Raw genomic sequence first — 224,948 nt, 5'->3', positions numbered from 1 at the left:
CAGGTCCTTCCAGGGGCCCATGTCCTTGACGGCCCATTCGCCGCCTGAGGGGCGGCAGGCCGTGCCCTGCAGCTTGACCGGCCGGGCCTGCGTCTGGACGCTGGCGATGAAGGCGCGGCAGATCTCATCGGAGCGCAGGAACGGGCCGCCGACCGGGATGAAAGAGCCCTTGATGCCGCTCTGAGGATTGTCCCAGGAAACGGCGGCGCCATTGCCCTGTGGATCGAGCGCCACGCCCATCGCTCCATCGGCGCGGCGCATGTCTTCCGGCCCAAGTTCCGTTGCCAGGCTGGCGAGCGGGCCGGCGCGATCGCCGCCGCGCGCCGGCAGGACCGACGAGGTCGTCATCGCCGAGGTCGCAGCGACCTCATCCTCGCTCTTGCTCGACAGGCCGAGGATCGGAAAGGACACCGAGCAGCCGGCGCTGAGCAGCCCCAGCAGCATCGCGGCAGCCAGCGGGCGCATGGGGGCTGCGCAACGGTTAAGGCTTGGGAACGCCCCCGCCCCTGCCCTATATAAGCCAACCGCCCGAACTCGGATCACTTCTGCGCTCGCCCGACGCCCACTTCAACTACCCGAGGATTAGAACGTGCAACCGTTAACGAGCGGTGACTTCACCGAGGAAAACGAGCCTTTCGCCTTGTTCCAGAAGTGGTTGGACGAAGCCACGAAGTCCGAGCCGAACGACCCGACCGGCATGGCGCTCTCGACCGTCGATGCCGAGGGCATGCCGAACAGCCGCATGGTGCTGCTCAAGGGCCATGGGCCTGATGGTTTCGTGTTCTACACCAATACCGAAAGCCAGAAGGGGCAGGAGCTGCTCGGCCAGCCAAAGGCCGCCGCGCTGTTCCACTGGAAGAGCCTGCGGCGGCAGATCCGCATCCGCGGCAATGTCGCGCTCGTCACCGACGCCGAATCGGACGCCTATTACCAGTCCCGCCCACGCGACAGCCGCATCGGTGCCTGGGCCTCGCAGCAGTCGCGACCGCTGGAGAGCCGTTTCGCGCTGGAGAAGGCGGTGGCGAGCTACACGCTGAAATTCGGCATCGGCGAGATTCCGCGTCCGCCCTACTGGCGCGGGTTTCGCATCACCCCGACCTATATCGAGTTCTGGCGCGACGGCGCCTTCCGTCTGCATGACCGCATCATCTTCCGCCGCGACGCGACCGACGCGCCCTGGACGAAGACGCGCTTCTACCCCTGAGGATCTCAGCCACATGGCGATGCCCAAGTTCGATTTTCCGAAGACCGAACCGGGCAAGCGCCCGGTCATGCTGCTGACCGGGGCGAGCCGCGGCATCGGCCATGCCACGGTGATGCAGTTCGCCATGGCGGGCTGGCGCATCCTGTCCTGCTCGCGCCAGGCCTTCTCCGACAAATGCCCGTGGCCGTCCGGCGCCGACGATCATATCCAGATCGATCTCGGCGACCCCGAGGACACGATGCGCGGCATCGCCGAGATCAAGAAGCGGCTGGCCGTCGAGGGCGGCAAGCTCAACGCGCTGGTCAACAATGCCGGCATCTCGCCGAAAGGGCCGAAGGGCGAGCGGCTCGGCGCCGCCACCACCTCCTTCAACGACTGGCACAAGGTCTTCCAGGTCAATTTCTTCGCGCCGATCATGCTGGCGCGCGGCCTGCTCGACGAGCTGACGGTCGCCAAGGGCGCGATCGTCAACGTCTCCTCGATCGCGGGCTCGCGCGTCCACCCCTTCGCCGGGGCGGCCTATGCGACGTCGAAGGCTGCGCTCGCCAGCCTGACCCGCGAGATGGCCGCCGATTTCGGCCCGTTCGGTGTCCGCGTCAACGCGATCTCGCCCGGCGAGATCGACACCTCGATCCTGTCGCCCGGCACCGAGAAGATCGTCGCGACCCTGCCGATGCAGCGCCTCGGCAAGCCCGACGAGGTCGCCAAGGCGATCTATTTCCTGTGCACGGACGCCTCGAGCTACGTCACCGGCTCGGAGCTGCACATCAATGGCGGGCAGCACGTTTGATGCGTGAGCATTTTCAAGCGAAGTGGATACTGGTTCGCGTGAAGAACCGAAGGTCCGCGCTAGCGAATATGCGACCCAACAAAAAAACAGCTCCATGAGCGAGGATGGCGGTCAGGTCATCCGCTTCCCCACGCCCGGCCGGGCGGCGGCACGGCCGGTGCTCGCGGCCTCCATCGCCGTCTTCCGCGACGGCAAGGTGCTGCTGGCGACGCGAACGAAGCCGCCGGCCGACCAGCTCTGGTCGCTGCCGGGCGGCAAGGTCGAGGCCGGCGAGACGCTTGAGGAAGCAGCCTTGCGCGAGCTGGAGGAAGAGGTCGGCGTCGCCGCCCGCATCCTCGGCTTCAACCGCCATGTCGAGATCTTCGGCCGCGACGCCAAAGGCGCCGTGACGCATCATTTCGTCGTCGCATCCTTCATCGGCGAATGGCTCTCCGGCGAACCGCGCACGGGGCCCGAGGCCGGCGCGGTGATGTGGGCCGATCCGCTGAAGCTCGGCGGGCTTGCGACGACACGCGAGCTCGGTGACGTCCTGCGCCGGGCCCATCAGCTCTTCACGACCGGCGCCTCAGCATCATGAGAACCGGGCCTCGCCATCAGGCGCTTCTGGCCGCCCTGCTCCTGCTGCCGATCGCGGTGGAAGCACAGCAGCGGCCCCAGCAGCCTGCCGCGAAGCCCCCCGTGACCAAGCCCGCCGAGCAACCGCCGGCTGAACCAGCCGCCCCGCCCTATGAGCCCCAGCTCCTGCAATTGTCCGAGATCATAGGATCGCTCGCCTATCTCAGGACGCTCTGCGGCGGCCGCGAGGCGCAGGACTGGCGCGCGCGGATGGCGGCCTTGATCGAGGCCGAGGGCCGGACGCCGCAGCGCCGCGACCGGTTAACCGCAGCCTTCAATCGCGGCTTCAAGGCCTATTCCCTGACGCATCGCTCCTGTACCGAGGCCAGCCAGGAGGCTTCCTCCCGGCTGGCGGCCGAGGGCGAGGTGCTGTCGCGGGCGCTCGCCGGGCGCTATGGCGGCTAGGCAACAGCTGTTGCCGGAAGGCTTCTTCCACCGGATTTTCCCGGTCGCGTTAACCTTTCTTAAACGCCGTGGTAGCGTGCCGCTCTGGCACGGCTTATGTCTTGAGCATCGCCCAACCGTCGCGATCCGGGGCATATCCGCCGCGATTCGCGTCAGACAGAAGGCTCAGAGTCCCGTTTCGATGCCGATCCAGCCAGACGACACGATGCTCGACCCGAATCTTGCCGAGGACCACGGCGACGTCCGCCGCGTGGCCTATGGCTATGTCGAGGACGCCTTCAACGAGGCGCAGCAGGACGGGCTCGATCCCGACGCCATGGCCCATGCCGCGCTGTTCGCGGCCCTGCGCACGCTGGTCGAGACCTATGGCGAGGACGCCACCGCGACCTTCGCAGAGACGCTGGCCGACAAGGTCCGCTGCGGCGCCTTCACCTGCGGCACGCGCCACTGAACAAGTCGATCAGGGCGCTGCCGCCGGGTGTGCCCGAACCATTTCGATGATCCGCAGCACGGCCGCGCTGTCGCCGAGCGGCATCTCCGTGCAGGCGCTCCTCCCCGCACGAATCGCCGACATCGCCGCCTCCGCCTGGAACTGAAGGCCGTTGCCGGCAAAGGCGAAGTTTTCGCTGACCCGGCCGGACTGAGGCAGGCGGTCGAGCAGGCGCGTCACCCCGCCCGCTCGGCGTTCGTAAGCTGCAAGCGCGCGGCCGGCATCGGCATACCAGCTCAACCGCTGGGCCTTCAGGAACGGCGCCTCGAAGACAAATCCGCCGCTCTCACCTTCGACGAGCAGACGGTTCGTTCCGGTCCGATCGAAGCCGCAGGAGAGCTCGGCCACAGCCGCGGGATAATCCAACCGGAAGGAGCTGCGCCGGTCGACGCCGGTTCCGGCGGCAAGCCAGCTCCCGCTCACGGCCTGCGGCTCACCCAGCAGATGCAGGACGAGCGACAGCGGATAAACGCCGAGATCGAAAGCCGCGCCGCCACCGAGAGCCGGATCGAAGAAGCGGCTGCCGGCCTCTTCGGGATGGAGATAGGAGAGATCGGCGCGGATGCGCCGGACCTTGCCGATGCGGCCAGCCGCAACCTCATCGCGCGCCCGGCGGACAGCCGGCAGGAAGCGGCTCCACAAAGCCTCCATCGCGAAGATGCCGCGCTCGCCGGCCGCTTGCGCGATCGCTTCCACATCGGCGCTGGCGAGCGCGATCGGCTTCTCGATCAAGACCGGTTTGCCGGCCGCTATGGCCTTCAGCGCCTGCGCGGCATGGAGATGGTTGGGCGTCGCGATATAGACCGCCTCGAGCGCGGGATCGGCGAGGAAGGCAGCCTCGTCGTCATAGGCTTTCGCCTCGCCGAAGCGGGCGGCGAACGCCTGCGCTTTCTCAAGGGAGCGAGACTGCACGGCGGCGATGCGCGCCTGCGGCAGCAGGCCGAGATCGGCGGCGAAGAGCCCGGCAATCGTGCCGGTGCCCATGATCCCCCAGCCGAATGGCTTGCCCTGCGCCAAGCGCCCCTCCCTCGCGATCAGCCGGGGATAGCGGAGGGGCGTTAAAGCCGCGTGTGCGCGACGTCGTTTGCCTCGTCCGCGGTCCGCAAAAACACGCCGTCATCCCGGGCTTGTCCCGGGATCCATCGAACGGCGCTGCGCTCTACGATGGATCCCGGAGCTCCGCTGCGCTCCGTCCGGGATGACACCGTGGTTCCGAGCTAATCCAACAGCGTCACACCGCCAGCGCGAAGCCATCCTTGCGGTGGTCGGAGGCGCCGAACATCACGCCGCGCTTGTGGTCGACCCAGATCGCCTGGCAGCCGCCGAGCGGCTCCTCGGCCCAGACCACGTCATGGCCGCGCCCCTTCAGATCGGCGGCGATGCTCGCGGGAATCGTGGTCTCCAGCGAGAGCTTGCCGTCATAGGCGAAGCTGCGCGGCGCGTCCGAGGCCTGCTGAGGATCGAAGCCGCGGTCGAGGATACCGGAGAGGAAATGGGCATGGCCGGTCGACTGGTACTGGCCGCCCATCACACCGAACGGCATGATCGGCTTGCCGTCCTTGGCGAGCATGCCGGGAATGATCGTGTGGAACGGGCGCTTGCGCGGCGCGATGGCGTTGGGATGGCCCTCGATCAGGCGGAAGCCCGAGCCGCGGTTCTGCAGCATGACGCCGGCCTTCGCCGCATAGATGCCACTGCCGAAGGCGGAGAACAGCGAGTTGATGAAGGAGACCATGTTGCCGGCCCCATCGACGACACAGAGATAGATCGTGTCCTTGTGCAGGGGCATGTCAAAGACTTCAGGCGCCGCCGCCTTTTCCAGGCTGATCTCCCCACGGATGCGGCCGACGAACTGGTCGGAGAGGAAAGCGTCCGTGTCGAAGGGGCTGACAGCCGGATCGGCGACCAGCGCGTCGCGCTGGCGATAGGCGGCCTTGCTCGCTTCGGCGAGGAGATGGATGCGGTCGGCCTCGCTCAGCTTCTCGTCCTTCATGTCGAAGCCTTCGAGGATGCGCGCGATCAGGAGCGCGGCGATGCCCTGGCCGTTCGGCGGGCACTCCCAGAGACGATGGCCGCGATAATCGGCGCCGATCGGGTCGACATAGTCCGGCTTCGATGCCGCGAAATCCTCGAGGCTGATCAGGCTGCCGGCCGCGTTCAGCACCGAGACCATGTCCTCAGCGAGATCGCCCTCGTAGAAGGCCGAGCGGCCTTCGCGGGCGATGCGGCGCAGCATGTTGCCGAGCGCGGGATGGACCATCTTGTCGCCGATGGCCGGGGGATTGCCGCCCGGCAGATAGACGGCGTTGCCGAGACCGTGCTTCTCGATGCGGCCACGGGCCTTGGCCCAGTCGAGCGCGACGCGCGGCGTCACCACGAAACCCTCCTCAGCGGCGCGGATCGCAGCTGCGAAGATCTCGTCCAGGCTCTTGCTGCCATGGTCGGCGACGAGGCGGCACCAGGCGTCGATGGCGCCGGGCACCGTGACGGCATGGGGCGAATCCGCCGCGATCGTCGTCATGCCCTGGCCTAGGAACCAGCCGAGCTCGGCCTTGGCGGCCGAACGGCCCGAGCCGTTGATCGCGACCATCTTGCCATTGGCGGGAGCATAGATCGCGAAGCAATCGCCGCCGATGCCGGTCATGTGCGGATCGACCACGGCCTGGACGGCAACCGCCGCGATGGCCGCGTCGATGGCATTGCCGCCGTTGCGCAGGATTTCCACTGCCGCCAGCGTCGAGGCCGGGTGCGAGGTCGCCGCCATGCCGCGATCGCCGACCGCAACCGGCCGGCCCGGCACCATGAAATCGCGAACGCCCCAGCTCATGCTCGTCTCCACCTCTGCGGCACCGTCGCTGCGCGACGCCTTGTTTCTCCCAACGCTTTGGCGCGCCGGCCATAGGCTTGGCAATCCCGCCAAGCGCATGGCCGGCACCGCCCGTCCCTCGCCGCACGCAACGATCTCGATTGACATAACCGCACATCGGACTATCGCCGCGTCCGAAGGACGGGCCTGCCATGCAAGACTACATCCGCAAGATCATCGGGGCGCGCGTCTATGACGTCGCGATCGAAAGCCCGCTCGACCCGCTGCCGCGGCTCTCCGCCCGGCTCGGCGGCAGCGCGCTCCTTAAGCGCGAAGACCTGCAGCCCGTCTTTTCGTTTAAGCTGCGCGGCGCCTACAACAAGATCGCCGGCCTCACCCAGGTCGAGGCGGAGCGCGGCGTGATCTGCGCCTCCGCCGGCAATCATGCGCAGGGCGTGGCGCTGGCGGCGAAGAAGCTCGGCATCAAGGCGACCATCGTGATGCCGCGCACCACGCCAGACATCAAGGTCCAGGCGGTGCGCAGCCTCGGCGGGCGCGTCGTGCTGCATGGCGAGAATTTCGACGAGGCCTATGGCCATGCCCGCAAGCTCGAGGCCGAGAAGGGGCTGACCTTCGTCCACCCCTATGACGACCCCGACGTCATCGCCGGCCAGGGCACGGTCGGCATGGAAATCCTGCGCCAGCATTCCGAGCCGATCGAGGCGATCTTCGTGCCGATCGGCGGCGGCGGGCTCGCGGCCGGCGTCGCGGTCTACGCCAAGTTCCTGCGGCCCGAGATCAAGGTGATCGGCGTCGAGCCGGAGGATGCGGCATCCATGGCCGGCGCCATCGCTGCCGGGGAACGCATCGTGCTCGATCAGGTCGGGCTCTTCGCCGACGGCGTCGCGGTGCGGCAGGCCGGCGAGGAGACGTTCAGGCTCTGCCGCGAGTTGCTCGACGAGGTCGTCACCGTCTCGACCGACGAGATCTGCGCGGCGGTGAAAGACATCTTCGAGGATACCCGCGCGATCGCCGAGCCTTCGGGCGCGGTCAGCCTCGCAGGGCTCAAGGCCTATGCGGCACGAGAGCCCAAGCGCAGCGGCGCGCTGATCGCGATCAATTCCGGCGCGAACATGAATTTCGACCGGTTGCGCCATATCGCCGAGCGGGCCGAGATCGGCGAGCATCGCGAGGCGCTGCTGGCGGTGACGATTCCCGAGAGACCCGGCGCCTACCGCGCCTTCATCGAGCTGCTCGGCCGGCGCGCGATCACCGAGTTCAACTACCGCTATTCCGACCCCAAAGCAGCGCGCATCTTCGTCGGCGTCCAGTTGTCCGAGGGCGATGCCGAGAAGCGCCAGATCATCGCGATGCTGTCCGAGCACGGCTATCCCGTACTCGACATGAGCGACAACGAGCTCGCCAAGCTGCATATCCGTTACATGGTCGGCGGCAAAGCGCCCGGGCTCGGCGACGAACTGATCTTCCGCTTCCAGTTCCCGGAGCGGCCGGGCGCGCTGCTGAAGTTCCTGAACAGCCTCTCGGCCGACTGGAACATCTCGCTCTTCCACTACCGCAACCACGGCGCCGATTACGGACGCATCCTCGCGGGCATCCAGATTCCGCCTTCCCAGCGCGGCCAGCTCGCCAAGCGGCTCGATGCGCTGGGTTACCCCTATTGGAGCGAGAGCAACAATCCCGCCTACCTGTCTTTCCTCGCGGAGATGCCGGGCTGATCGCGAAGCCATGCAGCCGTCATGCTCGGGCTTGACCCGAGCATCTCCTTCCGGACGGGGCTCTGGCGCTTCTCGTCGTGAGATTCTCGGGTCCGCGCTTCGCTTCGCTCGAGAATGACGACGCTAAATCATTCGATATTATCGAACGATACGTTTGATATTACGCATTGGATCGATTGGACGGAGAAGAATATTTCCTGACCAGCATCGGAGAGCTGGTCAATGTCCTCTCACGCCTCGCAGAACCTCGCGCAGCCTGCCCCGGCGGCATCTGGTGCGTCATGGCTCGCCATCGGCCCCGGCCTGCTGCTCGCCGGCACGATCGCGGCGGCCGGCTTCGCCTTGCGGCAGGCGCCGGGGCTCGGCGCCTTCAGCCCGATGATCCTGGCCATCCTGATCGGCATCGGCTTCCACAACCTCGTCGGCACGCCGGCGCGCGCAAAGGCGGGTGTCGCCTTCGCCATGCGCAAGGTGCTGCGCTTCGCCATCATCCTGCTCGGGCTCCAGCTCACCGTGGCGCAGGTGATGGCGGTGGGCTTCAGCGGCATCGCCGTGATCGCGCTGACGCTGGTCTCGACCTTCCTGTTCACCACATGGCTCGGCCGGCGGATCGGCGTCGAGCGCAAGCTCGCCGAGCTGATCGCGGCGGGCACCTCGATCTGCGGCGCGTCGGCGGTGATCGCGACCAATACCGTGACGCAGGCGCCCGACGAGGATGTCGCTTATGCGGTGGCTTGCGTCACCGTCTTCGGCTCGATCGCGATGTTCGCCTATCCGCTGTTGCCGGGGCTGCTGCATCTCGATGCCCATGCCTACGGCCTGTGGACGGGCGCCTCGATCCATGAGATCGCGCAGGTCGTCGCCGCTGCCTTCCAGGGCGGGCAGCAGGCCGGCGAGTTCGGCACGGTCGCCAAGCTGTCGCGGGTGATGATGCTGGCACCGGTCGTGATCACGCTCGGGCTGATGGCGGCGCGGCTCGCCCGCGGCAAGGGCGATGCCGGTACTCAGGCCAAGGCGCCGATGCCCTGGTTCGTGCTCGGCTTCATCGCGATGGTCGGGCTCAACAGCCTCGTCAGCATTCCCGCCGATGCCAAGGCCGGCATCGTCACGGTGACCACCTTCCTGCTCTCGATAGCGCTGGCCGCGATGGGGCTGGAGACCGATCTCCGCAAGCTCAAGGCCAAGGGCCTGCGCCCGCTGCTGCTCGGGCTCGCCGCCTTCCTGTTCATCGCCTGCTTCAGCCTTCTGCTGGTGAAGCTCGCCGCGTAAGCTCGGGCGCATGACGCTCGAACAGCTCCGCATCTTCGTCGCCGTCGCGGAACGGGAACACCTGACGCAAGGGTCCCGCGCCCTCAACCTCACCCAATCGGCGGTGAGTTCCGCGATCGCGACGCTGGAAGCGCGCTATGCGACCAAGCTGTTCGACCGGATCGGCCGGCGTATCGTCCTGACCGAGGCCGGTCGCCTCTTTCTGATCGAGGCGCGCGCCGTGCTGGCGCGGGCGACAGCAGCGGAGGCGGTGCTGTCCGATCTCTCGGGGCTGGCGCGCGGCTCGCTCGCGCTGATGGCAAGCCAGACCGTGGCGAATTACTGGCTGCCGCCGCTGATCCAGCGCTTCCGCCGCGAGCATCCCGGCATCGCCGTCTCGCTCGCGATCGGCAATACCGAGACGGTCAGCGCCGCGATCCATGACGGCGCGGCCGATCTCGGCTTCATCGAGGGCGAGATCGACGACCCGGCACTGGCGATGACTAAAGTCGCCGAGGATGAACTCGTCATCGTCGTGCCGCCCGGCCACGCATGGGCGCAGCAGCCGCCTTCATCCGTCGCGCTGTCGCAAGGCGCCTGGGTCCTGCGCGAACCGGGCTCGGGGACGCGGGCGATGTTCGAGGCGGCGCTACCGGGGCTCGGCCTCGCTGCGGACGATCTCGCCATTGCGCTGGAATTGCCGTCCAATGAAGCCATCTGCGCAGCCGTTGCGGCCGGCGCGGGCGCGACCGCGATCTCGCGGCTCGTCGCCGCCAATGCGATCGCGGCAGGGCGGCTCGCAACCGTGGCGCTGCCGCTGCCAAAGCGCCGCTTCCTCGCGCTTCAGCACAAGGAACGCTACCTCGCCAAGGCGGCGGCAGCGTTCCTCGCGCTTAGTCAGGCTGGCTGACGCTCAGGCCGCCGCGGCGGCGCCCGGCGCGGCGCGCATCAGCATGCCGAAGAGGTCGCGGGAATCGTCGGGATCGGCGATCAGGTCGAGATCGACATAGGTGCCGGCCTCGCGGATACGCTCGTAGACATAGCGCAGCGCCGAGAAATCCTCGATCGCGAAGCCGACCGAGTCGAACATCGTGATCTGCCTGTTATCGGTGCGGCCCTGAGCCGCCCCGGTGATGACCTTCCAGAGCTCCTCGACCGGATGGTCGGCATCGAGCTGCTGGATATCGCCCTCGATGCGGGTCTGCGGCGGATACTCGACGAAGATCGACGAGCGCAGCAGCACGTCGCGATGAATCTCGGTCTTGCCGGGGCAGTCGCCGCCGACCGCGTTGATATGGATTCCAGCGCCGACCATGTTGTCGGTCAGGATCGTCGCGTACTGCTTGTCGGCCGTGACGGTGGTGACGATCTCGGCGCCCTCGACCGCTTCCATCGCGGTGGCGCAGCGGGTGATCTTGAAGCCGTGGCGGGCGAGGTTGCGGGCGCATTTCTCGGTCGCGGCCGGATCGACGTCATAGAGCCGCAGGTTCTCGATGCCGAGGATCGCGCGGAAGGCAAAGGCCTGGAATTCGGACTGGGCGCCGTTGCCGATGATCGCCATGGTCGCGGCGTTCTTGGGTGCAAGGTGCTTCGCTGCCACCGCCGACATCGCCGCGGTGCGCAGCGCGGTCAGGATGGTCATCTCGGAGAGCAGGACGGGATAGCCGGTCGCGACATCCGAGAGCAAGCCGAAGGCGGTGACCGTCTGGAGGCCGGCCTTCATGTTCTTGGGATGGCCGTTGACGTACTTGAAGCCGTAGAGCTTGCCGTCGCTGGTCGGCATCAATTCGATCACGCCTTCGAGGCTGTGCGAGGCGATGCGCGGCGTCTTGTCGAAGATTTCCCAGCGCCGGAAATCGTCCTCGATATAGGCGGCGATCTCGGACAGCATCCGCTCGATACCGATCGCATGGACCAGCTTCATCATGTGGTCGACGCTGACGAAAGGCACGACGTTGAGCTGGTGAATCATGGGTCCCCGCACTGTTCTCGTTGAAGAAGCCATTGTCCCTGTTTTTGGCGGCAGGCGGAAGAAGCCAAAATGACCAGATTGGCGCCAAGATTGATCGATATGGCAAAATAATTTATCCATTTCGGACGATGGACGATCTCGACCGCAAGCTCATCACCCTGTTGCGTCATGACGGGCGCCGCAGCATCTCGGACCTCGCCGCCGATCTCGGCCTGACGCGGGCGACGGTGCGGGCGCGACTGGAGAAGCTCGAACAATCCGGCGAGATCATCGGCTTCACCGTGATCCTGCGCTCGGACGCGATCGACCTGCCCGTGCGCGGCATCACCATGATCGAGATCGCCGGCCAGGCAGCGGATTCGGTGATCGATGCGCTCTCGGGCTTCACCGAGGTCTCCAGCATCCACACCACCAACGGCAATTGGGACCTTGTCGTCGAGCTCGGCACCTCCGACCTGATCGCTTTCGATCAGGTGCTCCGGCGCATCCGCATGATCCCCGGCGTCACCAACAGCGAGACCAGCCTGCTTCTGGCGACGCCGCGCAGCGTCAAGGCGCGGCTCTAGCCCCCGCAAGAAGCGCCGCTGCATGGCGGCCATCCGCCAACGCGGCGCGGCGCCCCGTGACAGGCGCGCATCCGCCCCCTAACGTTGTGCCCGTCAGATACAGCGTTGGTGGCGGCCGGCGATGCATGATCGCGCAAGGCCGCCCGTTCGCGTCGGACACCCACAGTTCCCGCTCGGGGCATCGATATCCGGCCGCTTCCGGCAGGTTGTTCGCGCTCCGAGCCAAGACGAGGCAGGAAACCAGACCATGGCACATGAGCTCGAATTCTATATCGACGGCCAGTGGGTGAAGCCGTCGGGCAGCCGCACGCTCGGCGTGATCGATCCGTCGAACGAAGAGGTCTTCGCCACGATCGCGCTCGGCGAGCAGGCCGATGTCGACAAGGCCGTCGCCGCCGCCCGCGCCGCCTTCCCCGCCTTCGCCAAGACCTCGAAGGCCGAGCGCCTCGCCCTGATGCGCCGCCTCGCCGAGGCCTACAAGAAGCGCTACGACGCCATCGCCGACATCCTGTCGCGCGAGATGGGCGCGCCGAAGGAGCTGGCGCACCGCGCACAGGCCGCGATGGGCACCGCCCATCTCGCCAAGATGATCGAGACCCTCGAAAACTTCGAGTTCGAGGAGCTGCGCGGCACCACGTTGATCGCCAAGGAGCCGATCGGCGTCGTCGGCATGATCACGCCGTGGAACTGGCCGCTCAACCAGATCATGTGCAAGGTCGCGCCCGCGCTCGCCGCCGGCTGCACCATGGTGCTGAAGCCTTCCGAGATCGCCCCGCTCAACGCCATCATCTTCGCGGAAGCGATGGAGGAGGCCGGCGTGCCGAAGGGCGTGTTCAACCTCGTCAACGGCGACGGCCCGACGGTCGGTGAAGCCATCTCGCGCCATCCCGGCGTCGATATGGTCTCCTTCACCGGCTCGACGCGCGCCGGCATCCTCGTCGCCAAGGCGGCGGCGGACACGGTCAAGCGCGTCCATCAGGAGCTCGGCGGCAAGTCGGCCAACATCATCCTGGATGATGCGGACCTGAAGAAGTCGGTGAAGCTCGGCGTCGAGAGCGTGATGCGCAACTCCGGCCAGTCCTGCAACGCGCCGACCCGGATGTTCGTGCCGGAGAAGCTGCATGAGGAAGCCCTCGCCATCGCCAAGCAGGTGGCCGAGCCGCTCAAGGTCGGCGCTCCCTCGGCGGATGGCGTCTTCCTCGGCCCGGTCGTCAGCGAGGTCCAGTACGAGAAGATCCAGCGCCTGATCGAGGCCGGCATCAAGGAAGGTGCGACGCTGGTCACCGGCGGCACGGGCCGTCCGGAAGGCCTCAACCGCGGCTACTATGTCCGCCCGACCGTGTTCGGCGGCGTGACCGACGAGATGACGATCGCCCGCGAGGAGATCTTCGGCCCCGTGCTGTCGATCCTGCCCTACAAGAGCGACGATGAGGTGGTGGAGCGCGCCAACGACACGCCTTACGGCCTGGCTTCCTATGTCCAGTCCGGCTCGCAGGACCGCGCCCGCAAGATCGCCTCGCAGATGCGCTCGGGCAATGTCTACATCAACTATCCGGCCTGGGACGCCGGCGCGCCCTTCGGCGGCTACAAGCAGTCCGGCAACGGCCGCGAATACGCCGATTTCGGCCTCGAGGAGTTCCTCGAAATCAAGGGCACGGTCGGTTACGCCGCGGCCTGATCGGATAGCGATCTGACGACAACGAGGCCCGGTGGACCAAAAGTCACCGGGCCTTCATTTTAAGCTCGTTTCAATCGATTGAGAGGCTCAGGGCCATGGTCAATCCGAACCGCTATGACGCGATGCGCTATAACCGCTGCGGTCGCAGTGGATTGCAGTTGCCGGCGCTCTCGCTCGGGCTCTGGCAGAATTTCGGCGAGACCGGCAGCCACGCCAACATGCGCGAGATCTGCCGCACCGCCTTCGATCTCGGCATCACCCATTTCGACCTCGCCAATAATTACGGCCCCCCGCCCGGCTCGGCCGAGACTGCCTTCGGCGAAATCCTCCAGCAGGACTTCGCTGATTATCGCGACGAGCTCGTGATCTCGACCAAGGCCGGCTACCGGATGTGGCCCGGCCCCTATGGCGAGTGGGGCAGCCGCAAATACCTGATCTCCAGCCTCGACCAGAGCCTGAAGCGGATGAAACTCGACTATGTCGATATCTTCTATTCGCACCGCTTCGATCCGAACACGCCGCTGGAAGAGACGATGGGCGCGCTCGACGCCATCGTGCGCCAGGGCAAGGCGCTTTATGTCGGCCTCTCCTCCTACAATGCGAAGCGCACGCAGGAGGCGGTCGCGATCCTGCGCCGGCTCGGCACACCCTGCCTGATCCACCAGCCGAGCTATTCGATGCTCAACCGCTGGATCGAGCAGGACGGCCTGCTCGACACGCTCGACGCCGAGGACATCGGCTCGATCGTGTTCTCGCCGCTGGCGCAGGGCATGCTGACCGACAAGTACCTGAAGGGCGTCCCAGTCGGCAGCCGCGCCGACAAGAAGGCGCCCTCCTTCCGCGAGGGCTTCCTGAGCGATGACAATCTCAGGAGCATCGCGGCGCTGAACGAGATCGCGGCAGCGCGCGGCCAGAGCCTTGCCCAGATGGCAATCGCCTGGGTGCTGCGCGGCGGGCGCGTCACCTCCGCCCTGATCGGCGCGAGCCGGCCTGAGCAGGTGACGGATTGCGTCGCGGCGCTGAAGAATCCGGAGTTTTCCGCCGAGGAGCTGGCGGCGATCGACAAGCATGCCGTCGATGGCGGGATCAATATCTGGGCGGCTTCGGCGGAGCGCTGAGAGCAGCCGTCATTCCGGGGCAGGCCGAAGGCCTGAGCCCGGAACCCATGAACATGACGGCCTTCCAGAAAGCGTCATGCTCGCCCTTGCGGCGAGCATCCACGTCTTGAACACTACCCTCGACAAAGGAAGACGTGAATGGTCGGGACAAGCCCGACCATGACGGAGAGGTCGTGTTCATGGGTTCCGGGCTCATCGCTGCGCGATGCCCCGGAATGACGACGTGTTTCCGCGCCCTGTCGGCCTGGCCTCAATCCTCTTCCGGCACCGCCGCGATGGGCAGTGCGCTGGAGCGCTTCACCTGCCCCAGCGCAAAGCTCGACTCGATCGAGGCGACGCCGTCGAGGCGGGTGAGCTTGTCCTTGAGGAAGCGCTCATAGGCCGGCAGGTCGCGCACGACGATGCGCAGCAGGTAGTCGCGCTGGCCGGTCATCAGGTAGCAATCGACGACCTCGGGCCAGCGCGCCACGGCCTGCGAGAACCGGTCGAGCTCGTCCTCGCGCTGGCGCTCCAGCTTGATCGAGACAAAGACGCTGATCGGCAGGCCGACCTTGGTCTGGTCGATGATCGCGGCATAGCCGGTGATGACGCCGGCCTCTTCCAGGATGCGGATGCGGCGCGCGCAGGGCGAGGCAGAGAGGCCGACCCGCTCGGCCAGATCCTGCACCGAGAGGCGTGAATTGATCTGCAACTCCGCGATGATCTTGCGGTCGAGCGCATCGAGGCGCAGGCGTGCCATGCCCTGTCTCCGGTCCCGGCTGAAATCGCTCTATGACAGGAGAGGAAGCTCGCCACCACCGGCATCTCCGTGAAAGCGGCCGGCGGCGATGGCATGCCTCTGGCGCGAACGCGCAGGCCGCGCTATGCGATACCTACAATCCAACGAATGTATGGAAACCAGCTTGGCGATGGTCGACAACGGCGCGCTCCACTGGACCGGCCGGCTCGATCCGGCGGCGGGGCCGCGCTATCTGCAGATCGTCGCGCAGCTCGAACGGGCCGTCGCGACCGGGCTGCTGCGGCCGGGTGATCGCCTGCCGCCGCAACGGCGATTGGCCGAGCACCTCGCGGTCGATCTCACCACGGTGACGCGCGCCTTCGGCGAGGCCCGCGAGCGCGGCTTGATCGACGCGGTGACGGGGCGCGGCTCCTTCATCTCGGCGCGGCAGGAGCAGGAAGGGCCGCCGCTCGATCTCAGCATGACCATTCCGCCAGCGCCGAAGGGCCTGCGGCTGGGCGAGTTGATGCAGCGCGGCATCGCCGAAATCCTGGCGCGTAGCGATGCCGACCAGTTGATGAACTATCATGGCGGGGCCGGCTCGCTCGCCGAGCGCGCTGCCGGCGCGGCCTGGCTCGCACCGCTGATGGGTGCGGTTCCGCCGCAACGGATCGCCGTGGTGCCGGGCGCCCAGACCGGGCTCACCGCCCTGCTCTCGCTGCTGGCACGGCCCGGCGACACGATCCTGATGGAGCCGCTGACCTATCCCGGCCTGATCGGTGCGGCGCGGCAGCGTGGACTGACGATCGCGCCCGTCGCGAGCGATGCCGACGGTCCGTTGCCTGACGCGCTCGACGAGGCCGCGAGCCGGCATAGCGCAAAACTATTCGCCCTGACGCCGACACTCCAGAATCCGACCTGCATCACCATTCCGGAACGGCGCCGGCAGGATCTCGTTGCCGTCGCCCGGTACCGCGATCTCATCCTGATCGAGGACGATCCCTATAGCCTGCTCGCAGGCGATGCGCCCGCCCCTCTCGCGGCCCTGGCGCCGGAGCGGACATGGCATGTCGCGACCTTGTCGAAGGTGCTGACCCCCGGCCTGCGCACGGCTTTCGTGGTGACGCCAGAGGGAGCCGACGGCGCTCCGTTCCTCGCTGCGTTGCGGGCAACCGCGCTCATGCCTGCGCCTCTGATGACGGCGCTTGCCGCGCATTGGATCAGGATCGGAGCCGCGAAAGACCTGTTGGACGGCGTGCGGCGCGAGGCGGCCGAACGGCAATTGCTGGCGCGGGAGATTCTGCCGGCGACGATGCAGGCCCATCCGCATGCCCTGCATGTCTGGCAGCCCCTGCCCGCACATTGGGAGCGCGACCGATTGATCGAACGCGCCCGCGAGGCCGGACTCGGCGTGATGGCAGCGGACGCTTTCAGCACGGACGATGCGGCACCTGACGCCATCAGGATCGCGCTCGGCGCGATCCCGGAGCGGGCGCGATTGGCGGAAGCTCTTGGCCTGCTCGCCGGGCTGATCCGGGCGGAGCGCTGAGCGCACCGCCTCAGTTCGAAGCGAGCGGCTTCTCCTGCGGCACCGGGCGGGCGAGCCGGCCTTCCTCCGCCTTGTGGAAATATTGCGAGGCGACCAGCCAGCCCTTGAGCGGCTGCAAGGGCGGAATGCAGGTCAGCAGGATCAGCGGCAGCGTCGTGACCAGATGGACCCAGGTCGGCGGGTTGTAGGCCAGTTCCAGCCAGAGCGGGAAAGCCACCGCCGGGATGCAGAGGAACATCATCACGAAGAAGGCCGGTCCATCCGCCGGATCGGCGAAGGCATAATCCAGGCCGCAATTCTCGCATTTCGGCTTCAGCTTCAGGAAACCCTCGAACATCTTGCCCTGCCCGCAGCGCGGGCAGCGGCCGCGCAGGCCGGTCTTGAGCGGAGAGAGTGGCGGCCAGTGCTCGCCGGACATGGAATGTCTCCTCAGGACGGCGCCGTTCGTTCGGCGTCGCCCTTCAGATCGCGCTCGATGCAGACAATGTCAAGATTGTATGCATCATAGCCGGCTGCCTGCGCGGATCGGTCGCGGCGCCTTGGACGCCATCCCACGGATACTGCACGGAACCGCGCCGTCATCCCGGACAAGCGGCGAAGCCGCGCCGATCCGGGATCCATCGGAGGGTGCGGAGCTTTACGATGGATCCCGGGGCAAGCCCGGGATGACACCGTAGTTCCGCAGAAAACTGGCAGGCCCGAAATTCTGTGCCAGGGCAACGCTCAAATATGCAGCGCGTGGCCCAGCGCCTTCATCGCCGCTTCCGGGAAGGCCTCGCCCAGCGTGGGATGGGCGTGGATCGTGCCGGCGATGTCCTGCAGCGTCGCGCCCATCTCGATCGCGAGCCCGAAGGCCGCCGACAATTCCGAGACGCCCTGTCCGACCGCCTGGATGCCCAGCACGAGTTCGCTGCCCGCCTGCGCGACGACGCGCACGAAGCCGGCCTCGGCATGACGGGTCATGGCCCGGCCATTGGCGGCGAAGGGGAACTGGCCGATCTTGAGTTCATGGCCCGCGCGCTTGGCCTCGTCGGGCGAGAGGCCCACCGAGACGATCTCGGGATCGGTGAAGCAGATCGCCGCGATGCCGCGCTTGTCCCAGGCGCGCGGCAGGCCGGCGACGATCTCCGCCACCATCTCGCCCTGCGCCATGGCGCGATGCGCCAGCATCGGCTCTCCGGTGACGTCGCCGATGGCGTAGATGCCGCGCATCGCCGTCTCGCAACGCTCGCCGATGCGGATGAAGCGGCCATCCATGTCGAGCACGAGGTTTTCGAGCCCGAGACCGTCGGTGACCGGCTTGCGGCCGACCGTGACCAATATCTTGTCGGCCGGCAGGCTGCGCTCCTTGCCATCGGCCGTCTCGATACGCAGGCCGTCGCCCTTGGGTGTCGGGCCGAGCGCCTTGGCGCCGGTGAGCACCTCGACGCCGAGCGCAGTCAGGCGCTTCGAGATCGGACCGGTCAATTCGGCATCGTAGAGCGGCAGGATCTTGTCCTGCGCCTCGACGACGGTGACCTTGGCACCGAGCTTGGCGAAGGCGGTGCCGAGTTCCAGCCCGATATAGCCGCCGCCAACCACGACGAGGCGCTTCGGAACCTCCGTCAGCGCCAGCGCGCCGGTCGAGGAGATCACGTTGCCGCCGAAGGGGAGGAAGGACAGTTCGACCGGGGCCGAGCCGGTCGCGATGACGATGGCCTCGGCCTGGATCGTCTTCGGACCGGTCTCGGTCTCGACCACAACGGTCTTGCCGTCGCGGAAATGGGCGCGGCCATGGACGATCTTGACCTTGGCCTTGCGCAGCAGAGCGGCGACGCCGTTGTTGAGGCGCTGGACGATGCCGTCCTTCCAGGCCACGGCCTGTTTCAAGTCGAGCTTCGGCTCGGCGGCGGTCAGGCCGAAGGGCGTCTTGCCGGCAGCGGCTTCCGCCGCCTTCTCGAACTCCTCGGCGACATGGATCATCGCCTTGGAGGGGATGCAGCCGACATTGAGGCAGGAACCGCCGAGCTTGGTGCTCTCGACGATGACGGTGTCGATGCCGAGCTGGCCGGCGCGGATGGCGCAGACATAACCGCCGGGGCCGGCGCCGATGACGAGGAGCTTGCAGGTGATCTCGGTCATGGCACGCTCCTCAGATGTCCACGAAGAGCGTGGCCGGATTCTCCAGCAGTTCCTTCAGCCGCTGCACGAAGACGGCAGCGTCCCAGCCGTCGATGACGCGGTGATCGAAGCTGGAGGAGAGGTTCATCATCTTGCGCGGCACGAAGGTGGTACCGTCCCAGACCGGGCGCACGACCATCTTGTTGACGCCGACGATGGCGACTTCCGGATAGTTGATCACCGGCGTCGTCGCGATGCCGCCGAGCGCGCCGAGCGACGTGATGGTGATGGTCGAGCCGGTCAGTTCGTCGCGCGTCGCGGTGCCGTCGCGGCCGCGCTCGGCGAGGCGGGCGAGTTCGATGCCGCAGCCCCAGAGATCGCGCGCTTCGGCATGCTTGACCACCGGCACGATCAGGCCGGTCGGCGTCTGCGTGGCGATGCCGATATTGATCGCGGCATGCTGGCGCACGATGCCGGCATCGTCGTCATAGAGCGCGTTCAGCGCCGGCTGCTCGGCGAGCGCCTTGACCATCGCGCGCATCAGGAAGGGCAGCAGCGTCAGCTTCGGCCGCTCCGGCGTCGGCTTCTTGTTCAGCGTCGCGCGCAGGTCCTCCAGCGGCGAGACGTTGATCTCCTCGACGATGGTGATGTGCGGGATGCGCGATTTCGACAGCGCCATCTTCTCGGCGATGCGGCGGCGCAGGCCGACGACCTTGACCTCGGTGACGGCGCTCTGCTCGACGAGCCCGCCGCCACGAACCGGCTCGGGGCCGCGCAGCAGGAAGGCGTCGATATCCTGATGGGTGACGCGACCGGCAGGGCCGGTGCCCTGGACCTGGCGCAAGTCGACCCCGGCCTCGCGGGCCTTCAGGCGGACCGCCGGCGAAGCCAGCGGCTTCTCGCCCGGCGCGCGGCGCTGGGCGGGAGCGCTGGCGCGCACGAGCTTGGGGGCTGGCTGAGGCGGCGCAGCCGGCTTGGCGGGAGCGGAAGGCGCCGCAGGTTTCTCGGCCTTGGCCGGCGCGGCGACAGGAGCCGGCTTTTCCGCAGGCGCTTCCTCGGCTGGCTCTTCGACCGCGGCACTATCGCCCGCGACCTTCAGCTTCACGATGGCCGAACCGATCGCGACAGTGTCGCCGACCTCGGCCCCAACCCAGGTGACCTCGCCCTCGACGGGCGAGGGAATCTCCACCGTCGCCTTGTCGGTCATCACGGCGGCGAGCAGGTCGTCCTCGCGGACGATGTCGCCGACCTTGACGTGCCACTCGACGAGCTCGGCTTCCGCGATGCCCTCGCCGACATCCGGCAGCTTGATGATGCGCTCGGCCATCAGCGTGCCTCCATGATATCTAGCAGCGCCTGTCCGAGGCGGGCGGGGCCGGGGAAATAGTCCCATTCCTGCGCATGCGGATAGGGCGTGTCCCAGCCGGTGACGCGCATGACCGGCGCCTCCAGATGGTAGAAGCAGTGTTCCTGCACCAGCGCCGCAAGCTCACCGCCGAAGCCTGAGGTCAGCGTCGCCTCGTGCAGCACGATGCAGCGCCCGGTCTTCTGGACCGAGGCGAGGATGGCTTCGAGATCGAGCGGAACGAGCGTGCGCAGGTCGATGACCTCCGCGTCGATACCGGTATCCTCGGCGGCCGCCAGCGCGACATGGACCATGGTGCCATAGGCGAGGATGGTGACGGCGGAGCCCTCGCGCCGCGTCACGGCCTTGCCGAGCGGCACGGTGTAATGGCCTTCCGGCACCTCGGCGAGTTCATGCTTCGACCAGGCCGTGACCGGGCGATCGTGATGGCCGTCGAAGGGGCCGTTATAGAGCCGCTTCGGCTCCAGGAAGATCACCGGGTCCGGGTCCTCGATCGCCGCGATCAGCAAGCCCTTGGCGTCATAGGGGTTGGACGGGACGATCGTCTTCAGGCCCGCGACATGGGTGAAGAGCGCTTCCGGGCTCTGGCTATGGGTCTGGCCGCCGAAGATGCCGCCGCCGGTCGGCATGCGGATCACCAGCGGGCAAGTGAAATCGCCAGCCGAGCGGTAGCGCAGGCGTGCCGCCTCCGAGACGATCTGGTCATAGGCCGGATACATGTAGTCGGCGAACTGGATCTCGATGCAGGGCTTGAGGCCGTAGGAGGCCATGCCGATCGCCGTGCCGACGATGCCGGCCTCGCTGATCGGCGCATCGAAGCAGCGGGACATCCCGTATTTCTGCTGCAAACCGTGGGTGCAGCGGAAGACGCCGCCGAAGAAGCCGACATCCTCGCCGAAAACCACGACATCATCGTCGCGGCCCATGGAGACGTCCATGGCGGAGCGGATCGCCTCGATCATCGTCATGCGTGCCATCGGGTCAGACTCCGATCTGCTGGCGCTGGCGGCGCAGATGCGGCGGCAGCTCGGCATAGACGTCCTCGAAGATGTCGCGCGCCGAGGGCTTGCCGCCGGAATGCAGCGTGCCGAAGCTCTCGGCCTCCTTCTGCGCCGCGATGACGGTGGCGAGGATCTCGGCCTCCGCCTGCTTGTGGCGTTCCTCCGACCAGGCACCGACCGCGATCAGATGCTGCTTCAGCCGGATCAGCGGGTCGCCCAGAGGCCAATCGTCGGATTCGTGCTTGGGGCGATAGGCGGAGGGGTCGTCCGAGGTGGAATGGGCGCCGGCGCGATAGGTGACGTATTCGACCAGCGTGGGACCCAGATTGCGGCGGGCGCGCTCGACCGCCCATTGCGCGACCGCATAGACCGCGAGGTAGTCGTTGCCGTCGACGCGCAAGGCCGGAATGCCGAAGCCAAGGCCGCGCGCCGCGAAGGTGCCGGAGCCGCCGCGCGCGATGCCCTGGAAGGTCGAGATCGCCCACTGGTTGTTGACGACGTTGAGCACGACCGGCGCCTTGTAGGTCGAGGCAAAGACGAGCGCGGCGTGGAAATCCGATTCCGCGGTCGAGCCGTCGCCGATCCAGGCGGCGGCGATGCGGGTGTCGTTCTTGATCGCCGAGGCCATCGCCCAGCCGACGGCCTGGACATATTGCGTCGCGAGGTTGCCGGAGATCGAAAAGAAGCCGTGCTCCTTGGAGGAGTACATCACCGGCAATTGCCGGCCCTTCATCGGGTCGCGCTCGTTCGAGTAGATCTGGTTCATCATATCGACGAGCGGATAATCGTTCGCGATCAGCAGGCCCGCCTGGCGATAGGTCGGGAAATTCATGTCGCCGGGCTGGAGCGCGATGCGGAAGGCGCAGGACACCGCCTCCTCGCCGGTGTGCTGCATGTAGAACGAGGTCTTGCCCTGTCGCTGCGCCATCTGCATGCGCCCGTCGAAGGTGCGCAGCGTCATCATGTGGCGCAGGCCGCGGATCAGGTCCTCCTGCGAGAGATCGGGCACCCAGGGGCCGACCGCCTCGCCCTCGCGATCGAGCACGCGGATGATCGAGTAAGCGAGGTCGCGGATGTCCTTGGGATCGACATTGACCGGCGGGCGTGCCACGGAGCCCGCCTTCGGGATCACGACATGGGAAAAGTCCGGCTTCTCGCCGGGTCGGCTCGCCGGTTTGGGGACATGGAACTGCAGTGGCTGGGTTGCTGCCGGCGCCTGGCCTGACTTGTCGCTGCTCATGAGCGCCTCCATCCCTGACGCCACCAGCATTCCGCCTTCGCGCGCATCCCGCAAGCGCCCTCTCGCGCTCCTCGTGATGCGGCGGGACGCACAGCCGGCCGGCGATCGTTCCCCTTGCAACCAACGCTAGCGGGGACGGTTCGGAGGTTCATTCCGAATTTGCGGGCAATGGCGAAATCAGGCAGAAGAAATTCCCGCACCTGTCATCATTTTCAGAATGATCGTCCGATGAACAAAAAGAGCCAGAACGGTCCTGCTCTCGATCTGATCGATCGCAAGATTCTCGCTGCGTTGCGGGATGACGGGCGGCTGACGACACAGGCCCTGGCCGAAAAGGTCGGGCTCTCGCCCTCGCCCTGCTGGACGCGGGTGAAACGGCTGGAGGAATCCGGCGCGATCGAGAAATATGTCGCCCTGCTCGACCACAAGGCGCTGGGCTACAACAACATCGTCTTCGTCGAGATCACCCTCGACAAGCATGACGACAAGGTGCTCGACCAATGCGGCGAGGCACTGAGCCGCGCGCCGGAGGTGGTCGAGGCGCATCTCGTCACCGGCGAATACGACTATCTCGCCAAGGTCGTGGTCAGCGGCACCGACCATTACGAGCGCTTCCTGCGCGGAACGATCTACCGCATTCCGGGGGTCAGGCAGACGCGGACGACCTTCGGGCTAAGGGCGCTGAAGCGGACGCTGTCGGTCGATCCGCTGAAGGTGGTGGGGTAAGCAGGCCGTCATGCTCAGGCTTGACCCGAGCATCTCCTGCCGAAAGAGGCTTCTTCAGCCTCACCGGCCTGAGATTCTCGGGTCTCCGCTTCGCTCCGCCCGAGAATGACGGCCTCTGTCAACGCTCTATCCCAGCATCTCCCGCACCAGCGGCACGACCTTCTCGCCGTAGAGCCGGATGCACTCCATCGCCTTCTCGTGCTCCAGCGGGCCGGCGCTGTACTTGAGCTGGAACCGGGCGATGCCCAGGCCCTTCGCCGTCGCGGCGATCTTGCGGGCCACCGTCTCGGGCGAGCCGAGATAGAGCGAGCCGCGCGCGACCTCCTGCTCGAACTCGTCACGGCCCATCGGCGGCCAGCCGCGCTCAGAGCCAATGCGATCGCGCATCTGCTTGTAGGCCGGGAAGAACTCTTCCTTGGCCTGCTCGTCGGTCGCCGCGACATAGCCCGGCGAATGCACGCCGACGGGCTTGGCCGGCTTGCCGATCTGGCCATAGGCGCGGTGGTACAAGTCCACGAATGGCTTGAAGCGCAGCGGATCGCCGCCGATGATGGCAAGCATCAGGGGCAGGTCGTAGCGCACCGCGCGCACCACCGATTCCGGGCTGCCGCCGACGCCGATCCAGGTCTTGAGCGGACCATGCTCGATCGGAGGATAGACCAGCTGGTCCTTGAGCGGCGGGCGGATCGAGCCCTGCCAGGTCAGGGGCTCCTGCGGCAGCAGGCCGGCGAAGAGGTCGAGCTTCTCCTCGAACAGCTTCTCGTAATCCCGCAGGTCGAGGCCGAAGAGCGGGAAGGACTCGGTGAAGGACCCCCGGCCGAGGATGACCTCGGCGCGGCCGTTCGAGAGCGCATCGACGGTCGCGAAACGCTGGAAGACGCGGATCGGATCGTCCGAGCTCAGCACGGTCACGGCCGAGCCGAGCTTGATCCGGCTGGTGCGCGTGGCCATGCCGGCCAGCACCGTCTCCGGCGAGGACACCGCGAAATCGGCGCGGTGATGCTCGCCGACACCGATGAAATCGATGCCGACCTGATCGGCCAGGACGGCTTCGTCGACAAGATTGCGGATCACCTGCGCATGCGGCAGCGGCTTGCCATCCGCTCCATTGGTGACGTCGCCGAAGGTGTCGAGCCCGAATTCCAGTTCCTGTGCCATGATCATCCCGAGGCCGCAGAGCGACCCTTTGCCTGCCGGCCATCCCGGCTTCCGGGAATTAGGGTCGGGATTGCCGCAGCGCAATTCTCCAGGCGTTGCCCTGCCAGCAACAGCCTGTTTGCAGGAATGCAACCGCCGCGCTTGCATCGCCCGCGCAAGCTGCCGATGCTCGGGCGCGCGGCGACACCGGCCGCGGCCGAAACGATGCCATGATCATTCGCCAGCTGGTCTATCTCGATGCGCTCGCCCGCGAGAAGCATTTCCGCCGCGCGGCCGAGGCCTGCCATGTCTCGCAGCCGACACTCTCGGCCGCGATCGTGCAGCTCGAGGAGGAGCTCGGCGTGATGATCGTGGAGCGCGGGCGGCGCTTCCAGGGCTTCACCAAGGAGGGCGAGGTCGTGCTCGCCCATGCCCGCCGCATCCTGGCCGAGGCCGAGGTGATGAAGGATTCGATCGCCGAACTGCGCGAAGGCGTCTCGGGTCGCGTCCGGCTCGGCGCGATCCCAACGGCGCTGCCGATGATCGCCCATATCACCGCGCCGTTCTCGGAGCGCTATCCGGCGGTGTCGCTGACCGTGCTCTCGCTGACCTCGCAGGAAATCCAGGAGCGGATCGACAATTTCGAGCTCGATGTCGGCCTGACCTATCTCGACAACGAACCGCTCGACCGGGTGATCTCCAAACCGATCTACCAGGAATCCTATGTGCTGCTGACGCGCGAGGACGGGCCGCTCGGCGCGCGCGACACCATCTCCTGGGTCGAGGCGGCCGAGCAGAAGCTCTGCCTGCTCACCGGCGACATGCAGAACCGGCGCATCATCGACGGCATCTTCCGCTCGGTCGGCACCGCGCCGCGCCCGTCCATCGAGACCAACTCGATCTTCAACCTCTGTTCGCATGCCGGCATCCAGGGCATCGCCAGCATCGTCTCGCTGCAATTGCTGGAGTTCTTCGGCGTGCCGCTCGGCACCAAGGCGCTATCGCTGGTCGAGCCGGAGGCACAGCGGACGATCGGGCTGATCGTGGCGGACCGTCAGCCGGTGGCGCCGCTCGCGCGCAACCTCCTGATGATGACGAAGCCGGTGACCGATGCGCGGCTGCCGCGGCGCCCGATCGTACGATAGAGTTCGTCTATCGTCTTAGAAGCAGCACAGCATTGTGCGGCGCAAAACGACCCCATCACGAAATTTTCGAGGCGTGACGCGCTGGCCATGGAGCGATAGCGGCCTCTCATCGCGTATATTGATAGTTAAAATCTATCACGCCTTCGAAAGAAACGATTTGAAATCATTCCAGTTTCAACCACCCTCCCCTTAACGAGCGTCCGGCGAACCGGGCCTATGGAGGAAAGATGGCGGCTTATCCGGCCTGGAATCAGGACAGCGCACGCATGATCGTCGCGGGGCTGGCGCATCTGGAAGGCGCCACGCTGCCGATGCTGCACGCCCTGCAGGACGAGTTCGGCTATGTCGATCCGCAAGCCGTGCCATTGATCGCGGAGGTACTGAACCTGTCGCGCGCCGAGGTCCATGGCGCGATCTCCTTCTATCACGACTTCAAGACCGCCCCGCAGCCGGCCCGCATCGTCAAGCTCTGCCGGGCGGAAGCCTGCCAGGCTTTGGGCTGCGAAACGGTCGTCGATGACCTCGCCCGCACGCATGGCATCGCGGTCGACGATCACCATGCCGGCGACGCCATCGTCGAAACGGTGTATTGTCTCGGCAATTGCGCGCTCGGGCCCTCGGCCCTGGTCGATGGCGAGCTGATCGGACGCGTCGATGCAGCCCGCATCGCCGGGCTCTGCCAGCACGGAAGGGCGCATTCATGAGCGCCAACCCGGTCCGGATTTTCGTTCCCATCGACGCCGCCGCCCTGTCGGTCGGCGCGGAGGCCGTTGCGCAGGCCATTACCAACGAAGCGGCGGCGCGCGGCCTTTCCGTCGAGATCGTCCGCAACGGCTCGCGCGGCATGCTCTGGCTGGAGCCGATGGTCGAGGTCGAGGCGAACGAGGGCCGGATCGCCTATGGGCCGGTCGCGGCCAAGGACGTGCCCTCGCTTTTCGATGCCGGCCTCGTCACGGGCGGCGCGCATGGCTTGCGCCTCGGCAAGACCGAAGAGCTCGACTGGATGAAGCGCCAGCAACGCCTCACCTTCGAGCGCGTCGGCGTCATCGATCCGCTTTCGATCGCAGACTACCGGGCCCATGGCGGGTTCAAGGGGCTGGAAGCGGCGCTTGGCCTTACCGGCGGCGAGATCGTCGAGGCGGTGAAGGCATCGGGCCTGCGCGGACGCGGCGGCGCCGGCTTCCCCACCGGCATCAAGTGGAAGACGGTCCACGACGCCAGGGCGGAGCAGAAATACATCGTCTGCAATGCCGACGAGGGCGATAGCGGCACCTTCGCCGACCGCATGCTGTTCGAAGGCGACCCCTATCTCGTGATCGAGGGCATGGCGATCGCTGCGATCGCAGTCGGGGCGACGCGCGGCTACATCTACCTGCGCTCGGAATATCCGCATGCCCATCGCACGCTTCAGCGCGCGATCCTGAAGGCTGAGGCCGCGGGATTGATCGGCGCCTCGGTGCTGGGCTCGCAGCACGCTTTTCATCTGGAAGTGCGGCTCGGCGCAGGCGCCTATATCTGCGGCGAGGAGACCTCGCTTCTCGAAAGCCTCGAAGGCAAGCGCGCCATCGTCCGGGCCAAGCCGCCGCTGCCGGCCTTGCAAGGGCTCTTCGGCAAGCCGACCGTCGTCAACAACGTGCTCTCCTTCGCCGCCGTGCCGTGGATCATGGATTATGGCGCCCAGGCCTATGCCGATTACGGCATGGGCCGCTCGCGCGGCACGCTGCCGATCCAGCTCGGCGGCAATGTCAGGCGCGGCGGGCTGATCGAGCTCGCCTTCGGCATCTCGTTGCGCGAGATCATCGAGGATATGGGCGGCGGCACGCTCTCGGGCCGGCCGATCCGGGCCGTGCAGGTCGGCGGGCCGCTCGGCGCCTACCTCACGGCCGGGCAGCTCGACGTGCAGATGGATTACGAGGCGCTCGCCGCGATGCGCGCCATGCTCGGCCATGGCGGCATCGTCGTGTTCGACGACAGCGTCGACATGGCCAGGCAGGCCCGCTTCGCCTTCGAATTCTGCGCCAAGGAAAGCTGCGGCAAGTGCACGCCCTGCCGCATCGGCGCGACGCGCGGCGTCGAAACTATGGACCGCATCATCGCCGGCACCGAAGTTCCCAAGAACATCGCCGTGCTGCGCGATCTCTCGAAGCTGATGACCGATGCCTCCCTCTGCGCGATGGGGGGCCTTACCCCCATGCCGGTGCTGAGCGCGCTGAACCATTTCCCCGAGGATTTCGACCGTCCTCCGCTGCCAATGGCAGCCGAGTGAGGAGGCCACGATGAGCCTGATCAAGGAAATCGACTACGGCACGCCGATCCGGCTTTCCGAGAAGACGGTGACGCTGACTATCGACGGCCAGAGCGTCACGGTGCCGGCCGGCACCTCGGTGATGGCGGCGGCGATGAGCCTGGGCACCAAGATCCCCAAGCTTTGCGCCACCGACTCGCTCGAACCCTTCGGCTCCTGCCGGCTCTGCCTCGTCGAGATCGAGGGGCGGCGCGGCACGCCCGCTTCCTGCACCACGCCGGCGGAAGACGGCATGATCGTCCGCACCCAGTCGGAGAACCTCTCCGGCCTGCGCAAGGGCGTGATGGAGCTCTACATCTCCGACCATCCGCTGGACTGCCTGACCTGTTCGGCCAATGGCGATTGCGAATTGCAGGACATGGCCGGCGCGGTGGGCCTGCGCGAGGTGCGCTACGGCTATGAGGGCGAGAACCACGTCTTCGCCAAGGGCAAGGACGGCGCGGTCAACGAGAACTGGCTCGCGAAGGACACCTCCAACCCCTATTTCACCTACGACCCGTCGAAATGCATCGTCTGCAATCGTTGTGTGCGGGCCTGCGAGGAGGTGCAGGGCACCTTCGCGCTGACGATCACCGGCCGCGGCTTCGACTCGCGCGTCGCGGCGGGACCGACCGATTTCCTGGGATCCGAATGCGTCTCCTGCGGCGCCTGCGTGCAGGCCTGCCCGACGGCGACGCTGATGGAGAACAAGGTCATCGAGCATGGCCAGCCCGAGCATTCGGTGGTCACGACCTGCGCCTATTGCGGCGTCGGCTGCTCGTTCAAGGCGGAGATGCAGGGCGACCGCGTCATCCGCATGGTGCCCTACAAGGACGGCAAGGCGAACGAGGGCCATAGCTGCGTCAAGGGCCGCTTCGCCTGGGGCTATGCCACCCATACCGACCGCATGACCAAGCCGATGATCCGGGCGAAGATCACGGACCCGTGGCGCGAAGTGTCATGGGAAGAGGCGATCACCTACGCCGCGAGCGAGTTCAAGCGCATCCAGGCGAAGTACGGCCGAGAGTCCGTCGGCGCCATCACCTCGTCGCGCTGCACCAACGAGGAGGTCTTCCTCGTCCAGAAGCTGGTCCGCGCCGCCTTCCGCAACAACAATGTCGATACCTGCGCCCGCGTCTGTCACTCACCGACCGGCTATGGCCTGCGGACGACGCTCGGCACCTCGGCCGGCACGCAGGATTTCAAATCCGTCGCCAAATCCGACGTCATCCTCGTCATCGGCGCCAACCCGACCGACGGCCACCCGGTCTTCGCCTCGCGCATGAAGAAGCGCATCCGCGAGGGCGCCCGCCTGATCGTCGCCGATCCCCGCAAGATCGACATGGTGCAGTCCCCGCATGTGAAGGCGGATTACCATCTGCCGCTGAGGCCCGGCACCAATGTCGCGCTGCTCAATGCGCTCAGCCATGTCGTCGTCACCGAGGGGCTGATCGACGAGGCCTATGTGCGCGAGCGCTGCGATCTCGGCGATTTCGAGCACTGGGCCCGCTTCGTCGCCCGCGAGGAGAATTCGCCGGAGGCGAGCGAACAATATACCGGCGTGCCGGCGGCGGATGTGCGCGCCGCGGCGCGGCTCTATGCCACCGGCGGCAATGGCGCGATCTATTACGGGCTCGGCGTCACCGAACACAGCCAGGGCTCGACCACGGTGATGGCGATGGCCAACCTCGCCATGGCGACCGGTAATATCGGGCGCGACGGCGTCGGCATCAATCCGCTGCGCGGGCAGAACAATGTCCAGGGCTCCTGCGACATGGGCTCTTTCCCGCACGAATTCTCGGGCTATCGCCACGTCTCCGACGACTCGACCCGGCAGGTCTTCGAGATGCTCTGGGGCGTGCCGCTCGATCCCGAACAGGGCCTGCGCATCACCAACATGCTGGACGAGGCGGTCGGCGGCACCTTCAAGGGCCTCTATGTCCAGGGCGAGGACATCGCCCAGTCCGACCCGAACACCAAGCATGTCACGGCGGGCCTCGCCTCGATGGAATGCGTCGTCATCCAGGACATCTTCCTGAACGAGACGGCGAAATACGCCCATGTCTTCCTGCCGGGCGCCTCCTTCCTGGAGAAGGACGGCACCTTCACCAATGCCGAGCGGCGCATCAACCGCGTGCGGCAAGTGATGGCGCCGCTCGCCGGCAAGGACGAGTGGCAGGTCACGATCGACCTGGCCCGCGCGCTCGGCTACGAGATGAGCTACAGCCATCCCAGCGAGATCATGGACGAGATCGCGCGGCTGACGCCGAGCTTCGCCGGCGTCTCCTACGACAAGCTCGACAAGCTCGGCTCGGTGCAGTGGCCCTGCAACGACAAGGCGCCGACCGGCACGCCCCTGATGCATGTCGACCGCTTCGTGCGCGGCAAGGGCAAGTTCATGATCACCGAATACGTCCCGACCGACGAGCGGACGGGGCCGCGCTTCCCGTTGCTGCTCACCACCGGCCGTATCCTCTCGCAATACAATGTCGGCGCGCAGACCCGGCGCACCGAGAACGGCGCCTGGCATGACGAGGACGTGCTGGAGATCCATGCCTTCGACGCCGAGAGCCGCGGCATCCGCGACGGCGATCTCGTGGCGCTCGCCAGCCGCTCGGGCGACATCGCGCTCCGGGCCGTGATCTCCGAGCGCATGCAGCCGGGCGTGGTCTACACGACCTTCCACCATGCCAAGACCGGCGCCAACGTCATCACCACCGATTATTCGGACTGGGCGACGAACTGCCCGGAATACAAGGTCACCGCCGTCGAGGTTCGCCGCACCAATGCCTGGTCGGCCTGGCAGGAGAAGAATTTCGAGGAGGATGTGACCTTGCGCCGGATCGCGGAGCGCCTGCCCGATGCCGCGGAATAACCGCGAAGCCCAGCCGCCGGCTTCGGCCGCCGTCACGGCGCAGCCGCTGCGCTTCGGCGCGGAACGGGCGGATGCGCGCGAGATCGAGGTCGCGGTCGAGACGCCGATCAACATCGTCTACGGCAACATGCCCTATGCGGTGATGATGGCGAGCCCGTCCGATCTGGAGGATTTCGTTGCCGGATTCAGCCTGACCGAAGGCATCGTGCGCGGCGCGGACGAAATCCGATCTGTCAGCGTCGAGCCGAAGGACGAAGGGGTCATCGTCACGGTCGAGCTCGCGCCCGGCCGCTTCCGCGAGCACCTGGCGCGGCGGCGCAATCTCTCGGGCCGCACCTCCTGCGGACTCTGCGGGGTCGAGACCATCGAGGAGATCCCGATGGCCGATGCGGCGGCGCGGGCTTCGCGTGCCGTCTCCGCATCGGCGATCGAGGCCGCGCTCGCGGCGCTCGACAAGCATCAGCCGCTGAACCAGCTCACCCGCGCAGTCCATGGCGCCGCCTGGTGCGATGCCTCCGGCGCGATCCTGGCCGTGCGCGAGGATGTCGGCCGCCACAATGCGCTCGACAAGCTGATCGGCGCCCGGCTCCGCGCCGGGGCCGATGCCGGCGAAGGTTTCCTGCTCGTCACCAGCCGTGCCTCCTTCGAAATGGTCGAGAAGGCCGCGATCTTCGGCGCCGGCACGCTGGTTGCGATATCCGCGCCCACCTCGCTCGCGATCGAGCGCGCCCGACATCTCGGCCTGACGCTCGCCGCCGTGGCGCGTCGCGACGGCTGCATCGTCTTCACCGGTGCGCTCGCGCCCGAAACCGAGACGATCGCCCGATGACGGAGGCCGGCCTGACCACCGATCACCACGCCGAGAACGTCGAGAAGCTCCGGCGCATGGCCGGGCAGATCGCCGATTTCTTCAAGGCCTATCCGGAGGCGGAAGCGGCTGCTTCCGTCGCCGACCATATCAACCAGTTCTGGACCGGACGCATGCGCGGGGACTTCCTCGCCGCTTTCGCCAACCGGCCGGAGGACCTCACGCCCCTGCTGCGGCAAGCCCTGCCGCGGATCAGGCCGGGGCGCGGAGGTTAGCAGCCAGACGCCGGTTCTGCCGGCGATGAGAACACACAAGCGAGCTGGGACCCTACCCGGCCCGAACGGCGAAGCTTTGGGGAAAGGACACCGGGAATGAGCGTCGCACAGGATATCGGACAGGTCGGGGGCGGCATCGGCCTGCTCGACCGCGAACGGACTATCGCCAAGCCGGGCTTCAACCGCTGGCTCGTGCCACCGGCCGCGCTCTGCATCCATCTCTGCATCGGCATGGCCTATGGCTTCTCGGTGTTCTGGCTGCCGCTGAGCCAGGCGATCGGCATCACCAAGCCCGTCGCCTGCGCGGCGGATGTCGGCCTGATCGGCTCGCTCTTCACCACGGCCTGCGACTGGAAGGTCGCCGATCTCGGCTGGATGTACACGCTGTTCTTCGTCTTCCTGGGCTCCTCGGCCGCGATCTGGGGCGGCTGGCTCGAGCGCGTCGGACCGCGCAAGGCGGCTTTCGTCTCGACCTTGTGCTGGTGCGGCGGTCTCTTGATCTCGGCGCTGGGCATCTACACGCACCAGCTCTGGCTGATGTGGGTGGGCTCCGGCGTGATCGGCGGCATCGGTCTCGGCCTCGGCTATATCTCGCCGGTCTCGACGCTGGTGAAATGGTTCCCGGACCGGCGCGGCATGGCGACCGGCATGGCGATCATGGGCTTCGGCGGCGGCGCGATGATCGGCTCGCCGCTGGCGGACATGCTGATGAACACGTTCAAGACACCCGCCTCGGTCGGCGTCTGGCAGACCTTCGTCGCGATGGCCGCGATCTATTTCGTCTTCATGATGGCCGGCACCTTCGGCTATCGCGTGCCGCCGGCGAACTGGCGCCCGGAGGGCTGGACGCCGCCAGCGACCCAGAACGCGATGATCACCTCCGGCCATGTCCATCTCCAGAACGCGCACAAGACCAAGCAGTTCTGGCTGATCTGGGCCGTGCTCTGCCTCAACGTCTCCGCCGGCATCGGCGTGCTCGGCATGGCCTCGCCGATGTTGCAGGAGATCTTCGCGGGCTCGCTGATCGGCAAGCCGGAGATCGGCTTCGCCGCGCTCGATGCCGGGCAGAAGACGCAGATCGCCACGATCGCGGCGGCCTTCGTCGGCCTGCTCTCGCTGTTCAACATCGTCGGGCGCTTCTTCTGGGCCTCGCTCTCGGACAAGCTCGGGCGCAAGCTGACCTATGCCACCTTCTTCGGGCTCGGCATCCTGCTCTATGCGCTCTCGCCCTGGGCGGCGCATGCCGGATCGCTCGCGCTCTTCGTCGGCTTTTTCTGCATCATCCTGTCGATGTATGGCGGCGGCTTCGCGACGGTCCCGGCCTATCTCGCCGACATGTTCGGCACGCAGTTCGTCGGCGCCATCCATGGCCGCCTGCTGACGGCGTGGTCGACCGCCGGCATCATCGGCCCGGTCGTCGTGAACTACATCCGCGAGGCGCAGATCAATGCCGGGGTGCCGCGTGCGCAGGTCTACGACCGCACCATGTATATCCTCGCCGGCATGCTGGTGCTCGGCTTCCTCTGCAACCTGCTGGTGCGCCCGGTCGCGACCAAATGGTTCATGAAGGATGCCGAGGTCGCAGCGCTCCAGAAGCGGTCGGCGAGCGTCGACGCGACGGCCCATTACGGCTCCTACGGCATCGGCAAGGGCGGTTTCAACGGCCCGGCCCTGCTCGCCTGGGCGGTCGTCGGCCTGCCGATCGCCTGGGGCGTCTGGATCACGCTGTCGAAGTCGCTGGCGCTGTTCCGCTGAGCGGCGAGATCACCGGCCAATCCGAGGGCCCGCATCGAGCGATCGGTGCGGGCCTTCCGCTTTTGCAACGAAGCTGTCGAGCGGCGCCCTATTTCAGCGAGACGGCAACCGACCCGGCGATCGGATCGGTGACGCCGAGCCCGTTGCCGAGATCATCGAGCGTATGGCGGAAGCTGTTGAGCGTGGCGATCATCTGCGGGCGTGCCGCCACCATCGCCTCGAAACTCTCCCATTCCGCGATGATGCAGTAGCGCCCCTCGCCGGCCGCGATGATGTTGGCGTGCCGCAGGCCCGGCCAGTCCTCGGCGATCTTGTTGTGAGCGTCGAGGAAGGCGGTCTCCATCCCCGGCTTCACCTTGAAACGAACGGCGTTGAATGCGGTCATGACAGCCTCCAGCGTTCGGAGCGATGACCTTAGGGCAATTCAGAGCCTTTGTCGTCACGATGAACCGGACTCGCGCTGGACCGTTGTCAAAGGGTAGCGTTCCAGCCGCAAAGTACCGATCCAACCAGAACGGGAGACAGCATCATGGCGATCAACAAGACCGGCGCGGCCCATTGGGAGGGCGGCATCAAGGACGGCAAGGGCACGATCTCGACCGAGACCAAGGCGCTCGACGCCTACCCTTACGGCTTTGCCAGCCGCTTCGAAGGCAAGCCCGGCAGCAACCCCGAGGAGCTGATCGGCGCCGCGCATGCCGCCTGCTTCACCATGGCGCTCTCGCTCATCCTGGGAGAAGCCAATCTCAAGGCCGATGCGCTCGACACCACCGCGCGCGTGACGCTCGACAAGCTCGACGACGGCTACGCGATCACCGCGATCCACCTGACGCTGAAGGGCAAGGTACCTGGCGCCGACCAGGCGACCTTCCAGTCCCTGGCCGACAAGGCCAAGGCCGGCTGCCCGCTTTCCAAGCTGTTCAAGGCGCCGATCACGCTGGAAGCGACGCTGGCCGATTGAGGCTGACGATCTCTGACGGACACAACGCGTCATCCCGGACAAGCCGCGAAGCGGCGCCGATCCGGGATCCATCGTAGAGCTTCGGAGCCCTCCGATGGATCCCGGGGCAAGCCCGGGATGACGAAGCGGTTCCGAGCGTAACCAGAACGCCCCGCCTCAGGCGAAGTGGCAGGAGACGCTGACCTCGCCGAGCTTGCGCAACTCCGGGCGGTCGACGCGGCAGCGGTCGGCGGCCTGGGCGCAGCGCGGGTTGAAGGTGCAACCGGCCGGCGGGCTGATCGGGCTCGGCACCTCGCCCGACATCGGCCGGCGTTCCCGGTTCGGGCGCTCGACATCGGGGATCGTGTCGAGCAGCAGGCGGGTATAGGGGTGCTGCGGCCGGGTGAAGACCTGCTCGGCCGGACCCGCCTCGACGAAGCGGCCGAGATACATGATCGCGAGATCGTCCGACATGTGCCGGACGACCGAGAGATTGTGGCTGATGAAGAGATAGGTCAGCCCGAATTCCTTCTGCAGCCGGACCATCAGGTTGAGGATCTGCGCCTGCACGGAGACGTCGAGCGCCGAAGTCGGCTCGTCGCAAACGAGGAAGTCCGCCTCGGTCGCGAGAGCGCGCGCAATCGAGATGCGCTGGCGCTGGCCGCCGGAGAAGGCGTGCGGATAGCGGCTCGCATCGGTGCGCGACAGGCCGACCACTTCGAGCAGGTCTCCGACGCGCTGCTGGATGGCCGCCTCGTCGGCGCGCAGGTTCAGCTCGCGGATCGGTTCCGCGATGATGTCGCCAACACGCCAGCGCGGATTGAGCGAGGCATAAGGGTCCTGGAAGATCATCTGCACGCGCGGCGGGCCGATGGTGCCGTCGGCGCGGCGGATGTCGCGGAAGCTGAGCTTGCCCTCGGTCGGCCGCTGGAGGCCGACGACCATGCGGGCGAGCGTCGACTTCCCGCAGCCGGATTCGCCGACGATGCTGTAGGTGGTGCCGCGCCTGACCGTGAAGGAGACGCTCTCGACCGCGCGCAGGATGCGTCGCGGCTCCTTCGAGAACAGCCGCGACAGGGCCGGCGCCGAGACGTCGAAGCGGCAGCAGGCCGCCTCGACATCGAGGATGATGTCGTCGCCGGCGGCTTGGGCGGGAGCGAGCGTCGAAACCTGCTCAAGCATGGGCCGCCTCCTTCAGGGGAAAATGGCAGGCGGCAGCATGCCCGGCCAAGGGCAGGCCGGGCTTGTGCTCGCGGCAGAAATCCTCCGCCCGGCCGCAGCGCGGGTTGAAGGCGCAGCCCGGCGGGATGGCATTGAGGCGCGGCATAGCGCCGTCGATCTGGTTGAGATGCTCGTGCCGGACATGGACGCTCGGGATCGAGGCCATCAAGCCGGCGGTATAAGGGTGGCTCGGCCGGCGCGTCACCTCCTGGACCGGGCCGATCTCGACGATGCGGCCGGCATACATCACCGCAACCCGGTCAGCGGTCTCGGCGATCACGCCCATGTCATGGGTGACCAGCATGATCGCCGTGCCGTGCTCGCGACAAAGCCGCTTCAGCAAGGTGGTGATCTGCGCCTGGATCGAGACGTCGAGCGCGGTCGTCGGCTCATCGGCGATGATCAGCGAGGGCTCGGCGCAGAGCGCGAGCGCGATGACGACGCGCTGGCGCATGCCGCCGGAGAACTGATGCGGGAAATGGTCGATCCGCGTCTCGGCGGCGGGGATACCGACCTCCTTGAGCAGGTCGAGCGCGCGCTTGCGCGCCTCCGCCCGGCTGACCGGCAGATGGGTCAGGATGGTCTCGACGAGCTGGTCGCCGACCTTGAGCAAAGGATGCAGCGAGGTCAGCGGGTCCTGGAAGATCGCGCCGATGCGCCGGCCGCGCAGCTTGCGCATCTGCTCCGCCGGCAGGTTGTCGATGCGCTGGCCGGAGAGATGGATCTCGCCGCCGGCGACACGGCCCGGCGGATCGAGCAGGCCGATCACCGCCGTGCCGGTCAGGGACTTTCCGGCCCCGGATTCGCCGACCACGCCGAGGATCTCGCCCGGCGCGATGTCGAAGGAGACGCCGTCCAGCGCGGTCAACGGGCCGTGGCGGCCATCGAAGACGATGCGCAGGTCGCGGACGGACAGGAGAGGCGCGGCGGCGGGCGCGGTCATGCAGAGGCCTCGCTGCGTTCGATCGGGTAGCTCGACGAGAAGATCTCGCTCATCGGCGGGTGGCCGAGCGTGCGCTCGGGATAGCGCGCCATCACGCCCTCGAACTGCTTCTGGGCGCGGGCGTTGTCGGCGGCCTCGTCCTGGCCGGGGATCGCCCGGTTCTCCATGACGAAGCGGCCGTCGATCACCACGGTCGCGAAGTCGCGGCCATGGCCGGTCAGCATCATCGTCTGGATGGGATCGATGACCTGACCGCTATGCGGCCGGTCGAATTCGAAGACGGTGATATCGGCGCGGGCGCCCGGCTGGAGGCGGCCGAGATCGGGCCGTTGCAGAGCATTCGCGCCGCCGAGGGTCGCCGCGTCGTAATAATCCTCGGAGCGCACGGCGCCGACATTGCCGGCCATGGTGCGGGAGAGGATCATGCCGGTCTGCATGTTCATCACCATGTCGGGCGGCGCGGTATCGGTGCCCATGGCGATGTTGAGGCCCATGGCGCGATAGCTGCCGAAATGATTGATGGTGCCGCCGTGCCGGCCCGAGACGAGCGGGCAATGCACGATGCTGGCGCCGGAATCGCGGATGATCTCAAGGTCGCGGCCGGGGCGGTCGATCAGGCGGCTGCCGGAGACGACGGTGCCATGCGGCAACAGGCAGCGCTCGTTGAGGAAGCCAAGGCTCTCCAGCCATTCCGGCGGGCTCATGCCGTGCTGGGCGAGGACGAGGTCGTACTCGATCTTCGACTGGCAGCAATGGAGCCGGACGGGGATGTCGAACTCGCGCGAGGCAGCCGCCGTGCGGCGCAAAAGCTCGGCCGTCGAGGTCTCGATGCGGTCCGGCGCGAACATCGCGCGGATCAGGCCGCCGGCGACGCCCTCATGGCGCCTGGCGAAATCGATCGCCGCATCGAGCTCGGCGAGGCCGCGGTCTTCCTCGTAATAGGTGACGACGCGCCCGTCGCTTTCGACGACCTGATTGCCGGTGCGATAGGCCGGGCCGAGATAGGCGCGCATGCCGAGATCGGCGGCGGCTTCCGCCGCATCCTCGAACTCCTGCACCGTCTCGCCCCAGGCGCGATAGAACAGCGAGGCGATCGGCAGCGCGGTGGTGATGCCGTTGCGGATCAACTGGGAGAAGGCATAGCGCTTCTGGAAGGCCAATTCCTCGCGCGTGTACATCTCGTAGGGACCGGCTTCGAGATAGCTGCGCGGCCAGACGCGGCCCTTCTTCCAGGCCGGCTGGTTGTCGTAGCCGAGGATCGTGGTGTCGAGATCCGAGAGCGCATCGCAATCGACGAAGCCCGGCCCGATCAGGGCATGGCCGTAATCGATGCGTCTGCTGACTTCGCCCGGGAAGCCGTGGCCGACGAAGACGACCTCGCCGTTCTCGAAGACGACCTCGCCATTCTCGTAGAGACGATGGCGGCCGTCCTTGTGGCCGACCACCCAGCGCGCGGTCATCAGGATGCGGCCTTCGGGGCGCTTCTTGGCTTGCAGGCTCACGGAGCAGTCCTCACCGAAACGCCGTCACGGGCGACGATCTTGCCGCGCTTGATCACGCGGCGCTTGGGCGAACGGGTCACGACGATATCCGTCAGGCTCTGGCCGGGCATGATGACGAGATCGGCGATCTTGCCTTCGGCGAGGCCGTAATCAGCGATCTCCATCACCTGGGCGCCACCGGTCGTGCAGACATGGAGGCCGAGCTCGACCTCGTCGTCGCGGCGGAAATTATTGCGCAGGCCGATGAACATGGCGCGCTCGACCATGTCGGCATTGCCATAGGGGCCCCAGGTGTCGCGGATGCCGTCCGAGCCCGAGCAGACGCGGATGCCGGCATCGAGCAGCTTCTTGACGGCCGGCGCGGTGTTGCGGGCCGGCGCCGTGGTCATGATCGCGATGTCGAGCTCGGCGAGCTGCGGGATCACGGGATCGACCAGCTCGGGCGCGGTGCCCAGGCAGAAGGCATGGCTGACCGTCACCTTGCCCTTCATGCCGAGCGCGCGGGTGCGCTCGATGATCAGGTCGAGCGAGAACAGGCCCATTTCGCCGGGCTCGTGCAGGTGGATGTCGAGCGGCCGGCCATAGGTCTGGCAGAGCCCGAAGATCGCGTCGAGATGGCCCTTGGGGTCGCGGTCGATGGCGCAGGGATCGAGACCGCCGACGATCTCGCAGCCGGCCTTCATCGCCTCGTGCATCAGTTCCAGCGTGCCCGGCCGGCGCAGCAGGCCCGATTGCGGGAAGGCGACCAGCTCGATGTCCATGATGTCCGCGTAATCCTCGCGGGTCTTCATGATGCCCTCGACGCCCCAGAGGCCGAGATCGGTGTCGACATCGACATGGCTGCGGGTATGGGTCGAGCCCAGCGTCGAGGACTGGACGGTCTGGCGCGCCGACTGGCGCGCCGGATCGAGATCGAGGCGCTTCTTGCTCAGGCGCTCGTTGTCGATCTTGTCGAGCAGCTTCGGGCCGACCTCGTTGACGTACCAGGTCATGCCCAAGAGGCTCTTGTCGAGATGGGCGTGGGCCTCGACCAGGCCAGGAATGGCGATGTCGCCGCGGCCGTCCTCGACCGTCACGCCGGCGGGCGCCGCGATGTCCTTCGCCATCCGGGTGATGCGGCCGTTCTCGATGAGGATATCGAGAGCCGGCCCGGCATTAGGCCTGACATTGCGGATGAGGAGGGAGGCAGTCATCGCAGGCGTATCCTCGTGGTTTCTTATGATGGTCAGCGCAGCTTCGGGTTCAGCGCGTCGCGCAGCCAGTCGCCGAGCAGGTTGACCGAGAGCACGATCAGGCCGAGCTGCAGCGAGGGGAAGACGACGAGCCACCAGGAGCCGGAGAACAGGTACTGGTTGCCGATGCGGATCAGCGTGCCCAGCGAAGGCTGGGTGATCGGCATGCCGACGCCGAGGAAGGAGAGCGTCGCCTCCGAGAGGATCGCGAGGCCGAGGCTCAGCGTCGCCGAGACCAGCACCGGCGTCATCGTGTTGGGCAGGATGTGGCGGCCCATGATCCGCGTCGCAGGCACCTTGATGATGCGGGCGGCGAGCACGTATTCCTTGCGGCGCTCGACCATGGTCAGCGCGCGCACGGTGCGGGCATATTGGACCCAGCTGGTCAGCGCGATCGACAGCACCAGCACCACGGCGGAGAAGGGCTCGCGCAGGGCCGGCGGCAGCATCTCGCGGAAGATCGCGGAGACCAGGATCGCCATCAGCAGGGTCGGGATCGAGAGAACGGTGTCGCCGAGCCGCATCAGCAGGTTGTCGACGCGCCCGCCATAGAAGCCGGCGGTGAGCCCGATCGAGACGCCGATCAGCATCGAGACGACGACGGCGGAAAAGCCGATGATCAGCGAGATGCGCGAGCCGTAGAGGATGGCCGAGAGCACGTCGCGGCCCTGCGGATCGGTGCCGAGCAGGAAGGGCCATTCGCCGCCATCCTGCCAGATCGGCGGGATTTCGGCCTTGTCGATGAAGATCTGCGCGAGGTCATAAGGGTTCTGCGGCGCGATCAGCGGCGCGAAGAGCGCGGTCAGGACGAGCAGCGCCAGCACCAGCGTCGAGAGCCATGCCACCGGCGTGTGGCAGAAGCTCCAGCCGATATCGCTGTCGAGGAAACGGCGCAGACGGCCTGGTTTCTTCACGGTGTCAGCGGGCATTGGCGCCTCCCGTCAGCGCGTCCTCGCGCAGGCGCGGATCGACCCAGGCATAGGTCAGGTCGACCAGCGTGTTCAGCGTGACGAAGATGAAGGAGACGACGATCAGATAGGCCGCCATCACCGGAATATCGACGAAGGTCACGGCCTGGACGAAGAGCATGCCCATGCCCGGCCACTGGAACACCGTCTCGGTGACCAGCGCGAAGGCGATGAGGTTGCCAATCTGCAGGCCGGTGACGGTGATGACCGGCATCAGGCAGTTGCGCAGCGCGTGGCCGAAATGGACGGCGCGGGACGGCAGGCCGCGCGCCCGGGCAAAGCGGATGAAGTCGGTGCGCATGGTCTCCAGCATCTCGGCGCGGACGAGGCGCATCACCAGCGTGATCTGGAAGAGCGAGAGCGTGATGCCGGGCAGGATCAGCGCCTTGCGGCCCGACGCGGTCAGGAAGCCGGTGCTCCACCAGCCGATCTGCACGACCTCGCCGCGGCCGAAGGCCGGCAGCCATTGCAGCGTCACCGAGAAGATCAGGATGAAGAGGATGCCGAGCGCGAAGCTCGGCAGCGAGACCCCGAGCACCGAGACGAATTGCAGGGTCTTGGCGAGGAAACTGTCTCGTCGGATCGCAGTGTAGACGCCCAGGGGAACGCCGACGGCGAGCGACAGGAAGGTCGCGACCAGCACGAGCTCGAAGGTCGCCGGGAAGCGCTCCGAGATCAGCGTGAAAACGTCCTGCTGGTTGCGGTAGGAGATGCCGAAATCGCCGCGCACGGCGTTGCCGACGAAGGTCGCGTACTGCAGCACGAAGCCCTTGTCGAGGCCGAGGCGGACGCGCAATTCGTCGCGCTGCTGCTGGCTCGCCTGCTCGTTCAGCATCAGCTCGACGGGGTCGCCGACGAAGCGGAAGATCAGGAAGGCGAGAAAGGCCACCGCCAGCATCACGCCGGCGGCGTTGAGCAGTCGCTTGAAGAGAAAGGCCGGCATGGGAACTCCTGCGTTCCGGCGTCATTCCCGGGCTTCGCGATGCGAGAACCCGGGAATTTCAGGAGAAGGCGCTGGTTGCCGCGACGGCCGGGGGTCAAGCCTGGCCATCGCAAATGGACCGCGGCAGCCTCACTTCATCATGGTCAGCCAGAGCCGCGGCTTGTTGTCCGAGGCCTGCACGGTCGAGGCGACGGTGTTGCGCATCGCCCAGGCCATCGGCTGCTGGTGCAGCGGGATGAAGAGCTGCTCCTGCTTGGCGATCTTGAGCGCTTCCTTCATCATCTCGATGCGCTTGGGCGTATCGAGCTCGACGCCGGCCTTGTCGATCAGCGCGTCGATGCGCGGATCACCCCAGTTGCCCCAATTGAAGACGCCACCGGTGCCGCTCTTGGAGCGCAGCACCTGGACCAGCAGGGAGTAGGCGTCGATCATCGGCTCGTTGGCCCAGCCGAAGGAGATGACGTCGAACTCGCCCTTGACGCGCTTCGGCGTCTGCTGGCTGCGCGGGGCCATGCTGAGGTTCGGCTTGAAGCCGGCGCGCGACCACATCGCCGCGACCGCCTGGCAGAACTCCTCCTCGTTGACGAGGGAGTCGCTCTGGCAGTTGATCTGGAACGAGAAGCCGTTGGGATAGCCGGCATCGGCCAGGAGCTTCTTGGCGCCGTTCAGGTCGAAGGGCAGGCGCTCGTCCTGCGGGGGCTCGTAGCCCGGGATCGCCGGGGCGACGAGGGCGCCGGTATTGCGCGACAGGCCGCGCATGGCGCGCTTGTGCACCGCGTCGATGTCGATGGCGCGATAGAGCGCCTCGCGGACCCGGATGTCCTTGAAGGGGTTTTTGTCCTTGACGTCGCTCTCGATCAGCTTGTCGCCGAGATTGAGCGCGAAGAAGACCGAGCGCAATTCGTTGGTCTGCAGCACCTTGACGTCAGGCGAGGCGGAGAGGCGCGGCAGGTCCTGCAGCGGGGCGACGTTGGTGTAGTCGATCTCGCCCGAGAGCAGCGCCGCGACGCGGGTCGAGGACGAGGTGATCGGCGAGAACTCGATCACGTCGATATTGTGCTTCGGCTTGTCCCACCAGGCGGCGTTCTTGACGAAGACCGTCTTGGAATCGGCACGGCGGCTCTCGACCTTGAACGGGCCGGTGCCGTTGGCGTTGTCGGTGGCGTAGCCCTTCACGCCCTTGCCGGAATCGGTCGGGAGCAGCGAGTTGTTCGCCTCCATCCACTCCTTGTCGAAGATGAAGATGTTGGTGAGGTCGTTGAGCAGCAGCGGATAGGGGCCGTTGACCTCGAGCTCGATCGTGTAGTCGTCGATCTTCTTCGAGCTCTTGTAGGCCGGCAGGTTGCCCTTGAGCGGCGAGGTCTCGTGGGTGACGCGGGCCAGCGAGGCGAGAACGTCATCGGCGGTGAAGGGGTTGCCGTTGTGGAACTTGACGCCCTGGCGCAGCTTGAAGCGCCAGACGGTCGGCGACACGGTTTCCCAGGATTCCGCCAGGGCCGGCTCGATCTTGAGATCGCCGGTATAGCGCACCAGCCCCTCATAGACGTGGTTCAGCACGGACAGCGTGAACGTCTCGCCGTAGGAATAGGGATCGAGCGAGGCGATCTCGCGTGACGCGCCCCATTTCAGCGTCTTGGCTTCCGCCGCACCGGTGAGCGCAAAGGCGGCGACGGCCGCCAGCAACCAGGCCTTCTTCATCGACTTCTCCCCTTTTGCATCGGCACGCCCGCGGCGGTGCCGAGTCTCGATCGCGTTCTGCCGTCCCGTTATGCACCTGGCGCTTTGCGCGCCATTTTCGTGTGCGATTATCAGGCATACTTGCATACGATATGAGAAGCGTATTGTATGCGATTATTGAACACAAGCGGAAACTGGCGCGGAGCCCGCTATCGTGACATTGACACCCCCGGACAAGACCGTTCCTGCACGAGGGAAAGCCACAATGGCCGAGAAGCGAGCCCCGGTTCTGCGCGCCGAATCCGTCTATCGGGCGCTGCGCCGGGCGATCATCGAGCAGGCGCTGAAGCCCGGCATGAAGCTGCCGGAGGACTCGATCGGCGAGCAGCTCGGCGTCAGCCGCACCCTGGTCCGCGAAGCCTTCGGGCGGCTCGCCGTCGAGGGGCTCGTCGAGCTCAAGCCCAATCGCGGCGCTTCGGTGGCCTATCCCACGCTGGAAGAGGCCCGTGACGTGTTCGAGGTCCGGCGTGGGCTCGAACGGCTCGTGGCCGAAAGCCTCGCCGGCCGCATCACCCCCGCCCAGGTCGCCGAGCTGGAAGCCCATGTCCGCCAGGAAGAGAAGGCGCATGAGCAGGACGGACCGGAATCGATCCGCCTCTCCGGCGAGTTCCACATCAAGCTCGCCAAGATGACCGGCAACGCGCTGCTGCTGCGCTATGTCCAAGAGGCCTCCTCGCGCTGCTCGCTGATCCTGGCGATCTACGGACGCCCGCATTCCAGCGAATGCGCCGTCTCCGAGCACCGGCAATTGATCGATGCGCTGCGGGCCGGCGATGCCGCCCGGGCGGCCGACCTGATGGACCACCATCTGCGGGCCGTGGTCACCCGCGCGCTGCTGACGCCCCGCGTCGAACGCGACATTCGCGACGTGCTCGCGCCCTACGCTCTCAGCGAAGGCCTGAACCCGTCCTGACCCTGTGACCGAGCCTAGCGACATCCCGGCAGCCCGCCGCATCGCGCACAAAGACATGCGCCAGACGCAGGCCAATTAGTCCTTGGTCTATTTGATCTGCGTCAAGAACATTGCGCCCCCTGCGCTCAAGCCATGGCGGGGGCGGGATCGATGCGCCATCCTGACACGAAGCGATCCCATCGGCCAATCAAGACCGAGCGATCAGGGCGGGCGACCCACTATTCCAGGGAGGATGGGGCCATGGACGGAATCATGCGCGGACTGCGCAGCATTCGGCATCTCCATCCGCGAGGTGACGCATGACGGCCACCACGGACATCACCGACTTCAAGGTCGAGACGCCGGACGGTGCAGTGCTGCACGCCTTCAAGGAAGGGCATGGCCAGCCATTGCTGCTGGTCAGCGGGCTCAGCGGCAGCGCCGCCTTCTGGAGCGATATCGCCGCGACGCTCTCGCGCTCCTTCCAGGTCATCCGCTTCGACCAGCGCGGCATCGGCGCCAGCACGCGCGGTGAGGCGCCCTGCACCATCGAGTTGCTGGCGCAGGACAGCCTCGCCGTTCTCGACGCCGCCGGCGTCTCGCGAGCCGTGGTGCTCGGCCACTCGACCGGCGGCTGCATCGCGCAGGCCATCGCCAAGCTCGCGCCCGGCCGGCTCGACGGCCTGATCCTGAGCGCGAGCTGGCTCAAATCCGGCCGCTATCTCAATGCCGTCTTCGGCGCCCGGCGCGCCATCCTCGCCTGCGACCCCTATGCCTATGCCGCGACCTCGGTGCTCAGCGGCTACCAGCCGCGCTGGATCGAGGCGAACTGGCACATCTACGATGCCGCGATCGAGGCCGCGCCTGTCAGCGAACACGCCCGGACGATCACACGCGAGCGCCTCGACGCCCTGCTCGCCTTCGACGGCACCGCCGATATCGACTCGCTGATGATGCCGGTGCTCGTGCTCGGCACGCGCGACGACATGGTCGTGCCGGTCTATCATCAGGAAGCGCTCGCCGCCGCCCTGCCCGGCTGCCGCCGCGCGATCATGGAAACCGGCGGACACCTCTTCCCGGTCTCGCGGCCGGATGCCTTCACCGCGACCGTGGCGGAGTGGATCGGCGAGCTCTGAATTAAGAGCCTCTAACAAGACCCGGAGGGGTCTCGACGCCGGCAATTCGTCCGGTCCGCCAGGAGCGGGGTGCAGCCGATACCGTTGGTATCGGCAAGCGCCGCGACGCCGCGGGCGGTCGAATTCCCGGCGCCGAAGGTGGGCTTTGGAGGGCCGCCTGCGGCGTCGGAGCGACTTGCCGATAATCGATGGATATCGCCTGCGCGCCCCTCCTGGCATTCGGCCCTCCAAAGCCCATCGAGACCCCTCCGGGTTTTGTTAGAGGCTCTTAAACGCCGCGCGGCGAAATGGCTCATGCCGCCGCTGCGCATCTCGGCGCTAAGTTGAGAATGTCTCCAAGTCGAAAGACATGATCATGCGAGCCATTCTCTCCGGCCTTGTCCTCCTGCTTCCCCTCCTTGCCCAGCCTGCCACGGCGCAGGACATCTCGGCAGGCGAGCGCTCCTTCGCCAAGTGCCGGGCCTGCCATCAGGTCGGCGAGGGCGCGCGCAATCTCGTCGGCCCCGAGCTCAACGGATTGATCGGCCGGCATTCCGGCGCGGTCGAGGGCTACAGCTACTCGAACGCCAACAAGAACTCGGGCCTGACCTGGGACGAGGCGACCTTCATCGACTACATCAAGGACCCCAGGGCCAAGATCCCCGGCACCAAGATGATCTTCGTCGGCATCAAGAGCGAGAAGGAGATCAAGGACCTGATCGCCTTCCTCAAGCAGTTCGACAAGGACGGCAAGAAGCTCTGATTCCGCCTGCGGCATCGACAAACTTGGCCTTGAGCGACCGCCTGTCGTATCTCTTCTGCTCCAATCGACAGAGGAGAACCTGATGACCGGCGCTGCCCACCGGACCCGCCCCGTTTCCGCCTTGCGGGATTTCCTGCATAGCGAAGCCGCCGGCGGCATCATCCTGATGGTGGTCGCGGCGCTTGCCCTCGTCATCGCCAACTCGCCGCTGGCGCCGCTCTATTTCGGCGCGCTGAAGAGCTATGTGCTCGGGCTTTCGGTCCTGCACTGGATCAACGACGCGCTGATGGCGGTGTTCTTCCTGCTCGTCGGGCTGGAGATCAAGCGCGAGATGCTCGACGGCCAGCTCTCGAGCTGGAGCCGCCGCGTACTGCCCGGCTTCGCCGCGCTCGGCGGCATGGTCGCGCCGGCCCTGATCTATGTCACCTTCAATCTCGGCGCGCCCGAGAGCCTGCGCGGCTGGGCGATCCCGACCGCGACCGACATCGCCTTCGCGCTCGGCGTGCTCTCGCTGCTCGGCCCGCGCGTGCCGGCCTCGCTCAAGGTCTTCCTGACGGCGCTCGCCATCCTCGACGATCTCGGCGCGGTGATCATCATCGCAGTGTTCTACACGGCCGGCCTGTCCGGCCTCCATCTCGGCCTCGCGGCAGCGACGCTGGTCGTGCTCGCACTGCTCAACCGCTTCGGCGTGACGCGGCTCGGCCCCTATCTCCTGCTCGGCGTCGCGCTCTGGGTCTTCACGCTGAAATCCGGCGTGCATGCGACGCTGGCCGGCGTGGCGCTGGCCCTCACGATCCCGCTCAAGCCCTCCCCGGCCAGGCCCGACGATGCCAGCTCGCCGCTGCACCGGCTGGAGCATGGCCTGCATCCTTACGTCGCCTTCCTGGTCATCCCCATCTTCGGCTTCGCCAATGCCGGCGTCTCCTTCAGCGGGCTCGGCCTCTCGACGCTTGCCGCGCCGGTGCCGCTCGGCATCATGCTCGGGCTCTTCCTCGGCAAGCAGGTCGGCGTGTTCGGCTTCAGCTGGCTGGCGATCCGCACCGGCTTCGCCGACCTGCCGGCCCGCGCCTCCTGGGCGCAGTTCTACGGCATCGCCCTGCTCTGCGGCATCGGCTTCACCATGAGCCTGTTCATCGGGCTGCTCGCCTTCCCGGATTCGGAGGCACTGCAGAGCCAGACGAAGATCGGCGTGATCGCGGGCTCGCTCATCTCCGGCATCGGCGGCTGGCTCCTGCTGCGCTTGTCACAACCGCAGGATGTCCACACCCAGGGCATGCACGAATCGAAAGGCTGATGCGATTCAGCGGAACGCCTCTTCCATTTTTCCGAATCGATGCAATATTTATTCGCTCCGGCGAACATCTGTGATTCGGAGCCGGACGAATGTGCAGCCAGGAGAGGGCTCTCAGCGTCGATGAAGAAGGCCAAGCGGAAACCGGGGGAGAAGCGGTCGCAGATCGCCGCCATGCCGATCCGCCACGCCGCCGACGGCTCGACTGAAATCCTGCTCGTCACCTCGCGCACCACGCGCCGCTGGATCGTGCCCAAAGGCTGGCCGATGAAGGGCCTCAAGGATCGCGACGCCGCCGCGCGCGAGGCCTATGAGGAGGCTGGCGTCGTCGGCCGCGTCAGCGAGAAGCCGGCCGGGCGCTATACCTACTGGAAGCGGATGAGCGACCATTTCGCGCTCTGCGAGGTGAAGCTCTACCTGCTCGAAGTCGAGCAGCAGCTCGATAGCTGGGCCGAGCAACACCAGCGCGACCTGCACTGGTTCAAGCTGGCCGACGCTGCCGATATCGTCGACGAGCCGGAGCTCAGCACCGCCATCCGCAAGCTCGACACGCAGCTCGCCGTCGCGGCTTAAGGCGCCGAGCTAGACGAAGCCGATCCAGCGCCCCGCCAGCAGCACCGCAAGCCAGAGCGTGAAGGAAGCGAATGCGCTCGCCCGCACACGCCCCGACACCCGCTCCGTCGCGAGCGCCTCCGCCAGCGCCCTGCCCCGATGCTGGAGCGCGATATTGCCGAGCGCCAGCCCGAGCAAAGCGAGCTTGGCGAGGAAGGCGGGATTGCCCGCATATTCCGCGGGCTTCACCGTGAAGAGCCAGGCGCCGGTCAACAGCGCCAGCGTGAGGCCGAAGGCGGCGGCGCGGGTCAGGAAAGGCGCGAGCACGGCGAGCGGGGCGCAGCGCAGCAGGCCGATCAATCGGAGATCGAGCGGCAGGATCGCGCCGACGAGCAGGCCGATGCCGAGGATATGGGCGGCGTTGACGACGAGATAAGCCGTGCCGGAGCGCTGCAGCCACAGCGCGCCCGGCCAGTGCCCCAGCGCTTCGATCAGTTCGGCCACGCCGAACTCGCTGCGCGAGGATATTCAGCCAGCATCGGCAGTCTCCGAAAACCGGTTCCCACTTTTCGGGCCGATGCTAGTTCGTGCGGATGCGCTCCGGGTACATGTCGTAATCCTTGCCGGCGAGGGTGATGCGCACGGCCTTCATATGCAGCTTGTCCTTGTCGAGATGGCGGTTGCCGAGCGCGGTGATGGCATCGCCCGGCTTGGCCGTGTCGCCGCGGAAGCCGGAGCGCTCGGTCTGGTTGGGATTGCCGAGATCGACCTGCCAGAGCTTGCCCTCGGACTCGACCATCAGCATCGGATGCGGCGGGGCCATCGAGATCTTGCTGATCTTGCCCTTGAGCGTCATCTGCTCGCCCTCGGCCCAGGCCCAGCCGTGATGCGCCAGCGCCGGCAGCGCGACGGTGGCGGCAAGGCCGGCGAGAATGACGGGAAGGCGGCGGCGGTTCAGCATCGTCATGCAACGTCTCCCTGCTCGGGCGCGCGAGCCGCGCGCCTCTCGACAACCAGCCTGCCACGGCCGGGTTGCAGCCGGGCCATCACATCTGCGTTGACGCGCTCAGGAACCACGCAAGCGCCTGCGGCCGCCCGCGTCGCCGCGTGCGGGGAGAATGAGGGGCAGCGGAGCGCCGCGAGGCGCAGGGTATCGGCCGCTTCCGTTGAGCCAGGATGCGGCGCGGAAGGAACCCCTTCCGCACGCCCCGTGGCGCTCCGCTTGCCGGCGATTTGAAAGCCACGGGCCGCGCTTATACGGTCGGAGTTCCGTAGGCCCGGCGCTTCACGGATCAGGTCGGCTCATCGCCTCGTCATCCGTTCCGCGCCCGGCCCCGGATATCCCGAACCTTCCAGCGAGCTCCTCGCACAGGGATCGTAATGTCCCCAGGGCGGTTCCCGCAGCCTCCCGAGTCCGGGGCGCAAACCCGGCCGCAGGGCGCCGCCCCCGCCCCGCCATGCAGCATGCCTCCGGATGGCCGCCCCTCGGGGTGAGGTGGGCCGAGGATAGGCATGGGCCGCGCTGGCGGGGATTAGTTTTCATCGGCGATAGCGGCATGGCATAAGCCCCGCATGGATATCCGCCCCGAACAGCCCGAAGATTTCGATGCCATCCGCGCCCTGACCACGGAGGCCTTCGCGACGGCGCCGCATAGCAGTGGCACCGAAGCGGCGATCGTCGACGGCTTGCGCACGGCCGGGGCGCTGACGCTCTCGCTCGTCGCCGTCGAGGAGGGCGAGATCGTCGGCCATGTCGCCTTCTCGCCGGTGACGATCGACGGGGCGGAACGCGATTGGTTCGGGCTCGGGCCGGTCTCGGTGCGATCAAGCAGGCAGCGCGGCGGCATCGGCTCGGGCCTGATCCGCGAGGGCCTGCGGCGCCTGCGCGAGAATGGCGCCGCTGGCTGCGTCCTGCTCGGCGACCCCGCCTATTACGGCCGCTTCGGCTTCGCTACTGATCCGGCGCTGGTGCTGGAGGGCGTGCCGCCGGAATACTTCATGCGCCTCGGTTTCGGCGCGGAGCCGCCGGCCGGCAAGGTGCGCTATCACACGGCTTTCGGCGGGGCCTGAGGCTCAGACCGCCCAGAACTCCCGTGCGCCCGGCGGCAGCTTGGCCAGCGCGCGCTCGAAGGCTTGCGGCTCGACATGCCGGCGCAGCGCCCGACGAGCAGTTGCTGGCTGGCCAAGGTCCCCGCCCTGCAGGAACATCTCCGCGCAGCAGCGGCAGATTACATCTAATTAGTAAGCTTATTGGTAAGATGTGACGGCATTTTTCCAACGACATGGCAACCTTTTTCTTCATCCCAAAAGTAATAAATTCTAACTTGATTTGCGTTATTATAACCTGTTCCGTATTTTAAATGATCGTACATTACCCGCCTACCGTCACCATACGAAACGGAATATTCATCCCGTTTTTTTGCTTCATCTCTATTCGCAAAGCACGCACTATCACTAAAACCAATTTCGGCAAGCTTCTTGTTTGCAGTATCTCGCTGCGATATGTCGTTCAATTTCCGCGCTGGCGTCATATGATCCCTCATAATCAGCAACGCCCTCTCAATCCTTTCGATCATATTATTATGGCCATTTTTCTTACAATCTTTAAGGGCCGCCTGATGGATATAAACCGAATTCCCTAGGACAGCCTCAGCCCAATCTTCGAGCTCATCATATGAACGAAGAGGGATGTAATCGCTTCTCGACGGCGGGACAGAAATCTGCTTCTGCCGCAAACTGAATTCCAGCACACCTATTTTATCATTCAATCTTGAAATATCGGCCTTCAAAGATTCGTTATGTCGCTCAGCTTCAAGCCTGAGGACTTCCTCGCTTTGCGCGAGGCTCATCCATTCATCTCTCTCTTCCTGTGCGGCGACCAAATCGTCGTTATCGGCCCTGCTTATAGCATCAATGTAACCAACTCTACTTGCGTGACGGGCGGCGTCACGAACGGCTGAGTAACGATGAAATCCGGCGTCTGATCTCTCCAAGAATGGCGCTGTGAGCACACGGCGCACGATCTGCCTCAGAGTAGTACTGACGTCGAATGTCCCCGGCACCCACAGAGGGTGCTTGAACGGGTCTTCTGTCGCATCGCTCAATCCCTGTTGATAGAGCCTAATTGCCCCGTTGAAAGTCGACATGCGCTTTCCGAGAAGCTTAGTTAATTCCCAGCTTGCGTCCTCTGACAAAACGACAATGTGCGCTGCGCCACCGACTTTCTTAGATAATATATCGATATTTGAATTAGCGTACTCTGCGCGCTCATCAAAAACGATTACAGGAAGTCTTCGGTCTCTACTATATAGTAACTCAGTTAAATCTGAAACGTCGGATCTACCTATGGGCGTAACAACCTCCGAGAGTGAGCGCCCATCAGCCTCAGCGGAGAGCTTATCAATTATCCACTGGACAACGCTCGGTCGAGTAGTCTCAGTCGGCGCACATTCACCTCGCCGTACGCAAGTCAACTGAGCGCCGAAGCGAGCTAAATGTCCGGCTCGCTTTTCGACAAAGAACTCCGAAACCCAGCTTCGTGGAGCGGAAGGATCAGGCCAATCGAGCCTCGCCGCCCACAGCGTCCCATCAAAAGCGTCTAGACGAACGGCCCGAGTGGGGTTGGCGCCGAACTCGTCACTTATATCGAAGCTTAAACCCGCAAGAATACCCGGCGTTAACGGTATTCCAGAACGAGGCGGCAGACCGCGCTTGGGCGACTGAGACATCCATCGCAAGACTTCAGACACACATGCATCAAATGCATTTGTGTCACTCAACTCAAACCAAACGCGCGACATAGGCTCTACTGGAGACCGCGCTCGCCCAATGTCTAAGAGGCTGCGAGCCTCCAAATGGCGGGCGATCTTCAAATCTTGAGGGCCAGCCATATCTGACGCCGTCCGGTAGTTTGAATGTATCTGGGGCAATAGCGAATCAAAAAATTGTATTTAGGTCGTGGAGATACGCAATCAGGGCCCTGCATATTATCCGCAAACATTTACCTCCGCCGCCGTCTCTCCCCCGCCCCCTTCGGCCGCGATTCCGGCACCGGGCCCATCTCGTCCAGGGTCGGCTTCCGCACGCGTGAGGTGCCCGCCAGCAACGGGTTCGGCTTCTCGCCGGCTTTCGGCTTGCCCTCGCCGCCGCCCCAGTTATGCGGGCCCATGTCCTCGTCCGTGGGCTTGCGGGCACGGGTGGGCGGCAGGTTGGCGCTGGAGCCATAGCTGCGCTCGCCCTTGTACTTGCCGGCGGAGGCCTCGACATCGCTCTGGCGGGCGAGCGGGTCGTCCGAGATCGCCAGTTCCGTCGCCTGCAGGCGCTTGATCTCGTCGCGCAGGCGGGCCGCCGTCTCGAATTCGAGATCGGCCGCGGCCTCGCGCATGCGCTTCTCGAGATCGGCGATCGCGGCCTTGAGATTGTGGCCCGAGGCCGGCGTCACCAGCCCCTTGTCGACCGTGACATGGTCGCGCTCATAGACCGAGCCGAGGATGTCGCCGATGGCGCGCTTGATCGTCTGCGGCGTGATGCCGTTCGCCTCGTTATAGGCGACCTGCTTCTCGCGGCGGCGATTGGTCTCCGCCATCGCCCGCTCCATCGAGCCGGTGATGTGGTCGGCATAGAGGATGACCTTGCCGTCCACGTTACGGGCGGCACGGCCGATGGTCTGGATCAGCGAGGTCTCGGAGCGGAGGAAGCCCTCCTTGTCGGCGTCGAGAATGGCGACGAAGCCGCATTCGGGGATGTCGAGGCCCTCGCGCAGCAGGTTGATGCCGACCAGCACGTCGAAGGCGCCGAGCCTGAGGTCGCGCAGGATCTCGATGCGCTCGATCGTGTCGATGTCGGAGTGCATGTAGCGCACGCGCACGCCGTTCTCGTGCAGGTACTCGGTCAGGTCCTCGGCCATGCGCTTGGTCAGCACCGTGACGAGGGTGCGATAGCCCTTCTCGGTGACCTCCTTGACCTCGTCCAGGAGGTCCGCGACCTGATGCTTGGCGGGGCGGATCTCGACCGGCGGATCGATCAAACCTGTCGGGCGGATGACCTGCTCGGTGAAGACGCCGCCGGTCTGGTCCATCTCCCAGCCGCCGGGCGTGGCCGAGACATGCACCGACTGGGGCCGCATCGCGTCCCATTCCTCGAAGCGCAATGGCCGGTTGTCCATGCAGGACGGCAGGCGGAAGCCGTATTCGGCCAAAGTCGCCTTGCGGCGGAAGTCGCCCCGGTACATGCCCCCGATCTGCGGCACGGAGACGTGGCTCTCGTCGGTGAAAACGAGGGCGTTGTCGGGCAGGTATTCGAACAGGGTCGGCGGCGGCTCGCCCGGCTTGCGGCCGGTGAGATAGCGCGAATAGTTCTCGATGCCGTTGCAGGAGCCAGTGGCCTCGATCATCTCGATGTCGAAGGTGCAGCGCTGGTCGAGCCTTTGCGCCTCCAGGAAGCGGCCCATGCGGTTGAGCTCGTCGAGGCGGGCCTTGAGCTCCTCCTTGATCGACTTCACGGCCTGGGTCAGCGTCGGGCGCGGCGTGGTGTAGTGCGAATTGCCGTAGACCTTGATGAATTCGAGCTCGCCGGTCTTCTGGCCGGTCAGCGGGTCGAATTCGGAGATCGACTCGACCTCGTCGCCGAACAGGCCGATGCGCCAGGCGCGGTCCTCATAGTGGGCCGGGTAGAGCTCGATGACGTCGCCGCGGACGCGGAAGGTGCCGCGGGCGAAGTCGTGCTGGGTGCGCTTGTACTGGAGCGCGACGAGATCGGCGATGAGCTGGCGCTGCTCGATGCGCTCGCCGAGCTTCACCGAGAAGGTCATCGCCGTATAGGTCTCGACCGAGCCGATACCGTAGATGCAGGAGACCGAGGCGACGATGATCACGTCGTCGCGTTCGAGCAGGGAGCGCGTCGCCGAGTGGCGCATGCGGTCGATCTGCTCGTTGATCGAGGATTCCTTCTCGATATAGGTGTCCGAGCGCGGAACATAGGCTTCCGGCTGGTAATAGTCGTAATAGGAGACGAAGTACTCGACCGCGTTGTCGGGGAAGAAGCTCTTGAATTCCCCGTAAAGCTGTGCCGCCAGCGTCTTGTTCGGCGCGAGGATCAGCGCCGGGCGCTGCGTCTCCTCGATCACCTTCGCCATGGTGAAGGTCTTGCCCGAGCCGGTGACGCCGAGCAGGACCTGGTCGCGCTCCTGCCGGCGGATGCCGTCGACGAGATCGGCGATCGCGGTGGGCTGGTCGCCCGACGGGGAGAAATCCGATTTCATCGTGAAGGCGATTCCCCCCTCCGATTTCTCGGGGCGCTCGGGCCGGTGCGGCGTCCAGGGCTTGCCGGGCTGGATGAAGGGACTGCCGGTCTCCAGGAGATGCTGCAGCGAACTCGCCGTCGCGGCCGCTGCACCCTCGGCGCCGATGAAGGCGGAATCCGCCTTCTTGGAGAGCTTGCGCTTTGGCCTCTCCTCGCCGCCGGGCCGTTCCAGCGCGTAGCTCGGCTTCGCCTCGTAGCCGGCCTGCGGCTGGTCGCTGAAGCCGGAGGCGCCACCCGGCACCGCCGTGCCGCGGTTGATCGCGGGATTCAAGAGGTCGGCGAGATAGCCTTCGAGCGGCTTCAGCTCGGGCTTCGTCGCCTTGGAATTCGGCGTGCGCGCCGAGGACGGCTTCTTCGCAGCCTTGGGCTTGGTCGCGGGGGTGTCGGAGCTTTTCGGCATGGCCGCAATATGGGGCGGAACGGGCCGCGATGCGAGAGGGCGCAGCGCCCTGAAGGCATGATTGGTGACAGGAGTTGACAGGATCGGGATATGCAATCTTAGATTGCATATCCTTTTTAAATTCAACCTGTGGAGATGGACCATGTCGGGGGGCGGGTCCGAGGCCGAAGCGGCGGCGGTGGAGGCTTTCATCGCCCGCTGGCGCCTCTCGGAGGGCGCGGAGCGGGCAGCCTATGCCCAGTTCCTCAGCGAGTTCTGCCGCTTGATCGGCGTCGAGCCGCCGCAGCCGCCGACCAGCGATTCCGGCGCGGTGACCTATCGTTTCGAATATCCCGTGCGCTTCCCCGACGGGCTGGGCGGTCACAGCACGGGGCGCATCGACCTCTACCGGAAAGGCGCCTTCGTCCTCGAAGCCAAGCAGAGCCGCCTGAAGGGACAGGCCAAGGAGGTGCTGCCGGCGCAGGGCGCCCTCCCCTTCACGGAGCCGGCCGGGCCGCGCGGCCGGCGCGGGGCCGATCGCGCCTGGGACGTGCTGATGCTCAATGCCAGACGCCAAGCGGAGGACTATGCCAAGGCGCTGCCGGCGAGCCATGGCTGGCCGCCGTTCCTGATCGTCTGCGATGTCGGGCACTGCTTCGAGTTCTACGCCGACTTCACCGGGCAAGGTAAGAATTACGTCCAGTTCCCCGATCGGCAGAGCTATCGCGTCTATCTCGACGACCTGCGCGATCCCGCCCTGCGCCGGCGCCTCGCGACGATCTGGAGCGAGCCGCTCTCGCTCGATCCCGCCCGCCATGCGGCCCGCGTCACCCGCGCCATCGCCGAGCGGCTGGCGGCCGTTTCGAAGGTGCTGGAGCGCGACCACGACCCCGAGGAGGTGGCGCTCTTCCTGATGCGCTGCCTGTTCACGATGTTCGCCGAGGATGTCGGGTTGATCCGCAAGGACGCCTTCAAGGCCTTGCTGCGCGAATGCCGCGACGCGCCGGATTCGTTCCTGCCGCTGGTCTCGGAGCTGTGGCAGGCGATGGACAAGGGCGAGTACTCGACCTCCGTGCGCGAACGCATGAAGCGCTTCAACGGCAAGCTATACGAAGATGCCGAGGTATTTCCGCTCGGGCGCGAGGAAATCGGCGAATTGCTGGCCGCAGCCGAGCATGACTGGAAGGAGGTCGAGCCCGCCATCTTCGGCACCTTGCTGGAGCAGGCGCTCGACCCACAGGAGCGGGCCCGGCTCGGCGCGCATTACACACCCCGTGCCTATGTCGAGAGGTTGGTGGTCGAGACGGTGATCGGCCCGCTGCGCGAAGACTGGCGCGCGGTTCTCGGCGCCGCCCAGCAGGCCCGCGACGGCGGCGAGGCGCGGAAGGCCTTGGCCCTGGTCGAGGATTTTCACGAAACGCTGTGCACCACGCGGATTCTCGACCCGGCCTGCGGGACAGGGAATTTCCTGCATGTTTCACAAGAGCTTATGAAGAAATTGGAAGGCGAGGTTCTCGATGCCGCCGGCGAACTCGGACGCAACGAGGAGCTTTCCGGCTTCGCGATCCATCAGGTCGGCCCGCATCAGTTCCTCGGCCTGGAAACCAACCGACGAGCCGTCGCAATCGCCGATCTCGTGCTCTGGATCGGCCATCTGCAATGGCATTTCCGCACGCGCCCGCATGCGCCGCGCGAGCCGATCCTCGAGAAGCTCGACCATATCTACAAGCAGGATGCGGTGCTGACCTGGGATGGCTGCCCGGTTCCGGGCTGGCGCGACGGCCATGAAACCTTGCCGAACCCGCGTCGGCCGGACTGGCCGGAGGCTGAGTTCATCGTCGGCAATCCGCCCTTCATCGGCGGCAAGGATCTGCGCTCAAGGCTCGGGAGCGTTCATGCGGAAGCGCTCTGGGCGGCGCATCCTCAGATGAACGAGAGCGCCGATCTCGTGATGTATTGGTGGGACCACGCCGCCGAACTCCTGACCCACCCCGGCACCTGCCTGCGCCGCTTCGGATTCGTCACGACGAACTCGATCACGCAGATTTTCCAGCGCCGCACGGTCGAGCGACACCTTTCGGGCAAGCGGCCGCTCTCGATCGTCATGGCGATCCCGGACCATCCCTGGACGAAGGCGGGGCGGGAAAGCGCCGCCGTGCGGATCGCGATGACGGTCGCGCAGGCGGGTTCTCATGACGGCAAACTCTGCACGGTCCTGTCCGAATCCGGGCTCGATACCGACCAGCCGCAGATCGAGCTCGCCGTGAGCGAGGGACGGATCAATTCCGACCTGACGATCGGCGTGGATATGACCCAGGCAACGCCCTTGCGGAGCAATGACGGGCTGTGTTCGCCGGGCGTGAAGCTGCACGGCTCGGGCTTCATCGTGACGCCCGCCGAGGCGCGCGCTCTCGGCCTCGGCCGCCGGGAAGGCTTGGACAATCATGTCCGCAACTATCGCAACGGGCGGGATCTGACGGCACGTGCGCGTGACGTGATGGTGATCGATCTCTTCGGACTCGCTGCGGAAGAGGTTCGGGAACGCTTCCCGGAGGTCTACCAGCACATCAAACGGACGGTGAAAGAGGAAAAAGACGGCAACGGAAGGCTTATCGGCCGCGATGCGAACCGGCGCGAAAGCTACCGCGAACTATGGTGGGTTTTCGGCGAGCCGCGACGCGAGCTACGCCCCGCGCTCAACCTTCTTCAGCGCTACATCGCCACTGTCGAAACCGCCAAGCACCGCACCTTCCAGTTCCTCGACACATCGATCCTGCCGGACAACAAGATCTTGGCGATCGCTCTCTCGGACGCGTACACGCTCGGCGTCCTGTCCTCCCGCATCCACGAGACTTGGTATCTGGCCACCGCCGGCAAACGTGGTGTCTATGAACGCGATGCAGTCTATGTGAAGTCTCGCTGTTTTGACCCGTTTCCCTTCCCCGATGCGACCGAGCATCAGAGGGAGGCCATCCGCCGCCCGGCGGAAGCACTCAACGTGCTGCGCAAGCAGGTTTTGGCGGACCATCCCGACCTGACACTGACCAAGCTCTACAATGTCCGTGAGGCTCTTCGCGCAGGCTACGCATTGACCGCCACGGAGGAGGATATCCGCGACCGCGGGCTCATCGTGATCCTCGACGAATATCATGAAGCACTCGATGCCGCCGTTACCGCCGCCTATGGCTGGTCGGCAGATCTCGGTGAGGAAGAGATGCTGACCCGGCTCGTCGCCCTCAACCGGGAGCGCGCACAGGAGGAGGCACAAGGTTTGGTACGCTGGCTCAGGCCGGACTATCAGCGCCCACGCTTCGGCTCACCCGGTCGTGGAGGCGAGCAGGTCGAAGCCGCCTTGCCGATACCGGCCCCGGCAGCCGCGAGCAAACCGGCCTTTCCGACCGATGCCGTGGGCCGCGTTGCGGCCGTGCTCGCGGCGCTGGCTGGCACCTCGACGCCCATCGATGCGGCTGCGATCGCAGGGAGCTTCCGCCAGGGTCTCAGGGTCGAGCGCGCGATCCGCGACATCCTGATCTCGCTGGCGCGGGTCGGCGAGATATCCACGCTCGATGGCGGACATAGCTTCGCGCGCCGGCTGCTGGCGAGCGGTTGAGGGAAGGCGTGCGCGGCATCGGTCGATGCCGGCTGGCGGCAAGCGGCCTCATGCTTCGCAGACGATAGCCCGGCCGGTGATTAGGGCCGCGCCAGCCATGTTTCGATGCCAGCCGCAGCCGCGACGCCGGTGGCGAAACTCGCCTGCAGCAGATAGCCGCCGGTCGGCGCCTCCCAGTCGAGCATCTCGCCAGCCGCGAAGACGCCCGGCAGGCGCTTGAGCATCAAGCCTGCATCAACCTGATCGCGTGCGATGCCGCCAGCCGTCGAGATGGCGCGCGCGATCGGCATGGGAGCATCCAGCCGCAGCTTTGCCGCCTTGATCAACCCCGCGAGCGCCTCCGGTTCGTCGGGCAGGGCCGCCCCGGCCGCGTCCCGCAGCAGGGCGATCGCGACCGGGCCGAGGCCCGCCGCCTTGCGCAGGTGGTTGCTCAGCGTCTCGCCCTTGCGGCGTCTCGCGAGGCGGGCGGCAAGCTCCGGTGCCATGAGATCGGGCCGCAGGTCGATGCTGATCGCGGCAAAGCCATCGCGCTCGACCGCCTCGCGGATCGGCGCTGAGAGCGCGTAGATCGCCCCGCCTTCGATGCCGTCCTTGTCGATCATCGCCTCGCCGGCCGCCATTTCGTCTCCGCAGCGAATGACGATGCGTTTCAAGGGCTGACCAGCGAAGCGCTCCTTCATCTGCGGCGACCAGGCCACGGTGAAACCGCCATTGGCTGGTCGAAGCGGCGCAACCATGACGCCGCGCCCGGCCAGCAACGGCGCCCAGCCACCATCGGAGCCGAGCCGCGGCCAGCTTGCACCGCCGAGCGCCAGCAGCGTGGCATCCGGGCGGACCGTCTCGGCTTCGCCGCCAGCGAGGCGGAACGTCAGGGCGCCATCAGCGTCCCAGCCGGTCCAGAGCCGGCCTGCGGAAAGCTTCACGCCCAGCCCGTCGAGCCGGCCGAGCCAGGCGCGCAGCAGTGGCGACGCCTTCATCGCGCGGGGGAAGACGCGGCCGCTGGAGCCGACGAAAGTTTCGGCGCCAAGCCCATCGGCCCACTCCCGAAGTGCCTGCGGAGGGAAAGCGCGCAGGGTCGGCTCCAGCCAATCGCCCGCTTCGCGATAGCGGCCGAGGAAGGCGTCGAACGACTCGGAATGCGTGAGGTTGAGGCCGCCGCGGCCAGCGAGCAGGAACTTGCGGGCTGGCGAGGCCATGCGCTCGTAGACCGTCACGCGATACCCTGCGCCGGCCAGCCGCTCGGCGGCGATCAAGCCTGCGGGGCCTGCGCCGATGATGGCGATATTGCGTATCGGCTTTTCCACCGCAGCCCTGTTCTCAATCTCGGCGCGTCATCCCGGACGCAGCGAAGCGCAGACGCGGGATCCATGCCTGAAGCTCTCCCGGAGATGTTCCGGCATGGATCCCGGATCGGCGCCGCTGACGCGGCTTGTCCGAGATGACGGCGTGTTTCCGTTCGAAGACCTACCGCTTTAGACTGGCACCTTCGCCTCGAAAAGCCCTGCAACGGACTCCGACTTCCATGCCGACCATCGCCGCCTATATCGGCGCCGCGCTCTTTGAGATCGCCGGCTGCTTCGCCTTCTGGGGCTGGCTCCGGCTGAGCAAGCCGATCTGGTGGCTGCTGCCGGGGCTGGTCTCGCTCGGGCTCTTCGCCTGGCTGCTGACGCTGGTCGAGAGTGCCGCGGCCGGGCGCGCCTTCGCCGCCTATGGCGGGGTCTATATCGCCGCCTCGCTCGGCTGGCTCTGGGCTGTCGAGGGCATCCGGCCCGATCGCTGGGACCTGACCGGGGGCGCCATCTGCCTCGCCGGCGCCGCGATCATCCTGGCGGCGCCGCGCTGAAGGCCGGGATCACCCGCCCGAATGGGCCGCGGGGATGAGCACGGTCGGCATCTCGCGCTGCTCGGCCGCAGCCTTGGTCTCGCGCAGGCGGCTCTCGCGCAATTCGTTGGCGGTCTCCAGGATCGGGTAGGCGATCGAGACGATATGGCCGTGGATGCGCTTCAAGTCGCGGATGATGTCGAGATGGATCGCGCTGGTCTCAATCGATTCCGGCCGGCCCGAGCGCAGGCGCTGGAAATGGCTGTCGGTGGCGCGCCGCTCGGCATCGCGCATCGCCGCCTTGTCGGCGAAGAGCTGGCGGGCGAGCACCAGATCGCGCGTCGCGAAGACGTTGAGCGCCAGCGCCAGCGCCGAAGCGACGCGGTGATGGAAGTCGCGGATCTCGGCCAGCCCCTCCGGCGAGAAGGAGAAGCGCTTGCGGATCTTCTTCTCGGCGAGCTCGCGCAGGTTCTTGTCGATGATGTCGCCGATATGCTCGAGATTGGTGATCAGGGTGATGATCTCGAACAGGCGCCGGCTCTCCTCCTCGGAGAGCTCGTTGCGGGAGACCTTGACCAGATAGAGCTTGATCGACTCGTGGATCGTGTCGACGCCGTCATCGGCCTGGGCGATGGCGCGCGAGAGCTTGAGCTCGTCCTTCTCCAGCAGCGTCATCGTATCGCGCAGCATGCCTTCGACGCGGTCGCCAAGGCGCAGCGCCTCGCGCATCGCGCCCGCCAGCGCCTCGGTCGGGCTGTCGAGCGCGTTGGGGTCGAGATAGCGCGGCGTCACGGCCTCCGCCTTCTCGTCCTTGCCGGGCATGAAGCGCTCGACCAGCGCCGAGACTGGCCCGACGAAAGGCAGGAAGACCAGCGCGCCGACGACGTTCAGCAGGACGTGGAATTCGATGGCGAGCCGCGCATCCGCCGAGGGCAGGCTGACGAGCCAAGCCGAAAGCGGGCCGACGAAGGGCAGCACGGCCAATGCCAGGATCACGCGCGTCGCCAGATTGCCGACGGCGGCGCGGCGCTGGGCGGCGGGCGCGCCAAGCTGATCGAGCACCGGGATCAGCGCATTGCCGAGATTGGCGCCGATGACCAGCGTCAGCGCCGTCGCCGGCGGGAACAGGCCCGACGCCGCGAAGGTCGCGACGAGCAGGATGATCGCGATCGAGGAATGCACGATCCAGGTCGCGGCGATCGCGGCGAGGATGCCGAGCAGCGGCTCGGAGCCCATGGCGGCAAGGACGACGCGGAAGGTCGGCGATTGCGCCAGCGGGGCGGCGGCGGTGTTGAGCTCGATCAGCGAGAGCAGGATCAGGCCGATGCCGACCAGCACGCGGCCGATATTGCGCGGGCGCTCCATCGCCTCGCTGGAGAGATACATGGCGACGCCGACCGCGACGCAGAGCCCCCAGAGCCAGCCCAGATCCATCGAGATGACGAAGGCCGCGAGCGAGGTGCCGAGATTGGCGCCGAGCAGGACGGCGAGCGCCATGGCCGGCACGATCAGCGCCTGACCGGCGAAGGAGGAGACCAGCAGCGTCGTCGCCGTCGAGCTCTGCAGCACCATGGTCACGGCGACGCCGCTGCCGAAGGCGGCGAAGCGATTGCGCGTGAAACTCTGCAGCGCCTGCCGGAGCTGGGAGCCGAAGGCGCGCATCGCGCCGGTTCGCACCAGCCTGACAGCCCAGATCAGCAGCGCGACGCCGCCGACAAGGTGGATCAGGATGGTGGTTGCGCTCTCGCCCGTGGCCATTTTCGTGCGGTCTTTCCCCGATTCAGGTGACGATTGTCAGCTGAATCTATCAATTTTTGATTAGCCAACTCAACAGAAATATACACCGAAAGTGCTGAGAATACGGCAGCCGCTGCCGCATTCTCAGCCTGCGAGCATCGAAGTTCAGCTTCCGGCGTCGCTCAGGTCGGCGGAATCAGCGTCACGCCGGATTTCGCGAAGGAAACCGAGACCGCAGTGCCCGGCTCCAACATCTCGCGCCCGCCATACTGGACCACGAAGAGCTCGCCCACTTCGGTCTCGACCATGATGTCCAGGTGATTGCCGAGATAGGCGCATTTGCGGATCGTGCCGGGCAGCGAGCCGCCCTGGCCGGGATCGCCGAGCAGCAACGCCTCCGGGCGAATCGCGACCTTGGCAGGGCCGACGCCGAGCCCACGCGCCGGCAGGCTGACCGTCGCCGAGCCGATCGCGACATCGGCACGGCCATCCGCCACCGCCTTCACGGTGACGTCGACCAGATTGGCGTCGCCGATGAAATCGGCGACGAAGGCGTTCGAGGGCTGCTCGTAGAGGTCGCGCGGCGCGCCTTCCTGCGCGATCCGGGCGTTCGACATCACGATGATGCGGTCGGAAACGGCGAGCGCCTCTTCCTGGTCATGCGTGACATAGGCCACGGTCAGGTTGAGGTCCTGCTGCAATTCGCGGATTTCCTCGCGGACGCGGCGGCGCAGCTTGGCGTCGAGATTGGAGAGCGGCTCGTCGAAGAGCAGCACCTGCGGCTCCAGCACGAGCGCGCGGGCGACCGCGACGCGCTGCTGCTGGCCGCCCGAAAGCTCGGACGGGTAGCGGTTCTCGAAGCCCTTGAGGCCGACCAGCGCAAGCTTCTCCAGCGCCATCTGCTTCGCTTCGTCCTTGCCGAGCCCCTTCACGGTCGGGCCATAGGCGGCGTTGTCGAGCACGCTCATATGCGGGAAGAGCGCGTAGGACTGGAACACCATCGAGACGTCGCGGTCGGCGGCCGAGAGCTTGGTGACGTCCTTGCCGCCGATCAGGATCTGGCCGTCGCTGGCGATCTCGAGGCCCGCGATCATGCGCAAGGTCGTGGTCTTGCCGCAGCCGGACGGGCCGAGCAGGGTCACGAGCTTGCCGGCCTCGATGGTGAAGTTGATGTTGTCGACCGCCGTCACCGCGCCATAGCGCATGGAGACGTTGCGGAATTCGACGGAAGCGGGTCCGGCCTTGGCCATCTCTGTCTCTTGTCCTTATCCGATAGCGGGGGCAGGCGCCGGTGCGGCGACGGTGGCGGTGCGGGCACGCCGGCCGAGCTTGCGCTCGCCGACGGTGAACTGGATGAGCGCGATGCCGAGCGCCATGAAGACGATCAGAACCGAGGAATAGGCGATGGCGAGGCCGAACTCGCCCGCCTCGACGCGGCCGACGATATAGGCGGTGGCGAGGTTGTACTCGGCCGAGACCAGGAAGATCACCGCGCTGACCGCCGTCATCGAGCGCACGAAGGAATAGACCAGCGCCGAGACCAGGGCGGGCTTGAGCAGCGGCAGCACCACGCGCCAGAGCGTGGTGAAGCTGCGGGCGCGCAGCGTGGTCGAGGCCTCGTCCAGGCTCTTGTCGATCTGCGACAGGCCGGCGATGCCCGAGCGTACGCCGACCGGCATGTTGCGGAAGACGAAGGCGATGACGAGGATCAGGCCCGTGCCGGTGATCTCGACCGGCGGCACGTTGAAGGCGAGGATATAGGCGACGCCGAGCACCGTGCCGGGAATGGCGAAGGAGAGCATCGTCGCGAATTCCAGCCCGCCCCGGCCGCTGAAGCGCTGGCGCGTCAGCAGATAAGCGGTGAGCAGGCCGATCACCGCCGTCAGCGGCGCCGAGATCGCGGCGACCTTCACCGTCGTGAAGAAGGACGACCAGGCCGAGCCCTGGAAATAGATGCCGTTGCTGAAATCGATGGCGAAGCCGGTGATATAGTGCTGGAGCGTCGGCGTGAAGTCGCGGCCCATGTTGCGGACGAAGCCGCCGACCAGGATGACGATGTAGATCACCAGCGTCAGCGCGACCCAGGGCACGATCACCGCGGCCGAAAGCCAGGTGATGCGGCGCGGCAATGGTGTCGGCAGGCCGGCGTCACCCTTGCCGGTGACCGTCGTGTAGGATTTGCCACCGAGCCAGCGCTGCTGCACCCAGAAGGCGCCGAGCGTGAAGCCGAGCAGCACGATGGCGAGCACCGCCGCCTGCCCCTGATTGTAGGACGCGCCGACGACCGCAAAGAAGATCTTGGTCGATAGCACCTCGAAATTGCCGCCGAGCACCAACGGATTGCCGAAATCGGCCATGCTCTCGACGAAGCCGAGCAGGAAGGCATTGGCGATGCCGGGCTTGAGCAGCGGCCAGGTCACGGTGCGGAAGGTCTGCCAGCGCTTGGCGCCGAGCGTCTGCGAAGCCTCTTCGAGGCTCGGCGAAATGCCCTGCACGACACCGATCAGGACGAGGAAGGCGATCGGCGCGAAGGCGAGAACCTGCGCCAGCAGGACGCCCGGCAGGCCGTAGAGCCAGCGCGAGCGCGGGATGTCGAACCACTCGTAGAGCAGGGTCGAGACGGCGCCGGCGCGGCCGAAGAGCAGGATCAGGGCCAGACCGATGACGAAGGGCGGGGTGATGATCGGCAGCACCGTCAGCGCCCGCATGATGCGCTTGCCGGGCATGCCGGTGCGCAGGATCAGCAGCGCGCAGGCGAGGCCCAGCAGCGTGGTGATGACGCCACAGAGCACGGCGAGGATCAGCGTGTTCCAGGCGACACCGCAATTGGTGTTGTTGGTGACGCAGCCCAGCCCCCAGATCGAGGAGTCGAGGAAGCGCTCGACGAAGGCCGCCGGCGCGAAGGCGCCGTTCTGGTCGACCAGCGCGCTCTTCAGGATGATCGCGACCGGGAAGAAGATGAAGATGCCGATCAGCAGGACGACGAGGCCGATCGTCGAGGTCGTGAAGAGATCGCCGCGGCAGACGCCGCGATAGGCAAGGCCGTGGCAGAGCAGGAAGAGCAGCGACAGCAGCGTCAGGAAGGCGCCACCGCCGATGCCGCGCTGGGAGGCTCCCGCGCCGCCGAGCAGGGCGGCGAGCCAGGAGATGCCCTGGTCCTTCAGCACGATCGAGAAGGCCTGGGCGAAGAACAGGGCCATGCCGAGCAGGCCGGCCCAGACCAGCACGCGCGCCGTGCGCTGGCGATCGCCACTGCCCCAGAAGATCGTCACGGCCGCGAGCGCGATGCCGACCGGCAGCAGCCAGGATGTCTGGCCGGACAGGGAAAGCGCCAGCGCGCTGCCCGCCTTGCCGAACGGGTATTCGGCAAGCCAGGCCCAGTTCGTCAGGCTCATGCCCTCGACGAGATACCAGGGCATCAGCGCATAGCCGAGCCAGCCGATCAGCAGCACGAGTCTCGTCGCTGGCGCCATGGTTGCCCTGTTCCCTTGCCCTGATACGGCCGACCGTTGTCCCGGTTCTGAAGGCCGCCAAACGTGTTTGGTGATGAAACCGCCGGGTCATCCCGGGCTCAGCCCGGGATGACGGTGCTTGTTGAGGAGAAAAGCCGGAAGCTGCTTACTTCGGCAGCGCCTTGACTTCCTTGTCCCACTTGGCGAGCAGGCGGGTGCGCTCGGCCGAGGAGCCGTATTTCACGAAGTCGTAGTTGATCAGCTTCATCTGATCCATCTTCGGCGACTGCGCCGGCACCGGCGAGGCCTTGTTGGACGGAACCTGATAGGACTTCGCGGGAGCGGCGAGCGCCTGCGCGGCCGGAGTCAGGGCCCAGTCGTAGAACTTCTTGGCGTTCTCCAGATTGCGCGCGCCCTTGACGATCGACATCGAGCCGATCTCGTAGCCCGTGCCCTCGCAGGGCGCGACCGGCTTGATCGGGTCGCCCTGCACGGCGAAGACCACCGCGTCATGGATGAAGACGATGCCGACGGCTGTCTCGCCGAGGCTCGCGGCCTTGGCCGGGGCGGCGCCCGACTTGGTGTACTGGCTGACGTTCTTGTGGAGCTGCTTCAGGTACTCGAAGCCCTTGTCCTCGCCCATGAGCTGGATGACCGTCGCCAGCAGGTTATAGGCCGTGCCCGAGGAGTTGGGATCGGCGACCTGCACGTCGTCCTTCAGCTTGGCATTGAGCAGGTCGGCCCAGCATTTCGGCTCGGGGATGCCCTTGGACTTGATCTGCTCGGTGTTGAAGCCGAAGCCGAGCGCGCCGGCATAGATGCCGACCGAACGCTGCTTGGCCGCCTTCCACTGGTCGAGCGCCCAGCCGTGCAATTCCTTGTTCTTCGGCGATTCATATTCGAGGGTGAGCCCCTCTTCCGCCGCCTGCAGGTGCGGATCGCCCGTGCCGCCCCACCAGACGTCGCCGCGCGGATTGGAGGACTCGGCCTTGAGCTGGGCATAGATCTCGCCCGCCGACTTGCGGGTCATCGCGACCTTGACGCCGGTCTCCTTCTCGAAGGCCGTCGACATGGCACGGCACCATTCTTCCTGGACACCGCAATACATGACGAGCGAGCCCTGGGCCCGGGCCGGGGTGGCGGCGAAGGCCGCTGTCGCGAGCGCGGCGAAAAGCCCCGCCTTGAGCCATGATTTCGTCTGCATGTGAACCTCCCTGTTCGGATCTTTCGTTTCTTGTCGCTTAAGACGAAGCTGAGATGAATTTTGTCGAAAGATCAATGAAATATGACGTCGGCTAAGTGATTCCAGTGATCTCCCGCAGCGGCGCCGCGAGCGCGGGCGTGCAGCACAGGATGGGGTTGCCCTTTGCGATCCCCTCGCCGGCAAAGAAGTCGTTGATCTCGGCTCCCGCCTCGCTGGCGATGACGATGCCGGCAGCAACGTCCCAAGCGTTGATATGCAGCTCGGCATAGGCATCGCTTGAGCCATTAGCGACATGGCAGAGGCCGAGCGTGCCCGAGCCGCCGCGCTTCATCGCCGCCCCGGCGGCATAGTTGCGCTCGATCACCTTGACGTAGTTCTGCGCGGGGATGCGGGTCGACCAGCCGAGCTCGACCGAGGCGCGGCCGATATCGGTCGCGCCGGATACCTTGATCGGGTCGCCGTTCAGGGTCGCCCCGGCGCCGCGCCGCGCGGCATAGACCTCGCCCAGGGCCGGCGCAGCCACGACGCCGATCTCGGGCTTGCGGTTCGCGAGGAAGCCGATGGAGATGCACCAGTTGCGGTCGCCATGGGCGAAATTCGCGGTGCCGTCGATGGGATCGAGAATCCAGACCGCATCGGAGGCCTGTCCGCCCCCCTCCTCGCCGATGACCGTATCTTCAGGGAAAAGCTCCGAAAGGCGGCGGCGCAGGAAATCCTCGACCTTGCCGTCGGCGACGGTCAGCCAGTCCTGCGCACCCTTCATGGTGATGCCGAGCGACTCGCGCTTGTTGAAATAGCCGAGCGCCAGATGGCCCGCCTCGGCCGCGAGGCCAAGCGCCGCATAATAGCGCAGGTCGCGCTCGGCCGGCGTCATCACTTGGCTCCCAGATCGACGCGGACGGGCTTGCCGGTCTGCGCGGATTCGGTCGCGGCATCGGCGAGAATCTGCGCCTTCAGGCCATCGAGCCCGGTCGGCGAGGCCACGGCCTTGCCGTTGCAGGCCGCGATGAAGGCGTCGAGCTCGGCGCGATAAGCCGCGGCATAGCGCTCCAGGAAGAAATTCTGCACGGGATCGGCGCGGAAGCCCTGCCCCGTCGCGATCTCCACCGTGGTCTCGTGGATATTGCCGGCGCGCAGCATGCCCTTCGAGCCGTGGACCTCGATGCGCTGGTCATAGCCATAGGTGGCGCGGCGCGAATTCGAGATCTGGGCGATCCGGCCCGAAGCGGTCTTCATGACCACGGCGGCGGTATCGACATCGCCGGCCTCGCCGATCGCCTTGTCGACAAGGGCGGAGCCGAGCGCGAAGACCTCGACCGGCTCCTCGGCCAGGAGGAAGCGCGCCATGTCGAAATCATGGATCATCATGTCGCGGAAGAGGCCGCCCGAGCGCTTGACGTAATCGACCGGCGGCGGCGAGGGATCGCGCGAGATCACCGTGACGATCTCGATGGCGCCAGCCTCGCCCGCGCGCAGACGCTTCTCCAGGCCTGAGAAATTCGGGTCGAAGCGGCGGTTGAAGCCGATCATCAGCGGCTTGCCGGACTTCTCAACCGTCGCGAGGCAGCGGCGGATGCGGGCCGCGTCGAGATCGACCGGCTTCTCGCAGAACACAGCCTTGCCGGCGGAAACCGCCTGCTCGATCAGGTCGGCATGGGTGTCGGTCGGCGTGCAGATCAGCACGGCGTCGATGGCAGCGTCAGCAAGGATCGCCTCGGCGCTCGTGGCCTTGGCGCCAGAGGCAGCTGCGAGCGAGGCGGCGGCTTCCGGCATCGCGTCGGTGACGGCGACCAACTCGGCATCGCCGCGCGCGGCGACGTTCAACCCGTGGATGCGCCCGATGCGGCCGGCGCCCAGCAATCCGATCTTCATGGCCTTCGTCATTCCCGTGGTCGCGTCTCGTCAGGCAGTCTTGCGGCGCCAGCGCCGCGGTGGAAATCCGGCGCTAGTCGTGCGCGCCCAGAATCGTCTGGTCGAAATCGATATTGGAGCCGGTCATCAGCCCCGATTCGGCCGAGGCGAGATAGGCGACGGCCTTGGCGACCTCGCGCGGATCGATCAGGCGGCCGAAGGGCTGGGAGGCATTGGCCTCATCAAGCCAGCCGTCCTTGGCATCATGACGCAGCTTCATGATCGCATCCTCGCCCGGCGTCGCCATCCAGCCGATATTGAGCCCGTTGACGCGGATGCGATGCTTCAGCAGCCCATAGGCCGCATTCTTCGTCAGCGCAGCCAAAGCCGCCTTCGAGACGCTGTAGGCGGAGAGGAAGGGCTGGCCGCCATGGGCCGACATCGACTGGATGTTGACGACGGCGCCCGGAATATCCTGACGACGCATCAGGTCAGCAGCATCCTGGATCAGGAAGAAGGGCGCGCGCAGATTCACCGCCATGATGCGCTCGTAGAGCGCGGGCGACGTGTCGAAGATGGTGCCGCGATCGGTGTCGCCGGCCGCGTTCACGAGGATATCGAGATGCCCGAAGGCCTTCTCGGCCGCCGGTACCACCTGCCTGACGGCATCGAGATCGGCGAGATCGACCTGATGGAAGCGGGCATCGCAGCCGGCTTCCCGCAGGCTTTCCGCCACAGCCTCGCCACGCTGCGCATTGCGCCCGGTGAGCAGGAGACCGCGCGCGCCACGGTCGGCGAACTCGCGGGCGATCGCCTCGCCCAACCCCTGGCTGCCGCCGGTAACGATAGCAACCTTGCCGTGAAGATCACGGCCGAACGAACCGACTTGCGACAACGACCCGCCTCCCGAAGCGAATGGCAGGAATTTTTCGAGCTCCCGCTAGTTGGAATAAACATTCCATTTCTGGCACGCATGAGTCAAGACGAGCCGACCGGCACACCGGCGAACTATGACCGCCGTCCCACAGGCACCGCGTCTGCGCGAGCAGCCGGATGGGGCATGACGATGACAACGCCGCACGCAGACGACACGGAGCGAACCGTTCTCAACGAAAAGAAAACTGTCGTCTTCAGCGGCCAGCCGACATAAAATTGTGATACCGCCGATTAAACCAGCACATTCATGCAAATGACCCTATTCCGAGCAGCCCTGTATCGCGGCAGACGCGCATCTGCCCTGCGCTGCACAGTTGACGCTTTCGTTGGCACATGCCTTGCTGGGTCCATCAACGAGAACACGGCGCGAAGGCGCCGGGGATTAATTTGTTTTGAAGGTGGAGGCTTTTGATGATTGAGCAGGAAATCCGCGGCCTGGTCGCGGATGTGAAGGAAGGCACGCTGTCGCGACGCTCCTTCATGCAGAGAATGGCGGCTGTCGGCATCGCCGCGCCGCTGGCAACCCAGATCCTGATCTGGAACGACGTCGCGATGGCGAATGCCACGCTGCAATACAAGCCGACCAAGGCCGGTGGCGGTGGTCCGCTGAAGATCCTGCTCTGGCAGGCTCCGACGCTGCTCAACCCGCATTTCGCCTCGGGCACCAAGGACCAGATCGCCTCGCGCATCTTCTACGAGCCGCTCGCCGGCTGGGACAAGGAAGGCAACCTGATCCCCTGCCTCGCGGCCGAGGTTCCCAGCAAGGCCAATGGCGGTCTCTCGGCCGATGGCCTGAGCGTCACCTGGAAGCTGAAGCAGAACGTGAAATGGCATGACGGCAAGCCGCTGACTGCCGACGACGTCGTTTTCACCTGGGAATATGCCAAGGACCCGGCGACCGCCGCCTATACCACCGGCTCCTACAAGGACATCAAGGTCGAGAAGGTCGACACCCACACCGTCAAGGTGATCTTCCAGCAGCCGACGCCGTTCTGGGCCGACCCCTTCGTCGGCACCGTTGGCCAGATCCTGCCGAAGCACCGGTTCGGCGAGTATGTCGGCGCCAAGTCCCGCGAAGCCCCGGACAACCTCAAGCCCGTCGGCACCGGCCCCTACAAGTTCGTCGACTTCAAGCCGGGCGACGTCCTCACCGGCGAGCGTTTCGCCGACTACCACATCCAGAACCAGCCGCATTTCGACACGATCGAGGTCAAGGGCGGCGGTGACGCGGTCTCTGCGGCGCGCGCCGTGCTCCAGACCGGCGAATACGACTATGCCTGGAACCTGCAGGTCGAGGACGAAGTCCTCAAGCGCATGGAGACCGGCGGTCGCGGCAAGATCAGCGCCGTGGCTTCGGGCGATATCGAGTTCATCATCCTGAACACGACCGATCCGTGGACCGAAGTCGACGGCGAGCGCTCGAGCGTCAAGACCAAGCACCCGTCCCTGTCGGACCCCAAGGTCCGCGAGGCGATCAACCTGCTGATCGACCGCGACTCGGTCCAGAAGTTCATCTATGGCCGCGGCGGCACCGCGACGGCGAGCTTCGTCAACGAGCCCAAGCAGTTCAAGTCGAGCAAGCTCAAGTACGAGTTCAACATCGACAAGGCCAACAAGATCCTCGACGACGCCGGCTGGAAGAAGGGCTCCGACGGCATCCGCGAAAAGGACGGCAAGAAGCTCAAATACGTCTACCAGACCTCGATCAACGCCCCGCGCCAGAAGACTCAGGCCATCATCAAGCAGGCCGCCCAGCGCGCCGGCATCGATCTTGAGCTGAAGTCGGTCACGGCCTCGGTGTTCTTCTCGTCGGACGTCGCCAACCCCGACACCTACACCAAGCTGTATGTCGACATGGAGATGTACACCACGACGCAGCCGCAGCCCGATCCGGAGCGCTTCCTCAACCAGTTCGTCTCCTGGGAGATCGCCAACAAGGAGAACAAGTGGCTGGGTCGCAACGTCTCGCGCTACTCGGACCCGGCTGCCGACGAGGCCTACAAGGCCGCGCAGAAGGAGCTCGATCCGGCCAAGCGCGCCGCGCTGCTGATCAAGGTCAACGAGATCTTCTGCGAGGCCAACGTCATCCTGCCGATCCTGTCGCGCACCCGCGTCGCGGCGTCGCTGAACAACCTCTCGCACGATCACTCGGGCTGGGACGTCGACAGCTGGAACATCGCGGCCTGGTATCGTAGCTAAGCCCGATCGTCCGTCACCGCGGCTCACGCCACGGTGACGGAAGACAAACGCGCCGGCCCGCCCCCGCGGCTTCCTCAGCCACAGGGGCGGGCCGGCCGTCATCAACATCGGTTCGCGGCTCGGCCGTGCGTACAGAGACTATTTCATGGCGACATATCTCATCAGGCGGTTATTGATCGCCATTCCAAGTCTGCTCGGCATCAGCGTGATCCTGTTCACGATCCTGGCCTTGGCGCCGGGCGATCCGTTCTCGGAAATGGCGACGAATCCGAACGTTCCGCCTGAGGTCCGCGAGGCCCTGCGCGCCAGCTTCGGCCTCAACGATCCGGTCATGGTGCGCTACCTGCGCTGGCTGTCGAACATGGCGCGGGGCGACTGGGGCTTCTCCTTCGCCAGCCGCATCAATGTCGACGACCTGATCCTGCAGCGCCTGCCCACCACGCTGTTCGTGGTCGGCTCGTCGCAGATCCTGGCGCTCAGCGTCGCGCTGCCCGTCGGCATCTACGCCGCGACCCGGCCCTATTCGATCTTCGACCAGATCGCCAACACGCTCGCCTTCGTCGGCTTCTCCCTGCCGACCTTCTTCACCGGCCTGCTCTTCATCCTGGTCTTCTCGGTCACGCTCGACTGGTTCCCCTTCGTCTACCGCTCCGACATCGCAGCCACCGGCTGGCGCTGGTACTGGGAGATGTTCCGGCAGGCGATCATGCCGATCACCGTGCTCGGCCTGTTCCAGGCAGCCTCCTATACGCGCTATGTCCGCTCGGCCGTGCTCGACGTCATCCGGCTCGACTACGTCACGACGGCGCGCGCCAAGGGCTTGAGCGAGAAGCGGGTCACGCTGCGGCACATCACGCGCAACGCGCTGATCCCGGTCGTGACGCTGGTCGCGCTGCAGATGCCGGCCGTGTTCGGCGGCGCTCTCGTCACCGAGCAGATCTTTCGCGTCCCCGGCATCGGATCGCTCCTGATCGACGCGATCCTGGCCAACGACACGCCGGTGATCATGGCCGTGACGTTCGTCTTCTCCTGCCTGGTCGTTCTCTTCAACCTCATCGCGGATGTTCTTTATGGCTGGCTCGACCCTCGCATCTCCTTCAGCTGATCCGGCTGCGGGCGCTGCCGTGAGCCAGGTTTCGGTTTCGCCCGGTCGTGAGACCTGGCGCCGCTTCCGCCGCCACCGCCTGGCCATGGCGAGCACCGTGGTGCTCGGCCTGCTGGTGCTGGGCGTCATCGTCGGCCCCTGGCTGTGGCCGGTGGCGATCAACGAAATCGACTTCTCGGCACAGCTCCAGGGCCCCTCCTGGTCGCATCCGCTGGGAACCGACGACCTCGGCCAGGATATCCTGGCGCGCATGATGTATGGCGGGCGCATCTCGCTCGCCGTCGGCCTCGCGGCGATGGTGGTGGCGACGATCGTCGGCGTCCTCATCGGCGCGCTGGCGGGCATGTCGCGCAAATATGCCGACCCGATCCTGATGTGGGTGACGGACCTGTTCCTGTCGCTGCCGCAGCTGCCGCTGCTGCTGCTGATCATCTACCTGTTCCGCGAGCAGCTGAAGGCCGTGTTCGGCGTCGAGGGCGGCGTCTTCGTGCTGATCGTCATCGTCATCGGCGGCCTGCGCTGGATGCCGGTCGCCCGCCTGGTCCGCGCACAGTTCCTGTCGCTGCGCGAGAAGGAGTTCGTCGAGGCCGCCCGCGCCCAGGGCGCGACCAAGATGCGCCAGATGTTCCGGCATATCCTGCCGAACGCGCTCGGCCCCGTCATCGTCGCCTCGACGATCGAGGTGTCCTCGGCGATCATCGCCGAATCGACGCTCTCCTTCCTCGGCCTCGGCTTCCCGCCGGATATCCCGACCTGGGGGCGCCTGCTGTTCGACGCCAAGGACCAGCTCGACACCGCGCCGCACTGGGCCCTGTTCCCGGGCGCCGCGATCTTCCTGACTGTGCTTTCGATCAACTTCATCGGCGACGGCCTGCGCGATGCGCTCGACCCGCGTCGCGTCATCTGATCCAGGGAAGGACTAGCCATGACCTCACCGATCCTGACCGTCTCGAACCTCACGACCTCCTTCCGGGTCGAAGGCCAGTGGAAGTCGGTCGTCCGCAACCTCTCCTTCGACATCAAGCCGAAGGAGACGCTCGCGGTCGTCGGCGAATCCGGCTCCGGCAAGAGCGTGACCGCGCTGTCGATCATGCGCCTGACCCCGCCCGGCTCGAGCAAGATCGAAGGCTCGATCAAGCTCAACGGCAAGGAACTCCTGACCCTGCCGGATTCGGAGATGCGCCATATCCGCGGCAACGAGATCGCGATGATCTTCCAGGAGCCGATGACCTCGCTGAACCCGGTGCTGACCATCGGCTTCCAGATCGCGGAAGCCCTGATCCTGCATCGCGGCCTGTCGCGCTCCGAGGCCGAGGCCGAGACGATCCGCCTGCTCGAGAAGGTTCGCATTCCCGCGGCGAAGTCGCGCTTCCACGAGTATCCGCACCGCTTCTCGGGCGGCATGCGCCAGCGCGTGATGATCGCGATGGCGCTGGCCTGCAAGCCGAAGCTCCTGATCGCCGACGAGCCGACCACCGCGCTCGACGTGACCATCCAGGCGCAGACGCTGGAGCTGATCAAGACGCTGCAGGAGGAGGAAGGCATGTCCGTCCTCTTCATCACCCACGACATGGGCGTCGTCGCCGAAATCGCCGACCGCACGGTCGTGATGTATAACGGCGACGAGGTCGAGACCGGCGCGACCGAGGACATCTTCGCCAGCCCGAGGAAGCCCTATACCAAGGCGCTGATCTCGGCGGTGCCGCGCCTCGGCTCGATGATCGGCAAGGGGCGGCCGATGCGCTTCCCGGTCGTCGACCGCAATACCGGCGAGTCGGACATCCCGACCGAGACGCCCGACACCGTCCAGGCGGCCGAGCGCCCGGTGCTCGAAGTCGCCGGCCTCACGACCCGCTTCGAGATCCGCGGCGGCCTGCTCTCCTCGGTCCGGGGCCGGGTGCACGCGGTCGAGAACGTCTCGTTCAGCCTGAAGGCCGGCGAGACGCTGGCACTGGTCGGCGAATCCGGTTGCGGCAAGTCGACGACCGGCCGTTCGGTGATGCGCCTGATCGAACCGCTTGCCGGTTCGGTGCTGCTCGACGGTGTCGACGTGCTGAAGCTCAGCCAGCATGACCTGCGCGAACAGCGCAAGCGCATGCAGATGATCTTCCAGGATCCGTTCGCCTCGCTGAACCCGCGCATGAACGTGGGCACGGCCGTCGCCGAGCCCCTGCTGATCAACAACCTCGCCACGCGCAACGAAGCGCGCGACAAGGTCGCCGACCTGCTCAAGCGCGTCGGCCTGCAGCCGGAGATGGCCAACCGCTTCCCGCACGAGTTCTCGGGCGGCCAGCGCCAGCGCATCTGCATCGCGCGTGCGCTCGCGGTCGAGCCGCGCCTGATCGTGGCGGACGAGGCGGTCTCCGCGCTCGACGTTTCGGTGAAGGCGCAGGTGGTCAACCTGATGCTCGACCTGCAGGCCCGCATGGGCCTGGGCTATCTCTTCATCTCGCACGACATGGCGGTGGTGGAGCGCGTCAGCCATCGCGTCGCGGTGATGTATCTCGGCGAGATCGTCGAGATCGGCCCGCGCGAGTCGATCTTCCAGAACCCGCAGCACCCCTACACCAAGCGCCTTCTGGCGGCGGTTCCGATCGCCGATCCGGCCCGTCGCCTGCAGAAGCGCCCCGTCTCGAACGACGAGATCAAGAGCCCGGTCCGCCCGGCCGATTACGTGCCGCCGGTGCGCCAGTATCGCGAGGTCTCGCCGGGCCATGCCGTGATGATCTGGGGCGAGGAATGGGAAAAGAAGGACCCGGCCGCCATCGCGGCCTGAGCCTTCCGAAGCCTGAGACGATCAGCCCGCGGCGCGAGCCGCGGGCTTTTTTTGTTGGGCGTGGTTAGCGATCATTCTCAATCGCTGCTGAACCGAGCGGCGGAGCACTGCAGCGCGAGAAGATGGGCTAAAGTCTGCCTTGTTCGGCTCAATCCAAATCAGCCAGGCTGCCTCATTGTGGTCGGCGAGAAGCTCTCGAATTGAGGCAGTCGACCGAAGCGAATGGCACGGGCAGAATGTTGGGATTGGGTTACGCGAAGCGCGTCGCTCTAAGTTTCGTCTTTGCAGTTGTATTGGCCGGCTGTGTTACCACTCCCCCGCCCATTTCGGCCGATGAAGCAAGAACCTGGAAGGTCGTCTCGGTTGAGGGCGCTCTGGCGCTGGTGGCTTCCTCAGCCTGGATGTCGGTCAAGTATGATTTCATGAAAGCCAACGGGCTTGAAGACAAGGTCACCTACGGCGACCGAGATACGCCTACGCGTGTTATCGAAGCTGAGCTACCTCGCGAACAGTTTCGTGCTTACATCGCCGCTCAGTTTTCCGAACGCGTGAAGCAGTCCTTCACATCAAAGATGCAGCGCGAGTTCGCTGGCAACCGCCCAGTAAAAATTGTTGTGACTATGCACCAGGCTCAAATTCTGGACCCCGGGCGCCGCTTTTTGGCGATGCTTGTTGCCGGGCAATCCGGAAACCAGAACACACTACTAGCCCACATCGACGTCATTGACGCTCGCTCTGGCCAAGTATTGGTCTCATATCCCCGCACGTTGGTAACCGGGGTAGGCGGTGGTCCGAGTTTCGATTTCAGTGGTGGTCCGATTATCGAGGACGACCCGATGCTGCGGATGGTAAATCAGCTCCGCGAGCAGTTTTTGCGATGGATACTCCGGCCAGCGTAGCTGGTCGCGTGCGCCATGTTTCGGCATGCGCCTGCACCGGGTCGCAAGCACGCATACTCAACGGCCGCGAAGAAGGGTCGATAGCTGTCGTTACCAGCCTCACCTTGAAAAGTAACCCTGAAGGCTGAGCTCTCCCTCAATCCGGAATCCGCTCCCAGTCCTTCAGCCACGGCGCGGCCGAGGCATCGCTCGGCGCCCTCCAGTCGCCCCGCGGCGAGAGCGAGCCGCCGGAGGAGACCTTCGGGCCGTTCGGCACGGCCGAGCGCTTGAACTGGCTGGTCTCGAAGAAGCGGCGGATGAAGACGCCGAGCCAGCGCTTGATCACCGGGAGGTCATAGGCGACGCGCTTGCCCGCCTCCATATTCGGCGGCCAGTCCCCTGCTCCGGCATCGCGCCAGGCGTGCTCGGAGAGGAAGGCGATCTTGCTCGGCCGGAAGCCGTAGCGCGTCGTGTAGAACAGGTTGAAATCCTGCAACGCATAGGGCCCGACGAAATCCTCGGTCTTCTGCGCCGGCTTGTCGCCGTCGCCCGGCACCAGCTCCGGCGAAATCTCGGTCGCGAGGATATCAAGCATCACGTCCGAGGCCTCGGCGCCGAAGCGGCCGGATTGCGCCACCCAGCGGATCAGGTGCTGGATCAACGTCTTCGGCACCGAGCCGTTGACGTTGTAATGCGACATGTGATCGCCGACGCCATAGGTGCACCAGCCGAGCGCCAGCTCCGACAGGTCGCCGGTGCCCATCACCAGGGCGTTGTGCCGGTTGGCGAGGCGGAAGAGCACGGAGGTGCGCGCGCCCGCCTGCACGTTTTCAAACGTAATATCGTAGACGGGCTCGCCCCTGGCGAAGGGATGGCCGATATCGACCAGCATCTGCCGGCAGGCTGGCGTCATGTCGATTTCCTCGGCACTGACGCCGAGCGCCCGCATCAGCCGCCAGGCATTGTCCTTGGTACCCTTGCTCGTTGCGAAGGCCGGCAGCGTGTAGGCGAGGATGTTCTCGCGGGGCAGCCCGAGCGCGTCGAAGGTGTGGGCCGCGACAATCAGGGCCTGCGTCGAATCGAGGCCGCCGGAAACGCCGATCACGACCTTGTCGAGCCGCGTGCTCTCCAGCCGCTTGCGCAGCCCGTGCGACTGGATGTTGTAGGCCTCGAAGCAGAGCTCGTTCAGCCTTGCATCGTCGTTGGGCACGAAGGGAAAGCGCTCGACCTCGCGGGCAAGGCCGAGATCACTGTCGCGGTCCGGCTCCAGCGCGAAGGCGATGCGGCGGAAACCGAGCCGATCGCGGTTCACATCGGCGCTGTCGCCGAAGGTGTTCTGGCGGATGCGGTCCATCGCCAGCCGTTCGAGATCGATATCGGCGAGGATGAGCTGCGGCTCGGCAGCGAAGCGCTCGGCCTCGGCCAGCAGCGCGCCGTTCTCGTAGATCATCGCCTGGCCGTCCCAGGCGAGATCGGTGGTCGATTCACCGGTGCCGGCAGCGGAATAGGCGTAGGCCGCGATGCAGCGGCCGGAATGGGCCTTGCAGAGCGCGTGGCGCCAATCTGACTTGCCGATGGTGACGTTGGACGCCGAAAGGTTGAGCAATAGCGTCGCACCGGCGAGCGCGGCGTAGGAGGAAGGCGGGATCGGCGTCCAGACGTCCTCGCAGATCTCCATGTGGACGACGAAATCCGGGATATCGCTCGCCGCCAGCAGAATGTCGGTGCCGAACGGCACTTCCTGCCCGCAGAGGTCGATATAGAGGGCGCCGGCCCGCTCCCCCGAGGCGAACTGGCGGCGCTCGTAAAATTCGCGGTAGTTCGGCAGGTAGGTCTTCGGTACGGCTGCGAGGATACGTCCGCGATGGATCGCGACGGCGCAGTTGAACAGCCGCCCCTCGACCCGCAAGGGCGCACCGACGACCGCGACACAGCGCAAGCTGCGGCTTTCCGCGACGAGCCGCGCCAGCGCGTCGTTCACCGCATCGAGCAAGGCGTTCTGCTGGAGCAGATCGTCGATGGCATAGGCGCTGATGCCGAGCTCCGGGAACAGGCAGAGCGAGGCAGCGCCTTCGTCGGCGCGCCGCAGCATGGCGACGGTCTCGGCCACGTTGAAGGCGGGATCCGCCACCTTCAACCGCGGCGCGGCGCAGGCGATGCGGACGAAACCGTGAGCGTGGATGTTGCGGAACGTCATGGAAACCTCACGAAGCGACCCTGCCCCGCGATCGTCGGCCGAGCAAGGCACGCACCAATCATAGCTGCCTACCTGCCCGCAAACAGACGCCGGGCAACAGATTGCATATATCAGCTACGGCCGATCTTCAGCAGGGAACCGTTCAGAAACACCCGCGTATCTTGGGTGTCGAAGGAGTCATATCGATGCGATCTTTCTTACGGAACATCGCCCTCGCCGCAATCGCGCTATGGGCATCACATGCCAATGCACTGCCATTGGCGCAGATGCCTATCAGCTCCGGCATTACCGAGGTTCAGCTGCAGTGCACGGCCGCAAGTTGTATCGACCCTCGAACCGGCGTCTATACGCAGTCGACTTGTGACCGCTACGGCTGCCGCCCGATCAGTGGGCCTGTCGGCCGGATCGGCGGCGGCGGCGGTTATGGCGGCCGCGATTATGGTGGCCGCGGTTATGGTGATAGTGGAGACTACCGCGGCGGTTATGGTGGCGGCGGTGGCTTCGACTGCAATCCGAGCCGCTGCATCGATGGCAATGGCCGCGTCTGGGAAAGCACCTGCAACCGCCGCGGTTGCCGGCCTCTGCGTCCCGCACGCGGGCCACGCTGGTAGCGGTCCGCTTACTCCCCTCAGACGTGACGAGGGGCAGATATTTGATCGATGGGTTTGACTTGGAATTGACGATCGCAAGTTGAAGCGGTTCAACACTGGGGCGATATTGATCGTCTCGTTGTGATTGTTGTCATCCGTCAGCCCGTGCGCCCCATGTTCGCAGGTTGACATCCTTCTAAGGCAGCGGCAAAGCCACTCGCAAACATTGCGCGCCGGCCTCGGCGCGCTTTCCCACGCAGAAAGCCGATCATGTCTTCAGCATCGACAACGTCAGCCGTTTCCGGCGGAATCGAGAAGCTGAGCGATCAACTCGCGCGCATCGCCGCGAAGAGCTACCGGATCGGCATCATCGGTCTCGGCTATGTCGGCATTCCGCTGGCGCTGACTGCCTGCAAGGCCGGCTTCCAGGTCGTCGGTTTCGATATCGACGCCAAGCGCGTCGCGCAGATCAACCGCGGCGAGAGCTTCATCAAGCATATCCCGACCGAGGCGATTGCCGCCGCGATCAAGGAAGAGCGCTTCCGCGCCACGACCGATTTCGACGAGCTACGCGACGTCGACGCCATCATCATCGCCGTGCCGACCCCTTTGACCAAGCATCGCGAGCCCGATCTCAGCTATGTCGAGGCGACGGCCCGGGCGATCGCGCCACGCCTGCGCAAGGGCCATCTCGTCGTCTTGGAATCGACGACCTGGCCCGGCACGACCGACGAAATCATGCGCCCGATCTTCGAGAAGACCGGCCTGAAGAGCGGCGTCGATTTCTACCTCGCCTTCTCGCCCGAGCGCGAGGACCCCGGCAATCCGGATTTCGGCACCTCGACCATCCCGAAGGTCGTCGGCGGCGACGGCGCGGATGCGCTGGAGCTGGCCAATGCGGTCTATGGCGCGCTCGTGGTCAAGACCGTGCCGGTCTCGTCCTCGGCCACCGCCGAGGCGGTCAAGCTGACCGAGAACATCTTCCGCGCCGTCAACATCGCGCTCGTGAACGAGCTCAAGGTGATCTACGGCAAGATGGGCATCGATGTCTGGGAGGTGATCGACGCCGCCAAGACTAAGCCCTTCGGCTTCATGCCGTTCTATCCGGGCCCCGGCCTTGGCGGGCACTGCATCCCGATCGACCCGTTCTACCTGACCTGGAAAGCCCGCGAGTTCGACGTCACCACCCGCTTCATCGAGCTCGCCGGGCAGATCAACACGGCCATGCCGCATTGGGTGGTCGACCGGATCGCCGAGGCGCTCGACCGCCAGCAGGGCCGTGGCCTGAGCAAGGCCAAGATCCTGGTGATGGGCATCGCCTACAAGAAGAACATCGATGACATGCGCGAGAGCCCCTCGCTGCGTCTGATCGAGCTGCTCGAGGAGCGCGGCGCCAAGGCCGATTACCACGACCCGCATGTGCCGGTGATCCCGCCGACCCGCGAACATGCCAACCTGACCGGCCGTGCCTCGGTCGCGCTTTCGCCGGAGACGATCAAGGGCTATGACGCCGTGCTGATCGCGACGGACCATGACGCGGTCGATTACAAGGCGCTCGTCGCTGCCTCACGCCTCGTCGTCGATACGCGCAATGCCTGCGCCAAAGCCGGCCTGACCGGCGATAATATCGTCAAGGCCTGAGCCGCGACGCCCCGGGAAACGCCAGAGACCAACGCCATGACGTCATTCGCACTGATCGGTGCCGCCGGCTATATCGCGCCGCGCCATATGAAGGCCATCAAGGCCGTGGGCGGCGACCTGAAGGTCGCTTTCGATCCCAACGATTCCGTAGGGATCATCGACAGCCATTTCCCGCAGGCGCATTTCTTCACTGAGTTCGAGCGCTTCGACCGGCATGTCGACAAGCTGCGCCGCCGCGACGAGCGCATCGACTATGTCGCGATCTGCTCGCCGAACTACCTGCACGACGCCCATATCCGCTTCGGCCTGCGCGCCGGCAGCGACGTGATCTGCGAGAAGCCGCTGGTCCTGAACCCCTGGAATATCGACGGGCTGATCGAGATCGAGCGCGACTCCGGCCGCAAGGTCAACACGATCCTGCAATTGCGCCTGCACCCGGCGATCCAGGCGCTGAAAGAGCGTGTTGCCGCCTCCAACGAGCGCCATTCGGTCGACCTGACCTACATCACCTCGCGCGGGCGCTGGTATCACGCGTCCTGGAAGGGCGACGATTCCAAGTCCGGCGGCGTCGCCACCAATATCGGCGTCCATTTCTTCGACATGCTCGCCTATGTCTTCGGCCCCCTGCAGTCGCAGACCGCGAACCTGCGCGAGGGCGAGCGCGCCGGCGGCCTGCTCTCCTATGAGAAGGCCGATGTGCGCTGGTTCCTCTCGGTCGATGCCAACGACCTGCCCGACAGCGTCAAGGGCCAGAAGACGACCTATCGCTCGATCACCATGGACGGCGAGGAGGTCGAGTTCTCCGAGGGGTTCACCGACCTGCATACCCGCAGCTACGAGGAGATCCTCGCCGGCAAGGGTTACGGCCTCGAGGATGTGCGCTTCTCGATCGAGGTCGTCTCGCAGTTTCGTAACGCCCCGGTCGTGACCGCCGGCGAGACGCATCCTTTCGTCGCCAAGTACCTCAAGGGCTGAAGCATGGCCGGCGCGTCGCAGATGCGGGAAGACCCGCGCTTTCCCGGCGCGCTCATCCATGAAAGCGCCTATGTCGACGAAGGCGCGGCACTCGGCGTCGGCACCAAGATCTGGCACTTCGTGCATGTGCTCGGCCAGACCACGATCGGCAAGGATTGCGTGCTCGGCCAGAACGTGATGGCCGGGCCGCGGGTGACGATCGGCGACGGCTGCAAGATCCAGAACAATGTCGCGCTTTATGACGGCGTCGAGCTGGAGGCGGACGTGTTCTGCGGCCCGTCCTGCGTCTTCACCAATGTCAACAACCCGCGCGCCTTCATGAACCGCAAGGCGGAGTTCCGCCGCACGCTGGTGAAGCGCGGCGCGAGCATCGGCGCCAATGCGACCATCGTCTGCGGGCACACGCTGGGCGCGTATTGCTTCATTGCCGCGGGCGCGGTGGTGACTAAGGATGTGCCAGACTATGCTCTGATGGCCGGCGTACCGGCACGTCGGATCGGCTGGATGAGCAAGGCCGGCGAGAGGCTTGGGCCGGACCTGAGCTGCCCGCTGACTGGAATGCGCTATCGGGAAACCGGCCCGGAGCAGCTTGAGGAGATTGCCTGATGAGCGAGCGTCCCACGATCGAGTTCATCGACCTCAAGGCCCAGCGCCAGCATATCGGCAAGGCGATGGACGAGGCCATCCTCAAGGTCGTCCATGACGGCAACTACATCCTCGGTCAGCAGGTCCAGCAGTTCGAGACCGGGCTTGCCGCCTTCTGCGGCGCGAAGCACGCGATCGGCGTCGCCAACGGCACGGACGCGCTGATCCTCGTGCTCGAAGCGCTCGGCATCGGCCCCGGCGACGCGGTGATCTGCCCGAGCTTCACCTTCGCCGCGACCGCCGAGGTCGTCGCCTGGATGGGGGCTACGCCCGTCTTCGCCGAGATCGACGAAGCGACCTACAACATCGACCCGAAGGGCCTGGGGGCCGCGCTGGAGACGGCGAAGCAGCACAAGCTCACGCCCCGCGCCCTGATCACCGTCGATCTCTTCGGCCAAGCCTGCGACTACGAGCCGATCGAAGCCTTCTGCAAGCAGAACGGCCTCGTGCTGATCTCGGATTCCGCGCAGGGCTATGGCGCCCGCTACAAGGGCCGCGTCGCCGGCGCGATCGGCGATTTCGCGACCACGAGCTTCTTTCCGGCCAAACCGCTCGGCTGCTATGGCGATGGCGGCGCGATCCTGACCGACAGCGACGAGCATGCCGCGCTGCTGATGTCGCTGCGCTTCCACGGCAAGGGCTCGTACAAGTACGACAATGTCCGCGTCGGCGTGAACTCGCGGCTCGACACGATCCAGGCCGCCGTGCTGATCGAGAAGCTTAAAGTCTATGCCGAGGAGATCGAGAAGCGGCAGGTCGTGGCGCAGCGTTACACCGCGGCGCTGAAGGATCTCGTGGTGACGCCCCATGTCATGGCCGATTGCGTCTCGACCTGGGCCCAATACACCATCCGCGTCGCCGCCGACCGCCGCGACGCCTTCCAGGCGGCCCTTAAGGCCAAGGGCGTGCCGACCACGGTCTATTACCCGAAACCGTTGCACCAGCAGACCGCCTACAAGCACTATCCCGTCGCCGGAAACGGCCTGCCGATCTCCGAGCGCGTCGCGCAGGAGGTCGTCGCACTGCCGATGCACCCCTATCTCGACGAAGAGACACAGGACTACATCATTACGCAGGTTCTGGAGGCTCTGGCCGCGCCGACGGCCGCGGTAGCATGAGCCGGCCGCTACGGCTGGCGTATCTCTCCCTCGAGACGCCGCGGCCGGGCCAGGCGTCGCAGACCCATATCGACGAGGTCATAGCCGGCCTCAAAGAATGCGGCTGGCAGGTCGAGCTGTTTGCGACGAACAGCGGCGGCGCCAGCGCGCGCTCGTCGTTTCTCCGCCGCCTCGTCGGCTATGGAAGAACGCAGGTCGCACTTGGCGTGCGCCTGCCTGAATTCGACGCCGTTTTCATCCGCTCGCACTTCATGGCGCTGCCACTGACACTGTGGGCGCGCTGGCGCGGCATTCCCGTGATTCATGAAATCAATGGCACGCCTGCCGATATCGGCGTGACCTACCGCTGGTTGAAGCCGCTTTCCCCGCTGTTCTCCTGGCTTTACCGCACGCAGTATCGAAGCGCCGCACATCTGCTCGCGGTAACGCCCGGGCTCGTGAGCTGGGTCAAGACCTTTGCCGGCCATGACCGCGTCACTCTGGTTTCGAACGGTGCCAACACCGATCTGTTCAAGCCGGAAGGTGCTCCCAGCCCCATCGAGGGCCGATATGTGGTCTTTGTCGGCGGTCTCGTCGCCTGGCACGGCATCGACACCATGCTGGCCGCCTTGAAAGAGCCGGACTGGCCGGCCGACCTGCGGCTGGTCATCGTCGGCGACGGCATCGAACGCAGCAAGGTCGAACAGGCGCTCGCCGATCAAAAGCTGCTTTGGCTGGGCCGGCAGCCTTACGATGCCGTTCCGGCCATCGTGCGCGGCGCCCTGGCATCGCTTTGCGTCATCGAAAACCAGGACGGTCGCTCCACTTCGGGCGTGGCGCCGCTGAAACTGTTCGAGGCCATGGCTTGCGGGGTTGCCGTCATCACCAGCGATCTACCATTCCAGGCCGACCTCGTCCGCGATGCCGATGCCGGGCTGATTGTGCCGGCAGGGGTTGCGCCAGCTATCGCGTCTGCCGTGAAGAGCCTCTCCGATACCCCCGAAAGAGCCCGGGTACTAGGCCGCAACGGCGCGACCTATGTGGCCCGCGAGGCGAGCTGGCACCATCGCAGTCAGGAGATCGATCGCCTTCTACGCTCGGTCATCTCGCAGTAAATTGTGAGCGCGACTCGACCTCTGCTCGATGTGGATTTCTTGAGACATTCTCCAATTTCGACGCATATTCTGCAGATCAGGATTGCATTGCGCCCCGGAAGTGATAGCGCCAACCGGCCTTGCTCAAGAACGTCAAAAGAGTGGACCGAGGGAACGGCTGCGCCGACATGACTGCCCTCCCCCGCAAGCCGGCACCTTCCACCGAACATTCCCGGTCCCAACCATGACTCGGATTGCACTCGTCTGCGTTTCACCTCTGCAGCATGATTCACGCGTATTGCGCCATGCGGCGCTCCTTGTCGGCGCCGGTTATGACGTACGCATCTTCGCGCAAGCTCCCCTGCCCGCCGTACCGCCCGCACCCGTCACCGTTATTCCCGGCCCTGGCAGCGACACGCGCGTGCGTCTCGGCATGGTGCTCCGTCAGGCGCCCGCCTCCCTTGTCCCCGCCAGTGCGGACCTCCTCTACTGGCTTTCGCCAAGCCGACTGACGACGCGCGGGGACCTGCTCCGCTTCAAGCCAGATCTTGTCATCGCCAATGACTGGCGGGCCCTCCCCCTCGCCTTTGCGGCCAAGCGTGCCTGCGGGGCTCGCATCATCTATGACAGCCACGAATTCGCTCCCGAGGAATTCGCGGATAGCTGGCGCTGGCGCGTTCTCGCCCGGCAACATGTTGTGCGTATCGAGGATCGCTATATCCGCGAGGCCGATGCGGTCGCGACGGTGAGCGACGGCATCGCCGATGCGCTCGCGCAGCGCTACGGCCTGCCCCGGCCGACCGTCATCTCCAACACACCCGCCTGGCAGGCGACGGTCTTCCGCCCGACGGCACGCACCATCACCGTGCTCTATCACGGCGCCGTCGTACCTCGCCGCGGCCTGGAAACCCTGATCGAGAGCGTTGCGCTCTGGCCGGATGGGTTCCGTCTCGTGATCCGCGGCCCCGCCCAGGGCGGCTTCGACCAGCATCTGCGCAATCTCGTCGGCCCGCTCAGCGAGCGTATCGCTCTCGAGCCACCGGTTCCGCCTGATCAGCTGATTTCCACCGCCGCCCAAGCCGATATCGGCGTCTTCCTTCTGTCGAACAGCACGACGCATGCGCGCTTCGCCATGCCCAACAAGATCTTCGAGTACATGCAGGCGGGGCTGATGGTAATCAGCAGCGACTTGCCGGAGATCCGCAGGATGATCGAGACCGCAGGCTGCGGCACGCTGCTCTCGGATGATTCCCCAGAGGGTATCGCGACCTGCCTGGCAGGCCTAGATACCTCTGGGATCGATACCTGCAAGCGTGCTGCCCTCGCACGAGCACAAGACATCAACTTCGAGGCCGAAGGCGGCAAACTGCTCGCGCTGGTCGCCCGTTTGGCGCCAGCTGAGATGCCCTGACCTCTAGAGCAGCTCCGCAATTCCCTGAAGCGCGGAATTGCCCCAGGCCATTGTTTTAATGCATTTTTTCTTGTGAACCGGTTTCCGCTTCGCTCGAAAATGCTTTAGCCGCCCGCGGTTGCAGGCCAGTTCATTGCGCGGCGGACTGCCGAGCCTCCGCAGTACCCGCCACCGCCTGTTCGATCGCCGCGAAGAGGCGATCCGCCTCGGCCTCCCAGTTTAGCAGCTTCGCAGCCTCGAGCGCGTGTCGCTTGTGAATGTCGATCGCAGCACGATCGAAACCATTGATTGCCGCTGCGATCGCTTGCGGCGTGACGTCGGGGATCGAGCGGCCAAGGTCATGCTGCCGCAGCAGCGCCGTCATCTCCGGCAAATCGGAGACGCAGAGTGCCAAACCAGCCATCGTGTACTCGAAGAACTTGTTCGGCAGGACATGGACGTTCTGCTTCGAATGTCCTGGCAGCGCGAACAAGCCGATATCGAAAAGCGCCGCCTCGCGGACCAGGTCGATCATCGGGACGGGCGGAGCCAGCGTGACGCGATCTCCGAGACCTACCGCCTTGATCCGAGCGGCCAGCGCCTCGAGATATTCGGCTGGACCCGGCCCACGGATCGTCAGCTTAAACTCCGGGCTCCAGAGCGCGACGCTGTCGATGCAGGCCTCCAGCCCGCGCCCGACATTGACGACGCCGTGGTAGAGTACTTGGATCGTCTCACCGCAAGGCCTGTAAGGATATGCCTCGTAACGCGGCATGTTTCGGATGAGCAGCGGCTTCTGCGGCAGTCCGTAGAGCTCATGCAGGCGGTCAGCGATACCTTGGGATACACAGCTCGTCACGGCAGAACCTGCAATCCCCCCTCGTTCGATCGCCGCGATGACAGGACGCTGGGTCAGGCGCCAGAGGAGGCGATGGGCATACTCGTCGACCGCAAGCTCATGCGTGTCGTAGGCGTAGGGAACACCCTGCTCGGCCGCGAGCCGCCGCGCGATCGGCAACGCCGTCCAGTCGTTGGCGAGCCAGATATCCGCCTGGCGGCGGCTAGCGACATCGTAGAGCCTCTCGAAGCGGTCGTTGAGGGTCCAGTAGGTGGCGTCGGCATGCTTGGAATTGACGTAGACCAGTGCCAAATCCTTGGCGCGCACGACCCTCCTCAAGACGGGAAAGAGCGTGCGGCCGAGAACCCGTCCAGCCAGCGCCCGTGCCGCTGGGTGCCAGGCACGTGGAAGCCAACGCAACGCCTGGTCGAATGTATCCGGTGCGCGCACCGACGCGGCAACTTCGCCCCTATCGCCATCAACCTCCGTAGCCATCCCATCTGGAACGGCAGACGCGTCCTCGAGCCCAGCAATAGATGCTCCGCCGACGCCGGAATCAATCGCCAGACACTGCCATGGCGGTTGCTGCGAACGGGCATCCGGCAAGCCGATCGCAACGACATCCCATCCGCGCGAATGGAAAAGATCGCCCTGTCGGCGGACCCTTGGATCGTCCGGGATAGCTGAAAAGCAGATCAGTCCGATGCGCCGCCGCCGCGCTGCCGAAAGGGGCATAATCGAGGCATCCTCCAAAACATCACTCCCGGCAGCAGCCTGCAGGCCGAGGCCCATCGTGGCGCAATACGGACGGTTCGCGCATCACTCCAGCCCGGAGCGACAAGTATCCGTTACGTCAGCCCCGACCGCCTCAGCCGACGCGCAACCCGACGCGCCAGCGGCAAGATGGCAGGTACTGCAGCGAGCAGCCGGCGCACCGCCGGAGAATAGGCAATACCACGCAGCGTCCGGCCTCCAACCGCCGAGAACCGCAGCCTGAACAGCAGCCTGAACAGCAGCAGTCTCGCGGCGAACCTTTGCTTCAATGGCAACCTCGGCAACACTGTCGCGCTCAGTTCGGCGATCCACTTATGAGTGGCGCGCTCCATCTGCAGGCGATCTGCATCATAGACTTCATTCAGGCGCCTGAGCCACTCGATCAGGTGGAAGTAGCCATCTTTCTCATGCTGCAACATATTCTGCAGCGCTTCCGCGCTCGCGTCTTCCGCGCCGAGCGGCAACGCTGCCTCGAATGCAACACGAGCCGTCCGGCGCTGCTGCAACGCCGACATCATCTCGGCATCATAGTCGGCCAATAGGCGTGAGATCCCACATTCCGCCAGCGTGAAGAACGGTCGGGGCGTCACCTGAGCAGCGTGTTCCAGACGGTCGATCATCCCTCCGTAGTTGCCGAGCAAACGGTTGATCTCATTCTCAAAGATCGAACGAAGATGGTTGAACTCTTCCATCAATCTGTCGAATTCGCGCCCGTAGACTGCTGCCTCCGCAGCATCGACCCGCAACCGAAACCCCCTATTGCCCAATGGTGCAGATGTTGCTGGCTCCGCGATCATGCCGGATCGATATACAGGCACGGTCGGTGGCATCGTAGCTCCGGTCCGCTCGTCGCGGTTCCAAGACTTCTGCGCGGACCTTTCCTCGATCGCGGCCACGATCCCCGCATAAAATGCCTGGTAGGTGAAGCGGCCCGATCCGACCAGGTGATCGAAAGCGCGCTGGGTCATCGCCTCAAGCGCCGGCAGATCCTTCAGGCGCTCAAGGACCGTGTCGACGTTGGAGAAATCCTTCTCCAACGAGATGTAGTGCAGATCCGGCGCGATGGCGTCCGAATAGCGCCCCTTGAAGAGGACCATCGGCGTGCGCATCATCGCGCATTCGAAAACACGCGGAGAAATCTGCCCCATTTCGATTTCGCCGTCGCGATCGACGACGATAGGCAGGAAATCGGCATAGCTTGGCGGCACGCCGCCATTGGCGGCCGTCATCTCCTTGAAACGGGCTTCGATACTGCCGTCGAAATCGAACACGTTGGAGCCCGATTCCGAACCGAGCATGGCTCGGCAGTTCCCGATGAAATCAAACCACGCCGTGCCGTAAATGCGACTGGCCTCGTCCATCGCGATATCGTTCCCGATGCCGCGGGCATCGCAGTGCTCTTTCATCCGCCGCCCGATCTCGAACTTGTCGAAGCCGAGGCGCCCATAGCGGCCGCCGATATCCCGCCCGCGATAGCCGATGAAGATCGTGCGCTCCGCCAGCGGCTTGGGAGAAGGCAGCTCGGCCATGAGGGTTTCAGCGACGTAGCCCGTGAAAACCGTAATGAAGGTCACACCGGGGAATTCGGCTCGAGGATATACATGGTCGAGGCTATCTTGCGGCACGCAAGTGAGGACGATGTCGAAACCTAGATCCTTGATTGCCGCCTTGAGCGTATCAGTGCGGTCATATTCGTCCTGGACAGCCAGGACCTTGACACCATGGAATGCCCTGAGCTTTTCACGATAACTGTCTGAAACATAACCTTCGAAGCAAAGGCGAGCGCAATAGCTGTGAAAAACCACATCATAGCTATCGAAATCGAATTCGACCGGCGCGTGATGCGTGACGTGAACGAAGTCGGTATCGAAGCCGCAAAACCTCTTGAACGCGACCAAATAGTCGAGCGTCGTCTGAACATGCGTGCTCGACATCGAGTAAGCTACCAGCGCGCGCTTCACGCTCGACAAATCAACATCCTCTTCTTCGTGTTGCCGTGAGATAGGTGGAAGCGAGATCGCTGGTCAAGCACCGAACACCACTCCCCAGAGCAGTGCTGCATTCTCACATCGCAAGCTCGTTGCCACAGGATTCGTCGCACCGAGCCGCCACGGAATTGCGTTGTGTGCGGCCATCTTCTATTCGCAACAGAGCAGTCGGGCACACTGGTTGCCACCCGTCATCGGAACGATCATGCCTCAGATTTTCACCGTCCTCGGCGCCAGGCCGCAATTCATCAAAGCCGCCCCTGTCAGCCGCGCACTGGCGGAAGCAGGCATGACGGAAGTCATCGCTCATACCGGCCAGCATTTCGACGCTTTGATGTCAGACGTCTTCTTCGAGGAGCTGGCGATCCCGAAGCCCGCCTACAATCTGGAGATCAACAGCCTCGGCCACGGCGCCATGACAGGCAGGATGCTCGAGAAGCTCGAAGAGGCGATGCTGGCCGAGAGGCCGGATATGGTGCTGGTCTATGGCGATACCAATTCGACGATAGCCGGCGCGCTTGCCGCGTCGAAGCTAAATATCCCCGTCGCGCATGTGGAGGCGGGTCTTCGCTCGTTCAACCGGCGCATGCCGGAGGAGATCAACCGGATCATCACTGACCATGTCAGCGCACTGCTGTTCTGTCCGACGCAGACCGCCATGCAGAACCTGAAAAACGAGGGCATCGTCAAAGGCGTCCACGCCACCGGCGACGTCATGTTCGATACGACCATCGCCGCCGTAGCGCGCGCGAAGGGGCGTTCGACGATCCTCGATGATCTGAAGCTGACCCCGAGGCACTATTCCGTCGCCACGATCCACAGGGCCGAGAATACGGACGATCCCGCGCGCTTTGCCCGCGTCGTCGCCTGGCTCGAGGACGCGGCCCGATCCACGCCGATCATCATGCCCGTCCATCCGCGCACCCGCAAGCTGCTCACACAGCGCGGCGTCGTACCGGCCGGCCTGACGCTGATCGACCCCATCGGCTATCTCGACATGGCCTGGCTGGTCAATCAATCAGTCGCCGTATTTACCGATTCCGGGGGCCTGCAGAAGGAGGCCTATTTCCACGGCGTCCCTGCCGTCACGTTGCGGGACGAAACCGAATGGGTCGAGACGGTGGTGGCCGGCTGGAATCGCCTCTGGACCAGTTCCGGCTATGCGCCGCGCCGGGATATCCCGGACTATGGAGACGGCAACGCGTCCAAGCTGATCGCGAAACTGATCCGGGACACACTCGAAGCCTAGGGCACTCCATCGCGAGCGGAGCGCGATTGAAAGCCACCCCGGAAGCAGAGGTCTGCGGCGTCGGCCTAAAGACAGTGGCCCATCTGCCGCTGCGGGGCGGCCATTGCCAGCTCAGCCAAGAGCGTAGTTACGACATGGCTGAAAATGGGCTTTCAAGCCCATACTTTCCACGGCGCCTGTCCAGAACTCCAAAGGCCTTCAAGGAAATTCTTGTCGCGCAGCGTGTCCATGGCCGCCCAAAAACCATAGTGGCGATAAACCGCCAGACGGTCACGTGCGGCCAGTGCTTCCAACGGGCCGCGCTCCCATACCGTCTCGTCCCCGGCGATGAGGTCAAATACGCTGGGCTCGCAAACGAAGAAACCGCCACTGATCCAGCGCCCGTCGCCGCGTGGCTTCTCGATGAAAGCCTTAACCCGATCACCTTCAAGATCAAGTTGACCGAAGCGTCCGGCGGGTTGGATCGCGGTCACGGTGCAATCCACACCCTGCTCCTGATGGAAGGCGACAAGCGCCCCGAGGTCGACATCGCTGACTCCGTCGCCGTATGTCAGACAGAAGGTACCGTCGAGATGCTCACGCACTCGGGCAATGCGCCCTCCGGTCTGCGTCGCCTCGCCAGTGTCGATCAAAGTGGCACGCCATGGCTCAGCATTGCGTTGATGCACCTCCATCGTGTTGGCCTTCATGTCGAAGGTCACGTCGGACATGTGCAGGAAGTAGTTCGCGAAATACTCCTTGATGACGTAGCCCTTGTAGCCGCAGCAGATCACGAATTCCGTGATGCCATGCGCACCATAGAGCTTCATGATGTGCCAGATTATCGGCCTTCCACCGATCTCGATCATCGGCTTGGGGCGAAGATAAGATTCCTCGCTGATGCGCGTGCCAAACCCGCCGGCCAGTATCACAGCTTTCATGGCTGATCTCGCACTCCAAGCTCCTACCGAGGCAGGGCCGCTCTACCCTCTCCCGCTCTAAGCCGCAAGGCGAGGGCTTTCGCATCAAAGGCGACATCTGATATCACGCCCGTACATAAGCGACAGGCGAGACTATGAAGACGCGCCTCGCCTTGCAGGGAAGCACATGATCCGTCCTGAATTCTGGAATGGCAAGCGCGTCTTCCTTACCGGGCATACCGGCTTCAAGGGGGCATGGATGAGCCTGCTTCTCGCCAAGCTGGGCGCGCAGGTGACGGGCTACAGCCTACCTCCAGAAACCTCGCCGAGCCTATTCGAACTGTCAGGCGGGGCGCAGGCCGTTCATGCTCATGTCACTGCCGATATCCGTGACCAAGCCGCGCTGACCGACGTCATGCAGCGGGCGAAGCCGGAAATCGTGATCCATATGGCTGCGCAAGCACTGGTTCGTCGTTCATATCGCGATCCCGCGGAAACCTTCGATGTCAATGTGATGGGGACCGCTTATCTCCTTGAAGCGATCGGCAAGACGCCTGAGGCGCGAGCCGTCATCATCGTCACCACCGACAAGGTCTATGACCTTTCCGCCGAGACCTGCCCGCGGAGGGAAACGGACGCGCTGGGGGGGCACGATCCCTACAGCGCGAGCAAGGCTGCCGCCGAAATCCTCGTCCAATCCTGGCGCCAGAGCTTTTTCGGCGCACGGCCGAATGCTCGCCCCGCCGCTATCGCCACCGCGCGTTCCGGTAACGTCATTGGCGGCGGCGACTGGTCGCAGGATCGAATCGCCCCCGATCTCGTCGCGGCTTTGTCGGCCGGGCGAGACGTGGAGCTGCGCTATCCGGACAGCGTACGGCCCTGGCTCTACGTGCTGGATAGTTTGACCGGCTATCTCATGCTAGCCGAGCGCCTGCATGCCGATGCGGATGGATTTGCCGAAGCCTGGAACTTCGGCCCCCTCGCCGGTGAGGAGATGTGCGTGCGTGAAGTCGTTTCGCTGTTCGCCCAGGAATGGGGCAGCCGCGGCGGGTGGCGCATGGCGGATGGCCCGCAACCGGCGGAGGCTCCTCTGCTGCGGCTTGATCCGAGCAAGGCCGTTGACCAGCTCGGCTGGCGGCCATCCCTCAGCCAAGCTGAGGCTATTCGCGAGGCGGCGGCTTGGTATCGTGCTTTCCTCACGCAAGAGGCCGACGCCGTCAACCTGAGCCACACTGCCATCGAGCGGCACCTATTGCGCATCAGCCAGGCGAAGCCGGCGGCATTTTGAAAGTACATAACCTTGTCGAGATATGAGCAACAGCCGTCATCGGCCGGTCGGCCTAGGTTCTCCGTATTGATTCCGACCCGGGATCGACCTGCCTACGTCAAGAATGCCCTGGAAAGCGTCCTGAACCAAAGCTTCGACAATTTCGAGGTCGTCGTCTGCGATAATTACAAGAACATCTCGTGCAAGGCAGAGGTCGAAGCCTTCGCCGACAAGCGCATTCGCTATATCACCCCCCCCTCCTCCCTTGCTATGCACGACAACTGGGAGTTCGCCATCGATCAAGCTTGGGGCGACTTCGTGCTGGTCCTGATCGACAAGACGCTTCTACGCCTGAACGCGCTGGAGCGCCTGCAGGCAGCTACGCAGAGCCATCCGGCGGAAGTCTATTCTTGGACCTCGGATGCCTATTACCTGACGCATGAGCAGGAAGGCGATGTGGGGCGAGGCTTTCTGGTGCCCGTACGCGGGGCAGGCGAGCCATTCTATGTCGACAGCAAGCAGGAGATGGCCGCGCGCGTCTCCTTCCATCAGCGGCTCGGCACCGAGGGGCCTGCCTATGCCTACGGCAAGATCTGCTTCGGAGCCTACTCGCGGACGTTGATCGAACGCGTCAAGCAACGCTTCGGCAAGGTCTGCCCGCTGATATCGCCCGACTACACGTCCAAGACCGTAGCACTGCTTTCGACGGACAAACTTGTAGATCTCAACAATTCCTACACCGTGAGTCTGAACACGAGCATATCCAACGGCATGCTATTTTCACAGAACACGGCCCATGCCCGACGCTTCCTTACAGAAGGCGGGTTCTCGGCTGCAGATTTTTCCGATCTACCCATTCCGCATGTGTTCTGCTCGGTTCACAACATCTGCGCCTATGATTGGCGGATGATCGATCAAGCCGTTCCGGGCCATGACTACAAGTCACAAAGCTTGGATCTCGCGGCTCTGTACGTCCAGACGCAGTTGGATCTCGCCGCCATCCAGAACTGGGCCTCGGAAGAGGAAAGGCAAGCGATCGCCGGCCACATGCAGGCATTCCTGCACAAGGCCCCGCTAGAGATTCGAGAGCGAATTCTCACCTTCCGCACGCAGCTCGCGGACGAGGCGAACAGCAAGCGCGAGGAGGCTGCAGCAACTCGCGAAAGCGCAGCCAAAGCCCATGAAGATTGGCTCAAGGATCGCGAGGAGCAAGTCACTTTTCGCGAGAAGGCCGCTCTTGACCGCGAAGAAGCGATCAGATCGCACGAAGCTGTCGTTCACCGCATCGCAGCATGGCTCGCGCCGGTGGCAGGGCTCTATCGGCAGCTGAACCGTGTCCGGCGGGCAATGTCCGCTTCGCCGGAAAGCCCCGAGCACAGCAAAGCCACACTTACAGCGTCGACCGCGGCCGACGCCCTTGAACCCACACCAGGTTTGGTGGTGAACGGCTATCCTGCTTTTGGCTCAACCCTCGCTGCCCTGCGCTACGCCGAGAGCGAATTCTATCGTTATCCGCTCCCGAAACCGGCGCCCGCTGGCATGTTCTGACAAGCCTTCAGCTGATCCGCTTGAGGAAGCCGTCCGGGGCGACAGTGATCAGCAGTTTGTTCTCGATCGCCTTGTCGATGACGAACTGTTTGTTGTTCGCGAGGAACTCACGGACAGCGGTCTTGGCGTTGTTCCCCCGGCTCCAGGGCCTGTCTGCGAACATCTCTTCAGGCAAATCTTCGATAACCGTATCGAAAACGACGCAATAGCTGCCGACGCTTGCCATCGGCGCATAGGCTTCTAACTCCGCGAGCACGTGCTCGTGGGTGTGATTGCTGTCGAGACTGACGAGAACCGATTGCGCGTCGCCGACGAGGGCACGCACCTGCTCGACAATGTGGGTATCCACGGACGAGCCCTGCAACATTGTGATGCGCTGCGCCAATGGATGCGCTTCGATCGCCTCGCGGTTGTGCTGGCGGATATCGATGTCCACGCCGATGACCTTGCGCTTCGGTGTCGCCGGATCCAGCTTCTCCCCCACCTGCGCAGCCTCAAAGAGATCGAGCATGGCGAGCAACGAGGCCGAAAGGATCAGCGAGCCTCCATGTGCAATGCCGGTTTCAACGATGACATCGGGCTTCACTGCCCAAACCAGCTCCTGAAAGGCGACGATATCCTGAGGATATTGGATGATCGGGCGACCAAGCCAAGAGAAATGATATGAATATTTCGCGGCGTTCGCGGCCGTGAACCAGTCACGCGTCAAAGCCTTGAGCTGAGCATTATCGCCTTGCGCGGCGATTTCATGCTCGCACTCTTCCAGAAAGCGCTGATGCGGGTCGATCATCTTACTTCCTTTATCGAGACTGTGATCTCGTATGTCCGGCCGCCATCTGCAAAACGGCAACCCGGCTTTCCAGGGAATGTCCGAGCGCGCAAGCGATTCAACAGGTCGCGGGGCGTGGTGGGTTCATCGAGCGCGATCCAGGAAGCCGCCTCGAGCTCACTGGCACGATGGAATGATCCCATTGTCAGGTCCTGCGATGCTGGCGTCAGCCGCCCGGTCAGCAGGTGCGGATATGTATCCTTCAACAGCCGAACCATTGCCGCCCCAGCACGCAGATACAGCGTCTCGCCCGTATCTTCCCAGCCATATGGGAGCTCCGACTGGGCGACAATCGGGCCAGTGTCGATTCCATCCTCGACTTTATGAAGCGTCACCCCGAAAGGCGCCTGCTCGACGATAGCCCAGAAATTATAGTGCTTACCGCGGTTAAATGGCAGCAGGCTAGGATGGGTATTGATGAAGCCATGCTTCGGCAAGCCTATCAAGGGCGCCTTGATGATGTGTGGCCACCACAACAGCAGGCCGAGATCAAAGCTCAGCTCACGCTGCCTCACCAAGGCGAAGAGTTGAGCGCTGCCTTCGAAAAAAGCAGTTGGGACGTTCGCGGCTTGCGCAGCAGTGCTGATCTTATTCTCGTTGGTGGTTACGACCAGCCCAAGATCAGCTCGATGATGCTCGATGAGCCACTCGACACACTCCGCTCCGACGGAGCCATCCGCCAATACCAATACTCGTGTCATGTCACGGTCACTGTGCCGACGGCCGTGCAAGTTGGCGCAGCACGGTGGCAACACGTTCGAGGTCTTCCTCAGTCATGTCGTGGTAGCTTGGCAGATTGATGGCCCGCTCGGGGATATCGTAAGCGATCTTATTCGTCGCGACCGGCGTAAACATGGGGAGCGAGGACAGCGGGTGGAAGAATACCCGCGCGTCGATGTTCGCCTCACTGAATGCCGCCTGCATCACTTCGCGAGAGACACCGCTTTCGCGATCGAACACGACGGTCGGCATCCACGCTCCATTCTGCGTACCTGACGGCTCCGGATTCATGGACAGAGACTGCAGATCGGCAAGTGCGGCCTTGTAGCTGGTCAGGATCGCACGCTTGCGGGCGACGAGTTCGTCGATCCGTTCAATCTGAGCCAATCCGATGGCAGCCTGAATGTTCGACATCTTATACTTGAAACCGACCATGTCAGGCCAAAACTGCTTTGGCTGACCGCGCGCACGGCCATGGTTCGACAAGGTCAGCACATGTTCGTACAGCGCGCTGTCGTTGGTGACGAAGGCGCCGCCTTCGCCGGTGGTCAGCGTCTTCGTGCCATGGAAGGAAAATGCGCCGAACGCACCCATGCTGCCTGCTCGCCTGCCGTGATAGATCGAGCCGAGGGCCTCTGCTGCATCTTCGATTAGGTGGAGATTGTGCTTGTCGGCCAGTTCCTGCAGTGCGCCCATGTCGCACAAGTTGCCATAGATATGAACGGCGAGGATCGCCTTGGTGCGCGGCGTGATTGCCGCAGCGACCTTTTCTGTCGACAGACACCAACTGTCGATGTCGATGTCGACGAACACCGGCGTCGCCCCCAGATGAGCGATCGGGGCTGCACTTGCTACCCAATTTGTGTCGGCGAGGATGACCTCGTCGCCCGGCCCGATGCCGAGCGCCGCCATACCCATGTGCAGCGCGCCGGTGCAACTCGATGTGGCAATGGCATGCTTGACGCCCAAATGCCCGGCGAAGGCCGCCTCGAACTTGTAGATATAGTCGTAGCAGCGCTCGCCCCAGCCGTTCCGGGCCGCGTCAGTCGCATAGTCCACTTCGCGCGAAGTAATGGACGGCTTTGTATAAACAATGCGCGCGCTCATAGGACACTCAATTCCGGTACAGCCGTGACGAACCTCGTGCCTTGCGCGGCCAAAGGAGCCAGCTGTGCGCGAACCTCATCAGCGATGTTCCAAGGCAGGATGAGCACATAATCCGGGCGGTGCTCGGACAGCGCCTGCGGCGGCAGGACGGGGATGTGACTGCCCGGCATGTAGCGCCCCTGCTTCGCTGGCGCGGCATCACAGATGAAGGGCAGAAGATCGCGCTTCACTCCTGCGAAATTCAGCAGGGTGTTGCCCTTGGCTGCCGCTCCATAGCCCACGACGGATTTTCCCTCACGCTTGGCAGAGAGAAGGAAGGAGAGCAGATCATCCTTCACCCGCTCGGCACGTCGCTGGAAACCGTCATATGGTACAGTTTCAAGCAGGCCGCGCTTTTCTTCCTCGGCCAGCAACGCAGCCACGGCGGACCGCACCGAATGGCCCGCCTGCGCGCGGCAACCGTAGATTCGGAGGCTGCCGCCATGGGTCGGCAACTCCTCGACGTCGAACACACGTAACCCTGCATCCTCGAAGATGCGCTTCGCCACCGACAGCGAAAGGTAAGAGAAATGCTCATGATAGGTGGTGTCGAACTGGCAGTGCTCGATCAACCGCATGAGGTGCGGGAATTCCAGCGTAATCACGCCCTCGGGCTTCACCAGAGCCGCAAGTCCTCGGGTAAAATCGTTGATGTCCGGCACGTGAGCGTAAACATTATTGCCGATGACGAGATCGGCGACACGACCTTCGGCGGCAAGGCGCCTGCCCGTGGCTTCGCCGAAGAACTCGCCTAGAACGGGAATGCCGAGTGCCTCGGCTACGCTAGCCGTGCCGGCCGTGGGTTCGATGCCGAGGCAGGGAATGTCGCCCTCGACAAAATTGCGCAGAAGGTAACCGTCGTTGCTGGCAACCTCTACGACGAAACTTGCCGGCGTCAGACCGAGGCGCTCCGTGATCATCGCGCAATATCGCGCAGCATGATCGAGCCAGCTCTTCGAAGTCGATGAGAAATAGGCGTAGTCAGCCTTGAACATCTCGTCTGCGACGGCGTGGTCCTGGGTCTGCACCAGACGGCAGCTGTCACAGGCGAAAAGGCGCAACGGATAGGTGATTTCAGCTCTGTCGAGATCGGCCTCGTTCAAATAGGCATTTGAAAGAGGCGCATGACCCAGGTCGAGGAAAACACGCGACAGCGGAGTTTGGCAGTGACGGCAGTTCATGGGCTTAAAAGCTTCAAATCCGATAATTTGGGAAGCGAGGCATCGCGCGCCGAAAGCCCGGTCACATCAAGCGGCCAAGGAATGCCCAGCGCGAGATCAAGAGCGTTGAGACCAGCCTGTCGGAGGGGATCGAACATCGTATCGTGCAAATACAGAAGCTCGGTATCCGGTTCAAGCGCTTGAAACCCGTGAGCAAAGCCCGCGGGAACGTAGACCATGCTTCTGTTGACAGCCGTCAACTCGAGACCGGTCCAACGCCCGAAATGAGGCGAGCCTGCTCGGATATCCACGAGAACGTCAAAGATCGCTCCGCGAATGCAGCGCACGAGCTTGGCTTCGACGGAGGGCGCGGTCTGATAATGCAGGCCTCGCAGGATACCCGCCTGCCTGTTATAGGAAATATTGGCCTGAACCCAGTGTGTCGGGAGGCCGTGAGCCGCGAACTCCTTCGTGCAAAATGCGCGAGCGAAGAAGCCGCGCTCATCCTCTCGCCTCTCCAAGTCGATCCGATACGCATCGGTCATGTCGTCAGCCGAAAATCCAAGCGGAGTGAAAATCATAGCACGCTCGTGTCTGCGTTGCGGGGATGCCGCTGCGCCGGGCGAACAAGGGCAGGACGTTTGCAATCGCCGCGATAGCACCCGGGCCGATATCCAACAACTCTCCCCGAACGGCTTGGGACGGTTGCCGCACCGAACGCACCGCGATAAGAGCACCGCAACTGAAGCCAATCTGCAATCGCTACCGAGTGTCGCGGTGGACAATCCGGCTTCACCGTCACGTTGCGCAGACCGCCATTCTCACATGAGCGGTTCGTCTCGCAGCCGGCGGCGCTACCTGTGCCATCCGGGGACACGTGCAAAAGATGATGCTCAAGGCTCCTGATATTCATGCATGCGCCCCCCGGGGCAAGGCGTTGGTGAGATGAGACACGTTCTGAGCAAGGTGCGGCACGCACTGACGACCTATAGCGCGGTCGATCTACGGAATTTCCTGAACTTCGTCGCACTGAGCATGAAAGACAGGTATCTCGGCTCCCGACTCGGCCTAGCCTGGGCGATCGTCAGCCCTCTGCTGATGCTCTCGATTTTCACTTTCGTGTTCGGTTTCGTGTTCAAGTCGAAATTGCCGGGTTCGGATACGAGCCTGAGCTATGTCATCTGGTTGATCGCTGGATACGGTCCCTGGCTGTTCACGTCCGAAGGATTGAGCTCATCGACGGGGGCCTTCGTCAAGCACTCCTCGCTGATCCGCAACATCAGCTTTCGCCAGGAACTGCTGGTGTTCGCCGAAGCGCTGACCGGCATCGTACCGTTGCTCGTCGCCGTGGTGTTCCTGGCAGTGCTGCTGGTGGCGGACGGCCGCACACCGAGCCTGTCGTGGAGCATCATCCCACTGATCCTGCTGGCACAATACATTCTGGTCTGCGGTCTCGGACTGATCCTCGGCTCGATCAACGTTTTCGCTCGCGACGTCATGTTCGCGCTGCCGAACATCCTTCTGGTCGTCTTGTTCGCCTCGCCGATCTTCTATCCTATCACCGCCTTTCCGCAGTCGGTGCAACACATCACGGCCTACAACCCGATTTACGTGATTCTAGAATCCTATCGGGCGCCGATCCTCAACGCCGAATTCCCCTCGCTATGGACGATCGGCTACTCCTTCGCGAGCGCGATCGGCGTCTTCCTTATCGGCATCGTGTTCTTTCTGCGACTGCGCCCTTACTTCGATTCACGGCTGTGAAGCCGCGCAGGACCAACGGCATGTCCAACAGCGCACCCGGGCAGCGGCCCGCCATCGAAGCACAGGGCGTCTCCAAGGATTTTTTCCTCCTGGAGAACGCGAGCGTCTGGAATCTCTTGTCAGGCCGCCACGAGCTGCCGGCGCATCATGCCCTCCAGGACGTGACGATCTCGGTGCCTCATGGTGAGATCATTGGCGTCCTCGGCAATAACGGCGCCGGCAAGAGCACGCTGCTGCGCACGCTCGGAGGAATCTATGCGCCCTCCGCCGGCAGAGTGACGCTGCGGGGCGACGCCTCGGCGATCTTCGAACTCGGCGTGGCGAGCAACGAATTCCTGTCTGGGCGAGAATACGCCCGGAGGAGCTTCGAACAGATGTCCGGAGCGGCAGATGACCGAGCGGCCTATCTGGCCGAAGTCGAGGAATTCGCCGAACTTGGGGAACACTTCGACAAGCCGGTGAAGACCTATTCCGCCGGCATGAAGGCTCGATTGTTCTTTGCAGTCGCCACGAGCTTCCGGAAGAGCATCTTCCTCATCGACGAAGTGTTGTCGGTCGGCGACACCTATTTCCGCGCTCGATGCTGGCGACGCATGCGAGATTTCAAGCGCCGAGGGGTCTCAGGCATCCTCGCGACCCATGACTGGACCAGCGTGCTCAAACTGTGCGAGCAGTGTTACGTCCTCGACCATGGCAAGGTCGCATTAAGCGGAGAAAGCTATCCTGTCGTACGACAGTATCTCGGCCTGGAACAGAAGCTCGAGCGCGCCGACGTCTGGCTGACGGAGGCGCTGCCAACCACCTTTCGCGGCCGACCATTCGAAGAGTTGCGGCTCGACTTTCCCGTCCACGCGGATGACAGAACCGTCGTCAGCGTCCTTGTCAGCCTCGAACTGACCCACCGCACAGTCGGCTGGGAGAATGTGATGCTGCTAGATCCGCAGGAGATTCCGCTGGAGAAGGGCGAGAACACGGTAAGCGTGCGTATACCGCATGTACCGTTGGTGCCGGGCAACTACATGCTCCATATCGGCGTGCTCCGTCGTGTTCCAGGCACCGGCGAGATCGTCACGCTGGACGCACGCACCTGGTACCACGGCAACTCCCTCTCTCTGGTCGTTGAAGGCAATGAAAAGCCGGGCGTTGCGAGCCTGCGCCCGGCTGGTCGTGTAAGAAGGCGTTCGCCATGAAGCCTCACATTAGAGTCGAGGGCCTCTGCAAGGCTTATCCAGAGTCGGTTACCGAGGACGAGGAACTGATCCGCCACTATCTCGCCGACGACAGCGCTCGGCAGGCAGCAGGAGTGTCCCTTGCCCTACAGGGCGTCTCGTTCGAAGTCGCGGACGGCGAGCGGATAGGCCTTATCGGCGCAAATGGCGCGGGTAAGACGACGCTAATGCGCATTCTCACCGGGCTCGCGATGCCCTCAGCCGGCCGTATCGAGGTTCAAGGCAAGTTGCAGGCCATCCTCACCATCGGTTCCAGCCTGCGAGACGACATGACCGGCCGCGAGAACCTGCTGCTCGCGGCGCGGCTCTCCGGCCATCCGGAAGAGCGCTTGCTGGCGATCACGGAGGAGATGATCGACTTCGCCGGTCTCGACCATTTCATCGACTGGCCGGTGCGGACCTACTCCTCGGGGATGAAGGCGCGGCTCAGCTTCGCGGGTGCGATTTTCATCGACCCCGAAATCTTGCTTATCGACGAGGCCCTCTCGGTCGGAGACCGGACTTTCGCAGACAAGGCGACGGCCGCTGTGCGCAAACTCTGCGAGGCCGGGCGGATCGTGATGATCGTCTCGCATTCCATCGAGACCATCGCAGCCATGTGCGACCGATGCATCTGGCTGGATAATGGGCGTATTGTCATGGACGGCCCTGCCAAGGAGGTCGGGGAAGCATATGAGCAGGCGATGCGCCTCAAATTCGAACGCGCTATGATCAGCTCTTCGCAAAGCCGCAATGCGGTAATCGACCAACGCATTGTCGCCATGAGCGACCTGAACGTCGAGATGAAGCAGGCACCGGCAACCGAAGCCATGCCGATCCCGAGTCCAATGCTGGCACTCTCCTGCGATCTCACGCTGGCCGCGCCCATCCCATCGCTCGATGTCGAGCTGTTCGTGGAGCGGCTCGACGCCCTGCTAATCGGGCGCGACCGCATCACGCTCTTCGGGCCGCATGAGCCCGGGGAGATCACGATCGAAGTCGACGCGCCGGAGTTTTTCCTCGCGTCCGGCTTCTATATGGTCGGCCTGGACATCTTCACGGACGGCACGCTCCTCGCACAGCTCGGCGGGCAGATCCAGATTCAGTCAGAGATCGCCTACAAACACGGAACACCCACCTTGGTCTGGCCGATGTTCTTGTCTGCGCATCGCAGCTGAAGCGATCCGCATCTCAGGAGAGACGCGGTCTCAAATCGCGTATCTCCGCACATCAGGCACGAAATGCACATGCTGCGTCATGCAGCGCAGTACGGTCGCGCGGTTCGCCTTCGTCCATTCGACCGTGCGGCGGACGCCCTCTTCATGCGGCACCTGCGCGACGAAGCCGAGCTTCTCGCGGGCCTTGTCGGTCGAGGCGAAACGCTGCCCCGAACGGTCCCAGTCGCGTGCCGGTGTCAGGGCGATCGGCGTCGCATTGCCGGTCGCGGCATTGATGCGCTCGGCGAGCTCGCGGATCGAGATCTCGGCGCCCGAACCGAGATTGTAGATCTCGCCCGGCTCGCCCTTCAGGCCGCAGGCCATCAGGCCCCGCGCCATATCCTCGACGAAGATGAAGTCGCGGGTGGCAATGCCGCCGTTTTCGACCGGAAGGGCCTCGCCGTGCAGCGATTTCCAGATGAAGGTCGGGGTGACATTACGCCAGACCGTCGCCGGCGTTCCGCGCCAGCGGCCCGCGCCCAGGATTTCGCCCGGACCGTAGACGTTCTGGAACCGCGCCTTGACGAAGGGCAGGCCGTGCCGGGTGAAGTAGTAGTTCCCGTACATCTCGCCGACCAGCTTCGAGATCGAGTATGGGCTGTCATGGAACAGCGAGACCGGCGCCTCCTCGGTCGTCGCCGTGGCGCCGTCGAAGGTCTTGGCGGCCACGGCGCAGCCGGCGGCGGAGTAGACCACCTTCTTCAGCGACTTGATGTCCTTCAGCCGTTCGAACAGCTTCAGCGTCGTCAGCGTGTTGTTGTCGTGATCCATAAGCGGATCGTGGATCGACGACTGGTTTCCGTGGAAGCAGGCGAGGTGGTAGGCGTAATCGAGATCGTCGTCGAGTTCGGCCAGGATGCGATCGCTGGTGATTGGGCCCGATACGAGCTTCACGGCCGGGTCGTCCGGCACATTGACCGGATCGGCCGAGAGGAAGTTGTCGACGATCGTCAGCTTGCGCGGCTTTTCGCGCAGGATCTGCTTCACCAGATTGGAGCCGACGAAGCCGGCGCCGCCGACGACCAGCACGTTCTTGCCAGCAAAGCTTTCGGTCATGGGAATATCCGTCCGGGAGAAGGGGAGGGCGCGGCAGCCGCTGGCGATCAGGCCTTGGTCGGCGGCGCCTTGAGGTGGCTGTAGATCGCGGTCACGCCATGGGTGTCGTACCAGGCCAGCATGCGCCGGATCGTCTGCTCGAATGAGTAGCGCGGCCGCCAGCCGAAGGTTTCGATCGTCTGGGAGGGATCGAGAACGACGGCGGGGACGTCATCGGCGCCCGGCTCGACTTCCGGAACCGGTTCGCTGAGCGTGATCCCGAGATGGTCGACGACGATGTCGAAGATTTCCTTGATCGTATGGCCGGTGCCCGTCGAGACGTTGAACACCCCGCTGGGCGCGCCCTCGGCCATCACCGCATCCATCACCGAAAAGAAATCGTCCATGTCGATGAAGTCGCGCACGGTTTTCGAGCAGAAACAGCCTTTCCCGGCCTTCAAGCGTGTATAGAAAGTCGGAATCGGGCCGATCGCCAGACGGGGACCGGTCACATTGGCGAGCCTCAGCGAGACGAAGGGCAGGCCGGAGACCGCGAGATAGTTCTCGCCGGCCTGCTTTGAGATGCCGTAGCTGGTGAAGGGGCGGGCCGGCGCATCGGCCGGGATCGGCAGCGCGTCCGGTCGGCCATAGCCCAGCGCAGTGTGGAAGTTCACGAAGCGCTGTACGCCGGCGGCCTTGGCCGCCTCCACGACATGGATCGTGCCCTCGACATTGGTACGCGTATCCTCGAGCCAGTCGTCGGGGTCCTTGTAGGCTGCAGCCGAATGGATGACGTGGCTCGGCTTGAACTCGGCGAACAGCTTGTCGACTAGGGCGCGGTCCTGGACATTGCCCTCGACGACGGCCAACCTTGGATGTGCTTCCGGCAGCGAGCCGCGGTGGCCCGTGGCGAAGTTGTCGAGCACGAGCACGTCGTGCCGGGCTTCGAGATAGCGCTCGGTCAGGTTCGAGCCGAGGCAGCCGGCGCCGCCGGTGATCAGGATATGCATCGTCGCCTCAGCCCTTGGCCGCGGTCTTGATGTCGGCGCGGGCTTCCTTGAGGTGGGTGTAGCCGCCGACGACACCTTCCCTCTCCCACCGCTCGACCGACAGCCGCGCGATCTCGTCGAGCGGGGTGAACTCGATATCGCCAAAATCGGCGAAGGTGCGCGAGGGATCGAGCAGGATCGAGGCCGCATCGTCCGGACCGAGCGGCTTCACCTCGGGCTCCGGATAATCGTTGAGCTTCATCGCCTTGACGACGGCGTCGTAGAGCTCCTTGATCGCCACGTCCTTGCCGGACGAGAAGTGATAGGTGCCGTTGCCCTTGCCGTTGGCGGCCTGGACGACGACCTTGGCGAGGTCGCCGGCATAGCAGAAGTCGCGGCGAGCCGGCGTGACGAAGCACTTCTTCCCCTCGGCAAGGCGGCCATAGAAGATCGGCAGCGGGCCGGAGACGTTGCGCGGGCCGATGACGTTGGCGAGGCGGAAGGTCACCCAATCGACGCCCGAGAACTGCACATAATGCTCGCCGGCGGTCTTCGAGATCGCATAGCTCGAGTTCACCGGATCGATCGGATGGTCGAGTGTGATCGGCTGCTGCAGCGGCTTGGTGCCGTAGCAGAGCGCGGTCTGGAAATAGATCAGGCGTCCGACCTTGTGCAGCTTGCAGCCCTTGGCGATGTTGGCGCCGCCGACCGCATTGACCAGGGCGTCGGTCTCCCAATCCTCCGGGTCCTTGTAGGAGGCGGCGGTGTGCACGACGACGTCGGGCTTGAAGTCGGAGAAGAGCTGGTCGATCAGCTTCCAGTCGGTGATCGAGCCCTCGACCTGAGTCAGATTCTCCTGGTCGAGCAGGTTGTCGCGCCTGCCGGTCGAGAAATTCTCGAGCGACATCACGGTGTCGCCCCGCGCCAGGAACATGTCTGCCGCCGTCGAGCCGACCTGGCCGGAGCCACCCGTAATGAAGACCTTCATCGTCTAGTTCCCGTGAGTGCTGGAGTTACTGGGCCGCGACCTGGGCGGGCTCGACCTCGTCGAGCATGCGCCGGTACGAAGCGGCCCGGTCGTGGAAGATCTGTTGCCAGAGCTCGAGGCTGAGCAGCCCCCAGGTCTTGCGCGAGAAGCGCTCGGCCTTGTCGAAATTGGCGAGGATCGCGTCGGAATTGAAGAACTCGCGGTGACGGTTCTTCTGCGTCGCGAAGATGTCGGCGACCATGTCCTTGAGCTCGCCCGAGAACCATTCCTTCAGCGGCACGGGGAAGCCCATCTTGTCGCGGCGCTGCGCCAGTTCCTGCGGCAGGTCGCCGGAGAAGGTCGACTTGATGAAGTGCTTCATCTGGCCGCCCTTGAACTTGAGGTCCGCGGGAATGGTCGCGGCGAACTCGACGACGGAGTGGTCGAGCAGTGGCACGCGCGATTCCAGCCCGTGCGCCATCGACATCCGATCCTCGACCTGGAGCAGCGCCGGAAGCAGGCACTTGAAGTCGAAATGCGTCATCGAGTCGAAATAGGCTTCCTTCTTCACGTTCCGCTCGGAATTGAAGATCGCCTGGAAGCGCGAGAAGACGCCGGCCCGGTCAAGGGCCGACCAGTCGACCTCGTTCTCCATGTCGGCCGAGCGGTCGATGAGGCGGAAATAGCGCTCGTCCAGCGGCCCGAACAGGCCCTTGGAGAAGAGCTGGCGGATCAGGGGCTTGTATTCCTGCAGTACCGTCAGATGCGGAATGATCGATTCCGGTGTCACGACGAAATTGCCGTTGCGCTGCGTGCCGTCGATCGATGCCTTGATGGCCTGTTCGAGATAGGCGATCAGATAGCGCGCATAGCCGCCGAAGATCTCGTCGCCACCTTGGCCGCCGAGGACCACCTTGACGTGGCGGGCCGCCAGTTCCGAAACCATGTATTGCGGGAAGGAGCCGGGCCCGCCGACCGGCGTGTCGAGATGGTAGAGCACCTTCTCGATATTGTTGCGGAAGTCGTTCGCCGTGATGTCGATCTGGTGCAGCTCGATGCCGCCGTCCCGACAGGCGGCTTCGGCATAGGCGCTTTCGTCGTAGCCTTCGAATTCGGTGAACTTGCCGTGAAAGCCGATTCGCCCGGAGGACTTTTCCCGGCCGGCGAGGATGCCGATCAGGCTGGAATCGATGCCGCCCGAGATATAGGCGCCCACGGGCACATCCGAGCGCAGATGCACCTTGATCGAATCAGCCAGACGGCCGCGCATTTCCTCGCCGAACCAGCGAGGGGTATGGTCCCAGTCGATCTCGTAGTGGACATCCCAGTAGCGGAAGACCTTGACCTCGCCGTTCTCCACGGTCAGTGCATGCCCGGGCAGCAGCGTATGGATATGCTTAAAGAGGGTGTTCTCGCCGATCGTGTACTGGAAGGTCATGTACTCGGCCAGCGCATCCGGATCGGTCGCCACCTCCGGCAGCACCGGCAGCAGCGCCTTCATCTCCGAGGCGAAATAGAGCACGCCATCGACGACGGCATAGTAGAACGGCTTGATGCCGAAGCGATCGCGCGCCGCGAAGAACCGGTCGCCATCCCAGAGGGCGAAGGCGAACATGCCGCGCAGATGCTGCAGGCAATCGACGCCCCATTTGGCGTAGGCAGCGAGTACAGTCTCGGTGTCGGAAGACGAGCGGAAAGACCAGCCGGCCTTCAGCTCGTCCATCAGTTCGACATAGTTGTAGATCTCGCCGTTGAAGCTGATGACGGTGCCGTCATTGCCGATCATCGGCTGGTGACCCGCCGGCGACAGGTCGATGATGGCAAGACGGCGATGGGCGAGTCCGCACACCCCGCCCGGAGCCTGCCACACGCCCTGTCCATCTGGGCCGCGATGCGCGATCAGCTGGTTCATCACCGCGAGCGCATTTGCAAGCTTCGCGATAGGCTGACGCGTCAGCGAGACCGCACCTGCGATTCCACACATGCTAAACTTTCCGACCTTCGGAGTTCCGAGGGGTCACCCATCGCCGCGGGCGACCATTCAATCCTCAAACGCAGTCTTTAACAGGCTGGCCTGTTATTGTCATGCCCGAGCCAGCGCTCTATTTCTCACAGAGATACGCTGACGCGCTCGCCCCAGATACCAAGATTGACGATTCGCCACAGCGTAAAATCGAGCGGCCGGTTGCCGTCGAGCATCTCCTTAGCCAGCGCGCGAACACCATCGGCATTCATCAGCCCCGGATAGCGCGCCAGCGTCTTCTCGATCCCGTCCTCGACCAGACCGCGGAGCGGACCGCGGAACCAGATCTGCTCGGGCGTGGCGAAGCCGAGCTTGTCGCGCCGCTCACGCACGCTTTCCGGCAGGACATGAGCCATGCCGCGCCGGAGGACGCGCTTGGTGTCGCCTCCGACAATCTTGTGGTCGTTGCCGAGCGCGAGATCGAACTCGACCAGCGGATGGTCGAGAAACGGAACGCGCGCCTCGATGGAATGCGCCATCGAGTTGCGATCCTCCCAATGCAGCAGCATGGCGAGGTTGGAACCATATGTCATGGTCATGCAGAGCGTGCGCAGATCCGAGACCGGCGGCAGGCCGAGCTCGTCGCTGGCCAGTTCGAATGCCGTCCGTGGATTGCCGTTTTGGCGCAGCAGATCAGTGCCCAGCCAGTCATGCTGAGTGAGGGCGCGATGCTTCCTCCGCAACAGCCCGCCAAGCCCACGCGGCAGGAGCGGCACGAGATGATGCTTAATCTGGTCGGCGATCGGCGTGCCGTGATAGCGGTTCCGCTCAAGGATCGTCGTCAGCAACTGCTTGAACTGCCGCCGCCGGGTCAGATCGGCCATGTAGTAGGAAAAGCCGCCATGATAGCCGGCGAGCTGTTCGTCGGCCCCCTGACCGTCCAGCATCACCTTGACGCCGACCCGCCTGGCTTCCTCGAACACGCACCATTGCGCGAAAATCGAGGTTGAGCCGAATGGCTCGTCCTGATGCCACGTGATGTCGGAGGCACGCTGGAAGACGTCGTCGGCCTTTGGAAAGATGAAGTGGGGTTCGGTGTGCGCATGCGCGACGACCGCATCCATGAACGGCTTCTCATCGACGCTCTTCTCGGCATAGCAGGCGGAGACGGTGTTGACCCTCGCGCCGCCGGCACCGGAGCCCATCATCTGCGCCATCAGGCCGACGATGGAGGATGAATCGAGACCGCCCGAAAGGCACGAGCCGACAGGAACATCCGAACGGAGATGCAGCCGCACCGATTCAGTCAGAAGCTCGCGGAAACGAGCGGCAGCCGCATCCTCGGACAGAGAGATGTTGCCGGCCGTCGCGGGATACCAGCGGCGCGGCCGCACATCGATCGCCGTATCGCAGCTTGCATCGATCGCCACGCATTCACCACCGCGCAGCTGGAACACCCCCTCGAACATCGTTTCCGAGGTATGGTCCGAGATTCCCGAAGCCAGAAAGTCATGAATGCGAGCGACGTTCATGCGGCCTGAAACACCCGGCAGCCCGAGCAGCTGCTTGATCTCGGAACCGAATGCCGCGCCGCGAGGCGTCGTCACCATGTAGAGCGGCTTGATGCCGTAGCGATCACGGGCGGCGAAGAGCTTCTTGTCGCGATCATCCCAGATCAGGAAGGCAAACATGCCCCGCAGCCGCGGCAGAGCGTCTTCGCCCCAAAGCACATAGGCGCGCAGAAGCACCTCCGAATCGGACTCAGAGACGAAGACTTCGCCCTTCGCACGCATCTCGTCGCGCAGCTCAATGTAGTTGTAGATCTCGCCGTTGAAGACGAGCCAGTAGCGATGCGAAGCATCACACATCGGCTGGAGCCCGGCATCGGACACATCGATGATCGCGAGGCGGCGATGCCCCAGCGCCACCGGGCCTTTCGGGCTCACATAGGTTTCCCAGCCGCGACCGTCGGGACCCCGGTGCGCGACGACATCGATCCGCTGAGAGTCGGGCTCAAAGCCGATCGACCCGAAAATGCCACACATGAGCCAGCCTCGTCGGGGCGGTATCGAGCGATCTCTTCCGCCAACAGGAACAATCTTGCGCTGCCTTATATTGGCGACACCTCTATCGGTCGAGCCCAACAATTTTCCTTACAGCTGCCCTTTCACGGTCAGGCCAGCTCGAAGCCGGGTTTTTCAAGTTCCCTTCAGCACACGTCTCTCAACGCAACACTCGAGTTCTCTAATCCGATCTCAACGCCCCCTTTCTCCAGGGCGAGCTTGATCCCCCGCAGATTGTTATGGGTCGGAACCCGCCTGCTCTTTTCGAAGTCGCGGATGGTCGAGAGGCCGAGATGAGCGGCCTTCGCGAGATCCTGCTGGCTCCAATCGAGGAAGGCACGAGCAGCTCGGCATTGCGCTGGTGTGATCATGCACTCGGCGTAGCCCGATCAACGCTTTTCGTCGATTCTCGACCTTTCCAGTCGACTGGCACGCCCATAGGAAGGGAACCGTCCTCCACCGACGATTTTCGTCGCTGGAGGACAATGATGACCCTAATCCTGGAGTTGGAGCACAAACTCGTCTTCTACAAGCCCGGCATCAGGCGGCTCACCTCGCGCGGGTTCCCGCGATCATCGCCGCAGATGAAGTCGTCCCGACCGCTCGCCAAGCCAGCCGCCTGGCGCCGCGATGATCAATGACTTTGATTGGCCTCTCGGGGTTTGCACTCTTGACCTCTTCTACCCCTCGTCAACACGCCACGCGCGGCCGCCGCTGGCCGACACTGATCATCACCATTGTTCTCGCCAATGCCGTCAGCGCCTGCGTACCGTCATACGCTTCGACCGCTTCGATGGACGCAGCGACGCCGGCGCAGTCGCACAGTTCCAGCAGGACGACGCTATCTGCAAAGGCGAAGCCGCTAAGGCCCAGGCCGTGGCAGCTCCGATCTATATGGGCCGCAGCCCCGCCGATGCGATGGAAGCTGGAGTGCTCGAAGGCCGGCCCAATCAGGCGCTGCGCCAGATCATGGTCGGCCGTATGGCCGGACGTGGCTACAGCATGACCGTCATCACCGTTCAGCCGTAACATCGGCAGCGTCGTGTCAGCCCGCCGGGCGAACACGACGCTGCGGACGCTCGCAGATCGTCGGCGTCTTCTCGGTCAGGTACTTCAGAGCCTGGCTCGTCGCGTCGACCTGATCATCGTTGCGCGCCAGCGAGCGGTCCAGCCGAGATTCCTGTTTGGAAGACTGCGCGCTGCTCAGGTTCGTCGCGCACCAGGTTGCTAGGGGGATAACGATCGATTGCTAGGCTGCGCTGAAAGTTCCGAGCCGATTGGATGTCACCGATCTGAAAGACCCCCGAAGGAACCATAGCCCCCGCAATTAGTGTGGCGACAATCACGCCCGTGAGAAAGTCGAAAACGAACCACCCAATCAAGCCGAGCGCTATCGCAACCCCGAAGTGCAGTGCGGCCAATACTCATCTCCATGCTAGGTCGCTCCCGATAGGCTGCCGCTGCCGGAACGGCAATATCCCCTCTGCACTTTTGGCGTCTATGCCAAATAATAATCAATGAAAGGCCAACAATTAACACAGTTCTAAATGTATTATAAAACGTTAATATTTAACTTATCAGAGGCGCGATGGCTGTAATCGCTATTATGGACTATATCTTTTTGCAAAACCAGCTCTAACCCTCCTGAAAACCCCTATAAATCAGGAAATTCTTCACTTGTGATTGGCTAAATCGAAAACTGTGGGCTGCTTTGTGAGAGGCGTTGTGCTTGTCAACCAAGCCAGAACGCTTCGCACCTTCCCCCGATTCGAGCCACCGAAACTCTTCACACACACAGGTCATCCCTGTTCGAGCTGTGAAAAATCCCTGTTGACCACCACTGTTTCCCTGCTTTCGGGACCGTATCCATCTCAAATATCGTCATCAATACAATGTCTTAGGCCACCGAGAAGCTTGATTCTTTCGACTTGTCAGCGCCAAAGGCCCTGAAAATTCCCTGCTACGAGGGAATTTTCAGCAATGCGGACGCCAACGAATGGCGCATTTCTGCGCGCTGTCGCCCCATTCCGAGCTATGCCAGATTGCTGATCCGCCGCCGACGATAGGTGGCCCCCTGATCGCGTTGCCGGATACGCCATGCCTGATATCGCCTCCACCGACCGCCGCCTGATCGGCGCCTTCGACTACGTCGTCATCGGGGCGGGCTCGGCCGGTTGTGTCGTCGCCAACCGGCTGGCGGCCAATCCGAAGAACAGGGTCCTGGTGCTCGAAGCCGGCGGCATGGATGACTGGGTCTGGTTCCACATCCCGGTCGGCTATCTCTTCGCCATCGGCAATCCCCGCGCCGACTGGTTGTTCCAGACCGAGCCACAGGCCGGGCTCGGCGGGCGGGCTCTCGCCTATCCGCGCGGCAAGGTCGTTGGCGGCTCCTCCGCCATCAACGCCATGGTCTATATGCGCGGCCAGGCCGCCGACTATGACGGCTGGCGCCAGCGCGGCCTTGCCGGCTGGGGCTGGGACGATGTGCTGCCCTATTTCCTCCGGCACGAGGACCATATGGCGCCGCCGCCGGGTGGCCTGCACAAGGCGGGCGGGGAATGGCGCGTCGAGCATCCGCGCGTGCGCTGGGCGATCCTCGACGCGATCCGGGACGCTGCGGAAGCCGCGGGCATCGCCAAGATCCCGGATTTCAACACCGGCGACAACGAGGGCTCCTCCTATTTCCAGGTGAACCAGCGTCGCGGCCGGCGCCTCAGCGCCTATCGCGCCTTCCTCAAGCCGATGCTGGAGCGGCACGACCGCGACAATCTCCGGCTGGAGACGGGCGTCCATGTCGAGCGCATCCTGTTCGAGAACGGCCAGGCGAAAGCCGTCGAGTTCACGCATGGACTGGGCACCGCGAGCGAGGAAAGGCTGAAGGCCGAGATCAACGGCGAAGTCGTGCTTTCGGCCGGCGCCGTCGCCTCGCCGCTCCTGCTCGAACGCTCCGGTATCGGCAGCGGGGCGCGGCTGCAGGGCTTCGGCATCGAGACGCTGGTCGATGCCCCCGGCGTCGGCGAGAACCTGCAGGACCATCTCCAGATCCGGCCGGTCTACAAGGTCCATGGCGTCAAGACGCTGAACAGCGATTATGCCAAGCTTTGGCGCCGCCCCTTGATGGCGCTGGAATGGGCTGCCTTGCGCACGGGACCGTTGACCATGGCGCCGTCGCAGGTCGGCGCCTTCGCCAAGTCCTCGCCGCACTATGCGACGGCGAACCTGCAATACCATTTCCAGCCGCTCTCGCTCGACAGCTGGGGCTCGGGCCTGCACCCGTTCGACGCCTTCACCGCGAGCGTCTGCAATCTCCGGCCGACGAGCCGCGGCAGCATCCATCTGCGCTCGGCCGATCCCCGCGATAATCCCGTCATCTCGCCGAACTATTTCGACACGGAGGAGGACCGGCAGGTCGCGGTCGACGCGATGAAGCTGACGCGCCGGATCGTTGCACAGGCACCGCTCGCCCGCTTCCGCCCGGAGGAGCACATGCCGGGTGAAACTGCCCAGTCGGACGAAGCCCTGCTGGAGGCCGCCGCTCAGCTAGGCACCACGATCTTCCATCCCGTTGGCACGGCGCGGATGGGCAGCGACGACGATCCGGGCGCCGTTCTCGACGAGCGGCTGCGAGTGCGCGGCGTCGCGGGCCTGCGCGTCATCGACGCCTCGGTGATGCCGACGATCACCTCGGGCAACACCGCCAATCCGACGATGATGATCGCCGAGAAGGGCGTGGCGATGCTGAAGGAAGACGCACGCCGCTAGAGGCATCTGGGCCAGCGGCATGGAATTGCCGCAAATCGCAACCTATGAATCGGATCGCGATGCCCGACGATCTCCAGCCCTCACCTGCACGGGAACGCGGCCCGCTGACGCGCGGATTACTTGCGCTTTTACGCGCCGTCATCACCGTCTTCGTCATCCTCGACGAGTTCCTGCGTCCGCTCTACCGGCCGCTGCTGCGCCGGCTCGCGGAGCTGCGCATCATGCGCCGGTTGGAGGAGAGCGTCGCCACGCTGCCGCGCCCTCTCGTGCTGTTGGCGCTGGCGATCCCCTTCGCCATTGCCGAGCCCTTGAAGCTGTTCGGCCTGCTGCTCTTCGCGCGCGGGCAGTTCTGGGCGGGGCTGATTGTCACCGCCTTCGCGCATCTGATGAGCTTCGTCTTCGTCGAGCGCATCTACCATGCCGGCCGCGACAAGCTTCTGAGCTATCGCTGGTTTGCCTGGGTCATGGGCCAGATCGTGCGCGTGCGCGACCACGTGCTCGGCTGGGTCCGGGCCACCGCCGCCTATGGACTGGCGATGCGGACGCGCGACGCCGTGCGCCAGTGGTGGCGGACGATGCGAGCCGGAAATTCAGGCTGAGCGCCCGCGCGCCAGCAGCATGAGCGCGCAGGCGGCGAGGGCCGAGAAGGCGATCAGCAGCAGCGTCGAGAGCATGACGCCGCCGCGCTCCAGCGCGATGGCGAAGGCGAGCGGCGCCGCCGCCTTGATGACGAGGCCGGGCGCAGCGAGCTTGCCCATGGTCGCGCCGAAGCCGACCGGCCCGAAGAGCTGGAGCGGGACGGTGCCGCGCACGATCGAGCTCAGGCCCATGCTGATGCCGAAGGCGATCGCGAAAAGTCCGGCGACGGCCGGGAGCGAGCCGCCGATCAACAGCAGGACGAGGCCGAGCGGCATCAGCCAGGCCGAGACCCAGGCGGTCGTGACCGGCAAGACACCGCGGCCGAACAGCATCTCGGTCAGGCGCCCGGCGACCTGCGACGGCCCGAGCATCGCGCCGATGCCCACCGCGATTGCGGCGCTAAGTCCAAACCCCTGCAGCAGCGCCAGCATATGCACGGCCATGGCCGAGACGACGAAGCCCTGCAGCGACAAGGCCAGCGCCAGCAACAGGAAGGCGCGGCGGCGGGTATCGCCCGTGAGATAGGCCTTCTCCGGCTCCTGTGGGCTGGACGGGATGGCGGCACCGGCCTCGGCGACGACCGGTCGCTTCACCCGGCCGGGCAGGAAGAAAAGATGCAGGGGCAGGCACACCAGGATCTGCGACAGGCCGTAGAGCCGGTAGACGCCGCGCCAATCCAGAAATGCGAGCAGGCTCGAGGTCAGCGGCCAGAACAGGGTCGAGGCGAAGCCACCGATCAGGGTGAGCTGGCTGATGGCCCGGCGCGCCTGGCTGCCGCGCGCCTGCGTCAGCGCGGCGAAGGCGGCGTCGTAGAATACGGCGGTTGTCACCGCCTGGAGAGCGGCCATCGCGAGCGTATAGCTGATGATGCCGCGCGCCTCGGCCAGCGCGAAGAGCGAGAGGCCCGCCAGCCCGGAGCCGGTCGTCATCACCAGCCGCGTGCCGTAGCGATCGATCAGGCTGCCGGTGATCGGAGCGACCGCGCCACCCAGCAGAAGGCCGACCGCGAAACCGCCGAAGGTCCATTCCGGCGCCCAGCCGAAATCGGCGGTGATGCGCGGCGCCAGCACCGTGAAGGCGTAGAACAGCGCGCCGTAGCCGAAGACCTGCGTGATGCCGAGCGCCGGGATCAGCGACGGCCCTCCCGGCCGGGCGAATCTCAGCGAAGCCATGGCCGCTATCCCTGCTCCGAATCAGACGATCTGGTTGCGCAGGCTCGCTTCGCCGCGTGCCAGCCGATCCAGATTGTCGAGGAGGATATCGACGACATTGCCTTCATAGGCGCGGGTCTCGCCGGCGCTATGCGGGGTGACGATGACCTGCGGCATGCGCCAGAAGGATGAGATCGGCGGCAATGGCTCCTCATGGAAGCAATCGAGCCCGGCACCGGCGATGCTGCTATTGCCGAGCGCATCGAGCAAAGCCATCTCGTCGACGACGCGGCCGCGCGCGACATTGATCAGGAAGGCCGAAGGCTTCATCGCGCCGAGAATGCGGGCATCGATCAGCCCTTCCGTCTCCGGCGTCAGCGGGCAGGTCAGGGCGACGAAATCGGCACCGCCCACCGCCTCGGCCAGCTTGCTCGGATGGACGACCGCCTCGACATGCGGCTGCGGCTCGGGGCTGCGGCGCACGCCGATGACGCGCATGTCGAAGGCGCTCGCGAGCTTCGCCAGCCTCAAGCCGATACGACCGAGACCGACGATGACCAGCGTCTTGCCGCCGAGCTCGTCCTCGCGCCGCGCGCGATCGCCGATCATCGGGCGCCAAGACTGCTTCGCCTGATTGTCCCGGGCGAAATGGATCTGGCGGGTCAGCGCCAGGATCAGCGACATCGCGTGCTCGGCCACCGCCCGCTCATTGCCGCCCTGGGCGCTGGCGAGACGGACGCCAGCGGTGCCGATCGCCGGCTTGTCGAACTGGTCGGTGCCGGCGCTGATCGACTGGATGAAGCGCAGCTTCGGCAGGCGTGGCAGCAGATCGTTGCGCCACAGGCCGGAGACGACGAGCACATCCGCTTCCGGCGCGCGCTCGCGCAAGTCGTCGAGAGTGTTGACCTCGAAGCTCTTCGCGCTGCGGCCACGCGTCAGGAACTCGTCCCGGAGCTGATAGGCGGCATGGGCGAAGCCGATCGTCAGGTCGCCTTCCGGCGGCAGGAATGCCATGCGTCGTCTCTCCCCGAATCCTTGTTCGAGGGACGTTAGCCGGCCCGCCGGCTCCTGTCCCCGCATCCGCCGCATGCAAGCTTCACGCTGACGGCGATGCTTCCGGGGCATCGAAGGTGAGCGCAGCGCGCAGGCGCTGCCATTCGGCTTCGGCGCCGGGCAACCCGAAGCGCAGGCGATCCGGCGCATTCTGGAAACGACGGACATAGATGCCGTGCCGGCCGAGGCGGGCGAAGAGCGCGGCCGCCCGCGGCGTTTCGAGGAGGCGGAACAGGGTCGTGCCGCCGATGATCCGACCATGCGACGCCAGCAAGGCGTCGAGGCGGGCGGCATCGCGGGCACGCTCCGCGCCGGCTTCTGCGAGCCAACCGGCATCGGACAGCGCCATCGCACCGACATGGAGCGCGGGACCGGCCACCGACCACGGACCGAGCGCCGCCTTGAGCCGCGCCATCGACTCGGGCGCGCCGATGGCGAAGCCGAGCCTCAGGCCGGCAAGGCCATAGGTCTTGCCGAAGGAACGCAGCACGATCGTGCCAGCAGGCAGGTCCGGCACGACGCTGTCCTCGGGCGTGAAATCGGCGAAGGCCTCGTCGACGACGAGTAGCCCTCCATTGGCGGCGCAATGCGCGGCGAGGCTTGCCAGTTCGGCCGGCGACTGCACGCGCCCGTCGGGGTTGTTGGGATTGACCACGATCATGGTCGCAGCCGCCTCGGCGGGCGCGGCGGTTTCGCTGACGGCGTAGCCCGCCTTGCGCCAGGCATGGCCGTGCTCGGCATAGGTGGGACCCAGGATCGCGACGGGACCGGCCGGCGCGAGGCGCGGCAGCAACTCGATCAGGATCTGCGTGCCGGGCGCGGCGACGATGTCTGCGCGAGCCGGGACGCGATAGGCCTCGCGGGCAGCCGCGATCAGCGCCGCCTCGTCATCCGCGCCGGGCAGGCGCGTCCACAGGCTTAACGGCAGCGCCGGAAGCGGATAGGGGATCGGGTTGATCCCGGTGGAGAGATCGACCCAGGGCTGCGGCGCTTCCGGAAAGAGCGCGCGGGCCGTGGCGAGATCGCCGCCATGCCAGATACCGTCCCCAGCCAAGATCGCGCCCGCCCCTCTCATGAACCTCACCGTCAGCCTTGCCCTGCTGCTTCTCGCCCTCGCGATCGAGGCCGGCATCGGCTATCCTCAGCGCTTCTATGCCGCGATAGGCCATCCCGTCACCTGGATCGGGAAACTCATCACTGCGCTCGATCAGTGGTTCAACCGCGAGAGCGCTTCCTTCATCACCCGCGAGATCATGGGCGTGCTCGTGACCACGCTCATCGTGGTCGCCGCGCTGGTCGTAGGTGCATTCATCCAGCGGCTATGCCTCTCCTTCGGCCCGCTCGGACTGATACCGCTCGCGCTGATCGCCTCGACGCTGATTGCGCAGCGCAGCCTCTACGAGCACGTCGCCCGTGTTGCCGAGGGGCTGGAACGGGATGGACTCGAAGGCGGGCGGCGGGCCGTCTCGATGATCGTGGGGCGCAATCCCCAGACGCTTGACGAGGCTGGCGTGTCGCGCGCGGCGATCGAGAGCCTTGCCGAGAATTTCTCCGACGGCATCGTCGCGCCGGCCTTCTGGCTCGGCGTCGGTGGTTTGCCGGGCATCGCCGCCTACAAGGCGATCAACACCGCCGATTCGATGATCGGCCATCGCACGCCGCGCCATCTCGCCTTCGGCTGGGCTTCGGCGCGGCTCGATGATCTCGTCAATCTGCCGGCCTCGCGACTGACGGCACTGCTGCTGGTCGTCTCGGCAGCGCTCGACGGATCGGCAGATGCCGGCAGCGCCTGGCGGGCCATACGGCGCGATGCCGGCAAGCACCGCTCGCCCAATGCCGGCTGGCCGGAAGCCGCCATGGCCGGAGCGCTGGGTCTCAGGCTCGCCGGGCCGCGCGTCTATGGCGAGACCCGCGTCGAGGATCACTGGATGGGCGATGGCCGTGCGGAGGCGAACGCGGCCGATATCCGGCGGGCTCTCACGCTCTACAAGCGCGCCTGCGGGCTGCTCTGGGCGCTGGCCGCGCTATTGGCCGCCGTGACGCTGCTCTAAAGTCTCAGTTCGGCACCGGCACGGCCCGCCGGGCAATCGCCTGCAGATCGGCACCCTGCGGCAGCGAGCCGAAATGGCCGGACCAGCCGCCGGCCAGTCGCGAGGCGACATAGGCGTCGGCGACCGCGTGCGGCGCGTGGCGGATCAGCAGCGAGGCCGAGAGGGCGAGCGCCATGCGTTCGACAAAGCGGCGCGCCAGATGCTCGTGACGGAGCACATCGACGAGATCGGTCTCCAGCCCGGCGAGGAAGGCGTCGTAGCGCGGATCGCTGCCGCGGGCAGCGCGCAATTCGTCGAGCAGGGCCGGCACGCAATCGGGATAGCGGCGGATCGAACGCAGCACGTCGAGGCAGACGACATTGCCCGTGCCCTCCCAGATGCCGTTGAGCGGCGCCTCGCGATAGAGCCGCGCCATCAGGTGGTCCTCGATGAAGCCGTTGCCGCCATGGCATTCGAGCGCCTCGACCACGACCGGCGTGGCGCGCTTGCAGTTCCAGTATTTCGCGATCGGCGCCCCGATGCGGCCGATCAGCTTCTCGGCTTCGCTCCCGCCCTCGCGGTCGAGCGCATGGACGAAGCGAAAGGCGAGCCAGGCGGAGGCCTCCGCTTCGAGAGCGAGGTCGGCGATGACATTCGTCATGATCGGCTGGTCGATCAGCGCCTTCTGGAAGGCGCGGCGATGGGCGGTGTGATGCGCGGCTTGCGCCACCGCGTGACGCATCAAACCGGCCGAGCCGACGGCGAAGTCGAGCCGCGTGTAGTGGTTCATCTCCAGCCCCGCGCGGATGCCGTGGCCGGGTTCGCCGATGAGATGGGCGATCACGCCGCGGAATTCGACCTCGGAGGAGGCGTTCGACTTGTTGCCGCACTTGTCCTTGAGCCGCTGGATCTGCAGGCGGTTGCGCGAGCCGTCCGGCAGCCAGCCCGGCACGACGAAGCAGGAGACGCCCTCCTCCGTGCGCGCCAGCGTCAGGAAGACGTCGGAATGCGGGACGGAGAAGAACCATTTATGGCCGGTGAGCGCATAGGTGCCGTCGGCATTGCGGGTCGCCACCGTCTGGGTTTGGCGCAGGTCCGAGCCGCCCTGCTTCTCGGTCATCGCCATGCCAACCGTGCCGCCGCGCTTCTGCGCCGCCGGCAGCGGGCGTCCATCATAGTCGGACGAGGTGATCAGCCGGCCGAACTCGGCCCAGCGCGCGGGATCGCGTTGAAGCACGGGAATCGCCGAATAGGTCATGCCGAGCGGGCAGCAGATGCCGTTCTCGCCCTGGTTCCAGAGATAGGAGACCGCCGCGCGCGCCACCTGCGCACCGTCGCGCGGCTTGGTCCAGCACAAGGAGTGGAACTCGTCGCGCATGGCGAGCCCCATCAATTCGTGCCAGGCGGGGTGGAATTCGATCTGGTCGACGCGCCGGCCCCAGCGGTCATGCGTGCGCAGTTCCGGCAGGCTGCGGTTGGCCTGCCGCGCGAGGTCTTGCACGCGTTGAGAGCCGACATGGCCGCCGACCACGCTCGCCTGCTCGCGGAACCAGCCGGCGCCGAAGGCATCGAGGATCGGCCCGAGCGCCGGATCGGCGGCGAAGGCGTCGTAATCCGCCAGCGCCGGCGCCTGATTCAGCACTTCATGGGTGTCGTAGCCGTAAGCGTCGAGCGTGGTCATGCGGCCTGTCCTTCACGGGAAATCAGCGCGGCGAGGGAGAGATCGGCGAGAGCCGCAGCGATCTCGCGGCCGCGCTCGGGCGTGATCGGACGGTCCGGCGAGAGCGGGCCGATCAAAGCTTCCATGAAGCCGCCGACGATCATCGCGGCGGCGGCATCGGGATCGACCGCACGGAAAGCCCCCTGCCGTTCGCCTTCGACGACGAGCGCGCGAAAAATGCCGGCGATCTCGCGGCGATAGTCGAGCCGCGTCGCGTCGACGGCCGGGTCGGCGGGCTCGGCGATCATCGACCAGGCGAGGCGGCGATTGGCGAAGGCGCGACGAGCGAAGGCCTCGACCGAGGCGGTCAGGCGCTCAGTGACGGGCGCATCGCTCGCCGCGATCTCGCGCAGCACGGCGAGTTCGCGCGACGACACGGCTGCGACGATCTCCGCCATCAGCTCGGCCTTGGAGGCGAAATAGGAATAGACACTGCCGGTCGAGACACCGCTGGCGGCGGCAACCGCGGCGATCGAGGTCTCGTGGAAGCCGACCTCCGAGACGATGCCGCGCGCGGCGGCGAGGATCGCCTCGCGCTTGCCAGCCTTGCGGGGTTGCCTCGACTGCGGACCGGCCATAGGTGATCTCAAAATTGAATTTGAATTCGGATTCAATTTGAAGAGATGGCTGGCCGCCGTCAAGAGCTGGAACGAGAATGACCGGGTTCGAGCCCAGCAAGCCCTGAGCGAGATCGCCTACAGACCGTTCAGGCGCGCCCCTGCGCCCCTCCCCCGCGGCGCCGCGAGCACTCAGGAAGGCGGCGCGTTGCCGGAATCCGCGGCCCGATCGCGGCCGGCCCAGCGCTCGACCGAATGATCGATGGCGAGCAGGACGAGCCCAAGCACCGTGGCCGATGCCACGATCGCATGATCGCCGAGGCCGGCGGCACAGCCAAGCGCGGCGGTGACCCATATCGCTGCGGCCGTGGTCAGCCCTGTCGGCGTCGAAGCCCCCCGGCGCAGGACAATGACGCCGGCGCCCAGGAAGCCGATCCCGGTCAGCAAGCCCTGAACGACGCGGCTGGCAGCGTCGGCCTCATGCGGCTCGCTGAAGATCGTCGCGGCGGCGGCCGTGCCCAATCCGACCAGCCCGAAGGTGCGAATCCCGGCGGCGCGCTGCTTGTTGGTCCGCTCCCAGCCCACGACGATGCCGGCCGCCATCCCGGCCAGCAGCCTGAGCAGCAGATCCAGCTCTCCCCACAGAAAACCACTCATGGCCCCACCCTCGCAAACGATGATCGAGGGCATGAACGCGCGAGGGCCGTTCGCGTTCGTTCTGCGGCAAAGGACCGGCAGCCGGCGAAGAAAGCTATTAGAACTCGATCCCCTGCTGAGCCTTCACACCCGCTGCGAAATGGTGCTTCACCAGCGTCATCTCGGTGACGAGGTCGGCCGCCTCGATCAATTCCGGCTTGGCATTGCGGCCGGTGACGACGACGTGCAGGTCCGGACGGCGGGCACGTAGAACCTCGACCACCTCGGCGAGCGGCAGATAGTCGTAGCGCAGGGCGATGTTGAGCTCGTCCAGCACCAGCAGGCGAATCTCCGGATCGGCCATCAGCTCCCTAGCTTTGGCAAAGGCGCGCTCGGCAGCGGCGATGTCGCGGGCCTTGTCCTGCGTCTCCCAGGTGAAGCCCTCGCCCATGCTGTGCCACGAGACCTGATCGCCGAAGGCTTCGAGCGCCTTGCGCTCGCCGGTCGACCAGGCGCCCTTGATGAACTGCACCACGCCGATGCGCCAGCCATGGCCGAGCGCCCGAAGGATCAGACCGAAGGCCGCCGTCGACTTGCCCTTGCCGGGGCCGGTATTGACGATCAGAAGCCCTTTCTCGACCGTCTTGGAGGCGACCTCGGCATCCTGCACCGCCTTGCGCTTCTCCATCTTCGCCTTGTGGCGGGCGGCGTCATCAGTATCCGTCATCATTTCACTCGCATCGGCAATCCGGCGACCATGAAGACCACGCTGGCCGCACGCGCCGCAAGCGCCTGATGGAGGCGCCCGGCCTCGTCGCGGAAGCGGCGGGCCAGCGCATTCTCCGGCACGATGCCGAGGCCGACCTCGTTGCCGACCATTACCAGCGGCGCCGAGACGCCCTCGCAGGCGGCGATCAGGGCTTCGCGAGCGGCGGCCGTGTCGTGCTCAGCGAGGATGAGATTGGTCAGCCAAAGCGTCAGGCAATCGACCAGGATCGGGCGCCCTGCCGGCTGGGCCGCGATCGCTTCGGCCAAGTCGAGCGGGGCATCGATCATCTGCCATCCCGCCGGGCGGCGCGCGCGATGCTCGGCGATGCGCTCCCGCATCTCGTCGTCATAGGCCTGAGCGGTGGCGATATAGGCCCAGGGCGCCGGTAGCGCCTCGATCAGCGCCTCGGCATGGCGGCTCTTGCCGGAGCGGGCGCCGCCGAGGACGAGGGTGAGCTGGGGCAACTCCATTCAAAAATCCTCTGCCGTCATGCGCGGGCTTGACCCTAGCACCTCCACCCCAAGGAGGCACCGGAGCCCCTTCCTGCAAGAGATTCCCGGGTCAAGCCCGAGAATGACGCCCTTGCGACGCGCATTGCATTGCACAGCAACACGGCGATGGCTAATGATGATCGGTGACGGTGCCTCCGCGAGGAGGTGAAAAGGGAACGCGGTGCGAGACCGCGGCTGCCCCCGCAACTGTAAGCGGATGTCCTTCGCCATCGGCCACTGGAGCGCCAGCTCCGGGAAGGCGGCAAGGGGCGCGAAGTCCGCGAGCCAGGAGACCTGCCGTCGACCCGCAGAGATCCAACCGGCTGCCGGCGGGGCGGCCACGGAGAACGCTTATGAACACCGCCTCGGTTTCCACACCCACGCTCAGCGTTTCGGAACGCGTCAAGGCGGTCGCCGCCGCGCTCGTGATCGGCGTCGCGCTGATCTACACGACCGGTTTCGCGGCCTCGTCGAACGTGCACAACGCCGCGCACGACACCCGTCACGGCCTCGCCTTTCCCTGCCACTGAGGGAAAGTCATCATGGTCACGCGTGTTCTCACGGTCAGCATCCTGGCCGGGCTTCTGGCCGGCTTGATCGTCGCCGCCCTCCAGCATGTCACCACCACCCCGCTCATCCTCAAGGCCGAGACCTATGAGTCGGCGCTCGCGCTGAAAGCGCCGACGCTGGCCGCCTTCGACGGGGAAGCAAAAATCATCCTCGCGCATGGCCCGGCCGGCGACGCCCCTGGCCACGACCATGCCGAATGGAAGCCGCAGGACGGCCTCCAGCGCACGCTCTTCACCAGCGCAGTGACGATCGCGACCGCGATCGGCTTCGCGGCGCTGCTGCTGGCGGGCATGATCGCGGCCGGCGACAGGATCGATCAGCGCAGCGCGCTCGTCTGGGGCGCTTGCGGCTTCCTCGCGCTCGGGCTTGCGCCTGCGATGGGGCTCGCGCCGGAACTGCCGGGGGCAGCCTCCGCCGCACTGGAGCAGCGCCAGCTCTGGTGGCTCTGGACGGCGATCGCCACCGCGATCGGGCTCTTCCTGTTCCTGCGCTTCGAGCAGCCCTGGCTCAAGCTCGTGGCGATCGTGCTGATCCTGCTCCCGCATGTCGTCGGCGCCCCGCACCCGGCCGCGCCGGAGAGCAAGGTGCCTGCCGAGGTCGCCGCCCATTTCGCGTCGCTCTCGCTCGGCATCCAGGCCGCGCTCTGGCTCGTCACCGCCTTCATGGTCGGCGTGCTCTGGCCCCGGGCGAGCCGCCGGGCCGTCGAAGCCTGAAAGCAAGCCAATGCCCGAGGGCGACCTCACCATCCATGTCTGCACGGCCTGCCGCCGTGCCCGCGCTGATCTCCCGGAAGGCTATGACCAGCCGGGACTGGCGCTGGCCGAGCGGCTCACCGCGCAGCTCGCAGCCAAGGACAGCACGATCCCCGTGCTGCCCGTCGAATGCCTCGCCGTCTGCAAGCGGCCCTGCACCATCGCGCTCAGCGCCGATGGCAAATGGACCTATCTGATCGGCGATCTCGACACCGATACCCATCTCGACGAGATCGTCGGCGCGGCGGAGGCCTATGCCGCCAGCGCCAACGGCATCGTTCCCTGGAAAGAGCGGCCGCAGTCCTTCCGCAAGGGCGTGGTCGCGCGCGTGCCGCCTTTGCCGGCGCGCCAGCAAGGATGACATCATGAACGCTCCGCAGACCGCCTCTCTCGGCAAGGTGCCTTGCACCATCATCACCGGCTTCCTCGGCGCCGGTAAGACGACGCTGGTGCGCCATCTCCTCGAGAATGCGCAGGGCAAGAAGCTCGCGGTGCTCGTCAACGAATTCGGCGATCTCGGCTTCGACGGCGAATTCCTGAAGGGCTGCGGCATCGCCGGCTGCAGCGACGAAGACGTCGTCGAATTGCCGAACGGCTGCATCTGCTGCACCGTTGCCGACGATTTCGTGCCGGCGCTGGAGAAGCTGCTGAACCGGCCGAACCCGCCCGAGCACATCCTGATCGAGACCTCCGGCCTCGCCCTGCCGAAGCCGCTCGTCACCGCCTTCAACTGGCCGGCGATCCGTTCGCGCGTCACGGTCGATGGTGTCATCGCCGTGGTCGACGGCCCGGCCGTGGCCGAGGGCCAGTTCGCCGATGATCCCGAGGCGCTCGCGGCGCAGAAGGCGGCCGACGCCTCCGTCGATCACGACAACCCGCTCGAAGAGGTGTTCGAGGACCAGATCCTCTGCGCCGACCTGATCCTGCTCAACAAGAGCGACCTCGTCGACGAGGCCGGCCGTGCGCGGGTCAAGGCCGAGATCGCCGAGCACCTGCCCAAGGCGATCAAAATCGTCGAGACGTCCCATGGCAAGGTCGAGCCGGCGCTGATCGTCGGCCTCGGCGCGGCTGCCGAGAGCGACCTCGCCGCCCGCCCCTCGCATCATGGCGAGGGCGAGCATGATCACGATCACGACGATTTCGACTCTGTCGCGGTGCCGCTGCCGGCAGGTCTCTCCCCCGAGGAGCTCACGGTGCGCGTCGCCAAGGCGGCCGAGGCCGAGGGCGTGCTGCGCCTGAAGGGCTTTACCGCCGTGCCGGGCAAGCCGATGCGACTCGTGGTTCAGGGCGTCGGCCGCCGCGTCGGGCATCATTTCGACCGGGCCTGGGGCGCCGACGAGGCCCGCGACGGACGCCTCACCGTGATCGGCCTCAAGGGCTTCGACCTCAAGGCCGTGGAAGCCGCGCTCGCGGGGGCGTAAACTGGCGCGATGCACCTTCTCCCGACCAGCGAGATCAGGCTCGACGACGGCGAGGACGCCGTCGATCTCGCCCTGCCACCGGGAGATGTGCTCGTCCTGTCCTTCACCGACAGCGACCTTTCGGCGCTGGCGGTGGCGGCTGGTGCCAGCAGCCTGTCGCTGCGGCTCGCGCCGCTCCGGCGCCTGAAGCACCCGCTCTCGGTCGATTTCCTGATCGAGAAGACGGCGGCGCAGTGCCGCTTCGTGCTGCTGCGCTGCCTCGGCGGGCTCGACTACTGGCGCTATGGCATCGAGCAGCTCGGCATCGCCTGCCGCGAACGCGGCATCCCCCTCGCGATCCTGCCCGGCGACGAGCGCGACGATCCGAGGTTGGGCGAGCACGCAACGGTTCTGGCGGAATTCGCAGGCGAGCTTCTGGCCTATTTTCAGGCCGGTGGCGGCGCCGAGAACATGCGGCGGCTGCTGGGGCGGATAAGGCTCTATCTGACGGAGGTTCAACCCTCATCCGACCCGGCTTCGCCGGGCCACCTTCTCCCCCGAGGGGAGAAGGACGAAGCGGGTGGCTTTGCTCCCCTCCCACTCCCATCATTCTTCGCGCTCGGCAGAAGCGGCACGCCCCTGCCCTGGCGCGAGGCGCTCGCCGCACTGCCCGCCGACCGGCCGCTCGTCCCGATCCTGCTTTACCGCTCCGGCGTTGCAGCCGCCGACACCGCCATGGGCGAAGCCATCGCGACCACGCTCGCATCGCGCGGCCTCGCCCCCCTCCCGCTCGCGCTGACCAGCCTGAAGGACCCTGCCGTCACGGCCGAGCTCGCTGCCTTGATCGCAACGCGCAAGCCGGCCCTGATCGTCACCACCACCGCCTTCTCCGCCCGCGAAAGCGCCGATTTCGTGCTCGACGGCGCCGGTTGCCCGATCCTGCAGGCCGTGCCGGTCGGAAGCCCGCGCGAGGCCTGGGAGGCATCGCCACGCGGCCTGTCCGCGGCCGACCTCGCCATGCAGGTGGCACTGCCGGAATTCGACGGGCGTATCGGCGCGATTCCGGTGGCCTTCAAGGCGGAGGAGAGCGACGGGGCAACCGGCCTGTCCATCCGTCGGCTCGTGCCCGATGCGGAGGGCATCACCGCGCTGGCCGATCTGGCGGCCGGCTGGATCGCGCTGGCCCGGAAACCTGTCGCCGAACGCCAGCTGGCGCTGGTGATGTCGGATTATCCCGCGCGCGGCGGACGGGCCGGCTTCGCCGTTGGCCTCGACACGCCCGCGAGCGTGGCGGCGATCCGCGACTTGCTGGCAGGGGCGGGATATGAGGTTGGTTCCCTCAGCCCTCATCCTGAGGAGCCGCACAGCGGCGTCTCGAAGGATGCTCCAGCACGCTCTGGAACATCCTTCGAGACGCAAGGCTTACGCCTTGCTCCTCAGGATGAGGGCTTGCGGATGATGCGGGCTCTTACCGCGGGCCCGACCTCTCTGAGCATCCCGCTCGCGACCTACCGAAACTGGCTTGGCACCATTCCCGCCGCCGCCCGCGAAACACTTATAGCCAGCCACGGAGCGCCGGATTCCGACCCGGCCTGCCGCGATGGTGCCTTCCATTTCCGCGCCGTGCGCCATGGCCGCCTCACCGTCGCGCTCCAGCCGCCGCGCGATGCGACGCCCGATCGCAAGGCGCGCTATCACGACCCCGACGCACCGCCCGGCCACGGCTATCTCGCCTTCTATCTCGCGCTGCGCCAGACGGAAGCCATCGACGCGCTGGTCCATCTCGGCACGCATGGCACCATGGAATGGCTGCCGGGCAAGGCTGTGGCGCTCTCGGCGGCCTGCTGGCCGCGCCTCGCCGTCGGCGGAGTGCCGGTGGTCTACCCCTATGTCGTCGACGATCCCGGCGAGGCAGCGCCGGCCAAGCGACGGCTCTCGGCCGTCACGCTCGGCCATCTGCCGCCGCCGCTGGCCGAGACGGAGGCAGCCGGCGAGACCGCCCTGCTGCGCGATCTCGTCGAGGAGTTCTCGCAGGCGCAGGTGCTCGACCCGCGCCGGGCCGATATCGTTGCCGGCGAAATCCGGGCGCGGGCCGAGGCGAGCGGGCTCGCCGCCTCCTGCGGCGTCGGTGCCGATACCGAGATGAACGAGGCGCTGACGCTTCTCGATGCCCATCTCTGCGACATCGCCGAATTGCCCTTCCGCGACGGCCTGCACATCTTCGGGCAATCCGAGATCGATCCGGCTTCAGCCCGCAACGAACGCGAGAATCTGGTCGCCGCCCTCGACGGCCGTTTCGTCCCGCCCGGCCCGGCCGGCGCACCGCATCGCGGCCGGCCCGACGTGCTGCCGACCGGCCGTAATCTCTCGACGCTCGATCCGCGCGCGATCCCGACGCGTGCCGCCGCCCGGCTCGGACAGCTCGCGGCGCAGGCGGTGGTGTCGCGCCATCTGCAGGATCACGGCGACTATCCGCGCCGGATCGTGATGGACCTCTGGGCCTCTCCGACGCTGCGCTCGGGCGGCGAGGATATCGCGCATGCACTCGCGCTGATGGGCATCGAGCCCATCTGGGACAATGCCTCGACCCGCGTTACCGGCTTCAGCATCATCCCGCAACCGAAATTGGCCTATCCCCGCCTCGACGTCACCCTGCGCATCTCCGGCACCTTCCGGGATACCTTCCCTGGGCAGATCGCGCTTCTAGACCAGGCCGCGCGCGCCGTCGCGGTGCTGGACGAGCCCGACGACTGGAACGAGCCCGCTGCCGCCCGCCGTCGCGGCGAGCATGGCGCGCGCATCTTCGGCGCCGCGCCCGGCCGCTATGGCGCGGCAATGGCGGATCGCGCGTTGGACGGCGACTGGACCGAGCGCGCGGAACTGGGCGCCGCCTATCTCGCCGCTTCGGACCATGCCTATGGCGGGCCGGAAGGTGCAGCCTCGGCCGATGCCGGCTTCGCCGACCGCATCAGAACATCCGACGCCTTCATCCATGTCAGCGACACGGCCGGGCGCGACATCCTCGAGGCGAGCAGCGCCGCCGACGTGATCGGTGGGCTCGCGGCAGCGGCAAAGGCGCTCGGCGCCGATCCCCTGCTCTACAGCCTCGACAGCTCGAACCCGGAAGCGCCGAAGGCGCGCACACTGGCCGAGGATATCGCCCGCATCGTCCATGGCCGCTTGACGCATCCGCGCTGGATCGCCGCCCAGCTCGCCCATGGCTGGCGCGGCGCGGCGGAACTGGCCGAGGCGGTCGATACGCTCTTCGTCTTCGCGGCGAGCACCGATTCCGTCGCCGACGGGCTGTTCGACGCGGTGTTCCAGGCCTATTGCGCCGACCCGCAGGTCTGGGCAGCGCTGGAAGCCAACAATGCGCCCGCGGCGGCCTCGATCCGCTCGCGGCTGACGGACGCGGCCCGTCGCGGGCTCTGGACCAGCCGGCGCAACTCCGTCGGCGCCTTCCTCGCGCAGGAGGCGGCGGAATGAGCGCCCTTCCCAAGGAAGCGCTGCGACGCGGTTGGTGCCCGAGCACGCTCAGGCCGATGGAGACCGGTGATGGCTGGCTGGTGCGGCTGCATCCCCCCGATGCGAAGCTGACGCCCGCGCAGCTAAGGCGGATCGCGGCGCTGGCCGCCAAGCATGGCAACGGGCTGGTCGAGATTTCAGCCCGCGCCAACCTGCAGATCCGTGGCGTGACGGCCGAAAGCCATCCGAAGCTGGTTGAGCGGCTGCTGGCGGAGCGGCTCGTCGATGAGCATGAGGGCGACGGACCGCAACGCGTCACGCTGGTCTCGCCGCTATCTGCCTTCGACCAAGGCGTCATGCTCGGGCTCGACCCGAGCGTCTCAGGACGAGAAGGCGCCTCTTTCGGCAACAGATTCTCGGGTCGACGCCACGCGCCGCCCGAGAATGACGGCAGGGGTGGCCTGATCGATGCTATTGCCCTGTCCGACCGTATAGAAGCTAGGGCCCACGCCATCCCCGGCCTGCCGGCCAAGCTCAGCGTTGTCGTGGATGACGGCGGCCCGCAGGTGCTGGATGAATTTGCCTGCGACATCCGGCTCGTCGGCGTCAGCACCGGTTACGCCGCCCTTTGCCTCGCCGATCGCCTCTGGCGCGGGCCGGTTGCCGAAGCGGATGCCATTGCTGCGGTCGAAACCGCACTACGCCGTTTCGCGGCACTGCGAAGCGCCGCGCCTGACCATCTCCGCCGCCTGCGTGATCTGCCCGCCGATGCCCTCGGCAACCTGACCGATCTGCCTGAAACGGCCGCTCCCGCACCACGCCGGCGCCCCCAACGCGTCGGGGTTCTCACTCTGAAAGGAGACCGAGTTGCCGCGCTCATCGGCCTGCCTTTCGGGCGCTGCGACGCCACCGTGCTCGACAGGCTCGGTGCGACGGTCGAGACGAGCGCGGCAGATATCCGGCTTTCGCCCTGGCGCGGGCTCGCCTTCCGCGAGCTGGGCCATGCCGAAGCCGATGAACTGATGGCGCTTGCGAGCGACCTCGGTCTGATCACCTCCGACGACGATCCGCGCCTTTCGATGCAGGCCTGCGCCGGCAGCCCGGCCTGCTCGCGCGCCGAGGCGCCGACCATGGCTGATGCGGCCGTGCTCGCCGACGCTGCCGCCGACCTGCTCGCGCAGGGCGTGACGCTCCACGTCTCCGGCTGCGTCAAGGCCTGCGCCCATCCGGCGGCTGCCGACCTCACGCTGGTGGGGCGTGACGGGCGCTATGACGTCGTTCTGAACGGCACGACGCGGGACAAGCCGGTCGCGACCCTTGACCTTTCGACGCTGCTCACGCGATTGCAGCCCGGAGAAGATATTCACGCCCGGCTGAAAGCCGCGCGTTCGACGGGATCGCAGGGTTGAGCAAGGCATACGACTATATCCAGGACGGCGCGGCGATCTATGAGCGCTCCTTCGCCATCATCCGCACTGAAGCCGACCTTTCCCGCTTCAGCGGCGCGGCCGAGCGTGTCGTGGTGCGCATGATCCATGCCTGCGGCATGACCGACCTGCCTGATGACGTCGAGATGTCCGCCGGTTTCGCCGATGCCGCGCAGGCCGCGCTCCAGGCCGGCGCGCCGATCCTCTGCGATGCCAAGATGGTCGCCAATGGCGTGACCCGCGCGCGCCTGCCGGCCCAGAACGAGGTGATCTGCACGCTGGACGATCCGCAGGTTCCTGGGCTGGCAGCGCAGATGGGCACGACCCGTTCCGCCGCCGCGATGGAACTCTGGAAGCCCCGGCTCGCCGGCGCGATCGTCGTGATCGGCAATGCGCCGACCTCGCTGTTCCGGCTGCTTGAAATGCTCGATGCCGGCGCGCCGCAGCCGGCGGCCGTGATCGGCATTCCCGTCGGCTTCGTCGGCGCGGCAGAATCGAAGGCTGCGCTAGCGAACGACGGGCGCGTGCCCTTCGTCGTGGTGCATGGGCGCCGCGGCGGCTCGGCCATGGCGGCTGCGGCTGTCAATGCGCTGGCGCAGGACAAGGAATAAGCGATGAGCGGGACGAACAGGACCCTGCTCTACGGCGTCGGCCTCGGGCCGGGCGCGCCGGACCTGATGACGGTCAGGGCACGCGAGATCATCACCACGGCCGACCGGCTGGTGCATTTCTGCAAGCGTGGCCGGCGCGGCAATGCCCGCAGCACGGCGGATGCGATCATCGCGCCCGATCCGGCCCGCGAGATCGAGCTCGCCTTCCCCGTGACGATCGAGGCCAGCGTCGGCGAGCCCGATTATGACGGGCCGATCGCAGCCTTCTACGAGGAGGCGGCCGAACGCCTCGCCGCGGAGATGCAGGCCGGGCGGACGCTCGCCGTGCTCTGCGACGGCGACCCGTTCTTCTACGGCTCCTTCATGCATCTGTGGCGGCGGCTCTCGCAGCGCTTCCCGACCGAGGTGGTACCCGGCGTCACCGGCATGACCGGCGCCTGGGGCGAGGCCGGCGCGCCGATTACCTGGGGCGACGATGTCATGACCGTGCTGCCCGGCACGTTGCCGGAAGCTGAGCTGACCCGGCGGCTTGCCGACACCGATGCCGCCGTGATCATGAAGCTCGGCCGCAACCTGCCGAAAGTCCGCCGCGCGCTCGTGGCTGCCGGGCTCGAAGGGCGCGCGATCTATGTCGAGCGCGCGACGATGGCGCGGCAGGTCGTGGCGCGGCTTACCGACAAGGTCGATGACGAGGCACCTTATTTCGCGATGGTGCTGGTGCCCGGCGAAGGGCGGCGCCTGTGACGGGCTCGCTCACGATCGTCGGGCTTGGGCCGGGTACAGCGGGCTGGATTACGCCGGCCGCGCAGGACGCGCTGGACGCGGCGACCGATATCGTCGGCTACGGCCCCTATGTCGATCGGGTGCCCGAGCGGACGGGACTGACCAAGCACGCTTCCGACAACCGCGTCGAGGTGGAGCGCGCCGCGCATGCCCTGCAACTGGCAGCAGAAGGTCGCAAGGTCGCGGTGGTCTCGGGCGGCGATCCCGGCGTCTTCGCCATGGCGGCGGCGGTGTTCGAGGCGCTGGAGGCCGGGCCGACGGCATGGCTGGCCATCCCGATCACGGTCGAGCCCGGCATTACCGCGATGCTGGCGGCTGCGGCACGGGCCGGCGCCCCTCTCGGCGGGGATTTCTGCGCGATCTCGCTTTCGGACAATTTGAAGCCCTGGGACGTGGTGACGGCGCGGCTCGAAGCGGTTCTCGCCGCCGATCTGGTGATCTGCCTGTACAATCCGATCTCAAAGGCCAGGCCGTGGCAGCTCGGCAAGGCGCTGGAGCTGGCGGCAAAGCATCGCCAGGCGGCAACACCGGTGCTCTTCGCTCGTGCCGTCGGGCGACCGGACGAGAACCTGCGCATCCTGACGCTCGCGGAGGCCGTCACAGCCGCGAGCACGGCGGACATGGCGACACTGGTGATGATCGGGGCTTCGAGCACGCGCCTGATCGCGCGCGAGGGCGCGGCGCCTTACGTCTACACACCGCGCTCGGTGGCGAAGATGCCCTGCGCCACCAGCCAGGGCAGGACCTGATCGATATGGTCGACGGTCTCGACAGCGGGCTTGGGCGGGCGTTCCACCATCACCACCGGCAGGGAGAGCCGGCGCGCCGCCACGAGCTTGCCGACCGTCGCCGGGCCCCCGGAGTTCTTGCTGACGAGGATCTCGACGCCTTCACGGCGCATCAGATCCTCCTCGTCATCGGCGTCGAAGGGGCCGCGCTGCTGGATGACGTCGACATGCGGCACCGGCAGGCGGTCGCCGATCGGCTCGATGGCGCGCACGAGATAGCGATGCTGGGGCGCATCCGCGAAAGCGGGCAGTTCCAGGCGTCCGACCGTCAGGAAGACGCGCCGCGGCTCGTCGCCCAGCGCCTGCGCGGCGGCCTCGATATCGGGCACGGATTTCCAGCGATCGCCGGCCCGCGGCTTCCAGGAATCGCGCCGGATCGCCAGCAGCGGCACGCCTTCGGCCTTGCAGGCGTGTTCTGCATGGAAGGGCATGATGGCGGCAAAGGGATGGGTCGCATCGACGACGGCGACGATGCCTTCCTCGACCAGATAGCGCCTGAGACCCTCGACGCCGCCGAAGCCGCCGGTGCGGACCGGCAGATTGCTCGGACGGGGATCGACGGTGTGGCCGGCAAGCGAGATAATGGCGCGAATATCGGGGGCCTGATCAGCCAGGTGCTGGTCAAGCGCAGCAGCTTCAGTCGTTCCGCCGAGGATGAGGACGGTCATGTCGCCAGTTTTGCGTGAATCGGAGGCTCTGTCGAGCCATGAGGCGCCCGCGCCTTGGCTCGTGCTGATCGGGCTCGGCGAAGATGGGGCCACGGGGCTCTGTCGGGAGGCGCTTGCCGCGCTGAACGAGGCGGAGATCGTCTTCGGCGGCGAGCGGCATATCGCGCTGGTCGGCTCCGTTCCGGGCGAGCTCAGGCCCTGGCCGCAACCGTTCCGCAACGCCCTTCCGCAGATCCTCAGGGAGCGCGGCCGCAAGGTCTGCGTGCTCGCGACCAGCGATCCGTTCCACTATGGCATCGGCAACAGCATCAGCCGGGCGATTCCGGCTGCGGAAATGCGGATCATCCCGCAGCTCTCCTCCTTCTCGATGGCCTGCACGCGGATGCGCTGGCCGCAGGAGGAATGCGCGCTGGTCTCACTGCATGGCCGCACACTTTACCGGATCGTGCCGCATCTCCAGCCCGAAGCCCGCATCCTCGCCCTGTCCTGGGACGAGACGACGCCACGCGCCGTGGCCGAGCTGATGACCGCGCGCGGCATGGGCGCGAGCCGGATCGTGGTGATGGAATCGCTCGGCGGGCCGCAGGAGCGCATCCGCGAATGCCGCGCCGACGCTTTCGACCTTAACGACATCGTGCCGCTCAACCTGATCGCGGTCGAGGTCGCCTCTACGCGCGATTCCCGCATCCTGCCGCTGGCGCCGGGACTCGACGAAGAGTGGTTCGCCCATGACGGGCAGATCACCAAGTCGGAAATCCGCGCGATCACGATCTCGGCTCTCGCCCCGCGCGGCGGCGAACTGCTCTGGGATGTCGGCGGAGGCTCGGGCTCGGTGGCCGTCGAATGGTGCCAGCGGCACCTGCGCAACCGGGCCATTGCCTTCGAAGCCAAGCCGGAACGGGCGGAGCGGATCAGACGCAACAAGCTGGAGCTCGGCGGGCTTTCCGTCGAGGTCACCGGCGAGGCGCCGGCCGGATTCGTCGGCCGCGAGGCGCCGGATGCGGTGTTCATCGGCGGGGGCTTGACCGAAGAAGGCCTGTTCGACGCCGCCTGGGCGGCACTGAAGCCGGGCGGACGGCTCGTTGCCAATGTCGTGACGATCGAAGGGGAGGCCAAGCTCGCCGCCCTCCATGCCGAGCATGGCGGTTCCTTACGCCGCATCTCGATCGACCGGCTGGCGCCCGTCGGCGGCAAGCATGGCTGGCGCCCGGCGATGCCGGTGACGCAATGGCGGGTCGAAAAGCCTTGAGCACGGGCCGTCTCGTCGCCGGCATCGGCATCCGGCCCGGTACCGAGGCCGCCGATATCCTCGCCTGTCTCGACCAGGCCCTGGCGAGCGCCGGGCTTGCCGGCGCATCGACGCCGCGCTTCGCCACGCTGGCGAGCCGCGTCGCGGAGGCCGGCATGGTGGCGGCTGCCACCGAGCGCGCGGCCGAGCTCGTCGCCATTCCCGACGAGGCCTTGAAAGGTTTCGAGGCCGCCTGCGCGACGCGCTCGACCCGAATCGCCTCGCTCTACGGTGTCGGTTCGGTGGCGGAGGCTGCCGCTCTGGCAGCGGCCGGACCCGGCGGCGAACTGGTGCAGCCGCGCATCGCAACCGCGCGCGTCACCTGCGCGCTCGCCAGAAGCCTCGCATGACCATCCATTTCATCGGCGCCGGGCCCGGCGCGCCCGATCTCATCACGCTGCGCGGACGCGATCTCATCGCAGCCTCGCCCATCTGCCTCTATGCGGGGTCGCTGATCCCGAAGGCGATGCTCGACTGGTGCCCGCCGGGCGCGCGCATCGTCGACACCGCTCCGCTCGATCTCGATGCGATCATCGCCGAGATGGAGGCCGCTCATCGCAACGGGCAAGACGTGGCGCGATTGCATTCCGGCGATCTCTCGATCTGGAGCGCCTGCGGCGAACAGATGCGACGGCTCGACCGATCCGGCATTCCCTATACGGTGACCCCGGGCGTGCCGGCCTTCGCCGCCGCCGCTGCCGTGCTGAAACGCGAACTGACCTTGCCGGGCGTCGCGCAATCGCTGGTGCTGACGCGCACCTCCGGCCGCGCCTCGGCCATGCCGGAGAAGGAAAAGCTCGCCACATTCGCCGCTTCAGGCGCGACGCTGGCCATCCACCTCTCGATCCATGTCGTCGAGCAGGTCGTTTCCGAACTGACGCCGTTCTACGGCACCGACTGCCCGGTCGCCGTGGTGTTCCGTGCGACATGGCCGGATGAGACCGTATTGCAGGGCAGGCTCGGCGATATCGCCGGGAAGGTTCGCGCCAGCGCGCTCGAACGCACCGCGCTGATCCTGGTCGGGCCGGCGCTGGTTGCCGATGATTTCGGCGAGAGCGCGCTCTATTCGGTCGATTACGACCGGCGCTTCCGGCCGCGAGGCGGGCAATGACGGCGCGCGGGCTCCTCATAGCCGCACCGCGCTCCGGTTCTGGCAAGACCACGATCACGCTCGGATTGCAGCGTGCTTTGGCGCGGCGCGGGTTGACCGTGCGCGGCCTGAAATGCGGGCCGGATTACATCGACCCGGCCTTCCATGCCTCCGCGACCGGCGCGCCGAGCGCCAATCTCGACAGCTACGCGATGACGGACGGGCTGCTCGGGCGGATCGCGGGCGAAGCGGCTCATGCCGCCGACATCGTCATCGCCGAAGGCTCGATGGGGCTGTTCGATGCCGTGCCGGGATTGGAAGGGCATACCGGCGCCAGCGCCGACATCGCCGCGCTGACCGGCTGGCCCGTCGTGCTCGTCATCGACGTCTCCGGCGCGGCGCAATCGGTGGCGGCGGTCGCGCTCGGCTGCAAGCTCTACGATCCGCGTATCCGGGTCACCGGCGTTATCCTGAACAAGGTCGCGAGCGCCCGGCATGAGCGCCTGGTCCGGCTGGGCATGGAGCGCATCGGCCTGCCCGTTCTCGGGGCGCTGCCGCGCGAGGCGAGCCTGATCCTGCCCGAGCGCCATCTCGGGCTGGTCCAGGCCGGCGAAACCGCCGATCTGCACGCACGGCTCGATGCGCTGGCGGAAGCTGTCTCGAAGGCCATCGATCTCGATGCCGTGATGGCTGCTGCCGGCGCCACGTCGCTTTCCAACATTGCCGGCGACGGCATTCCACCCCTGCCCGCGCCCGGAAGGCGGATCGCCATCGCACGCGATGCCGCCTTCTCCTTCGTCTATCCGCATGTCGAAGCGGGCTGGCGCGCGGCGGGCTCGGAACTAGTGCCGTTCTCGCCCCTCAAGAACGAGGCACCTCCGGAAAGCTGCGACAGCTGCTGGCTGCCTGGCGGCTACCCCGAATTGCATGCCGGCACGATCGCCGCGGCGGGTCTTTTCCTGGATGGTTTGCGCAGCTTTGCCGAAACCCGGCCGGTGCATGGCGAATGCGGTGGCTACATGGTGCTCGGCCGCAGCCTGATCGATGCCGACGGCGTCGCGCATAAGATGGCAGGCCTGCTATCGGTCGAGACCTCCTTCGCCAAGCGGAAGATGAATCTCGGCTATCGCCGGGCCGTCCTGGAGGCAGATGGTCCGCTCGGGCCAGCGGGCTCGGCTCTGACCGGCCATGAATTCCACTATGCGAGCATCGCCGCACAGGGCGAGGACCCGCCCTTCGCCGTCGTCACCGATCCGCATGGCTCGGCTCCCGCTCCCGCCGGCAGCCGGCGCGGGTTGGTGACGGGCTCGTTCTTCCACGCCATCGCCATGGCGGACACCGCGTGAGCCAACCGCCGGTCTTCGACGAAGGTTTTGGCCGGCAGTTCGAGGAATTGCTGCGCTGGCGGCGCGATGTCCGGCGGTTCAAGCGTGACCCGGTCCCGGCAGAGCTGATCGAGGCGCTGCTGGCGCAAGTCAGGCTTTCTCCCTCCGTCGGACATGCGCAGCCCTGGCGCTGGATGCCCGTTGCGGAACCGGCGCAACGCGCAGCCGTGCAGGAGAGCTTCAGCCGCTGCAATGCTGATGCGCTCGCATCATACGAGGGCGAGCGTGCCGCGCTCTATGCCCGGCTGAAGCTGGAGGGTCTGCGGGAAGCGCCCGTACAGTTCGCCGTGTTCTGCGACCACGGTACCGGGCGCGGCCACGGGCTCGGCCGACGAACCATGCCGGAAATGCTGGACTACTCGGTGGTCGCGGCAATCACGCAGTTCTGGCTGTCCGCACGCATCCATGGACTGGGCGTCGGCTGGGTCTCGATCCTCGATCCCCGGGAGATCGCGGGAGTCCTCGATGCGCCCCCGGAATGGAAGCTCGTCGCCTATCTCTGCGTCGGCTGGCCGGAGGAGGAAGGCGACGTGCCCGAGCTGGTCAGGGCTGGCTGGGAGCGCGGCTGAGCGCCAGGCCGGCGAGATCGCGCCGCAGGCCGAAAGCGGTGAGCACCGCCAAAAGGGCGAGAATTGCTACAAGCCAGGCGGCAGCCGTCCAGCCGATGCCGGAGATCACCAGCCCGACCAAGGCCGGGCCGAGAACCTGACCGAGATTGCTGCCCTGCATCAGGAGCCCGATGCTGGCCGGGACCAGATTGGGACGGGGCGCGAATGCGGCGGCGGTCGAGAGCAGGGTCGCGGGGATGAAGCCGCCCGCCGTCGCGAACAGGATACCGGACAGGAAAGCGCCCGCCGGCGGCAGGAGCGGCAGGAAGACGAAAACGGCTGCCAGCCCCATCGCGAAGCTGGCGCCGGCCAGCACCATGAGGCGTGACGCGCCGCGGGCGAGTAGCACACCCGCGAGCAGATTTCCGACGATATTGCCCGCCGTCGCGAGACCGCTCAGGAGGCCCGCAATCGCCAGGGAGCTGTGCATCCGCTCGATCAGCAGGACGGGCAGGAAGCTCAGCACCGCGAAGAACATCATGGCGTAAAGCGCGAAGCACAAAGCCAGCAGCAGCGGCCCGCGCGTCCGGAACATGTTGCCGGCATCGACCGCGAGCTGGCGCCAGGACACGGCCGCGCCGGGCGTCGCGGCCGGCACTCTCGACGCAACCGCGATCGCGCAAGCCAGCGCAAAGCCTGCCCCGGCCAACCAGATGGCGCGCCAGCCGCCGAAGAGCGGGCCGAGCAGCATCGCCAGCGCCATGCCGGCCGGCATGAAGCAGCTCCACAAGGCCATCGCGATCTCGCGGTCGCGCTCGCCGACGCAACGGCGCAGCAGGGACGGACCGGAGACGCTGACCATCAGGAAGCCCGAGCCCTCGACGACACGGCAGGCCAACAGGAGCCCGAAGCCGGAGGTCGCCGCCCCGAGCGCGCTGCCGAACGCGAGCAACATCAGGCCAAGCAACAGGATCCGCCGGTCGCCGAAGCGCGTCGCCAACGCGCCGACGGGCACGCCGCCGAAGAGGCCGAGCACCGCGAAGATCGAGCTGACCCAGCCGAGCACGGCGAGATCACGCCCGGTTTCGGCCTGGAGCAGCGGGATTGCTATGGCGGCCTTGCCGATCTGGAGCGAGGCGGCGATGCCGGCCGCGACGACCATAACCACGACCCACCAGTCGGTTCGAGCGGCTGTCATGCCTCCCGCCATTTCATCATTCTTGCGCAAGCTGCGTCACCTCGTTGGCCGGGCAGTGATGCACCCTCGTGCCAATCGATAGAAGTGAGATAATTCTCATCGAAACGATCTATAGGATCGATCATGCTCGACAATCTCTCCCTCGACCAGATGCGGATGTTCCTCGCGGTCTGCGATAGCGGCAGCTTCCGCGCCGCCGCGAAGGAACTCGGCCGCGTGCAGTCGGCTGTCAGCCATGCCATCGCCAAGCTGGAAGACGAACTCGGCGTCAGGCTGTTCGATCGCTCCGGCCACCGGCCGGTGCCGACGCCGGAAGGCCGGGCCCTGCTCGCGAATGTGCGCGACGTGCTGCTGCGCGTCGATGCGATGCGGGCCCGGGCGCGGGGTTTGCGCGAGGGCGTCGAGCTGGAATTGTCCGTGACGATCGACGTGCTGTTCCCGCCCTTGCTGGTCGGCGCGGCGCTGGCGGAGGTGAGCCTGGCCTATCCGTCCGTCGCGATCCGGCTTTCGGCCGAGGCCTTGGGCGGCCCGATCACGGCGCTGATCGAGCAACGCAGCCAGGTCTCGGTCATCGTCGGCGAAAGCTTTCGCGATCCGCGCATCGCCATCGAGGCGCTGACATCGATCGCGATGATCGCGGTGGCAGCGCCGCACCATCCGCTGGGGCGAACAAATGAGCGGCTGCTCGATGCAGCGGCGCTCGCCGACCATCTCCAGATCGTCCAGTTCGACCGCTCGCCGCTGACCGACCAGCGCGATATCGGCGTGATCTCGCCGTGGACCTGCCGCGTCGGCGGGCAGGACATCAAGCATGCGATGATCCGGGCAGGGCTGGGCTGGGGCCGGCTGCCGAACTGGCTCGCGGCGGAGGACCTCGCCAGCGGCCGGCTGGTGCGTGTCGAGACGAGCGTGCTCGGCCGGCGCGGTGGGCTTCCGGCCGAGGCCTATATCGGGCACCGGCTGGACGCGCCGCTCGGCCCTGCGGCGCGGACCTTCGCCACGGCGCTCAAACGGCTCTGCGCCAAGCCAGAGCTTGGTGACGGCTGAAACGAGAAAGGCCGGCCCGAGGGCCGGCCTTCCAGATCATGGGAACGGAGAGCGATCCGTCAGCGCCGGAAGCCGCCGCCGATCGCGCCACCGAGCACGCCGCCGACGATGCCGCCGAAGATCGCCGCGCCAGCGCTGTCACCGGAGTCGCCTTCACGCGTCCGGACACGGCCCTGATAGCCCGTGCTGGTCGTGCCGCGGCGCGGGGTCGTGGTCGTACCCTGGTAGGCCTGGCCGCGCTCGCGGGCGAGGTCGCGCCGATACATCTCGTCGCCGTCATAGGAGTTGACGTTGCGGGTGGCGGCCTTGCCTTCGCCGGCCGTCTTGGTGCTGCGCTTCTTCTCGGCCGCAGCCTTCTCCTCGGCGAGGACGGCCTGATAGGCGGTCTCGCTCTGGCTGCGCAGCGCGCTGACCTGCATCGCGGTCAGGAAGCCGGTCTCCGGGATGCTGCGCGACTTCTGCCAGGCCTGGATCGCCTTGCGCTGACTCGGGCCGAAATTCGTCGCGGCCTTGCCGGGCTGGAAGCCGCTGACGCGCAGGCGGGTCTGCACCTCGCGCCGGCCGGCATTGTCCAGCTTCATCGCGGTCTCGGTCTGCGCCGTGCCGATTTCCTTCTTGAGCGCCTCGTCATTGACGCCGGGAGGCGTCGCGAGGAAACCGCTCGCAGGCTTCGCCGCGTCGAGGCTGGCGAGGCGGTTGCGCGCGAAGGTCGCGAACTGGCCCGACGGGAAGGCGTCGAGATAGGCGCGGTAATCTGCGGCCGAGTTGCCGCGCTCTGCGACTTCCCAGGTCTTGATGTCGATCTGGGCGCGATCAAGCGACGGGGCGGCCGGCATCGCCGGCATCGGCACGGCCGCGTCGATGGTCTTGGTCGCAGCGACACCCGGATCGACGGAGGCGAGCTTCAGCGTCGGGTTCATCTTGAACTCGCCGATGATCGAGGAATTGGTCCAGGGCTTCTGCTTCTTGCCCGTGGTCTCCCAGACATCGGCGCGCACGCGGTCCATCACCGTGGTGATCGACACTTCCGGCGTCTCGATATGCTTGAGCAGCGCGCTGGTGAAGGGGCTGTTGCCGTCACGCTCGCCGTCGAGCGCGGTTGCACGCGGATCGGTGGCGAAGGCGATCAGGATGCCCGAGGCCGACTGCGTCTCGATCGCGGTCAGGCCGCGGGTGACGGCGCGCGACTTCGCGGCGAGCTGGGCAGCGAAGGGATTGTCGCGGCAGGCGTCGAGGATGACGATGTTGACGCGCTCGTCGCGCTGCATCTGGCGCAGCACGAGCTGGACGTTCACCGCCCGGAAATCGAGATCGGCTTCGGAGCGCAGCGAGGCGTCGACGGGGATGAGGTAGTTTTCGTCGCCGACGGCAATGCCGTGGCCGGCATAATAGACGAGACCGGCCTTGGCGCCGTCGAGCTTCTGCGCGAACTCGCGCACGATGCCCGTCATCTCGTCCATCTTGAGGTCGTAGCCCTCGACCACGTCGAAGCCGAGACGCTTCAACGCGGCGGAAATGCCCTTGGCATCGCGCTGCGGATTGGCGAGCGGCGGCACCGCCGTATAGGCGCTGTTGCCGATGACGAGGGCGACCCGCCGCTCGGGCACGGCCGCAAAGCCGGGAGAGGCCAGCGCCACCGCTGAGAGCACCAGCGCAAAGGCGACAGCCATTCGGGCACGGAACCCTGGAACCAGAGACGCGAAATTCACGACAACCTCCCCAATTCGGCAATCGGCTGCCCGCCCGCAACGGTCGGCGCAGCGCACGATCAAAAAACACGGCGGCAATATGGACGAAAGATGGCCGTCTTTTTTACCGCAACACGCTCCGATGGTAAACCGGAACGTCTCTTCGTCGCGCGAGCAGCAATGCGGGTTCAAATCCTTTCCCGCGATCACACGCCCGAGCGCGAGCATTGAAGCGTTACGAGGGCGCCCGCGTCCTTCAATCGCATGAGGCGAGCGGCATAAGACGAAGGGATGAGAGCGCGTCTGCCAAGACCGCTTTGAAACCCGCCAGCGTTGACTTATGCCCGGAGCGCGGTGCAGCATGACATGCAAGGGGAACCGCACAAGCAAGAAAGATAAAGCTGATGAAGGCTGGCAACCGGCATGCCTGAGGATACTATTCTTTCGACATCAGGTCTTACAAAAGAATTTGCCGGCTTTACAGCTGTGAACGGCGTTGACCTCAGCGTGCGCCGTGGCTCTATTCACGCGCTGATCGGACCGAACGGCGCCGGCAAGACGACCTGCTTCAATCTGCTGACCAAGTTCCTCGCACCGACGCGCGGCGCGATCGTCTATAACGGTCGCGACATCACCCGCGAGAAGCCGGCCGAGATCGCGAGGCTCGGGCTGGTACGCTCCTTCCAGATCTCCGCCGTGTTCCCGCAGCTCTCGGTGCTGACCAATGTCCGAATCGCGCTGCAGCGGCGCAAGCGCGGTGATTCGTTCGATTTCTGGCGCTCGGAGCGGTCGCTGAAGGAGCTCGACGCGGAAGCGGCGGCCCTGGTCGATGCGGTCGGCCTGACCCCGTTCCTCGGCCTGACCGCGGGCGAGCTCAGCTACGGCCGCAAGCGTGCGCTTGAGATCGCGACGACGCTGGCGCTCGATCCGGAGATGCTGCTGCTCGACGAGCCGATGGCCGGCATGGGCCGCGAGGATGTCGAGCGCATCGAAGCGCTGATCCGCAAGGTCTCGAAGAACCGCACCATCCTGATGGTCGAGCACAATCTCTCGGTCGTCGCCTCGCTCTCGGACCGCATCACCGTGCTGGCGCGCGGCCAGGTGCTGGCGGAGGGCGACTACGCCACCGTCTCGAAGGACCCGCGCGTGGTCGAGGCCTATATCGGCTCGGGAGTCGGCCATGGCCACCACTGAAGCGCTGAAGCCCCCCGTGGCCGCCACCGGCACCGCCGCGCTGCTCAAGGTGCGCGGGCTCGAGGCCTGGTATGGCGAGAGCCATGTCCTGCACGGCATCGATTTCGACGTCGCCCCCGGCGAGGTGGTGACGCTGCTCGGCCGCAATGGCGCCGGCAAGACCACGACGCTGAAATCGATCATGGGCGTGCTGGCTAAGCGCAAGGGCTCGGTCATGCTGGAGGGCAAGGAGACGATCGCCCTGCCCTCGCGCTCGATCGCAAGGCTCGGCATCGGCTTCGTGCCGGAGGAGCGGGGCATCTACTCGACCCTCTCGGTCGAGGAGAACCTGATGCTGCCGCCGCAGGTGAAGCCGGGCGGCCTGCCGGTCGAGCAGATCTTCACGCTCTTCCCCAACCTCAAGGAGCGGCTGAAGAGCCAGGGCACCAAGCTCTCCGGCGGCGAGCAGCAGATGCTGGCGATCGGCCGCATCCTGCGCACCGGCGCCAACCTGCTGCTGCTCGACGAGCCGACCGAAGGTCTCGCACCCGTCATCATCGACCAGATCGGTGCCACCATCCGCATGCTCAAGCAAAAGGGCTTCACCATCATCCTGGTCGAGCAGAACTTCCGCTTCGCCCAGACGGTCGCGGACCGACACTATGTGGTCGAGCAAGGCAAGGTGATCGACATGATCCCGAATGCCGAGCTCGACGCCAATATCGACAAGCTGCATCGCTATCTCGGCGTCTGAAGCAGCGCGATCCACCAGAACAGCACCGGCTCGCCCGGTATCGACAGAGGGAGAACGATCATGAAGCTGAAGACGATTCTCGCGACCACGGCGCTCGCCACCCTGATGGCGGCGCCGGCATTCGCGCAGCAGATCACGGTCAAGGCCGGTGTGCTGAACGACCGCTCGGGCCTCTATGCCGACCTCGCCGGCGAGGGCTCGGTGATCGCGGCGCGCATGGCGGTCGAGGACTTCAAGGCAGCCGAGAAGGGCATCAAGGTCGAGATCGTCTCGGCCGACCACCAGAACAAGCCCGATGTCGGCTCGACCATCACCCGGCAGTGGTACGACCAGGACGGCGTCGACCTGATCCTCGACGTGCCGACCTCCTCGGTCGCACTGGCGGTCAGCCAGATCACCAAGGAGAAGAACAAGGTCCATATCAATTCGGGCGCCGGCACCTCGGACCTCTCCGGCAAGGCCTGCAGCCCCAACACCATCCACTGGACCTACGACACCTACGCGCTGGCGCAGGGCACGGGCGGCGCGATGGTGAAGGCCGGCGGCGACAGCTGGTTCTTCATGACCGCGGACTACGCCTTCGGCCATGCTCTGGAGCGCGACGCCAGCGCCACCGTCACCAAGAACGGCGGCAAGGTGGTCGGCGCCGTCCGCACCCCGTTCCCGGGCACCGACTTCTCGTCCTTCCTGCTGCAGGCCCAGGCCTCCAAGGCCAAGGTCATCGGCCTTGCGAACGCCGGCAGCGACACCACCAACGCGATCAAGCAGGCGGGCGAATTCGGCATCGTCGCCGGCGGCCAGAAGCTCGCGGGCCTGCTCGTGTTCCTGACCGACGTGCACTCGCTCGGCCTGCAGGCGGCGCAGGGCCTCGTGCTGACCGAGTCGTTCTACTGGGATCGCGATGACGGCACCCGCGCCTGGTCGGACCGCTTCGCCAAGCTCAATAACGGCAAGAAGCCGACCATGGTCCAGGCCGGCGTCTATTCCGGGCTGTTGCACTATCTCAAGGCGGTCGAGGCGACCAAGAGCAAGGATGCGGCCGCCGTCGTCGCCAAGATGAAGGAACTGCCGACGGACGATCCGCTGTTCGGCAAGGGCTCGATCCGTCCCAACGGCCGCAAGATGCACGACATGTATCTCTACGAGGTCAAGAAACCCTCGGAGTCGAAGGGTCCCTGGGACTACTACAAGCAGGTCTCGGTGCTGCCGGCCGAGCAGGCCTTCCAGCCGCTGGCCGAGACCGGCTGCTCGCTCGTCAAGTAAACCGCGGCTGAACGCCGCCTAGAAGTCCTCCGCCGTCATCCCGGGCGACCGCAGGTCGACCCGGGATCCATCGGAGGGCTCCGGAACTCTACGATGGATCCCGGCTCGGCGCTTCGCTTGGCCGGGATGACGAAGAGGTTCCAATGCCCACCCACCAGATGATCTGAGCCCCGCATGTTCGAACTTCTCGGAGTCCCGCCGCAAGCGCTGTTCGGTCAGGTCCTTCTCGGCCTGATCAACGGCTCGTTCTACGCCATCCTCAGCCTCGGGCTGGCGGTGATCTTCGGGCTGCTCAACATCATCAACTTCACGCATGGCGCGCAGTACATGATGGGCGCCTTCGTCGCCTGGATGTGCCTGAACTATCTCGGCCTCAACTACTGGGCCGCCCTGCTGCTGGCGCCGATCATCGTCGGCGCGACCGGCGTCGCGGTCGAACGATTGCTGCTGAAGCGCATCGCCCATCTCGACCATCTCTACGGCCTGCTGCTGACCTTCGGCCTGGCGCTGATCATCCAGGGCGTGTTCCGCAACCAGTACGGCTCCTCCGGCCTGCCCTACGCCATCCCGCCGCAGCTGACCGGCGGCCAGAATCTCGGCTTCATGTTCCTGCCCAACTACCGGGCCTGGGTGATCGTTGCCTCGCTCATCGTCTGCCTGGGCACCTGGTTCCTGATCGAGAAGACCAAGCTCGGCGCCTATCTGCGGGCCGCGACCGAGAACCCGACCCTGACCCAGGCCTTCGGCATCAACGTGCCGCTGCTGGTGACGCTGACCTATGGCTTCGGCGTTGCGCTCGCCGCCTTCGCCGGCGTGCTTGCCGCGCCGATCTACTCGGTCAACCCGAACATGGGCGGCGACCTGATCATCGTCGTCTTCGCGGTCGTCGTGATCGGCGGCATGGGCTCGATCATGGGCGCCATCGTCACCGGCTTCTCGCTCGGCCTGATCGAGGGCCTGACCAAGGTATTCTACCCGGAGGGCGCCGCGACCGTGATCTTCGTGATCATGGTGCTGGTGCTGCTGGTGAAGCCGGCCGGCCTGTTCGGCCGCGCGGCCTGACGCGCAAGCAAGGACTGAAGACATGACCGACCTTGCCTCGACCGACACATCCGCCAGCGGCCTCGCCCTCAGCGAGACCGACGACAGCACGGCGCGCCTGCACCGCAACCTGTTCATCGCCATCGCCGCGGTGCTCGTGGTCGCGCCCTTCGTCGCCTACCCCGTCTTCGTGATGAAGGTGCTGTGCTTCGCGCTGTTCGCGCTCGCCTTCAACCTGCTGCTTGGCTATGGCGGCCTGCTCTCCTTTGGCCACGCCGCCTATTTCGGCATGGCGAGCTATGTCTGCGCCTACACCGCCAAGCACTGGGGCCTGACGCCGGAGCTCGCGATCCTGCTCGGCACCGCCGTCAGCGCGGTCCTCGGCCTCGTCTTCGGCGCGCTCGCCATCCGCCGCCAGGGCATCTATTTCGCGATGATCACGCTGGCGCTCGCCCAGATGGTGTTCTTCTTCTCGCTGCAGACGCCGCGCTTCACCGGCGGCGAGGACGGCATCCAGGCCGTGCCGCGCGGCAAGTTCCTCGGCCTGATCAGCCTCGCCGACGACCGCGCGCTCTACTGGCTCGTCGCCGCGATCTTCCTGGGCGGGCTCCTGCTGATCTACCGCGTCATCCACTCGCCCTTCGGCCAGGTCTGCAAGGCGATCCGCGACAACGAGCCCCGCGCCATCTCGCTCGGCTACCGCGCCAACCAGTACAAGCTGATGGTCTTCGTGCTCTCGGCGACGCTGGCGGGCCTTGCCGGCGCGACCAAGGCGATCGTCTTCCAGCTCGCCTCGCTCACCGACGTCTACTGGACCATGTCCGGCGAGGTCGTGCTGATGACGCTGGTCGGCGGGCTCGGCACCGTCTTCGGGCCGATCGTCGGCGCCATCGTCATCGTCGCGATGCAGAACTATCTCGCGACGCTCGGCGCCTGGGTCACCGTCGTCCAGGGCGTGATCTTCGTGCTCTGCGTCCTGCTCTTCCGCGAAGGCATCGTCGGCGTCATCGCCAAGGCGATCAAGAAGCCGCTCTGAGAGCGGCTTCGATCTAACGGATCAGCTTCGAGACCGTCCGGAACTGCGGATGCTCGGCGCTCCGCAGCCACTCGAACAACACCATCTCGGTGGTGACGATCTCGGCGCCGTGGCTCGCCATGCGCTGCAAAGCGATCTCGCGCGAAAGCGGCACGCGCGAGCCGATCGCATCGGCGGCCACGACGACGCGGCGGCGATGCTCCAGCAGCGTCAGCACGGTCTGGCCGACGCAGACATGCGCCTCGCAACCGCAGATCACCAGTTCGCGATCCCCTGCCACGGCTTCGAGGAAAGCGGGCTCGCCGCAGGCGTCGAAACTCATCTTGGTCACGGCCGGAGCGACGCCAGCCAACTCCGGCACCGTGGCACCGAGGCCGCGCGGATACTGCTCCGTCAGGACGGCGGGGACATCGAGCAGGCGCGCCGCCTCCGCAAGACGCCCGGCATTGAGCAGCACTTTCTCGCCGTCATGGATCGCGGGCATCAGCTTCGCCTGGAAGTCGATGACAACCAGCATGGCGTTCCCGGCGCTGAGCAGCGGCATGAGCGGCCTTCCTCTTCGTGTCCGTCTAAGAGAAGAGCATAGCGCTTCAAGGAGCCGCCTGCGTCAACAGGCGCGGCATCTTCGGGCCGTGCGTCGCTTGACTTGCCCAGCGGCAGTCAACATGCAGATGAGATGGACGGTAAACAGATCGTTCCCTTCACGACGACGCTGCATGTGCGCGACCATTGCCTGTGCCTGCATGTGCAGCGCGCGGCGCGGGTGCTGGCGCGCCGCTTCGACGACGCCTTGCGCCCGGTCGGGCTGACCAACGGCCAGTTCTCGCTGATGATGGCGCTGAACCGCCCGGTGCCAGCCTCGCTCGGCCCGGTGGCCGACCTGCTCGCAATGGACCGGACGACGCTCACCGCCGCCTTGAAGCCATTGCAGCGGCGCGGACTCGTCACTGTCGCGGTCGACCCTGCCGATCGCCGCGGCCGACTGCTGACGCTGACGGAGGCCGGGATGACGCTGCTCGCCTCAGCCGTGCCGATCTGGCAAGAGACGCACGCCGTCATCGAGGCCGCGATGCCCGATGCCGCGCCGGAAACCTTGCGTGACACGCTGCGCAGCCTCGGCCGACCATAGTCCCCGCCCCGCCCAGGCCGCAGGGCCGCTCCATCAATGCGACTCTGGCGCATGGCCCGCAGTGCCGTTACCGTCCCGCCATTCCCCAGACGCAAGTAAGATCGTAATTCCATGGACAAGCGGCTCGACACTCCCGCCCCGGCCGCAGCCATGACGCCGGCGGATATCCGCTCGGTCCTGATCGGCGTCATGCTGGCGATGTTCCTGGCCGCGCTCGACCAGACCATCGTCGCAACCGCCCTGCCGACGATGGGGCGCGAGCTCAACGACGTCACGCATCTCTCCTGGATCGTCACGATCTACCTGCTCGCCTCGACCGCGGTGACGCCGCTCTACGGCAAGCTCGCCGATATCCATGGCCGGCGCGTGACCCTGCTCGCCGGCATCGTCGTCTTCGTGATCGGCTCGATCGCCTGCGCTTTGGCGCCGTCGCTCTGGCTGCTCGTCGTCGCGCGCTTCGTGCAGGGGCTTGGCGGTGGCGGGCTGATCGCGCTCGCCCAGACCATCGTCGGCGACATGGTCCCGCCCAAGGAGCGCGGGCGCTATCAGGTCTATTTCGCCAGCGTCTTCATGTCCTCCTCGCTGCTCGGCCCGGTTCTCGGCGGCTTCCTCGCGGAGAAGCTGCACTGGTCGGTGATCTTCTGGATCAACCTGCCGCTCGGGCTCGGCGCCTACTGGATGTCGAGCGCGGCGCTGAAGCGGTTGCCGCGCCATGAGCGGCCGCACAAGCTCGACGTGCTCGGCGCCGTGCTGATGACGCTGGGCACGGTCTCGCTGCTGCTCGCCCTGTCCTGGGGCGGCACCGCCTATCCCTGGCGCTCGCCGCAGATCGCCGGCCTCGTCGGTGTCTCGCTCGTGCTCTGGGCGCTGTTCGCCTGGCGCCTGCGCCGGGCGGCGGAGCCATTGATCCCGCTCGACCTCTTCGGCAATCGCGTCGTGCGGCGCGGCACGGTCGCGGCCGGCTTCGGCATGGGGACCTTCATCGGCCTGACCATCTACCTGCCGCTCTATTTCGAAACGGTGATGGGCCTGAGCGCCACCCATTCCGGCCTCGGCCTGCTGCCGCTGACCTGCGGCACCGTTCTCGGCGCGACGAGCTCCGGCCGGGCGATGTCGCAACTCACCCATTACAAGCGCGTGCCATTGGCCGGGCTGTTCGTCGCGATGGCGGGCTCAGGCGTTCTCGCCGCCTTTTCCGGCCAGATTCCACTCCTGCCCTTCTGCGTCATCCTGGCGATCGTCAGCATCGGCTTCGGCACATTGTTGCCCGTCGCGACGGTTTCGATCCAGAATGCCGTGCAGGCGCATCAGCTCGGCACGGTGACGGCGGTCGCCAATTTCTTTCGCCAGATCGGCGGGGCGCTGATCGTCGCGGTGTTCGGCGCGATCGTGCTCGGCGGCGTCGGCGGGGCCGGCGCGCAGCTTTCGCCCGAGGCGCTGAAGCTCGGCACCGTCGATCGCGGGACCATGGTCGTGCTGTTCCGCTATGTCTTCGGCGCGGCGAGCCTCGGCTTCGCGCTTGCCTGGCTCTCGCTGGCGCGGATGGAGGAACTGCCGCTGCGCGGCCGGGCAGTCGAGGCGGCCAAGGCGATCGGCGGCGAATAGGGGAAACGGAACCGGCGCGACCGGCTGCGCGTTGCCATGAGCCCGTCATCCGTCCGGGCCAGCTTGCCAGCATCCGCTAGCCAGGAGTTCCGCCATGTCCGATCTCGTCGTCATCGTCTATGCGACCGAGGCTCGCGCCGAGGAGATGCGCCAGAAGCTGATCGGCCTGCAGAAGGAATACCTGATCGAGATCGGCGATGCCGCGATCGCGGTGATGCACGAGGGCGGCAAGGTGAAGCTGAACCAGCTCTTGAACACGACCGCGATGGGCGCGGTCTCCGGCTCGTTCTGGGGGTTGCTGATCGGCGCGATCTTCCTGATGCCGATCTTCGGCGCAGCTCTGGGTGCTGCCTCCGGAGCGCTCGGCGGGGCGCTGACCGATTACGGCGTCGACGACGCATTCATGAAGGATCTCGCCGGCAGCCTGCAGCCCGGCAATGCGGCGTTGTTCGTGCTGGTCACCAAGGTGACCGGCGACAAGGTGCTGGAGGCGATCCGCGGCACCGGCGGCACCGTGCTCAAGACCTCGCTCGACCGCTCGCAGGAGCAGAAGCTGCGCGATGCGCTGGCCGACGCGCACGGCGCGGAGCCGGCGACGCAGAATCCGCCGGAACCCTATCCGCAGGGCACGGGCGCGCCGACGCCGGTCGGTTGACCATCAAATGCGTCATGCTCGGGCTTGACCCGAGCATCTCCTGAAAGAGATTCTCGGGTCACGCTGCGCGCGCCCGAGAATGACGGCTGGAATAATCAGTCCCGCAGCAATTCGTTGATGCCGGTCTTGGAGCGCGTCTGCGCGTCGACCGTCTTGACGATGACGGCGCAGGAGAGCGCCGGGCCCGGCGTACCGTCCGGGAAGGGCTTGCCCGGCAGCGAGCCCGGCACCACGACCGAATAGGGCGGCACCTTGCCGACATGGACCTGGCCGGTGGCGCGGTCGACGATCTTGGTCGAGGCCGAGATGAAGACGCCCATCGAGAGCACCGAGCCCTCGCCGACGATCACACCCTCGACGACCTCGGAGCGGGCGCCGATGAAGCAGTTGTCCTCGATGATGGTCGGGTTGGCCTGCAGCGGCTCGAGCACGCCGCCGATGCCGACGCCGCCCGAGAGATGCACGTTCTTGCCAATCTGGGCGCAGGAACCGACCGTCGCCCAGGTATCGACCATGGTGCCGCTGTCGACATAGGCGCCGATATTGACGAAGGACGGCATCAGCACGACGCCGGACGCGATGAAGGAGCCCTTGCGCGCCGCAGCCGGCGGCACAACACGGAAGCCGGCGGCGCGGAAACGGTTCTCGCCCCAGCCCTCGAACTTCGACGGCACCTTGTCCCAGAACACGGCCTCGCCCGGACCATTCGCCATGATGACGTTGTCGGTCAGGCGGAAGGAGAGCAGCACCGCCTTCTTGAGCCACTGATGCACGATCCAGTCGGCACCCTGCTTCTCGGCGACGCGGACCTGGCCGGCATCGAGCATCTCGATCGCCTGCTCGACGGCTTCGCGAACGGCGCCTTTGGTCTGGACGCCGATCTCGGCCCGGCTTTCCCAGGCGGCGTCGATGGTCTGGTTGAGATCGGCGAGGGACATCAGGTGGCTCCGGCGCTTCCAGAAAGATCGGGGCGAGCGATGGCGGATGCAGGCGGCGGCGTCAAGCCGAACGGCGGCGCAGCAGATAGGTATCCATGATCCAGCCATGCCGGGCACGGGCCTGCGCCCTGACCTCGGCGATCTCGGCGGAGAGTTCGGTCAGCGGGCCGCCGCGCAGGATTTCGTCGGGCGTGCCGAGATAGGCGCCCCAGTAGATGTCCAGCCCGGCGGGGTCGACCTTCGTGAAGGTCTGCTCGCCGTCGAGCATGACGACGACGCTGTCCTGATCGGCCGGAAAGCCAGCCGACAGCCGACGGCCCGTGGTGATCAGGATCGGCGCGCCGATCGTGTTGAGCGGAATGCGGTGGCGCGCGGCCAAGACCTGGACGCTGCTGATGCCGGGATAGACCTGCCAGTCGAGATCGAAGCCCGAGGCGGCGACACGCTCCATGATGCGCAAGGTGGAATCGTAGAGGGCCGGATCGCCCCAGACCAAAAGCGCACCGGTCTGGCCGTCCTCCAATTCGGCTTCGAACAGGGCGCGATAGCGGGTGGCGATGCGCTCGTGCCAGTCGTCGACAACGCCATGATAGTCACTGCCGGCTTCGGCGCGGCGCGGGATTTCGACGGGAACCGTGCGGTAGCCGGGCTTGCGGATGAAGCGGGCGCAGATCGCCTCGCGCAGGTCCCGGAGCGCGGCCTTCTCCTCGCCCTTGTCGGGGATGAACAGGATATCGGCGCGGTTCAGCGCCTCGATCGCCTCGACCGTCATGTGATCGGGATTGCCGGCCCCGATGCCGATGATGAGGATGTTGCGCATGCCGCTCCGCCGGTTTGCGACGGCTTAGCATGCCCTGTGAGCGGAATGCGAGATCAGGCCCGGCCGAGCACGGCCATCCGGGCGAGATCAGCCTGTAGCGCCGGCGTCGCGTTCAGCGCCAGCGCCGCCTGAAGCGCCTCCAGATCCGCCTGGAGGCGCGGATGCCAGCCGCAAGGGCATGGCTGGTCACCGCAATGAGCATCCGCCACCTCTCTATAGACCGAGCCGACCGCCGCCGCCGCGAGTTCGAGCAGGGCGCGTGGCGGCAGGCGAGTATCGTGGAGCGCGGCGCAAAAAGCTGTCATGACCGCTTGCCGAATCTCGGCCCGGGCGGTCTCCAGCGATTCAGCGCTCCCCTGATCAGGCTGCACGTTCGATGCCCTTGATGGCGGCATGGCGGCGGCGCTGTGGCCCTTGCAAGGGTTTGGGCCCCTGCTCGGGCAAGGTCACGGCAAGCAGGTCGACAAGGCGCTGCATGCGCGGCGGCAGGGCCGCATCGGCGTCGAGATCGCCCGGCCCCTTGGCCAGCGCGAGCGCCCGGCGCAGTTCCGGCCGGCTCGCCCCGGTGCGGACGATCTCGCGGATGATGATCTCGTCGATGCGGCCGATCGCGGCTGCGACATCGACCTCGGTGACGCCACCCATTCGGTTTCTCCGTCGGCTGATTCACTGATCGCGAGGGAGAGATAGGCGCGCCGACGATTCTATGCAAGCTCTTGTTATTACTACGTAAATAGAACTATTTTAAGGTAACGGGTCACTCTCGCCTGCATGCGTGACCGCATCATGACGCCGCCAGCGGCTAGAGGTCGCGGATGATTTCCAGGCGAGCGCCATGAGCGAGCCCGTCGTCAAGACGGGCATCGTCGGGACCGTAGAAGGAAATGGCATGGGCGCCCTGCCCGCGGCGGACGAGATGCTCACTGATGCTGGCCGCGGCCGGGCCACGCGGCTCGGCCAGGGACAGCGTCTGCCGGCCGATGCGGAACTGCGCGAGCCCAAAGCCGAGGCCGGGAACGCCGCCGACGGCAACCGGCTCGCGCCCGAGCAGGGCGTGATAGCGGGCAACAGACGTCGCGAGGTCCTGCACGACCACGGTGACGCCGGCGACGCCGGTCACGCCATTGGCATGGCGACGGCCCGGTCCCTCGGGAACGCGCAGGCTGCGGTCCGTGACATCGGTGCAGAGGAAGGGGATGTCGGGCTCGGGCGGGCGAGCCGAGCGCCAGGCGATGCGCGTGCCGTCCGGCTGGAGCCGGCCGCCGTCGATCGGGCCATCCATGACGATGCCGGCGGCTCGCGCTCGGGCGAGATCGGCATCGAGATCATCCGGCAGCACGGCATAGTCGACGAGGCCGGGGCCGGCACGGTCCAGCACCTGCCACCAGCGGTATTCCGGCAGCGGGCGGGGGAAGGCGATGATCTCAAGATAGGCGCCGTCCGCGAACACGACCAGCGCATTGCGCGAGCCGCGCGGATGCTCGCCGCCGGGCAGCACGGTGAAGCCGAGCGCCGTGTAATCGCGGATAGCTGCGTCGAGATCGGCGACGGCGATGACGATATGGTCGATCGAAAGCGGCATGAATCTGGTTCCCGATGCTGATCTCAGCGGCTCTGCGCGATGGCCTCGATGCCCGACATGCCGCCGAGCTGCGGCGCGAAGCTTTCCCAGACCCTGCGCGCGCCGTCCTGCCAGCCCGGACGATCCTCGGCCGGCACGACCTTGCCGCCCTCGGCCTGGGCCCGCGCCATCGATGCCTCCTCATCGGCCAGGATCAGTTCGTCGAAATAGGCGATGCTCTCTGTCACGGCTGCCGTGAGCGCCTCGCGGTCCTGCGGTGCCAGGCCCTTCCAGAAGGGTGCGGCGAACATGACGACGCCGCTCGCCCAGATATGACCGGTCTCGATCAGCACCGGCACGACCTCGTGCAGGCGGAAACCGACATAGGCCGACTTGGTCAGGTCCATGCAGTCGACCACACCGGTCTTCAGCGCGTTATAGGTTTCGGGGATCGGGATCGGGGTCGGATGAGCGCCGAAGCTCGACCAGAGCGCGGTATGAAGCGGGCTCTGGATGACGCGGATGCGCTTGCCCCTGACCGAGGCGGGGGTGGTGAGCGGCTCCTTCGCCAGGAGATGGCGCGCGCCGTAATTGATGAAGCCGGGCACGACGAAGCCCTGCGCCTGATAGAGCTCCTTCAGCGCACCACCCAGCGGCCCGGCCAATGTCCGCGCCAGATGACCCCGGTCGCGGAACAGGAAGGGCAAGTCGAGGATCTGCCCGGCCGGAACCCAGGCCGAGAGCGAGGACACGGTCGACAGCGCCGCCTGGATCGAGCCGAGCCGCAGGCCCTCGGCCACCTCCTTCTCACCGCCCAGCGCGGCATTGGGCACGACCCGCAGCTCGAAGCGGCCGGGCGCCGTACGGTTGAGGATATCGGCGATGCGCCGCCAAATCTTCGTCTCCGGCTTGTCCTCGCCCAGCAGCGAGGCGACGGTCAGGGATCGGCCGGCGGCGGAGGCCAAGCTGCCCTTCAGGATGGCGGGCGCGGCGAGCGAACCGGCGGCGAACTGGCGGCGGGTGATCAGCAAGGCTTGCCTCCTTCGGCGGATACAGCGGGATCGCGCGAAACGCGCCCCGCTGCAAGAGGCCATCGCTCAACCGGAGAAGACGCCTTCGAAGACGGTGGCGCCGATAGGGCTGCGCTGGCTCGGCGTCTCGCGCGCCTGCAAGGCCTCCGGCAACTGCGCCTTGTCGCCAGGCTTGCCGATGGCGACGGCGGCCTCGACGCGATAGCCGGCCGGCAGCTTCAGCGCCTGCGGCGCCCGCGCATGGTCGAAGCCGGCCATGCCATGCGCCTGCCAGCCGATACGCACCGCCTGCAGAGCGAGATTGGCCCAGGCGGCGCCGGCATCGAAGGAATGGGTATAGGACGGCACCTCTTCGGCCTTGCCCGGAACCGCCATCGTCTCCTTGGAGACCACGAAGACGAGCGCGGCGGCATTCTTCGCCCAAGACTGGTTGAACTCGCCGAGCAGGCCGAGCAGCGCCGGCCAATGATCGGTGCCGCGCCGGGCATAGATGAAGCGCCAAGGCTGCGAATTGTAGGAGGACGGGGCCCAGCGGGCCGCCTCGAACAGCACCTCCAACTCGCCCTCGGAGATGATCTCGTCGGTGAAGGCGCGCGGCGACCAGCGCTCCAGGAAGAGCGGGTCGATGGCGTGGTCGGCAGTGCGGCTATTGGCGGTAACGGTCATCGATGGTCCTGACGGCGTGGCTTGCAGCGGCGAAAGCCGCGCGATGGTCGCGGCAGGATCGGCATCGCAGGCCTGCCCGTCAAGGAACGGGAATTCTCTAGAAAGACCAGTTTCTGCAAAGCCTTGCTGATTTTGATTACCTGATGGGCAAATACCTCTGCCGCATGACTGCCGCGATTACGCCAGCCATTCGCGCGTGAAACGCATGTCATATCGGGCCGGCATTCGACGCGGTGGATTTCGCAGGGGCCGATCGGCTATCCGGGAAGAGCTGCCGACGGAGACGATGATGAGCGAGACCCATGCGATTGCTTCCGACAGCTTACGCGCGACCGTGCGGGCGCAAGGCGGCGAACTGATCGCGCTGTCCGATGCGAACGGGCCGGCACTCTGGAACGGTGGGCCAGACTGGCCGCGCCATGCGCCGGTGCTGTTCCCGATGGTCGGGCGTCTGACCGACGACACGCTGATCCATCAAGGACGCTCCTACCGCCTGACCCAGCATGGCTTCGCCCGCGACAGCCTGTTCACATGGATCGAGCGCAGCGCGGATCGAGCCGTGCTGGAGCTGCGGGAGAGCCCGGAGACGCTGGCGATCTACCCATTCAAGTTCGTGCTGCAGATGATCTACGCGGTCGCAGGCGACACGCTGACCGTGACCTCGCGGGTCAGCAATCCAGCCGAGGTGCCCCTGATCTGCGGTGTCGGCGCGCATCCGGCCTTTCTCTGGCCGCTGACCGAGGGCGCCGCGAAACAGGCGCATCGCCTGACCTTCCCGCAGGTGGAGCCAGGTCTGGGCCTCGGCGTCGAAGCCGGCCTGCTGACGGCGCCGATACCCCTGCCCTTCGAGGGCAAGGAGCTCGATCTCGACGAGCGCCTCTTCGTCAACGATGCGATCGTGATCCCCGATACCGCCAACAGCTCGGTGCGCTTCGCGGCGTTGGACGCGTCAGGGCGCGAGAACCGCGCCCTGACCGTGAGCTGGGAGGGCTACAAGGATCTCGGCATCTGGTCGAAGCCATCAGGCGCGCCGTTCCTGTGCATCGAGCCCTGGTACGGCATGGCGAGTCCGGCCGGCTGGCAGGGCGAAATCGCTGACAAGCCCGGCATCCTCAGATTGGCGCCGGGCGAGAGCCGCGATTTCGTGTGGCGCGCGACGCTCTAGCGCGTCACTTCTTCTCGATGTTCCAGAACAGCATGACCGGGGCCGCCAGCACGCCGGCAATATTGGTGCGCCGGGCATAGGGCTGGTCGAACTGGCCGAGGACGCGATAGGGCTGCATTTCGGTCAGGCGCTTATGCAAGGCCTCCAGTGCCAGCTTGCGGCTGGCATCGTCGGGCGCATCGACGAAGGCGCCGCGCAGCTTCTCGGCCTCGGCATCGCAAGGCCAGCCGGCCCAGGCGCGCTCGCAGGCCATGTTGGTGCCGATATTGGTCAGGGGCGACTGCATGGTCGCGCCCGAGGCATAGGTGACGAAGAGGTTCCAGCCGCCCTGATCCGGCGTGCTCTTGTTCTGCTGGCGCGTGGTGACGGCGCCCCAGTCGGCGAACTGGACATCGACATTGAAGCCGACCTTCTTCAGCGAAGCCGCCGCGACCTCGGCCATGCGGCCGATCGGGGCGATGTCGTTGCTGGTCGACAGTACGAGCTTCTCGCCCTTGTAGCCGCTCTCCTTCAGGAGCTCGCGCGCCTTGTCGAGATTGGGCTTGGCATAGCCCTCGCTCCCGGTCTCGATGCCGTTGGGACCGCCGCAGATGAAATAGGCGTTGCAGCGCTTCCACCATTCCTCGTCGCCGAAGCCGGCCGCGAGAAAATCAGCCTGCTCGGTCGCATAGGCCAAGGCGAGCCTGGCCTTCGGGTTGTCGAAGGGCGGGTGGAGATGGTTCGGCCGCAGCATGACCTGATTGGCAAGATTGGAATAGCGATCGACCTTGACCTGCTTGTTGGTCGAGATGACCGGGATCAGGTCCTGGCTCGGCTGCTCCCAGATATCGATCTCGCCGGTCTGGAGCGCGGCGGCAGCGGTCGCCGCATCCGGCATGATCTGCCATTCGACGCGATCGACCTTGACGACGCGCCCGCCGGCGAGCCCGTCAGCCGGCTCCGAACGCGGGACGTAATCGGGATTGCGGTCGTAGACGACCTTCGAACCGCTGCGCCAGTCCTCGCGATTGAACTTGAACGGGCCGGAGCCGATCGTCTCGGTGATCGGCTTCATCGGATCGGACTTGGCGTCGGACTCGCGCATGATCACCGGGATCTGGCCGACGGCGGAACCCAGCGCGAAAGGCACCAGCGCCATCGGCCGCTTCAGCTTGAGGCGGAAGGTGGCGTCGTCCACCACCTCCATCCCATCGGTATATTCGGCGAGCTTGCCGCCAATCGTGTCGCGCTTCATCCAGCGGGCGAGCGAGGCGATGACGTCCTTCGTCGTCACCGGCTGGCCATCATGGAATTTCTGGCCGGGGCGGAGCTTGAAGGTCCAGGTCAGTTTGTCGGCCGAGGTCTCGAAGCTCTCGACCATCTGCGGTTTCGGCTGGAGGTTCGAATCCCAGGCGAAGAGCGTCTCGTAGATCATCAGCCCGTGCATGCGGGTGATGACGATGGAGGCGGCGACCGGATCGAGCGTCTTCAAATCCGCATGCGGCGCGACGCGCAGGACGCGGCTCGAGGCCGGCTGCGACTGCGCCGATGCCTGAAGTGGCAGGAACGCGGCCGCCGACAGCAGCAGCGCGGCGGTGAAACGGGACAGTTGCATCAGGCGTTCTCCTCCTTCGTCACCGGCCCTGCGGCACCGCCCCTCTGCGGAGCCGCCTCAGCCGGCGCGTTGCATTTGCAAAATTCTTGCCCGGTGGCCGGCGACCCGCAAGTCACCTTCAGTGTCGAGCCAGAGGCAGGGGCGCGCACGCCAGGGGCCGTGCAAGTGATCGGCGAGCGCACGGCCGTTCGGCAGAGGCGTCAGGCGCGACACCGTCCCGCCGGAAGGCCATGGCATCAGCGCCGTGCCATCGGCCCGGATCTCGATCTGCGTGCCGAAGCGCGGGTCACGCCAGCGCCCGACCAACCGAGGATCGAGCGGCGTATCGGCCGGCACGCGCCGGAGCGAGCGCGGCACGCCGCCGATCAGGCCCGTGAGGAGGTCCTCTCCTTCCCGTTTCAGGCGGATATCGAGATAGGCCGGCAGGCTGCGCAGGCCGCCATCGCCATCCGTCACAAGGCGTTCGAATCCGCCCATGAAGCTGATTGAATCCGTGGCAAGCTCGGCCCAGAACGGGCCTTCGTCGCTGGCGAACAGTCCGACAGGCGCGTTCGCGATCTTGGGCAGGTCCTGCCCGAGCAAGGCCGCCAGCACCGTCAGGGCCGGCCAGAGCGCCTCTTCCTCGCGATTGGACAGCACGACGACGCCGACGCCATGGGCCGGCGACATCCAGAAATGGTTGCGATAGCCGGAAAGCGAGCCGCCATGGCCGACGATCCCGGTCTCGCCCAGCCGGCTGCAGACGAGGCCCAATCGGTAGACGCTTTCGGTGCCATCGGCGAAATGGCGCGGCGACGTCAGGCGCTCCAGCATGCCGGCGAGCGGGCCGCGGCCGGCCAGCAGGGCCGAGGCCCAGCCGGCAAGATCGGCGGCGGAACCCACGATTCCGCCCGAGGCCGAGAAATGTGGGCCGTTATGGCCGCGCCGCCAGGCTGAGCCATCGTTCCAGTAGCCGGTGGCGAGGCCGGGAACGATTTCCGAGGCGTCATAAGGCAAACGGAAGGCGGCACCCAGTTCGCCGGAAAGTTCCGCGACCGTTTCCTTGTAGGGCTTGCCCGTGACCTGTTCGAGGATGCGCTGCCCGAGCCGCCAGCCAGTGTTGGAATAGGCCATCTCGGTGCCGGGCTCGGCATTGAGCGAGGGCAGGCTGCAAGCGAACGCGAAAACCTCCTCCGCGCTCAAGGTCGCGGTGAAGGGCACGCCCTGGTGCCAGAAGGCCTCCATCATGTCCGGCAGGGCGCCGGTCATGTCGAGCGCGCGGCCGAGCTCGACCGCGCCGAGCGGTGCCGGCAATTCCTTCAGCCAGCGGCCGAGCGGCGCATCGAGCGGGATGCCGGCCCGCAGCAAGGCGATCGCGAGGATATGCTTGCTGATCGAGGCGAAGCGGTTCGGCGTCTGCGGCGTGAAGGGCACGCCGTATTCGATGCTGGCGAGGCCGCCGGCAAAGGCCTCGCGCACCCCGTCGCGATCAAAGATCACGACGGCGCCGCCCGGCCCCGCCGCATTCTGCCAGTTCGCGGCGATCTCCTGCGCGCGGGACGCGGCGCGAGTCCAGTCCAGAGCCATGTCCTGCTCCCTCAGCCCTGCGGGCGGGCTTCGCCGAGAAGATTGCGCAAGGCCCGCATGAAGACGCGCGCCCCGGGGCCGATCGCATCATCCGGGAAGTCGAAATCCGGATTGTGCAGATGCGCCGTCTCGCCCGAGCCGAGCAGGAACATCGCCGATTTGGAGCGGCGCCCGAACAGGCCGAAATCCTCCGAGCCGCGCGAGGGCGGCGTCGGGCCATGCGGCACCTTCTCCTCGTCCATCGCCCGGCGCAGCATCGCGACGGCTTCCGGCTCGTTCTCGCAGTGGTGGAAGATGTCGTGATAGCTGATCTCGACGGTGAGCCGGCCGGCCTCGGCCGCCTCGCGCGCGAGCTTCTCGGCGGCTTCGCAGAGCGCGCCCATCTGCGCGTCATTGACGGTACGCAAGGTCGCCCAGAGCTCGCCATGGCCGGGCGCGATGCCGAAAGCCTGCTCGCCGATCTCGACATGGGTCACGGTCACCAGCCGGAAATTGGCGTCGAGCGGGCCGCCCGGTCCGAGCGCCGTCAGGGTGGGAATCAGAGACGCGATGGCCGGAGCGGGCGAGCGGCCGTGCTCGGGCGTCGAGGCATGCGAGGTCTCGCCGGTCAGGATGATCTTGATGCCGCGCGAGGCGCAGTTGGCGGCCCCTTCCGAAATGCGGGCATGGCCGACGGGAACGCCGGGGCGGTTATGCAGCGAGAAGGCGTAATCCGGGACGATCTCCTCGAATTTCGGATCGGCCATCACGGCAGCGGCGCCGGCGCCGGTCTCTTCCGCCGGCTGGAATAGCAGGATGGCGCGGCCCTTCTGCGGCGGATTGCGCTGCAGGCCGCGGGCGAGGCCCGCGAGGATGGTCATGTGCCCGTCATGGCCGCAGAGATGGCCCTTGCCGGGGATTTCGGAGCGATGGTCGCTGTCCGAGAGTTCCTCGATCGGCAGCGCGTCGAGCTCGGCGCGGATCAGCACGGTCGGGCCGGGTTCCGCGCCCTCGTAGATCGCCGCGACGCCATGGCCGCCAAGTTCGGTGACGATGCGGTCCGGGCCGGTCGGCTTCAGGAATTCGACGATGGTCGCGGCGGTCTCGCGCTCCTCGCCCGAGATTTCAGGCCTGCGATGCAGCCGATGCCGGAGATCGACGAGATCGACCATATCGCTGTTGGTCAGAAACACGGATGAAGCCTCCCGGGCTGTTTCGCCGGCGGATCACCGGCTCTTTCCCGGAAAGGTTCGACACTTCAGCCGCTTCGGCAACCCGCGTCATCGCCGGGGGCGGCATGCGCGAAGACTAGGTCAGTTGCCCAGCTCGGCCTCGACCTCGGCGTCGAAGGCCTGCGCCAGCATGGCGCGGCAGGCTTCGGCCTGCTGGCGCGCCGAATCCAGCGCGATATGGGGGAGAATCTCGGCGAGATCGCGCAGGGCGAAATCGACCGCCGACATCAGCCCGAGCACCGGCTCGGCAGCGGCTATCGGCTGTTGCGGAAGGCGGAACGCAATGACCTGACCCATAGGCATACTCACGCTGAAAACGAATCGGCCTTCAGTGTGCGGGGCCAGGCTTCAGAAAGTGGTTAACGGCGGAATTGCGGCGGCGCTTCCGGCTTAACCATAGCCATGCAGGCTGGCGCCATGGCGCTTCAGCCAGGCCTCCGCCTCCTCGGTGCCGGGGCAGAGCTTGTGGGTCAGCGCCCAGAACCGGTGCGAATGGTTCATCTCCTTGAGATGCGCCACCTCATGAGCTGCGAGATAATCGAGCACCGCAGGCGGGGCGAGAATCAGCCGCCACGAGAAGCTGAGATCCCTTTGAGAGGAGCAGGAGCCCCAGCGGCTGGTCGTGTCGCGGATGGTGATCTTGCGGGCGGAAATACCGAGCGTCGCGGTGTGGCGGCGCACCGCCTTTTCGATATCCTCGAGCGCGAGCTTCCGCAGGAAATCCTTGACCCGGCGCGCGACATGAGCGGCATCGCCGGCCACCGCGATGACGGGGGCGCCATCGGCGTCACGCGTCGCCTGCGTCAGCCCACGCGTCTTCGACCAGTGCACGATGCGATGCGGCACGCCGCGTAGCGGGATGCTCTGGCCGGTCTCGAAGGGCACAGGCCGCGGGCGCTTGGCCATGCGCGCCGCAATCCAGCCGCCATGGTTCTCGGCGAAGGTGCGGCCAGCGGCGAAATCGGCGCGCTCGGGCAAGGTCAGGGTGATCTCGCCGGTCGCCTGCGAGACGCGCAAGGTCATCCGCCGCGCGGCGGCGCGACGCTTGACCAGAACGGCATAGCGCGCGCCGGCATGCACGACCTCAATCCGGTCGGGGTCCGGCTGGCGCCTGAACAGGGAAATGCGCATCGCCCGCGATTGTGCGGGATTCGCGGGCGACTGGAAAGTGGCCGTCAGCCCGCGATCTTGAGGGCCTTGCGCTGCTCCTTGGCGCTGTCGTCGCGACGCTCCTTGGCCGCTTCCATGTCGAGGCTGACCATGAAGTCGGAGATGCGCGGCTGGATCTCGGAGCGGAAGCGCGAGCCGTTGAAGACGCCGTAATGGCCCACCTTCGGCTGGAGATAATGCACGCGCTTGTCGTCGGGAATATTAACGCAGAGATCATGCGCCGCCTTGGTCTGGCCGACGCCGGAGATGTCGTCCATCTCGCCCTCGACCGTCATCAGGGCGACGCGGCGGATGGCGGTGAGATCGACCGGCTTGTCGCGATGCATCATCTCGCCCTTCGGGAGGGAGTGCTTCACGAAGACGGTATCGACGGTCTGGAGATAGAACTCGGCGGTCAGGTCCATCACCGCCAGGTACTCGTCGTAGAAGTCGCGATGCTTCTCGGCGGAATCGCCGTCGCCGCTGACGAGATGCTTGAACATGTCGTAATGGGCGGTGACGTGACGGTCCATGTTCATCGCCATGAAGCCCGAGAGCTGCATGAAGCCGGGATAGACTTGCCGGAAGGCGCCGAGGCTCGGGAAGGGCACGACGGTGATGCAGTTGCGGCGGAACCAGTCCGTGCCACGCTCCATCGCGAGCTGATTGACGGCGGTCGGCGAGCGGCGGGTGTCGATCGGGCCGCCCATCAGCGTCATCGAGCGCGGCGCGCAGGGGTCGGATTCGGCCTCCATGCGGGCGATGGCGGCGATGACCGGCACGGACGGCTGGCAGATCGCCATGACATGGGTGTCCGGACCCAGCATCTGCAGCATGCCGATGACGTAGTCGATATAGTCGTCGAGGTCGAAGCGGCCCTCGGAGAGCGGTACGAGCCGGGCATCGATCCAGTCGGTAATGTAGACCTCATGGCCGGGCAGGAAAGCCTCGACCGTGCCGCGCAGCAGCGTGGCGTAATGGCCGGACATCGGCGCGACCAGCAGCACCTTCGGCTGCGGCTTGCGGCGGCTCGCCTGGATCTTGCGGTCGAAATAAACCAGCTTGCAGAAGGGACGCTCCCAGACGACCCGCTCCTCCACGGCGACCTTGACGCCGTTGATCGTGGTTTCGTCGAGGCCGAAAGCGGGCTTGCCGTAGCGTCGCGTGACGCGCTCGAACAATTCGCAGGACGCCGCGACCGTCCGGCCAAACGGCGTATAGGTCAGCGGATTGGCGGGGTTCTTGAAGGCCAGATGCATCGCATCCGAAACCCCGCGCACCGGGCTCACCATCATGTGAACCGCTTCGTAGGCATGGTAGGCAAACGACATGGCAGCCCCGTACATACGATTAATCGTCCTTCCGGCGACGCAACATGCGATGATGCGACGCAGCATCGCACCTTACGTTGATTTTGTTCTCATTCAACCCGGCTAAAGGCTAAGATTTTCCTGCAATGTGGATGAAGCCAGAAAAACCGTCGAAAAGCGGCGGGCGGGAGACCCTCGAAACGTGAGCTTTCCGGACCTTTCCGCCCCGGTTCTGGCGCGTTCCAGCCGTCATTTGCGCCTCGATACGCTGGTCCGGCTGCGCTGGCTCGCCATTGCGGGCCAAAGCCTTGCCGTCGCCGGCGTGCATTTCGGCCTCGGCTTTCCGCTTCCCTTCGGCTGGTGCTTCAGCGTCATCGCGGTCTCCGCCTGGCTCAATATCGCGCTGCGCATCCGCTTTCCGCTGAGCCATCGTCTCAATGACACGGCCGCGACGGCCCTGCTCGGCTTCGACATCGCCCAGCTCGCGGCTTTGCTGTTCATGACCGGCGGGCTGCAGAATCCGTTCGCGATCCTGTTCCTGGCGCCGGTGATGATCTCGGCCACGGCCCTGCCGCCGCAGCGCACCCTCGTGCTCGGCCTGCTGGCGATGGGGCTCGCGACCCTGCTCAGCCGCTATCACATGCCATTGCCCTGGGCCGGCGACGACCGGCCGGTGCTGCCGGCCTTCTACCAGCTCGGCAACTGGGCCGCGCTCGTGCTCGGCCTCGGCTTCACCGGCATCTATGCCTGGCGCGTCGCCAAGGAGGCACGCGATCTCTCCGATGCGCTCGCCGCGACCGAACTGGTGCTGGCGCGCGAGCAGCATCTGTCGCAGCTCGACGGGCTCGCCGCCGCGGCGGCGCATGAATTGGGCACGCCGCTTGGCACGATCGCCCTGGTCGCGCGCGAATTGACCCGCCTCGCTCCGCCCGATGGCGAGATGGCGGACGATATCGCGCTTCTCCGCGAGCAGGTCGAACGTTGCCGCGGCATCCTCGGCAAGCTGTCGAGTCTTCAGGACGAGGATGCCGGCCCGCTCGGCCAGCTCACCTTGCGCCTGCTGATCGAGGAGACCGCCGGGCCGCAGCGGCCCTTCGGCGTGCCGTTCGAGATCACGATGACCGGCGACAAGCCGGAGCCGGTCTGCCGCCGCAATCCCGGCATGATCTACGGCCTCGGCAATATCGTCGACAATGCCGTCGATTTCGCGCGTTCGACCGTCGCCATCACGGCCGAATGGAATCACAGTCACGTCGTGCTGGTGATCGCCGATGACGGGCCGGGCTTCCCGCCGGACGTGCTGATGCGGGCGGGCGATCCCTATCTCTCGCGCGGCTCCGGCGAGGGCCGCGCCGGCGGCGGCCTCGGGCTCGGTCTCTTCATCGCCAAGACGCTGCTGGAACGGGGTGGCGCGACCCTGGAATTCTCGAACCGGCCGGCGCCTGCCAGCGGCGCCTCGATCCGGATCACCTGGTCCCGCGACGATTTCGAAGCCGATCTGCCTGTCGATGGGGGTACCCAGCCGGGCGCATCGGCCTTACATGAACCTGGCTGAGCAGGCCCCGCAGGGCGCCTGCCAGCGAAGCGAAACCCTAATGCGCGCCGCCGCAGCGCGCCGAGAAGCGGCAAGGAGAAGACGATGCAGGACGCAGCGAGCGAAACCGACAGGGCCGGCCCGGCCGCCGACATGTCCCTTCTGCTGGTCGATGACGACAAGCCGTTCCTGACCCGCCTCGCCCGCGCCATGGAGGGCCGCGGCTATGCGGTCCGCATCGCCGACAGCGTCGCGGCGGGCATTGCCGCCGTGGAAGAGGCCGCACCGGCCTTCGCCGTTATCGACCTGCGCCTCGGCGACGGTAACGGGCTCGATGTCATCGCCCGCCTGAAGGAACGCCGCCCGGATGCGCGCGGCGTGGTCCTGACCGGCTACGGCAATATCGCGACCGCCGTCAGCGCCGTGAAGCTCGGCGCCTTCGACTTCCTCGCCAAGCCGGCCGATGCCGACGAGATCCATGCCGCGCTCGCGGCGCAGCGCGATGCCCGGCCCCAACCGCCGGAAAACCCCATGTCGGCCGACCGGGTGCGCTGGGAACATATCCAGCGCGTCTACGAACTCTGCAGCCGCAATGTCTCGGAGACGGCGCGCCGCCTCGGCATGCATCGCCGCACCTTGCAGCGCATCCTCGCCAAGCGCGCCCCACGCTGATCCCAGCTTGAATGCAGAAAGCCCGCCGGACGACGTGTTCGGCGGGCTTTTTCATTGAGCCTTTGCCGGCGCGTTTCAGGTTGCGCAGGCCGGCACGATGCGGGCCGCACGGCGCTCCAGCGAGACCGCGAAGACGGCGAGGCCGAGCGCCAGCAACGGCACGACGGCAGCGACCGGCGCGATCGCGCCATAGCCGAGGCCCTGCGTGATCACCGCGCCGCCGAGCCAGGCTCCGAAGGCGTTGCCGAGGTTGAAGGCGGCGATGTTCAGGCTGGACGCCAGCCCCTGCCCCGCGCCACCGGCCTGCTGGAGCACCCACATCTGCAACGGCGCGACCGTAGCGAAAGCAGCAGCGCCGAGCACGAAAGCGGCGATCACGGCGCCGGTCTGGCTGTGGAAAGCGAAGCCCGAGGCGAACATCGCGACGGTCAACAGCGCAACCGAGCCGATCAGCGCCGGAGCCAGCCTGCGATCGGCCCAGCGCCCGCCGAGCAGGTTGCCGACGACGAGGCCGCCGCCGAAGACGAGCAGGATCGGCGAGACCGCAGCCTCGCTGAAGCCGGCGAGCTGGACCAGGATCGGCTGGATGAAGGTGAAGACCGCGAAGATGCCGCCGAAGCCGAGCACCGTCATGATCAGGCCGAGCTGAACCTGCGGCCGCGCCAGCACCTTGAACTCCTCGGCGAGCGAGCCGGGAACGACGCGCTCCCGATCGGCCGGGACGAACACGGCGAGGACGACGAGAGCAACCAGGCCGATCGCGGTCACCGCCCAGAAAGTCGAGCGCCAGCCGAAGGCGAGGCCGAGCCAGGAACCGAAGGGCACGCCGAGCAGGGTCGCGAGCGTCAGGCCGGTGAACATGAGGGCAATGGCCGAGGCCTTGCGCTCCGGCGCGACGAGACTGGTCGCGACGAGCGAGCCGACGCCGAAGAAGGTGCCGTGCGCCAAAGCCGTGACGATGCGCGCCGTCATCAGCCAGCCGAAGCTCGGGCTCAGCGCCGCGGCGAGATTGCCGAGGGTGAAGATCGCCATCAGCACGAGCAGCGTCGTCTTGCGCGGCAGAGAGCGGGTCGCGATCGTCAGCACGGGCGCGCCGACAAAGACGCCGAGCGCATAGCCGGTCATCAACAGCCCCGCGAGCGGGACGCTGATGCCGAGATCGGCGGAAACCTGCAGAAGCAGGCCCATGATGACGAATTCGGTGACGCCGATGCCGAAGGCACCGACGGTGAGAGCATAAAGGGCGACGGGCATGAGATGCCTCCGGGGAACGTGTTCGGGCCGGAGATAGCGCCGGAAGCGCCTGTGAATTAGACTGCATGAAAGACCAGCAATTGTGAGATGAATTCACGATGCCGCGCAGTGAGATCAACCGGTCCGGCGAGATGGAAGTCTTCGCCCGCGTCGTCGAGCTCGGCGGCTTCTCGCCGGCAGCGCGCGCCTTGCGAATGACACCCTCGGCCGTCAGCAAGCTCGTCGCGCGGCTGGAGGCGCGGCTCGGGGTCAGGCTGATCGTGCGCTCGACCCGCAAGTTCATGCTGACGGAGGAAGGCACGACCTTCCATGAGCGAACTCTCCGCGTGCTCGCCGATCTCGACGATGCCGAGCGGGCGGTCGCCGCCTGCCAGATCCCGCGCGGGCGATTGCGGGTGAATGCCAATGTCGCCTTCGGCTGGCATTTCCTGCTGCCGGTGGCGCCACGCTTCATGGCGGCCCATCCCGGCATTCAGCTGGACATTTCGATCACCGATGCGGTGATCGACCTCGTCGACGAGCGTGCCGATGTCGCGATCCGGGTCGGGCCGCTGCGGTCCTCGCAGCTCGTCGCACGCAAGCTCGGCGAAAGCGTCTCGGCGATCGTCGCCTCTCCAGAGCATCTGGCGAAGCACGGAGTTCCGGATCACCCCGAAAAACTCGCCGGCTGCGATCTCATCACCTTCAACTTCGCCAGGCATCGCGACACCTGGCCCTTCGTCATCGATGGGCAGCGCGTCTTCCTGCCCGCCCATGGCCGCGTCACGGTCGGCGACGGCGAAAGCGCACGGCGCCTGGCGCTGGCGGGACAGGGCCTGACGCGGCTCTCGCTCTTCCATATCGCCGACGACATCGCCGCCGGCCGGCTCGTCCCGGTGCTGGAAGACTTCAATCCCGGCGATGTCGAGGAGATCCATGCCGTCTATGTCGGCCATGGCGGCCGGTTGCCGGCGCGGGTCCGCGCCTTCATCGATTTCCTGGTCGATGAAATCGACCTGCGCCGGTTTGCCGCGATGCCGAGAACGGCAAGTCCCCTAACCCGCGAAGCGGCCGTATCAGGCTGAGCCGTCAGGGTCTTCGATCGCGGCCAGACGGCTTGAGGCCAGTCTGGCCAGCGCGATGGTCAGCATCTTGCGCCGCGCCGCGCTCAAGGGATGGCGCGGCGGCTCGCGCAGCAATTCGCCGCCATAGGCATCGGCGACGATCAGCCCGACATCGTCAGGCAGGATTTCGCGCGGGAATTCCGGCGCGACGGCGAAGAGGAAGCCGTCGCAATAGTCGCGGTAATCCGGCCATTTGCCGTCGATGCGGTAGTCGGCGATGCCGGACTTGACCTCGACGACCCAGAGCTCGCCCGACGGCGAGAGCGCGACGATGTCGCCGCGTCGGCCATTGGCGAAGGTCATCTCCTTGACGATGGCATAACCACGCTCGCGCAGGTGACGGGCGGCGCCTCGACAGACGATGCGCGTGATATCGGGCCGCGCCGGCGGCGGATTGAGAACGGAATCCGTGAGAGACATGCGCTTATGTTCTCTCTTTGTTTCTCGGATTGCAAGCCGAACTCAGCCCGGCAGGCAGCCGTCCGTGCCTGCGCCGCAGACCAGCGCGCAGATTGTCTCGCCGCCGGCCAGCGGAACGCGCCCCGACTGGAGCGCCGCGAGCGCCGCCGCGCCCGACAGGTCGGCCGCGATGCCGAACTCGAACCAGAGCGACTTCGCCGCCTGCTCCATCTCGGCATCGGTGATCAGCACGATCTCGTCGACATTGCGCGCCGTCGCCTCGTAGATCGCCTGATCGGTCTGGCGGCAGGACATGGTCGCGACGCGGGTCTCCAGCCGGTCGAGCGCGACGAGGTGCCCGGCGGCAAGGCAGGCATGCAGGGTCGGCGATCCCACCGGCTCGATGCCGATGATCCGGGTCTGCGGACGCAGCGCCTTGATGGCAGTGGAAAGGCCAGTGATCAGCCCGCCGCCGCCGATCGCAACGAGGATGACGTCGACATCCGGCATGTCGTCGAGGATATCGAGGCCGAGCGTGCCCTGGCCGGCCACCACGACCGGATCGCTGAAGGGATGGGCATAGGTCGCGCCGGTCTTGGCGGCATGGGCGAGCGCGGCGGCGTTGGCATCGTCCCAGATCGCGCCGACGATATGGACGTCCGCGCCCCAGTCGCGCAGCTTGGCGATCTTGTCGGGCGCGGCATTGGACGGCAGGAAGATCGTGGCGTTGACGCCGAGCACATTAGCCGAGCGGGCGATGGCGAGGCCATGATTGCCGCCCGACGCGGTCACGACGCCGCGCGCCAGCTCGTCCTTCGAGAGCGTCAGGAGGCGGTTCATCGCACCGCGCGCCTTGAACGAGCCGGCCGCCTGCAGCAATTCGAGCTTCAGCGTGACGTTGCCGCCGAAATCGCTGCCGCGCGTCCGGGCATAGGGCAGCGTCGGGGTTTTCCGCACGTAGGGCGCGATGCGCTCGCGGGCGGCGCGGATATCGTCGAGCGCGATCATCACAGGGTCCCGCGATAGGGCGCCGCCACGATCAGGCAGCAATTACCCGGCTTCACCCGGCCCGGCTGGCGGCGGCCATAGAGGATGCCGTCGGCGGCGTAATGCAGCGTCTCGGGCGGGCGCGTCGGGTCCCAGGTGCAGTGGATGCGGCCGGCCGGTTCACCCGCGCTGACCTTGGCGCCATTGGCGTGGAAGGGCTCGAAGATGCCGTCCGCCGTCGCGTAGACGTAAGCGGAGATGCCGGGCAATTCGAGGATCTGGCTGTCGCCGCGCTTCGGCTCGGGTTTTTCACGAACAACGACGCCGAGATGATCCAGCACATTGGCGACGCCGCGCCGGCAGACCGAAAGCGCCTCCAGCGAGACCGTGCCGGCTCCGGCCATCTCCGTGCCGACCGTGACGAGCCCGGCCCGGCAGGCGGCTGCGGTCGCGGTGCGCGGCTCACCGAGATTGCTGATCACGACCATCATCGGCGCGTCAAAGGCCTGCACGGCCGCGACATTGCGCTTGTGCAGGGCGGGATCGTCGGTCGGCTCGACGATGGCGCTCGGGATGATGTCGAGCGAGGAGCCGCCGGAATGCAGGTCGAGGAAAGCGTCGCCGATCGGCAGGATATTGTCGCTGACGAAGGCCGAGATCTGCTGGGTGATGGTGCCGCGCGGATCGCCCGGAAAGGTGCGGTTGAAGTTGAGCCCATCGACCGGCGAGGTGCGCTGGCCGGCCATGACGGCATGGACGTTGTTCGCCGGCATCAGGATGAGCCGGCCCTGGACGCGGCCGGGATCGAGATCGCGGATCAGGTCGCAGATCGTGATCGGCCCTTCGTATTCGTCGCCATGGTTGCCGCCCTCCATGATCACGGTCGGGCCGGTGCCGTTCTTGATCACGGCGATCGGCACGCGGGTCGCGCCCCAGGCATCGTCATGCGGCGAATGCGGGATCATGAGAAAGCCGGTCTGCTTGCCCTCGCGGTCGAGATCGACGGTGAGGAAGGCGCTGGACGGGCGCGGGGTCGGCTTGGGGCGGGGGCTGGTCATGGCGGGCTCGATCGGACGTGACTTGGGAGTCCTCCCCAGATGGGGAGGATCGATGCAAGCCGTCATGCTCGGGCTTGACCCGAGCATCTCAGGCAGAAGGAGGCTTCGACCAGCGCCTTCTGGTCAGGAGATTCTCGGGTCAAGCCCGAGAATGACGCAGGTGGCTTACGTCACAGCGTCGGCAGCGGGTCCATCGGCATGTCCAGGTACTTGCGGTGCAGCCGGTCGAGCTCGCCGTTCATCGCATTGAAGAAGATGAAGCTGTCGAGCCAGCGCACGAGATTATGCTGGTCCATCTGCACGCCCATATGGGCCGGGCTTCGGCGGATGACGAACTTGCGCTCGAACTCCTTGTTCGGGTTCTGCTTGGCGAGCGCCTGCGCCACGATCGAGTTGGTGGCGAGGAGATCGGCCTGGCCGGTGATATAGGCGGCAGCGGCCGTCGCGTCGTCCTCGGTGCGCATCAGGCTGGCCTTCGGCGCGGCGGCCGAGATAGCGAGCTCCTGCGTCGTGCCCTTGGCGGCGGCGACGCGGGCCGATCCGATCGTGTCCGGGCTCGACACGCCTGAGCTTTTCGCGCCGTAGACCGCGAGGAAGGTGTTGGCATAGGGCGCCGTGAACTGGATCTGCCGGGCGCGCTCCGGCGTCAGGCCCATCACCGAGATGACGATGTCGACCTTGTCCGTCATCAGGAAGGGGATGCGGTTGGCGCCGGTGATCTGCTGCATCTCCAGCTTCACGCCGAGGCCCTTGGCGACCATCTCGGCCATCTCGATATCGAATCCAACAGCCTTGCGGTCGGCATCCTGCGAGCCGAAGGGCGGCGCATCGAGCGGCACGCCGATGCGGACGACGCCCTTGGACAGGATGTCCTGGAGCTTGTCGGCCTTGGCCTCGGCGGCGCCGAAGGCGGCGACGGCCAGGGCGGCTAAACCTGCGAACAGTGAACGCATCGTCTTCTCTCCCCTCGTTGATGTTGTTGGCATTCAGCCTCAGTGCAGCACCGCGCTGAGGAAGGTCTGGAGTTCCGGCGTCTTCGGCTCGGCCAACACGGCTGCGGCCGGGCCCTGCTCGTGAATGCGTCCCTCATGCATGAAGACGACGCGCGAGCCGAAGCGGCGGGCGAAGCCCATCTCGTGGGTCACGAGGATCATGGTCATGCCCTCACTCGCGACGGATTCGAGCACCTTGAGCACCTCGCCGGTCAGCTCCGGATCGAGCGCCGAGGTGACCTCGTCGAACAGCATCAGCTTCGGCCGCATGGCGAGCGAGCGGGCGATGGCGACGCGCTGCTGCTGGCCGCCGGAGAGTTGCGAGGGATAGGCGTCGAGCTTGTCCTCGAGGCCGACGCGGGCGAGCACCTCGCGCGCGACCTCGCGGGCAGCCTGCGGCGCCTGTTTCTTCACGACGCGCGGAGCGAGCGTGATGTTGTCGCAGACCGAGAGATGCGGAAACAGGTTGAAGCTCTGGAAGACGATGCCGACCTCCTGCCGCAGCTTGCGCAGGTTGGTCTGGGGATCGTTGACCTGCGTGCCGTCGACGCGGATCACACCGGCCTGCACCGGCTCCAGCCCGTTGATGCAGCGGAGCATCGTGCTCTTGCCCGAGCCGGAGCGGCCGATCACGGCGATGATCTCGCCCTTGGCGACGTCGAGCGTGACGTCCTTCAGCACCTGGACCGAGCCGTAGCTCTTGTTGATCCCGTGGATTTCAACGAGCGACATCGAGCTTCCGCTCGATCGAGCGGCTCCATTGCGAGAGGGGGAAGCACATCGCGAAATAGATCGCGGCGACGGTGATGTAGACGGCGAAGGGCTTGTAGGTGCCGGCTGCCGTGAGCTGGCCCTCGCGCGTCAGCTCGACGAAGCCGATCACGGCGGCGAGCGAGGTGTTCTTGATGAGCTGAACCAGGAAGCCGACGGTCGGCGGGATCGCGACCCGGATCGATTGCGGCACGATCACGTAGCGCAGCTGCTCTCCGAGCGAGAGACCGAGCGAGGCGCCGGCCTCCCACTGGGTCTTCGCAATCGAAACCAGCGCGCCGCGCCAGATCTCGCCGAGAAAAGCGCTGCCATAGACCGAGAAGGCGGTCGCTGCCGCGAGCCACGGATTGACCGAGATGCCGACGAGCGGCAGCCCGAAGAAGATCACGAACAGCCAGACCAGCAGCGGCGTGCCCTGCACGATGTGGATATAGGCGGCCGCGAGCCAGCGCAGCGGCGCGAAGGGCAGGATGCGGGCGATGGCGATGACGATGCCGATCAGCGACGCGCCGGTGAAGGCGGTCGCGGTCAGCGCCAGCGTCCAGCGCGCCGCCGCGATCAGGTACATTACATCGATGAGGCCGAATTCGCGGATCATCGCCTGACGAACGCCCAGTAATACAGACCTGCGAACAGGCCGCGGAAGGCGAAGGCGAGCCCGAGATAGAGCACGCCGATGACGGTGTAGACCTCGAAATCGCGGAAGGTGCGCGACTGCACGATCGAGGCCGCGTGGAACAGGTCCTCGACCGAGATCTGCGAGACGACGCTCGTCGCCAGCATCAGCAGCACGAACTGGCTGGCGAGCGCCGGGAACATCGCCTTCAGCGCCGGAAACATCACGACATAGCGGAAGACCTGCAGGCCGGAGAGCCCGAGCGAATGGCCGGCCTCGACCTGCGCCTTCGGCACGGCTTCAAGCCCGGCGCGGACGATCTCGGTGGTGTAGGCGCCGAGATTGATGACCAGCGCGATGATCGCGGCGGTGAGCCCGTCGAGCCGCAAGCCGAAGCCCGGCAGGCCGAAGAAGATCAGGAAGAGCTGCACCAGCAGCGGCGTGTTGCGGATGACTTCGACATAGGTGCCGACGATGCGGCGCAGCCAGGCAGGGCCATAGACGCGGGCGGCGGCGCAGGCGATGCCGATGGCGAGGCCGCCGATCATCGCGAGGCCCGAGAGCAGCAGCGTGATCCAGACGCCTTCGAGGATCGATTCCCAGGCGGCAAAGACATCGCGGAACTGCAGGCCGTATTTCATCGCCGGCCGCCGCGCGACAGCGGCGCGACGCCCCCAGAACCTGCGATATGATCCGACGACCGTACCATCAGCCTCCCCTTTGACCGCGAGGCTAGGTTCGTTTCTTATTTGATGTCAAGCTTCATATATGAAACAGTAAGGCATGAGCGACCTGCCGGATACCGAGAATGGAGACAAGGGCAGCTACGCGGCGCCGGCGCTGGAGAAGGGGCTCGACATCCTCGAACTCCTCGCCGAAGTCGGCGAGCCGCTCTCGACCCGCGAGATCGCCGAGCGCCTCGCCCGCTCGAAGAGCGAGATCTTCCGCATGGTCTTCGTGCTGCAGCAGCGCGGCTATCTCGCCCGCGAGGCCGGGACGGACCGGCTCGGCCTGTCACGTCGGCTGTTCGACCTGGGCATCCGCACGCCGGCCGGGCGACCACTCACCTCGATCGTGCTGCCGGTGATGGAGCGCTTCAGCGAGGCGAGCGGCCAGGTCGCGCATCTCGTCGTGCTGAGCCGGGCGCAGACCGTGGTTCTCGCAACGACCTCGGGCCATCTCGATGCCAGCGTCATCGTCCGGCCCGGCTATGGCCGGCCCGCGCTCGACGCCAATTCCGGCCTGCTGATCCTCGCCTTCCAGAGCGAGACGCGCCGGCGCCAATTGATGCGCGAGGCCTCGGAGGCCGACAAGCAACGCCTCGAAGCGGCGGAAACCGGGCGGACCTTCGCTGAGATCCGCGCTCTCGGCCATCGCGTCGCCGCCAGCCGCGACATCATGGCGGTGACCGACATCGCCTGCCCGGTCATCGGGCCGGGCGGGCATGCGGAAGCGGCGATCCTCGTGCCTTGCCTCCAGCGCCACGGCATCGCGACGGATGAGGAGGTGATCCTGAAGGCGCTGAAAGCGAGCTGCGCGGAAGCCGGCTCGCAGCTGTCGCTGTAGGACCATCTTCCGCAAGGGAACGGTGGCCGGCAGTCGAACTTATAATTGCAAATGAGAAGGATTATTATTTGCAGTTGTATGGATTGCGACCGATGCTGCAGCTGCAAAGCTCTCAACTCGCGCTGCAGCTTGACATGGCCTTCACGGCCAACCGAACATGAGGTTCATTCTTCGGAAAGGTAGCTTATGCGCCTGTTTGCTGCGTCGCTCGCAACCGAAACGAATACGTTCTCTCCGATCCCGACATCCCGGGCCAATTTCGAGGCTTCCGCCTACTTCCCCGCCGGCCAGCATCCCGACCGGGCGACCCATTGCACCGCCCCGCTTTATGTCGCGCGGCAGCGCGCCAGGCGCGACGGCTTCGAGCTGATCGAGGGCTCCTGCTTCTGGGCCGAGCCGTCAGGCACCTGCGCCCAGGCCGATTACGAGGAGATGCGCGAGGAGATCCTCGTTCAGCTCCGGGCGGCGATGCCGGTCGACGGCGTGCTGCTCGGGCTGCACGGCGCCATGGTCGCGCATGGCTATGACGATTGCGAAGGCGACATCCTCGAACATGTCCGCGCCATCGTCGGCCCATCCGTGCCGATCGGCGTCGAGCTCGATCCGCATTGCCACCTGACCGAGAAGCGCGTGCGCCTCGCCAATGCGATCATCCTCTACAAGGAATACCCGCATATCGACTTCGTCGAGCGGGCCGAGGAGCTGGTCGATATCATCCTCGGGACGATCCGGGGCAAGCTCAAGCCGGTTATGTCGCTCTACGACTGCCGGATGATCGAGCTGGTGCCGACGACACGCGAGCCGGGCCGCTCCTTCGTCGACCGGATGAGCGCCCTCGAAGGCAAGGACGGCATCCTCTCGGTCTCGCTGGCGCATGGCTTCCAGCAGGGCGACGTGCCGGAGATCGGCACCCGCGTCCTCGTCGTCACCGACAACGACAAGGCGAAGGGCGATGCGCTGGCGGCAAAGCTCGGCGAAGAGTTCCGCTCGCTCAAGGGGCAGTTCGCTCCGCCGGTGACCCCGCTCGACGAGGCGCTCGACCGCGCGCTCGGCGGCGCCGCGAACGGCCCGCGCGTCATCGCGGATTCCACCGACAATGCCGGCGGCGGCGCGGCCTCCGACAATACCAATATCATCCACCGACTGCGCGAGCGCGGCATCTCCGATGCGGCGGTCGGCCCGGTCTGGGACCCGGTCGCGGTCGAGTTCTGCCTGACGGCCGGCGTCGGCGCGACCATTCCGCTGCGCTTCGGCGGCAAGGCGGCCTCGACCTCGGGCACGCCGGTCGATGGCGAGGTCACCGTGCTCGGCGCCATCCGCAACGGGACGCAGAGCTTCGGCACCGCCAAGGTGCCGATAGGCAATGCGGTCGGCATCCGCATCGACGGCATCGATGTCTCGCTGCTCTCGCACCGCACGCAGGCGCTGGGGCTGGAGATCTTCACCAGCGTCGGCATCGACCCGACGCAGAAGCGCATCGTCTCGGTCAAGTCGACCAACCATTTCCATGCGGCCTACGGCCCCATCGCCAGCGAGGTGATCTACACCGATGGCGGTGGCCCCTCGCATCTCGACGTGCGCAAATATCCCTATCGCAAGATCAACCGGCCGCTTTGGCCGCATGATCCGCTCCCGCCGGGCCGGCTCGTCGTCTGACGCCCCGCGACCCGAAAGGAACAGGAGAGAAGAAGCATGACCCGATGAGGGCCAGACGAGGCGAATGCCCGCGGTCCTCCCCATCAACGAGGAGGAGAACGACATGACCACGACACGCAGACGCTTCGTTCAGGGCGGATTGGCAACCGGTGCGATCATTTCCGCGCCGGCCACGATCCGCGCCCAGACCACCCCTTCAGCCGCCCGCACCATCCGCGCCGTCCTGCATGGCGACCTTCGCGTCTTCGATCCGATCTGGACGACGGCGAACATGACCTCCTACCACGCCGGCATGGTCTACGACACGCTGTTCGGCGTGAACGACAAGTTCGAGCCGCAGCCGCAGATGGTCTCGAAATGGTCGCTCTCGGACGACCGCAAGACCTATACGTTCGAGCTGCGCGACGGGTTGAAATTCACGGACGGCACGCCTGTCACCGCCAAGGATTGCGTCGCCTCGATCCGGCGCTGGGGCGCCCGCGACGGCGGCGGCCAGCACATGATGGCGCGCCTCGCCGACACGCCGGTGAAGGACGACAAGACCTTCCAGATCGTGATGAAGGAGCCCTACGGGCTCGTGGTCGAGTGGCTCGCCAAGGCGGCGACCAATGTCTGCTACATCATGCGCGAGAAGGAGGCCGGGACCGACCCGAACCAGCAGATCAGCACGATCATCGGCTCGGGCCCCTTCACCTTCAACGAGAGCGCCGTCGTCCAGGGCCAGCGCTACGTCTATGACAAGAACGCGAATTACGTGCCGCGCTCCGAACCGGCCGTGATGACCTCGGGCGGCAAGGTCGTGAATGTCGACCGTGTCGTGTTCGAGAACATCGCCGACGAGGCGACCGCGATCGCCGCGATCCGGGCCGGCGAGATCGACATGATCGAATACCCGAATGTCGACCTGCTCGACTCGCTCGCCGGCGAGAAGGCGATCAAGCTCGAGGTGCTGAACAAGCAGGGCCAGCTCGGCTGGGCGCGCGTGAACTGGCTCCATCCGCCGTTCAACAACCTCAAGGCCCGCCAGGCCATGCTGCACCTCATCCACCCGACCGAGGTGATGAAGGCGACCTTCGGCGACGAGAAATACTTCCGTGGCTGCTCCTCGCTGTTCGGCATGGGCACGCCGATGGAGAACGACGCCAATATCGACTGGTTCAAGGGCGCGCCGAATATCGAGAAGGCGAAGCAGCTTGTGAAGGAGTCCGGATATGACGGGCGCCCGGTCGTCGTGCTGCAGGCGACCAACATCGCCTATATGAACAACGCCGCGAACCTGATCGCGCAATGGATGCGCCAGGCCGGCTTCAACGTCTCGCTGCAGGCCTCCGACTGGGGCGCCGTCGTCACCCGCCGCGCCGTCAAGGCCGCGCCGGATCAGGGCGGCTGGAACGTGTTCTTCACCTCCGGCTCGGTCAACGCCTTCGGCAACCCGGTCTCGCTCAGCGGCCATGCGGCCAGCGGCGAAAAGGGCTGGTTCGGCTGGCCAAGCAACGAGCTGCATGAGCAATTGCGCGACAAATGGGCGGGTGCCTCGACCGATGCCGAGCGCAAGCAGATTGCCCGCGACATCCAGCAGAACGCCTGGGATTTCGTGCCGCATGCCTATTTCGGCCAGTGGTTCCAGCCGGCGGCGCTGCGCAACCTGACCGGACTGATCGGCATGCCCGAGTTGATCCCGTTCTGGAACGTCAAGAAGGGCTGATTTCAGCCCGATCAAGAACCGATCCGTGGAGCCCGCCTTCGGGCGGGCTCCATCGGTCCGACCGTCTTCAGGTGATCGTGCCGGCGGCGTGAGGGCGAGCACGCAAGCCGTGCACCAGCGGGCATTCCAGCAGCCCGCCCAAAAGAACAAGCAGACGGAGGACGACCGAATCCATGCTGAGTTATCTGGTACAGCGCCTGGCATCGACCATCCTGGTGATGACGCTGGTGGGCATCTTCGTCTTCCTGCTGCTCCATCTCTCGGCCGGCGACCCCGCCGCGATCATCGCCGGCGACTACGCCACGCCACAGCAGATCGTCGCGATCCGCCAGCGGCTCGGCCTCGACGATCCCCTACTCGTCCAGTTCGGGCGCTGGGCTTTGCGCGTGATCCAGGGCGATCTCGGCGTCTCGATCTTCTCCAGCACGCCGGTCTCGACACTGATCCTGCAACGGCTCGAGCCGACGCTGTCGCTCGCCATCCTCACCATGATCTTCGCGGTCTCGATCGCGGTCACGCTCGGCGTGCTCGCCGCCTGGAAGGCCGGGCGGCCGGTCGACCGCCTGCTGATGGGCTTTTCTGTGCTCGGCTTCTCCATGCCGACCTTCGTGGTCGGCTACTGCCTGATCTACGTCTTCGCGATCGAACTGCGCTGGCTGCCCGTGCAGGGCTACCGGCCGATCCTCGACGGCATCGGCCCGTGGTTCATGCATCTCGTGCTGCCGACGGTGACGCTCGGCCTCGCCTATGTCGCGCTGATTGCGCGGATGACGCGGGCCTCGATGCAGGAGGTGCTGGAGGAGGACTATATCCGCACCGCCAATGCCAAGGGCGTCTCGGCGCGCACGATGCTGATGAAGCACGCGCTGAAGAATGCCGGCGTGCCGATCATCACCGTGATCGGCATCGGCGTCGCCCTGCTGATCGGCGGCGTCGTGATCACCGAGACGGTGTTCAACATCCCCGGCATCGGCCGCCTCGTGGTCGATGCGATCTCGAAGCGCGACTACCCGATCATCCAGGGCGTGATCCTCGTCTTCTCCGGCGTTTACGTGCTGATCAACCTCGCGGTCGATCTCTCCTATTCGCTCATCGATCCCCGCATCCGGCATTGAGGAGGCGAGACCGATGACCGCAATCGATGCCCCGACCGTTCCCGCTCCCCCCGCCGGCAGCCGCCTCGCCCGGATCGGCCGCTTCGTGCGCCGCAACCCGACGATGCTGCTCGGCGCCGCCATCCTGATCTTCTTCCTCATCGTCGCGATCATCGCGCCGCTGATAGCCGGCGACCCGATGCTGAAGGCCCCGACGCGGCGGCTCCAGCCGCCCTCGCCCGAACTGCGCTTCGGCACCGACCAGCTCGGCCAGGATGTCTTCGCGCGCACCGTCTACGGCTCCCGCGTCTCGCTGATCGTCGGCTTCAGCGTCGCGACGATCTCGATCCTGATCGGCCTGACCATCGGCCTCTTCGCCGGCTATTACCGTCGCTTCGACGCGATCGTGATGCGCCTGATGGACGGGCTGATGGCGATCCCCGCGATCCTGCTGGCGATCGCCATGGTTTCCCTGAACCAGGGCAGCATCGGGATCGTCATCGCGGCGATCTCGATCCCGGAACTGCCGCGCGTCGTCCGGCTCGTCCGCTCGATCGTGCTCAGCGTCAAGGAGCTGCCCTTCGTCGAGGCCGCGCGCGCCTGCGGAGCGCGCACGCCGCGCCTCCTGTTCTGGCACATCATGCCGAGCACGATCGCGCCCTTGATCGTGCAGGCAACCTATATCTGCGCCTCGGCGATCCTGGTCGAAGCCTCGCTCTCCTTCCTCGGTGCGGGCGTGCCGCCGGAGGTGCCGAGCTGGGGCAACATGATCGCGTCGAGCCGCCTCTACCTCGCCCGCGCGCCCTGGACGATCTTCTGCCCGGCGATCGCGCTCGCGCTGGTCGTGCTGGCGGTGAACCTGCTCGGCGACGGCCTGCGCGACCGGCTCGATCCGCGCCTGTCGCGGCGGCTCTAGCCTCACGACCACACTGCACGCCGGGCATGCATCGGCACGCCCGGCGAATCTCCGGCCCCGCGCTATGCTGCCCTCGCCATCGATGGCGACACGAAGCTGGGAGCCTGCCGGGATGAACCGACGCGACACGATCCGACTGGCGCTGCTGCCGACGCCTTTCGAGCCATTGCCGCGCCTCACGCAGGCTCTCGCCCGGAACGGTGTAGGACCGTCGATCTGGATGAAGCGCGACGACTGCACCGGCTTCGCCGGCGGCGGCAACAAGGTGCGCAAGCTCGAATATCTGGTCGCCGAGGCCCTGAAACAGGGCGCCGACACGCTGGTCACCATGGGCGCGATCCAGTCGAACCACGCCCGCCAGACGGCGGCCGCGGCCGCGCGCAACGGGCTCGCCTGCGTGCTGCTGCTGACCGACTCGGTGGCGAATCGCAGCGAATCCTATCGGACCAACGGCAACTGGCTGCTGGACCGGATTTTTGGCGCCGAGATCCGCCTGTTCCCGCCCGGCGGGGATGCGACCGCCATCGCCGACGAGGCGGTAGCGGGACTGAAGGCACAGGGGAAACGCCCGTATTTCATCCCGGTCGGCGGCTCCAATGCGCTGGGCAGCCTCGCCTATCGCGACGCGCTTCTGGAACTGGCCGGGCAGGCGAAAGCCGAAGCCGTTGCTATCGACCATATCGTCGTGCCGACGGGCAGCGGCGGCACCCATGCCGGCATCCTCGCCGGGGTCGAGGATGCCGGGCTTGCCTGCCGCGTGCGAGGCGTCAGCGTCTCGCGCTCCACCGAGCAGGCGGGCGCCATCGTCTCCGGGCTGGTGAATGACATCTACGCGCTGGAAGGCCGGCAGCGGGGCCAGCAGGTCGCGCTTGAGATCGATGATTCGCAGGTCGGCTCCGGCTATGGCCAGCCGACGCCTGCGATGATCGAGGCCGTCGAGCTGGTCGCGCGGACGGAGGGCATCCTGCTCGACCCCGTCTACACCGGCAAGGCGATGGCCGGGCTGGTCGCGCTGGTCAGGAGCAGCGCCATCGGCCCCGACGAGACCGTCGTCTTCTGGCATACCGGCGGCGCGCCGGGGCTCTATGCCTATCCTGAGGTGTTTCAAGGATAGAATCGGCTGGCGGAATTTCTCCGTCGTCCTGCTTGCGTCATGGTCGGGCTTGTCCCGACCATCCACATCTTCCTTCGGCGAAAGTGGCGTTCAAGACGTGGATGCTCGCCACAAGGGCGAGCATGACGCCAGCGCTTTCCGTGCCGTTACGCGGTGTTTTCCAGGTCACTTTTGCCTGCTCAGCGCCCCGCCAGGGAACTGTGGACAGCCTCCCCCAGAGCGCATCGAGCAGGCTCCTTCGAGGCCCCGGTTTACCATCTGTTAACCATTCCCTCGATACACCGAAGCAACCGAAAATTTACCAAGATAACCGACGTGTTAACTCAACCCCGGCCCATCCGCCTCAAGGGGCGGTCCTATCTTGCGCTGACGCTGACCCCGGAGCTGCCCTTCGAGGACTGGCTCGCGCGGCTCGACGATCTCGCCTCGCGCTCCGCCGGCTTCTTCCTGCGGCGCCCCGTGGTGCTCGACATCACCGGACTGGATATCGACCGGGCGCAGCTTAGCACCTTCGTCGGCCAGCTAGGTTCGCGCCAGGTCCGGATCATGGGCATCGAGGGCGCCTCCCCCGCCCTGCTCGGCGCAGACCTACCGCCGGCCATGGCCGACGGGCGCCCGACCGCCGATTTCGAGCCCCCAGTCGCGGCTGAGGCCACCAAAGCCGAGATCGTCACGGTCGCCGAACCAGTCATGCCGGACCTGCCGAAGGCGGTACCGTCGATCATCGTGACGCAGCCGGTGCGCTCGGGCCAGTCGCTGGTCTTCCTCGAAGGCGATGTCACCGTCGTCGGCTCTGTCGCCTCGGGCGCCGAGATCGTCGCGGGCGGCTCGATCCATGTCTACGGCACCCTGCGCGGCCGGGCGATGGCCGGCACGATGGGCAATGCGGCGGCGCGTATCTTCTGCCGCAAGCTCGAGGCCGAGCTGATCGCGATCGACGGCTACTACAAGACGGCCGAGGACATGGGACCCGAATTCCGCGGCAAGCCCGTGCAGATCTTGCTCGACGGCGAAGCGTTCAAGGTCGAAGCGCTCGCCTGAGGCCAAGCATCGGACCGAAAAGTGGACCCACTTCTCGGAAAAATCCGATGCGACAACAACGAGCTAGAGACGTCAACAGTCATAAAGGAGCGGTCAATGGGCAAGGTCATCGTCGTCACATCGGGCAAGGGCGGCGTCGGCAAGACGACATCGTCGGCCGCGCTCGGCGCCGCGCTCGCCCAGGGCGGGGACAAAGTCGTGGTCGTCGATTTCGACGTCGGCCTGCGCAATCTCGACCTGGTCATGGGCGCCGAGCGGCGCGTGGTCTACGACCTCGTCAACGTCATCCAGGGCGAGGCCAAGCTCACCCAGGCGCTGATCCGCGACAAGCGGGTCGAGACGCTCTACCTGCTGCCGGCCTCGCAGACTCGCGACAAGGACAACCTGACGGCGGAAGGCGTCGCGGCTGTCATCGGCGCGCTGAAGGCGAATTTCGACTGGGTGATCTGCGACAGCCCCGCCGGCATCGAGCGCGGCGCGACGCTGGCGATGCGCCATGCCGATATCGCGATCGTCGTGACCAATCCGGAGGTCTCCTCGGTGCGCGATTCCGACCGGATCATCGGCCTGCTCGATTCCAAGACGCTCAAGGCCGAGAATGGCGAGCGCATGGAGAAGCACCTGCTGCTCACCCGCTACGACCCCCTGCGGGCGGAGCGCGGCGACATGCTGAAGGTCGACGACGTGCTGGAGATCCTCTCCATCCCGCTGCTCGGCATCATCCCCGAGAGCATGGACGTGCTGCGCGCCTCCAATATCGGCTCGCCCGTCACCCTCGCCGACCAGGGCAGCGCCCCGTCCATCGCCTATTTCGATGCTGTGCGCCGGCTCAAGGGCGAGCAACTCCCGGTCACGGTTCCCGGCGAGAAGCGCGGCTTCTTCGGCAAGTTCTTCGGAAGGAAGGCGGCATGAACCTGCTTCGTCTCTTCTCCCGCACCCGCTCCGCTCCCGCCGCCCGGGAAAGGCTGCAGGTCCTGCTCGCCCATGAGCGAGCCGCGACTGGCGGCGATGCCGACCTGCTCGGCAAGCTGCGCGACGAAATCCTGCGCGCGATCTCCAAGCATATGCAGATCGACGACGACAAGGTCAGCGTCCGGATGGAACGCGGCGCCCAGGTCTCGACGCTCGCCGTCGATATCGAGGTCCCGTTCGACGCCGGCAAGAAGGCAGCGTAACCGCTGGAAATCATTTCGGGCGCGCGGCGGCTATCAGCCCGTCGCGCGCCCCAATATCGCATCGACCTCGTCGCGATCGATGCGGCGTCGCTCGAACAGCCGCCGGGCGATCGCAGCCTGGGCCGCGAGCATCGCCGGCCGGTACAGGATCGCGGTGGCGGCCGTCGCGCAACGTGCGCGCAAGGCGGCCTCGTCCTGAGGCGGCAGCAGGGCGATATAGGGCCGCATCTGCCGGAGATCGTCCTCATGCGAGGCGATCGCGCCGGGATACCATTTCAGCCCTTCCTCGTTCCAGTAGATCATCTCGCCGCAATAACCGGCGGAGAGGATGGTAATCTCGACCTCGGCCCGCTGGCGGTCTATCGGGTTGTCAGCCTGAAATCCTCGCTTGTAGGGCTCGAAGCAGGTCTCGCCCGAGAAGCCATAGGGCGGCCGCAGCCAGGCATGCGTGATGTAGCGCCCATGCTCCCAGCCGACGACGATATGGCCGGCCTCGTGAAAGGCGCAGGCAGCGCGCCGGATGTCGGCCGGGATATCGTCGCGAATCGGCATGCCGCCTCACTGTCACCGGCAGCGGCCCTCGGCAACATATACCGTCGAGTTCGCCCTCGAATCCAAGCTGGTACAGCGGGTAGCCTAAGCCAAGGATCGAACTCAGGCCTCGCTACGGGGCTCAGAAGAAAAACGTCTCGGGCAGGCTGGCGAAGCCATTGAACCTGCGACCGCGTGACCCTCTCAGGTTTTAGCGAGGACTGCCGCAATACGCTCCCGCCATTTCTCCGCTTCTGGGCGCCCCGAAAAATCGCTCATTTCCACCACCGGCCATTTGGGCAGGCGCAGGCGCAGAACAGGGTATGGGCCGTCCTCGCTGTCTCTCATGATCAGCACCGGCGGCGTGAGCGCCGAAAACGGATAGGTTTCGTGACGCTTCAGAAAGGGCCCGCGCATGATCCTCACGGCGTATCCCGCCGTCGGGTCGAGCCTGAGTTCGGTGGAGCTTGCGAATGACAGGATCACGAAGAAGCTGCCCAGGACGACCGGAATGATGATGCAAAGCGCAGCCAGGAGCAGCGTTGGCGAGGGCGTTCCCCAATCCGCGTGAATCATGAAGGGTATCGGGATCACAATCCCGATGCCCAGTCCAAGCACCAAAATGAAAAGCCTCAGCGGGAGCGGCAACGGTCGCTGCCGGTAAATGATCGCGCGCTCATGTTCGATCAGCATCGGCAGACGGTAAGATGTTTCCCACCACCTTTCCATGGTCATTGCGCCGAGCTGGCGCGCAATGGACGAGATGCTGGTCAGGGGCCACGCGTGATGCGATGCGAGCAAGGACCGCTCGCCCGCTGAGAACTGTGCGGCATCCGAAATCCCGCATTGCCGAAGCGGCGGGGATCGGCTATCCAGCCTGCACGGAAAGCGCCCGTAGCTCAGCTGGATAGAGCGTTGCCCTCCGAAGGCAAAGGTCACACGTTCGAATCGTGTCGGGCGCGCCGTCAATCTTCCCCTCAATCTCCTCCAAGTATCTGGCGCGCAGGCGTTTTCTGACGTTGAGCATGCTTGGAATGTGCCAAGTGGTAGACCAAAAGGCGATTTATACCTTCAAAAGACGGGGTGTTTTCTACTTCCCCCGCAGGGTACAGTAATCGCTCCAGCCTCGATTCGATCAGGCACGCGTCGTCACCTGCCTGCACACCCGTTCGCTGCCTCAGGCGCGCCAATCCGCGAACGCTCTCGCATCACAGTTGGAAATGGCCTGGGCTCAAATGTCCCTGGAAGGCGTGCGGCCTATCCGACTGCCGAACCGGCGACGCCGCTGCGATTCGTACTGTCGACGCCTGGCGTCGCTCCATCGCGGATCACGATCCCGGATCCGCGAATGCGCGATCGAGTTCGACAAGGAAGCGATCGCGTGAGCGCGCTGGATGAGGGTCGCAACGGCCTGATCGTATGCGAGTCCGGACCGTTTTGATCGGGACGCCCGCGCGATAGCGAGCGCCCCGGCCATCCGAAAGAACCTACATCGCAGGAAGGACGGCAATGTCCCTCGCCCCTGCCCCAAGCCCCGTGACCTTGCCGACCGCAGTCGCCTTTCCGGTCGCGAGATCGACCTTGTGCAACGCACCGTCAGCGAGCAACCAGCCGGTATTGGAGCCGTCGGCGGCCGTCTCGATATCGAAGGCGATCGCCTTCGGCATGACGCCGAGCTTGCCGACCGCGCCGAGAACGCCATCGTTGGGCGGAGCCTGCTTGATCAGGCCACCGATCTTGCCGTCGATGTCGTAGAGCGCCGTTTCCTTGGTGCCCTTGACGGCGTTGGTGTAGGCGCCGGCCACGATCATCGGGGCCTCACCCTTGTGCATGTCGGTCTCGGCGAATTTCAGCTTACCGTCGACGGTGGTCTTGCCGTCATCGACATTGACGCGAAGGTTCGTGCCGTCGGAGCCGATAACCCGCAGCCGGTCGGCGGCCGGATTGAAATCGACCGTGGCCATGGCGCTGGCGGACAGAACGGTGTCCATCTTGGACTTCATGGTCGCCTTGCCGGCCTTGTCGACGGTGTAGATCGTGCCATCGACGCCAAGCGCATAGAGCATGCCGTCGGCCGGCCTGACATCGATGCCGGCGATCTTGCCGGCGATGCCGCTGACCTTCATCGACTGGCCGGCCTTCATCGTTGCGGTGTCGATCATGGTGAGCGTGTCGTCGCCGGTCAGGGCTGCGAGCGTGGCGGCCTGCGCGGCGATTCCGCTGCCGAGGCAGGTGGAAACGACGAGGGCGAAACGGATCGTCTTGGTCATCTTGTCCTCCGGTTCTGTCAGGCGCCGTGGCCCATACCTGCCGGCGGCGCTCATGCCGGATAGAGCCGGGACAAGGCGTCGGATGCGCCTGAAAAAATAAAACCGCCGGGGTGCATCCATCGCAGCGGGGGCAGCGTATCCTTCCGTCGTGCAGCCCAACCGGGACCGCCGAGCAAGGGACACCGCATGGCCGTCAATGCCGCGCAGTCGGACGCAACAGGCATCGAGCTGGCGCTGGCAGCCTGCGCCAGCGGCGATAAAAGCGCGCTCCGGCGCATCTACGACCAGGAATGCCCGCGTATGATCGGTGTGGCGCAGCGCATGCTGAAGCGCCGCGCCCTGGCGGAGGAAGCGGTGCAGGACAGTTTCATCCTGATCTGGCGGCATGCGGGACGCTTCGATCCGCAACGCGGTTCGGGCCTGACCTGGATCTACGCCATCCTGCGCAATCGCTCGCTCTCGATCCTGCGCGACGAGAAGCGCATGGAAACCGACGAAAGCCCGATCGCCGCGGAAGCCGCCAGCGAGGAGGATGACCCCGAAACGGTGATGGCGAAGCTCTCCGACGCCAAGGCATTGCGCAGCTGCCTGGAGACCTTGCCGGCCCCCCGTCGCGGGATGGTGCTGCTCGCCTTCGTGCAGGGGCTGAGCCATGGCGAGATCGCCGGCAAGCTCGGCATGCCGCTCGGGACGGTGAAATCCTGGATCCGGCGATCGCTGATCGCACTCAAGGAGTGCCTCGGATGACGCAGGAACCGAACCCCGAAATCCGCGCCGGAGAATATGTGCTGGGCCTGCTCGACGAGGCCGAGAGGGAGGCGTTCGAGAGGCAGATGGCCGGCGACGCAAAGCTGGATGCCGCGGTGGTCCGTTGGCAGATGCGGCTGGCGCCGATCGACGCGACCGCGCGCGAAATCGAGCCATCCGCCGGGCTTTGGCAGCGCATCGAGAGCGGACTTGGCCGCACCTCCGCGCCGCTCCGGACGACGTCTTCATCGCCTGCGCTCGGCACCCGGCTTGCGCGATGGTGGGACGATCTCTGGCTCTGGCGCGGTGCCGCCTTTGCCGGGGCAGCCGTAGCCATCCTGCTCGCCATCGGGCTTGTCGCGGCCCTCGATCGTGCCCGCCGCCAGCCCGTGATGGTTGCCGTCCTGTTGACGGACACCAATGTCGCCGCGGCCGTGGTGAACACGTTCGCCGACGGGCGCGTGGAATTGCTGCCGCTTCAGGATATCGCGGTGCCGCAGGGGCGTGCGCTGGAGATCTGGACATTGTGGGACCGCGCCACCGGGCCACGCTCCGTCGGGTTGATCGATCGTGCCCGCGCCGTGCCGCTGCGGCTGGACAATCTGCCGCTCGGCGCCGACCAGCTCTTCGAGATCACTGTGGAACCGGCCTCCGGATCGCCTACCGGACGCCCGACCGGCCCGATCATCGCCAAGGGCCTGACGGCGCGACGCCTCTAGGCGGCGCACCGTCAGGCCGATGTGGACCGCGCGCGCCAGGGCGATGCACAAAGGACTGTGGGGGCCGCCGCGCGCGCGATGCGGCCATAAAGCTCCCTATCGAACACATAGAAAATAATAGTTCGACGCCATCGACGCCGCGTTCCATCCTCGCCGCCTCAGACAACGGAGGCGCGTAAGCCATGTCCATTCTCGGGGCCCGCCTGGGCGTCGATATCGGGGGAACCTTCACCGACGTCGTGCTGGAGCAGGGCGGGCAGCGGTTCTCGACCAAGGTCCTGACCACCTACGCCGCCCCCGAGGATGCGATCATCGAGGGCATGCACCGCGTCTGCGAGAAGGCCAGCATCGCGGCTTCGGCGATCGGGCAGATCATCCACGGCACGACGCTGGCGACCAATGCATTGATCGAGCGGCGCGGCGCCAAGACCGCGCTGATCACCACCGAGGGCTTCCGCGACGTCATCGAGATGCGGACCGAGAGCCGCTTCGAGCAATACGACCTCAACCTGACGCTGCCGGAGCCGCTGCTGCCGCGCAACCGGCGCTATACGATCAAGGAGCGCATGGATGCGCGCGGCAAGGTTCTGGTCCCGCTCGATCGCGCCGCTGTCGAGGCACTGGTCGATGAACTGCGCGAAGCCGGCTATGAGAGCGTCGCGGTCGGGCTGCTGCATTCCTATGTCAGCGACGCCCATGAGCGCCTGATCCACGAGGTGCTGACCGAGCGTCTGCCGGGCGCGATGGTCTCGCTTTCCTCGGAAGTCTCGCCCCAGATGCGGGAATACGAGCGCTTCAACACGACGATCGCCAACGCCTATATCAAGCCGCTGATGAAGAGCTATCTCGTCCGGCTGAAGGGGCGGCTCGCGGCTGAAGGCGCCGCCTGCCCGATCTTCCTGATGCATTCTGGCGGTGGCATCATCTCGCTGGAAAGCGCCTCGGAATTCCCGGTCCGCCTCGTCGAATCCGGCCCGGCCGGCGGCGCGGTCTTCGCCGCCGACATCGCCGCGCGGCACGGGTTGAAGAAGGTGCTCTCCTTCGACATGGGCGGCACCACCGCCAAGATCTGCCTGATCAAGAGCTACACGCCCAAGACCGCCCGCGTCTTCGAGGTGGCACGGACCTATCGCTTCAAGAAGGGCTCGGGGATGCCGATCTCGATTCCGGTGATCGACATGGTCGAGATCGGGGCCGGCGGTGGCAGCCTCGCCTATGTCGACTCGATGAAGCAGATCCGCGTCGGGCCGGAAAGCGCGGGCTCCGAGCCCGGCCCGGCCTGCTATGGCCGCGGCGGCAAGCGCCCGGCCGTGACCGATGCCGACGTCATCCTCGGCAAGATCGACCCGGACAATTTCGCGGCCGGCACGATCCCGCTCTTCGCCGACCAGTCGGCGGAGGCGCTGGAAGCCGAGATCGGCGGCAAGCTCGGCATGGCGGCGGAGGAAAGCGCCTGGGGCGTGGCCGAGGTCGTCGACGAGAACATGGCCAATGCCGCCCGCGTCCATGCCGTCGAGAATGGCGAGGACCTCTCGGAATACACGATGATCGCGTTTGGCGGCGCGGCACCGCTGCATGCCGGGCGCCTCTGCGAGAAGCTCGGCATCGTCAGATGCCTGGTGCCGCCCGGCGCCGGTGTCGGCTCGGCCATCGGCTTCCTCAGGGCGCCGTTCAGCTTCGAGGCCAACCGCACCCTGTTCATGCGCCTCGCCCAGTTCGACACCGCGCGCGTCACGAAGCTTTTCGGCGAGATGGAGGAGGAAGCGACGCGGGTGGTGCGCTCCTGCGGCTGGTCCGGCGCGATCGAGGCTGAGTACAAGATCTATATGCGCTATGCCGGCCAGGGCTGGGAAATCCCGGTCACGCTGACGCCGGAGGAAGCGCGCGCTGCCGACCCGGCCGTCATCCTCCAGCGCTTCGAGCACGAATACGCCAACCTGTTCGGGCGCACGGTGAAGGGGCTCGCCGCCGAGATCACGGTCTGGTCGGTGAACGCCCACACGCCGCAGGAGGCCGTCGTCCCTGTGGCGCCGGTCTCACAGACGCGCGATGCGCCGGCGCAAGGCAGCCGTTCCGTCTTCGATGCCGGCCTCGGCCGTCGCGTGGAGGCTGAAGCCCATGACCGCACCGCCCTGCCCGCCGGCAGCCGGATCAATGGCCCCGGCATCGTCACCGAGGACGAGACCACCATCGTCCTGCCGTCGAGCCGCTTCGCCGTCACCTTGAACGACGGCTGCATCGACATCCGCCTTTCGGAAGCCGCACCCGCCGCCGCTGTCGCTGCGCGCAAGGAGCCCGACCATGTCTGAGATCTCCAAGGTCGCCTATCAGGTCATGTGGAACCGCCTGATCTCGGTCGTCGAGGAACAGGCGCAGGCGCTGATCCGCACCTCCTTCTCGACCTCGGTGCGCGAGGCCGGCGATCTCTCGGCCGGCGTCTATAACGAGAAGGGCGAGATGCTGGCGCAAGCGGTGACCGGCACGCCCGGCCACGTCAACGCCATGGCCGATGCCGTCGCCCATTTCATCCGCCGGATCGGGCGCGAGAACATTGCCGAGGGCGATGTCTACATCACCAACAACCCCTGGGAAGGCACCGGCCACCTGCACGACATCACTGTCGTCAGCCCCTCGTTCCACCAGGGCCGCCATGTCGGCTTCTTCGCCTGCACCGCCCATATCGTCGATATCGGCGGGCGCGGCTTCGGCGCCGATGCCAACTCGGTCTACGAGGAAGGCCTCCATATCCCGATCATGAAATTCGCCGATCGCGGCACGGTCAACGAGACGCTGGTCATGATCATCCGCGGCAATGTCCGCGAGCCCGACCAGCTCGTCGGCGACGTCTATGCGCTCGCGACCTGCAACGAGATCGGCCATCGCCGCCTGATCGAGATGATGGTCGAGTTCAAACTCACCGATCTCGCCGGCATCTCGGACTTCATCCTGACCAATTCCCGCCAGGCGACGCTCGACAGGATCGCCGCCCTGCCGCGTGGGGAGGCCGAGGGTCATATGCGGATCGACGGATACAGCCGGCCGATCGACCTCAAGGTCAGGATCTCGATCGAGCCGGACGGCGTGCTCTGCGACTGGGCCGGCACATCCGGCGTCGACAAGAACGGCATCAACGTGCCGCTGGTCTATACGAAGGCCTATACCTGCTATGCGCTGAAATGCGCGATCGCGCCGGAAATCCCGAACAACGCCGCCTCGCTGGAGCCCTTCCGCATCACGGCGCCGGAGCACACCATCGTCAACGCGGTCTGGCCGGCGCCGGTCGCGCTGCGCCACATCATCGGCCATATGGTGCCGGACACGATCTACGACGCGCTCGACAAGCTCCTGCCCGGCCTCGTCCCGGCCGAGGGCGCCGGGAGCCTCTGCAATTTCCAGGTCTCGCTCCGGCCGCGCAGCGACGGCCCCTGGCCGACGGACGCCGTGCGCGCGGAGGTCCTGACCTTCAACTCCGGCGGCTCGGGGGCACGGCCGGCGCTCGACGGCATGAACGCCACCGCCTTCCCCTCCGGCGTGATGACGATGCCGGTCGAGGCGACCGAGCAGGTCGGCCCGGTGATCGTGTGGCGCAAGGAGCTCCGGCCCGATTCCGGCGGCAAGGGCCAGCATCGCGGCGGCCTCGGCCAGCATATGGAGGTCGGCGCCTGGGAGGGCTACGAATTCGACATCCAGGCCATGTTCGATCGTGTCCACCATCCCGCCCGCGGCCGGCGCGGCGGCGGTGGCGGCGCACCGACGACGATCGCGCTCGACGACGGCACGGCGATGAAGGGCAAGGGCAAGCAGTTCGTGCCGCACGGCCGCAAGGTCGTCATGGCCTTCCCGGGCGGTGCCGGCTACGGCTTACCGGCGGAACGGGATCAGCGCAGTATCGAACGCGACCTCGCCCTGGGCTATGTTTCTGCCGCGGCGGCTCGCGCCGATTATGGCCTGTCCGAGGAGCGCGTGGCGGATGTCGTGGCCACGGCCCGGCGGGGTGAATTGCCTCGCTAGCGGGGAGATTGCGGCGAGGCGGCCCGTACCCTGCGCAGTACGGCCCGGCCGTCCTGCGGCTTGCCAGCGATCGCCGGTCAATGCCTCACTGCGTTCTCCGATACGGATTGCCCAAGCACGGCCGCATCGCCGCGATGCGGCCGCCAGACGCGAGGATTGCATGCCGCATTACAACCGCATCCTGATCACCGGCGCGGCGGGGCGCCTCGGCTCGCAGCTCCGCGCCGGCCTTGCTCCGCTGGCGAAGGCGATCCGCCTCGCCGATCGCGATCCGCTCGGCCCGCTCGCTGCCCATGAGGAAGAGGCGATCTTCGATCTCGCCGACATGGAGGCGACGATCGCCGCGACCGAAGGATGCGATGCCATCGTCCATTTCGGCGGAGCACCAACCGAACGCGAATGGCAGGTCATCCTCGATTCCAGTATCCGCGGCTCCTATCACATCTACGAGGGCGCCCGGAAACACGGGGTCAAGCGGATCGTCTACGCCTCGTCCGTCCATGCGATCGGCTTCCATGAGATCGGCGCTCATATCTCGGTCGATGCGCCGGTCCGCCCCGATTGCCTCTATGGCGTCGGCAAGACCTTCGTGGAAAGCCTCAGCCGGCTTTACTGGGACAAGTACGGCATCGAGACGGCGTGCCTGCGCATCTTCTCGTCTTTCCCCGAGCCGGCCGATCGCCGGATGCTCTGGTCCTATCTGTCCTTTGCCGATTGTGTGCGCCTCGTCACGGCGTCGCTGACCGCGCCCTTCGTCGGCCATACGATCACATTCGGCACCTCCGACAACACGGTGAAGGCGGTGGACAATAGCGGCGCCGGCCATCTCGGCTATCGCCCGCAGGACAGCTCGGAGCCATTTCGGGCCAAGGTCGAGGCGAAGGCGCCTGCTCTCGATCCGAAGACGCCAACGGGGCGGTATCTCGGCGGTCATTTCTGCGAGATGGCCCATCCGGACGATGAGGCGAAGCCTTGAAGGCGAAGAGCGGAGCCGGCCGGCAGGGAGCCTTGCCCGGCCCCGGCTGCCTGTCCGGCGCGCTCAACGGGGCTCAGGCAGACCTCAAGAGACCACGGCCGCCCTTCGGCTGGTATGGAGGAGCGCGAGGACGAAGACGAACGACAAAAGCAGCACGATCGTCGGGGCCGGCGCGCTGTCGAGGAAGAACGAGAGATAGACGCCGAGTACTGAACCACTCACGGCGATGGCCACCGACGCCAGGAGCATCGAGCTGAAACGGCGGGTGAGCAGGAACGCGATGGCACCGGGCGCGATCAACATGGCGATGGCGAGGATGATGCCGACGGCCTGCAGCGCGCCGACGATCGTCAGCGAGATCAGACCGAGCAGGCCGTAATGCAGCAGCTTGACCCGCAGGCCGACCGCCTGGGCCTGCGCCGGGTCGAAGGCATGCAGCAGGAAATCCTTCCATTTTATGCCGATCACCGCCGCGGTGAACAGCGCGATCGCGGCCGCGCCTGCAATGTCGGCCCCGGAGACGCCGAGCATGTCGCCGAAGAGGATGTGGTCGAGATGCACGTCGGACTGGATCTTGACGTAGAGCACGAGGCCGAGCCCGAACATGCCGGAGAAGACCACGCCCATCACCGTGTCCTGCTTGATCCGGCTGTTCTCCTTCAGGAAGCCGGTCGCGGTGGCGCAGATCATGCCGGCGGCGAAGGCGCCGATCGCATAGGGAAAGCCGAAGATATAGGCGAGGACCACGCCGGGGAACACGGCGTGGCTGATCGCATCGCCCATCAGCGACCAGCCCTTCAGCACGAGGAAGCAGGACAGGAGCGCCATCGGCACGGCGACGATCGCCGAGATCACCAGCGCATTGACCATGAAGTCGAAGCGGAAGGGCGACAGCAATGTCTCGATGAGGACCATCACCCGGCCTCCAGCTCGCAGGCGGCGCGGCGACGGGCGGCCAAGAGGCCATGCTTGGGCGCGAGGAAGAAGGCGATCAGGAAAACCGTCGTCTGCAGCACGACGATGATGCCGCCGGTGGCACCGTCGAGAAAATAGCTGACATAGGCGCCGGTGAAGCTCGTCAGCGCGCCGATCGCGACCGCGATCGTCAGGAGCCGCGGGAAGCGATCGGTCAGCAGATAGGCGGTCGCGCCGGGCGTAACCACCATGCAGATCACGAGGAAGGCGCCGACCGTCTGCAGCGCCGCCACCGTCGAGGCCGAAAGCAGGGTGAAGAACATCAGCTTGAGTGCCGTCGGGTTGAGACCGATCGAGCGCGCATGGCTTTCGTCGAAGAAGGTGACCATCAGGTCCTTCCATTTGACGAGCAGGATGGCGAGCGAGACGAAACCGATGGCCGCGAGCTGGATCGTGTCGGCCGGGGTGATGGCGAGCACATTGCCGAGCACGATGGTCTGGATGTTCACCGAGGTCGGCGACAGCGAGACCATGAACAGGCCGAGCCCGAAGAAGCTGGAGAAGATCAGGCCGATGATGGCGTCTTCCTTCAGCCGCGTGCGCTGGTTCAGGAACAGCATCGCGCCGGCCGCGAGCCCGCCGGAGAAGAAGGCGCCGACAGAGAAGGGCAGCCCCAGCATATAGGCGCCGGCCACGCCCGGCACGATCGCGTGCGAGAGCGCGTCGCCGATCAGAGACCAGCCCTTCAGCATGAGGTAGCAGGACAGGAAGGCGCAGACGCCGCCGACGAGGGCGGAGACCCACATCGCATTGCGCATGTAGCCATAGGCGAAGGGCTCGAGCAGGAGCGCGGTCATTGCCGCTCTCCGTCAGGCGCCTCGGCCTCCCGGCGCGATGCCTTGCCCTCGCGCAGGATCAGGGGTCGCTCGTCATCGGTGAAGACGCCGACCGGGGCCTGCCCTTCGTGGCCGGCTCCGCCCAGCACGAAATGGCGGAGCACGCCGCCGAAGGCGCGCTGCAGGTTTTCCTGCGTGAAGGTCTCAGCCGTCGGACCGTAGGCCAGCACCGTCCCCTTGATCAGGATGGTGCGGTCGCAGAATTCTGGCACGGAGCCCAGATTATGCGTGGAGACCAGCATGACGCGGCCCTCGGCCCTGAGTTCCCGCAGCAGGGCGATGATCTGGTCCTCGGTCTTGACGTCGACGCCGGTGAAGGGCTCGTCGAGCAGGATGACCCGGCTGTCCTGGGCGAGCGCGCGCGCGAGGAAGACGCGCTTCTTCTGCCCACCCGAGAGCTCGCCGATCTGGCGCTTGCGGAAGGCGCTCATGTCGACGCGGTCGAGCGCCGTGGCGACGGCCTCGTGATCCGCGGCCTTGGCGATGCGCATCATGCCCATATGGCCGTAGCGGCCCATCATCACGACATCCTCGACCAGCACCGGGAAGGTCCAGTCGACCTCCTCGGCCTGCGGGACATAGGCGATGAGGTTGCGGCGCAGCGCCTCGCGCACGGTCAGGCCGAGGATGCGGATGTCGCCCTTCGCAAGGCGCACGAAGCCCATGATCGCCTTGAACAGCGTCGACTTGCCGGAGCCGTTGACGCCGACGAGTGCGGCGATCGTGCCGGTGGGGATGCGGAAGCTCGCATCCCGGAGGGCGGTATGGCCATTGCGATAGGTGACCGTCGCGTCGGTCACCGCGATGCCTGAGCCCTCCTCCACGACGGTGGGAAGCGAGCGGCCGGCAACGGGAGCGTTCACCGTGTCAATCCCTTCGCGATCGTGTCTGCCGTGACCTTGAGCAGGTCGATATAGGTCGGAACCGGGCCGTCCGCCTCGCTCAGCGAATCCACGTAGAGCACGCCGCCATAGTTCGCGCCGGTCTCGCGCGCGACCTGCTGGGCGGGCTTTTCGGAGATCGTGCTCTCGGAGAAGACCACGGTGATCTTGTTCTTCCTGACGGCGTCGATGACCTTGCGGACCTGCTGCGGCGTGCCCTGTTGGTCCGCATTGATGGGCCAGAGATAGAGCTCCTTCAACCCGAAATCACGCGCCAGATAGGAGAACGCGCCCTCGCTGGAGACGAGCCAGCGCTTCTCAGCGGGAACGGCGGCGAGCTCGGCCTTGATCGGATCGACGGCCGCCTTGATCCGGGCCTTGTAGGCCTCGGCATTGGCCTTGTAGGCCTCGGCGTTCTTCGGATCATGCTTGGCGAAGGCGTCGCGGATGTTGTCGACATAGATCAGCGCCGCTGCCGGCGACATCCAGGCATGCGGGTTCGGCTTGCCCTTGTAGGGTCCCTCGCTGATCCCCATCGGCTCGACGCCCTGCGAGACGACGACACTCGGGACATTCCTGAGGTTCCGGAAGAATTTCTCGAACCACAGTTCGAGATTGAGGCCGTTCCAGAGGATGAGCTGCGCGCCCTGCGCACGCTGGATGTCGCCAGGCGTCGGCTGGTAGTTATGGATCTCCGCACCCGGCTTCGTGATCGACTCGACCACGGCGACGTCGCCGGCGACATTGCGCGCGATATCGGCGATCACCGTGAAGGTCGTGACAGCCTTGAACTTCTCCTGCGCCGCAGCGGGCGCGCCGCCGAAAGCGACAACGAAAGCGGCGCCCACCAAACCGATCAGAGCCGATCTACGCGAACCAACGGCCATCGACGCATCCTTATTGACAATGAATTGCAACAACTCATTGCTAACCCGAAGTCCAACAATTTTGCAAGTGCGATTGATTAGCAATTAGAAGTTTTCTCGCACACCGGACGCCTCGCGACGCGCCGGCGACACGACGAAACCTGCAGCGACGCCGACGTCACGAGCGTGGGTGATGCAAGCCAGCCAGAGGCAAGAGGAGGTCCGAAGCAGGCATTCGCGCTTCCGCGATCGCCGCAAATCATCATGCGCCCGCAACAGTTGCCCGGATCGCGCGCAGACCGGGAAACTTTGAATGATTACACGTATAAACTATTGTAATTGCTATATTTTTTGAACGATGGCAGGTTTCCGGCGCCCGTTTGCGGCATCGTTGATCACCAGAGCGCTCTCATGAACACCCCGAATCCGCGCCGGCCCACGGGGCGGGCCGCCTTGAGCAACCCCAGGCAGGCTCCCGCGAAGCCTGACGCCAAGCCCGCGAAGAGCCTCACCAGCTCGGCCGTTTTCAACGGCGCGACCGAGATCGGCATCGAGCATCATGGCGAGCTCTACCGGTTGAAGATCACCCGGCAGGGAAAGCTGATCCTGACCAAGTGAAGGGGGGCGGGTGGACGGTGAAGCCACCCTGCCCTCCCTGCCTTCGGAAAAGCGACCTGGCGCGTCATGCTATCGCGCCAAGCCGGCCCGTATCATCCGCTCAGAACGTGCCCTTGAGACCGACGCCGAACATGCGCGGCTCGGTCATGCTCGCCTCGGTGCCGCCGATGCCGCGGTTCTGCTGCATATAGGTCGGCGCGCGCTCGTCGAAGATGTTCTTCACATAGCCGTAGAGCTGCAGGTTGTCGGTGAACTGGTAGCTCGCGCGCAGATCGGCGATCGTGTAGGGCTTGATCAGGTAGAGGCGCGTATTGGCCACGTCGGAATAGTATCCGTCGGTATGGCGCATCTGCGCGGTGACGTTGAACTTGCTGGTGACGTCCCAGCTCACGCCGAAGCTGAGCATGTAGCCAGGCGACTTCGCGAACTCGTTGCCCTTGTAGCCGCTATTGGCGGAGATCCTGTCGATTTCCGTGCGCAGCAGGCCTGCCCCGGCCTTGAGCGTGAGATTGTCGAGGATGCGATAGTCGGCATTGACCTCAAGCCCGTAGGCATGGGCCTTCTCGGCATTGATGCCATAGGACTGGACGACGCCCGTCGCGAGCACCACCGGGATGAAGTACTGGGCATTGCGGAAGTCGGTGTAGAACAGGTTGCCGCTGACGTTCAGCCTGTTGTCGAACAGGCTGGCGCGGGTGAACAGCTCATAATTCCAGAGCGTCTCTTCCTTGAAGGACTGCCAGCGGCCAGCGGTAAGATTCAGCGAGACGCCGCCGGGATTGTAGCCGCGATTGACCATGGCGCCGACGGTCCAGTCCGGCGTCACCGCATAGGCCAGCGAAGCCTTGGGCAGGACCGCCTGGAAGGTCTTGTCGAAATCGACGCCCTGCCGTGCGAAGACCGTGCTGCCGACGCGCTGGATCTGGTCCTGCTGGAAGCGCAGCGAGCCGGTGAAGGTCCAGCGATCGGTCAGGCGGTAGCTCGCCTCGCCGAAGATGCCGAGATTGCGCTTGGTATCGTCGAAGGTCGAGCGGCCGGTGAGGTAGAGGTCCTCGTCCGTCTTGGTGTGGGCGTAGTAGATGCCGGCAACGCCGCTGAGCACGTCGCTCGGATCGCCGTAGGTCAGCCGCGTCTCGTTCGAGACGTTCGTCTGCTTGATATAGGCATCACCACTGCCGAGGATGCCGGTCTTCCGGCTGGTCGAGAGATCGCTGTACTGGGTCTGGTTGAACAGCTTGAAGCGGTTGCCGAAATCATAGCTGAGATCGAGGATGCCGGTCGTGGTGTCCTGCCGCCAGCTCGGCATGGTCGTGGTGATGTGCCTCAGCCTGTGGAACGGGGCGGATGCCGCTTCCTGGCTCGGCCGGTTGGTCGAATTGCGCGACAAGGTGAGCTTCGCCTCGAAGCCAGGCAGCGCGGTCGGGCGCCAGAGCAGCTTGGCGCGCAGGTTCAGCGCCCTGAAGTCCTGGTCGGCATAGCGCGTCTGGAAGTTCGGACTGACATAGTTGATGAAGGTATCGCGCGCCGAATAGTCCAGCGAGATGCGGCCGGCGATCTGCTCGGCGATGATCGGCCCGGACAGCATCATCGCGGTGCGCCGTGACGCATAGCTGCCGAACTCGGTCAGGAAGGCCGCTTCCCGCGTGAAGGTCGGGTCCTTGGTGTTGACGATGATCGCGCCGGCGATGGCGTTGGCGCCCTGCGAGGTCGTCTGCGGGCCACGGAAGACCTCGATGCTCTTGACGTCCCAGGGCGAGGTCGCGCCGAAATAATACTCGTTATAGCTGAGATAGTGGCCGTCCACGTTGATCGTGGCACGGGGCACAGTGCCGCCCCAGAACGAGTTCTGGCCGGTGAGCGGCCCCTGCGTGTCCTGGCCGCGGATGACCGGCGCCCCGACCGTGTCGGTGTAGGTCACGTTCGGCGTGCCGACGAGCACTTCGGAGACCGAGCTGTTGCCGGTGTTCTCGCGAGCGATGTCACGGGCCGTCTTGACCGCGACCGACGAAGCAGTGCTGCGCAGGTCGCGCTCGACCTTCTCGCCGGTGACCATGATCGTGTCGAGCTCGATCGTCATGCCGGCCGCCGGAGCGGGCGCGCCTTGCGCGAAGACCGGCGAGGCGGCGGCGACGGCCATGAGCGACACGACGCTGACGCCGCGCAGCAAAGCGAACCTGGACGACATGATGTTCCCCGCAATCCGAAGACATCTCGCTGGCTGGGGACAGGGCCGTGGCTCGCGAGCTTGCAATGATGATCCTACAGTGCGGAATGCATTCCGCATGTCAACACGAGAGCCGACACCTGGACGGTATTGTCCCGGCCTGTTGTTTTCCGGTCGCAGCCGTGCGACGCCCATTGCCGGCCGCACCGGCCCGCTTGTCCTGACAAGGCCGCCAATGGCAGAAAGCCTGTTCCGGCGGCCGCCGGGAGCCTCACCGCGATTCGCATGATGACCAGCCTTTTCCCTTCTGCCGTCGCGCGCGCCTCCGCCTCGCCCGATCCGGAGCGGTGTCGGTGACGCCCCCGCCATCCGAGGGCCGCGGCGCGCCCAAGGCCAAGCGCTCGGCGACGATCCAGTCGATCTCGATCGCGGCCCGCTTCCTCGATATCCTCGCCAAGGCGGACGGCCCTTTGGTGCTGGGCGAGGTCGCACGGCGGGCGCGCACCGGCGCTTCCACCGCCCATCGCTACATGCAGAGCCTGGTGCGCGAGGGGCTCGCGGCACAGGATGAGGTGACCGGGTATTACGATCTCGGCCCCGTCGCGCTGAACATCGGCGTCCGCGCGCTCCGGCGCATCGACGCCGTCGAAGTCGCGGCGCGCGCCATGAAGACGCTCTCCGCCGGCATCGCCGCAAGCTGCGGCGTCGCGATCTGGACGGAGCGCGGACCGACGATCGTGCGCTGGTACCGCAGCACCGATTTCGCGATCAGCACGGTGACGCTGGGCGACGTCCTGCCGCTCGACAACACTGCCTGCGGCTTCGTCTTCCAGGCCCATCTGCCGAAGGATGCGATCGCCGCGGTGCGCAAGCAGCAGCCAGCGTCCTTTCGCGGGACCCGGCCGGCCGGCGCGATGCTCGATGCGATCAGACAGGATGGCGGCGCCGAACTGAACGAGCATCTGTTCTCGCTGCTGACCGGCAAGGCCGCGCCTGTCTTCAACGCGCTCGGCGAGATCGCCTGCGTCGTGACCACGGTGTCCTTCGTCAAGACGGCGGAGGCGGAGGGCCACCGCGCCGCGCTCTATGCGGCGGCGAAGGCCGCGACGCGGGAATCCGGCGGCTGAGTTCAAGCCTAGCACGCCGCGTCGAGCCGCAGGTGCTCGCGCAGCGTCGATCCCTCGTACTCGCCGCGAAACAGGCCCCGCCGCGCCAGGGCCGGGACCAGCTCCTCCGTGAAAAGGCGCAGCGACCGGAAGGAGCCGCCGGGGATCGCGATGAAGCCGTCCATCGCGCCGGCCTCGAACCAGTCGACGATCTCGGCGAGAACCTCGTCGACCGTTCCGACGGAGACCCAATGCGCCGAGCCCACGACCTCCGGGCGTGAGAGCAATTCCGCCACGGTCGGCTCGCTCGTCTCGACGAAGCGTCGCAGCAGCGTGGCATGGGTCCGGCTGCGGACCGGCGCATCAGCCGGGGGCAGCATCGCGGCCGTGACGCGCGCGTCGGGAGCGAGATCGCCGAGATCGAGCCCGAGCACGGTCTTCACCGATTTGCGGCGCTGCTCGGGCGTGAGATGAGCATGGGCGCGCTCATGCAGGGCCCGGGCTCCCTCTCGCGTCTCAGCGAGAAAGAAATGCAGGCCGGGCAGGACCCGCACGGACGCAGCGCTGCGCCCACGCGCTTCGGCACGGCGGCGCAGATCGGCGCGCAACTCGATGCCGGCCTCCCGGTCGGGCATGGCGGCGAAGGTTGCATCCGCGATCGAAACCGCGAAGTCACGGCCGATATCGGAGGCCCCCGCCTGGAAGAGCGGCGGCGGCCCTGCCGAATGGCCGGGCACGTTGAGCGGCCCCCTGACGCTGAAGAACGCGCCGCGATGGTCGATCGCGGCGCTGGTCGCCGCACCGTTCAGTGCCGCGTTCGGATAACTCTGCCAGAGCCTTTGCATGACATCGGTGAACTCCGCCGCCTTGCGGTAGCGGATATCCGGCGGTGGCATCGGCTCATCGCCGAAATTCTCGGCGCCCTCGATCGAGGTGACGATGTTGAGCCCGGCGCGACCCTTGCTGATCCAGTGCAGCGACTGGATCTGGCGCGCCACCACATAGGGCGGGTTGAAGCTGGTCGAGACCGTGGTGACGAGGCCGATCTTCTCGGTCTCGCGGGCGATCGCGGTCATCAGCAGCGTCGGATCGAGGCCGACGAAGCCGCCGCCCATGCCCGGATGCAGGAGGAGGTAGTCGGGCTTGAAGACGAAATCGAGCTTCGCCCGTTCCGCCATCCGGGTCAGTTCGAGATTGAAATCCGTCGGATCGCCATTCGGGCGCGGCTCGCCATCATCGGCCGGCCGGCCCTTCAGCCAGGTCGGCGTCAGGCTCAATCCGATATGAAGCTGTCTGGCCCTGGCCATGGCGTTTGTCTCTGGTTTCTCAAAAGCTGCGATTGCTCACCCGGCCTTGGCCTTTGGGCACGATCAGCGGGGTGCCCGCGACGGGGTCGGTAATGACGATGCAGGGCAAGCCGAAGACCACTTCGACCAGCTCCGCCGTGACGATCTCGGCCGGGTTGCCCTCGGCGACGATGGCACCGTCCTTCATGGCGACGAGATGGGACGCATAGCGGCAGGCCTGGTTGAGGTCGTGCAGCACGGCGACGACGGTGCGGCCTTGCGCATTGAGCTCGGCCAGCAGGTCGAGCAGTTCGATCTGGTGGGCGATGTCGAGGAAGGTCGTGGGCTCGTCGAGCAGCAGGATCGGCGTCTCCTGCGCCAGCACCATCGCGATCCAGACGCGCTGGCGCTGGCCGCCCGAGAGTTCGTCGACGGCGCGGGCGGCAAGCCCGCCCACGCGCGTTGCCCGCATCGCATCCGCAACCGCGACCTCGTCCGCCTTCGACCATTGCCGCAGGAAGGATTGATGCGGATAACGCCCGCGCGCGACGAGATCCGCCACCGTGATGCCGTCAGGCGCGATGGCGCTCTGCGGCAGCAGGCCGAGGCGTCGCGCGACCTCCTTGGCCGGGCGCTCGCCGATCTCGCATCCGTCGAGGATCACCTGCCCGGAGGTCGGGACGAGCAATCGCGACAGGGCGCGCAGCAGGGTCGACTTGCCACAGGCATTGGGACCGACGATCACGGTGAAGGAGCCATCGGCGATCGCGACAGAGAGCCCGGTCGAGATCGTGCGCGCATCGTAGCGGAGCGTGACGGCTTCGGCGCTGAGGCGGGCCCCGGAGTGACGCGCAAGAGCGGGCTCGACTCCCGCACCGGTGGGGCCGGAACGAGGGAATCCTGCGCTTATTCTCTTTAGACTCTCGAACATCGATCTACTTTTTAATTCTTCTATATCCTGACGATTGATTTACAAATTTCCATTCTTTCGCTGCAATCACCACCTATATTGCCTCGAATCCTGTACATCCGCCGGCTTATACCCGATAACGCTACAGAATTCACATACTCATATTGCATTGCAGAATGCGATCCGCCATGAGGAATATCGAGCCTTCACGCGGATGCGCATGGCAGTGAGCCGGACGGCATGATGTCGCCGGCCCGGCAGCGCACGACCCGCAGGCTCGACAGGACACTCCCGTCCGGGAACAGCGACGATGCCTTTCGCCAAGCTTTTCATCGCCCTCATCGCCATCGCAGGCGCCCTGAGCTTGGCCGGCGCGCCCGCGCGCAGTCAGGAAGCCGGCTGGCCGCGCACGATCCGGCATGTCGCGGGGGAACTGACCCTGGCGGCGAAGCCGAAGCGGATCGTCTCGACCACACCGAGCGTGACCGGCATCCTGCTGGCGATCGAGGCGCCGCTGGTGGCAAGCACCGCGACAACGCCGAGCCCGCTGACCGATGGCAAGGGCTTCTTCTCGCAATGGGCCGGGGACGCCGACCGAAAAGGGGTGAAGGTCCTCTATCCCAACCTGAAATTCGACATCGAGGCCGTGCTCGGCTGGAAGCCCGATCTCGTCATTGCCTCCACCACCGGCGCCGACAGCATCCTGCAGCACCGGGCCGAGCTGGAGGCGCTCGGCGTTCCCACGACGGTCGTCGATTACTCCAGCCGCAGCTGGCAGGAGCTCGCGACCGAACTCGGCAAGGCAGCCGGCCTCGAAAGCCAAGCAGCGGCGGCAATCGCGGGCTTCGACGCCGATCTCGCAGCCACGGCCCGCACGCTCACAGCGACAGGCACGAAGGCCAGCATCGTCGGCTACAACATCGCCGGCAGCTATTCGGTCGCGCGGACATCGAGCCCGGTCGCCAAGCTGCTCTCGGAGCTGGGCTTCGAGATCGTCGGCCTGCCGCCTGAGCTGCGGCCGAATACGGGGCGCGCCTCGGATTTCGAGTTCTTCTCGCGCGAGAACCTCTCAGCCGCCATTACCGGGGACGTCGTCCTCCTGTTGCGCGCCACCGAGAAGGACGTGCCGGCCTTCCTGGCAGAGCCGGTGCTCACCAATCATCCGGCCGTAATCGGCAAGCGCGTCTATCCGCTCGGGCTGACCTCGTTCCGCATCGATCCCTATTCCGGCCGGCAGATCCTCGAGCAGGTGCGTGCGAGCTTCGGCAAGCCATGAGGAGGCTCCGGCGCGGGTGGTGGCTCGCCGCCGGTTCGGGCGCGCTCGTCCTGCTCGCACTGGCAAGCCTGGCGATCGGCTCCCGCCCGATTCCGCTGGCGACGGCCCTCAACGCCTTGCGGGCCTATGATCCCGGCAACGATCTCCACCTGATCGTCCGGGAATTGCGCGTGCCGCGCCTGATCACAGCCATCTTCGCCGGTGCGGCGCTCGGCGTCGCCGGCGCGATCATGCAGGCCGTGACCCGCAATCCCCTGGCCGAGCCCGGCCTGCTCGGCATCAATGCCGGCGCGGCGGTCGCAGTGGTGCTGGGCGTCACCATCTTCGGCCTGACGCGGCCGGTGCATTATGTCTGGCTCGCCGCGCTCGGGGCCGGGCTTGCCGGCAGCGCCGTCTTCCTGCTCGGGCGGGCGCATGAGACCGGGACCAATCCGATCCGGCTCGTGCTCGCAGGCGCCGGCCTCTCGATCGTGCTCGGCGCGATCACCGGCATCGTGGTGATCAATGCACCGCCCACCGCCTTCGACGATTTCCGGCATTGGGCGGCCGGCTCGGTCGAGGGTGCGAGCTTCGAGGCCGTCACGGTGCTCGCCATCTGCGTCATCGCCGGGCTCCTCGTCGCCCTTTCGGTCGTCAGCGGCCTGAACGCCCTCGCGCTGGGGCAGGAACTCGGGCAGGCGCTCGGCGCCGCGCCCCACAGGATCTGGCTCGGCGCCTGCCTGGCGGTGATGCTGCTGGCGGGAGCTGCCACCGCAACGGCGGGCCCGATCGGCTTCGTCGGGTTGATCGCGCCGCATCTTTCGCGTGCTCTATTGGGTGCGGACCATCGCTGGATTCTGCCCGGCGCGGGACTTGCCGCCGCGATCCTGCTGCTTGGCGCCGATCTCGTCGGACGCGTGGTCGCGGCCCCCTCGGAGGTCGCGGCCGGAATCGTCGCAGCCCTGGTCGGCGGCCCGTTCTTCATCATGGCGGTGCGTCGCTTCCGGGTGAGCCGCCCATGAGCGCTCCCATTCCACTCCGTTTCGGATCACTCTCGCTGCTATGGCGCCCACGAACCGCATGGGTCTGCGTCGCGCTTGCCGGCATCGGCCTCGTGCTCGCGATCGCGCTGCTGGGCACCGGCACGCTCGCCTTCACCCCGGCAGAGGTCACCGCCGCCCTTTTCGGCAAAAGTGGGAATGCGATGGCCGAGCGTGTCGTCTGGGGCCTGCGATTGCCGCGCGTCGTCACGGCGGCCTGCGTCGGCGCGGCGCTCGGCATGGCCGGAGCGATCTTCCAGTCGATCTCGCGCAATGCGCTGGGCTCGCCCGACATCATCGGCTTCACCACCGGCGCCGCGACCGGCGCGATCATCCAGATCATCCTGTTCGGCGCTGGCCCGCTCGCCGTTTCGCTGTCGGCCGTTCTCTCCGGCATGGCGACGGCCGCGCTCGTCTTCCTGCTCGCACTGAAGGGGCGCACCACCGGCGGTTACCGGCTGGTGCTCGTCGGCATCGGCATCGGAGCGACCCTGTCCGGCGTCAACACCGTCCTGCTGGTGGCGAGTGATCTCGATCGATCGGTCTCGGCGCAGATCTGGCTTGCCGGCTCGCTCGCCGCGCGCAGCTGGTCGCATGCCGTGCCGGCCGCACTCGGCCTGCTGCTGATCGTGCCCGTCGCGCTGTGGCATGCCCGGCGGCTCGCCCTGCTGGAGATGGGCGACGACGCCGCGAGCCAGCTCGGCGTCTCCGTCGAGCGCACGCGGCTCGCGATGGTGATGACGGCGGTCGGCCTGACCGCGCTGGCGACGGCCGCGGCCGGCCCGATCGCCTTCATCGCGCTGGCCGGCCCGCAGCTTGCTCGGCTGCTCTGCCGTTCGCCGGACGTGCCGCTCCTGCCCGGCGCGGCGATGGGCGCCATCCTGCTGCTGGCAGCCGACCTGATCAGCCAGCGCTTCCCGTCCGGTCTCAACATGCCGATCGGACTGACGACGGGGTTGCTGGGCGGGCTCTATCTGCTTTGGCGGCTGACCCGCGACGAGAAGGTGTAAGGCGGCAACGAGGCTAGCGCCCGAGCCATTGATCGAGCTGTGGGCGTGCCTCCGCGTCCGACGCGAAGACCCGGAAGGGATAGGGCATGAACGCCGCGAGCGCGGCATTCATCAGCTTGCCGAGCACGGCCTTGCGCTTGGCCTCTTCCGGCTCGATCCGGACGGCACCCGCGACCCAGCGCCCGAGTTCCTTGCGGCGCTGGCGATACCAGTCCTTGTAGAGCCGGAGGAACTGCGGCGATTGCTCGGGCCGCTCCGCCCCATCGAAAACCACGACGAAGCGCTCGCCGCGCCGGAGCAGCGCATCGAATTCCGCGAGGACGCGCTCGGCGTCCTCGTCGGGGATGCAGGCCGGCATGGTCCAGCGCACGACCGGCCAGGACGAGCTGTCGATCATCGCGCCCGGCTCAGAACTTGATCGCCGCGCCGACGCCCATCGTCGCACCGCGCGCGTAGACCGTGCCGTAGACCGGCCCGCCGGTCAGGACGCTCGTGCCGTAGGGCTGGGCGAAGGTGACGTAGCGCTTGTCGAGCAGGTTCTCGCCGAAGAGATAGGCCTCGCCCTTTTCCCATTCGACGCCGAGCCGAGCCGAGAGCAGGTGGACCGGCTTCAGCTTGGCCAGGTTGCCGGCCTCCGAATAGCGCGGGCCGATATAGTTGTAGCCGACGCGGGCGAGCAGGTTCGCCGGCCCGAAAGCCGCGATGCCGAGCGTGCCGAGCGGAGCGCGATAGGTCACCGAGGCCTTGCCGGCCCATTCCGGCACCTGCGGCAGCTGATTGCCCTTCTTCAGCCCCGCCTGCGCCGCGGCAGCCGCGGCGGGCACGTCGGTGATCTCGGTCGAGGTATAAGTGATGCCGCCGGCGATCTCCCAGTTCTCGTTCACGCGCCACGTGGCGTCGAGCTCGACGCCGTAGCTCCTGGTGTCGAGGTTGAGCGACTGCTGGGCGAAGTTCTGCAGGTCGTAGGCGAGGATCTGCTCCTTGCTGACATCGTTGTAGAACAGGGCGGCTGAGACCTTCAGCCGGTCGTCGAAGAAGGAGCCGCGGCCGCCGATCTCGTAGGAGAGGATGCTCGACGAATCATAGGGCGTGCGCGGCACGCCGGCCCACATCAGCGAGTTGAAGGTGCCGAAGCCGCCGCTCTTGTAGCCGCGCGAGACCGAGGCGAAGCTCGTCACCTTGTCGGTCCAGTCGTAGGCAAGCGAGGCGCGGCCGGTCCAGAAATTGTAGTCCTTCTTGCCGGCCTCGATGAAGACCGGAACGGTGCCGGGGGTGCCGTCGCTGTAGAACTGGCCATCATAGTCCTTCTGCTCGCGCGTGTAGCGGCCGCCGAGCGAGAGCTTCAGCCGGTCGATCACCGGATAGGTCACTTCGCCGAAGACCGCCTGCCCGGTCGTCGCCTGGTGCAGGTTGTCGAAGCCCGAGACGGCCGGCCCATAGAGGAAGACGTTGCGCATCGAGAACAGCTTCGCCTCGTCGCGGTAATAGGCGGCGCCGGCGACCCATTGCAGCTTGTCGCCGGGATTTGAGCTGAGACGCAGCTCCTGGGTGAAGCGGGTCTGGTCGATGTTCCGGTCGAAATAGTTGCCGGCGATGTTGCCGAAGGCGCCGAAGGGCAGGCCGGAGACGCGGTTGCCGAGGAAGAAATCGGCACCGTTATAGGTCAGGTCGGCCCGGATCGCATTGTAGGAGGTCTGCGAGGTGAAGGTGAAATGGTCGAAGCGGTGCTCGAACTTCGACTGGAAGGCGTAGTTCTTGGTGACCTCGCGCCCCAGGTTCTGGGCGGCGAGGATCGGGAAGCCGTCTCCCTTCAGCGCGTAATAGACCGGCACGCCATCCGATGAATCGGCGCTGCCGCTGAGCGTCCAGGTGGTCCGGTCGGTCGGCGTGAAGCGCAGCGTCAGGCGGCCTGTCGCACTCTGTTCCCGGCCGAGATCGGGGCCGACGACGTTGTTGACGAAGCCGTCGATGCCACGAAGGCGGAAGGCCAGCCGCATGCCGAGCTTGTCCTTGATCAGCGGACCGCCGACCGCGCCTTCGAGGATACGATGGTTCTGCGTGCCGTATTCGGAGCGCAGATAGCCCTTCCAGGTCTCGTCCGGCAGGGCCGGCACCAGGTTGACGGCGCCGCCCGTGGTGTTGCGGCCGAACAGCGTGCTCTGCGGCCCCTTCAGCACCTCGACGCGATCGAGATCGAGATAATTGGCGTTGGATGAGCCGATCGGCAACGGCGTGCCGTCGACGAAGGTCAGCACGGAGGAATCGTCCGGGCCGAGCGGGAACAGGATCGGCCCGACGCCGCGCATGATCAGGAACGAGGTCGAGCGGTCGCCGAAGCCCGGAATGTAGACGCCGGCGACGTCCTTCAGAGCCGATGGCGCGTCATAGGCGCGCTTCTCGTCAAGCTGGGCGCGGGTCTGCACATCGACCGTGAAGGGGATATCCCGCAGCGTCTCGTCGCGTCGGCGCGCGGTCACGGTGATCTCGTCGAGCTGCATCACCTGGGCATCCCGGCCCTGCGCCTGGGCAGGCGCCGCGAGCGGACAGAGCATTCCGGCGAACGCGGTCGTCGCAAGCAGCATGAAAGGGCTGGCTGAATGGCTGAAAGGCCGCTTCATGATGGTCAGGCTCCGTGGGATGATGATGCGTTGAGGTTTTCGCCGCTGCGACCCGCGAGCCAGGCGACGAGAGCGCCGCCGGCGCAGAACCCGGCGGCGAGGCCGAGCACCGCCGGCAGGCCGCCGAGGCCGAGGACGAAGCCGGCCGCGATGGCCGAGACCGTCGCGACGAGGGCGTCGATGCTGGACAGGGCGGCGGCCTGCGTCGTGCCGCCCTCGCCGGCGCAGACCGGCAGGACGAGCGCGCGGAAGACGACGAAGAAGGCGTAGCCGAGCGCCATCACTGCGAGCGACAGGGCGATGGCGACCGCAGGCTCGGCCCGGACCCCGGCCATGGCGACACCCGCGAAGCAGAGCGCCGAGGCGAGGCTGACGAGGAGCGCTACGCGCCAGACCTCGCTGCCGCGCAGCACGAGTCCGGTCGCCCAGGAGGCGATCACGCCGACGCCGTTGGCGCCGACGGCGGCGACGAGGCCGATCTGGCCGAGGCTCAGGCCGGCATCGACCTGCAGGACCGGCAGCATGCCGCCGGCGAGACCGAGCCCGCCATGACCGAGCAGCGAGAAGGCCAGCCTCCGGCGCGCGGGAGCGCTCTTCAGAAAGCGCCATAGGCCGGATGGCGCCTCGGGACGACCTTCGCCCTGATCCGTCGTGGTTCCGGCAACCGGGAGCAGCACAGCCGGCAGCGCCAATGCCGTCGTGATCAGGACGAGCAGCAGGAGGATGCCGCTCCAGCCCGCGCCCTCGAAGAACATGATGCCGACGCCCATGACGAGGCCACCCAGCGCGAAGCCGATGCCTTGCAACGACGCGCAACGCACCCGCACCGCCGGTGGGAAGCCGACGAGCAGATAGCCGTCGAGCGCCACGGCCGCCGTCGCGATGGCCATGATCGCGAGCGTGGCGACAACGATAATGCCGAGCGTGCCACCCTGGGGCTCGAACGCTACGAGACAACCCGTCACCGCCACTGCGAGCGCGAGGCAGACTAGTACGATGCGTCGGAAGGCCGAGACTTGCCCGCGGCCAATGCGGGCGACGACGGGCGCCCAGACGACACGCAACGCGAAGGGCAGATAGGCCAGGAAGACAAGATTGGCGACTTCCGGCGACTGGCCGGCCTGGCGCAGGCTCGCCGGCAGGATGTTGTAGATGAAGAAGAGCGGGACGGCCGCCGCGCCATAGACCGCGCCGATGCCGAGGCGCAGCGAGCGCTGCAACAGCAGGGGCTCAGGCACGCCGGGCGCGGCGGAATGCGATGCGAGACTCATCTCAACCTCCAACCGGCAGCGCGCTCCTGCGCCTGCCAGAGCCGGGCATAGAGACCGCCCAGCGCGAGCAAGTCCGGATGCCGGCCCTCCTCGACGATCCGCCCCTGATCCATCACGTAGATCCGGTCGGCCTCGGCGATGCTGCATAGGCGATGGGCGACGACGACGAGGGTGCGCCCGTTCTCCAGCGCCGCGACCGCCTGCTGGATGGCGCGCTCGGTCAGCGGGTCCATGGCGGAGCTGGCTTCGTCGAGCAGCAGGATCGGTGCGTCCTTGAGCAGCGCCCGCGCGACCGCGACGCGCTGGCGCTCGCCGCCCGACAGGGTGCGCCCGCCCTCCCCGATCACGGTGTCGAGACCGTCAGGCAAGGCCACGATCAGTTCGTCCAGCCGGGCGGCGCGAATGGCGGCTGCGAGCTGGACTTCGTCGGCGCCGGGCGCGCCGAGCAGGATGTTGGCGCGCAACGTGTCGCGGAAGAGGTGGACGTCCTGGTTGACCAGCGCCGTCAGCGCCTGCAAGCGGGCCGGCGGAATCTCGGCAATGTCGACGCCGCCGACCGTCAAGCGGCCGCTTTGGGGGTCGAAGAAGCGCATCATCAGGCCGATGACGCTCGACTTGCCGGCACCGCTCGGCCCGACGATCGCGGTCATGCCACCCTGGCGCGCCGCCAACGCGATATCGTTGACCGCGCCGTGCTGGCCGTCATGGCTGAACGCCACCCGTTCGAGCGTGAAATCCAGCGGCGTGCCCGGCTCGCGGCCCCGATGTGCGAGCACCGGCTCCGCGAGGAAGCGGGCCATGCCGGCCTCGGCCTGCATGCCCAGGCTGAAGGGCAGCATCTGGCCGAGCACGGCCGTACAGAGCGCGTGGCTCGCCGCAAGCCCGAGCAGCAGCGCGGGGATCAGCGACGGTGCGGCTTCGCCACCGCGCCAGGCCAGGATCATCAGCGCCAGAGGCAGTCCGGCACCCATCAAGGTCGCGGCGACGCCATGGAGCGAGACGAGGACGGGCGTGTAGCCGAGCATCAGGTGGCGCAGGCGATCCACGGCCTCGGCGAAGCGGGCGAAGGCGCCCTCCCCGGCCCGGAAAGAGCGGAACACGGCGATGCCCTCGCCATACTCGCCGATGCGCTGGCTGATATCGGTCAGCTCGGCATTGCGGCGCGCGATCACACCTTTCAGGATACGCCCGGCGACGGGCAGCGACAGCAGGCCGAGGCCGAAGGCGAAGAGCACCGCGAGCGCGGTCGTTAGGTCGAACCAGACCGCCGCCAGCAACAGGCACAGGCCTGCGGCGAGCCCGCCGAACAGCCGGTTCAGCGTGAAGGTCGAGGCTTCGTTGATCCAGCGCCCGTCCTCGGTGACGAGGGTCGCGAGACGCGCCGCGCTCCAGCGCCCGAGCGCGCCGAGCGGCACGGCCCGCATATGCCCGACCAGCCGGTTGCGGATCGCCTCGGTCGCGACATTGCCGGCGCGGAATCCCGACGACCAAGCGAGACGGATCAGCAGGATGCGCAACACGACGGCAGCGACGACCGCTACGGCGTAAGGCAAGAGCGCCAGCGCGTCGGCGGGGCCTTGCGCCAGCCGCATCAGGCCGAGCGCGACCGCGATCACCGGCCCGGCCGCTACGAGCCCTTCAAGGAAGGTGAAGAGCATGGCGCGCTGGAACAGCCCGCGCGCATCGCCGAGATGGGCGTGGATGAAGGCGAGCAGCTTCATGGCTGAGCCCCCACCGTGAGCGGGGGCTGGCCGACGCCATCGTTCTTGCGCGCATCGGCATGGCGATGGCTGGCGACAGCCTCATGCGCCGCGAACATCCGGGCATAGAGCCCGCCCTGCCTGACCAGCTCGGCATGGCTGCCGCGCTCGGCCACGCGGCCGGCATCGAGCACGAGGATCTCGTCGGCATGGACGATGGTGTGCAGGCGGTGGGCGATCACGATCAGCGTGCGCTCGTGCGCTAGCTCAGCGATTGCGTCCTGGATCAAGGCCTCGTTCTCGGGATCGGCGAAGGCCGTGGCCTCGTCGAGCACGAGGATCGGCGCGTCCTTCAGGATGGCGCGCGCGATCGAGATGCGCTGGCGCTCGCCGCCGGAAAGCCCGAGCCCGCGCTCGCCGACGATGGTGTCGTAGCCTCGCGACAATGCCGCGATGAAATCATGTGCCCGGGCGCGCCTGGCTGCGTCGATCACCGCGTCGTCATCGGCATCCGGCCGGCCGAGGCGGATATTGTCGGCGATCGTGCCGGCGAAGAGGAAGACCTCCTGGACGACGAAGGAGACGGCGCGGTTCAGCGCGTCCGGCGCCATCTCGCGGATATCGACGCCGCCGATCGAAACGGCGCCACTGCCGACATCGTGGAAGCGCGCGATCAGGCGCGCGAGCGTCGACTTGCCGGAACCGCTCGGCCCGACAAGCGCAAGGCAGCGCCCCGGCACCACCGTGAAATCGACGCCATGCAGCACCTGCCGCGCGCCATAGGAAAAGCCGACATTCTTGAAGCGCAGCAGCTTATCGGCCGGCTCGGCCGGCATGGCGCTGACCGGCAGTTCCGGCGCCGCCATGACCGCATCGATCCGGTCGAGCAACTGCACCTGCCGCATCAGGCGATGACTGATGCCCTGCAGCGAGGCGAAGACGTCACCGAGCCCGTAGGCGATGGCGAGGAAGGCCGCCAATGTCGTCGGGCTCAGCCAGCCCTGCGCCGCCATCAGCAGCCCGGCAGGCGCGGCGAAGAGCAGATGGCTCGAGAGCAGCACCTGCGCGGCGGAGCCTGGCACCACGGCATGGCGCATCCAGGCATCGGAAAAATGCGTCATCTCGGCGAAGATGCGCTGCGTGCGCGCCGTGGCCTGCTCGTCCTGATTGAAGGCGCGGACCGTCGGCAGGCCATCGGCCATTTCAGCGACGGTCTCGGCCATGCGGGACTGGATCGCGAGATAATCATGGGTCGGGCCCTCGCCCTGCCTCATCACCCGCCCGATCAGGACGAGCCCGAGCATGATCGGGAGGAGCGCGAGAATGGTCAGGCGCCAGTCGATGACGGCCAGCAGCACGAGCGCGACCACCGGCGCCACGATTGCGGCGCTGAGCTCCGGCACGAGATGCGCCATGCCGTCCTCGACGCCCTCGACATCGTCGAGCAGGATGGTGCGCAATTCGCCCTTGGAACGGTCGTCGAAGAAGCCCAGCGGCACGCGCGCGAGCTTGGCCGCAAGCGCCAGCCGGAGTTCCTGCTGGGTCTGGAAGGCGATCTTGTGCGACAGGCCGGTCGCCAGCGAGAAGAGCAGGTGTCGTGCTGCCACTGCAGCGAGAGCCACCCCGCCGACCTGGTCGATCCAGTGCCAATCGACATTGCCTTGCAGAATCGCGACCAGCGCGACGGCGGCAGCGGCATAGGGCGCAAGCGACAGCAACGCCGCCAGCGTTCCGCAGATGATCGAGCACAACAAGAGCCAGCGGCGCTCCCGCATCATCGCGAAAAGCCGTAGAGCGACGGCACCGATCGAGACCGAGGCGCGCGGCTCCGCAGCGGCCTTTTCCGTCTTGTCCGTATCCGGCCCGCGCGCGTCGACGTCGAGGGCCTCTGTGGAAGCGCTGACCGTCACGGCAAACCTTCGATCCGAGGATGGACCGTCTTCTTATTGGCGCGACGAAGGCGCCTCCATGCATTCGACCTTTGCCGGCCGTCGTTTTTCCTTTGCGCGCCCGCAGGATTTGGAAGGGTTACAGATCCTGGCTCGGCGACAGGCCGAAACGCCGGCGATAGGCCGTGGCGAAATTGGCCGGGCTGGAGAAGCCGACGCGATAGCCGATCTCGGCGATCGACAGGCGCCGCTCCCGCACCAGCACCCGCGCCACCTCCAGCCGCCGGTCGCGCAGGTAGTCGATGATGGTCGAGCCGAAGGCCGCCTTGAAGGCCTGCCGCAGGCTGGTTTCGTTGAGACCGACGATGCGCGCGAGTTCCGAGACCGCTGGCGGATCGGCGAGCTGGTTGTCGAGGATCAGGCGCGCATGCTCGGCATGCTCGCGATGCGAGCGGGAGAGCTGCGGCATCCCGCGCCGCTGCTCCCGAAAGATGCTGGCGACCTCGACGAGCGCGGACAGCACCCGGCTCTCGGAATAGAGCTGCGCCAGCCTGCCCTGATAGGGATTCTCGGCGAGCTGCAGGAGATGGGCTCGCAAAGCCGTCCGGGCCTCGACCTCCTGCCAGAGAAAGCCGTCGGCAAAGCTGTCCAGCATCGTCTCGCAGCCCGGCAACCCGGCCTCCTCCCCGAGCTCGCGGAGGAACTCGGCTCCGACATGGAAGCCACTCATCCGGCAGGTCTGGCCGGGCCGCTGCGCCGAGCGGATATCGACCTGATCGCTGACGCCCAGCAACGTCGGCACGCCGATCCGCGTCGTTGCGATCGAATGGCCATCGACGAAACCGGTATGCTCGCCGGCGAGCAGAATGCCGACGAAGAGGCTCGGCCGGTAGGAGCCGACCACCCGCTCGTCGTCGAGATATTCGAGGTCACAGCCGGTGAGATGGACGGAGGGCCTGATCGGTTCGATCCAGTAACTGCCGCGCGCGAAGGAGACGCCGGTCTGGAGCACCTGCCGCGGGGCGGCGATCGACAGATAGACCGTGCCGTCGAGATAGGCCTCGACGTCCCGATAGGAAATCTCGCCGCTCACATGGAGCCGATGGTCTTCGGAATACTCGATCATGGATCAGCTTTTATGGGTGGCCTCCAGCGGCTGAGAACCCATGTACATTGTAACATAAATTCCACCAAGCCATTGTTTTTGATATTGAATTAGAACTCTTCCATGTTGCTGCGCCCATGGACTTGTTCCGGAAGCGCTTTCGATCGGGCCTGGCCCGGGAACGGTGCTCATCTCCCGCCACTCCCGGTCGTGGAAAACCGCGCGGCATCGGGCGTGGAGCACGGCCGAAAGCGGATGGTTCCCTCGGCAAACCGGCATGCTACAGGGCCTGATGGCCGCGCGTTTCACCCTCGTCGAACCCTGCTCCGCCCGGCAGGAGATCAAGAGAAGCCGCTTCGTTGCGATGGCCGCGCCGGTTGCCGACGAAGCGGCCGCGAAGGACTTCATTGCCGCGCATTCCGATCCCGAGGCCAACCATAATTGCTGGGCCTGGCGGTTCGGGCAGAGCTATCGCTTCAACGATGACGGCGAGCCGAGCGGCACGGCCGGCAAGCCGATCCTCGCGGCCATCGACGGACAGGCTCTCGACGGTGTCGCCGTCGTGGTCACGCGCTGGTTCGGCGGCGTCCTGCTGGGCAGCGGCGGGCTGATCCGGGCCTATGGCGGCACGGCCGCACTGTGCCTGCGCGAGGCCCGCAAGGTCGAGCTCGTCGAGACGGCAGCGGCGAGGATCACCTGCAGCTTCGGCGACCTGACGCGCGTCCAGGCACGTCTCGGCGCAGTTCCCGGCGTGCAACTGCGTGATCAGACCTTCACGGATACCGGTGCGATCCTCTCAGTCAGCGCACCGAAGGCCGAAATCGACGGTCTCAGCCGGCTGGTGACGGATCTGACCAGCGGGCGCGCCTTGATCCGATGGGACAGGTAGCGGCCTTTCAGAAGGCCAGCCTCATACGCGGCGGAGCAATGGCAGGTCCAAGACGGTTTCCCATCCATCGCAAAGAGGGAGGCAACAATGGGCTTGATCGAGATCAGCGTGGTTCTGGCCTGCGCTTCGGCTTTCGGCTTCTACATCTCGGCCAAGGAAAGCTGAGTCCCGGCGCACCGACCGGCTTACGCATCGCTCGGCAGCAAACGAGCGCGCAAGCGCGGCGCGACCCAGTCCAGGAATGCGCGCGCCTTGATGGGCAACTGGCCCTGGGCGGCATAGACGAGTTGAACCGGGATCGCCTCCGGAGCGAACGCTTCGAGCAGCGGCACCAGCGCACCGGACCGCAATTCATCGACGATCTGATAAGACAGCACCCGGGCGACGCCGACCCCTGCCAGGGCGGCATCAATCGCCGCTTCGGTCGAATTGACCGCGAGCCTCGTACGCGGCTCCACCGAAAGGGCAGCTGAATCGCCGCGGTAGCGCCATTCCGGCGATATCGTGAAGCCCCGGAACGTGATGCCGTCATGGTCGCTCAAGTCCTCGGGCCGAACCGGAACGCCGCGGCGCGCCAGATAACCCGGACTCGCGCAGAAGATGCGCCTGACCTCGCCGACACGCCGCGCCATCAGGCCGCTGTCTTCGAGATGACCGACCCGAATGCCGAGGTCGAGATGCTCCTCCACCAGATTGACGTGACGGTCGATGAGGAACAGACGCAGGTCGATCCGGGGATGCTCGGCCAGGAATTCAGCCGCCAGCGGAACGACATGACGTCGCCCGAGAACCACCGATGCCGTCACCGCCAGGGTGCCGCGCGGCTCGCTGTACTCGCCGGCAACCGTACGCTCCGCTTCCTCGACCTGCTCCAGAATGCGACGGGAGGCGGCGACATAGTCGCGGCCCGCATCCGTCAACTCGACCCGCCGGCTGGTGCGGATCAGTAGACGGGTTCCGAGATGCTGTTCGAGATCGGCCACCTTGCGGCTGATCGTGGTAAGCGGCGCGCGCAAGCGGCGTGCGCCAGCCGAAAGACTGCCTTCCTCGACAACGGCGAGGAGCACCGACATGGCATCGAAACGATCCATCGAACCCTTCCATATTTCGGGAGGGAAAGTCCCGATATATCCAGATACCTCGGATTCAAGGAAGGGCCTACACCATCCTCAACCCGAGCGACCGCGCTTGAAGACGGCCCTCGCGCTTTCTGGAGTCCTTCAATGACCATGCTGTCCCGCCGCGCTTTCGCCTTTGCGGCCCCTGCCCTGTCTATCGCCGCCGGCGCGGTGCTGCCCGCCGGCAGGGCCGTCGCAACCCCGGTTGCCGCTGTCACGACTGCCGTGCCGCCTCTGGCGCAGATTTCGATCGGCCGGTTCAAGGTCACGGCCCTGACCGACGGCTTCGCCGACATGCCGTTCTCCTATTTCGTCGGGCGCTCACCCAAGGAGATCGAAGCCGCCGCGGCAGGGCAGTTCGCCGCAAGGCCCGGCGGCATCCGCCTGGTGTTCAACCAGTACCTGATTGAGGACGGCACGGCGCATCCTGATCGATACGGGCCCGGCGGGTCTGCTCGGCGAAAGCGGCAAGCTGCCTTCGGCCCTGAAATCGGTCGGGTTTGCGCCGGAAGATATCGATGCGGTGATCGTCACGCATATGCATCGCGACCATATCGGCGGCCTCGTCGCGGGCGGCCGACGGAACTTCTCGAATGCGGAGATCTATATCGGCCGGCGCGAGGTTGCGCACTGGACCGACCCGGCGCAACGCGCGGCAGCACCCGATTTCCTGAAAAGCAGCTTCGACGCGTCGGCAGAGCTCATCCGGCTCTACCCGAAGCTGCAGGCGATCGATGGCGAGCGCAGCATCGTGCCAGGCGTGTCGACCATCGACCTTGCCGGCCATACGCCCGGCCATATCGGAGTGCGCATCGAAGATGGCGGCAAAAGCCTGCTGATGGTTGGGGACATGCTCTTCCACCCGTCACTTCACCCGGTCGCTACCGATATCGGCTTCATCTTCGAGCAGGATCCGGAAGCTGCCCGCGCAATGCGCGCCCGCTTCTTCCCGCGCGCGGCCGAGGAGAAGGCCTTGATCGCCGCGACCCATATGCCGTTCCCAGGCCTCGGCCGCATCGTCTCCGACCAAGGTCGGCTGCGCTGGATGGCTGCGGAATGGGCTTTTCAAGCGTAAGGAAGCGGCCGAGCGAGGCTCGTCACGCGGGTCGGGATTTTCCCGGCCCGTTGGCAATTGGAGACCGTCTGATGAATCCGATGGAAACCTGGGCGTTCGGCTATGCCCTGACACGGGGCTATCCGGCGCCCGGCGCCGTTCCCACCGGCCTCTGGCTGGAGGTCGGCAAGCCCGACCAGCGCGGGCGGTTCGTGCTGCCCCGATTCGACCCGGCAATTCTTCCGGAACTCGCGCGCTCGATCGAGCAGCGGAACATCTATATCGAGATCCCCGCGCCCCGCGAGACCGCCGCGGCGTTGCTGCCGGAAAACTGGACCGCACGCGAGCGCGCCTATCTCATGACAACCACGCTGGAAACCTCGACTCCTGTCCTCCCACCCGGATACGGGACCGTGACGAACGAGAATGGTGCCGCGATCAGGGTCGAGATCCGAAACGAGACGGGAGAGCTGGCGGCGAGCGGCATGGCGGGGGTGGTCGATGGCCATACGGTCTACGACCAGATCCTCACCCAACCGGAGCATCGGCGCCTGGGCCTCGGCACCGCGGTCATGAGCGCCCTGACGCAGCGCTCTCTCGAACGCGGCGCCGGACGTGGTATCTTGATCGCTTCGCCGGACGGCCGGGCCCTCTATCAGACGCTCGGCTGGACACAATGGTCGGAGGTGGCGTCGGTGATCAGCCCGGGGCGCTAAGATTCCGGAACACGACCATCCGCCTCGCGTTCCATGCTGACGCGAGCACATGGTTGGGCGATGCGACACAAACTGATCCATGAAGCCGACGGGCAGAAGACGTTTGCCATCATCCTGGATGTCGGCGATGAGGCCATCGCCTCGCTGGAAGCCTTCGCCCGCGACAAGCGGCTGACGGCCGCGAGCTTCAAGGCCATCGGCGCTTTCGAACGTGCCGAGCTGAGCTTCTTCGATTGGGCGACGAAGACCTATGAGCCTATCCCGGTCGATGAGCAGGTCGAAGTCGCGTCGTTGACCGGAGACATCGCTGTCGAGCCCGGCGGCAAGCCGGGCGTCCATGTCCATGCCGTCCTCGGGCGCCGCGATGGCAGCGCCCTCGCGGGACATCTCAACAAGGGCATCGTCCGCCCGACGCTGGAAATCATCCTGACCGAGCAGCCCACCTACCTGAAAAAGAAGCGGGATCACGAGACCGGCCTTATGCTCATCGCTTTGGACGCCTAGATCGGTGGAACATTCAGGGAGGCCAGGCACGGCATGACGCGCAATCTCATCGCAGCGATGGCTGCCCTGCTGGCCATGCTGGCCTCGCTGCCAGCCAGCGCCCAGTTCGATGCGACGCCCGGCAACGGCCCGCTTTATCCGGGCGGCCCGCGGCAAGGCCTGGGTCCGCCATCGATCACGGACAACGTGCCGGATCTCCGGCTGCGTTCGAGCCAGGGCGGCATTCCGGGAGCCGGGCCGCCGGTCGGGGCCGGCGCCCCCAGCCCGCGCTTCTACGAGCCGAGCCCGTCATCGGGTCGCTATTATCGCAGGGCGGAGCGGACGAGCAGCCTCGGACGTCATTGCCGGACGCCGACGCGGCAATGCACGCTGGCGCGGCCGGCCGCGCTCGGGGACGATTGCTCCTGCCGCACGTCCAAAGGGCGTCGGCAAGGTTTCGTCGCCCGCTAGCCCCGAAGAGGCGACAGACACCAGATCATGGAGCCGCTATCCTCCAGGCAGGAATTGCGCCGCGCCTTCAAGCGCATCGAACACGAGTTGCCACCCCGGCTGGCCGCAGGCCTGCGCTGGCTGCGCCATCCCAAGTCTCGACTGGTCCGCATTCCCGCCGGGATCGGCCTCATCGCCGGAGGGATCTTCTCGTTCCTGCCGCTGCTCGGGGCCTGGATGCTGCCGCTCGGCCTGCTGCTGCTCGCCGCCGACATGCCGATCCTGCAACAGCCGATGGCGCGCTTCGCCCTGTGGTGCCTTGGCCTGCTCGATCGCTTTCGCTCGCGCCGCAAGCAGGACTGAGCACCGTCAGACGATCAGCTCAGCAAGCAGCAGGCGCGCGCGTGCCGCGCCGGCACCCGGCGCAACACGGCCCAGCCGGAAGACATTGACGAGCCGGCGCCCGACCGGCAGCGGATGGCGTGCGACGAGCGCCGCGTTGCTGACAGGCCAATCGGCGAGCACCGAGACCGGGCAGGCGCCAAGCCCCTGCGACGCGATCGTCAGCCAGGCCCGGTAGAAGGCTCGCCCGGTCTCCAGTGGGTCCTCGCCCTCGGGCCGATGAAACAGCGCCATCGCGCCGTATGTGGCCTTCCCCCGCTCCCGCGAGAGCGGTTCGGCGAGGCCGAGGCGCTTCAACCATGGGAAAAGAGGCCCCAGCACGAACGATACGCCCGCCGCTTCGATGCGCCCGAACCCCATCGCCTCGGCATTGAGGCCGTCGCGGCCGTAACGCGGGTCGCCGCGCGAAAGCCGCATCCAGGCAAGCAGCTCGAGCCGGTGCTCATCCTCGCCGAGGAAATGGAAGCCGGCGCGATCTCCCAGTTCGGCGATCTCCGCCACTGCCGGACCAGGTGTAACGAGACGGAGATCCGGCACGGTCGCCAGCTTGCCGAGTGCGTCATGTAACGCCGCATCGACAGGCAGGAACCGGCCGCGCCAGCTGCTGCGCCCGGCAACCGCCGCAGCCAGCGGGTCGAGCGTTCCTCCGGAGGCGAGCGTCAGCCGGGCGATCATGCGCAGCCCCGATGCGCGGTCCGGCCGCTCGTCCAACTCCACACGCATGATCCTGAAGCCGTGCCGGCCAGCGGCCAGCGACAATCCTTCGAGCGCAGCGCCATGCGACAGACGGACATCGTGCCCGGTCGGGTCGGCCACCGGCACACGCCGTCGCTCATCCTCAAGCAGCAACACCGTATCAGCCGATAGCAGGCGCCAGCGTGTGGGCTGGATATTATGGACGCTTGGCGCGAGGCTCGCCTCGGCGATCAACGTCCGGAAGAGATCGCTATCGAGCATCGCTCAATCTCACAGGGGCTTGGCGAAGAGATGCAGCCGATGCAGCGGTTTCGCGCCGGCCTTCTCCGCCTGCCGCAGGCTCGGCCCGTTGACGTCGGCGATCCAGGTGCCGCCGAGCTCGGTATAGCCGGCTGCCTTGAGCGCGCTCGCCACCTTGAACAGCATCGCGCCGTTGAGGCCGCGATTATGGAAGGCGCGGCTGACCGACTGGTAGACGATGACGGCGCGCCGGTTGGTCCAGCGATGCCGCAGGAAGCGGAACGGGAAGCTCAGGCCCAGCCGCCCGCCCACCGCCTTCACCAACGGGTTGAGATCGGGGATGGCGATGATGGCGCCGACCGGCTCGCCCTTGTGTTGGACGACGGTCGAGATGCGCTTGTCGATGACCCACATCATGTCGCCGGCCTGGAAGCGGTATTCCCCAGCGGTCGGGGGCACGAACATCGGATTGGCGTCGAAGCCGTCATTGAGAATGAGCCGGGAATCCTCCAGCCGCTCCGTGAAATGGCGGCGGTCGATCGGCATCCAGCGATAGTCGGGATCGGCCAGGATTTCCTGCTGCTTCGGGCCGAGCAGGCCGCGGGGATCGATATCGGCGAGATCGATCCGGAAGGTCGTCATCGGGAAGGCCGGGGCATAGCCGTTCGCTTCGAGCAGGCGCGCGATATGCGGCGGGCTCCAGAGCATGTCCGTGAAGGGCGCGTTGTCGAAGCCGCCGGTGACGACACCGGCCTGCTGCATCGCGGTCAGATTGAAGTTGCCGGTAATCTCGACCATGCCGCGCTCGCGCGCCCAGCCTTCCGCCGCGCCGAGCAGGGCGGTGGCGATCTCGGGATCATCAGTGCAGTCGAAATAGCCGAACTGCGCACGCGACGTACCGTGCCGGGCGTTGGAGGCGTCATGGATCGTCGCGACGATGCGGCCGAGCGGTTGGCCGTCACGCAACGCCGTGAACAGTTCGAAGCGGCCATGGCCCTGCGTCACCAGCGGATTTCGGGTGGGATCGAGCATGCGGTCGAAATCGGACCACATCGGCGGAACGTAAGGGCTTTCGGCCGGATAGGCATTGGCGGTGACGGCGAAGGCCGCCTTGCGGTCGTTGCTGCGGATCTCGATCATGCGGAGGCCTCGCTCGGTGCGGTCGCGAGCAGGCGGCGCACCAGCGCCAGCGCCGTCTCGGTCGCCGGATCGGCCGAGACCACCGGCACCGTCACCAGCAGGAGGTCGAGCGGCGCCTCGCCAAGCACGAGCAGATGGCTCGCGGAATTCACAGCCATCAGCGCGGCCAATCGCTCGGCGGCCGGATCGGTCGGCGGCCAGCGCCAGCCACGCCCGGAAGCATGGAGCACGCCGATGCCCTGCAAGGCCGGCCGCAGGATCAGGGGGTCGTAATCGGCGAGCGCGGCTTCATCGAGCCGGCGCGCGCTGGTGAAAAGGGGATGGGCGGCAAGCTGAGCGATCAAGGCCTCGCGCGTGCCTGCCTTGGAGCGGGCGAGCGAGTCGAGCACGCCCGGCGCCTCGGCGTCGAAGGAGCTGGAGAGCGCATCGACCGCCAGCGCGATGGCGAGCACGCCGGCAAGCGAGACAGCACAAAGCCGCGCGATATGGGCAAAGCCGGCATCCGGCGTGACGAGTGCCGCCGCGAAGCCGAGCAGCAGCGCGGTCGCGACACGCAGGCTGAGCATCGCGACACGCTGCCGACGGGCCGGCGCGGCGCCGCCCGCGACCAGCAGAATCGAGACCAGCAGCAAGGCGCCGACGCCGCCGAGCCTCACCGGCATATCCGGCAGCAATTCGCGAAAATCGCTGAGCGCGAAGGGCAGGATCAGGAAGGCGCAGAGCCCGAGCCGCCAGACGCCGGCATTCTCGGATGCCGTCAGCGCAGCCTGATCGCGGCGGAACAACAGGATGCCGCAAAACGCGATCGTCAGGAGCTGGAAACCGGCCAGCGCCAGATCATAAAGCTGCCCGGGGTCGTCGAGGCCGAGGAGGCTGGCGAGGACGAGCAGAACCGAACCGCCGAGTACCGCGATCTTGCCGGGACGCGGCGCATGCCGGCGCAGCATGCCCTCGGTCACGATCAACGCGCCTAGCGGGAACAGGGCGGCACAGGCGAGTGCCAGCCGCCCGAGCAATACACTGCCGCTCCACCAACCCAGCGCCCGCAGCAGGAAAAGCGCCGCGACCAGCCCCATCGCGACAAGGAAGCGCCGCGTCAGCGCGCCGCGCGGATCGCGCCGGCGCAAGGTCACCATGGCGACGGCGAGGCCGAGCGCGCCGCAGAGATCGACGATCGAATCCGCGACCAGGCCGGGATTGGCGAAGCCGCCGGTCATGGCCCGGCCACCATTTGCTTCAGCGCCCGTACCACGAAGGGCTTCAGCAGCGCCGCGACCGGGGCCGGCCAGGGCCGCTCAACTGCCGGCCGGTAGGGGTTGAAGAACCAGCCGCGGCAATCGGTGCCGGTGCGCCGGCCGAGCGTCAGGGCGATCGCCTCATAAGCCATCATCATGCCCGTCGTGATCACCATGGGCGCGAAGGACATGCGGCTGCGCCGCCCGGCCGCGACCTCGCCGGCGACGGCGAGATCGACATGATGGCGCGAGCGCGAATGCAGCATGACATGCGTGACCTCGCAAAGCATGGCGGCGCGCTTGTCATCCTCGGACAACGTCCTCCAGTCCTTGCCAACGGTCGGGAAACCCAGGCGCTCCTCGGGGCGCGGGTCGCCGGGGCGGACCACGATCACCGAAGGCAAGGGCGCCATATAGGCGTCGATCACGGTCGCGCCGGCTGTCTTGGCCGTGCGGTAGAGATGGAGGCCGGCGGCGATATCGTCCATCCCGTTGACGACGACAGGGCATCTCCGGGCAATCTCGGGCAGACGATCTACCCATTCCGCACCGAGCACCTCGATCTCGATCTCCGGATTGATGGCGCGCGCGGCCTCGGCCGCCGCTTCCGCCTTCGGCCGGCCGATCGTGCCCGCGTTGGCGAAGACCTGCCGGTTCAGGTTCGAGATTTCGAAGACGTCGATATCGGCGATGACGAAGCGGCCGATGCCGGCCCGCACCAGCGCCATGAAGGCGGCGCCGCCCATGCCGCCGACGCCACAGACGAAGACCGTCGCCTGCCTGAGCCGCGCCTGCTCGGCCTCCGAGACGAAGCCGATATTGCGGGTGGCGAAGAGTTCGTAGCTGAAGCCGGGGATCATGGTTTCGCCCTTGCCGTGCGCGGCCGTAACGTGCCGAAGCGTCGGGTATCGTCGAGCCAGTGCACGAGCGGCAGCAACAGGCGCTGCACCAGCAGGAAGGCGGAGGCTCCGAGCAATCCCGGCAGCGAGGCGCGCGGCACCTGGCCGAGCAGGTAGCCCCGCGCTGCGGCGAGGTCCATCCGGCCGAGCTGGAGCACGTCGTCGCCGCGCGCGTAATCGAGCTTGTCGCGGCAGAAGGCGTTGTAGCGCTCCTCGCGGTGATGCGTCGCCTGCTCGAAGCTCTTCTTCAGGTCGTCCGAGCCGCCGGTATAGGCGTCGGTGATGATCGAGTTCGCCTCATCGAAGCCGGCCTCGGGGCCGACGCCGAAGACATGGCGGTGATCGCGCATGATCTGCCGCGCGAGCGTCAGATGCGCGAAGCTCTGGCGGCTGCCGGGATCGGGCGAGGGATAGACCTCCGAGAAGGTCTCGCAGACCATGCCGACCACGCCCGGCACCTGCGTGACGTTCGATATCCAGCGCGGGCGCAGGCCGCCACGGACGAAGAGCACCAACACAGTCAGGCCGTAGAGCACCCAGGAGAGACCGCGCCCGCGCACCTCGGGATCGACCATGACGAGGCCGAGATGCGTGACCTGCTCGGGCTCGCCATTGAGCGTCAGCGGCATCTGCGCCAGCGCGTTGAAGGCGATCGGCCGGCCGGTCGCCGTCTCGCTGATCAGGGTGACGATGCTCTGGCTGAGGCGCTCGCGCTCGCCGGAAAAGACGCCATAGGTCAGCGCGCCCTGCGCCAGCGTCCGCCCCGCGACCGTGCGCAAATGCTCGACCAGCGCCGCCAGCTCCGCATCGTCGAGCACCAAGCCGGGCCGCTCGATGATGCGGGTCTGCTGGCCCGGCGCCGTCGCCAGCGTCAGGTCCAGCGTCGGCCGTGTCAGCGCCTTCAGCCAGAAACCGAGCATCAGGCCTCCACCAAGGCGGGCGACGCGGCCCGCTCCTTGACCAGCCGGGCGATGCCGGCGAAGTCGAGCTTGCCGGAGCCGAGCACCGGCACGGCCGGCACGACCATGACCTCGGCCGGGATCATCAGATCCGCCGCGCCCCTGGCCTTGGCGAAGGCCTGGAAGGCGGCGCGCGTCGCGTCCTTCTGCTGCGTCACCAGCACCAGCCGCTCGCCCTTGCGGGCATCCGGGAGGCTCGCGACGCCGGAGAGCACGCCCGGCCAGCATTCGGCGGCAAGCGCCTCGACCGCGGCGAGCGAGACCATCTCGCCGGCGATCTTGGCGAAGCGCTTGGCCCGGCCCTTGATCGTGACGAAACCGTCCCTGTCGATCACGACGATGTCGCCGGTATCGTGCCAGCCCTCGGGCGGCGGTTCGAGCACGCCAGGTTTCTCGGACTTCAGATAGCCCAGCATGATGTTGGGGCCGCGGACATGCAGACGGCCGCCCTCCTCGACGCCCGGCATCGGCTCGAGCCTGGCTTCCATGCCCGGCATGATCCGGCCGACCGTGCCGAAGCGGTTGAACATCGGCGTGTTCAGCGCCAGCACCGGCGCGGTCTCGGTGACGCCATAGCCTTCGAGGATGCGCAGGCCGAATTTCTCCGCATAGGTCCGTCGCGTCGTGTCCTTCACCGGCTCGGCCCCGGCCACGATATAGCGCAGCGAGCGCAAATCGTAGGGGTGTGCGGCGCGGGCATAGCCGGTCAGGAAGGTGTCGGTGCCGAACAGGATGGTCGCGTTCGAGCCGTAGACCAGCTCCGGCACCATCCGGTAGTGCAGCGGCGAGGGATAGAGATAGACCGGCACGCCCGAGACCAGCGGCAGGATAAGACCTGCCGTCAGGCCGAAGGAGTGGAAGACCGGCAGCACGTTGAAGACCTTGTCGCGCCGGCCGAAATCGATGCGGGCCGCCGCCTGCGCCGCGTTGGCCAGCATGTTGGCGTGGCTGAGCACGACGCCCTTGGGCGCGCCCTCCGAGCCCGAGGTGAACAGGATCGCGGCGCGATCCGAGCCCTTCGCCTGCTCAATCGCCTCGCCATGGCGCCAGAGCGCCCAAAGCTTGTCGGCTGTCGAGACGGTGGCGCGCACGTCCTCAAGGTAGACGATCTTCACCTGCGCCGAGAGCATCTCGATCAGCGGCCCCATCCGGCCCTTCTCGACGAAGGCGCGCGAGGTGACGATGGTCCGGACCTCAGCGGCCTTGCAGGCGGCGGCGATATTGCCGGCGCCGGCCGTGAAGTTGATCATCGCCGGCACACGCGCCGCCGACATCAGGCCGAGCAGGGTCACTGCCGCGCCATTGGCGTTGGGCAGCATCACGCCGACCGCCTCCCCCTTCGCCGCCAGCGGCATGAGCTTGCGGCCGAGCACCTCGGCGCCGATCAGCAGGCGCTTGTAGGTCAGCGTGCCCGTGATCGGGTCCTCGACCGCGACGCGGCCCTTGCCGTTAAGCTTGGCGGCTTCCGCGACCGCTTCGAAGACGCTGCGGTCGATATCGGTGGTGCGGAAGATCAGGTCCGACATGATCTGGTAGAGCGCGGCACCGGCCGCCTGACGGCGCGGCTTGCCCTTGAGCTCGTCGGGTACGGTCAGCGAGACCGGATCGAGCACGGTGACGCGCACCTTGGGGAACCAGCGGCGGCGGACCTGCTCGCGGGTCAGGCGCGAGAAGATCGTCGCTTCCAGCCCCTCGATGCGAACCGGCACGATCGGGACGCCGGATTTCTCGGCGATCATGCCGACGCCGTCATAGACCTTCATCAGGCTGCCGGTGACGGTGAGCCGCCCCTCGGGGAAGATCACCAGGCTCTCGCCGTTCTTGACCGCGTTGATCAGC

General features: G+C 66.2%; 204 protein-coding genes, 1 tRNA gene, 1 pseudogene and 1 riboswitch (2 of these 207 cut by a window edge). Of the genes and pseudogenes, 104 read left to right on the top strand and 102 right to left on the bottom strand.

Annotated features, from left to right (window positions below; all coding sequences use genetic code 11):
- Nucleotides 1–465, bottom strand: partial view of an RT0821/Lpp0805 family surface protein gene (locus AC07NY_RS11490; protein ID WP_494583948.1) — the 5' portion only. The gene continues 6 nt to the left of window position 1, outside the view; only the first 465 of its 471 coding nucleotides appear in the window; the start codon lies at nt 463–465; the stop codon falls past the left edge of the window.
- Nucleotides 466–589: 124 nt separating this feature from the next.
- Here AC07NY_RS11490 and pdxH point away from each other — a divergent pair, with 124 nt between their 5' ends.
- The 5 genes from pdxH (at nt 590) to AC07NY_RS11465 (ending at nt 3,465) form a co-directional block, all read left to right on the top strand.
- Entirely contained in the window at nt 590–1,204 is a 615-nt protein-coding gene (gene pdxH / locus AC07NY_RS11485; RefSeq protein ID WP_494583947.1) for a pyridoxamine 5'-phosphate oxidase, read from the top strand.
- A gap of 67 nt (nt 1,205–1,271) precedes the next feature.
- Nucleotides 1,272–1,994, top strand: a complete 723-nt coding sequence (locus AC07NY_RS11480; RefSeq protein WP_492287646.1) for an SDR family NAD(P)-dependent oxidoreductase — start codon at nt 1,272–1,274, stop codon at nt 1,992–1,994.
- Between the two features lie 94 nt (nt 1,995–2,088).
- Nucleotides 2,089–2,571: an NUDIX hydrolase gene (locus AC07NY_RS11475; RefSeq protein ID WP_494583946.1), complete on the top strand. Its 483-nt coding sequence runs from the start codon at nt 2,089–2,091 to the stop codon at nt 2,569–2,571.
- Entirely contained in the window at nt 2,568–3,014 is a 447-nt protein-coding gene (locus tag AC07NY_RS11470) for a TIGR02301 family protein (RefSeq protein ID WP_494583945.1), read from the top strand. The genes AC07NY_RS11475 and AC07NY_RS11470 overlap by 4 nt, the downstream gene beginning before the upstream one ends.
- Nucleotides 3,015–3,195: 181 nt before the next feature.
- Complete coding sequence (locus AC07NY_RS11465; RefSeq protein ID WP_348521636.1) at nt 3,196–3,465, top strand: hypothetical protein; 270 nt, start codon at nt 3,196–3,198, stop codon at nt 3,463–3,465.
- Nucleotides 3,466–3,474: 9 nt separating this feature from the next.
- On the opposite strand, the gene AC07NY_RS11460 is transcribed toward AC07NY_RS11465, so the two are convergent.
- Both AC07NY_RS11460 and ggt read right to left on the bottom strand, forming a co-directional pair.
- On the bottom strand, nt 3,475–4,488 hold the full coding sequence (locus AC07NY_RS11460) for a Gfo/Idh/MocA family protein (protein WP_494584670.1): 1,014 nt from the start codon (nt 4,486–4,488) through the stop codon (nt 3,475–3,477).
- A 247-nt stretch (nt 4,489–4,735) separates the two neighbouring features.
- The gene (gene ggt, locus AC07NY_RS11455) at nt 4,736–6,331 is read right to left on the bottom strand and encodes a gamma-glutamyltransferase (protein ID WP_494583944.1); all 1,596 of its coding nucleotides are present in this window, start codon (nt 6,329–6,331) and stop codon (nt 4,736–4,738) included.
- 191 nt (nt 6,332–6,522) lie between these two features.
- Between ggt and ilvA the strand changes: the two genes are divergently transcribed.
- From ilvA to AC07NY_RS11440, 3 genes are all read left to right on the top strand, one after another.
- The gene (gene ilvA, locus AC07NY_RS11450; RefSeq protein WP_494583943.1) at nt 6,523–8,046 is read left to right on the top strand and encodes a threonine ammonia-lyase, biosynthetic; all 1,524 of its coding nucleotides are present in this window, start codon (nt 6,523–6,525) and stop codon (nt 8,044–8,046) included.
- Between the two features lie 222 nt (nt 8,047–8,268).
- Nucleotides 8,269–9,315 carry a YeiH family protein gene (locus AC07NY_RS11445; protein ID WP_494583942.1) on the top strand — a complete coding sequence of 349 codons (1,047 nt, stop codon included), beginning with the start codon at nt 8,269–8,271 and terminating at the stop codon, nt 9,313–9,315.
- Between the two features lie 10 nt (nt 9,316–9,325).
- Nucleotides 9,326–10,204: a LysR substrate-binding domain-containing protein gene (locus tag AC07NY_RS11440; protein WP_494583941.1), complete on the top strand. Its 879-nt coding sequence runs from the start codon at nt 9,326–9,328 to the stop codon at nt 10,202–10,204.
- Nucleotides 10,205–10,207: 3 nt separating this feature from the next.
- On the opposite strand, the gene ocd is transcribed toward AC07NY_RS11440, so the two are convergent.
- Entirely contained in the window at nt 10,208–11,266 is a 1,059-nt protein-coding gene (gene ocd, locus AC07NY_RS11435; protein WP_494583940.1) for an ornithine cyclodeaminase, read from the bottom strand.
- 128 nt (nt 11,267–11,394) lie between these two features.
- Between ocd and AC07NY_RS11430 the strand changes: the two genes are divergently transcribed.
- The 3 genes from AC07NY_RS11430 to mgrA all read left to right on the top strand — a co-directional run bounded on the left by AC07NY_RS11430 (nt 11,395) and on the right by mgrA (nt 14,628).
- Complete coding sequence (locus tag AC07NY_RS11430) at nt 11,395–11,832, top strand: Lrp/AsnC family transcriptional regulator (protein WP_293799244.1); 438 nt, start codon at nt 11,395–11,397, stop codon at nt 11,830–11,832.
- A 247-nt stretch (nt 11,833–12,079) separates the two neighbouring features.
- Nucleotides 12,080–13,510, top strand: coding sequence for an aldehyde dehydrogenase family protein (locus tag AC07NY_RS11425; protein ID WP_494583939.1), 1,431 nt, complete (start codon nt 12,080–12,082; stop codon nt 13,508–13,510).
- A gap of 95 nt (nt 13,511–13,605) precedes the next feature.
- Nucleotides 13,606–14,628: an L-glyceraldehyde 3-phosphate reductase gene (mgrA, locus tag AC07NY_RS11420; protein ID WP_494583938.1), complete on the top strand. Its 1,023-nt coding sequence runs from the start codon at nt 13,606–13,608 to the stop codon at nt 14,626–14,628.
- 250 nt (nt 14,629–14,878) lie between these two features.
- Here the strand turns inward: mgrA and AC07NY_RS11415 are convergent, their stop codons facing one another.
- Nucleotides 14,879–15,367, bottom strand: a complete 489-nt coding sequence (locus AC07NY_RS11415; RefSeq protein ID WP_113587173.1) for an Lrp/AsnC family transcriptional regulator — start codon at nt 15,365–15,367, stop codon at nt 14,879–14,881.
- Between the two features lie 169 nt (nt 15,368–15,536).
- On the opposite strand from AC07NY_RS11415, the gene AC07NY_RS11410 reads away from it, so the two are divergent.
- Nucleotides 15,537–16,895 carry an aminotransferase-like domain-containing protein gene (locus AC07NY_RS11410; protein ID WP_494584669.1) on the top strand — a complete coding sequence of 453 codons (1,359 nt, stop codon included), beginning with the start codon at nt 15,537–15,539 and terminating at the stop codon, nt 16,893–16,895.
- 10 nt (nt 16,896–16,905) lie between these two features.
- Here AC07NY_RS11410 and AC07NY_RS11405 read toward each other — a convergent pair whose 3' ends face one another.
- The 5 genes from AC07NY_RS11405 to AC07NY_RS11385 all read right to left on the bottom strand — a co-directional run bounded on the left by AC07NY_RS11405 (nt 16,906) and on the right by AC07NY_RS11385 (nt 22,602).
- Nucleotides 16,906–17,313: a DUF983 domain-containing protein gene (locus tag AC07NY_RS11405; protein WP_492287612.1), complete on the bottom strand. Its 408-nt coding sequence runs from the start codon at nt 17,311–17,313 to the stop codon at nt 16,906–16,908.
- 305 nt (nt 17,314–17,618) lie between these two features.
- Entirely contained in the window at nt 17,619–19,016 is a 1,398-nt protein-coding gene (gene lpdA, locus AC07NY_RS11400; protein ID WP_494583937.1) for a dihydrolipoyl dehydrogenase, read from the bottom strand.
- Between the two features lie 10 nt (nt 19,017–19,026).
- The gene (locus tag AC07NY_RS11395; RefSeq protein ID WP_494583936.1) at nt 19,027–20,322 is read right to left on the bottom strand and encodes a dihydrolipoamide acetyltransferase family protein; all 1,296 of its coding nucleotides are present in this window, start codon (nt 20,320–20,322) and stop codon (nt 19,027–19,029) included.
- Nucleotides 20,322–21,338, bottom strand: a complete 1,017-nt coding sequence (locus tag AC07NY_RS11390; protein ID WP_494583935.1) for an alpha-ketoacid dehydrogenase subunit beta — start codon at nt 21,336–21,338, stop codon at nt 20,322–20,324. Before AC07NY_RS11390 ends, AC07NY_RS11395 begins: the two co-directional genes overlap by 1 nt.
- A 4-nt stretch (nt 21,339–21,342) precedes the next feature.
- Nucleotides 21,343–22,602, bottom strand: a complete 1,260-nt coding sequence (locus tag AC07NY_RS11385; RefSeq protein ID WP_494583934.1) for a thiamine pyrophosphate-dependent enzyme — start codon at nt 22,600–22,602, stop codon at nt 21,343–21,345.
- Between the two features lie 228 nt (nt 22,603–22,830).
- Here AC07NY_RS11385 and AC07NY_RS11380 point away from each other — a divergent pair, with 228 nt between their 5' ends.
- Nucleotides 22,831–23,328, top strand: a complete 498-nt coding sequence (locus AC07NY_RS11380) for an Lrp/AsnC family transcriptional regulator (RefSeq protein ID WP_061968714.1) — start codon at nt 22,831–22,833, stop codon at nt 23,326–23,328.
- Between the two features lie 126 nt (nt 23,329–23,454).
- Here AC07NY_RS11380 and AC07NY_RS11375 read toward each other — a convergent pair whose 3' ends face one another.
- A complete protein-coding gene (locus tag AC07NY_RS11375; protein ID WP_494583933.1) occupies nt 23,455–24,486 on the bottom strand; it encodes an LLM class flavin-dependent oxidoreductase in 1,032 nt (343 codons plus the stop codon).
- Nucleotides 24,487–24,695: 209 nt separating this feature from the next.
- On the opposite strand from AC07NY_RS11375, the gene AC07NY_RS11370 reads away from it, so the two are divergent.
- The 7 genes from AC07NY_RS11370 to AC07NY_RS11340 all read left to right on the top strand — a co-directional run bounded on the left by AC07NY_RS11370 (nt 24,696) and on the right by AC07NY_RS11340 (nt 33,607).
- Nucleotides 24,696–25,610, top strand: coding sequence for a LysR family transcriptional regulator (locus AC07NY_RS11370; RefSeq protein ID WP_494583932.1), 915 nt, complete (start codon nt 24,696–24,698; stop codon nt 25,608–25,610).
- Between the two features lie 227 nt (nt 25,611–25,837).
- Nucleotides 25,838–26,314: an NAD(P)H-dependent oxidoreductase subunit E gene (locus AC07NY_RS11365; RefSeq protein ID WP_494583931.1), complete on the top strand. Its 477-nt coding sequence runs from the start codon at nt 25,838–25,840 to the stop codon at nt 26,312–26,314.
- Complete coding sequence (locus AC07NY_RS11360) at nt 26,311–27,876, top strand: formate dehydrogenase beta subunit (protein WP_494583930.1); 1,566 nt, start codon at nt 26,311–26,313, stop codon at nt 27,874–27,876. The genes AC07NY_RS11365 and AC07NY_RS11360 overlap by 4 nt, the downstream gene beginning before the upstream one ends.
- Nucleotides 27,877–27,886: 10 nt before the next feature.
- Nucleotides 27,887–30,769 (top strand): formate dehydrogenase subunit alpha, encoded by a 2,883-nt coding sequence (fdhF, locus tag AC07NY_RS11355; RefSeq protein WP_494583929.1) that lies wholly within the window; start codon nt 27,887–27,889, stop codon nt 30,767–30,769.
- Nucleotides 30,756–31,598, top strand: coding sequence for a formate dehydrogenase accessory sulfurtransferase FdhD (gene fdhD / locus AC07NY_RS11350; RefSeq protein ID WP_494583928.1), 843 nt, complete (start codon nt 30,756–30,758; stop codon nt 31,596–31,598). Before fdhF ends, fdhD begins: the two co-directional genes overlap by 14 nt.
- Nucleotides 31,595–31,852 carry a formate dehydrogenase subunit delta gene (locus AC07NY_RS11345; protein ID WP_494583927.1) on the top strand — a complete coding sequence of 86 codons (258 nt, stop codon included), beginning with the start codon at nt 31,595–31,597 and terminating at the stop codon, nt 31,850–31,852. Before fdhD ends, AC07NY_RS11345 begins: the two co-directional genes overlap by 4 nt.
- 96 nt (nt 31,853–31,948) lie before the next feature.
- Nucleotides 31,949–33,607: an OFA family MFS transporter gene (locus tag AC07NY_RS11340; RefSeq protein ID WP_494583926.1), complete on the top strand. Its 1,659-nt coding sequence runs from the start codon at nt 31,949–31,951 to the stop codon at nt 33,605–33,607.
- Nucleotides 33,608–33,695: 88 nt separating this feature from the next.
- On the opposite strand, the gene AC07NY_RS11335 is transcribed toward AC07NY_RS11340, so the two are convergent.
- On the bottom strand, nt 33,696–33,992 hold the full coding sequence (locus AC07NY_RS11335) for an antibiotic biosynthesis monooxygenase family protein (protein ID WP_492287597.1): 297 nt from the start codon (nt 33,990–33,992) through the stop codon (nt 33,696–33,698).
- A 144-nt stretch (nt 33,993–34,136) separates the two neighbouring features.
- On the opposite strand from AC07NY_RS11335, the gene AC07NY_RS11330 reads away from it, so the two are divergent.
- On the top strand, nt 34,137–34,568 hold the full coding sequence (locus AC07NY_RS11330) for an OsmC family protein (RefSeq protein ID WP_494583925.1): 432 nt from the start codon (nt 34,137–34,139) through the stop codon (nt 34,566–34,568).
- A gap of 156 nt (nt 34,569–34,724) precedes the next feature.
- On the opposite strand, the gene AC07NY_RS11325 is transcribed toward AC07NY_RS11330, so the two are convergent.
- The 7 genes from AC07NY_RS11325 to AC07NY_RS11295 form a co-directional block, all read right to left on the bottom strand.
- Nucleotides 34,725–35,729 carry an ABC transporter ATP-binding protein gene (locus AC07NY_RS11325; protein ID WP_494583924.1) on the bottom strand — a complete coding sequence of 335 codons (1,005 nt, stop codon included), beginning with the start codon at nt 35,727–35,729 and terminating at the stop codon, nt 34,725–34,727.
- Complete coding sequence (locus tag AC07NY_RS11320; protein WP_492287594.1) at nt 35,722–36,711, bottom strand: ABC transporter ATP-binding protein; 990 nt, start codon at nt 36,709–36,711, stop codon at nt 35,722–35,724. Before AC07NY_RS11320 ends, AC07NY_RS11325 begins: the two co-directional genes overlap by 8 nt.
- Nucleotides 36,708–38,171, bottom strand: coding sequence for an amidohydrolase family protein (locus AC07NY_RS11315; protein WP_494584668.1), 1,464 nt, complete (start codon nt 38,169–38,171; stop codon nt 36,708–36,710). Before AC07NY_RS11315 ends, AC07NY_RS11320 begins: the two co-directional genes overlap by 4 nt.
- A gap of 38 nt (nt 38,172–38,209) precedes the next feature.
- On the bottom strand, nt 38,210–39,406 hold the full coding sequence (locus AC07NY_RS11310) for an amidohydrolase family protein (RefSeq protein WP_494583923.1): 1,197 nt from the start codon (nt 39,404–39,406) through the stop codon (nt 38,210–38,212).
- A 32-nt stretch (nt 39,407–39,438) separates the two neighbouring features.
- A complete protein-coding gene (locus AC07NY_RS11305) occupies nt 39,439–40,374 on the bottom strand; it encodes an ABC transporter permease (RefSeq protein ID WP_494583922.1) in 936 nt (311 codons plus the stop codon).
- Complete coding sequence (locus AC07NY_RS11300; RefSeq protein WP_454658456.1) at nt 40,364–41,356, bottom strand: ABC transporter permease; 993 nt, start codon at nt 41,354–41,356, stop codon at nt 40,364–40,366. The genes AC07NY_RS11305 and AC07NY_RS11300 overlap by 11 nt, the downstream gene beginning before the upstream one ends.
- A gap of 129 nt (nt 41,357–41,485) precedes the next feature.
- Nucleotides 41,486–43,054 (bottom strand): ABC transporter substrate-binding protein, encoded by a 1,569-nt coding sequence (locus AC07NY_RS11295; RefSeq protein WP_494583921.1) that lies wholly within the window; start codon nt 43,052–43,054, stop codon nt 41,486–41,488.
- Between the two features lie 244 nt (nt 43,055–43,298).
- Here AC07NY_RS11295 and AC07NY_RS11290 point away from each other — a divergent pair, with 244 nt between their 5' ends.
- The 5 genes from AC07NY_RS11290 to AC07NY_RS11270 all read left to right on the top strand — a co-directional run bounded on the left by AC07NY_RS11290 (nt 43,299) and on the right by AC07NY_RS11270 (nt 47,727).
- Nucleotides 43,299–44,006, top strand: coding sequence for a GntR family transcriptional regulator (locus AC07NY_RS11290; RefSeq protein ID WP_494583920.1), 708 nt, complete (start codon nt 43,299–43,301; stop codon nt 44,004–44,006).
- Nucleotides 44,007–44,305: 299 nt separating this feature from the next.
- Nucleotides 44,306–45,121, top strand: coding sequence for an alpha/beta fold hydrolase (locus tag AC07NY_RS11285; RefSeq protein WP_336814035.1), 816 nt, complete (start codon nt 44,306–44,308; stop codon nt 45,119–45,121).
- A 355-nt stretch (nt 45,122–45,476) separates the two neighbouring features.
- Nucleotides 45,477–45,863: a c-type cytochrome gene (locus tag AC07NY_RS11280; RefSeq protein ID WP_494583919.1), complete on the top strand. Its 387-nt coding sequence runs from the start codon at nt 45,477–45,479 to the stop codon at nt 45,861–45,863.
- 82 nt (nt 45,864–45,945) lie between these two features.
- The gene (gene nhaA, locus AC07NY_RS11275) at nt 45,946–47,157 is read left to right on the top strand and encodes a Na+/H+ antiporter NhaA (protein ID WP_494583918.1); all 1,212 of its coding nucleotides are present in this window, start codon (nt 45,946–45,948) and stop codon (nt 47,155–47,157) included.
- A gap of 120 nt (nt 47,158–47,277) precedes the next feature.
- Nucleotides 47,278–47,727: an NUDIX hydrolase gene (locus tag AC07NY_RS11270; RefSeq protein ID WP_494583917.1), complete on the top strand. Its 450-nt coding sequence runs from the start codon at nt 47,278–47,280 to the stop codon at nt 47,725–47,727.
- 9 nt (nt 47,728–47,736) lie between these two features.
- Here the strand turns inward: AC07NY_RS11270 and AC07NY_RS11265 are convergent, their stop codons facing one another.
- Both AC07NY_RS11265 and AC07NY_RS11260 read right to left on the bottom strand, forming a co-directional pair.
- Nucleotides 47,737–48,210 (bottom strand): DUF6644 family protein, encoded by a 474-nt coding sequence (locus AC07NY_RS11265; RefSeq protein ID WP_494583916.1) that lies wholly within the window; start codon nt 48,208–48,210, stop codon nt 47,737–47,739.
- A 76-nt stretch (nt 48,211–48,286) separates the two neighbouring features.
- Entirely contained in the window at nt 48,287–48,673 is a 387-nt protein-coding gene (locus tag AC07NY_RS11260; RefSeq protein ID WP_494583915.1) for a DUF6152 family protein, read from the bottom strand.
- Nucleotides 48,674–49,278: 605 nt separating this feature from the next.
- Between AC07NY_RS11260 and AC07NY_RS11255 the strand changes: the two genes are divergently transcribed.
- A complete protein-coding gene (locus AC07NY_RS11255; RefSeq protein WP_494583914.1) occupies nt 49,279–49,776 on the top strand; it encodes a GNAT family N-acetyltransferase in 498 nt (165 codons plus the stop codon).
- A gap of 164 nt (nt 49,777–49,940) precedes the next feature.
- On the opposite strand, the gene AC07NY_RS11250 is transcribed toward AC07NY_RS11255, so the two are convergent.
- Together AC07NY_RS11250 and uvrB are read right to left on the bottom strand one after the other, a co-directional pair.
- On the bottom strand, nt 49,941–50,852 hold the full coding sequence (locus AC07NY_RS11250) for a hypothetical protein (protein WP_494583913.1): 912 nt from the start codon (nt 50,850–50,852) through the stop codon (nt 49,941–49,943).
- 854 nt (nt 50,853–51,706) lie between these two features.
- Nucleotides 51,707–54,406 (bottom strand): excinuclease ABC subunit UvrB, encoded by a 2,700-nt coding sequence (gene uvrB / locus AC07NY_RS11245; protein ID WP_494583912.1) that lies wholly within the window; start codon nt 54,404–54,406, stop codon nt 51,707–51,709.
- Between the two features lie 142 nt (nt 54,407–54,548).
- On the opposite strand from uvrB, the gene AC07NY_RS11240 reads away from it, so the two are divergent.
- Complete coding sequence (locus AC07NY_RS11240; protein ID WP_494583911.1) at nt 54,549–57,995, top strand: class I SAM-dependent DNA methyltransferase; 3,447 nt, start codon at nt 54,549–54,551, stop codon at nt 57,993–57,995.
- Between the two features lie 80 nt (nt 57,996–58,075).
- Here AC07NY_RS11240 and AC07NY_RS11235 read toward each other — a convergent pair whose 3' ends face one another.
- A complete protein-coding gene (locus AC07NY_RS11235) occupies nt 58,076–59,299 on the bottom strand; it encodes a TIGR03862 family flavoprotein (protein WP_494583910.1) in 1,224 nt (407 codons plus the stop codon).
- Between the two features lie 218 nt (nt 59,300–59,517).
- On the opposite strand from AC07NY_RS11235, the gene AC07NY_RS11230 reads away from it, so the two are divergent.
- Entirely contained in the window at nt 59,518–59,838 is a 321-nt protein-coding gene (locus AC07NY_RS11230; protein ID WP_494583909.1) for a YnfA family protein, read from the top strand.
- 9 nt (nt 59,839–59,847) lie between these two features.
- On the opposite strand, the gene AC07NY_RS11225 is transcribed toward AC07NY_RS11230, so the two are convergent.
- From AC07NY_RS11225 to AC07NY_RS11195, 7 genes are all read right to left on the bottom strand, one after another.
- Nucleotides 59,848–61,575, bottom strand: coding sequence for a Na/Pi cotransporter family protein (locus tag AC07NY_RS11225; protein ID WP_494583908.1), 1,728 nt, complete (start codon nt 61,573–61,575; stop codon nt 59,848–59,850).
- A 161-nt stretch (nt 61,576–61,736) separates the two neighbouring features.
- Nucleotides 61,737–62,804, bottom strand: a complete 1,068-nt coding sequence (locus tag AC07NY_RS11220; protein WP_494583907.1) for an ABC transporter ATP-binding protein — start codon at nt 62,802–62,804, stop codon at nt 61,737–61,739.
- 15 nt (nt 62,805–62,819) lie between these two features.
- Nucleotides 62,820–65,027 carry an ABC transporter permease gene (locus AC07NY_RS11215; protein WP_494583906.1) on the bottom strand — a complete coding sequence of 736 codons (2,208 nt, stop codon included), beginning with the start codon at nt 65,025–65,027 and terminating at the stop codon, nt 62,820–62,822.
- A 145-nt stretch (nt 65,028–65,172) separates the two neighbouring features.
- On the bottom strand, nt 65,173–66,210 hold the full coding sequence (locus AC07NY_RS11210) for an ABC transporter substrate-binding protein (protein ID WP_494583905.1): 1,038 nt from the start codon (nt 66,208–66,210) through the stop codon (nt 65,173–65,175).
- Between the two features lie 91 nt (nt 66,211–66,301).
- Entirely contained in the window at nt 66,302–67,084 is a 783-nt protein-coding gene (locus AC07NY_RS11205) for an inositol monophosphatase family protein (RefSeq protein ID WP_494583904.1), read from the bottom strand.
- Nucleotides 67,084–68,094, bottom strand: a complete 1,011-nt coding sequence (gene iolG / locus AC07NY_RS11200) for an inositol 2-dehydrogenase (protein ID WP_494583903.1) — start codon at nt 68,092–68,094, stop codon at nt 67,084–67,086. Before iolG ends, AC07NY_RS11205 begins: the two co-directional genes overlap by 1 nt.
- Before the next feature lie 61 nt (nt 68,095–68,155).
- On the bottom strand, nt 68,156–68,956 hold the full coding sequence (locus AC07NY_RS11195) for an SDR family oxidoreductase (RefSeq protein WP_494583902.1): 801 nt from the start codon (nt 68,954–68,956) through the stop codon (nt 68,156–68,158).
- Nucleotides 68,957–69,408: 452 nt separating this feature from the next.
- On the opposite strand from AC07NY_RS11195, the gene AC07NY_RS11190 reads away from it, so the two are divergent.
- The 5 genes from AC07NY_RS11190 (at nt 69,409) to AC07NY_RS11170 (ending at nt 75,976) form a co-directional block, all read left to right on the top strand.
- Nucleotides 69,409–71,196 carry a peptide ABC transporter substrate-binding protein gene (locus tag AC07NY_RS11190; protein WP_494583901.1) on the top strand — a complete coding sequence of 596 codons (1,788 nt, stop codon included), beginning with the start codon at nt 69,409–69,411 and terminating at the stop codon, nt 71,194–71,196.
- 145 nt (nt 71,197–71,341) lie between these two features.
- The gene (locus AC07NY_RS11185) at nt 71,342–72,301 is read left to right on the top strand and encodes an ABC transporter permease (RefSeq protein WP_494583900.1); all 960 of its coding nucleotides are present in this window, start codon (nt 71,342–71,344) and stop codon (nt 72,299–72,301) included.
- Nucleotides 72,267–73,208 (top strand): ABC transporter permease, encoded by a 942-nt coding sequence (locus AC07NY_RS11180; RefSeq protein WP_494583899.1) that lies wholly within the window; start codon nt 72,267–72,269, stop codon nt 73,206–73,208. The genes AC07NY_RS11185 and AC07NY_RS11180 overlap by 35 nt, the downstream gene beginning before the upstream one ends.
- An 18-nt stretch (nt 73,209–73,226) precedes the next feature.
- On the top strand, nt 73,227–75,077 hold the full coding sequence (locus AC07NY_RS11175; protein WP_494583898.1) for an ABC transporter ATP-binding protein: 1,851 nt from the start codon (nt 73,227–73,229) through the stop codon (nt 75,075–75,077).
- A gap of 245 nt (nt 75,078–75,322) precedes the next feature.
- On the top strand, nt 75,323–75,976 hold the full coding sequence (locus tag AC07NY_RS11170; RefSeq protein WP_494583897.1) for a hypothetical protein: 654 nt from the start codon (nt 75,323–75,325) through the stop codon (nt 75,974–75,976).
- A gap of 136 nt (nt 75,977–76,112) precedes the next feature.
- Here AC07NY_RS11170 and AC07NY_RS11165 read toward each other — a convergent pair whose 3' ends face one another.
- A complete protein-coding gene (locus AC07NY_RS11165; RefSeq protein ID WP_494583896.1) occupies nt 76,113–78,152 on the bottom strand; it encodes an NAD(+) synthase in 2,040 nt (679 codons plus the stop codon).
- Between the two features lie 860 nt (nt 78,153–79,012).
- On the opposite strand from AC07NY_RS11165, the gene AC07NY_RS11160 reads away from it, so the two are divergent.
- The 6 genes from AC07NY_RS11160 (at nt 79,013) to AC07NY_RS11135 (ending at nt 85,605) form a co-directional block, all read left to right on the top strand.
- Nucleotides 79,013–80,383 carry a nucleotide sugar dehydrogenase gene (locus AC07NY_RS11160; RefSeq protein ID WP_494583895.1) on the top strand — a complete coding sequence of 457 codons (1,371 nt, stop codon included), beginning with the start codon at nt 79,013–79,015 and terminating at the stop codon, nt 80,381–80,383.
- A gap of 36 nt (nt 80,384–80,419) precedes the next feature.
- On the top strand, nt 80,420–81,358 hold the full coding sequence (locus AC07NY_RS11155; RefSeq protein ID WP_492287562.1) for a Gfo/Idh/MocA family oxidoreductase: 939 nt from the start codon (nt 80,420–80,422) through the stop codon (nt 81,356–81,358).
- A 3-nt stretch (nt 81,359–81,361) separates the two neighbouring features.
- The gene (locus AC07NY_RS11150; RefSeq protein ID WP_494583894.1) at nt 81,362–81,964 is read left to right on the top strand and encodes an acyltransferase; all 603 of its coding nucleotides are present in this window, start codon (nt 81,362–81,364) and stop codon (nt 81,962–81,964) included.
- Complete coding sequence (locus AC07NY_RS11145) at nt 81,964–83,121, top strand: DegT/DnrJ/EryC1/StrS family aminotransferase (RefSeq protein WP_494583893.1); 1,158 nt, start codon at nt 81,964–81,966, stop codon at nt 83,119–83,121. Before AC07NY_RS11150 ends, AC07NY_RS11145 begins: the two co-directional genes overlap by 1 nt.
- Entirely contained in the window at nt 83,118–84,215 is a 1,098-nt protein-coding gene (locus AC07NY_RS11140) for a glycosyltransferase family 4 protein (protein WP_494583892.1), read from the top strand. Before AC07NY_RS11145 ends, AC07NY_RS11140 begins: the two co-directional genes overlap by 4 nt.
- Before the next feature lie 277 nt (nt 84,216–84,492).
- Nucleotides 84,493–85,605 carry a glycosyltransferase gene (locus AC07NY_RS11135; RefSeq protein ID WP_494583891.1) on the top strand — a complete coding sequence of 371 codons (1,113 nt, stop codon included), beginning with the start codon at nt 84,493–84,495 and terminating at the stop codon, nt 85,603–85,605.
- Nucleotides 85,606–85,735: 130 nt separating this feature from the next.
- On the opposite strand, the gene AC07NY_RS11130 is transcribed toward AC07NY_RS11135, so the two are convergent.
- Both AC07NY_RS11130 and AC07NY_RS11125 read right to left on the bottom strand, forming a co-directional pair.
- A complete protein-coding gene (locus tag AC07NY_RS11130; RefSeq protein ID WP_494583890.1) occupies nt 85,736–87,214 on the bottom strand; it encodes a glycosyltransferase in 1,479 nt (492 codons plus the stop codon).
- A 56-nt stretch (nt 87,215–87,270) separates the two neighbouring features.
- Nucleotides 87,271–89,166 (bottom strand): hypothetical protein, encoded by a 1,896-nt coding sequence (locus AC07NY_RS11125; protein WP_494583889.1) that lies wholly within the window; start codon nt 89,164–89,166, stop codon nt 87,271–87,273.
- A 223-nt stretch (nt 89,167–89,389) separates the two neighbouring features.
- On the opposite strand from AC07NY_RS11125, the gene wecB reads away from it, so the two are divergent.
- Nucleotides 89,390–90,433, top strand: a complete 1,044-nt coding sequence (gene wecB, locus AC07NY_RS11120; RefSeq protein ID WP_494583888.1) for a non-hydrolyzing UDP-N-acetylglucosamine 2-epimerase — start codon at nt 89,390–89,392, stop codon at nt 90,431–90,433.
- Between the two features lie 152 nt (nt 90,434–90,585).
- Here the strand turns inward: wecB and rfbF are convergent, their stop codons facing one another.
- On the bottom strand, nt 90,586–91,353 hold the full coding sequence (gene rfbF, locus AC07NY_RS11115; RefSeq protein WP_494583887.1) for a glucose-1-phosphate cytidylyltransferase: 768 nt from the start codon (nt 91,351–91,353) through the stop codon (nt 90,586–90,588).
- A gap of 166 nt (nt 91,354–91,519) precedes the next feature.
- Between rfbF and rfbG the strand changes: the two genes are divergently transcribed.
- Both rfbG and AC07NY_RS11105 read left to right on the top strand, forming a co-directional pair.
- Nucleotides 91,520–92,620, top strand: a complete 1,101-nt coding sequence (gene rfbG / locus AC07NY_RS11110) for a CDP-glucose 4,6-dehydratase (RefSeq protein ID WP_494583886.1) — start codon at nt 91,520–91,522, stop codon at nt 92,618–92,620.
- Nucleotides 92,621–92,686: 66 nt separating this feature from the next.
- The gene (locus AC07NY_RS11105) at nt 92,687–94,147 is read left to right on the top strand and encodes a glycosyltransferase family A protein (protein WP_494583885.1); all 1,461 of its coding nucleotides are present in this window, start codon (nt 92,687–92,689) and stop codon (nt 94,145–94,147) included.
- A 7-nt stretch (nt 94,148–94,154) separates the two neighbouring features.
- Here AC07NY_RS11105 and AC07NY_RS11100 read toward each other — a convergent pair whose 3' ends face one another.
- From AC07NY_RS11100 to rfbC, 5 genes are read right to left on the bottom strand one after another with little or no spacing between them, the layout of a single operon-like run.
- The gene (locus AC07NY_RS11100) at nt 94,155–94,934 is read right to left on the bottom strand and encodes a cephalosporin hydroxylase family protein (RefSeq protein ID WP_494584667.1); all 780 of its coding nucleotides are present in this window, start codon (nt 94,932–94,934) and stop codon (nt 94,155–94,157) included.
- Nucleotides 94,934–95,677 (bottom strand): formyltransferase family protein, encoded by a 744-nt coding sequence (locus AC07NY_RS11095; protein ID WP_494583884.1) that lies wholly within the window; start codon nt 95,675–95,677, stop codon nt 94,934–94,936. The genes AC07NY_RS11100 and AC07NY_RS11095 overlap by 1 nt, the downstream gene beginning before the upstream one ends.
- A gap of 7 nt (nt 95,678–95,684) precedes the next feature.
- A complete protein-coding gene (locus AC07NY_RS11090; RefSeq protein WP_494583883.1) occupies nt 95,685–96,803 on the bottom strand; it encodes a DegT/DnrJ/EryC1/StrS family aminotransferase in 1,119 nt (372 codons plus the stop codon).
- Nucleotides 96,800–98,023 carry a class I SAM-dependent methyltransferase gene (locus AC07NY_RS11085; RefSeq protein ID WP_494583882.1) on the bottom strand — a complete coding sequence of 408 codons (1,224 nt, stop codon included), beginning with the start codon at nt 98,021–98,023 and terminating at the stop codon, nt 96,800–96,802. Before AC07NY_RS11085 ends, AC07NY_RS11090 begins: the two co-directional genes overlap by 4 nt.
- Complete coding sequence (rfbC, locus tag AC07NY_RS11080) at nt 98,020–98,583, bottom strand: dTDP-4-dehydrorhamnose 3,5-epimerase (RefSeq protein ID WP_494583881.1); 564 nt, start codon at nt 98,581–98,583, stop codon at nt 98,020–98,022. The genes AC07NY_RS11085 and rfbC overlap by 4 nt, the downstream gene beginning before the upstream one ends.
- A 364-nt stretch (nt 98,584–98,947) precedes the next feature.
- Between rfbC and AC07NY_RS11075 the strand changes: the two genes are divergently transcribed.
- The 3 genes from AC07NY_RS11075 to AC07NY_RS11065 are packed head-to-tail and all read left to right on the top strand — an operon-like array spanning nt 98,948 to nt 102,152.
- Nucleotides 98,948–99,766 (top strand): ABC transporter permease, encoded by an 819-nt coding sequence (locus tag AC07NY_RS11075; protein WP_494583880.1) that lies wholly within the window; start codon nt 98,948–98,950, stop codon nt 99,764–99,766.
- Nucleotides 99,767–99,786: 20 nt separating this feature from the next.
- Nucleotides 99,787–100,956: an ABC transporter ATP-binding protein gene (locus tag AC07NY_RS11070; protein ID WP_494583879.1), complete on the top strand. Its 1,170-nt coding sequence runs from the start codon at nt 99,787–99,789 to the stop codon at nt 100,954–100,956.
- The gene (locus tag AC07NY_RS11065) at nt 100,953–102,152 is read left to right on the top strand and encodes an ABC transporter ATP-binding protein (protein ID WP_494583878.1); all 1,200 of its coding nucleotides are present in this window, start codon (nt 100,953–100,955) and stop codon (nt 102,150–102,152) included. The genes AC07NY_RS11070 and AC07NY_RS11065 overlap by 4 nt, the downstream gene beginning before the upstream one ends.
- A 30-nt stretch (nt 102,153–102,182) precedes the next feature.
- Here the strand turns inward: AC07NY_RS11065 and AC07NY_RS11060 are convergent, their stop codons facing one another.
- The 6 genes from AC07NY_RS11060 to AC07NY_RS11035 all read right to left on the bottom strand — a co-directional run bounded on the left by AC07NY_RS11060 (nt 102,183) and on the right by AC07NY_RS11035 (nt 109,579).
- The gene (locus AC07NY_RS11060) at nt 102,183–103,247 is read right to left on the bottom strand and encodes an NAD-dependent epimerase/dehydratase family protein (RefSeq protein WP_494583877.1); all 1,065 of its coding nucleotides are present in this window, start codon (nt 103,245–103,247) and stop codon (nt 102,183–102,185) included.
- A gap of 47 nt (nt 103,248–103,294) precedes the next feature.
- The gene (locus AC07NY_RS11055) at nt 103,295–104,236 is read right to left on the bottom strand and encodes an NAD-dependent epimerase/dehydratase family protein (protein WP_494583876.1); all 942 of its coding nucleotides are present in this window, start codon (nt 104,234–104,236) and stop codon (nt 103,295–103,297) included.
- A gap of 7 nt (nt 104,237–104,243) precedes the next feature.
- Nucleotides 104,244–105,203 (bottom strand): NAD-dependent epimerase/dehydratase family protein, encoded by a 960-nt coding sequence (locus AC07NY_RS11050; protein ID WP_494583875.1) that lies wholly within the window; start codon nt 105,201–105,203, stop codon nt 104,244–104,246.
- Between the two features lie 25 nt (nt 105,204–105,228).
- Nucleotides 105,229–107,166, bottom strand: a complete 1,938-nt coding sequence (gene asnB, locus AC07NY_RS11045) for an asparagine synthase (glutamine-hydrolyzing) (protein ID WP_494583874.1) — start codon at nt 107,164–107,166, stop codon at nt 105,229–105,231.
- A 125-nt stretch (nt 107,167–107,291) separates the two neighbouring features.
- The gene (gene asnB, locus AC07NY_RS11040) at nt 107,292–109,190 is read right to left on the bottom strand and encodes an asparagine synthase (glutamine-hydrolyzing) (RefSeq protein WP_494583873.1); all 1,899 of its coding nucleotides are present in this window, start codon (nt 109,188–109,190) and stop codon (nt 107,292–107,294) included.
- A gap of 164 nt (nt 109,191–109,354) precedes the next feature.
- Complete coding sequence (locus AC07NY_RS11035) at nt 109,355–109,579, bottom strand: helix-turn-helix domain-containing protein (protein WP_494583872.1); 225 nt, start codon at nt 109,577–109,579, stop codon at nt 109,355–109,357.
- On the opposite strand from AC07NY_RS11035, the gene AC07NY_RS11030 reads away from it, so the two are divergent.
- The 4 genes from AC07NY_RS11030 (at nt 109,502) to AC07NY_RS11015 (ending at nt 113,569) form a co-directional block, all read left to right on the top strand.
- Nucleotides 109,502–109,849: a hypothetical protein gene (locus tag AC07NY_RS11030; protein ID WP_494584695.1), complete on the top strand. Its 348-nt coding sequence runs from the start codon at nt 109,502–109,504 to the stop codon at nt 109,847–109,849. The two genes, AC07NY_RS11035 and AC07NY_RS11030, sit on opposite strands and share 78 nt — an antisense overlap.
- Nucleotides 109,839–110,237 (top strand): hypothetical protein, encoded by a 399-nt coding sequence (locus AC07NY_RS11025; RefSeq protein WP_494583871.1) that lies wholly within the window; start codon nt 109,839–109,841, stop codon nt 110,235–110,237. The genes AC07NY_RS11030 and AC07NY_RS11025 overlap by 11 nt, the downstream gene beginning before the upstream one ends.
- A gap of 1,068 nt (nt 110,238–111,305) precedes the next feature.
- Nucleotides 111,306–112,970, top strand: a complete 1,665-nt coding sequence (locus AC07NY_RS11020; RefSeq protein ID WP_494583870.1) for a GMC family oxidoreductase — start codon at nt 111,306–111,308, stop codon at nt 112,968–112,970.
- Nucleotides 112,971–113,029: 59 nt separating this feature from the next.
- The gene (locus tag AC07NY_RS11015) at nt 113,030–113,569 is read left to right on the top strand and encodes a hypothetical protein (RefSeq protein WP_494583869.1); all 540 of its coding nucleotides are present in this window, start codon (nt 113,030–113,032) and stop codon (nt 113,567–113,569) included.
- Here AC07NY_RS11015 and AC07NY_RS11010 read toward each other — a convergent pair.
- From AC07NY_RS11010 to cobD, 3 genes are all read right to left on the bottom strand, one after another.
- A complete protein-coding gene (locus tag AC07NY_RS11010; RefSeq protein ID WP_494583868.1) occupies nt 113,561–114,781 on the bottom strand; it encodes an MFS transporter in 1,221 nt (406 codons plus the stop codon). The two genes, AC07NY_RS11015 and AC07NY_RS11010, sit on opposite strands and share 9 nt — an antisense overlap.
- 21 nt (nt 114,782–114,802) lie before the next feature.
- A complete protein-coding gene (locus tag AC07NY_RS11005; RefSeq protein ID WP_494583867.1) occupies nt 114,803–115,774 on the bottom strand; it encodes a D-2-hydroxyacid dehydrogenase in 972 nt (323 codons plus the stop codon).
- A gap of 82 nt (nt 115,775–115,856) precedes the next feature.
- The gene (gene cobD / locus AC07NY_RS11000; protein ID WP_494583866.1) at nt 115,857–116,888 is read right to left on the bottom strand and encodes a threonine-phosphate decarboxylase CobD; all 1,032 of its coding nucleotides are present in this window, start codon (nt 116,886–116,888) and stop codon (nt 115,857–115,859) included.
- Here cobD and cbiB point away from each other — a divergent pair.
- Nucleotides 116,887–117,864 carry an adenosylcobinamide-phosphate synthase CbiB gene (gene cbiB, locus AC07NY_RS10995; protein ID WP_494583865.1) on the top strand — a complete coding sequence of 326 codons (978 nt, stop codon included), beginning with the start codon at nt 116,887–116,889 and terminating at the stop codon, nt 117,862–117,864. The two genes, cobD and cbiB, sit on opposite strands and share 2 nt — an antisense overlap.
- Before the next feature lie 4 nt (nt 117,865–117,868).
- Here the strand turns inward: cbiB and AC07NY_RS10990 are convergent, their stop codons facing one another.
- From AC07NY_RS10990 to cobU, 5 genes are all read right to left on the bottom strand, one after another.
- Complete coding sequence (locus AC07NY_RS10990; RefSeq protein ID WP_494583864.1) at nt 117,869–119,524, bottom strand: acyl-CoA dehydrogenase family protein; 1,656 nt, start codon at nt 119,522–119,524, stop codon at nt 117,869–117,871.
- A complete protein-coding gene (locus AC07NY_RS10985; protein WP_494583863.1) occupies nt 119,521–120,141 on the bottom strand; it encodes a TetR/AcrR family transcriptional regulator in 621 nt (206 codons plus the stop codon). The genes AC07NY_RS10990 and AC07NY_RS10985 overlap by 4 nt, the downstream gene beginning before the upstream one ends.
- Nucleotides 120,142–120,312: 171 nt before the next feature.
- Entirely contained in the window at nt 120,313–120,777 is a 465-nt protein-coding gene (locus tag AC07NY_RS10980; RefSeq protein WP_492287514.1) for an MgtC/SapB family protein, read from the bottom strand.
- Nucleotides 120,778–120,874: 97 nt separating this feature from the next.
- Entirely contained in the window at nt 120,875–121,483 is a 609-nt protein-coding gene (gene cobO, locus AC07NY_RS10975) for a cob(I)yrinic acid a,c-diamide adenosyltransferase (protein ID WP_494583862.1), read from the bottom strand.
- Nucleotides 121,483–121,995, bottom strand: coding sequence for a bifunctional adenosylcobinamide kinase/adenosylcobinamide-phosphate guanylyltransferase (gene cobU, locus AC07NY_RS10970; protein WP_494583861.1), 513 nt, complete (start codon nt 121,993–121,995; stop codon nt 121,483–121,485). The genes cobO and cobU overlap by 1 nt, the downstream gene beginning before the upstream one ends.
- Before the next feature lie 151 nt (nt 121,996–122,146).
- Nucleotides 122,147–122,332: riboswitch (cobalamin riboswitch) on the top strand.
- Nucleotides 122,333–122,369: 37 nt separating this feature from the next.
- On the opposite strand from cobU, the gene AC07NY_RS10965 reads away from it, so the two are divergent.
- The 9 genes from AC07NY_RS10965 to cobJ are packed head-to-tail and all read left to right on the top strand — an operon-like array spanning nt 122,370 to nt 131,773.
- A complete protein-coding gene (locus tag AC07NY_RS10965; protein WP_454031384.1) occupies nt 122,370–122,546 on the top strand; it encodes a CbtB domain-containing protein in 177 nt (58 codons plus the stop codon).
- 12 nt (nt 122,547–122,558) lie between these two features.
- On the top strand, nt 122,559–123,299 hold the full coding sequence (locus tag AC07NY_RS10960; protein ID WP_494583860.1) for a CbtA family protein: 741 nt from the start codon (nt 122,559–122,561) through the stop codon (nt 123,297–123,299).
- A 10-nt stretch (nt 123,300–123,309) separates the two neighbouring features.
- Nucleotides 123,310–123,699, top strand: a complete 390-nt coding sequence (locus AC07NY_RS10955) for a DUF1636 family protein (RefSeq protein ID WP_494583859.1) — start codon at nt 123,310–123,312, stop codon at nt 123,697–123,699.
- A 4-nt stretch (nt 123,700–123,703) separates the two neighbouring features.
- Nucleotides 123,704–124,759, top strand: coding sequence for a cobalamin biosynthesis protein CobW (gene cobW, locus AC07NY_RS10950; protein ID WP_494583858.1), 1,056 nt, complete (start codon nt 123,704–123,706; stop codon nt 124,757–124,759).
- Between the two features lie 9 nt (nt 124,760–124,768).
- A complete protein-coding gene (cobN, locus tag AC07NY_RS10945; RefSeq protein WP_494583857.1) occupies nt 124,769–128,224 on the top strand; it encodes a cobaltochelatase subunit CobN in 3,456 nt (1,151 codons plus the stop codon).
- Nucleotides 128,221–129,612: a ferredoxin-like domain-containing protein gene (locus tag AC07NY_RS10940; RefSeq protein WP_494583856.1), complete on the top strand. Its 1,392-nt coding sequence runs from the start codon at nt 128,221–128,223 to the stop codon at nt 129,610–129,612. Before cobN ends, AC07NY_RS10940 begins: the two co-directional genes overlap by 4 nt.
- The gene (locus tag AC07NY_RS10935) at nt 129,609–130,241 is read left to right on the top strand and encodes a precorrin-8X methylmutase (RefSeq protein WP_494583855.1); all 633 of its coding nucleotides are present in this window, start codon (nt 129,609–129,611) and stop codon (nt 130,239–130,241) included. The genes AC07NY_RS10940 and AC07NY_RS10935 overlap by 4 nt, the downstream gene beginning before the upstream one ends.
- Before the next feature lie 3 nt (nt 130,242–130,244).
- Nucleotides 130,245–130,985, top strand: coding sequence for a precorrin-2 C(20)-methyltransferase (locus AC07NY_RS10930; RefSeq protein WP_494583854.1), 741 nt, complete (start codon nt 130,245–130,247; stop codon nt 130,983–130,985).
- On the top strand, nt 130,982–131,773 hold the full coding sequence (cobJ, locus tag AC07NY_RS10925; protein ID WP_494583853.1) for a precorrin-3B C(17)-methyltransferase: 792 nt from the start codon (nt 130,982–130,984) through the stop codon (nt 131,771–131,773). The genes AC07NY_RS10930 and cobJ overlap by 4 nt, the downstream gene beginning before the upstream one ends.
- Here the strand turns inward: cobJ and AC07NY_RS10920 are convergent.
- Nucleotides 131,716–132,480, bottom strand: coding sequence for a cobalt-precorrin-6A reductase (locus AC07NY_RS10920; protein WP_492287504.1), 765 nt, complete (start codon nt 132,478–132,480; stop codon nt 131,716–131,718). The two genes, cobJ and AC07NY_RS10920, sit on opposite strands and share 58 nt — an antisense overlap.
- Between AC07NY_RS10920 and cbiE the strand changes: the two genes are divergently transcribed.
- Genes cbiE through bluB form a run of 5 tightly spaced genes read left to right on the top strand, consistent with a single transcriptional unit; the run spans nt 132,479 to nt 136,812 of the window.
- On the top strand, nt 132,479–133,729 hold the full coding sequence (gene cbiE / locus AC07NY_RS10915) for a precorrin-6y C5,15-methyltransferase (decarboxylating) subunit CbiE (protein ID WP_494583852.1): 1,251 nt from the start codon (nt 132,479–132,481) through the stop codon (nt 133,727–133,729). The two genes, AC07NY_RS10920 and cbiE, sit on opposite strands and share 2 nt — an antisense overlap.
- Nucleotides 133,726–134,118 carry a cobalamin biosynthesis protein gene (locus AC07NY_RS10910; RefSeq protein WP_494583851.1) on the top strand — a complete coding sequence of 131 codons (393 nt, stop codon included), beginning with the start codon at nt 133,726–133,728 and terminating at the stop codon, nt 134,116–134,118. Before cbiE ends, AC07NY_RS10910 begins: the two co-directional genes overlap by 4 nt.
- The gene (gene cobM, locus AC07NY_RS10905; RefSeq protein ID WP_494583850.1) at nt 134,115–134,879 is read left to right on the top strand and encodes a precorrin-4 C(11)-methyltransferase; all 765 of its coding nucleotides are present in this window, start codon (nt 134,115–134,117) and stop codon (nt 134,877–134,879) included. The genes AC07NY_RS10910 and cobM overlap by 4 nt, the downstream gene beginning before the upstream one ends.
- Nucleotides 134,876–136,204 carry a cobyrinic acid a,c-diamide synthase CobB gene (locus AC07NY_RS10900; protein WP_494583849.1) on the top strand — a complete coding sequence of 443 codons (1,329 nt, stop codon included), beginning with the start codon at nt 134,876–134,878 and terminating at the stop codon, nt 136,202–136,204. Before cobM ends, AC07NY_RS10900 begins: the two co-directional genes overlap by 4 nt.
- Entirely contained in the window at nt 136,201–136,812 is a 612-nt protein-coding gene (bluB, locus tag AC07NY_RS10895) for a 5,6-dimethylbenzimidazole synthase (protein WP_494583848.1), read from the top strand. Before AC07NY_RS10900 ends, bluB begins: the two co-directional genes overlap by 4 nt.
- Here the strand turns inward: bluB and AC07NY_RS10890 are convergent.
- Nucleotides 136,787–137,989, bottom strand: coding sequence for an MFS transporter (locus AC07NY_RS10890; protein ID WP_494583847.1), 1,203 nt, complete (start codon nt 137,987–137,989; stop codon nt 136,787–136,789). The two genes, bluB and AC07NY_RS10890, sit on opposite strands and share 26 nt — an antisense overlap.
- Before the next feature lie 123 nt (nt 137,990–138,112).
- Here AC07NY_RS10890 and AC07NY_RS10885 point away from each other — a divergent pair, with 123 nt between their 5' ends.
- Entirely contained in the window at nt 138,113–139,036 is a 924-nt protein-coding gene (locus AC07NY_RS10885) for a LysR family transcriptional regulator (RefSeq protein ID WP_494583846.1), read from the top strand.
- Nucleotides 139,037–139,095: 59 nt separating this feature from the next.
- Here the strand turns inward: AC07NY_RS10885 and AC07NY_RS10880 are convergent, their stop codons facing one another.
- Nucleotides 139,096–140,706: a caspase family protein gene (locus AC07NY_RS10880; protein ID WP_494583845.1), complete on the bottom strand. Its 1,611-nt coding sequence runs from the start codon at nt 140,704–140,706 to the stop codon at nt 139,096–139,098.
- Nucleotides 140,707–141,147: 441 nt separating this feature from the next.
- On the opposite strand from AC07NY_RS10880, the gene AC07NY_RS10875 reads away from it, so the two are divergent.
- The 5 genes from AC07NY_RS10875 (at nt 141,148) to AC07NY_RS10855 (ending at nt 145,991) form a co-directional block, all read left to right on the top strand.
- Entirely contained in the window at nt 141,148–141,918 is a 771-nt protein-coding gene (locus tag AC07NY_RS10875; RefSeq protein WP_492287495.1) for an ABC transporter ATP-binding protein, read from the top strand.
- Nucleotides 141,905–142,651, top strand: coding sequence for an ABC transporter ATP-binding protein (locus AC07NY_RS10870; RefSeq protein ID WP_494583844.1), 747 nt, complete (start codon nt 141,905–141,907; stop codon nt 142,649–142,651). The genes AC07NY_RS10875 and AC07NY_RS10870 overlap by 14 nt, the downstream gene beginning before the upstream one ends.
- A gap of 60 nt (nt 142,652–142,711) precedes the next feature.
- On the top strand, nt 142,712–143,914 hold the full coding sequence (locus AC07NY_RS10865) for an ABC transporter substrate-binding protein (protein WP_492287493.1): 1,203 nt from the start codon (nt 142,712–142,714) through the stop codon (nt 143,912–143,914).
- A 174-nt stretch (nt 143,915–144,088) separates the two neighbouring features.
- Nucleotides 144,089–144,976: a branched-chain amino acid ABC transporter permease gene (locus AC07NY_RS10860; protein WP_492287492.1), complete on the top strand. Its 888-nt coding sequence runs from the start codon at nt 144,089–144,091 to the stop codon at nt 144,974–144,976.
- A 22-nt stretch (nt 144,977–144,998) separates the two neighbouring features.
- On the top strand, nt 144,999–145,991 hold the full coding sequence (locus tag AC07NY_RS10855) for a branched-chain amino acid ABC transporter permease (protein WP_492287491.1): 993 nt from the start codon (nt 144,999–145,001) through the stop codon (nt 145,989–145,991).
- Between the two features lie 13 nt (nt 145,992–146,004).
- Here the strand turns inward: AC07NY_RS10855 and AC07NY_RS10850 are convergent, their stop codons facing one another.
- Nucleotides 146,005–146,535: an isochorismatase family protein gene (locus tag AC07NY_RS10850; protein ID WP_494583843.1), complete on the bottom strand. Its 531-nt coding sequence runs from the start codon at nt 146,533–146,535 to the stop codon at nt 146,005–146,007.
- 132 nt (nt 146,536–146,667) lie between these two features.
- Here AC07NY_RS10850 and AC07NY_RS10845 point away from each other — a divergent pair, with 132 nt between their 5' ends.
- The 3 genes from AC07NY_RS10845 (at nt 146,668) to AC07NY_RS10835 (ending at nt 149,380) form a co-directional block, all read left to right on the top strand.
- Nucleotides 146,668–147,120: a MarR family winged helix-turn-helix transcriptional regulator gene (locus AC07NY_RS10845; protein WP_494583842.1), complete on the top strand. Its 453-nt coding sequence runs from the start codon at nt 146,668–146,670 to the stop codon at nt 147,118–147,120.
- A 111-nt stretch (nt 147,121–147,231) separates the two neighbouring features.
- Nucleotides 147,232–148,725, top strand: coding sequence for an MDR family MFS transporter (locus tag AC07NY_RS10840; protein ID WP_494583841.1), 1,494 nt, complete (start codon nt 147,232–147,234; stop codon nt 148,723–148,725).
- Nucleotides 148,726–148,819: 94 nt separating this feature from the next.
- The gene (locus AC07NY_RS10835; RefSeq protein WP_494583840.1) at nt 148,820–149,380 is read left to right on the top strand and encodes a DUF1269 domain-containing protein; all 561 of its coding nucleotides are present in this window, start codon (nt 148,820–148,822) and stop codon (nt 149,378–149,380) included.
- Nucleotides 149,381–149,475: 95 nt separating this feature from the next.
- On the opposite strand, the gene dapD is transcribed toward AC07NY_RS10835, so the two are convergent.
- The 7 genes from dapD to AC07NY_RS10800 all read right to left on the bottom strand — a co-directional run bounded on the left by dapD (nt 149,476) and on the right by AC07NY_RS10800 (nt 154,396).
- Nucleotides 149,476–150,318: a 2,3,4,5-tetrahydropyridine-2,6-dicarboxylate N-succinyltransferase gene (gene dapD, locus AC07NY_RS10830; RefSeq protein ID WP_494583839.1), complete on the bottom strand. Its 843-nt coding sequence runs from the start codon at nt 150,316–150,318 to the stop codon at nt 149,476–149,478.
- Between the two features lie 61 nt (nt 150,319–150,379).
- The gene (gene cobF / locus AC07NY_RS10825; protein WP_494583838.1) at nt 150,380–151,138 is read right to left on the bottom strand and encodes a precorrin-6A synthase (deacetylating); all 759 of its coding nucleotides are present in this window, start codon (nt 151,136–151,138) and stop codon (nt 150,380–150,382) included.
- Nucleotides 151,139–151,191: 53 nt separating this feature from the next.
- Nucleotides 151,192–151,443, bottom strand: a complete 252-nt coding sequence (locus AC07NY_RS10820; RefSeq protein WP_494583837.1) for a hypothetical protein — start codon at nt 151,441–151,443, stop codon at nt 151,192–151,194.
- 55 nt (nt 151,444–151,498) lie between these two features.
- Complete coding sequence (locus AC07NY_RS10815; protein ID WP_492287483.1) at nt 151,499–151,783, bottom strand: hypothetical protein; 285 nt, start codon at nt 151,781–151,783, stop codon at nt 151,499–151,501.
- Nucleotides 151,784–151,940: 157 nt separating this feature from the next.
- Nucleotides 151,941–152,720 (bottom strand): VOC family protein, encoded by a 780-nt coding sequence (locus tag AC07NY_RS10810; protein WP_494583836.1) that lies wholly within the window; start codon nt 152,718–152,720, stop codon nt 151,941–151,943.
- A 23-nt stretch (nt 152,721–152,743) separates the two neighbouring features.
- Nucleotides 152,744–153,730 (bottom strand): TRAP transporter substrate-binding protein, encoded by a 987-nt coding sequence (locus AC07NY_RS10805; RefSeq protein ID WP_494583835.1) that lies wholly within the window; start codon nt 153,728–153,730, stop codon nt 152,744–152,746.
- 66 nt (nt 153,731–153,796) lie between these two features.
- Nucleotides 153,797–154,396, bottom strand: coding sequence for a nitroreductase family protein (locus AC07NY_RS10800; protein ID WP_494583834.1), 600 nt, complete (start codon nt 154,394–154,396; stop codon nt 153,797–153,799).
- A gap of 289 nt (nt 154,397–154,685) precedes the next feature.
- On the opposite strand from AC07NY_RS10800, the gene AC07NY_RS10795 reads away from it, so the two are divergent.
- On the top strand, nt 154,686–155,561 hold the full coding sequence (locus AC07NY_RS10795; protein ID WP_494583833.1) for an aldose 1-epimerase family protein: 876 nt from the start codon (nt 154,686–154,688) through the stop codon (nt 155,559–155,561).
- A gap of 4 nt (nt 155,562–155,565) precedes the next feature.
- On the opposite strand, the gene AC07NY_RS10790 is transcribed toward AC07NY_RS10795, so the two are convergent.
- From AC07NY_RS10790 to AC07NY_RS10765, 6 genes are all read right to left on the bottom strand, one after another.
- On the bottom strand, nt 155,566–157,155 hold the full coding sequence (locus AC07NY_RS10790; protein ID WP_494583832.1) for an ABC transporter substrate-binding protein: 1,590 nt from the start codon (nt 157,153–157,155) through the stop codon (nt 155,566–155,568).
- A 57-nt stretch (nt 157,156–157,212) separates the two neighbouring features.
- Entirely contained in the window at nt 157,213–158,721 is a 1,509-nt protein-coding gene (locus AC07NY_RS10785) for a serine hydrolase domain-containing protein (RefSeq protein WP_494583831.1), read from the bottom strand.
- A gap of 11 nt (nt 158,722–158,732) precedes the next feature.
- Nucleotides 158,733–159,893, bottom strand: coding sequence for an amidohydrolase (locus tag AC07NY_RS10780; protein ID WP_494583830.1), 1,161 nt, complete (start codon nt 159,891–159,893; stop codon nt 158,733–158,735).
- A gap of 120 nt (nt 159,894–160,013) precedes the next feature.
- On the bottom strand, nt 160,014–160,229 hold the full coding sequence (locus tag AC07NY_RS10775) for a hypothetical protein (RefSeq protein ID WP_494583829.1): 216 nt from the start codon (nt 160,227–160,229) through the stop codon (nt 160,014–160,016).
- 93 nt (nt 160,230–160,322) lie between these two features.
- Complete coding sequence (locus AC07NY_RS10770; protein WP_494583828.1) at nt 160,323–161,063, bottom strand: M48 family metallopeptidase; 741 nt, start codon at nt 161,061–161,063, stop codon at nt 160,323–160,325.
- Between the two features lie 44 nt (nt 161,064–161,107).
- Nucleotides 161,108–162,412 carry a polyhydroxyalkanoate depolymerase gene (locus AC07NY_RS10765; protein WP_492287473.1) on the bottom strand — a complete coding sequence of 435 codons (1,305 nt, stop codon included), beginning with the start codon at nt 162,410–162,412 and terminating at the stop codon, nt 161,108–161,110.
- A gap of 181 nt (nt 162,413–162,593) precedes the next feature.
- On the opposite strand from AC07NY_RS10765, the gene AC07NY_RS10760 reads away from it, so the two are divergent.
- Together AC07NY_RS10760 and AC07NY_RS10755 are read left to right on the top strand one after the other, a co-directional pair.
- The gene (locus tag AC07NY_RS10760; RefSeq protein WP_494583827.1) at nt 162,594–163,946 is read left to right on the top strand and encodes an ActS/PrrB/RegB family redox-sensitive histidine kinase; all 1,353 of its coding nucleotides are present in this window, start codon (nt 162,594–162,596) and stop codon (nt 163,944–163,946) included.
- Nucleotides 163,947–164,030: 84 nt separating this feature from the next.
- Nucleotides 164,031–164,597 (top strand): ActR/PrrA/RegA family redox response regulator transcription factor, encoded by a 567-nt coding sequence (locus tag AC07NY_RS10755; RefSeq protein ID WP_377844907.1) that lies wholly within the window; start codon nt 164,031–164,033, stop codon nt 164,595–164,597.
- Between the two features lie 75 nt (nt 164,598–164,672).
- Here the strand turns inward: AC07NY_RS10755 and AC07NY_RS10750 are convergent, their stop codons facing one another.
- The gene (locus tag AC07NY_RS10750) at nt 164,673–165,851 is read right to left on the bottom strand and encodes an MFS transporter (protein WP_494583826.1); all 1,179 of its coding nucleotides are present in this window, start codon (nt 165,849–165,851) and stop codon (nt 164,673–164,675) included.
- 98 nt (nt 165,852–165,949) lie between these two features.
- Here AC07NY_RS10750 and AC07NY_RS10745 point away from each other — a divergent pair, with 98 nt between their 5' ends.
- The gene (locus AC07NY_RS10745) at nt 165,950–166,915 is read left to right on the top strand and encodes a LysR family transcriptional regulator (protein WP_494583825.1); all 966 of its coding nucleotides are present in this window, start codon (nt 165,950–165,952) and stop codon (nt 166,913–166,915) included.
- On the opposite strand, the gene AC07NY_RS10740 is transcribed toward AC07NY_RS10745, so the two are convergent.
- The 7 genes from AC07NY_RS10740 to AC07NY_RS10710 all read right to left on the bottom strand — a co-directional run bounded on the left by AC07NY_RS10740 (nt 166,907) and on the right by AC07NY_RS10710 (nt 172,418).
- Nucleotides 166,907–167,374, bottom strand: a complete 468-nt coding sequence (locus AC07NY_RS10740) for an MmcB family DNA repair protein (protein ID WP_494583824.1) — start codon at nt 167,372–167,374, stop codon at nt 166,907–166,909. The genes AC07NY_RS10745 and AC07NY_RS10740 overlap by 9 nt on opposite strands.
- Nucleotides 167,375–167,416: 42 nt before the next feature.
- Nucleotides 167,417–168,361, bottom strand: a complete 945-nt coding sequence (locus AC07NY_RS10735; protein ID WP_494583823.1) for a threonine ammonia-lyase — start codon at nt 168,359–168,361, stop codon at nt 167,417–167,419.
- Nucleotides 168,361–169,398 (bottom strand): succinylglutamate desuccinylase/aspartoacylase family protein, encoded by a 1,038-nt coding sequence (locus AC07NY_RS10730; RefSeq protein ID WP_494583822.1) that lies wholly within the window; start codon nt 169,396–169,398, stop codon nt 168,361–168,363. The genes AC07NY_RS10735 and AC07NY_RS10730 overlap by 1 nt, the downstream gene beginning before the upstream one ends.
- A gap of 170 nt (nt 169,399–169,568) precedes the next feature.
- Complete coding sequence (locus AC07NY_RS10725; protein WP_494583821.1) at nt 169,569–170,351, bottom strand: transporter substrate-binding domain-containing protein; 783 nt, start codon at nt 170,349–170,351, stop codon at nt 169,569–169,571.
- Between the two features lie 39 nt (nt 170,352–170,390).
- A complete protein-coding gene (locus AC07NY_RS10720; protein WP_494583820.1) occupies nt 170,391–171,122 on the bottom strand; it encodes an amino acid ABC transporter ATP-binding protein in 732 nt (243 codons plus the stop codon).
- Entirely contained in the window at nt 171,109–171,759 is a 651-nt protein-coding gene (locus AC07NY_RS10715; RefSeq protein WP_494583819.1) for an amino acid ABC transporter permease, read from the bottom strand. The genes AC07NY_RS10720 and AC07NY_RS10715 overlap by 14 nt, the downstream gene beginning before the upstream one ends.
- Nucleotides 171,756–172,418, bottom strand: coding sequence for an amino acid ABC transporter permease (locus AC07NY_RS10710; protein ID WP_494583818.1), 663 nt, complete (start codon nt 172,416–172,418; stop codon nt 171,756–171,758). The genes AC07NY_RS10715 and AC07NY_RS10710 overlap by 4 nt, the downstream gene beginning before the upstream one ends.
- A gap of 142 nt (nt 172,419–172,560) precedes the next feature.
- On the opposite strand from AC07NY_RS10710, the gene AC07NY_RS10705 reads away from it, so the two are divergent.
- The 9 genes from AC07NY_RS10705 (at nt 172,561) to minE (ending at nt 182,044) form a co-directional block, all read left to right on the top strand.
- Nucleotides 172,561–173,343 carry an IclR family transcriptional regulator gene (locus tag AC07NY_RS10705; protein ID WP_494583817.1) on the top strand — a complete coding sequence of 261 codons (783 nt, stop codon included), beginning with the start codon at nt 172,561–172,563 and terminating at the stop codon, nt 173,341–173,343.
- 186 nt (nt 173,344–173,529) lie between these two features.
- Nucleotides 173,530–174,999, top strand: a complete 1,470-nt coding sequence (locus tag AC07NY_RS10700; RefSeq protein WP_494583816.1) for a M81 family metallopeptidase — start codon at nt 173,530–173,532, stop codon at nt 174,997–174,999.
- Between the two features lie 103 nt (nt 175,000–175,102).
- Complete coding sequence (locus AC07NY_RS10695; protein ID WP_494583815.1) at nt 175,103–176,704, top strand: ABC transporter substrate-binding protein; 1,602 nt, start codon at nt 175,103–175,105, stop codon at nt 176,702–176,704.
- 173 nt (nt 176,705–176,877) lie between these two features.
- On the top strand, nt 176,878–177,819 hold the full coding sequence (locus AC07NY_RS10690; protein ID WP_257734219.1) for an ABC transporter permease: 942 nt from the start codon (nt 176,878–176,880) through the stop codon (nt 177,817–177,819).
- 13 nt (nt 177,820–177,832) lie between these two features.
- Complete coding sequence (locus AC07NY_RS10685; protein WP_492287458.1) at nt 177,833–178,714, top strand: ABC transporter permease; 882 nt, start codon at nt 177,833–177,835, stop codon at nt 178,712–178,714.
- A gap of 112 nt (nt 178,715–178,826) precedes the next feature.
- Nucleotides 178,827–179,828 (top strand): D-cysteine desulfhydrase family protein, encoded by a 1,002-nt coding sequence (locus tag AC07NY_RS10680; RefSeq protein ID WP_494583814.1) that lies wholly within the window; start codon nt 178,827–178,829, stop codon nt 179,826–179,828.
- A 306-nt stretch (nt 179,829–180,134) separates the two neighbouring features.
- Nucleotides 180,135–180,869 (top strand): septum site-determining protein MinC, encoded by a 735-nt coding sequence (minC, locus tag AC07NY_RS10675; protein WP_494584666.1) that lies wholly within the window; start codon nt 180,135–180,137, stop codon nt 180,867–180,869.
- Nucleotides 180,870–180,965: 96 nt separating this feature from the next.
- Nucleotides 180,966–181,781: a septum site-determining protein MinD gene (gene minD / locus AC07NY_RS10670; RefSeq protein ID WP_492287456.1), complete on the top strand. Its 816-nt coding sequence runs from the start codon at nt 180,966–180,968 to the stop codon at nt 181,779–181,781.
- A complete protein-coding gene (gene minE, locus AC07NY_RS10665) occupies nt 181,778–182,044 on the top strand; it encodes a cell division topological specificity factor MinE (RefSeq protein ID WP_494583813.1) in 267 nt (88 codons plus the stop codon). Before minD ends, minE begins: the two co-directional genes overlap by 4 nt.
- 33 nt (nt 182,045–182,077) lie before the next feature.
- On the opposite strand, the gene AC07NY_RS10660 is transcribed toward minE, so the two are convergent.
- Both AC07NY_RS10660 and AC07NY_RS10655 read right to left on the bottom strand, forming a co-directional pair.
- Nucleotides 182,078–182,596, bottom strand: coding sequence for a hypothetical protein (locus AC07NY_RS10660; RefSeq protein WP_494583812.1), 519 nt, complete (start codon nt 182,594–182,596; stop codon nt 182,078–182,080).
- Between the two features lie 183 nt (nt 182,597–182,779).
- Nucleotides 182,780–183,376 (bottom strand): hypothetical protein, encoded by a 597-nt coding sequence (locus tag AC07NY_RS10655; RefSeq protein WP_494583811.1) that lies wholly within the window; start codon nt 183,374–183,376, stop codon nt 182,780–182,782.
- Nucleotides 183,377–183,463: 87 nt separating this feature from the next.
- On the opposite strand from AC07NY_RS10655, the gene AC07NY_RS10650 reads away from it, so the two are divergent.
- A tRNA-Arg gene (locus AC07NY_RS10650) sits at nt 183,464–183,537 on the top strand.
- Nucleotides 183,538–184,062: 525 nt separating this feature from the next.
- Here the strand turns inward: AC07NY_RS10650 and AC07NY_RS10645 are convergent.
- Nucleotides 184,063–184,845: a DUF4394 domain-containing protein gene (locus AC07NY_RS10645; protein ID WP_494583810.1), complete on the bottom strand. Its 783-nt coding sequence runs from the start codon at nt 184,843–184,845 to the stop codon at nt 184,063–184,065.
- 186 nt (nt 184,846–185,031) lie between these two features.
- Here AC07NY_RS10645 and AC07NY_RS10640 point away from each other — a divergent pair, with 186 nt between their 5' ends.
- The 5 genes from AC07NY_RS10640 (at nt 185,032) to AC07NY_RS10620 (ending at nt 191,298) form a co-directional block, all read left to right on the top strand.
- A complete protein-coding gene (locus AC07NY_RS10640) occupies nt 185,032–185,592 on the top strand; it encodes a sigma-70 family RNA polymerase sigma factor (RefSeq protein WP_494583809.1) in 561 nt (186 codons plus the stop codon).
- Nucleotides 185,589–186,311, top strand: coding sequence for an anti-sigma factor (locus AC07NY_RS10635; protein WP_494583808.1), 723 nt, complete (start codon nt 185,589–185,591; stop codon nt 186,309–186,311). The genes AC07NY_RS10640 and AC07NY_RS10635 overlap by 4 nt, the downstream gene beginning before the upstream one ends.
- A 182-nt stretch (nt 186,312–186,493) precedes the next feature.
- Entirely contained in the window at nt 186,494–188,620 is a 2,127-nt protein-coding gene (locus AC07NY_RS10630; protein ID WP_494583807.1) for a hydantoinase/oxoprolinase family protein, read from the top strand.
- The gene (locus AC07NY_RS10625; protein WP_494583806.1) at nt 188,613–190,322 is read left to right on the top strand and encodes a hydantoinase B/oxoprolinase family protein; all 1,710 of its coding nucleotides are present in this window, start codon (nt 188,613–188,615) and stop codon (nt 190,320–190,322) included. The genes AC07NY_RS10630 and AC07NY_RS10625 overlap by 8 nt, the downstream gene beginning before the upstream one ends.
- Nucleotides 190,323–190,482: 160 nt before the next feature.
- On the top strand, nt 190,483–191,298 hold the full coding sequence (locus AC07NY_RS10620; protein ID WP_494583805.1) for an NAD-dependent epimerase/dehydratase family protein: 816 nt from the start codon (nt 190,483–190,485) through the stop codon (nt 191,296–191,298).
- An 84-nt stretch (nt 191,299–191,382) separates the two neighbouring features.
- Here AC07NY_RS10620 and AC07NY_RS10615 read toward each other — a convergent pair whose 3' ends face one another.
- From AC07NY_RS10615 to AC07NY_RS10600, 4 genes are read right to left on the bottom strand one after another with little or no spacing between them, the layout of a single operon-like run.
- Nucleotides 191,383–192,213 (bottom strand): metal ABC transporter permease, encoded by an 831-nt coding sequence (locus AC07NY_RS10615; RefSeq protein ID WP_492287656.1) that lies wholly within the window; start codon nt 192,211–192,213, stop codon nt 191,383–191,385.
- Complete coding sequence (gene sitC, locus AC07NY_RS10610) at nt 192,213–193,070, bottom strand: iron/manganese ABC transporter permease subunit SitC (protein ID WP_494583804.1); 858 nt, start codon at nt 193,068–193,070, stop codon at nt 192,213–192,215. The genes AC07NY_RS10615 and sitC overlap by 1 nt, the downstream gene beginning before the upstream one ends.
- Entirely contained in the window at nt 193,067–193,972 is a 906-nt protein-coding gene (locus AC07NY_RS10605) for a manganese/iron ABC transporter ATP-binding protein (RefSeq protein WP_494583803.1), read from the bottom strand. The genes sitC and AC07NY_RS10605 overlap by 4 nt, the downstream gene beginning before the upstream one ends.
- Nucleotides 193,969–194,877, bottom strand: coding sequence for a metal ABC transporter substrate-binding protein (locus tag AC07NY_RS10600; protein WP_494583802.1), 909 nt, complete (start codon nt 194,875–194,877; stop codon nt 193,969–193,971). The genes AC07NY_RS10605 and AC07NY_RS10600 overlap by 4 nt, the downstream gene beginning before the upstream one ends.
- Before the next feature lie 390 nt (nt 194,878–195,267).
- On the opposite strand from AC07NY_RS10600, the gene hemP reads away from it, so the two are divergent.
- Nucleotides 195,268–195,474 carry a hemin uptake protein HemP gene (gene hemP / locus AC07NY_RS10595; RefSeq protein ID WP_492287660.1) on the top strand — a complete coding sequence of 69 codons (207 nt, stop codon included), beginning with the start codon at nt 195,268–195,270 and terminating at the stop codon, nt 195,472–195,474.
- Between the two features lie 100 nt (nt 195,475–195,574).
- Here hemP and AC07NY_RS10590 read toward each other — a convergent pair whose 3' ends face one another.
- Nucleotides 195,575–197,659, bottom strand: coding sequence for a TonB-dependent receptor (locus tag AC07NY_RS10590; protein WP_494583801.1), 2,085 nt, complete (start codon nt 197,657–197,659; stop codon nt 195,575–195,577).
- A gap of 332 nt (nt 197,660–197,991) precedes the next feature.
- Between AC07NY_RS10590 and AC07NY_RS10585 the strand changes: the two genes are divergently transcribed.
- Nucleotides 197,992–198,765 (top strand): IclR family transcriptional regulator, encoded by a 774-nt coding sequence (locus AC07NY_RS10585; RefSeq protein ID WP_494583800.1) that lies wholly within the window; start codon nt 197,992–197,994, stop codon nt 198,763–198,765.
- 8 nt (nt 198,766–198,773) lie between these two features.
- Here the strand turns inward: AC07NY_RS10585 and AC07NY_RS10580 are convergent, their stop codons facing one another.
- Both AC07NY_RS10580 and AC07NY_RS10575 read right to left on the bottom strand, forming a co-directional pair.
- On the bottom strand, nt 198,774–200,051 hold the full coding sequence (locus tag AC07NY_RS10580; protein WP_494583799.1) for an NtaA/DmoA family FMN-dependent monooxygenase: 1,278 nt from the start codon (nt 200,049–200,051) through the stop codon (nt 198,774–198,776).
- 19 nt (nt 200,052–200,070) lie between these two features.
- Nucleotides 200,071–200,961: an ABC transporter ATP-binding protein gene (locus AC07NY_RS10575; protein WP_494583798.1), complete on the bottom strand. Its 891-nt coding sequence runs from the start codon at nt 200,959–200,961 to the stop codon at nt 200,071–200,073.
- Nucleotides 200,962–201,250: 289 nt separating this feature from the next.
- Between AC07NY_RS10575 and fepB the strand changes: the two genes are divergently transcribed.
- The 3 genes from fepB to AC07NY_RS10560 are packed head-to-tail and all read left to right on the top strand — an operon-like array spanning nt 201,251 to nt 204,245.
- The gene (gene fepB / locus AC07NY_RS10570; RefSeq protein ID WP_494583797.1) at nt 201,251–202,216 is read left to right on the top strand and encodes a Fe2+-enterobactin ABC transporter substrate-binding protein; all 966 of its coding nucleotides are present in this window, start codon (nt 201,251–201,253) and stop codon (nt 202,214–202,216) included.
- Nucleotides 202,213–203,217 carry a FecCD family ABC transporter permease gene (locus AC07NY_RS10565; protein ID WP_494583796.1) on the top strand — a complete coding sequence of 335 codons (1,005 nt, stop codon included), beginning with the start codon at nt 202,213–202,215 and terminating at the stop codon, nt 203,215–203,217. The genes fepB and AC07NY_RS10565 overlap by 4 nt, the downstream gene beginning before the upstream one ends.
- Nucleotides 203,214–204,245 carry a FecCD family ABC transporter permease gene (locus AC07NY_RS10560; RefSeq protein WP_494583795.1) on the top strand — a complete coding sequence of 344 codons (1,032 nt, stop codon included), beginning with the start codon at nt 203,214–203,216 and terminating at the stop codon, nt 204,243–204,245. The genes AC07NY_RS10565 and AC07NY_RS10560 overlap by 4 nt, the downstream gene beginning before the upstream one ends.
- 13 nt (nt 204,246–204,258) lie before the next feature.
- Here AC07NY_RS10560 and AC07NY_RS10555 read toward each other — a convergent pair whose 3' ends face one another.
- The 6 genes from AC07NY_RS10555 to AC07NY_RS10530 form a co-directional block, all read right to left on the bottom strand.
- Nucleotides 204,259–204,642 (bottom strand): hypothetical protein, encoded by a 384-nt coding sequence (locus tag AC07NY_RS10555; protein ID WP_494583794.1) that lies wholly within the window; start codon nt 204,640–204,642, stop codon nt 204,259–204,261.
- A 10-nt stretch (nt 204,643–204,652) separates the two neighbouring features.
- Entirely contained in the window at nt 204,653–206,863 is a 2,211-nt protein-coding gene (locus AC07NY_RS10550; RefSeq protein ID WP_494583793.1) for a TonB-dependent receptor, read from the bottom strand.
- Between the two features lie 5 nt (nt 206,864–206,868).
- Entirely contained in the window at nt 206,869–208,134 is a 1,266-nt protein-coding gene (locus AC07NY_RS10545) for an MFS transporter (RefSeq protein WP_494583792.1), read from the bottom strand.
- Nucleotides 208,131–209,855 carry an ABC transporter ATP-binding protein gene (locus AC07NY_RS10540; protein ID WP_494583791.1) on the bottom strand — a complete coding sequence of 575 codons (1,725 nt, stop codon included), beginning with the start codon at nt 209,853–209,855 and terminating at the stop codon, nt 208,131–208,133. The genes AC07NY_RS10545 and AC07NY_RS10540 overlap by 4 nt, the downstream gene beginning before the upstream one ends.
- Nucleotides 209,852–211,744, bottom strand: a complete 1,893-nt coding sequence (locus AC07NY_RS10535; protein ID WP_494583790.1) for an ABC transporter ATP-binding protein — start codon at nt 211,742–211,744, stop codon at nt 209,852–209,854. The genes AC07NY_RS10540 and AC07NY_RS10535 overlap by 4 nt, the downstream gene beginning before the upstream one ends.
- Nucleotides 211,745–211,862: 118 nt before the next feature.
- Complete coding sequence (locus AC07NY_RS10530) at nt 211,863–212,849, bottom strand: helix-turn-helix transcriptional regulator (protein WP_494583789.1); 987 nt, start codon at nt 212,847–212,849, stop codon at nt 211,863–211,865.
- Between the two features lie 256 nt (nt 212,850–213,105).
- On the opposite strand from AC07NY_RS10530, the gene AC07NY_RS10525 reads away from it, so the two are divergent.
- The gene (locus AC07NY_RS10525; protein WP_494583788.1) at nt 213,106–213,717 is read left to right on the top strand and encodes an IMPACT family protein; all 612 of its coding nucleotides are present in this window, start codon (nt 213,106–213,108) and stop codon (nt 213,715–213,717) included.
- 185 nt (nt 213,718–213,902) lie between these two features.
- Here AC07NY_RS10525 and AC07NY_RS10520 read toward each other — a convergent pair whose 3' ends face one another.
- A complete protein-coding gene (locus AC07NY_RS10520; protein WP_494583787.1) occupies nt 213,903–214,808 on the bottom strand; it encodes a LysR family transcriptional regulator in 906 nt (301 codons plus the stop codon).
- Between the two features lie 132 nt (nt 214,809–214,940).
- On the opposite strand from AC07NY_RS10520, the pseudogene AC07NY_RS10515 reads away from it, so the two are divergent.
- From AC07NY_RS10515 to AC07NY_RS10495, 5 genes and pseudogenes are all read left to right on the top strand, one after another.
- Nucleotides 214,941–215,910, top strand: a pseudogene (locus tag AC07NY_RS10515) (MBL fold metallo-hydrolase).
- A 71-nt stretch (nt 215,911–215,981) separates the two neighbouring features.
- Entirely contained in the window at nt 215,982–216,605 is a 624-nt protein-coding gene (locus AC07NY_RS10510) for a GNAT family N-acetyltransferase (protein WP_494583786.1), read from the top strand.
- A gap of 60 nt (nt 216,606–216,665) precedes the next feature.
- Nucleotides 216,666–217,109 carry a PPC domain-containing DNA-binding protein gene (locus AC07NY_RS10505; RefSeq protein WP_492287679.1) on the top strand — a complete coding sequence of 148 codons (444 nt, stop codon included), beginning with the start codon at nt 216,666–216,668 and terminating at the stop codon, nt 217,107–217,109.
- Between the two features lie 33 nt (nt 217,110–217,142).
- Nucleotides 217,143–217,559 (top strand): hypothetical protein, encoded by a 417-nt coding sequence (locus AC07NY_RS10500; RefSeq protein WP_492287680.1) that lies wholly within the window; start codon nt 217,143–217,145, stop codon nt 217,557–217,559.
- A 27-nt stretch (nt 217,560–217,586) separates the two neighbouring features.
- Nucleotides 217,587–217,901 carry a hypothetical protein gene (locus AC07NY_RS10495; protein WP_494583785.1) on the top strand — a complete coding sequence of 105 codons (315 nt, stop codon included), beginning with the start codon at nt 217,587–217,589 and terminating at the stop codon, nt 217,899–217,901.
- A gap of 6 nt (nt 217,902–217,907) precedes the next feature.
- Here the strand turns inward: AC07NY_RS10495 and AC07NY_RS10490 are convergent, their stop codons facing one another.
- The 6 genes in view from AC07NY_RS10490 to AC07NY_RS10465 are tightly spaced (at most 36 nt apart) and all read right to left on the bottom strand, a layout consistent with a single transcriptional unit that may run on beyond the window.
- A complete protein-coding gene (locus tag AC07NY_RS10490; protein WP_494583784.1) occupies nt 217,908–218,870 on the bottom strand; it encodes a hypothetical protein in 963 nt (320 codons plus the stop codon).
- A 36-nt stretch (nt 218,871–218,906) separates the two neighbouring features.
- Complete coding sequence (locus tag AC07NY_RS10485) at nt 218,907–220,016, bottom strand: GNAT family N-acetyltransferase (protein WP_494583783.1); 1,110 nt, start codon at nt 220,014–220,016, stop codon at nt 218,907–218,909.
- Nucleotides 220,013–221,233: a hypothetical protein gene (locus tag AC07NY_RS10480; RefSeq protein WP_494583782.1), complete on the bottom strand. Its 1,221-nt coding sequence runs from the start codon at nt 221,231–221,233 to the stop codon at nt 220,013–220,015. Before AC07NY_RS10480 ends, AC07NY_RS10485 begins: the two co-directional genes overlap by 4 nt.
- Nucleotides 221,230–222,111, bottom strand: coding sequence for a ThiF family adenylyltransferase (locus tag AC07NY_RS10475; RefSeq protein ID WP_494583781.1), 882 nt, complete (start codon nt 222,109–222,111; stop codon nt 221,230–221,232). The genes AC07NY_RS10480 and AC07NY_RS10475 overlap by 4 nt, the downstream gene beginning before the upstream one ends.
- Complete coding sequence (locus AC07NY_RS10470; protein WP_494583780.1) at nt 222,108–223,070, bottom strand: hypothetical protein; 963 nt, start codon at nt 223,068–223,070, stop codon at nt 222,108–222,110. Before AC07NY_RS10470 ends, AC07NY_RS10475 begins: the two co-directional genes overlap by 4 nt.
- Nucleotides 223,070–224,948, bottom strand: the 3' portion of a protein-coding gene (locus tag AC07NY_RS10465; RefSeq protein ID WP_494584665.1) for an acyl-[ACP]--phospholipid O-acyltransferase. The gene runs 1,529 nt beyond the window's last position; the window shows 1,879 of its 3,408 coding nt (coding positions 1,530–3,408); the start codon falls outside the window, past its right edge — the gene reads right to left on this strand; the stop codon is at nt 223,070–223,072. Before AC07NY_RS10465 ends, AC07NY_RS10470 begins: the two co-directional genes overlap by 1 nt.

The organism is Allobosea sp. GW821-FHT09G06, assembly GCF_059416005.1.
Note: the sequence above shows the minus strand (reverse complement) of the source record. Positions and strands in the feature narration are given on the sequence as shown.

Excerpts from the sequence above, each read along its gene's own strand:
- AC07NY_RS11480 (WP_492287646.1), top strand. The coding sequence starts at position 1,272 with ATGCTGCTGACCGGGGCGAGCCGCGGCATCGGCCATGCCACGGTGATG.
- AC07NY_RS11475 (WP_494583946.1), top strand. The coding sequence starts at position 2,089 with ATGAGCGAGGATGGCGGTCAGGTCATCCGCTTCCCCACGCCCGGCCGG.
- AC07NY_RS11470 (WP_494583945.1), top strand. The coding sequence starts at position 2,568 with ATGAGAACCGGGCCTCGCCATCAGGCGCTTCTGGCCGCCCTGCTCCTG.
- AC07NY_RS11465 (WP_348521636.1), top strand. The coding sequence starts at position 3,196 with ATGCCGATCCAGCCAGACGACACGATGCTCGACCCGAATCTTGCCGAG.
- AC07NY_RS11460 (WP_494584670.1), bottom strand. The coding sequence starts at position 4,488 with ATGGGCACCGGCACGATTGCCGGGCTCTTCGCCGCCGATCTCGGCCTG.
- ggt (WP_494583944.1), bottom strand. The coding sequence starts at position 6,331 with ATGAGCTGGGGCGTTCGCGATTTCATGGTGCCGGGCCGGCCGGTTGCG.
- ilvA (WP_494583943.1), top strand. The coding sequence starts at position 6,523 with ATGCAAGACTACATCCGCAAGATCATCGGGGCGCGCGTCTATGACGTC.
- AC07NY_RS11445 (WP_494583942.1), top strand. The coding sequence starts at position 8,269 with ATGTCCTCTCACGCCTCGCAGAACCTCGCGCAGCCTGCCCCGGCGGCA.
- AC07NY_RS11440 (WP_494583941.1), top strand. The coding sequence starts at position 9,326 with ATGACGCTCGAACAGCTCCGCATCTTCGTCGCCGTCGCGGAACGGGAA.
- ocd (WP_494583940.1), bottom strand. The coding sequence starts at position 11,266 with ATGATTCACCAGCTCAACGTCGTGCCTTTCGTCAGCGTCGACCACATG.
- AC07NY_RS11430 (WP_293799244.1), top strand. The coding sequence starts at position 11,395 with ATGGACGATCTCGACCGCAAGCTCATCACCCTGTTGCGTCATGACGGG.
- AC07NY_RS11425 (WP_494583939.1), top strand. The coding sequence starts at position 12,080 with ATGGCACATGAGCTCGAATTCTATATCGACGGCCAGTGGGTGAAGCCG.
- mgrA (WP_494583938.1), top strand. The coding sequence starts at position 13,606 with ATGGTCAATCCGAACCGCTATGACGCGATGCGCTATAACCGCTGCGGT.
- AC07NY_RS11415 (WP_113587173.1), bottom strand. The coding sequence starts at position 15,367 with ATGGCACGCCTGCGCCTCGATGCGCTCGACCGCAAGATCATCGCGGAG.
- AC07NY_RS11410 (WP_494584669.1), top strand. The coding sequence starts at position 15,537 with ATGGTCGACAACGGCGCGCTCCACTGGACCGGCCGGCTCGATCCGGCG.
- AC07NY_RS11405 (WP_492287612.1), bottom strand. The coding sequence starts at position 17,313 with ATGTCCGGCGAGCACTGGCCGCCACTCTCTCCGCTCAAGACCGGCCTG.
- lpdA (WP_494583937.1), bottom strand. The coding sequence starts at position 19,016 with ATGACCGAGATCACCTGCAAGCTCCTCGTCATCGGCGCCGGCCCCGGC.
- AC07NY_RS11395 (WP_494583936.1), bottom strand. The coding sequence starts at position 20,322 with ATGGCCGAGCGCATCATCAAGCTGCCGGATGTCGGCGAGGGCATCGCG.
- AC07NY_RS11390 (WP_494583935.1), bottom strand. The coding sequence starts at position 21,338 with ATGGCACGCATGACGATGATCGAGGCGATCCGCTCCGCCATGGACGTC.
- AC07NY_RS11385 (WP_494583934.1), bottom strand. The coding sequence starts at position 22,602 with ATGAGCAGCGACAAGTCAGGCCAGGCGCCGGCAGCAACCCAGCCACTG.
- AC07NY_RS11380 (WP_061968714.1), top strand. The coding sequence starts at position 22,831 with ATGAACAAAAAGAGCCAGAACGGTCCTGCTCTCGATCTGATCGATCGC.
- AC07NY_RS11375 (WP_494583933.1), bottom strand. The coding sequence starts at position 24,486 with ATGGCACAGGAACTGGAATTCGGGCTCGACACCTTCGGCGACGTCACC.
- AC07NY_RS11370 (WP_494583932.1), top strand. The coding sequence starts at position 24,696 with ATGATCATTCGCCAGCTGGTCTATCTCGATGCGCTCGCCCGCGAGAAG.
- AC07NY_RS11365 (WP_494583931.1), top strand. The coding sequence starts at position 25,838 with ATGGCGGCTTATCCGGCCTGGAATCAGGACAGCGCACGCATGATCGTC.
- AC07NY_RS11360 (WP_494583930.1), top strand. The coding sequence starts at position 26,311 with ATGAGCGCCAACCCGGTCCGGATTTTCGTTCCCATCGACGCCGCCGCC.
- fdhF (WP_494583929.1), top strand. The coding sequence starts at position 27,887 with ATGAGCCTGATCAAGGAAATCGACTACGGCACGCCGATCCGGCTTTCC.
- fdhD (WP_494583928.1), top strand. The coding sequence starts at position 30,756 with ATGCCGCGGAATAACCGCGAAGCCCAGCCGCCGGCTTCGGCCGCCGTC.
- AC07NY_RS11345 (WP_494583927.1), top strand. The coding sequence starts at position 31,595 with ATGACGGAGGCCGGCCTGACCACCGATCACCACGCCGAGAACGTCGAG.
- AC07NY_RS11340 (WP_494583926.1), top strand. The coding sequence starts at position 31,949 with ATGAGCGTCGCACAGGATATCGGACAGGTCGGGGGCGGCATCGGCCTG.
- AC07NY_RS11335 (WP_492287597.1), bottom strand. The coding sequence starts at position 33,992 with ATGACCGCATTCAACGCCGTTCGTTTCAAGGTGAAGCCGGGGATGGAG.
- AC07NY_RS11330 (WP_494583925.1), top strand. The coding sequence starts at position 34,137 with ATGGCGATCAACAAGACCGGCGCGGCCCATTGGGAGGGCGGCATCAAG.
- AC07NY_RS11325 (WP_494583924.1), bottom strand. The coding sequence starts at position 35,729 with ATGCTTGAGCAGGTTTCGACGCTCGCTCCCGCCCAAGCCGCCGGCGAC.
- AC07NY_RS11320 (WP_492287594.1), bottom strand. The coding sequence starts at position 36,711 with ATGACCGCGCCCGCCGCCGCGCCTCTCCTGTCCGTCCGCGACCTGCGC.
- AC07NY_RS11315 (WP_494584668.1), bottom strand. The coding sequence starts at position 38,171 with ATGACCGCGCGCTGGGTGGTCGGCCACAAGGACGGCCGCCATCGTCTC.
- AC07NY_RS11310 (WP_494583923.1), bottom strand. The coding sequence starts at position 39,406 with ATGACTGCCTCCCTCCTCATCCGCAATGTCAGGCCTAATGCCGGGCCG.
- AC07NY_RS11305 (WP_494583922.1), bottom strand. The coding sequence starts at position 40,374 with ATGCCCGCTGACACCGTGAAGAAACCAGGCCGTCTGCGCCGTTTCCTC.
- AC07NY_RS11300 (WP_454658456.1), bottom strand. The coding sequence starts at position 41,356 with ATGCCGGCCTTTCTCTTCAAGCGACTGCTCAACGCCGCCGGCGTGATG.
- AC07NY_RS11295 (WP_494583921.1), bottom strand. The coding sequence starts at position 43,054 with ATGAAGAAGGCCTGGTTGCTGGCGGCCGTCGCCGCCTTTGCGCTCACC.
- AC07NY_RS11290 (WP_494583920.1), top strand. The coding sequence starts at position 43,299 with ATGGCCGAGAAGCGAGCCCCGGTTCTGCGCGCCGAATCCGTCTATCGG.
- AC07NY_RS11285 (WP_336814035.1), top strand. The coding sequence starts at position 44,306 with ATGACGGCCACCACGGACATCACCGACTTCAAGGTCGAGACGCCGGAC.
- AC07NY_RS11280 (WP_494583919.1), top strand. The coding sequence starts at position 45,477 with ATGCGAGCCATTCTCTCCGGCCTTGTCCTCCTGCTTCCCCTCCTTGCC.
- nhaA (WP_494583918.1), top strand. The coding sequence starts at position 45,946 with ATGACCGGCGCTGCCCACCGGACCCGCCCCGTTTCCGCCTTGCGGGAT.
- AC07NY_RS11270 (WP_494583917.1), top strand. The coding sequence starts at position 47,278 with ATGAAGAAGGCCAAGCGGAAACCGGGGGAGAAGCGGTCGCAGATCGCC.
- AC07NY_RS11260 (WP_494583915.1), bottom strand. The coding sequence starts at position 48,673 with ATGACGATGCTGAACCGCCGCCGCCTTCCCGTCATTCTCGCCGGCCTT.
- AC07NY_RS11255 (WP_494583914.1), top strand. The coding sequence starts at position 49,279 with ATGGATATCCGCCCCGAACAGCCCGAAGATTTCGATGCCATCCGCGCC.
- AC07NY_RS11250 (WP_494583913.1), bottom strand. The coding sequence starts at position 50,852 with ATGTCGACTTTCAACGGGGCAATTAGGCTCTATCAACAGGGATTGAGC.
- uvrB (WP_494583912.1), bottom strand. The coding sequence starts at position 54,406 with ATGCCGAAAAGCTCCGACACCCCCGCGACCAAGCCCAAGGCTGCGAAG.
- AC07NY_RS11240 (WP_494583911.1), top strand. The coding sequence starts at position 54,549 with ATGTCGGGGGGCGGGTCCGAGGCCGAAGCGGCGGCGGTGGAGGCTTTC.
- AC07NY_RS11230 (WP_494583909.1), top strand. The coding sequence starts at position 59,518 with ATGCCGACCATCGCCGCCTATATCGGCGCCGCGCTCTTTGAGATCGCC.
- AC07NY_RS11225 (WP_494583908.1), bottom strand. The coding sequence starts at position 61,575 with ATGGCCACGGGCGAGAGCGCAACCACCATCCTGATCCACCTTGTCGGC.
- AC07NY_RS11220 (WP_494583907.1), bottom strand. The coding sequence starts at position 62,804 with ATGGCCAAGGCCGGACCCGCTTCCGTCGAATTCCGCAACGTCTCCATG.
- AC07NY_RS11215 (WP_494583906.1), bottom strand. The coding sequence starts at position 65,027 with ATGGCGCCAGCGACGAGACTCGTGCTGCTGATCGGCTGGCTCGGCTAT.
- AC07NY_RS11210 (WP_494583905.1), bottom strand. The coding sequence starts at position 66,210 with ATGCAGACGAAATCATGGCTCAAGGCGGGGCTTTTCGCCGCGCTCGCG.
- AC07NY_RS11205 (WP_494583904.1), bottom strand. The coding sequence starts at position 67,084 with ATGACGCCGGCCGAGCGCGACCTGCGCTATTATGCGGCGCTTGGCCTC.
- iolG (WP_494583903.1), bottom strand. The coding sequence starts at position 68,094 with ATGACGAAGGCCATGAAGATCGGATTGCTGGGCGCCGGCCGCATCGGG.
- AC07NY_RS11190 (WP_494583901.1), top strand. The coding sequence starts at position 69,409 with ATGATTGAGCAGGAAATCCGCGGCCTGGTCGCGGATGTGAAGGAAGGC.
- AC07NY_RS11185 (WP_494583900.1), top strand. The coding sequence starts at position 71,342 with ATGGCGACATATCTCATCAGGCGGTTATTGATCGCCATTCCAAGTCTG.
- AC07NY_RS11180 (WP_494583899.1), top strand. The coding sequence starts at position 72,267 with ATGGCTGGCTCGACCCTCGCATCTCCTTCAGCTGATCCGGCTGCGGGC.
- AC07NY_RS11175 (WP_494583898.1), top strand. The coding sequence starts at position 73,227 with ATGACCTCACCGATCCTGACCGTCTCGAACCTCACGACCTCCTTCCGG.
- AC07NY_RS11165 (WP_494583896.1), bottom strand. The coding sequence starts at position 78,152 with ATGACGTTCCGCAACATCCACGCTCACGGTTTCGTCCGCATCGCCTGC.
- AC07NY_RS11160 (WP_494583895.1), top strand. The coding sequence starts at position 79,013 with ATGTCTTCAGCATCGACAACGTCAGCCGTTTCCGGCGGAATCGAGAAG.
- AC07NY_RS11155 (WP_492287562.1), top strand. The coding sequence starts at position 80,420 with ATGACGTCATTCGCACTGATCGGTGCCGCCGGCTATATCGCGCCGCGC.
- AC07NY_RS11150 (WP_494583894.1), top strand. The coding sequence starts at position 81,362 with ATGGCCGGCGCGTCGCAGATGCGGGAAGACCCGCGCTTTCCCGGCGCG.
- AC07NY_RS11145 (WP_494583893.1), top strand. The coding sequence starts at position 81,964 with ATGAGCGAGCGTCCCACGATCGAGTTCATCGACCTCAAGGCCCAGCGC.
- AC07NY_RS11140 (WP_494583892.1), top strand. The coding sequence starts at position 83,118 with ATGAGCCGGCCGCTACGGCTGGCGTATCTCTCCCTCGAGACGCCGCGG.
- AC07NY_RS11130 (WP_494583890.1), bottom strand. The coding sequence starts at position 87,214 with ATGGGCCTCGGCCTGCAGGCTGCTGCCGGGAGTGATGTTTTGGAGGAT.
- wecB (WP_494583888.1), top strand. The coding sequence starts at position 89,390 with ATGCCTCAGATTTTCACCGTCCTCGGCGCCAGGCCGCAATTCATCAAA.
- rfbF (WP_494583887.1), bottom strand. The coding sequence starts at position 91,353 with ATGAAAGCTGTGATACTGGCCGGCGGGTTTGGCACGCGCATCAGCGAG.
- rfbG (WP_494583886.1), top strand. The coding sequence starts at position 91,520 with ATGATCCGTCCTGAATTCTGGAATGGCAAGCGCGTCTTCCTTACCGGG.
- AC07NY_RS11095 (WP_494583884.1), bottom strand. The coding sequence starts at position 95,677 with ATGACACGAGTATTGGTATTGGCGGATGGCTCCGTCGGAGCGGAGTGT.
- AC07NY_RS11090 (WP_494583883.1), bottom strand. The coding sequence starts at position 96,803 with ATGAGCGCGCGCATTGTTTATACAAAGCCGTCCATTACTTCGCGCGAA.
- AC07NY_RS11085 (WP_494583882.1), bottom strand. The coding sequence starts at position 98,023 with ATGAACTGCCGTCACTGCCAAACTCCGCTGTCGCGTGTTTTCCTCGAC.
- rfbC (WP_494583881.1), bottom strand. The coding sequence starts at position 98,583 with ATGATTTTCACTCCGCTTGGATTTTCGGCTGACGACATGACCGATGCG.
- AC07NY_RS11075 (WP_494583880.1), top strand. The coding sequence starts at position 98,948 with ATGAGACACGTTCTGAGCAAGGTGCGGCACGCACTGACGACCTATAGC.
- AC07NY_RS11070 (WP_494583879.1), top strand. The coding sequence starts at position 99,787 with ATGTCCAACAGCGCACCCGGGCAGCGGCCCGCCATCGAAGCACAGGGC.
- AC07NY_RS11065 (WP_494583878.1), top strand. The coding sequence starts at position 100,953 with ATGAAGCCTCACATTAGAGTCGAGGGCCTCTGCAAGGCTTATCCAGAG.
- AC07NY_RS11060 (WP_494583877.1), bottom strand. The coding sequence starts at position 103,247 with ATGACCGAAAGCTTTGCTGGCAAGAACGTGCTGGTCGTCGGCGGCGCC.
- AC07NY_RS11055 (WP_494583876.1), bottom strand. The coding sequence starts at position 104,236 with ATGCATATCCTGATCACCGGCGGCGCCGGCTGCCTCGGCTCGAACCTG.
- AC07NY_RS11050 (WP_494583875.1), bottom strand. The coding sequence starts at position 105,203 with ATGAAGGTCTTCATTACGGGTGGCTCCGGCCAGGTCGGCTCGACGGCG.
- asnB (WP_494583874.1), bottom strand. The coding sequence starts at position 107,166 with ATGTGTGGAATCGCAGGTGCGGTCTCGCTGACGCGTCAGCCTATCGCG.
- asnB (WP_494583873.1), bottom strand. The coding sequence starts at position 109,190 with ATGTGTGGCATTTTCGGGTCGATCGGCTTTGAGCCCGACTCTCAGCGG.
- AC07NY_RS11030 (WP_494584695.1), top strand. The coding sequence starts at position 109,502 with ATGAGCGGCCTTCGCGAGATCCTGCTGGCTCCAATCGAGGAAGGCACG.
- AC07NY_RS11035 (WP_494583872.1), bottom strand. The coding sequence starts at position 109,579 with ATGATCACACCAGCGCAATGCCGAGCTGCTCGTGCCTTCCTCGATTGG.
- AC07NY_RS11025 (WP_494583871.1), top strand. The coding sequence starts at position 109,839 with ATGATCAATGACTTTGATTGGCCTCTCGGGGTTTGCACTCTTGACCTC.
- AC07NY_RS11020 (WP_494583870.1), top strand. The coding sequence starts at position 111,306 with ATGCCTGATATCGCCTCCACCGACCGCCGCCTGATCGGCGCCTTCGAC.
- AC07NY_RS11015 (WP_494583869.1), top strand. The coding sequence starts at position 113,030 with ATGCCCGACGATCTCCAGCCCTCACCTGCACGGGAACGCGGCCCGCTG.
- AC07NY_RS11010 (WP_494583868.1), bottom strand. The coding sequence starts at position 114,781 with ATGGCTTCGCTGAGATTCGCCCGGCCGGGAGGGCCGTCGCTGATCCCG.
- AC07NY_RS11005 (WP_494583867.1), bottom strand. The coding sequence starts at position 115,774 with ATGGCATTCCTGCCGCCGGAAGGCGACCTGACGATCGGCTTCGCCCAT.
- cbiB (WP_494583865.1), top strand. The coding sequence starts at position 116,887 with ATGAACCTCACCGTCAGCCTTGCCCTGCTGCTTCTCGCCCTCGCGATC.
- cobD (WP_494583866.1), bottom strand. The coding sequence starts at position 116,888 with ATGAGAGGGGCGGGCGCGATCTTGGCTGGGGACGGTATCTGGCATGGC.
- AC07NY_RS10990 (WP_494583864.1), bottom strand. The coding sequence starts at position 119,524 with ATGACCACGCTCGACGCTTACGGCTACGACACCCATGAAGTGCTGAAT.
- AC07NY_RS10985 (WP_494583863.1), bottom strand. The coding sequence starts at position 120,141 with ATGGCCGGTCCGCAGTCGAGGCAACCCCGCAAGGCTGGCAAGCGCGAG.
- AC07NY_RS10980 (WP_492287514.1), bottom strand. The coding sequence starts at position 120,777 with ATGAGTGGTTTTCTGTGGGGAGAGCTGGATCTGCTGCTCAGGCTGCTG.
- cobO (WP_494583862.1), bottom strand. The coding sequence starts at position 121,483 with ATGACGGATACTGATGACGCCGCCCGCCACAAGGCGAAGATGGAGAAG.
- cobU (WP_494583861.1), bottom strand. The coding sequence starts at position 121,995 with ATGGAGTTGCCCCAGCTCACCCTCGTCCTCGGCGGCGCCCGCTCCGGC.
- AC07NY_RS10965 (WP_454031384.1), top strand. The coding sequence starts at position 122,370 with ATGAACACCGCCTCGGTTTCCACACCCACGCTCAGCGTTTCGGAACGC.
- AC07NY_RS10960 (WP_494583860.1), top strand. The coding sequence starts at position 122,559 with ATGGTCACGCGTGTTCTCACGGTCAGCATCCTGGCCGGGCTTCTGGCC.
- AC07NY_RS10955 (WP_494583859.1), top strand. The coding sequence starts at position 123,310 with ATGCCCGAGGGCGACCTCACCATCCATGTCTGCACGGCCTGCCGCCGT.
- cobW (WP_494583858.1), top strand. The coding sequence starts at position 123,704 with ATGAACGCTCCGCAGACCGCCTCTCTCGGCAAGGTGCCTTGCACCATC.
- cobN (WP_494583857.1), top strand. The coding sequence starts at position 124,769 with ATGCACCTTCTCCCGACCAGCGAGATCAGGCTCGACGACGGCGAGGAC.
- AC07NY_RS10940 (WP_494583856.1), top strand. The coding sequence starts at position 128,221 with ATGAGCGCCCTTCCCAAGGAAGCGCTGCGACGCGGTTGGTGCCCGAGC.
- AC07NY_RS10930 (WP_494583854.1), top strand. The coding sequence starts at position 130,245 with ATGAGCGGGACGAACAGGACCCTGCTCTACGGCGTCGGCCTCGGGCCG.
- cbiE (WP_494583852.1), top strand. The coding sequence starts at position 132,479 with ATGTCGCCAGTTTTGCGTGAATCGGAGGCTCTGTCGAGCCATGAGGCG.
- AC07NY_RS10920 (WP_492287504.1), bottom strand. The coding sequence starts at position 132,480 with ATGACCGTCCTCATCCTCGGCGGAACGACTGAAGCTGCTGCGCTTGAC.
- cobM (WP_494583850.1), top strand. The coding sequence starts at position 134,115 with ATGACCATCCATTTCATCGGCGCCGGGCCCGGCGCGCCCGATCTCATC.
- AC07NY_RS10900 (WP_494583849.1), top strand. The coding sequence starts at position 134,876 with ATGACGGCGCGCGGGCTCCTCATAGCCGCACCGCGCTCCGGTTCTGGC.
- AC07NY_RS10890 (WP_494583847.1), bottom strand. The coding sequence starts at position 137,989 with ATGACAGCCGCTCGAACCGACTGGTGGGTCGTGGTTATGGTCGTCGCG.
- AC07NY_RS10885 (WP_494583846.1), top strand. The coding sequence starts at position 138,113 with ATGCTCGACAATCTCTCCCTCGACCAGATGCGGATGTTCCTCGCGGTC.
- AC07NY_RS10880 (WP_494583845.1), bottom strand. The coding sequence starts at position 140,706 with ATGGCTGTCGCCTTTGCGCTGGTGCTCTCAGCGGTGGCGCTGGCCTCT.
- AC07NY_RS10875 (WP_492287495.1), top strand. The coding sequence starts at position 141,148 with ATGCCTGAGGATACTATTCTTTCGACATCAGGTCTTACAAAAGAATTT.
- AC07NY_RS10870 (WP_494583844.1), top strand. The coding sequence starts at position 141,905 with ATGGCCACCACTGAAGCGCTGAAGCCCCCCGTGGCCGCCACCGGCACC.
- AC07NY_RS10865 (WP_492287493.1), top strand. The coding sequence starts at position 142,712 with ATGAAGCTGAAGACGATTCTCGCGACCACGGCGCTCGCCACCCTGATG.
- AC07NY_RS10860 (WP_492287492.1), top strand. The coding sequence starts at position 144,089 with ATGTTCGAACTTCTCGGAGTCCCGCCGCAAGCGCTGTTCGGTCAGGTC.
- AC07NY_RS10855 (WP_492287491.1), top strand. The coding sequence starts at position 144,999 with ATGACCGACCTTGCCTCGACCGACACATCCGCCAGCGGCCTCGCCCTC.
- AC07NY_RS10850 (WP_494583843.1), bottom strand. The coding sequence starts at position 146,535 with ATGCCGCTGCTCAGCGCCGGGAACGCCATGCTGGTTGTCATCGACTTC.
- AC07NY_RS10845 (WP_494583842.1), top strand. The coding sequence starts at position 146,668 with ATGGACGGTAAACAGATCGTTCCCTTCACGACGACGCTGCATGTGCGC.
- AC07NY_RS10840 (WP_494583841.1), top strand. The coding sequence starts at position 147,232 with ATGGACAAGCGGCTCGACACTCCCGCCCCGGCCGCAGCCATGACGCCG.
- AC07NY_RS10835 (WP_494583840.1), top strand. The coding sequence starts at position 148,820 with ATGTCCGATCTCGTCGTCATCGTCTATGCGACCGAGGCTCGCGCCGAG.
- dapD (WP_494583839.1), bottom strand. The coding sequence starts at position 150,318 with ATGTCCCTCGCCGATCTCAACCAGACCATCGACGCCGCCTGGGAAAGC.
- cobF (WP_494583838.1), bottom strand. The coding sequence starts at position 151,138 with ATGCGCAACATCCTCATCATCGGCATCGGGGCCGGCAATCCCGATCAC.
- AC07NY_RS10820 (WP_494583837.1), bottom strand. The coding sequence starts at position 151,443 with ATGACAGCTTTTTGCGCCGCGCTCCACGATACTCGCCTGCCGCCACGC.
- AC07NY_RS10815 (WP_492287483.1), bottom strand. The coding sequence starts at position 151,783 with ATGGGTGGCGTCACCGAGGTCGATGTCGCAGCCGCGATCGGCCGCATC.
- AC07NY_RS10810 (WP_494583836.1), bottom strand. The coding sequence starts at position 152,720 with ATGCCGCTTTCGATCGACCATATCGTCATCGCCGTCGCCGATCTCGAC.
- AC07NY_RS10800 (WP_494583834.1), bottom strand. The coding sequence starts at position 154,396 with ATGACCGTTACCGCCAATAGCCGCACTGCCGACCACGCCATCGACCCG.
- AC07NY_RS10795 (WP_494583833.1), top strand. The coding sequence starts at position 154,686 with ATGAGCGAGACCCATGCGATTGCTTCCGACAGCTTACGCGCGACCGTG.
- AC07NY_RS10790 (WP_494583832.1), bottom strand. The coding sequence starts at position 157,155 with ATGCAACTGTCCCGTTTCACCGCCGCGCTGCTGCTGTCGGCGGCCGCG.
- AC07NY_RS10785 (WP_494583831.1), bottom strand. The coding sequence starts at position 158,721 with ATGGCTCTGGACTGGACTCGCGCCGCGTCCCGCGCGCAGGAGATCGCC.
- AC07NY_RS10775 (WP_494583829.1), bottom strand. The coding sequence starts at position 160,229 with ATGGGTCAGGTCATTGCGTTCCGCCTTCCGCAACAGCCGATAGCCGCT.
- AC07NY_RS10770 (WP_494583828.1), bottom strand. The coding sequence starts at position 161,063 with ATGCGCATTTCCCTGTTCAGGCGCCAGCCGGACCCCGACCGGATTGAG.
- AC07NY_RS10765 (WP_492287473.1), bottom strand. The coding sequence starts at position 162,412 with ATGTCGTTTGCCTACCATGCCTACGAAGCGGTTCACATGATGGTGAGC.
- AC07NY_RS10755 (WP_377844907.1), top strand. The coding sequence starts at position 164,031 with ATGCAGGACGCAGCGAGCGAAACCGACAGGGCCGGCCCGGCCGCCGAC.
- AC07NY_RS10750 (WP_494583826.1), bottom strand. The coding sequence starts at position 165,851 with ATGCCCGTCGCCCTTTATGCTCTCACCGTCGGTGCCTTCGGCATCGGC.
- AC07NY_RS10745 (WP_494583825.1), top strand. The coding sequence starts at position 165,950 with ATGCCGCGCAGTGAGATCAACCGGTCCGGCGAGATGGAAGTCTTCGCC.
- AC07NY_RS10740 (WP_494583824.1), bottom strand. The coding sequence starts at position 167,374 with ATGTCTCTCACGGATTCCGTTCTCAATCCGCCGCCGGCGCGGCCCGAT.
- AC07NY_RS10735 (WP_494583823.1), bottom strand. The coding sequence starts at position 168,361 with ATGATCGCGCTCGACGATATCCGCGCCGCCCGCGAGCGCATCGCGCCC.
- AC07NY_RS10730 (WP_494583822.1), bottom strand. The coding sequence starts at position 169,398 with ATGACCAGCCCCCGCCCCAAGCCGACCCCGCGCCCGTCCAGCGCCTTC.
- AC07NY_RS10725 (WP_494583821.1), bottom strand. The coding sequence starts at position 170,351 with ATGCGTTCACTGTTCGCAGGTTTAGCCGCCCTGGCCGTCGCCGCCTTC.
- AC07NY_RS10720 (WP_494583820.1), bottom strand. The coding sequence starts at position 171,122 with ATGTCGCTCGTTGAAATCCACGGGATCAACAAGAGCTACGGCTCGGTC.
- AC07NY_RS10715 (WP_494583819.1), bottom strand. The coding sequence starts at position 171,759 with ATGATCCGCGAATTCGGCCTCATCGATGTAATGTACCTGATCGCGGCG.
- AC07NY_RS10710 (WP_494583818.1), bottom strand. The coding sequence starts at position 172,418 with ATGAAATACGGCCTGCAGTTCCGCGATGTCTTTGCCGCCTGGGAATCG.
- AC07NY_RS10705 (WP_494583817.1), top strand. The coding sequence starts at position 172,561 with ATGAGCGACCTGCCGGATACCGAGAATGGAGACAAGGGCAGCTACGCG.
- AC07NY_RS10700 (WP_494583816.1), top strand. The coding sequence starts at position 173,530 with ATGCGCCTGTTTGCTGCGTCGCTCGCAACCGAAACGAATACGTTCTCT.
- AC07NY_RS10695 (WP_494583815.1), top strand. The coding sequence starts at position 175,103 with ATGACCACGACACGCAGACGCTTCGTTCAGGGCGGATTGGCAACCGGT.
- AC07NY_RS10690 (WP_257734219.1), top strand. The coding sequence starts at position 176,878 with ATGCTGAGTTATCTGGTACAGCGCCTGGCATCGACCATCCTGGTGATG.
- AC07NY_RS10685 (WP_492287458.1), top strand. The coding sequence starts at position 177,833 with ATGACCGCAATCGATGCCCCGACCGTTCCCGCTCCCCCCGCCGGCAGC.
- AC07NY_RS10680 (WP_494583814.1), top strand. The coding sequence starts at position 178,827 with ATGAACCGACGCGACACGATCCGACTGGCGCTGCTGCCGACGCCTTTC.
- minD (WP_492287456.1), top strand. The coding sequence starts at position 180,966 with ATGGGCAAGGTCATCGTCGTCACATCGGGCAAGGGCGGCGTCGGCAAG.
- minE (WP_494583813.1), top strand. The coding sequence starts at position 181,778 with ATGAACCTGCTTCGTCTCTTCTCCCGCACCCGCTCCGCTCCCGCCGCC.
- AC07NY_RS10660 (WP_494583812.1), bottom strand. The coding sequence starts at position 182,596 with ATGCCGATTCGCGACGATATCCCGGCCGACATCCGGCGCGCTGCCTGC.
- AC07NY_RS10645 (WP_494583810.1), bottom strand. The coding sequence starts at position 184,845 with ATGACCAAGACGATCCGTTTCGCCCTCGTCGTTTCCACCTGCCTCGGC.
- AC07NY_RS10640 (WP_494583809.1), top strand. The coding sequence starts at position 185,032 with ATGGCCGTCAATGCCGCGCAGTCGGACGCAACAGGCATCGAGCTGGCG.
- AC07NY_RS10635 (WP_494583808.1), top strand. The coding sequence starts at position 185,589 with ATGACGCAGGAACCGAACCCCGAAATCCGCGCCGGAGAATATGTGCTG.
- AC07NY_RS10630 (WP_494583807.1), top strand. The coding sequence starts at position 186,494 with ATGTCCATTCTCGGGGCCCGCCTGGGCGTCGATATCGGGGGAACCTTC.
- AC07NY_RS10625 (WP_494583806.1), top strand. The coding sequence starts at position 188,613 with ATGTCTGAGATCTCCAAGGTCGCCTATCAGGTCATGTGGAACCGCCTG.
- AC07NY_RS10620 (WP_494583805.1), top strand. The coding sequence starts at position 190,483 with ATGCCGCATTACAACCGCATCCTGATCACCGGCGCGGCGGGGCGCCTC.
- AC07NY_RS10615 (WP_492287656.1), bottom strand. The coding sequence starts at position 192,213 with ATGGTCCTCATCGAGACATTGCTGTCGCCCTTCCGCTTCGACTTCATG.
- sitC (WP_494583804.1), bottom strand. The coding sequence starts at position 193,070 with ATGACCGCGCTCCTGCTCGAGCCCTTCGCCTATGGCTACATGCGCAAT.
- AC07NY_RS10600 (WP_494583802.1), bottom strand. The coding sequence starts at position 194,877 with ATGGCCGTTGGTTCGCGTAGATCGGCTCTGATCGGTTTGGTGGGCGCC.
- hemP (WP_492287660.1), top strand. The coding sequence starts at position 195,268 with ATGAACACCCCGAATCCGCGCCGGCCCACGGGGCGGGCCGCCTTGAGC.
- AC07NY_RS10590 (WP_494583801.1), bottom strand. The coding sequence starts at position 197,659 with ATGTCGTCCAGGTTCGCTTTGCTGCGCGGCGTCAGCGTCGTGTCGCTC.
- AC07NY_RS10580 (WP_494583799.1), bottom strand. The coding sequence starts at position 200,051 with ATGGCCAGGGCCAGACAGCTTCATATCGGATTGAGCCTGACGCCGACC.
- AC07NY_RS10575 (WP_494583798.1), bottom strand. The coding sequence starts at position 200,961 with ATGTTCGAGAGTCTAAAGAGAATAAGCGCAGGATTCCCTCGTTCCGGC.
- fepB (WP_494583797.1), top strand. The coding sequence starts at position 201,251 with ATGCCTTTCGCCAAGCTTTTCATCGCCCTCATCGCCATCGCAGGCGCC.
- AC07NY_RS10565 (WP_494583796.1), top strand. The coding sequence starts at position 202,213 with ATGAGGAGGCTCCGGCGCGGGTGGTGGCTCGCCGCCGGTTCGGGCGCG.
- AC07NY_RS10560 (WP_494583795.1), top strand. The coding sequence starts at position 203,214 with ATGAGCGCTCCCATTCCACTCCGTTTCGGATCACTCTCGCTGCTATGG.
- AC07NY_RS10555 (WP_494583794.1), bottom strand. The coding sequence starts at position 204,642 with ATGATCGACAGCTCGTCCTGGCCGGTCGTGCGCTGGACCATGCCGGCC.
- AC07NY_RS10550 (WP_494583793.1), bottom strand. The coding sequence starts at position 206,863 with ATGAAGCGGCCTTTCAGCCATTCAGCCAGCCCTTTCATGCTGCTTGCG.
- AC07NY_RS10545 (WP_494583792.1), bottom strand. The coding sequence starts at position 208,134 with ATGAGTCTCGCATCGCATTCCGCCGCGCCCGGCGTGCCTGAGCCCCTG.
- AC07NY_RS10540 (WP_494583791.1), bottom strand. The coding sequence starts at position 209,855 with ATGAAGCTGCTCGCCTTCATCCACGCCCATCTCGGCGATGCGCGCGGG.
- AC07NY_RS10530 (WP_494583789.1), bottom strand. The coding sequence starts at position 212,849 with ATGATCGAGTATTCCGAAGACCATCGGCTCCATGTGAGCGGCGAGATT.
- AC07NY_RS10525 (WP_494583788.1), top strand. The coding sequence starts at position 213,106 with ATGCTACAGGGCCTGATGGCCGCGCGTTTCACCCTCGTCGAACCCTGC.
- AC07NY_RS10520 (WP_494583787.1), bottom strand. The coding sequence starts at position 214,808 with ATGGATCGTTTCGATGCCATGTCGGTGCTCCTCGCCGTTGTCGAGGAA.
- AC07NY_RS10510 (WP_494583786.1), top strand. The coding sequence starts at position 215,982 with ATGAATCCGATGGAAACCTGGGCGTTCGGCTATGCCCTGACACGGGGC.
- AC07NY_RS10505 (WP_492287679.1), top strand. The coding sequence starts at position 216,666 with ATGCGACACAAACTGATCCATGAAGCCGACGGGCAGAAGACGTTTGCC.
- AC07NY_RS10500 (WP_492287680.1), top strand. The coding sequence starts at position 217,143 with ATGACGCGCAATCTCATCGCAGCGATGGCTGCCCTGCTGGCCATGCTG.
- AC07NY_RS10495 (WP_494583785.1), top strand. The coding sequence starts at position 217,587 with ATGGAGCCGCTATCCTCCAGGCAGGAATTGCGCCGCGCCTTCAAGCGC.
- AC07NY_RS10485 (WP_494583783.1), bottom strand. The coding sequence starts at position 220,016 with ATGATCGAGATCCGCAGCAACGACCGCAAGGCGGCCTTCGCCGTCACC.
- AC07NY_RS10480 (WP_494583782.1), bottom strand. The coding sequence starts at position 221,233 with ATGACCGGCGGCTTCGCCAATCCCGGCCTGGTCGCGGATTCGATCGTC.
- AC07NY_RS10475 (WP_494583781.1), bottom strand. The coding sequence starts at position 222,111 with ATGATCCCCGGCTTCAGCTACGAACTCTTCGCCACCCGCAATATCGGC.
- AC07NY_RS10470 (WP_494583780.1), bottom strand. The coding sequence starts at position 223,070 with ATGCTCGGTTTCTGGCTGAAGGCGCTGACACGGCCGACGCTGGACCTG.